Consider the following 177,699-nt stretch of genomic DNA (forward strand, 5'->3'; position numbering starts at 1 on the left):
ACTGATCTTACTCAGTCTTTCAGGCAGCCACCCCAGCATCGTCCGCTGCGGTGAACGGGCTTTTAGACCCCACACACACCACCGTCAACACCATTCTTCAAAAAAATGACATAACCCTTCGAAAAAATGTGCGAGGCCGGAAAAGACAAAGGGAGGCTTACGCCCCCCCCCCCCCCCCTTTCCTGAAAAAACGCTCTATTCCGATACCCGGCTCGACTCACAATCGATCTCTCCCGAAGTCTCGATCTGCTCATATTCGCGGAACCACGCCACGAAACGTTTGACCCCCTCTTCCAGACTGATCACGGGGCGCCAGCCGGTCAGAAGAGTCATCTTTTCATGCGATGACCAGGTAGCCTCGACATCCGAAAGTGGGCGACGACGCGTCGTGATGACGGCTTTGATGCCCAGTTCCTGTTCCAGGAGCGCTACCAGATGGCTCACCGCCGTGGGAGCATCACTTCCAAGGTTGAGAACACGAGAGACACCCTTATCGGGTTCATTCATGAGGGCGGCGAGGACGCCGGATACGATATCATCAATATAAGTGAAGTCGCGCGCGAGCCCCTCGCCTTCATAGAGCGTCAGCGCTTTGCCCTCTGTGATCGCCTTGGCAAATTTGTAGTAGGCCATATCGGGACGACCCCAGGGGCCATAAGCTGTGAAGAAACGCAGTCCGGTCTGACGCAGACCGTATAGATGGGCATAGGCGTGAGCCGTCAGTTCACCAGCACGTTTAGTCACAGCGTAGAAAGAACCCGGTCGATCAACCGCATCGCTTTCACGAAAAGGCATCGTCTCATTCAGCCCATAAACCGAGGACGACGAGGCATAAACGATATGACGCAGGGCCGGGAGTTGACGTGCTGCTTCCAGAAGTACCACGTGGCCCATCATATTGGCCGTAACATAGGCACAGGGATCAGCCAGTGAGTAACGAACCCCTGCCTGCGCTGCCAGATGAACGATATGACTGATGTCAGGATGTTCACCCAAGATTGCCTCGACGTCAGCGCGACGGCTCAGATCACCCTGGCGAAAGGTAAAATCCGGCTTCGGGGCAAGTTGAGCGAGGCGATCCTGCTTGAGCCGGACACTGTAATACGCGTTGAGCGAGTCGAAGCCGACCACCTGATGGCCCTGGCTCAAAAGCTGTTCGGCGACGTGATAGCCGACAAAGCCAGCTGCACCGGTCAGGAAAATCTTCATGACGCTCAGTGCGCCGTGACCAGCGCTTTGGACGTCACCAGATCACCTACCACAATACCGGCTTTTTCCATTGCGCCCGCCGCTGTCTCCAGAACGGCTACCGATTCACCTTGCCCGGTCAGGCGACGTTCACTGAATGGCACGGCCCGCTCCGCAATTGCCTGGATACGGCCGTCAGCGCCGATGAAAACGATATCGAGCGAGACAGGTGTGTCATGCATCCACATCGCGGCAGCCTCGGGCGGGTTGAACAGGAAAAGCATACCCGTTCCGTCCGGCACACTCGTACGTGCCATCTCACCGGCTTCTTTCTCTTTTTGCGTGCGGGCAATCTCAACCGTGAAATCATGCTTATTGCCCTGACGATCAGTAATCGACAGGGAAGCTTTCTCGAGCGCTGCCTGCGCAGCAACCGGCCGGGTTTCAGCCGCAGAAATCGGGAAAGCAGGCATGCCGATACCGAGGCTCGCCAGAAGCAGACTGCTTCGCAAAATCGTGTTCATGTCTGCACTCCCGCGTGTCAGGTGAGAAAAGGGTTATTGTGTCTTTCTTCGCCGATCATCGTCGGCAGTCCGTGCCCTGGCAGAACGATGAAATCATCGGGCAGAGAGAGCAAGCTGCGTCTGATCCCGGCGATCAGGGCCTCATGGTCGCCATAAGCGAAATCGGAGCGGCCAACAACGCCACGAAACAGTGTATCGCCCACAATGGCGAGTTTGTCTTCGCGACTTATAAAGACGACATGGCCCGGCGTATGTCCCGGGCAATGCGCAACTTCCAGGGTCAGCCCCGGCAGCGCGATGGTCTCTCCATCTTCCACAAACCGATCGGGATGCGCGTCCTGCAGATCGTAAAGTCCAAAGGCTTGCGCCTGCTCGACGATGGAACGCAGCAGAAAATCATCCCGCTTGTCGGGGCCGATCAGTGCCACCGGAGTGGTCTGACGTCTGACAAGACTTTCACGAAGCGCGTCGGCACCCCCAGCATGATCGAAATGCCCGTGCGTCAGCAGAATGGCGTCGACTGTGAGTCCCTCGAGCACCTGCAGGAGCTCGGGAACATCACCGCCCGGATCGAACACCACAGCGTGTCCGGTCTCCTGATTCTCGAGAACCGTACAATTCTGGCGCAGGGGGGTCACCTTGATAGTGCGGGCTCGCAATCCGGCTACTCCTTGGCTCGGGTCATGCTGCCATTCCTGGCAGTCCGGTTTCAGGGCGCGATACCGCGCCGAGGCCGCATATTCAAGCAATCATGCAGATGCGCAGGATTGACCCCAAGGTCGCCCCGGATCAGAGTTCCGCCCATCCGAAGCAGGGAAGCCTGCGCGGAACCGTCAGGTTTTCAGGAGACGATCATGAGCCGCATTATCCGCACTGAACCCAATCCCGTCATGTCCAAAGCCGTCGAGTATCACGGCTTCATCTTTACCCAGGGTGTGGTTGCCCGCAATCTCGATGCCGATTTCGATGCTCAGACAGCCGATGTGCTGGAACAGCTCGACATTCTCCTTGAGCAGCATGGCACGGATAATACCCGTATCCTGCAGGCTCAGATCTGGCTGAAGGAGATCAGTGACCGTGATGCACTGAACAAGCAATGGACGGCCTGGCTGCCCAAGGAGTCCGCACCGGCCCGCGCCTGCGTTCAGGCAGTTCTGGCCGATCCGCGTATGCTGGTGGAGATCATGCTGATCACAACAAAGTAAGGCCTCTTGACCTTTCCCTGGGGCGACACAAATTTTTCTCGGGGAAAGTTCATAAATTCGCCATGACTCCGCCTTACATGGGTTGCCAATTCGAGGTGAACTTAGTTACCTAGATGCAACACACAAATGGGCGGGTACGGAATCAATGAACGTGAGACAGAAAAGTTGCCTCAGACTTCTCCGCAGGCCGATTTTTTCGTCTCTGACTGTTCTGTCAGTCCTGGTTGGGTCCGCGGTTCTGCCGTCAAAGGCTGAAGCCCGCCAGAAGAATTCTCACAAGCCTGCCATGCACAACGTGCATGCCGCCCATCATGGTGCCTCCCGCCACGGCGTCAGTATTCATCAGACCCGCTTCACACCGCGCCGCCATCGTTCCGGCGGGCATGTGATCCAGTGTGTTGCCTATGCCAAAACCGCCTCTGATGTCGTGCTGAGCGGCAACGCCCGTGACTGGTGGGAGAATTCCCGCGGAGTCTACGCGCGCGGCTCGGCCCCCGAGCCGGGCTCGGTTCTGAACTTTCGTGCCATCCGACGCATGCCCTACGGCCACGTGGCCGTGGTTCGCGCGGTTGAAGACAATCGGACGATCGTGATCGACCAGTCTCATTGGGCGCAGAACGGCATTGCGAAGAACGTACGCGTCATTGACGTGTCCCCCAATAATGACTGGTCTGCCGTTCGCGTTGCGCTGAACAGCAAGACCGAAACCTATGGCAGCATCTACCCCACTTATGGGTTCATCTATGGCCGTCCCGATGACGGTGTGATGATGGCCAATAATACGCCGGCCCCAGCACATCGTTCCACACGGTCGCGTTCTGTTGAAACAGCAAGCTTTGAGGCCCTTCAGCATCCGATGAACTCGACCGAAGTGGCCGAGGCCCCGGAAGACGCTTTCGGGCTGGAAGGTCCCAGCCGTAACCTGCGCTAATCGTCAGCGCGGCTTATCGCCCCCAAGGCGGCCCGGAAACGGGTCGCCTTTTTTATTGCCCTCACGACCGACGTTGCTGAAGACAGAGCTGCGCAACTATCAGGGGCGGGCGGCGCGGTGATACGGATGGCCCGCGCTTATGGCGCGCGCACGGTAGATCTGTTCGGCCAGAAGTAGTCTGACGATCATATGCGGCCAGGTCATGCGGCCGAAGGACAGACGTGAATCGGCCCGATCAATCACGCTGGCTTCCAGCCCCTCAGCGCCGCCAATGACAAAGCTCACTTGCTTGCCTGTCGCGAGCCAGGATTCGAGCATGGTGGAAAATTGTTGTGAGTCGGGTGACGCACCGCCCTCGTCAAGGGCGACAACAATGCCTCCCTCCGGGCAGGCTGCCAGAATGGCGGCAGCATCCTTACGACGGATCTCCAGCGCGCTCCCGCGCGATTCGGCGATCTCGATCAGATCGATTTTCGGGCGGGTGCGTTCGACGTAGCGGTCGAACAGCTCCCGCTCCGGCCCTCTCTTCAGGCGACCGACAGCAACGATACGGATCATGCGGACTCAGAGATCCGTCGTATCCGCTTCGTCGGCTGCGCTGTCATCCAGATCCTTGCCCCACATGCGCTCGAGCGCGTAAAGCGCGCGGCTTTCCGGCTTGAACAGGTGCACAACGATATCGCCAGTGTCGAGCAGCACCCAATCCGTGCCATTCGCGCCCTCGATGGTGATACGCTTGATGCCGATCTCGTTCAGCTTGTCTTCGATATGCGATGCCATGGCTGCAATCTGACGATCGGCTATACCGGTAGCGACGACCATATGATCGGCAAAGCTCGCACGGCCGCGCAGATCGAGGGTCACGATATCCTCGGCCTTGTCCTCGTCGAGACTTGTCGTGATGACGACCAGCGCCTTTTCGACCAGCTCGCGCTCTGCGCCCTCGCGCGGAGCGGTACGCGCCTTGCGCGGCCCGGCGGCGGCGGCCTTCTTGCGCGGTGTTCCAGCAGTTTTCAAGGTTGCGGTAGCCTCGCCCGTGGCGAGTTTGGTCTTGGTCTCACCAGCGGACGCGCGGCTGCGACGGGCTGGGGTGGTCGTCTCGTCGGACGGTTTTCTGGCGATGGCTCGACACTCCGGTCATGACATTAGAGAGAGCGCGGCGGGATAGTTTCCAGAATCCCTCAACGCTGTCGCTGATATACCGTTTTGCGGCGCCGGAAGAAAAGCCCAGACACCACCTTTCGAACGCGAGAGAATCGGCCCCTGCCTTGCGGGCACGCGCAAATGACTCAGCGCATGGGTCGCCTTGCCCGAGAGCGCGGTACGGTTACTGCCTGGTCGCGGGACCACCGCCATCGGCACATGCAGTGCCAGTTCATGCCAGCGGCGCCAGCGTGTCAGCGTTGCCAGGCTATCTGCTCCCATCAGCCAGACGAACCGCGCATTGGGGAATCGCAACCTGAGCAGGGCAATGGTCTCGACCGTATAACGCTTGTTCAGACGCGCCTCGATATCGGTCGCGATGATACGGCGTCCATCCGCCAGAGCCCGCGCCGAATCGAGCCTGTTCTCAAACGGTGCCATACCGATTCGTGGCTTGAGAGGATTACCGGGAGAGACCATGAGCCAGACCTGGTCGAGTCGCAGGTGGGTCAGGGCATAGCGGGCAAGCTGGAGATGGCCTGCATGAGCAGGGTTGAAGGATCCACCCAGCAAACCGATCGAGATCGCACGCCCATCCCCGTATTTCGGAATTTGGGGCACGTCAGGGGCGTGTCTGCCCGGTGCCCCGCACCTCGTAACGGAAAGTCGTCAGCTGCTCCAATCCTACCGGACCCCGCGCGTGGATCTTTCCGGTTGCAATGCCGATCTCGGCCCCAAAACCGAATTCGCCCCCGTCACAGAACTGCGTCGAGGCATTCCATATCACCACTGCGCTATCGGTCCCGTTCAGGAAACGCTCGGCGATAGCTGCGTTTTCCGTGATGATCGCCTCGGTATGACCGCTCCCATAGCGTGCGATATGCGCGAGCGCCGCATCCACATCCTCGACCACGGCTACGGAAAGACGGGCATCGAGCCATTCCGTCGCAAAATCATCGGAGGTCGCGGGCTCGAGATCATGCACGATACGACGCGCTGTCTCATCGCCCAAAATCGCACATCCGAGTGCATGAAGGTCCTGTACCAGAACCGGCAGCAACGATTCGGCGATCGCGTCATCGATCAGCAACGTCTCCGTTGCCCCGCAAATTCCGGTGCGACGCATCTTGGCATTGGCCAGGATTTCACGCGCCATGCCGATATCGGCATCACGATGGATATAGGTGTGGCACAACCCATCCGCATGGGCGAGCACGGGCACGCGCGCTTCGCGCTGCACGCGCTCCACCAGGGATTTGCCGCCGCGCGGGATGATCATGTCGATCTCTCCTGCCGCGCCCAGCATCGAGGCCACATGGACACGATCGGAATCGGGCACGATCTGCACGCAATCGCGGGGCAGCCCGGCCTGCTCCAGACCCTGCTGGATACAGGACTGAATGCACCGCGCCGAATTGAGGCTCTCGGAGCCCCCACGCAGGATCACGGCGTTACCCGATTTGACGCATAGTCCCGCAGCATCGGCCCCGACATTGGGCCGGCTCTCGTAAATCATGCCAATCACCCCCAGGGGGGTGGCGACGCGGCGGATGTTCAACCCGTTGGGGCGGGTCCATTCGGACAACACTCGCCCCACAGGGTCAGGCAGCAAAGCGATGGATTCGAGACCCTTGGCCATGGCTTCGATACGTGCGGGGGTGAGTGTCAACCGATCGATGAAAGCGGCGCTCGCCTTGGAAGACGCCACATCGCGTGCGTTGGCCACAAGAATATCGGCGGCATGATCCCGCAGCGCAGCGGCTGCTGCGCGCAGGGCTTCGTTCCTCTGGCTGTCCGGAGCAATAGCAAGAATGCGTGCCGCCGCGCGCGCTGGTCCGGTCAGGGCCTTGAAATCGGACGGGCTCGTTGCGGCTTCCATCATGCATTCTCCTGTCTGCGATGCATTTTCTGTAACTTTCGGGACCAGACCTGCGAAAGGACGATCAGCTATGTATCACTCCTGCACAGCTTGAAAAGATCGCCCGATAGCCAGGCTGGCTGCGACATTGCGCGCACAGCGCTGCAGAGCGGGCTCGGCTTCGTTGAATGCCTCCTCCAGTGAACAAGGGCGATCGAGGCTGCTGAACAACGCCCCGAACCCGGTTTCGTACAAGGCTTCGTGGCCCTGACCCAACGTACCGGCTATGGCAATGACCGGCTTGCCCGACGCGCGGGCGAGGCTGGCGACGGCCTGAGGTGCCTTGCCCTGCGCCGTCTGGCCATCCAGCCTGCCCTCTCCCGTGATGACCAGATCCATGGCAGGCATCATTTTTTCGAGACCGAGGAGCCGCGCAATCGCCTCAGCTCCCGGCACAAGTTGCGCACCACAAAGCCCCACGAGCCCGAGCCCTGCCCCACCGGCCGCACCGATACCCGGCAAAACGGACAGATCACGCCCACAATGGACCTCGATCAGACTCGCCAGACGGGCGAGCGCGGCATTGAGTATGGGGATCATGGGCGGCGTTGCCCCTTTCTGGGGGCCGAACACATTGGCCGCACCTGTTTCCCCCAGAAGGGGAGCCGTTACATCACACAGGATTTCAATCGTGCACTCTGTCAGCCTAGGGTCGAGTCCTTCCTTGTGAAGCGAGAACACCGCGCCCAATGGACCACCCCCCTGCGCAATTTCGCGGCCCTGCAGATCGCGCAGCGAGACACCGAGAGCCTGAAGCAGGCCAGCCCCCCCATCGCAAGTCGCGCTTCCCCCCAGCGCGAGCACCAGATGACGACAACCCAGATCGAGCGCGGCGCGCATAATCTCGCCCACACCCTGTGTCGTCGTAAAAAGCGGGGTGCGTGATTCGGGAGGAACCTGTGCGAGGCCAGCCGCCTCGGCCAGCTCGATCAGCGCTGTGCGCCCCTGATCGAGCACGGCAAATTTCGCCGCTACCGGCAGGCCCAGTGGGCCGCATACCATCCGTGTTTCGAGATGACCCCCTAGAACCCGCGCCATGAGAGAAGCCGTGCCTTCTCCCCCATCCGCCATGGGATAGCCGTGATAGCGCGCCTCAGGGAAGATTGACGAAAACCCGGTGATAATCGCCTGAACGACAGCCTCGGCTGTCAGGCTTTCCTTGAACGAGTCACAGGCAACGAGAATATCCATGGGCGCCTCGGGTATAACGCCCCTATCTTCCACACGCCGCGCCGATCGGGTCAAGTCCCGGCGCGCGGCTGGGGAGACCGCTCAGACGTTGAAGCGGAACAGCAGGACATCACCGTCCTGCACCACATATTCCTTGCCTTCGATACGCAGCTTGCCTGCTTCCTTCGCACCCGATTCACCGCCGCAGGCGATGTAATCGTCATAGGCCACAGTCTCACAGGCAATGAAGCCGCGCTCGAAATCATTATGAATGACGGCCGCAGCCTGAGGCGCCTTGGTCCCCTTGGTGATCGTCCAGGCGCGCGTCTCTTTCGGGCCAACCGTGAAATAGGTGCTCAGACCCAGAAGCCCGTAACCGGCGGCGATCACGCGATCCAGACCGGAATTGCTCAGACCCAGCCCTTCGAGGAACTCGGCGCGCTCTTCCTGCGGCAACTGGCTGACTTCGGCCTCAATCGCAGCAGATACAACCACCATGGCAGCGCCCTCAGCCTCTGCGCGCTTGCGCACGGCTTCGGAATGACTGTTGCCGGTCGAGGCCGATCCCTCTTCCACGTTGCAGACATAGAGCACCGGCTTGGTGGTCATGAGCTGCAGGCGGCGCGCTGTCTCTTCCTCGCCTTTCGGCACAGCGGTGCGGGCAGGCTTGCCCTCACGCAGGGCCGCGATGATGGGGTCCATGATGGCGAGCTGCTGCTGCGCTTCACGATCATTGCCCCGGGCGCGCTTCTGCAGCGAGACCTGACGCTTTTCGAGCGAATCCAGATCGGCCAGCATCAGTTCGGTCTCGATGATCTCGGCATCGCGCACCGGGTCCACACCGCCCTCGACATGGGTGATGTCGTCATCCTCGAAGCAGCGCAGCACATGGATGATGGCATCGACTTCGCGAATATTGGCGAGAAACTGGTTACCCAGCCCTTCGCCACGAGAAGCGCCGCGCACGAGACCGGCAATATCGACGAATTCGAGGCTGGTCGGCAGGATCTTCTGAGACTTGCCGATACGCGCGAGGTTGTCGAGACGCGCGTCGGGCACGGCCACGCGCCCCACATTGGGTTCGATCGTGCAGAAGGGGTAGTTCGCCGCCTGGGCTGCTGCCGTTTCCGTCAGCGCGTTGAACAGGGTGGATTTGCCCACATTGGGGAGCCCCACGATGCCACAATTGAAGCCCATCAGCGTTTCTCCCCGCACAGCATGGCGATTTTTGTCATTGTCGCTTCCGGTTCCCCCTTGGCCAGCAGGGGCGACGCCGCAGCCACGGCATCGAGAAGCGTTTCAAGTTCTGTCTGTTCGGCCTTGGCGAAATCGCCCAGCACATGACCCGTCACACGGTCCTTGTGGCCAGGATGGCCGATACCGAGGCGCACGCGCTGGTAGCTCTGGTCCCCCAGCATCCTGTCCATCGAGCGAAGACCATTATGCCCCGCTGCGCCGCCGCCCCGTTTGACGCGCACCTTGCAGAAGGCAAGATCGAGCTCGTCATGAAACGCCGTGATGTCAGAGACCGGAATCTTGAAGAACCGTGCAGCCTGCTGCACGCTTTCGCCGGACAGATTCATATAGGTCATGGGCTTGAGCAGAAGAACCTTTTGTCCCTCGATGCTCCCCTCGGCCGTCTCTCCCTTGAAGCGTGCACGCCAGGGAGAAAACCGGTAGTATTCGGCAATACGCTCGACAGCCATGAAGCCAATGTTATGGCGCTGCCTGCGCATGCCGGGCTCGGGGTTACCGAGCCCGGTCCAGAGTAGCATTGCGGCCACCCTGAGCGGTCTTACTTCTTCTTCGCAGGAGCAGCGGCTTCAGCAGCAGCCTTCGCAGCGGCTTCAGCTTCCATCTCGGCATCGACCGTCGGCGGCGCGATGGTGGCGATAACGAAGTTCGGCAGCTGCAGAACCGGCGTCACGTTCTCGGTGCCGGTCAGATCGTCCCAACGCACGTTGTCGTGGATGTCGAGCGCGCTCAGATCAACCGTGAAGCTCGCCGGGATGTTGTCCACATCGGCCATGACGTCCACCGTGTGGCGAACCAGGTTCAGCACGCCACCGCGCTTGATACCAGGAGCCTTGTCTTCGCCGGTCACGTGAATGGCGACGGTCACATGAACCTTCTCGCCAGCCGCCAGACGCTGGAAGTCGACATGGATCGGCGCATCGGTCACGGGGTGCAGCTGTACTTCACGCAGCAGGGCGCGCACGGTGCCACCTTCGAGCGGCAGTTCATACAGGCGCGAGCGCCAGCCGCCACGAACCATTTCCTTGTGAATGATGCGCGGATCGATCTGGATCAGCGAGGGCTCCTGCTTACCACCATACACAACACCCGGCACCAGACCGGCACGTCTCGTTGCGCGCGCTGCCCCCTTACCAGCCTTCGCGCGCGTAGAGACTTCGAGGGACGTCATATTTGTCACGGTATTCTCCCAAATTCATTGCACTCATGGCCTCCAGGGGTGCCTGAGTGAAGGCGCGCCTTAGCGGAAATGAGGGTGCAAAGCAATGATCTTCGGGAGTCGGCGGGCGATTTGCCCGCATGTTGCCTGGAGACAGGGGAGCTTCTCAGGGCTCTGCCCTGAAACCCGCAAAGGAGCGCAGCCCCTTTGATCCCGATTCAGAAAAGCCGGGATGAAAGGGACTTGTCCCTTTCCGGGGTGCGGGGCAGCGCCCCGCTTCCCTTATTCGTAAGCGGTCAGCACCCAGCCATTTTCCGTCGGATCGCAATAAAGCGGCACAGCGTTGGCGAGGCGGACATTGATCGGCAGGCTCATGGCGGCGCGCAAGGCGCGGAACAGGGCGCCATGAGCGACGATCATGGGGATACCGTCCTGCTCGAGCGCGCGGTTGACGGCACTGGCAGCACGGGTTTTCAGGCCTTCGAAGGTTTCGCAGCCCTCGGGGGTGAATTCGCCGGCGATCCAGGGGTCGTACCAGTCGCCCATGGGCTCGCCTTCCATCACGCCGAAACACACTTCCTCGAGGTCGCGATCGGTGCTGAGCGGAAGGGTGACGCCACTCGCACTAACGATAGCTTGCTGAGCAGCGAGTGCCGTGTCGTGTGCGCGTGTCAGGGGCGATGCGACGATACGCGCGATTGGTGCTGCGCCATCGCGCCAGTGGCGCGAGAGGGAGGCGCCAGCCTTGACAGCCTGTTCGCGCCCGGTGGCATTCAGGGGAATGTCCGTCCGGCCCTGAGAAAGATTCTGGGCGTTCCAATCGGTCTGACCGTGGCGCAGGTACCAGAAGGGGCGACGAAGCAGCATGAAAACCGGTCCTTAATCGAAAAGCGAGGAAACAGAGCTTTCATCTGCCACAGCACTCATGGCGCGCGCCAGAAGATTGGCGGTGCTGATCTGCCGGATATTGGGCGAGCTTTCCATGGCCTCGGTGGCGGGGATGCTATCGGTCAAGGTCAGCATCTTGATGGGTGAGGCTGTAATGCGTTCGACCGCCTGCCCGGTAAGCACACCATGGGTCACATAGGCTTCAACCCCGGCGGCACCGTGATTCATCAGGGCTTGGGCGGCATTGCACAGGGAGCCGCCGCTATCGACGATATCATCCACCAGGATACAGTAACGGCCGCTCACATCGCCGATCACGTTCATGACCTCCGACACGCCGGCGCGCTCGCGGCGCTTGTCGATGATGGCGAGATCGGTGGTCAATCGCTGCGCCAGCTGGCGTGCGCGCACCACGCCACCCACGTCAGGGGAGACAATCATCAGGTCTTCATTCGGATGTCGGGCATTGATGTCGCGCTTGAAGAGCGGCGCAGCATAAAGGTTATCGACCGGGATATCGAAAAAGCCCTGAATCTGCATGGCGTGCAGATCCATGGTCAGGATGCGGTTGGCACCGGCTTCAACCAGGAGATTGGCGACCAGCTTGGCGCTGATGGGCGTACGCGGACCCGATTTACGGTCCTGCCTTGCATAGCCGAAATAGGGCATCACTGCGGTGACGCGACGGGCTGACCCGCGACGCAGGGCGTCGAGCATGATCAGCAATTCCATCAGATTGTCATTGGTGGGCGAGCAGGTGCTCTGGATCACGAACACGTCTTCTCCGCGCACGTTTTCCTGAATCTCCACGAAGACTTCAGCATCGGCAAAACGCCGCACGGACACCTTGCACAGGGGGAGGCGCAATTCCTGAGCAACGGCACGCGCCAGAGGCAGGTTACTGTTACAGGCGACGATCTTCATCGGGAGACGACTCCGGTCCGGGGCGGCAGCAAACGCGGCCTTCTAACAATGCTGCGCCACGCTGTCATTAACTCATGGGGATCGGGGATCGTCGATAGAGCGTTTTTTACAAGCCTAGTGCGCGCCTCTACCCATGTGCTGGGTATCAGCTTTCGAAATGCGATCTGAAGTCTTCGTAGCCGCTGAACACATGAACACCGCTTTCCCTGCAACCGGGCCACACTTGTTCGACATCTTCCAGACAGGCTTCTGAAAGAACGTAGAGCATTGGAAGATCTTCACCACAGCTTGGATCGATAAGAGAAAGTCGGTGAATTTCGATGAGGTGCCACAATGCGCGGATCGTGCCTTCGCGGCCGAGAGGCCGGTCCCAGTCGAGACTGTTAACCTGCCCGTTTTTGACGGTAAAACGAAACGTGTCGGTAGACGATCCGAAATCGACACGGCCGTCAGGCAAGGTATAAGGTATCCGCTCACCCGTCTCGATACTGCCGCCCCCGTCCTCCCCGTCTACACCCCATTCCTTGAAAAAAGGATCGCCGATCGCCTTGAGCGCTTCGCGCACATCGCTGAGCGGAAAACTTCGCGTACCGTTTTCAGCCGCGGGATCGAATTTATGAATGTAGACGTTTCTGCCCATGATCAGGCCCTTTCGACAGGAACTTCCCGCTGCGGAAACCGAAAGCGGGAAATCGCTATGGCATTAGTCAGTACCGTATTTCACCGAACGCGGCCCATAAAGCAGACCATCGGGCGGCGCGACTTTCAGAAGACGGTCAGCTGCGACCGCTGCGACGGGGAAGCTGTGATCGGTCAGGTTATTCGCCACCTGCTTGACCGCCGCAACAACAAGCATCCCGATGAGATTGCCACCACCGGACATCTCACCAACATCGTGCCCGGTAGCCGAGCCCGTACCGGTCCAGAGTACGCCACCTGTCTTGAGATCAACCAGCTTGGCATCAGCGGTGACGACCGTGTCGCTGTCCACCACATGGTAGACCGACCCGTAGGCCGTGACGGTGGTGTAGAGCGCGGCATCGGCACCGAAGATGTTGCGTAGCTTCTGGGCAGGTGCCTGGATCATCTCATCCGGGACAGTCAATCCGTTCTGATGAAAGGTTTCGACCTCCAGCGTCACGGGCACCACGTAATATCCGCCCTCTGCCAGAGGCATGGTCATCTGGGACAAAAGCCCGTTCGTTGCCTTGATATCCGGCGTATGGTTGACCGGAGGCAGGACCAGAATGGTACGCGGTCGGGCCGCCTTGAAGGCCGTATAGTCAGGAGCCTTGACCTGCGAGGCACAGGCGCTGACGGCAAGGCACAGCCCCAGACCGGCGAGGCGACGCATGACGGAGTCACGCTTCATGACGACACCTTTGCAGTCGGCGTTACACTCTGGCTCTGGCTCATGTTCTTCAGCAGGAAGTCCATATACAGGGCCGATTCAGGGAAAAGGGTCTTCTCCTGAGTGAATTCCTGCTGGGCAAGATCGGTCCTGCCCGAAGTCGCGTAGAGCAAGCCGAGATGCGCATGAAATCCCGGCGGCACGGAGAGTCCCTTGGCCCGAGCCTTCTCGGAGGCCTTCTCCATCGCAGTGATCTGCACCTGGGGATCGGTCTTCCCCTGAAGGTAGAGATATTGCTGCTCCTGGAAATTCTGCCAACTATAGAGTGGCGGGGTTGAGGGCGCCGAGCAGGCAGCCAAAATCGCTGGCAGGGCTATCCCCGCCAGAATTCTCGCATGTCGGAACATGGTTCTGAAATCCGTTATCGATGTGGAAGAGGAAGGAGCCGGGCGTCAGCGTATCTGCCCGGAATCGACCTCCTGCGCGAAATGATTCACCGCGTCCTGAATGGCCAGGTCGAGCACCTTGCCATTGAGCGTCGAGTCATAGCTCGCTGTACTGCCGAACCCGATCACCTCGCGATCGGAGAGGCTGTATTCGGCCGCCCCCTCGCTCGTCGCAACAATCTGCGACGTCAGGGGATTGACGATCTGAAGGCTCACCTTGGCATAGGCAATCTGGCTATGGCCGCGCCCCGCAATGCCAAAAAGCTGCATATCCCCGACTTCCTTGCGACCGAAAGCAGTCACATCCCCAGTCACCAGATACTGCGCGCCCTGAATGGATTGACCCTGCTTGAGAAATCCAGCCTCCTGTTTCCCCTCGGCCAGATTATCGCGATCCATCACTGAAAACCGGCCTGATTGCTGCAGGCGCGTCAGCAAGATGGTTCGTGCCTGGTTACCCAGACGATCGATCCCATCCGAGAAGATACCGTTCATGTAATTAGAACGATTGGCAAATTTTCCTGCGGCAATCGGGACGCGCGGCCCATTATAGGCTGTCTGCGCAACCTGAACCGGCGGCACGGGCAGAGTACGGGAAGACTCGGTGGCGCAGGCACTCAGTAACAGAGTGGATGCGAGAATACCGTGTAGTGCAAAAATGATGCGCATCAGCCCTAGCCCTCATATCGTTATTGAAAGGTCAATAATCCAACATTCGGCACAGTTCTTCCCATAATCGACATGATCATGAAATAGTGAAATGGCCGATATAAGCGTCTGGTCAGAAAAGAAGTCCCCCTGAACTCTCAGTGAACAGATCATGACGGCTCCGTTATGCATCGGGGACCCTGAAGCCACGATGATTTGTATTGTCTCCACTATGTGACAGGCGCTGAATGTGTTGTCTCCATGAAGCAATCTGGCCCCCGATGACATGTCGACCCATTCTGAAAAGTCCTGTGGCGACGTCTTCGGGCGGTCGCTCGTCATACCGGCAAAACCGAGCTCGACCGTTCATGAGAGTGCAATCCTGCGCCACAACTCGCTCTATACGATGGCAGGGATCCTGATCGCCCCGTCCACCTATTGCGCCGGAGACACTGTCGCGGGTGCCTTCAATTTCCACGTTTTCGCCCCCAGTATTATCGCGCTGGAGTCACCTGCGCGGGAGATCCCGGAATTCCCCGAGGGCGCGCGCTGCTTCTGGCTCGGCTATTTCCACGACCACTTCGGTCATTTCCTGACGAGTACGCTGCAGCGCCTCTGGCGATTACGCCATCAGCGGCATAGACCGGACTGGTATATCGCGCCAAATTACAGGCCAATGGACGACGAAAACAGCTTCATCAACGTCTTTCTCGACAATATGGGCATTGACCGAACGCGCATCATTGCGCCGCCAGAAAACACGCTCCTTCATCAGGTCGAGATCCCCGAGCCCGCCTTTGTCGAAAACGCCCATTGTCATGCGCTCTGGGCGCCATTCATGCGTGATCTCGGACGCCGCATTCTGGGAAGAAGCCGTCTTCCCCCCAAAGGGAACCCTGTCTTTCTCTCCCGGAGCCACGCAGGCGCGACGACACGGCGCTATGAAGGCGAGGATATCCTGTGCGCACTCCTCTCTCCCATTGGAGTCGAGATCTGCCAGCCGGAGACATCATCGGTCAGAGATCAGCTCGCCTTGTGGGAGAGCCACACCGTCTTCATCGGGTTTTCAGGATCAGCGTTCATGAATGCCGCCTTTTTCGAAAACAAGACGGTCATCATACTGAACCACGACACCTACATCTTTGGTACACAGCGGATGATCGACGCCGTGTGCCACCATCATGCCCTTTATCTCGATGTCTCCGCCTTTCTGCGCGCCGATGATGTCGAGCCAAACCACTACCGCATCACCGATCCAGCTGGGCTGGCACATCACGTCGTCATGGCGTGGCGGCGTGAGGCGCAGGCTTGTGGACCCGATGTCTAGGGCATTTGCGCGCTTCCGACGCTCCTAGATCAGCGTCGCCCCATCGGAACATCCGGTCTGGCTTGACCAGAAGCCCCGCTCTGCCTGACAGATTGACATATCGGGGTGATGACAAATCAGCGTGCCCCTCCATCGGAAAGGAACAACGCCATGAACGCAACCGAACGCGGCATAAGAGAGCAGTTCCCGCTCTGGGCGAAGGCCGATCTCGACGGGGCAAGGCCCTCAGCCGATAAAGTGCAGGTTGTCGTTGGCTGTGGTACTTCCGTGCATATTGCAGACTCCATCGCAGTCTGCCTGAACGCTCATGGTCATCAGAGTCGCGCGGTGCCAGGTAATGAATGGACACGCCGCCCGCATGATTATGTGCCCGAAGCGGTGGCCGCTGAAATCATCGCGCTTTCACGGAGCGGCGAATCGACCGAAACCGTGGCCGCTGCCAGGGCAAGCCAGTCGGCCGGTCAGCGCGTGACCGCCATCACGTGTGCGGGGGGCAGCGCACTTTGCGACCATGCCGATAGCGTGATCGCTGCCGAGACCCATGCAGAAGAAGGCATTGTCATGACGGCATCGGCCAGTCTGATGCTTCTTCTGGGGATGCGCTACGCCGGAATTACGCTTGGATCCCCCACGATCGAGGCCGCGCGTCGCCTGCTTGAGGCCGCCGACAGCACCCTGCCTGAACTAATCGACGGGCGTACGCATTTCGTGTTTCTCGGGGGTGGCGCTTTCTACGGTGTGGCACGTGAAGGGGCCCTGAAAATGCAGGAAATGAGCCTGAGCCAGAGCGAAGCGCACCATCCTCTGGAATATCGTCACGGGCCGATCAGCCTGATCGACGAGCGCTCCCTGGTCATCATGATGTATCATCCGGACACGCTTGAAGAAGAGGGCCTGCTGGCGCGTGACCTGCTGTCTAAAGGCGCGAAAGTACTGGGGCTGGGGGGCCCCGGCACAATCAGCCTTCCTGTCGAGGGGGAACGCGGCACTGGGCCGCTGGTCTGCCTGCCGGTTCTGCAGCTCCTGGGCGAATATGTGGCGCGTAGCAAGAATCTCGACACGCTGGCCCCACGCCATTTGACCAAGGTCGTAACCATCGGCTGAGCGAGCCCCCCCCCCAGGGGCGTCTGCCATCGAGAGACGCCCGCTACCCTCAGCCCTGCCGGGCCGCGATCCTGCTTTTCGCGCTGCCACTCCCCTGCTCCGGCGGTAACGGCTTGTGGTCGCGTCCGGAGTAGTTGGTGATGATCTGATGCACGGCTCCCGCCGCCTCCGATGCGGCAACCATCGCGACATCGCCCCAGGGGCCGTCGAGGGAGTGCGCATCGATATCATGAAGCTGGGTCGCCGCCCCGGCTTCCTTGCCGTCAGCCGCGACAGTGCGCCAGACGATCTCGATATGCTGCAATGGGTGCCCCGTATTGCCCGCAGGGCCATCGCTCAGCGTCACGATTCCCTCAACAGTGTAATCGGCCGCCTTCGGGTCGCGGTCCAATTTGTCATGCTGGTCCGGAAAACTGGCGACGAAAGAGCGTGCGAGTGTGACATTGCCATCACCCGGGGCCCCACGCACACCCTTGAAAAACACCTTGGCCGGGCGGCGTTTGAGGCTATGCGGGTCGGCCTGCATCATGGCTGCCTGGATACCGGTCAATACGGTGCTGATCTGCGGGGCAGAGGATGAGGCCAGGGATTCCAGGAGCTTCGGCTCGCCCTGCGCCCAGGCCGAGGCAGGAACCGGCGCAGCATCCCAATGTCCACGTGGTTCGCCGGAAGGCATCATGACCTCGTAATGCGGTGTGACCTGGTCTCCCTGCATCGTGGCCGAAAGGCGCAGCCACCAGTCCCCCGGTTTGGCTGGTTGAGCCACAGCAGGAAGCGACTGCTCAACGAGTTGTGACGCTACATCCTTCGCCCATAATGCCGAGGCAGCATTGTCCAGCAGCGAGGCGGATGGCGTCGGCACGGCGAGGCGGGGCGGCGGCGTGGTCAACGCAAGACGACGCCCCTCCGGCCCCGGATCACCGAAGGGATGCGGCATGTCGACGCAACCGCCAAGCGGCATCAGAGAACCCAGAAGACCGAGTCCGTTGCGCCAGGAGTGCCTTGGCGAGAAATGCCGAAGAAAGAGAGAGATCATCCGCCAAGTCTCCCTGCACGTATGGCCGAGATCTGATGCCCGATCGCCCCACCTCCGGCGAGAGTACGCCGCCTGTGGCTGAAGAAGCGCGCCACATCGGGCAACGTATCCAGTCCGAGGCGTGAAACCCGGCGCAGACCCGCACGGCGCAACCTGTGCAGGCAGTAGCCGGACAGATCGAACTGATAATGCCCGGGCCGCACACCCGCAGTGAAAAACTCTCCTGCCCCGGAAGAAGCGGTCAGCACGGATGCGCGCATTTCTGCCCCGACCTCGTAGCTGTTCTGGGCGATGCAGGGGCCGACACAGGCGATGATCTCTCCCGCACCCAGACGCGCCATCGCCTCGATCGTGGCTTCGAGCACACCGCCCACCGCGCCGCGCCATCCGGCATGGGCTGCGCCCACCACGCGCCCATCGGTGCTCGCGAAAAGAACCGGACCGCAATCGGCGGTGATCACGCCCAGTGCCAGATCCTCGCGATCGCTTACCAGCGCATCGGCTTTCGGCCCGCGCCCGGTCTGCCATACCGGCGTATCGCGGGTCATCACCACCACGTCGGCGGAGTGGGTCTGTGTCAGGCCCAGAAGCGCCCCGGAACCGACCCCCAGAAACCCGGCCACCCGGCCGCGATTCTGGGCAATATTCACTGCATCATCGGCCGAAGCGAGCGAGCAGTTCAGCGTATCGTACGGTGCAGGGGATACCCCGCCTCTGCGCGTGAAAAACCCATGGCGCAAAAAGGCGAGAGGGTCCGACTGCAAGACCCAGCCACGGGGTGCCTGATCAGCCATGAAACCTGTCTCCCTGAAGGCTGTGCGGATGGCGTATGCCGAAAGCCATGAGCCAGAGCCCGGCCAGCGCCATGGGAATGCACAACACCTGCCCCATGGTCACACCGAAAGGCAGGAAACCGATGAATGCGTCTGGCTCGCGGAACAACTCGCAGAAGCTGCGCGCCATCGCATAGCCGAAAAGAAAAAGACCCGACAGGAAACCGTAGCGCACCCGCACCCAGGGACGGCTTGCCGCCACCAGCATGACGCTGAGCAGCAGCAGGCCCTCGGTCAGGGCTTCGTAGAGCTGAGAGGGATGCCGGGCTATCGGACCGCCCGTGGGGAAAACCATGGCCCAGGGCAGCCAGTCCGGTGCCGGGCGTCCCCAGAGTTCCCCATTGATGAAATTCGCACAGCGCCCAAGACCGAGGCCAAGCGGCACGACGATGGTGATGCGATCAGAGAAGGAGAGAAAACTGAGCCCGTTCCGCCAGGTGAACCAGGCCAGCGCGAGTATCACGCCAAGCGCCCCGCCATGGAAGGACATCCCCCCCTGCCAGACCTGCAGGATGGAGAGCGGGTGCGTCAGGTAAAAGCCGGGTTTGTAAAAGAGGATATAACCGAGCCGCCCCCCCAGCACGACGCCAAGCATGGCCCAGAAGGCAAAATCATCCACCTGCTCTCGTGTGGCGGCCTGGGGCGCAAGCGCGCAAAGTCGGACGGCAATTTTCCACCCGATGAGGATCGAAAGAATATAGGCGAGCGCGTACCAGTGGATGGCCAGCGGCCCGAGATGAAGCGCGATCGGGTCGAATTGCGGCAAGATGATCGGATGGGCGGCCATGCGGGTCTTTACAGATAGGGGTCGGGCGTCGCGAGAAAGTCGCGCACATAGCGGGTGATACCCGCCTCGAGCGTTGTGAAAGGCTTGTCATACCCCGCTTCGCGCAGGCGCGTCATGTCGGCGCAGGTATAGGACTGGTACTGGCCCTGAAGGGCCTCGGGCATGTCGATGAATTCGATACGGCGCGGCACACCGGCCGCATCGCACACGGCATTGGCCAGATCGACATAGCTGCGTGCCGTGCCGGTACCGCAATTGAACAACCCGCTGACCTGCTTGTGGTCATAAAGCCAGAGCATGATGTCGATCAGATCGCCCACCCAGATGAAGTCGCGCGCCTGCGCGCCGTCATCGAGATCGGGACGGTCGGAGCGGAACAGCCTTGCCGGACCGCCACGCATCACCTCGTCATACTTGACCTTCACGACCGAGATCATCGAGCCCTTGTGGTACTCGTTCGGCCCGTAGACATTGAAGAACTTGAGCCCCGCCCATTGCCGGGGCATCGGATCACCGGATTCGAGGCGCTTGAAAAGGTGCTGGTCGAAGACATGCTTGGACCAGCCATACAGGTTCATCGGCTTCAGCGTCACAAGGGAATCGGGCGCGTCCGAAAACAATTCAGGCCTGTCCGCCGCCCCATAGGTCGCCGCCGATGAGGCATAGAAGAACGGCACGTCACGCTGGGCGCACCAGTCAAGCAGGGACTCCGACAATGCGACATTGGTCTGCCATACCAGATCACCATCACGCGCGGTCGTACTGCTGATCGCGCCCATATGGAACACGGCCTTGATGTCCGTGCTATTCGCCAGATAGGAGTCGAGCGCATCCGGGCTGATCAGGAGATCGGGCGCATGCTTGGCAAGATTGCGCCATTTTCCCTGGTCGCGAAGGCGGTCCACAACCGCGACAGCCTCACCACGCGCCTTGAGCGCAGCGACCAGGCACGAACCAATAAATCCGGCGCCGCCGGTGACGATCATCATGGAACCTGTATAAGACGCCGCAACGCAACCTCCAAGCCACACCAGCCGGAGAAAAACGCGGCTCCGGCATCCCGACAGACCAGAGCCGCGTTGCAGCCGACAGGTGTGAGAGTCAGTCTGGGGCGACCCTACGCTCCTCTGGCCGCGCCGGGGGCATTATCACCGCCTGCCACACAGCGGGCGACAGGACAGACAAGGATACCACCATGGCAGACCGGCCCCGTTTTTTCGATGATCTCGCAGGCGTTGCCGGGGGCGCATTCTCGGCCCTGACCGGTCTGCGTGAAGAGCTTCATGCCATGGTGCGCGCCCGCATCGATGAGGCCCTTTCCTCGCTCGATCTCGTCCGTCGTGACGAGTTGGATGTGGCACGCGAACTCGCGACGCGCGCGCGCATGGCGCAGGAAGATGCCGATGCCCGTCTGGCCCGTATCGAGGAGCGCCTGGCCGATCTGGAAAAGGCCGTGACCGCTCCCACAGCGCACGGCTGATCATGAGGGATGCCAGCATCCTTGCAACGGAGGCCGGGCATCCGTAACGTGACCTGATATGACGATTCGCGGCGCCGATAACCGCGGATTTTCATATCGTTGCAGACATCCTGATACGCGTCGCCAAGCCACGCGCATCACCGGCCCAGGGAGTCCCGAATGCCTGCTCTATCCTTCTCCTCCTCCTCGCATCAGGATACCAACCCGCTCGACGTCATGGAGCAGATCGTCTGCGGCCATGACTGGGCGTTCGACCGCCGGACCGATTCGGAAATGGCGGCCGAAGCACCGGGCAAATGGTGCGATTACGGACTCTATTTTTCGTGGTCGCGCGAGATTGCCGCCATGAACTTCACCTGCACCTTCGACCTGCGGGCTCCCGCCAATCGCCGCAAGGCCCTGTACGAACTGATTGCGCTTGCCAATGAACGCCTCTGGATCGGGCATTTCAGCCTCGACCTCGAGACGGGAACACCGGTCTTTCGGCATTCCGTTCTGCTGCGCGGCGCAACAAGCCTTGCCGCAGAAAGCATGGAAGACATGATCGATATCGCCATTACGGAATGCGAGCGGTTCTATCCCGCGTTCCAGTTCACCCTCTGGAGTGGCAAATCCCCCGCTGAAGCGCTGGAAGCCGCCATGCTCGATTGTGCAGGTGAAGCGTGAGCCTGCCCTCTCTTCTGCTGGTTGGCTGTGGCAAGATGGGCGGCGCCTTGTGGCAGGGATGGCTGGAGCAGGGGCTTGCCCCCTCCATCATCCTTGACCGCCGTTGCGATGCCCCTCCTGCCCCGCATCGTGTCGTGCGCACCGCCGGTGAAATTCCGAGCGATTTCAAACCGGCTATCATCATCCTGGCCGTCAAGCCGGCAGGTATGGAAGAGGCCCTCGCGTCGCTTCGCCCCGTTCTGGACGGTGCTATCGTGATTTCGATGCTGGCGGCCAGAACGGTCGAAAGTCTTCGTGCTGCATGCGGAGACACCCAAAGCCGCATCGTGCGCGCCATGCCCAACACCCCGGCCGCCATTGGCAAGGGCGTCACCGGCGTTTGCAGTTCTGATCTGGATGACGCCCAGCGCGCCCTGTGCACAAGTCTGCTCTCTGCTGTGGGCGATGTCGCCTGGGTGGACAACGAGGAACAGCTCGAGGCGCTCACACCGATCTCGGGTTGCGGGCCAGCCTATGTATTCCTGCTGGCCGAGTTGCTGGAGAAAGAAGCGCTACGCGTCGGGTTACCCCCCGAGACGGCACGGCTGATTGCGCGCGGCACCGTTTCGGGCGCGGGAGCGCTTCTTGCTGCCTCCGGTGAGGAGAGTGAAACGCTGCGCAAGAACGTGACGAGCCCCAACGGTGTTACGGCCAAGGCGCTTGAAGTCCTCATGGCGCCGCATGCCTGGCCGGCCACCATGAGTGAGGCCATCGACAATGCCATGAAGCGGTCACGGGAAATGGCCTCCTGAGTTGAAAACCCTGCCATATTCCTGTCATTCGATTGTCACGACACGCCCATAGGGTATTATCGCGCCCAGAATGACAGGAACGGTTTTATGACGGATATCGATCGCGAGGAATTTGATCTGGCTTTGCTGGAGGCAGGCTTCGGCCTCGCCGCAGAAAAGGGCTGGCAGCGTTTCTCTCTGGTCGAGGCCGCTCAGCGCGCGAGCTTGCCCATCGATGAAGTTCGCGCCCGCTTTCCCTTCCGTCACAGCTTCCTGTTCCGCCTTGGCCGTCTGGCCGATGAATCGGCCTTCCGCGATGACGGGCTGAGCGGCTCGGTGCGCGAACGCGTCTTCGATCTGTTCATGCGACGCTTCGATGTGTTCCAGCAATATCGCGAGGGAATCCGGGCCGTCTTGCAGGCCCTGCCGACAGACCCGGCACTGACGCTGCTTCTGGGCGCCGCCACGCTCGACACCATGCGCTGGATGGCAGAGGTCGCGGGCGTGGAATGCAGCGGCTTTTCTGGCACGATCAGACTGAATGCCCTGGCAGGCGTATGGGGATTTGCCCTGCGCGCCTGGGAAAGGGATGAAAGCGCCGATCTCTCCCAGACCATGGCGGCGCTCGATCAGGCTCTGGACAAGGCAGAACGCTATGGCGCGCTCAAGCCCTCGTCGGGCCGCCTGATGGAAGAGGCCGAGAGCCGCACGGGCATTGCAGATCATCCGCTCGAACTCGAAACATAATGGCTTTACGTCTGCCAGCTTGCAGACTAAAAAGCCCCTCAGCGCGATGGGATGTAGCCAAGCGGTAAGGCAGCGGATTTTGATTCCGCCATTCGGAGGTTCGATCCCTCCCATCCCAGCCAGCGCATCGTTTTCCTAAAAATCAGACGACCTCCGTTCCCCTGTACGGCCTTGTCCCGTTTGCTACGGGCTTTTACGTGGCTTGGCCTCACACTGTGGCCGTGAAAAGTCTAGGCTGCGCGTCAGAGCGTCAGAGCGTCAGAGCGTCAGAGCGTCAGAGCGTCAGAGCGTCAGAGCGCATCGTTGAGCACTCGGCGACGGTCAAGTCTACCTCCCATGAAGGGAGTATGATCAACTGCGTTCGCGCCCTCCCATATCGGCGGAGAGGAGTACCACAGGAAACTTGCCGACCAAGCCTCCCCGTCGACGCGTCGCGCGTTCGCGACACACAGGCGGCCCCAATCAGGCGACTCGCGCAGGGCACGGCGCAAGAAGCGTAATCTCATTCGGACTTTCAGGAAGGGTACCGGCGGGGCAATGGTGGGCACACAAGGGCTCGAACCTTGGACCCGCTGATTAAGAGTCAGCTGCTCTACCAACTGAGCTATGTGCCCATAGCCCCGCTCCGGTGAGAGGGCTTCTAACAAGAGGCGGAACAGGCATCAAGAGGAAAAATGCACTATTCCGCATACGTAATCAAATCCTCTATTTCTCGGGCGAAAGCAGACGCATAAGCGTATCGAACTGATCGAGACTGCGATAATCCAGACGCAGCGAACCACCCTTGCCGTTGAACTCGATCTTCACCTTGAGACCCAGCCGCGTTGCCAGATCACGCTCCAGGCGCACGAGCTCGTTGTCTCGCGGCGGCTTGGCCTCTTCCTGCTCCGTCCTGGGCGTTTGACGGGCCAGGGCTTCCGTCTGACGCACGTTCAGACCACGGGCGATCACGATATCCGCCGCCGCGCAGGGGTCAGGATGGGCCAGAAGAGCGCGTGCATGACCGGCACTCAGCAGCCCGTCGCGCACTTTCTGGCGCACGGCCTCCGGCAGGTTCAACAGACGCAGGATATTGCCGATATGCGGGCGCGACTTGCCCACCGCCCCGGCAAGCTCTTCCTGCGTCAGAGCATAATCGGTCAGAAGCCGCTGAAGTCCCTCTGCTTCTTCGATCGCGTTCAGATCGGCGCGCTGCAAATTCTCGACAAGGGCGGCGGCCATGGCATCGGCGTCATCAAGCATCCGCACATGCACAGGGACTTCATGCAGCCCCGCGCGTTGCGAGGCGCGCCAGCGCCGCTCGCCTGCGATAATCTGATAGCGCCCCTTCTGCTCCGGATCCGGACGCACGAGGATAGGCTGCAACACCCCCCGACTGCGGATCGAATCTGCGAGTTCGTTCAGCCGCCCCTCATCCATATCGACACGGGGCTGGAACGGTCCAGGCGCCAGAAGATCGACCCCGAGCAGGGACGGATTAGGGGCAGCTTCGTGAGACGGGCCGGGGGTACGCGGCAGTTCAATGGCCTGATCCCCCAGAAGGGCGGCGAGACCACGGCCCAGGCGAGGCGCCGGTTTCTTGCTCATGATGAGATCCCTTCCTGATGGGCAATGCCTAGGCGGGCTGCCACTTCCTGCGCGAGAGCCAGATAGGCCTGCGCCCCGCTGCTGCGACGGTCATACTCGAGAACCGAGTACCCATGGCTCTGCGCCTCGGAAATCTTGATATTGCGTGGGATCAGCGTGTCGAGCACCTGCTCGCCAAAGAAATTGCGCGCATCTGCCGCAACCAGCTCGGACAGATTGTTGCGTCGGTCATACATGGTCAGGATAATCCCCGCGACATGCAGATCCGCATTGAAGGCGCGACGCACGCGATCGACCGTACGGACAATCTGGCTGATCCCCTCGAGCGCGAAGAACTCGCATTGCAGCGGGATCAATACCGCATCTGAAGCAACCAGCGCGTTCAGCGTCAGCAGACCAAGGCTGGGCGGGCAATCGATCAGGATAACGTCATACCGATCCGAGAGCGCCTCGAGCGCGTCACGGATACGGAATTCGCGCCGGTCGCTGCCAATCAGTTCGAGTTCCGCCCCGGCCAGATCGGTATTCGCCACGATGATGTCGAGATTCGCCATCCCGGTCGGGCGCGGCAGTTTCTCGGGCGGGGCCTCCTGCATCAGGGCGGCATAGCTACCGATCTGACGGGCATTGTAATCGACCCCCAGACCGGTCGACGCATTCCCCTGCGGGTCGATATCGACCAGCAGGACGCGCTGCGAGCTGGCAAGCGCTGCGGCCAGATTGATTGCTGTTGTGGTCTTGCCCACACCCCCCTTCTGGTTGGTGACGGCGAGAATACGGGCCTTCTTGCCCGTGTCGTTATTCGACACGTTTGATATCGCTTATCTCGATGATGGCGCCCCCTGAGGCGGCGCGATTGTCCAGAATTCTGTGCTGCATGTGCCAGCACCGCTCGGCTTCGGTCAACTCGTCAGGCAGATTTTTTCCCTTGAGAAACAGGGCTTTTCCCTCCGGAAGCAGAAAGGGCGTGCTCCATTCCAGCAATTGTGAAAGCGAGGCCAGAGCACGCGCGGTCACGTAGGCGGCTGGCGGCACCTCGGCCTGCTCGATGCGTTTGGGCACCACCTGCGCCCTTACGCCACAGGCGCGTGCTGCCTCGCGCAGAAAAGCACATTTGCGCTGATCGGATTCGACCATCACCATCTCGGCATCGCAGGCGATACCAATCATGAGCGCCGGAAATCCGCCGCCCGACCCGAGATCGATCACCCTTGCTCCCTGGGCGATAAAAGGAACGAGGCGCAGAGAATCCTCGATATGCCGCTCCCAGAGATGGGGCATGTCACGGGGGCTGACCAGATTAATGCGGGCGTTCCATTTCTCCAGAAGCGCTGCAAAAACCTCCAGCCGTTCTCTTGTTTCACGTGAAACCGCACTCATGCCGCAGCCCTCACATGCGCCAGCAAGGCAATCATGGCGGCAGGCGTCACACCCGGGACGCGCTGAGCTGCTGCGAAATTCTCAGGCCTTGCGAGAGACAGGCGTTCTTTCATCTCGCTGCTCAGTCCCCCAATCCGCGCGTAGTCAAGGTCGGACGGAAGGGCAATTTGTGCTTCATTGGCCAGCTGCCTGATCTCGCGCTCCTGACGCTGAAGATAACCGCCATAGCGCGCCTCTGTCTCGACATGGCGACGAATACGCAATGGCAGCGTGCCAAACCAGGGGGCCAATCTGCACGCCGCTGACTCATCGGCCTGACCAGCCAGCACATCCAGAAGCGAGCGACGTCGCCCGTCCTGCGATACCGTGATACCCTGCGCCGCCAAATCCTGAGGTGCGTGAAGTGCCTCGCGTGCCTGATCCATGGCGCGCTCGATCGCCGTCTGATCCTGATCGAGTTTTGCCGCACGCTCGGCGCCAACGCAGCCCATCGCCACACCAATCCCCGTGAGACGCAAATCGGCATTATCGGCCCGCAGGCTCAGGCGATACTCGGCGCGCGAGGTAAACATGCGATAAGGCTCGGAAACACCCTGCAAGGTCAGGTCATCCAGCATCACGCCGAGATAGGCCTGATCGCGCCCAAGCACGAGCGGCGCGCTCCCCGCTGTAAAGCGCGCGGCATTCAACCCTGCCAGCAAGCCTTGGGCGCCTGCCTCCTCATAACCGGTGGTACCGTTGATCTGACCGGCCAGATACAACCCGGCCAGCGCGTTCAGCGCCAGGCTCGGCGACAGTTCACGTGGATCGACATAGTCATATTCGACCGCATAACCCGGCGTCACGATCCGCGCTTTCTCGAGCCCCGGAATCGAGGCGATCATCATCGCCTGGATGTCGGCAGGAAGGCTCGTCGAGATGCCGTTCGGATAGACCAGATCACCGCCGGGATTACCCAGCAGACCCTCGGGCTCGAGGAAGATCTGATGCCCCTCCTTCTCGCCGAAACGCACGATCTTGTCCTCGATCGACGGGCAATAGCGCGGTCCTTTCCCGGCAATCGCGCCCCCATAAAGCGCGGAGAGCGCCAGATTGTCGCGGATGATCCGATGCGTCTCTGGCGTCGTGCTCGTGATGCGGCACGAGACCTGCTCGGTGGTGATGCGCTGCGTGAGGCGACTGAACGGCTCGGGCAGCGCATCACCCTTGTCCTCTGCCAGCGACTCCCAGTCTATGCTCTCACGCGCCAATCGGGCTGGTGTCCCCGTCTTGAGACGCCCCATACGCAGCCCGAGCGCTTCCAGACGCGCACCCAAAAGCGCTGCCGGTCGCTCACCGATACGCCCGGCCTGTTCCTGTCTGTGCCCGATATGGATCACGCCCCGCAGGAACGTCCCGCTGGTGACGACCACGGCCCCACAACGAATGACACGCCCATCGGCACATACCACGCCAGTGACGCGCTTGTCTTCAACCACGAGATCGGCCACTTCACCCGCCTCGATGGCAAGGTTCGGCGTTTCGGCCAGAAGCGCCTGAATGGCATTGCGGTAAAGATATCGGTCTGCCTGGGCCCGAGGCCCATGGACCGCCGGACCTTTCGAGCGATTCAAGAGCTTGAAGTGAATCCCGGCACGATCAGCGGCGCGCCCCATCAGTCCATCGAGTGCGTCGATTTCACGCACCAGATGTCCCTTGCCTATGCCTCCGATGGCCGGGTTGCACGACATGGCCCCGATCATTTCCGGCTTCTGGGTCAGCAGGAGTGTCCGCGCGCCAAAACGTGCCGAGGCGGCTGCCGCCTCGCTTCCCGCATGCCCCCCACCGATGACGACAACATCAAACTCGCTCACACGCGCCTCATTTTCCAATACAGAATTGTCCGAATATCACATCCAGCAAGGACTCGACATCAACTTGTCCCGTCAGGCGGCCCAGCGCCCGCATGGCCAGACGCAGCGCTTCTCCCCGCACTTCCGGCCAGGATGCCTGACGCGCCTGGTCGAGATGAAACAGGGCCTCCTCGATACCTGCGCGATGGCGCGCGCGCGTAAGCGGCGCCCCCACGCCGGAGACGAGGGTCTTGATGCGCGCGGCCAGGGCCGCCTCGAAGGCGGGCATCCCCTCGCCCGTCTTAACGCTGAGCCCCAGCGTACCCTCCGGCGCCGGGCTCACATCGGTCTTGTTGCCGATCAATAAAGCGTCCGCTCTGAGAGGGGCTTCGCCCTCTCCCGCCATGACATGCACGACGAGGTCGGCATGTTCCACGTGAAACATCGCACGCTTGATGCCTTCGGCCTCGATCTCATCCTCAGTCTCCCGCAGCCCCGCCGTATCGACCAGACGCAGGCGCACCCCGTGAAACAGCCAGTCGATGGCGATTACGTCACGCGTGGTCCCGGCGCGATGCGTGACGATCGCCGCGTCATACCCCGCGAGATGGTTCAGCAGGCTCGACTTGCCCACATTGGGCGCGCCCGCGATCACCACCGTCAGGCCTCGACGCACAATCTCACCCCGCTTGTCAGACAGATGTGCCTGCAAGGCATCGCGCAATGCATCGAGCCGACGCGTCAGGGCGTGCTCGACCTCTTCCGGCAGATCTTCATCCGGAAAATCGATCAGCGCTTCCTGATGGGCGAGCAAGGTCTTGAGCGTTTCACTCCATCCCTCATAAACGCGGCTCAACGCGCCATCCGCCTGCGCCAGCGCCTGTTGACGCTGGCTGTCACTCTCGGCCTCTACCAGATCGGCAATCGCTTCAGCCTGAAGCAGGTCGAGCCTCCCGGCCTGAACCGCTCGCCGCGTGAACTCACCTGCCTCGGCCGGTCGCGCCCCCAGCGCGGTCAGCGCCAGCGCCACACGATCGATGACGGCCGGACCCGCATGAAGATGCAACTCGAACCCATCCTCCCCGGTATAGGAGCGCGGTCCAGGCAGCCAAAGCACCATTGCATCGTCCAGATGCTCACCCTCGTGATGCAGGGCACGAAGCCCCGCATGACGCGGTTGTGGCACCCGTCCACCGCACAGGGCTGCAAGCACCTCTTGAGCGCCGGGGCCACTTGCGCGCATGATGGCGATCGCCGCCCGCCCGGCACCCGTCGCCAGAGCGAAGATTACCTCACCCTTGCGTCCCGCCCGGCTTTCCGTCGCGTCAACCATGTGAATTCCTTCTATGCCCCAGCTCTCTTTTCATTCTCCCCTCGGCCCCCTGACCCTTAGTGAAGACGAGGGCGCTATTGTTGCCCTCGACTGGGGATGGGGCCGCGATCAGGAAAAGACGCCCCTTCTTACTCGCGCCCACACGATGCTGGAACGCTATTTCGACGGCGAAGCGGAAAGTTTCGATCTGCCCCTCGCCCCTTGGGGCACCCCCTATCGCAAGGCCGTCTGGGCCGCCCTGCGCGATGTGCCCTACGGCCAGACGATCAGCTATGCCGACCTCGCTGCCAAAGCCGGAGGCTCGGCCCGCTCCATTGGGGGCGCCATGGCCCACAACCCCATCCCCATCCTGATCCCCTGCCACCGCGTTCTCGGCAAGACCCATCTGGGCGGCTATTCAGGCGAAGGCGGCCTAGACGACAAGCGCTATCTCCTGAAACTGGAAGGCGTCACGCTCTCATAAACCGGAGAGGTTCTGCGGGGGGCAGCCCCATAAAGGGAGGTTCTTGCAGCGGGGAGCCTCTGCGGGGCGCTGCCCCGCTCCCCGGAAAGGGGCGCGCCCCTTTCATCCCGGTTTAGTCGAACAGGTTTACAAAGGTCGACTGTCCTTTTGCAGGGTATGGGGCGGAGCCCCTTGAGGGAGGTTCTTGCAGTGGGGGCCTTCGCGGGGCGCTACCCCGCTCCTCGGAAAGGGGCGCGCCCCTTTCATCCCGGTTTAGTCAAACAGGTTTCCAAAGGACGACCGTCCTTTGGCGGGGTATGGGGCGGAGCCCCATGAAGACGACCTCCATCATCGAGATCGGCCCATAAAAAAACCGCCGGAAGCGTGGGCCTCCGGCGGTTTTTCATGATCCGGAAAGCGGATCAGTTGTTCATGGCGTCGAAGAAGTCCTGGTTCGTCTTGCTGTATTTCAACTTGTCGAGCAGGAAGTCCATCGCGTCCATCGTGCCCATGGGCGAGAGGATGCGACGCAGCACCCACATCTTCGAGAGCGAGGCGCGATCCACAAGGAGCTCTTCCTTACGCGTACCCGATTTGGTGATGTCGATGGCGGGGAAGGTACGCTTGTCAGCCAGCTTGCGATCGAGGATGAGTTCGGAGTTACCCGTGCCCTTGAACTCTTCGAAGATCACCTCGTCCATACGGCTGCCCGTGTCGATGAGCGCGGTGGCGATGATGGTGAGCGAACCGCCCTCCTCAATGTTACGTGCCGCGCCGAAGAAGCGCTTGGGGCGCTGCAGGGCATTGGCATCCACACCGCCGGTCAGCACCTTGCCCGACGAAGGGACAACAGTGTTGTAAGCGCGCGCCAGACGGGTGATCGAGTCGAGCAGGATCACGACGTCACGCTTGTGCTCGACCAGGCGCTTGGCCTTTTCGAGCACCATTTCAGTTACCTGCACGTGGCGGGTCGCGGGCTCATCGAAGGTGGAGGACACGACCTCGCCGCGTACCGAGCGGGCCATGTCCGTCACTTCCTCGGGGCGCTCATCGATCAGAAGAACGATCAGGAACACATCGGGATGGTTGGCGGAGATCGACGAGGCGATGCTTTGCAGCATCACGGTCTTACCGGTGCGCGGCGGGGCCACGATCAGGGCGCGCTGGCCCATGCCGATGGGGGCCACGAGATCGATCACGCGCGGTGTATAATCGCGCTGATCCTTCTTGCCCTTGCCGGTTGGCTGAGGCTCTGGTGCACCAACCTGCTCGACTTCCATACGCAGGCGACGCTCGGGATAGAGCGGCGTCAGATTGTCGAAGTTGATGCGCTGACGAACCGAGTCCGGTTCTTCAAAGTTGATCGAGTTGACCTTGAGCAGCGAGAAGTAGCGCTCGCCATCGCGCGGGGCGCGAATCTGACCCTCAACCGTGTCACCTGGGCGCAGCCCGAAACGACGCACCTGAGCGGGGGAGATATAGATATCGTCAGGGCCAGGGAGGTAATTGGCTTCAGGCGAACGAAGAAAGCCGAAGCCGTCTGGCAGGATCTCCAGAGTGCCTTCGCCGTAAATGGCCTGCTCATTATCCGCCAGGGTCTTGAGAATGGCGAACATGATGTCCTGCTTGCGCATCGACGATGCGTTTTCGATCTGCAGCTCTTCAGCATAGGCCAGCAGATCGGCAGGGGTTTTTTTCTTGAGTTCAGCAAGATGCATGAAAAGCGCCTTAGATGGGCTATAGTCTACTGCCGGGGAGACGGAAGCCGTATCCGTGACAGATGATCGGTCGCGAAAGAATGCCCCGTCAGATGGGCCGCAGAACGGGCCCGACGATGAGCGAAGACGAAAGGTCTTGAGAAAGGCCGCAGCGTACGGAAAACGTACGGCTCTTGCGTCCCAATCTAATAAGAAATAACGGTTTCTGTCAATAGTCCCGATCTATACCGCGGCAAGGCCCTCTCAACCGCGCCAGGGCTTCATCATATATTGCCCTGTAGTCGCGCCCGTTTCGGCCAAACCCGGGATCAGGAACAGCAGCGGCGATGCTGGCACATGCTCGGCATAGGCACCGGAAATCAGATTGGGCGCACACTGCCCCTCCAGATGGAGCGGCGTTGGCAGGGCAATATCGATCTGGCAGGGGACCGGCCCCGGACCCTGCGGCGCCTGGGTCAGCTTGCCGGAAAGCGGTGCAGCCTGGAGGGGGCGGTTATCGGCATCAAGCGCAATGAACTCCCCCCTTAGCGTCGCGCCTTCCAGATGATAGCCAATCAGCACGCGGGTGGGCTGCCTGCCTGCATAGCCCGGAGCCTGACGAAATCCGAGCGGGAAGGCGCTGCCCCCCTCGTAACGGAGCGGCTCCGTAGCGAGGCGATCCAGCACGGCCTGTGCCTGTTGCGTATCAGGCTGGGGCGCAGGACGCGCCAGAGCCTGGGAAGCGACACAGGTGAAGGAGAGAAGGGAGAGAGAAAGAACGAGCCGGTTCACTTTGAACGATCTCCAAACCATCCGCGGCGCCAGAAAATGAACAGAGGCAGAAGCACCGAGGCAAGCATCAGGCATAACGCATAGAAATAGCCGTAATGCCACTCGAGTTCCGGCATGATCTTGAAATTCATGCCGTAAATACCGGCAAGCAGCGTAGGCGTGATCCCGACGAAACTGACCACCGTCAGCAGCTTCATGCCATCATTCTGATCGATACTGATGAAGCCCAGCGTCGCATCGAGCAGAAATTGTACCTTCACCGTCATCTGCGCCACGTAATCATTCAGTGAGGCCACGTCACGCCCGAGAATGCGCAGACGCGCCTGAAGCGTATCACGGAACTCGAAATACCGCGCATCGCCCAGATACATGCCGATGCGATCCACCCCGAGCAGGCTCTCGCGTATCGACGATGTCAGATCACCGCTTGCCCCCAGCTCGCGCAGGGTCTGGCGAAGCACATCGACATTACGCACATGGCGCCTTGGACGCGTACTGGTGAAAACCGTGCGGGAGATGGTGGCCAGGGTATGACCGGCGCTTTCGAGAATATCCGCCAGTCGGTTCACCACGGTTTCCAGCAGATGGATGACCAGCTCCGGCACATCGGATAATGCAAAATCGACATCATTGGCCGCGAGATCGCGACTCATGGTTTCGAAGGCCGTGTAGTTTGCATAGCGCAGGGTAATGAACCAGCGCTCGGATACAACCATACCTACAGGATAGGCGGTCAGGGCATCATTGATCATCCGCACGAGCGGTGTGGACAGATAGATCACATCCCCCTTGCGGTAGTGGCGGGACGAACTCTCGATTTCCTCGAGCGCTTCACGACGCGGAAGCGAGATTCCACTCACGGCCTCGGCGAGGCGTATCTCGTCCTCCGTCGGGTCGACAAGATCCAGCCAGGCGACATCCTGAGCATCATCGGCGGCCAGAATTTCATGAACGGGGCGCCCCACCGGATGCGCAAGAAACATCGTGATTTCCTTCCCCTCGCGGGGTGCTTCTCCCCTGCGGGTCGGGAATGGACGTCATGCCGCCCCTCTGGTATCGCAGAAACCCGCTCGCCATGTCGATCCATGCCCCGGACAGGAGATGCCCCATGAGTTCTGAAGTTCCGTCCCGTCTCAACAGCCTGCGCAACGGCCCCGACCAGCGTGGTCGCTTCGGCAGCTTCGGCGGCCAGTTCGTGGCGGAAACGCTCATGCCGCTGGTGCAGGATCTGGCAGAAGCCTATCAGGCCGCCAAGGCCGACCCTGAGTTCCGGCGCGAGCTCGATTACTACTTCCGCGATTATGTGGGACGTCCCAGCCCGCTCTGGCATGCGAAGCGTCTGGGCGAGGCACTTGGGGGGGCGAAGATCTACCTCAAGCGCGAAGAGCTCAACCACACCGGTTCGCACAAGCTCAACAACGTGATGGGCCAGATTCTGCTGGCGCGCCGCATGGGCAAGACGCGCATCGTAGCGGAGACCGGGGCAGGCCAGCATGGCGTGGCGACGGCTACGGTCTGCGCCTTGTTCGGCATGAAGTGCACCATCTACATGGGTGCGGTCGATGTCGAACGGCAAAAGCCCAATGTGTTTCGCATGCATCTGCTCGGTGCTGAAGTGCATCCCGTCACGGCAGGCTCCGGCACACTCAAGGACGCCATGAACGAGGCCATGCGCGATTGGGTAGCCAATGTGCATGACACCTATTTCCTCGTGGGCACCGTCGCGGGTCCGCATCCCTATCCGGAGATGGTGCGGGACTTCCAGTCGATTATCGGCATCGAGACGCGCGAGCAGGTGATGGCGGTCGAAAATCGCCTCCCGGACGTGCTGGTGGCCGCTATCGGCGGCGGCTCCAATGCCATGGGCCTGTTCCACCCCTTTCTCGATGATGAGTCCGTGCGCATGATCGGCGTCGAGGCGGCAGGTCATGGGCTCGATAGTGGCTTTACGGCGGCCTCGATCTCCCGCGGCCGCTCGGGCGTGCTTCATGGCAACCGCACCTATCTTCTTCAGGATGAGTTCGGCCAGATTGCCGAGGCGCATTCCATCAGCGCAGGGCTCGACTATCCGGGCATCGGGCCCGAGCATTCCTGGCTGAACGATATCGGCCGCGTGGAATATGTGGGCGTGACAGACAAGGAGGCGCTCGACGCCTTTCAACTCCTGACCCGCACCGAAGGCATCATCCCCGCTCTCGAATGCGCCCATGGCCTGGCGCATGTGATGAAGATCGCGCCAGACATGGCCGCGGATCAGATCATCGTGCTCAATCTGTCGGGCCGCGGAGACAAGGATATCTTCACCGTCGCCGAGCATCTGGGAGTATCACTGTGAGTCGTATCAAGGCCCGTTTCGAAGCGCTCAAGGCCCAGTCGCGGGGTGCGCTCATTCCTTATCTGCAAGCCTTCGACCCCGACCTCGAAACCTCGCTCGCCCTGCTGAAAGGCATGCCCGCGGCGGGGGCCGATCTGATCGAAATCGGTGTCCCCTTCTCCGACCCCTCAGCCGATGGCCCCACCATCCAGCAGGCCGCCCTGCGCGGCCTGAAGGCCGGCGCCACTCTGGCTGGCGTTCTCGACATGGTACGCGCCTTTCGCAAGAACGATAACGAGACCCCCATCATTCTCATGGGCTATCTCAACCCGATCGACAGCTATGGTCCTGCCCGTTTCTGCACCGATGCTGCCGAGGCCGGTGTGGACGGGCTGATCATCGTCGACCTCCCCAAGGAGGAAAGCGACCTCCTGGCTGAGGATGCGCAGCGATGCGGGCTCGACATCATCCAGCTCGTGGCACCCAACACCCCGGATTCACGCCTTTCCCTGCTTCTCGATGACGCTTCCGGATTCATTTATTATGTGAGCATCACCGGCATTACCGGCACACGAACGGCCAGCGCCGATGAACTGGCTGCAGCCCTGCCGCGCCTGCGCGCCGTCAGCCCCTTGCCGGTCGCGATCGGTTTTGGCATTCGCACCCCGGAACAGGCAGCGCAGGCCGCCTCGGTGGGCGATGCCGCCGTCGTAGCGTCAGCTCTGATCGCTACACTGGCGACCACACTGGAGGACGGCAAGGCGACAGCCATGACCGTTCCAAAGGTTCTCGGCCAACTGGCTGAGATCGCTAACGCCGTGCAGGCACGATAAGCAGGCCTTCGAGGATCGCATGAATGAAAAAGGGCCGCCCGGAGATCACCCGGTGCGGCCCTTTTTATGGGCGTCAGAGCGTGACGCCCCGCTCTTCTCAGCGCCCGTTGCGCTTGAGCGACAGCCCGAATGAGAGAGCCGAGAGACCGCCAAAGATCAGTTCGATGGCAATGAAGGTACCGATAAGCCACAGCCCCGACCAGGGCAGGGTCACGAAGATGAAAATGCCGGTCAGCAATGCGACAACGGCGCTCAGAACCATGGTCCACCAATTGGCGACATGGCGATGTCCAGCCGCCCAGAGCCCGCGCATCACACCTGATGCCATGAGGCAACCCGCCAGAAACGCGGTCAGAAACAGAGAGCCGGTCTCAGGCTCCTGGATCAACAGAATACCCCCCAACACATAGAGAAATCCCATCAGCGCCGTGATCCAGAAACGCGATCCCGGTACGTCACGATGAGCAAAACTCTGGGCCAGATAAGCGACGCCCGAAAAGATCAGCAGCATGCCGATGACCACGATACTGGCGAGGGTCGTGACCACCGTATCAAGAAAGGCGAAGGCGCCGAGCACGATCAGCACAATCCCGATACCGATAAACCAGTTGGGCTTGAGTTGCGGATCGATGGGCGGCAGACCGGGAATATTGCCAAAACCAGACATGTTGTTGCTTTCCTCTCTTTGTCAGTCACTACGCGTCACGAGGTCCTGCGGGCGCATGGGAGGCTTGTGAACATTATGTTATCCTGCCCCCATTCCGTGAGTCTTTCGGGCTGATCAAGTGGGTTGTTTCACGTGAAACACCGAGGGGATCTGGAATTCGCGGCGCAGATCGCGACCCAGCTCACACGATGCTGCGCACAAAAATCCAGTTCTGATCAGTTCGCCCTGCCAACAGATTGTCCCGAACGATTGTCACAATTGATTCCTGACAGTATTGATCGGGTCATGAGCGCAGATCACGTCCCAAACCGGCGCGCCGGATTTCTGTCCCGACGAGGCACAACCCCCTCATCGAGGCCTGAGATGCGTGCTCATACCAAACAGGTCCTTCCTTCCTTGCACGAAACGGCAAAACCCGGTTTCTGGGGTCGCAAGGTCGAATTCCTCAACGCTGCAACGCGTCTGGTTGGCGTCATCATCTGGGTGCCGCTCTCGGTTGGTTTTGAAGCCCTGCTCCTCCCTATTCCGGGCGTCCTCAAGATCCGCTGGACCAGGGTCATCTGGGGTGTGCTCTGCAGATTACTGGATCTCGACATCAAGGTAATCGGTCACCCCGTCGGCACTGTCGGCGGGCAAAAAGGTCGCGACCGTGGGGAGCGCCCGGTGATCTATGTCGCCAATCACTCGTCGTGGCTCGATATTCCCGTTCTAGGCACCAAGATCTACTCGGTTTTCGTCGCCAAGGGCGATATCGAGCGGTGGCCCATCATGGGACTCGTTTCCAAGATCGGGCGCACGATTTTTGTCAGCCGCAATCGCAGCACCACCGGGCGCGAGCGCGACCAGATGATCACACGGCTCGCAACCGGCGATAACCTCATTCTCTTTCCCGAAGGGACGTCATCGGACGGGTCACGCGTGCTCCCCTTCATGTCCACCTTCTTCGCCATAGCCAAATTGCCGCGCCTGCCCAAAAACGCGCCACCTATCGACATGCCGAGCTACCCTCCCGGACTGACGCCCCTCATTCAACCGATCTCGCTCGTGTATGATCGGCTTGAAGGCCTGCCTGTAAACCGCACAAGGCGCGCCATATTCGCCTGGTACGGGGACATGGATCTGGGGCCGCATGTCTGGCAGTTTCTGAAGAAGCGCAGCAAGCGTGCGACCATTCTGCTCCATGCGCCACTCGCCCCCGAGGACTTTCCCAGTCGCAAGGCTCTGGCCAATGCCGCCTGGACTGCTGTTGCCCATGGCGCAGCGGCTCTGCGCCAGAATGACGAGTCGGTAGAGGGCTGGCACCCTCTGCGACACAGAGACAAGGCCGCTGCAGCCAATCAGAAATCGATTTCTGTCGTGGCGTGATAAGTCCGGGGGAGTCCGGCAACGGCCGAATTCGTGGCCCCCGCTCCGCCATCGGACGAACTCGGATAGACAGATGCCCAATATCGGGCATCCGTGACATTGCTCACGCCAAAGCGCAGAACCATCGGAACACGGTAAAGATGAAAGCCGTAGCGTGCACCCAGATCAAGCGTCGTGAAGGCTGCCGCAAACTGGCGATTCTCATTGTCGGCAGCCCGCCTGCCGACATGGTGCACACTGGCATTGACCGCCCCGCCCCGCATCCAGTCCGGATGATAATCAAGCAGCAGACTGACCTGCACGGGTGCCACCCCGACCACCTGCTTATGCGATGTCAGCGCAGATCCTGTCTCCCCCACCTGGGCATCCAGCCAGGTTATCCCACCAATCATACTCACAGATTTCAGAACCCGACCGGCAATCTGGCCCTCAACCCCATAATTGCGCTGCTGCCCCGCCTCACGATACAGCGCGCTCGACGGATCAGTGAACGCATAGCCACGCGTCATACGAAAACCCGCTGCGCTGAGCATTAGGCCGGGAACCGGCCGGTACTTGGCTCCGAGTTCATATTCCTCTGAACGCAGCGGTGCGAGCACCTCATTGGCATTGGCGCTTGAGGCAGGCGCCACAGGCCCGACCTGTACGGAACGCCCCCAGGTCCCGTAGAAACTCGTCCGGTCGTCGAGCTTGTAGATCAGGCTCACCATTGGGGTAAAAACCGCCGAAGCGTCATAGGCAGCCGTTCTCACCCCTGCCTTGTTCGCACTCGTCGTATCAAGCCAGCTCCAGGCCAACGTTCCCATGACCGAGACCTGCTTCGTCAGCGCAATCGTATCGCCTGCCATCAAGGATTGCGTCTGAAGGAATGCCGATTGATACCGCCCGGAGAAATAGGGCTGACTCCCCCTGAACACGAGCGGCGCCCCGACCCGGGCCGTGCCCAGAACCTGGCTCGCCCCTTGCGTGGGATTATAATTACCCATGCTGTACCCGTTCGAGCCCAGCACCACCTGATGCGCGAACGGACCCGTCCTGAACGCCCCATTAAGATAGGCCGTGTTCGACCATGCCTTGAAATCATTCGCGGTCGCGGCCGCCGCAATCGTGCTGCGATAATGGCCAAGCGAGTCCGTCAGTTGATTGGTCACCCCAAATACATTGCGCCAGGCATCCTGATACAGGCCGCCCAAACTCAGTGACCAGTCAGCGTTGAATTGGTGAATGACCTTCGCAAGCACCGTATTGGTCGCCGCGTTATAACCGGCAAAATCCTGACCATAGCCGCGCTTTGAGAGATCGGGCGCCGATGGCAACGCAATGCCGGTGGCATAGGAGAACCCTCCCGCATAACCGCGCTGGGCATAGCTGTACTGACTGGCATCCACCTGTATGCGGGTCTTCTCGTCAAGCCTGAGATCAAAGGCCCCGGCAATCAATCCGCGTCGCAAATGGGTCCCGGGCGCATAGGTCGCGCCGGACTGGTTGAGCATCGTCACCCGGTAGCCGAACCATTTGCCGCGTCCAGCCCGACCGGAAGCATCGAGCGATTCAAGCGGCGCTCCGGTCGAGTCCACCCCGAAAACCAGATGCTCGCGCCTCTGATCGGTTGGACGGCTGAGCGTATAGTCGAAAGTCCCCGCCGGGTTTTGCGGCCCGTAAAGCGCGCCGGAAAGCCCGTTGAGCACCTGAAGAGAGTCGAACATCTCCGCCGCATAAGGGGTCGTGATCACCATGTTCAGCCCGTCCATGCGCGAATTCGCGATGACATCGGCTTCAAAGCCGCGCGACTGCGGGCGGCTGGTATTGGGGTCGCCCCGCATTTCGAGCTGTACCGAGGGCAGATACTGGGCAAGGTCATTCGCGTTGCGCGATTGCTGGTTCACGATCACGTCGTGCGGCACTGCCATGACCGAAAACGGCGTTTCGAGCAATGAGCGTGTCCCGAGCGGGCCGAGCGCCGCATCGTGCCTGCCGTACTCTGCAGCCATTCCTGCCGCCTGTCGTCCCTTGACCCGAACCTCTTCCACCTGGCGCGCAGCGGGTTGCCCAGGCAAGGGAGCCCCCCATGACCGGACCGGGAAGAAAAGCAGCGCGGATACGACGAGGCTGTAACGCCGGGAGCGATCATGAGAGCGACAGGTCATGCTTCGTTTCCACAGCAAAACGGGCGAGATGTCACCCCCCTGTAGCCTGCGCCCAGTCGCGTCAGGCTTGAGCCGTCCCCTTATAGAGATCGCAGGAACATGAGCCATCGAGAGAATGCATGGCAGTCGCGATATGGTTTCGAGCGCCCCCCTTTTCAGGAGGGGGAACATAGGGCAGCCTGACAAGGTCTGTCTCTCATGCCACGGAGACGGAACAACCGGACATTGTGGCCCGGCTGACACCCAAGAAGGACAAGAACGCTCCCATGGTTTCGAGGACAACGCGCATGACCCGTCGTTTGCTGCGCCCCGCATTGACTGCCCTTCTTCTGACGGCGCCAGCATTCACCCTTTCCGCCCACCCGGCCTCAGCCCAGGCGGTAATCACCGGCAATCAGAGCATGACGGCGACCGTAGAAAGCGTCGATCCCGAAGCCCGCTCGGTTCTGCTCCGCGACAAGAAGGGCAGCCTGCTCACGATTACCATCCCCAAAGGCGCGAAGGATCTGCCGCATCTCGACGCCGGCGATCGTATCTCGATGCGATTCTTCCAGACCATGGCCGCCGATATCGCCAAGCCCGACTCCCCCCTGCCCGAGTCGACCGTCTCCTCGGCCAAAGGCTATGCGAAGCGCCACCCCCATGGCACGCTGATCTCGTTCCAGCGCCAGCGGGTCCGCGTCATCGCCGTCGATGCCGCCGCTCACAAGGTGACGTTCGTGGACCATTCGGACATCACGCGCACCGTGACGATCACGCAGAAAGCCCTGTTCCCCCTGCTCAGCACGCTGAAAATGGGTGACGAGGTCGATGTAACCACGATGGATGCCGTCTCGTTCTCAGTTCTGAACCGTACCGTCAATGGTGCCGTATCGGTAACAGAAGGCCAGGGCACGCAACCCGCGAGTCACTGAGGGCAGAACGCAGGGCTCTGCCCTGCCCCTATGGGGCTCCGATCCCCGGTTCCTCCAAACAAGTGTCCAGAGGACGACTGTCCTCTGGCGGGGTGCGGGGCAGAGCCCCGCGCATGGCCGTTCTTACAGGGCGCTGCCCTGCACCCGCGAAGGGACAGGCCCCTTCGATCCCCGCTTACCTCAATCAGGTTCTCAAGGGACGACTGTCCTCTGGCGAGGTACGGGGCAAAGCCCCGCAAACCTGCCTGCTATTTTGTCTTGGCAGCAGGCTGCCAGAGCGTATCCGGCGGAGGGAGATGAGGCGAGTTGTCGATCACCCCGTATCCATCGGCCGCATACCCATGATGAGCCACCTTGCGAGGGCCACACCCGGTCAGCGCAACACTCAGCGCGAGAGCGGCGAGAACCGCGAATTTCATGCTCCCGGCTCCAGACGCAGACTATCCGCCACGGCGCGGGCAAGACGGGTATAGGCCTGCGCGGCTTCGCTCTCCGGGGCGGACAGAATGATGGGCGTCCCGGCATCGGCACTCATGCGAATATCGGCCAGAAGCGGGATCTCACCCAGGAAGGGCACATTGGCCTTTTCGGCCTCGGCGCGCGCGCCACCGTGACCGAAAAGTTCGGTTCGGTGGTTACAATTGGGGCAGCAGAAATAGGACATGTTCTCGACCACGCCCAGAAGCGGCACGTTCATGCGTTCGAACATGGTGAGACCACGTCGTGCATCCAGCAGAGCAATGTCCTGAGGGGTGGAGACGATCACCGCGCCGCGCAGGCTGAGTTTCTGGGCGATAGTCAACTGGGCGTCCCCCGTGCCCGGGGGCATGTCGATCACGAGCACATCCAAAGCGGGCCAGGCCACATCGGCCAGAAACTGGCCGATCGCGCCCATCACCATGGGGCCACGCCAGATCATGGCCTGCTGCTCATCCACGAGAAAGCCAATGGACATGGCATGCATGCCCCAGGCCTCTACGGGGATGATCTTGCCGTTCTCGAGCGCGGGTTTGGCGGAATGGCCGAGCATGCGCGGGAGGGAAGGACCATAGATATCGGCATCGAGCATGCCGGTGCGCAGGCCGAGCTTGGCCAAACCGGCCGCGAGATTCACGGCCGTGGTCGACTTCCCCACACCGCCCTTGCCCGAGGCCACGGCGATGATGGCGCGCACCTGAGGAAGCGCCTTGCCATCGGGGCGTGTCGGCTGTGGATGGCCGGGGCTGTTGGCGGGCTGCTCCAGATGGAAGGGGCGATGGCCCTGGGGCTGGGGTGCAGCCTTGCCGGGAGCGCGATGGGCTGTAAGGATGATCGTCGCGCGTGAAATGCCTGGCAGGCTGGCAAGCGCGGCCTCGGCGCGGGGGCGAAGCGGCTCGATGCGTGCCGCGTCCTCACGGGAGGTCGCAAGGGACACATGAGCGTGACCATCACGCACGGCAACACCCTCAAGCGAAGCAAAGCTCAGGACGTTCGAGGTGCCTGCCTCGTCCTTGACCAGCCGCAGGGTCTCGAGAATCCTGCGCTGGTCTTCTTCATTGGCGGGTTTTTCAAAATCGGTCATGGTTGTCCTCTGGCGGCGGAGCCGGTCCTGGTTTCTGTCGTTTAACATGGCGGGAAGTGGATCGCGCAAGCGTCTGCGCGTATGAGCAGGGCGATGCCGGGGCGCTGAACCCGGCCCATCTGGGCAGGAAAGCAGGACAGGAATGAGCGAGGCCGGAACCGACGCCGCCCCCAAACGCAAGAAACGCGACCATCGTATCGACGCCCTGCGCGGAATCGCGCTGTTGATGATGCTGGCCGATCATGCCCCGCAGGATGTGCTCAACCGCTTCACCCTGCGCAATTTCGGCTTCGCCGATGCAGCAGAAATCTTCGTGCTGCTCGCCGGTTATGCCTCCTGGCTGGCCTATGGACGGCTCATTCTGCGCGGACCCCCTACTGGGGGCTGGGCCATGGGAGTGGAGCGTATCGTCCGACGATGCTGGCGCCTCTATCTGTTCCAGATGGTCATGCTGCTGGTATCGGTCCTGACCATTCGCCAATGGCGCCATTACTCGCCGGTGCCGGTCGATTTTCTCGAGCCGGAACTGGCCCATGGCCATGAGTGGATCTGGCGCGTCCTGAGCCTTCAGGCATTACCCAACAACCTCAATATCCTGCCGCTCTATATCGTCCTGCTTCTCGCTTTTCCCGTTCTGGTCTTTTTATGGAAGCTGTCGCCCTGGCTGCTGGCGGGGGCCAGCCTTGCGCTCTGGGGACTGGTCAACAGCGATCCCACGCTGAACCTGCCCAACTGGCTCGACCCGGATGGCTGGTACTTCAACCCGTTCGCCTGGCAGTTCATCTTCACCCTCGGCATGCTCGCCGCCATCATGGCAGGCAAACGCGAGGGCAATCTGCCGGGACCGCTCTGGGCGCGTGTCGTCGCCGGGGCGTATCTGGTTTTCGGTGCCTTGCAGTGCTTTCCCTATGAAAGCTGGGATTTGCCCAGTCTGCGGCCTCTGGGGGACATGCCCCCGGCAGACAAATCCGATCTGGCCATCTGGCGCTGGACCGATGCTCTGGCAATTCTGCTTCTGGTCCAGTCCTCGGTCACTGCCACACGGCTGTCCGAAACGCGGGTCGGGCAGGCGCTTGCCCTGCTCGGACGCCACTCGCTCGAGGTGTTCAGCTTCGGCACGATCCTCGACCTGTTCGCCCGTCTGGTCATGAACAGTTTCGGCGATGGCTGGATCATCCAGATCCTGGTCAATGTCCTGGGCTTTGCCGGGGTATATGGCGTGGCCGTGTGGCTCGACCGCCATCGCCGTCAAGCCGCGCTGATGGCAGGCGAGACGCGCAAGGAAGCCCGCGAAGAAGCAAAGAAAGATCGTAGCGCGGAGATAGGTGACGCAAACCCCTGATTTGCGTTAGCGTAAGCACATGAAACATCGCCTCGTTCTCGCCGCCCTGATGGGCGGCTGGGTATCCGCCACCGCCTCCGCTTTTGCCCAGCCTGCCCCGACGGCACCGGGCCCCGCCCCGGCTGTGCCGGCCACTGGGGTTGTGACGAGCGCGCGCAGCGTCCATGCCGCACCGGACTCACTGGCGGATCTTGCTGCCAGCCTGCTGCCAGCCGTGGTGAACATCTCGATCTCTGCCACGCTGAAGCCAGGTGAGGACGAGGATGATGATGACGGCCCGGATGCAAGCCCCGATGACGGACCGCAAGTGCCGCAATTCCCCCCCGGCTCGCCCATGGAAAAGTTCTTCCATGACTACATGAATCGCCAGCCCTCTTCCTCGGAGCCCCCGCGCAAGATGCAGGCTCTGGGTTCGGGATTCATCATCTCACCCGACGGGTACATCGTCACGAACAACCACGTCATCAAGGATGCCGACAAGGTGTCGGTCACGCTGCAGGATGGCACGGTGCTGCCCGCAAAGATCGTAGGGCGTGACAGCCGGACCGATCTGGCCGTCATCAAGATCGAAAGCAAATCGGCCTTCCCGACAGTACCGTTCGGCGACAGCGACAAGGCGCGCGTGGGCGATCGCGTACTGGCCATCGGCAATCCGTTCGGCCTGTCGGGCACGGTCACGAGCGGTATTGTTTCGTCGCGCGGCCGTGATATCAATCACGGCCTGTATGACGACTATATCCAGACCGATGCCTCCATCAATCGGGGTAATTCCGGCGGCCCGCTCTTCAATCTCGATGGACAGGTCATTGGCATCAACACCGCCATCTACAGTTCGAGTGGCGGCTCCATCGGCATTGGCTTCGCCATACCGGCCAATGATGCGCGCGGTGTGATCGATCAGTTGCGTCGCGACGGCCATGTGTCGCGGGGCTGGATTGGCGTGCGCGTCCAGAACGTGACCCATGAGATCGCCGACAGCATCGGGCTCAAGCCCGAAAAAGGCGCAATGATCGCCGGGATCGACCCCAAGGGCCCCGCCGCCAGCGCCAAGCTTCAGACGGGCGATGTCATCGTCGCGCTCGATGGCAAGCCGATTGATGGTCACGCACTTCCACGCCTGGTCGCTGAAATCACACCGGGCACGAAGACGGTGTTCGGGATCTGGCGCAAGGGCAAGACGCTCGATGTCACGCTGGTGGTCAAGCCCTCACCCGAGGCGCCGGACATGCCCCCGACCGATGCCAAGCCGAAAGGCCCCAGCAAGCTGGCCCTGGCCGATCTGGGGGTGACCTTCTCGGCCATTGATGACGACACGCGCAGCAAATACAGTCTTTCTGACTCGCAGCGTGGCGTGGTGGTGACCGATGTGACCCGTGACGGCCCGGCCGATACGCGTGGGCTGCAGCCTGGCGATGTCGTGACTGAGGTTCAGCAGGTGGGCGTCAATTCCCCCGATGCACTGTCCAAGGAGCTGGCGCGCGCCCGTCAGCAGAAGAAACATACCGTTCTCCTGCTCGTTCAGGGTCAAGACGGGCTGCGCTGGGTGCCGCTGCCACTATCAGGGGAGTAAGCCATGCCGTTCGCCTCACTGTTTCGAGCGCGGGCCGATGGTGAGGCGCCCTGGCGGCAAATGGTCCGCACCCTCATTGCCGTGGCCCTGTGCTGGATCATCGGTGAGGCAACGGGTCTCGATGAAACGATCTGGGCGCTCATCACGGCCCTGATCGTCACCCAGTCGAGCATCGATCAGACATTCGCAACAGCACGGGATCAGATCATCGGCACGCTTGTCGGTGCCGTGGTGGGGACGCTGGCCATTACCGCGCGTCTGGTACTCGGATTTTACTGGCCTATTTTCTGCATCGCGCTTCTGCCACTTGCCTATATGGCCGCCGTACGTCCCTCGCTCCGCTTTGCCGGGGTGACGCTGATGATCGTCTATCTGTTGCCCTCGCATGGCAGCAATCCGTACTGGCCCCTTACCGAGAGACTGACCGCCATTTTCCTGGGCGTGATCGTCTCTCTGGTCGTCTCCTTCGTGGTGCTGCATGCCAGCGCCAGACGCCGCGGTTTTCTCACTGCCGGACGCATGTTCCGTGAAATGGACGAGCTGCTCCAGGCGGCTCTGGGGCGGCAGGAAATGTGGAGCGAGCTCGAAGCGCGCAATGATCATTGCGCGCGCAATCTGCTCGTGATCAATGAATGCGTGGCGGAAGCCTATCGGGAAAACTGGGGCCTTCTCGAAAAGCGCCACCCGATCCTGACCGTGCTGCCCGCCCTGATGCGCCGCATGCTGAGCGACACCATGCTCGTGGCGCGCGCCATCAATGCGGGCAAGGACCGGGGTGGGTTCTCGGGTGTGTCGGGTCTGCATACAGGGCTAAGCCATGCCTATCGCTCACTGGCGCGACGCTGCGAAATTCATGCCGCGGGCAAGGCACATGACAAGCCCTATCGCCCGGGCCGCGAGGACGTGCTGAGCGCCCTGCCCACTCTGGGACAGGACGCGCTGCCTGAAATGCACTTTGTCATCGCGCTTCTGAGGCAGGATTTGCGCCGCGCTACGGATGTCCTGATGAGCACACCCGAGAGCCGCGCCAAGGATCTGCGTGATATGATCGGGAAATAGCGACAACACGCGCCAAGGATGAACTTGTGATCGTTCCGGCACGTTGCACCGCATGAAATACGCCTATGATGGGCGCGTGGTGGTTTTTGACGCGGGGCATCCAATCTGGTTTTTCTGTCCTGCCAGCCAACGGCGCCTAGTACGTTAAGAAGAGGGATTTAAGCTTATGATCACCCGTGAGACCCTGCAGCACCTGCCAGAAGGCGTGGCCGCTCCGTCTTATGATCTCAAGGATATCAAGCCTGGAATCCTGCATTTCGGCGTCGGCAATTTCTTCCGCGCCCATGAAGCCTATTACATCAACAAGGTTCTCGGTCTGGTCGGCCAGCATCACTGGGGCATCGTCGGCGTTGGCCTGACCTCGGGTGAACGCTCGAAGCAGAAAGCCGACGACTTCAAGCGTCAAGACTGCCTTTTCTCCCTGACCGAAACAGCCCCTTCAGGCGAGAGCAAGCGCAGCGTGATCGGAGCTCTGCGCGACTATCTGCTGGCGCCGGAGAAGCCCGAAGCCGTGCTGAACTATCTGTCCGACCCGGCCATCAAGATTGTCTCGATGACGATCACCGAGGGCGGCTATAATATCGACGAGCATTCAGGCGAATTCGACGTCGAAAACGATGCTATCCAGCGCGATCTGGCCAACCCGGAATCTCCCAGCACCATCTTCGGCTACGTGGTGGAAGGGCTGCGCCGTCGCCGCGATGCCGGCAATCGCGCGTTCACCATCATGTCCTGCGACAATCTGCGCCATAACGGAAACGTCGCGCGCAAGGCTTTCCTCGGCTACGCGCATGCGCGTGATCCCGAGCTTGCAAGCTGGATCGAGGCCAATGCGACCTTCCCGAATGCCATGGTTGATCGCATCACCCCGACCGTCTCTTCCGCCATTGCGGAACGCCTGAACCGCGAGAGCGGGCTGGACGATCTGCTGCCGCTCGTCGCCGAGGATTTCACCCAGTGGGTGGTTGAGGATGAGTTCGCCGATGGTCGCCCCGCTCTGGAAAAAGTGGGCGTTCAGATGGTCGAGGATGTGACCGATTACGAGTTCATGAAGATCCGCATGCTCAATGCATCGCATATCTTCCTGGCCTTCTCGGGTCTGCTACTCGGCTATGATCATATCGATGAATCGATCAATGATCCCGAGCTGCGCAAGCTGGTGGAATCCTATCTCGATACCGATGTGATCCCGACGCTCAAGGCCGCTCCGGGTGAAGATCTCGAGAAGTACAAGGAGTCGGTGATTTCACGCTTCTCCAATCCGGCCATGGCAGATCAGAACCTGCGTATCGGCAGCGATGGCGCCTCCAAGGTGCAGGTCTTCTGGACAGCCACGATCCAGAACCTGATCAAGGCAAAGCTGCCGCTGGATCGCGTCGCCTATGGTCTGGCAGCCTATCTTGAGATGCTGCGCGGCAAGAACGAGCAGGGCGGTACCTTCGACCCGATCGAGCCGACCTTCACTGACGAAACCTGGGCTCTGGCCAGAAACGAGGATTTTGCGGAGGCGCTCAAGCTTCCGGCCTTCGATGGCTGGCGCAAACTGAACCATGAGGCTCTTGACAAAAAAGTGAACGAACTTCGGGTAATCATCCGGGAAAAAGGGGTGAAAGCCGCCCTCCCCAACTGAAAAGGATGCGCGAAAGCCGCACTCATGACAGATTTCTAAGGCAGGCGAGTTTTCCTGTGTCCCAAAGTAACTTATGGGCGTTAGGAAAATCAGACATCGCCCGGCATTTAGCCGGGTCTGCTGGAGATAGTCATAGTGCTGCGTCGCGACCTCGTTAAATTCGGTGCTGGCCTCTCTGTACTGGGGGCCAGCAAAATAGCCCGGGCAGCCCCAGCGGCCGCGCCCAAACCCACGCCGTTCGACAACAATACCGTGCGCCAGATTGCACAGAACCTGTCGAAATCCGCCTATAAGGCGCCGCAGCTAACTCTCCCCAGCGCGATCGATAACATGAATTTCGATCAGTTCCGCGGCATTGCCTACAAGGAAGATCGGGCGCTCTGGCACGGCCAGAATCTCGCCTTCGATGTCGAGTTCTTTCCTCGCGGCTTCCTGTATCGCCCACGGATCAACATGAACGAGGTCATTGATGGGCAATCAAGCCCAATCGTGTACGACCCCGACATGTTCACCTATCCTGACCCGATGCTGCGTGTGACCGACGATCTCGGTTTCTCGGGCCTGCGCCTGCGCAATGCCATCAACACACCCAATGTGATGGAAGAATGCGCCGTATTCCTTGGTGCCTCCTATTTCCGTGCCGTGGCAAAGGGCCAGAATTACGGCTTGTCCGCCCGCGGCTTCGCCAACGGGACGGGCGACCCGAAAGGGGAAGAGTTCGCCCTGTTTCGCGAGTTCTGGCTTGAAAAACCCAAGCCCGGCGTCGACTCCGTGGTTATTCATGCCCTGATGGACAGCCCTTCGGTCGTGGGCGCTTTCCGCTTCACCATCCGCCCGGGTGCCACCACGGTATTTGACGTGCAGTCGAGCTTCTATCCGCGTACTGACATCACCGAAGGCGGCGTGGCGGCTCTCACCGGCATGTTCTATTTCGACGCCAACAACCGCAACCACGTCGATGACTGGCGCCCCGGCGCACATGACAGCGAGGCGCTCCAGATGTGGACCGGTACAGGCGCCCAGCTCTATCGCCCGCTGAACAACCCGGTCGATCTCCAGTTTTCGGCCTTCCAGGACGCCAGCCCCCACGGTTTCGGCCTGATGCAGCGCCGTCGTGCCTTCCATGATTTCGAGGATCTGGCGCTGAACTACGAAAAGCGTCCCTCGCTCTGGATCGAGCCTATCGGAGACTGGGGTGAGGGCGCTGTCGATCTCGTCGAGATCCCGACCCCGAACGAAGTGAACGATAACATCGTCTCGTTCTGGCGCCCCAAGCAGACCATGCAGGCCGGGCATGAATATGCCTACACCTACCGCATGTACTGGGGTTGGGACACGCCCTGGCCGACCGATCTGGCACGTATCGGTGCAACCCGCGTAGGCGGCGTAACGGACCACGCCGATGGCCGCATGTTCGTGATCGATTTCACGGGCAAGCCTTTCGAGAATCTTCCGCCCAATGCGGCCTTCCACCTCGTGCCCCAGGCCTCCACGGGTACGATCAAGAATGTGGTGGTTGAGCCCAATCCCAATATCAAGGGCTGGCGCACCACGTTCGAATTCTATCCGGGCAGCGCCAAGCTGGCCGAGCTGACCTGTCAGCTCGCCACTGACCAGGGCCCGATTTCCGAAAAATGGATGTATCGTTGGACGCCGTGAGCAGCCTTCCCCGCAAATTCGCCCCCTTCGACGTCCTTCCGGCTGAATCGCCCCTCGCGATGCCGACGCAGAACCTGCGTCAGCGTCCCGAGACTTTCGGGCGTGAACGCCATCCCCCGACCACGCCAGCCTTCCTGTGGCTGCGCCGCCTCTTCGTTATCGGTGGCGCGGTACTGCTGACGGGATGGGGCGCCTTCGAGATGAACCGCGTGCTCAACTCGATGGGCGTCTCGACACTCGGCATCATCGTGCTCGCGCTCTTCGTCATTTTGGGCGCCTGGATCTCGCTGTCTTTCACTTCGTCGCTGGCAGGGTTCGTTTCCGTGCTGCGCCATGGTGGTTTGGGCCTCGGTATTTCACGCGATACCCCCCTCCCCGCGCTCATGAGCCGCACCGCCGTGCTCATGCCCACCTATAACGAGGACCCTGACCGTGTCCTCGTCGGGCTGCGCGCCATTCATGACTCCCTTGTGGCGACAGGACGTATCGACGCATTCGACTTCTTCATGCTGTCCGACACGACCGATCCGGATGTCTGGATTCGCGAAGAGCGCGCCTATCTCGCTTTCGTCGAGGCCGTGAACGGGCAGGGACGTATTTTCTACCGTCGTCGCCCCAAGAACATCGATCGCAAATCCGGCAATCTGGAAGAATGGGTCAAGCGCTTCGGTGGCGCCTATCAGCAGATGCTGACCCTCGACGCCGACTCCGTGATGGATGGCGGGCTGATCGTGCGCACGGTCTCGGCCATGGAGCGCCACGAAAAGGTGGCGCTCATCCAGACCCTGCCCGTCATCATCGGCGGCAAGACGCTTTTTGCCCGCATGCAGCAATTTGCCGGTCGTGTTTACGGGCCGCTCATCGCCCATGGCATCGCCTGGTGGCACGGCTCTGAGGGCAATTACTGGGGCCATAACGCCGTCATTCGCACGCGCGCTTTTGCAGAACAGGCCGGGCTGCCCCATCTGCCGGGGCGCAAGCCCTTCGGCGGCGGCATTCTGAGCCACGATTTCGTCGAGGCCGCCCTCATGCGTCGCGGCGGCTGGGCCATCCACATGATTCCGGGCCTGTTCGGCTCCTATGAGGAAAGCCCGCCCTCGCTCACAGACGTCGCCATTCGCGACCGTCGCTGGTGCCAGGGTAATCTGCAACACGGCAAGATCGTGCTGTCGCGCGGGCTGCACTGGGTCAGCCGCATGCATATGATGGTCGGGATCGGCGCCTATATCACCTCGCCGCTCTGGCTTCTGTTCCTGCTGTTCGGCATCCTGATCTCGCTGCAGGCCCATTTCGACCGGCCCGAATATTTCGGCGATACCAAGACGCTGTATCCGCACTGGCCCCAGGTCGACCCGGTACAGGCTAAATACGTGTTCATCGGCACCATGGCCGTGCTTCTCGCTCCCAAGGGCCTTGCGCTTGTCGCCACGCTGTTTGACCGCGCGATGCTGCGCAGCTGTGGCGGGTTTCTGCGCCTGGTTGCCTCGATCGCGCTTGAGACCCTCATTGGCGGCCTGATTGCGCCCATTGCCATGCTGATCCACACATCAGGCGTCATCTCGATCCTTCGGGGTCGCGATTCCGGCTGGAACGCCCAGAATCGCGATGACGGACGCGTCTCTCTCAAGGAGGTCGCGCATGGTTACTGGATCTATACGGCGTTCGGTCTGGTCATGGCCGCAGCGGCCTGGTCGGTATCGTTCTCCCTGTTCCTCTGGATGACGCCCGTCCTCATCGGTCTCGCCCTGGCCATCCCGCTTGCCGCCATGACAGCCAGCAGGGATGTCGGGCTCTGGCTGAAAAGCTGGGGGCTCCTGCTCATTCCCGAAGAGACGAATCTGCCCCCCATCCTGCAACTGGCCACAGAAAACGATCTGCGCCGTACGCAGGCTGAAGCCATGCCCAATCGCCCACCGGCCGAAGCCTTTGCCGCCCTGCGCAGCAACCCCGATCTTGCTGCCGAGCACAGACGTGCCCTGCCTGCACCGCGCCAAACCGGCGGCGCCATCGACGCCAACCTGCTCGTGGGTCTTCTCAAACTTCGTGAGTCATCATCAGTCGCCGAAGCGCTGGGCGCGCTGACGCGTCAGGAGAAGGCCGCTGTCCTGTGCAGCGCCGAAGGACTCGATCTCGTTCTGGGGCTGCCTTTTTAAAGCGCGCTCAGTCTCGGCTTCGCCAATGGGGGCGCCCCGATGGCTCCAGCTTGGCATCAGCAGGGTTTCCGGAGATCAACGGTGCTCTGGGGAGACAGGGCTCCATATGTCCCTCCCTTGCACTGCGCTCTGTCGCATCAAAAAAGGCTGGCTCCCTGGAGCCAGCCTTTTTCATTTGCCGATGGAAAGCAGTCTTATTTGAAATCCTGACCACGCTGGCCGATCTGGGCACAAAGCTGAGTGCGATGGCTGAGATCGAGGGTCGAGACATCGAAGGGCACATTCGTGCTGGTCTGAAGCAGCCCCTGGCCGCCGAGCGAATAATACTGATCGCCCTTCACGTCAGGGCGCTTGGCAAGCTTGCGGCCAACAACGCGCAAGGTAGTGCCATGCACGAGGTGATTATGGACGCAGTAGCTGGCAAGGCCCGCCAGATTACCAGCCTTGGCTGAATCGAGCGAGGGAAGCCCGTAAGTATCGAGCACGCCAGGCGTCTTTGCCGTGGCGACCGTATTGCTTACGGCGGGACCGCCGACAGCCTGCATGACGCCAGATGTGGCCGCAGGAGCGCCATCACGCTGCACCGGTACAGAGCCGGCTGGCATGACGGTGGACATGGTGCCAGGCGGCACGGACGGCACCGGGGCCTGCTGGGCGTGGGCGGTTGCGCCAGCATAGGCCAAGCTGCAAAGGGCCGTCAGGCCGAGACAGAGACGTGACACCATAAGATCAATCCTTTTTTCTGCTCTTCTTCAGGCCAAATGCCTCTGGCAGGGCCTGTTAAAACGCGCTCTCCCACTCGACGGAGCGGGGTGAAGGACGTGTCCTTTCGTAACATGTGAGCACGGCGCTGGTTTATTGCCGTATCGAAACTTCGCAGAAACAGGATGTTAGGGCGTTGAGGCCTAGCCTGTTCTGCCGCACTCTCTGTGCTGTGTTGTCTTCCCTTCAAGAGGCCCTGCCATGATCCCTCCCTCGCCACGGCGTGTCCCCCATACGATCACGCAGCTCGAGCGCGTCCGGCACGACGATTATGCCTGGATGAAGGACGAGAACTGGCAAAAGGTGCTGCGCGACCCAAGCCTGCTGCGCACCGATATTGCCGAGGCCCTGCGTGAGGAAAACACCTACACGGAGGAATGCCTGGGGAGCATGGCGCGCGAGCGCGAGATTCTGCTCAAGGAGATGATCGGGCGCATTCCACCTGCCGAGGATTCCGTGCCATGGCCCGATGGCACATGGCTGTATTTCTCGCGCTTCGCCAAGGATGCCCAGCATCCGGTCTATCTGCGTCGTCCCCGCCTGGGCGGAGACGAGCAGATCCTGCTCGATGTCGATGCCCTGGCGAAGTCTCATGCCTATTTCGCCCTGGCAGGGACACGTCATTCCGATGATCACCGCGTCTTCGTCTACGCCGCCGATACACAGGGATCGGAAGTCTATCGGCTGCACAGCCTCGATCTTGAAACCGGGGCGGCCTTTGCCCCTGATGTCGAGAGCGCCTCAGGCAGCTTCATCATCTCGCCAGACAGTGCCTGGCTGTTCTGGATCTACCGTGACGATCATGGTCGTCCTTCGCGTGTCTATCGTCGCCCTCTGGCAGGCGGCGAGGATGTGCTGGTTTTCAATGAGCCAGATTCCGGGTTCTTCCTCAGTCTTTCGGTCACGGCCTCACGACAATGGATCCTGATCGAGCGTGGCGACCACGATACCAACGAAACTCTACTGATCCCCGCCAGCGATCCAACACAGTCCCCCCGCAGCGCCTCACCACTTGTCCGCGGGGAGCGCTATACCCTCACGCATTGGAATGACCGGTTCATCATCCTCACCAACACCGAGGGAGCGATCGATTTCCAGTTCAAGCAGGCGCCAGATACCGCGCCGTCGCGCGAAAACTGGAAAGACTTTCTGCCCCATACGCCAGGGCGGTTCCTTCTGGGCGCCGCCGCAAGCCGCACCCATCTGGCCTGGGCGGAACGCGTGAACGGCAATATCGAGATCCATGTCATCGCTGCAAACGCGACAGGCGATATCCGCACCCAGACGCGCACCATCGGCATGGAAGAGGAGGCCTTCGACCTCACCCTGCTCGGCTTTCTCGAATATGACGCGGCCGTCCTGCGCTACATCTATGAATCACCGACCACACCGGCCCATTGGTACGATCTCGACATGGTATCGGGCGAGCAGGTTCTCCAGAAAATCCGCGAGATCCCTTCCGGGCATGATCCCGCGCTCTACGAAACGCACCGTATCTTTGCCTCGGCCTCGGACGGGGCAGAGGTACCGGTCACCATTCTCAAGAGGCGTGACACACCTTGTGACGGCACCGCTCCGCTCCTGCTCTACGGCTATGGCTCTTATGGCGTCTCGATGGACTCGGGGTTCAGCACCTCGGTATTCAGTCTGGTCGATCGGGGATGGGTCTATGCCGTAGCCCATATCCGTGGCGGCTCCGAGAAGGGATGGGACTGGTTCCTGAAGGGGAGGGGCAAACACAAGCCCAACAGCTTCACCGATTTCGTAACCTGTGCCCGTACCCTCGTTCAGCTCGGATATGGGCAGGAAGGACGTATTGTCGCCCATGGAGGGTCGGCAGGCGGGTTGCTGATGGGAGCGGTGGTCAATCTTGCGCCCGAATTATTTGCCGGGATTGCCGCTCAGGTGCCTTTTGTCGATGTGCTGAACACCATGTCCGACGACACGCTGCCGCTCACCCCGCCCGAATGGCCGGAATGGGGTAACCCGCTGGAAGATCGCGACGCCTATGACCTGATCGCCAGCTACTCGCCCTATGACAATATCAGAGCCGTTCCCTACCCGCCGGTTCTGGCCATGGGGGGACTTTCCGACCCACGGGTGACCTATTGGGAGCCTGCAAAATGGATCGCGAAGCTGCGCGAGGTCGCATCGGGCGGGCCGTTCCTGTGCCGAATCAATATGGATGCCGGGCATGGCGGCTCGTCTGGCCGTTTCAAGCGCCTGGAAGAAGTCGCTTATGTCTATGGCTTCGCCCTGTGGGCCATGGCACAGCGACCGCTCGCCTGAACAAACATGGCCCTGATTCCGTGAAAGGTCTCAGGGCTTCACGCGAAGCCGCGCGGAGAGGTGCTCAGTCCTCGCCATCAGCCTGAGGCCGGGGGCGTATGGCGGCGCAGAGTGGCGGCAGCTTGGGATTCGTCTCAGCGCGGGTGCGGCACATGGTCCGCGCATCGGCGCCGCAAACCTCGATCGTTTCCTCGAAATCGGATTCGAGTACATCGCGTGCCACAGCGGCGTCCTGATTGTTGCTGTCGCTGTCCTGATCCGCGACGATCTTCTGCGTCTTGTGCAACTCCTTGAGGGCCTCGACGCAGCTGTCACTGGCCGAATCCGGGTCAGTCTGCAGCACAGCCAGAATCCGGTTGAGTACCGAGGCCGGATCGTTTTTCGGGTGGGGCGCCGCTTGCGCCGAGAGGGGCAGACCAGCCAGCAGGACGGCGAGAACAGGCAGAGCTTTCTTCATGGAATCAGGATAATTGGCTTTTCATCCTTTGAAAACGCCCAAATGTCAGGGTTTCCGGGGCAGGAAGCGCAGCTTGGAGTTGACTCCCGTCATGGCGATGAGTATTCCGACGACCATTCACGGGCGCGACGCCCGTTCGTCTTGCATGGCCCGGGAAGCAAATTATCATGAAGATTCGTAACAGCCTCAAATCCGCCAAGATCCGCGACAAGGACTGCCGCGTCGTTCGCCGTCGTGGCCGCGTCTATGTCATCAACAAGAAGAACCCGCGCATGAAGGCTCGCCAGGGCTAATTCCCTGTTGATGCCAAAACGGAGCCTCAGCCCCGTTTTGATGCGTTTCACGGTCCGCTCGCGAGCCGTCGTCAAGCCGTGTCTGCTTTTCAGCAGCGCGGCTTTTGTCGTTCTGGCGCCCCTCCCAGCCTTCCCGGCCCCTCCGCCCCATACGACATCGCTGCCCACGCCTCAGCCTCCGGCGCATACACCGCCCCAGGTTGCACCCCCGACCAAGTCAAAGCCCAACCCGCTGCTCGAGGCCAGCAAGGCCTTGCGCAATGCCACCAAACCCGCCGAGGCACGCGCTCTTGAGCGTCAGGTCGAGACGCTGCGCCAGAAGGGCCTGTCCGCCAGCACACGCCTCCTGCTTGAAAATGCCGATTCGAGCCTCAAGGCCCATGACTACCGCAAGGCAGAGGCCGCGCTCGACAACGCCCTGGTGCTGCAGCCTGACAAGGCGTTCATCCGTCGTGGTCGCGCCCGTGTGCGCTATGCTGCAGGCGATTTCGAGGGGGCCATCAGCGATCTGGGGGTGGCCCTGCATCTGGATCCGGATGATCCCCTCTCCTGGCAGCTTCTGTCGCAGATAGAGGAGGAGCGTCACAACATGCGTGCGGCCCTTCAGGCGGCTCAGCAAGTGCTCGTTGTCGATCCTCTGGCCAGCGGCGCTGCCAAACGTGTGAAGACGCTGCAGGCTTCTCTGGATGGACGCGCGATTTAAAGCGCGTCACGATCTCAACTCTGCCTTGATTGCGCAGTTTGATGAGATGTCGAAGTCAAAGGAGAACATCATGTTCAAGAAGAACAAGGCCAAGGTCACTGAACTGACCGCCCCGGATGCCCCGAAAAAAGGGTGCTGTCTCAGCAAGATGTGCTGCTCGGCCAAGCCGCAGACCAAGGAAGCGATCATGGGCGGCCTGACCTTCCTCAGCATGTTCGGCCCCAAGAAACTGCGCCCTCATCTTCAGCATCTGCTGGCCGTGATTGCGATCGTCACCTTCGTGATCAAGGCCATCAAGCCGAAGCGCGAAGAAAAGACGAACTGAGTTCTCCCCTCGGAGCTCCGCCCCGAACCCCGTCAAAAGGCCATCTCCCTTCGGGAGACCAGTTGACGGGATGAAAGGGGCAAGCCCCTTTCCGGGGGTCGGGGCAGCGCCCCGCACCTTGAGGCCACCAGAAGGTCATACCTCAGAGAAACGAGATCGGATCGATATCGATGTCGATGCGCTCATGAGTCGAAAGCTTCACCCCCTCCAACCACTGCCGGATGATGGGTTGAACGGCCACATTGCGCCTTGTGCGCAATAACAGCCGACGACGATGACGCCCGCGCAGAATCGCCAGTGGGGCTGGGGCAGGGCCAAGCACCTGCACACCGGGCAGATCGGGCGCCCGCGCGCCGAGAAGGCCGGACACGCGATCTGCCGCTTCGGCGGAATCGGCACTGACGATCAGAGCCGCCAGACGTCCGTAAGGCGGCCAGAAGCCGGGTTTTCTCTGAGCCGATTCCTGCTCCATGAAGGCAAGATAATCGTTCGACACGAGGGCTTTCATCACCGGGTGATCGCCGAGATAGCTTTGCAGCAGGACTGTACCGGGTTTTTCCGCACGGCCTGCACGACCGGCTACCTGATGCAGCAATTGCACCGTGCGCTCGGCGGCACGCAAATCACCACCGCCCAGGCCGAGATCGGCGTCGACCACCCCCACGAGAGTCAGGTCCGGAAAGTGCCAGCCCTTGGCAACGATCTGTGTGCCAATGACCAGATCAATCTCGCGCGCGCTGATACGACGCACGGCCTCTGCCGTGGCGGAAGGCGAGCCGAGTGTGTCCGAGGCCATGACCAGAATCCGGGCCTCGGGGAAATGCAGCCGGGCTTCCTCATGAACACGCTCAATACCCGGACCGACTGCGACGAGGCTGGATTCGGCCGCGCAGGAGGGGCAGGTTTCAGGTAGTCCCTCGACATGGCCACAATGATGGCAGGTCAGGATCTGACGTGCGCGATGTTCGACAAGCCAGGACGAGCAATTGGGGCATTCCATGCGATGGCCGCAGCTGCGGCACAAGGTCAGGGGAGCGTAGCCACGCCGGTTGAGAAACAGCATGGCCTGTTCCTCACGCTCGAAACTGGCGCGGATAGCGTCCACCAGGACCGGTGACAGAAACTGCCCACGCTCCGGTGGCGCACGGCGCATGTCGATCAGGCGTACATCCGGCAGAGTGGCATTGCCGTGTCGGGCATGGAGCACGACGTGACGATAACGCCCGTTCTCGACATTGGTCAGGGTCTCAAGACTCGGCGTCGCGGAAACGAGAATGGCCGGCACGTTCGAGAGCCTCGCCCGCACGATGGCCATGTCGCGCCCGTGATAGGTCACGCCTTCCTCCTGCTTGAAGGCGCTCTCATGTTCCTCATCCACGATGATCAGACCCAGATCGGAGAAAGGCAGAAACAGGGCTGAGCGTGCTCCGACCACGACCGCTGCCTGACCCTGGGCGATGGCATGCCATGTCTCGCGCCTTTTCTTTCCCCCCAGTTCGGAATGCCAGAGCGCAGGCTGAACGCCGAATCGCCGGGCAAAACGATCCGTCCATTGGGTCGAGAGGGCGATTTCAGGCAGGAGCACGAGACATTGCCTGCCTTCTGCCAGACAGGCCGCGACGGCCTCGAAATAGACCTCTGTCTTGCCGGAACCGGTCACACCCTCGAGCAGGGTCACGTTGAACGCGCGTGCCCGCACGCTGTCGGTCAGGGCTAGAGCCGCTTCCTGCTGATCATCTGAAAGACGGGGCGGATGAAACATGGGATCGGGCAAGGCAAAAAGTGGGGGCGCCAGAAGCGGCGCCTCGCGCAGGAGACCGGCAGCGGCCAATCCACGCAGCACACCGGCAGAAACCCCGGTTCTTTCGGTGATCGTGGCTGAGGAGAGGGCATCCTCTCCCACTGCATCGAGCACACGCTGACGCGCCTCGGTCATGCGCAGCGCTGATGGATCGCCCCCGCCCCTGACCCAGCCGAGCTGGACCCTGGTCGGCTGCGTATGGCGCGCGCGAATGGCCATGGCCAGAACCAGACCCGGCGGCGTGAGCGTATAGGCCGCCAGCCAGTCGATGAAGCGTCTGAGGTCGCGAGGCAGGGAGGGCATGTCCAGCCGCCCCAGCAGGGGTTTGAGCCGTGAGAGGGGAACAGAACGCGCCTCGATCGGAGCAAAATCGGCAGGCACGTCACTGTCCATGTCCCAGACACAGCCCGTTTCCTCGCGTCGTCCCAGAGGTACGCTCACGAGATCACCGGGGGAGACGCTGTTTTCCGGGGCGAGGTAGTCGAGCGGCGTGGCGAAGGGCAGAGGCAGCAGAACACTCACGCGCACCGTTCTCTCGCCATCTGCCGTCAGCTTCAGTAAGCTCGGTTCCGTCATGCTGCCCAAGCGCCCCCTTTTGTCCTGCCCTCTTAAACGAGACGAGGCCCGCCGTCATGCTGATGCATGACCATCTCGAAAACTGGCTGGACTGGCTGGCGCATGAAAAGCGCTCTCGCCCCAACACGGTCCTTGCCTATCGCAATGACGTGGCCTGCGCTCTCGCCTTCCTGACAGAGCATCTGGGGCAGGAGCCGGATCTCGATGCCTTCGCAAGACTACGAACGAGCGATTTCCGGGCCTGGCTCGCTTTCGACACCGCCAGATCGGAAAATGGCCGGGGCACGGCCGATGGTCGGGCCCGATCACGCGCAAGACGCGTTTCAGCGCTACGCTCGTTTTCCCACTATCTGGCGACGCGCCATGGTCTGAGCGCGGGCGCTCTGCGCCAGATGAAGGCCCCGAAGGTGCGCAAGCGCCTGCCACGCCCGCTTTCCCGCGACATGGCACTCAGCGCTCCCGCCGAGATCGCGTCTCTGGCCGAGCATCCGCTCTGCGCTGCGCGGGATGAAGCGCTCTTCACTCTTCTCTACGGTGCCGGTCTGCGTATCGGCGAGGCTCTGGCTCTCGATATTCGCGATTGCGATCGCGCTGGCGAGGCGGGATTGCGCGTGACGGGCAAGGGCGGCAAGGAGCGGATCGTGCCTCTCCTGCCCAACGTGCTCAAGACGCTCATGCTGTGGCGCAATCAGCACCCCTGCCCGACCCCGGACTCACCGCTCTTTGTCGGGCTGCGCGGCAAGAGGTTGCAGGCGGCAGTGGCACGCCGGGTCATGCATGTCTGGCGCGAACAAAGCGGGCTGGATGCCAGCGCGACGCCCCATGCGCTGCGCCATTCCTTTGCAACGCATCTGCTGGAGGGCGGGGCCGATCTGCGCGCGATCCAGGAACTCCTTGGCCATGCCAGCCTTTCAACCACCCAGGCCTACACCCTGGCCGATGAACGCCATCTCCTTGCCGTATGGCAGGCCCATCCACGCGCAAGGAAATAAAAATGCTGCGTCCTGCTCTCGCGCTCCTCGTGGCCTTTGCCATGAGCCTGGCCGCCCCTCATGCGATAGCCGGCTCCTGCGCTCCTGAGCACGTAGCGGATATCCCATTCCATAATGACGGGCTGTTTCTGAATGCACCGGTCATTCTCGATGGCAGACAGGCCCGGTTCATACTTGATACCGGCTCCGAAGGCAGCCTGATCACGCCAGAGGCGGCGGCCGCTTTGCGCCTGACGCCAGACCCGGCCCATGCCACCATGATCCAGGGGCCGAACGGACGGGGACAGCTCGCCCCGAACATGCTCATAAGGGCTCTGTCGCTAGGGACGATTCCTTTCGGGCAGCGCTCCATTCCCCTAGGCGCGCTTCCAGGCGTACCCGCCCTGACGCCGCCCGTCGCAGGGCTTATGGGTGTGGATCTGCTTGGTCAATTCGATGTCGAGTTCGATGTGAAGCAGCAACGCCTGTCACTTTGGCAACCCTCCGCCTCCGATGGTCGCTGCGCTCCCGCTCCTGCATGGCCCCGCGGGTACACAACCTTGCGGACACAGCGTGAGGGCACGCGACTGACGGTATCCTTCGTGCTGGATGGCCATGAAGGAACAGCGCTGATCGATAGTGGGGCGCGGTCTCATATCCTGTCGCGGCGCTTCGCCCATCTGATGGGAATTACCGACGAGATCTTGCGCAAGGATCAGGGGGGCGTCACCAGCGGGGTCGATCTCAATGCGCGCTGGTATCACTGGCATCATTTTCGTGCCCTGCACCTTCAGGAAGGAGCGCCAGGCTCGGGCAATCCAGTATGGAGGGACCCCGTCCTTACGGTCTCGGACATGCGCGACGGGGCTGACATGCTTCTCGGAGCAGACTGGTTCGCCCAGCATACGGTCTGGGTTTCGTTCAGCGCCGGACGGGTCTGGGTACGCTGACACCGGAACGATGTTTCATCCGGCAGATCCTGGACCAAATTTCAGTGAGATCCGTGGTGGAGCTGAGGGGAATCGAACCCCTGACCTCCTCATTGCGAACGAGGCGCTCTCCCATCTGAGCTACAGCCCCACGGAACGGCTCGGAAGCTACACGGTTACACCGCAAAGTCAAGAATGTCCCACCGGACCCATGCGGGTTCAGTTGTGCGATCCCCCGCCCAGGCGCTAAAAGGAGCGCTCCGTTTTCATGCTGAGAGACGAGACTTGCTGATCATCACCCTCTACAACATCATTCTGATGCTGATCCAGCTCTTCACCTGGGCGCTGATCCTGTATTGCGTGATGAGCATGTTGCTGAGCTTCCGGATCCTCGATCCGAGCAATCGCTTCATCTATAACGTGGCCATCTTTCTGGGGCGGATCGTCGAGCCCGTCCTCAATCCTGTACGGTCGATCCTGCCGCAGTTCGGCGCCATGGATCTGAGCCCGCTCGTCGTTCTGTTGGGACTGCAATATCTGCTTGTCCCGGTACTGAACCGCCTGCTCATTGCATCGCTTCACGCGAACTTCTGAACAACGCGCCCAAACGAGCGGTGTCGAGCCGCCTGTCTGGGCGATGCCATTGCATCGCCTGACGGTCAGGCCTGCACAGGCTTTCTGAGTGCCTATGGCCCCGTCAATACCGCAATCCGGACCTGGCCCAACTGAAAGACCCGGCTAGTCCGCAACATCGCTCAGTTCATGCCAGCCCAGCTTCGCCGAGAGCATAGACGCTGTCTGGCGTACCTGCGGAGCCAGGCTTTTCATGCGCAGGAGCGGCATGTCACCTGCGCGCCCGGTCACGCTGATTGAGGCCACGATCTGGCCAGAAGCATCCCGAACAGGGGCTGCGACGCAGTGAATCCCGATCTCGTCATCCTCGAGATCAAAGACGCAATCTGTCGCACGATAGGCGCGCATGCGATTGACCCAGCTCGCAAGGCCAGAGGGCATGTGACGGTAGCTTGCCCTGTAGAGCCGCGCCCAGTCGGACTCGCTCTCATCCAGAATGAGCGCCCGACCCGTACCTGTGCGGGCAAGCGGCAGATGTTGTCCTGTCTGCGTGCGAATGCTCAGCGGTTTACGGCCTTCCAGACGCATCAGATAAATGACATGGCTATCCGAGCGGATGCCAAGATGGACCATCCGCCCCGTGATATCATTGAGGTTCTGAAGCAGCGGTGCCGCAAGGCCAAGCAAAGGCGAGGCGTTCTGCGCCTGAGAGGTGAGAGAAATGAGCTTCTCCCCAAGACCGTAGCGCCCCATCGATTTCAGGCGGAGCCATCCTTGCTGGAGCAGGGCTGACGTCAGGCGCTGGATCGTGCTGCGTGTACACCCGATCTCGAGTGCCAGTTCGGAAAGCGTATCGACCCCGGCCTGCACAGCCAGAATGATGGACAGGCCACGCCCCAGTGTTTGTGTGCCCTGGGGCCAGTCTTTATCCGAATATGCCACGTGCCGCTCCATTTCGCTTGAACGGTGCCTTGGACTTCTAAAGGGCTTCTCGTTCGATCCAGAGTTTCAGAATGCTCCACAAGGGATGCGAAAAGCATCTCATAGCGTTATTCACGCCCGGATAAACCATTATTTGCATTTTTGGGTCACATCTATGTAATCAAGACCTGTATAGTTCTTATTTTGCAAATCACTATTTCTTGTGGTCCATGATCCGTATCTGGTACAGGTTTTGCCAATATTTGCCGGTAACGAAGAGGCGATCATTCTCGCGGTCATAGGCGATGCCATTCGCGACCGCATCAGGGTCGAGAGAATTGATCTTTTCTGCCAGAACACTCAGATCAACCCATGATTTGACTTTACCCGTTACGGGATCGATCCGTGCGATCTCGGGAGTCATCCATATATTCGCCCAGATCTCACCATGAATATATTCGAGTTCATTCAGTCGTTTGACCGGTATACCCGACGCAGTGACACACAATCTGGAAAAGATATGAAATGTAATGGGGTCGAGATGCTTCAGACAAGCTGACCCGTCGGACATGATTAGCGAATGCGCGTCACGAGTCAGGCCCCATCCCTCGCCGGGATACTCGAATCTGCTTTGCATCACGATGCCAGGAAAGCTCCAGACGAACCCGACACCCCCGCGCCAGGTCAAGCTGACGAGCCGGTTCTGCCAGGACGTGATTCCCTCGCCGAAATATCCCTCGGGTAGGCTCTCCTGAGCCAGCACCTTGCCGGTCCTCAGGTCCACTTTCCTGATCACCGAGTGCCCGATCAGCCCCGTACTCTCGTAAAGGAACCCGCCTTCGTAAAAGAGCCCCTCAGTGAATGCCTGTGGATCATGCGGGAAAACGGCCAGTATCTCGGCGGGCTCCACAGGGGGATCGACGGCATTGTCAACGGCGGCATCTGCCCGGGCAGACGTCAGAGGACCCAGACAGGCAAGGGCGGCAAGACATGCCACGAGCGGGCGTACCCGCAACCTAAGAAAAGACATGAGGCGGCGACCCAATTACCCTGATGAATACGCCTGCTATAGCCGGTCTTTTCTGCTTCTCACAATCGCATCATCTTGAGCATGGGTCTCGGCTTATGCGTCAGTCCGCCTTTCTGGCCTCGCATCCATAGATCGCGACGAAAGCCTGCCCCACGCGCCCCGCGACCACGCGTATCTGGTCATCACTGCAGTCGACCGGCAGTTCGAAACGCTTGCGTTGTACCAAGCGCGTCTGACAGAGCGCCATGAATTGCTCGGCGGCAAAAGTCGGGTCATCGGTAGCGATGGCGCCGCGTTCGATCCAGAACATGATCCATTTCGTCAGGGTGTCCAGCGTTCTGCCAAAGCCGAAGCGCCAGAACGTATCCGCGAGATCGGGAAAATGCGGCGCTTCGGAAACGATGATACGGTAAAGTCGCAACGGGCCTGGCTGAAGCAGGACACTGATAAAGCGCTCGGCAAGCTGCGTGAACGCCTCGACGCACGTAATGGCCGTCAGGTGGCTCTGACAGATGGCCGGTGCGAGTTTGCCACGGCTCAAATCTTCGATCACCGCACCGAAGAGGGCCGCCTTGTTCTCGAAATGGTTATACAGCGTGCCCTTCGAGACCTTCGCCCGGCAGGCGATCTGGGACATCGAGGCCCCTTCATATCCGGATTCCAGAAAGATCGCTTCGGCACCGTCGAGGATCTGACGCCTCTTGGCGTTGCTTGCGCCGCTCTCTTCACGCATATCCTCGTCAACGGGCACGTCCGGAGCGTTCAGGGTGATTTCTTGGCTCTTTTTCACGCGGCCCATCCATTGCTGTCTACATCCCGCCCCGTACCATTCTGGACGGGTTCATCGCCTCGCTCTCTTGTACCGGGAACGGGCTGAAACTGACCGAACCGGTCGATCAGCGCAAGGGTAATCTGGGCGAACTAGTCCAATCCTTCAGTCCTGCAACGAGAATGACTTCAATGTGTCCATGAAAGGTCTAGGCATTCCGGGTGCGGATCGCGATAAATTGGCCTTGACGACCCGTTATCAGAGACATGAGATCCTTATGACCCCTACAAACCCGAATGCGTCGCGCCCCAGCCGAGCCCTGCCCCCGGGAGTTGTCACAGGTGATGACTATCTCACCCTGATCGAGGCCTGCAAGGAAGGCGGCTACGCGCTTCCCGCCGTCAATGTTGTCGGCACAGACAGCGTCAATGCGGTGCTTGAAGCCGCAGCCAAGAACAATTCCGATGTGATCATCCAGTGCTCCAATGGCGGGGCGCGCTTTTATGCCGGTGAAGGCCTGGCCGACCAGCACCGGGCCCGCGTGCTCGGTGCCGCCGCCATGGCCCGTCATGTGCATCTGCTCGCCAAGGAATATGGCGTTTGCGTCATCCTCCATACCGATCATGCCGATCGCAAGCTCGTGCCCTGGGTCGAGGGTCTGCTCGAACTGAGCGAGGCAGAAGTTGCGGCAGGCCGTCCGCCGCTCTTCTCGTCGCACATGCTTGATCTTTCGGCTGAACCGCTTGAGGAAAATCTGGCTGAATGCGCGCGTTTGCTGCCCCGCATGGCCAAACTCGGCATCAGCCTCGAGATCGAACTCGGCGTGACCGGCGGCGAGGAAGACGGGATCGGCCACGACCTCGAAGATCACGAGGACAATGCGCATCTCTACACCCAGCCCGAGGATGTCCTGACCGCCTGGAACCGCCTTTCGCCGCTCGGTCATGTGACTGTCGCTGCCTCTTTCGGCAACGTGCACGGCGTCTACAAGCCTGGAAACGTTCAGCTTCGTCCGGAAATTCTGCTGCACTCGCAGGAGCACGTGGCCGAGAAACTGGGACTCGGGCCCAAGCCTCTTGCCCTCGTGTTCCATGGTGGCTCGGGCTCCGAAAAGGACAAGATCACGGCAGCCGTATCCTATGGCGTGTTCAAGATGAACATCGATACGGATGTGCAATTCGCCTTCGCCAACGGCGTGGGCCAGTACGTGCTGGAACACCCCAAGGCCTTCCTGCACCAGATCGATCCCGAGACCGACACGCCCTACAAGAAGTTCTATGACCCGCGCAAATGGCTGCGCGTGGGTGAGAAGAGCATCGTCGATCGCATGGAGGAGGCGTTCGCCGACCTCGGCTCCAGAGGCAGATCGATTGCTTCGAAGGGGTGACATTCGTGACCTGCGAGATCGTCCGGGCGTTCAGTGTCGTCCCGAGCCAGATCGAGATATTCGAAGCGACCTATGGGCCGGAAGGCCCATGGGTGCGGCTCTACCGCAATGTCCGCACCTATCTCGGCACACGCCTGATCGCCGATCTCGACAAGCATGGCGACTACATTGCCATCGATGAATGGCGTTCGCATCAGGCGTGGCTGGACTTCCAGAAAGATCATCCCGATGCGCTCGCAGCCCTTGATGCTGCCTGCTCTCCCCTCTTGCACGCCACCCGTTATATCGGGGCCTTCAGGGTGATCCAGCCCGTCCGGGCCTGATCCCCGTCTGAAGAGGCATACAGGCACAGGCCGACACCTAGTAACGTTATGAAGAAAATACGATGAATCGGCCAGAAAGTCCTTGCATCCGGGGGGCATGACCTTTAATCGGGCGGCCTTGGCCCAAGGGGGCATGTTGCCCAACAGGCTGTCTACTGGTTTAGAGGTACGTGATGAACGCACTTGCTCAACTGGGGATGGTATCGGGACTCCCGAGAGATAACCAGACTGTCGCATCGAACACATCTCATGAAGAGGTGTGCAAGGATTATTTCATTGAGCGTGATGGTGAACGCTTCGCCGGTCATCACCTGCTGATCGATTTCTGGGACGCCACGAATCTGGACGATCCCGCAGCAATCGACGCCACGCTTTGCGAGGCGGCGGTTACCGCAGGGGCAACAATCCTGCACAGCCACTTCCATCACTTCACGCCCAATGGCGGTGTGTCGGGCGTGATCGTGCTGGCCGAAAGCCACATTTCCATCCACACATGGCCCGAGCGCAATTTTGCCGCCGTTGACGTGTTCATGTGCGGCGCCTGCGACCCGAATCTGACGATTCCGGTCATGCAGCGTCTTTTCCAGGCCGGTCGCGTCGTCTCGGACGAAGTACGCCGTGGTCGTGAAAAGATCTCGCCTGCAGGCTGAGCGCGTTACGCTGCGCTCAAAAGCAGACAAGGCCGGGCCCGTTGCCCGGCCTTTTTTTTGATAAAATTGGGAGAGACCGCCTCATGTCTGAATCCTGGATCAACGAAACCCTCTACCCCGATTGGGGCCAGCGTTTTCGCGTCACGCGTGAGCTCGCACGCGTCAAGAGCGACTTTCAGGACATCGTCGTCTTTGAAAGCGACTTCCACGGCCGCGTGCTCGTTCTCGATGGCGTCATCCAGATCACCGAGCGCGATGAATTCGTCTATCAGGAAATGCTCACGCATGTCCCGCTCCTGACCCATCCCGACGCCAAGCGCGTACTGATCATCGGCGCAGGCGATGGTGGCGTGCTTCGCCGCGTGCTCCAGCACAAGACCGTTGAAAAGGCCGTCATGGTCGAGATCGACGGCGCGGTTATCGAGCTTTCCAAGCAGCATCTCCCCAACATCGCAGGCGACGCCTGGAACGACCCCCGCGCCGATGTCATCGTCGGTGACGGCATCGACTATGTCGCCAAGGCAGCAGACGGCTCTTTCGACGTGATTATCGTCGACTCGACCGATCCGATCGGCGTGGGCGAGGTGCTCTTCACTGATGCGTTCTACAAGGATTGCGCGCGCATCCTCTCCGCTCAGGGACTGATCGTGAACCAGTGCGGCGTGCCCTTCATGCAAGCGGATGAACTGCGTGAAACCAGTGCTCGCCGTGCCAATTTCTTCCCGCATGTATCTGCTTACGTCGCAGCCGTTCCGACCTATGTCGGTGGGTTCATGACGCTCGGCGTTGCGGCAAAGGGTGTGAACCCCACGAAGCAGACGGTTGACGACGTCCGCGCGCGCGCCGAGGCCGCCGGTATTCTGGGCACCACCCGCTACTGGACGCCGGAAATTCACGTAGGCAGCTTCAACCTGCCGCCTTACATCGCCGAAAACCTGCCCACGCAGGGCTGATCCGACTCATCCTTGCGGGTCTCTGCCTTGGACCTGCGCAGGGGCTTACCCCTTCCGATCCCCACCTTGACCCAAACAGGTGTCCAGAGGACGACCATCCTCTGGCGGGGTGTGGGGCAGAGCCCCGCATAAGGCCGATCCTGCAGGGCGCTGCCCTGCACCCGCGAAGGGACAGGCCCCTTCGATCCCAGCTTTGGCTCAAACAGCTATCCACAGGACGACTGTCCTGTGGCGGGGTGAGGAGCGGGTGCCCGAAGACCTAGTACCCTGATCCACTCAGCAGACGAATCACAAGGGTCTGCCACTCCTCCATGATATCGCCATGGCCCATGGCATGCCCGGCTCGGCGATACCAGTACCGGGCGTTATCCTGATCGCCTTCCTTGCGGTGGAGCCAGGCATGGACCCAGTTGCATTCGGCATCACGCTCATTGCTTTGAACGATTTCATGGGCTGCGGCCCAATCGGCGCGGCCGGCCCACCAGAGGGCGAGGAGGGCCGGAGAAAGGCCCTGAGGAGGAATGGTGTCTCCGAGGCTTTCCTTGAAAACGGAGAGGGTCATGCTCATGCGAGAGTCTCCCAATCAAACCGTACACCGGTCATGTTTTCAGAAGCCTGCCAGAGGTTTTGAGCGAGGGAAAGCCCCATGGCGACCGGAGGGAGGATCGCCGGGCCAGGGGGGCCACGCCGTTCCCCCGAACCCTGGGGACCGTAATACCCGCCATCCTGAGCCTGAGGCGACAGAGCCGCATGAAGCAGGGGCTCGGCACCAGAGGCAACGTCCTGCCCCATCAGGCGGAATAACCCATTCCCCAGGCGATCCTGAACGAGGCAGAGGGCTCGGCTGAAAGATGACTGCGAGAGACCGAGCGCGGCGCTGTTGGTAATGATCGCGCTGGTCGACCACCCGGGATGCGCAGCGCGCACATGCAGAGGGGCGTCCACGGCACGGGCACGGCGGTGCAGCTCAAGGCTGAAGAGCAGATTGGCAAGCTTGCTCTGCCGATAACGAGCAAAGCGTTTATAGCTTTCGGTCGCATTCAGGTCGTCAAGCGGGATTTCACCCTTCCACGCCGCCAGAGACGCCACTGTCACAATATGCGCCTGCCCGGCGATGAGCGAAGGCAGGAGGCGCCCCGTCAGGGCAAAGTGACCAAGATGGTTGGTGCCGAACTGAAGCTCGAATCCATCCTGGGTCGAGCGACGCTGGGGAGGCGCCATGACCCCGGCATTATTGACCAGAATATGGATGGGCTGCCCTTCCATGCGCTCTGTGAAGCGCGCAATCGAGGCGAGAGAGGCCAGATCGAGGCCCTCGAAGCGCAGCCGCGCCTGGGGAACGGCGCGCTCTATGGTGACGAGAGCCTCACGGCCTTTTTCAGCATTGCGACCGGTCACGATCACCTCGGCGCCATGACGCGCCAGCCCGAGCGCCGTGGCAAGACCGAGCCCACCGGTTGCGCCCGTGACGACGGCGGTGCGACCTGCGCAGGAAGGATAGCGTATGTCGCTCATGCCTTGTTCTTCCCTGAGTGCTCTTCGGACTTGGCCTCCTTCAGGGCCTCGTCGGTCAGGCGTTTCTCGTTCTTCTTGAGAAAATAGAGGCATACCCCGAGGAAAATCACCACCAGAGAGCCGATGCCTATGGCGAGAGGCCCCGAGAGGCTGAAAATCTCCTTGCCCAGGAAATAGGTGGCCACCGCATAGCCGCCCGCCCAGACCACGCCCCCGAGCGCATTATGCCAGAGGAAGGATTTCCAGGGCATGTGGTTCGCCCCGGCCAGCAGGGCCACGAATACGCGCAAGATGGCAACGAAACGTCCGACAAAGACCACTGTCCCGCCATGACGCTTGAAGAGATAGCGCCCCAGAAGCAGGCGCTCATGAGTCAGCCCCACCTTGCCACCGTGTTTCTGCAGCAGCTTGAACCCGATGGAGCGACCGATCAGATAGCCGAAATTATCGCCCATGATGGCGCCGGTCACGGCTGCGACGACGACCCAGCGTATCTCGAGATGATGGGTCGTGGCTGCATAGAGCGCGGCACCGATGATCAGGCTCTCGGCGGGCAGAGGCAGGCCCATGCTTTCGAGCATCACAACCACGCCGACAATGCCGTAGCCGTACTCCTTCAGCAGATGTTCCAGAAAATGCAGCAGGGCTCTCTTCCTTGGCGAGCTTGGCGATAAAGGGTCCGACTTGATGCCTGAAAGCGCCGCCCAGGAAAACTCGTCAGATGGTTTCAGTCCGATTATCCTGATTTCTATGACGAATCCATCATCGATCCCTTCCGGTTCCTGGCCTTCCTGGGTTTCACCCGAGCTTGTGGCCGGTCGTTCGATCTCCCTTTCCGAGCTACAGGCTCAGGCAGATCGACTGTACTGGCTCGAGACACGCCCGCAGGAAGGCGGGCGCACCGCGCTGGTCAGCATGAAACGCGGCGAAACGCCGGAGGATTTGCTGCCGTCGACGGTCGGTATCGGCACCCGCGTGCATGAATATGGTGGCGGAGCCTACGGCGTATCATCCTGCCAGCGCGTGGTATTCAGCGATCGCAAATCCGGCGCGGTCCATCTGCGCGAAAATGATGGCACATTCGTCAGCCTCGCCAGTTCCACCGACTGCGCCTATGCGGATTTCAGCTTCGACGCGACCGGAACTGGCGTATTCTGTGTCCGGGAAGATTATCGTAGCGGCGGTGAGCCCAAGGCAGCCATCGTCTGGCTCGATTGCGAGCGCGAATGCGTGCTGGTCGAAGGCGACGATTTCTATGCGGCACCGCGTCCCGCTCCTGGCAACGGGCATCTCGCCTGGATCAGTTGGAACCACCCCGACATGCCCTGGGATGCGACGCAGCTCACTGTTGCCCCTCTGACATGGGAGGACTCTCGTCCCCGGCCCGGAGCATCGCGCATCCTCGCAGGGGAAGCGTCACGATGCAGCAGCGTCGATCCCGTGTGGGAGAGCGCGGACACGCTTCTGGTCAGCCTCGATACGCCGGGTGCCTGGCACCCTTGTCGTTTCACGGTGACAGGAGAGGCCGGGCCTGAGTTCCTCGCCGATCCTGAAGGCGAAACCGGATTTCCCCATTGGGTCTTCGGGCAGAGCAGTCTGCGTGTCCTGCCCGACGGCCGTATTCTTGCGCAGATCGTGCGTGACGGGCTCAGCCATACCGCCTTGCTGGCAGGCAGGCACTGGCAGATCTGTCCGCAGATCGAGACGGCCCAGGCACCCGTGCCTTTTGGTGACGAGCTCGCCTGGATCACGGCAGCACCCGATGCCCCGCCTGCCGTCGTCATCGGCAAGAATTCGCGGATCATCCGACAGGCTTTCGATTTCCCCGAAGGAATCACACCTGAAGATTGCGCCCACCCCGAACCGTTTGCCTATCCCAGTACGGGAGGGGCGATCGCCCACGCGCTCTATTATGCGCCGGTCAATCGCCATCATGCCCTTGCCTCGAGAGAAAAGCCTCCTCTGGTGGTCATGGCCCATGGTGGCCCGACCGGTCGTGCCAGCTCGGCATTCTCGTTCAAGGTCCAGTGGTGGACGAGCCGTGGCTTTGCGGTGCTCGACGTGAACTACAGGGGCTCTACCGGGTTTGGCCGACGCTATCGCGAGGCCCTGAACGGCGCATGGGGCATTACGGATGTAGAGGACTGCGTTGCCGGGGTGCATCATGCCGTGGCGCATGGTCTGGCAGATCCGGGGCGCTGCGTCATACGTGGCAGCAGCGCTGGCGGGCTGACGGTGCTGATGGCCCTGGCCACCTCCGATGTCTTCGCCGCCGGATGCTCGCTTTACGGCGTGACGGATCTGCGCGCACTGGCCGAGGAGACGCATAAATTCGAATCCCGCTATCTCGACCGCCTGATCGGCCCCTATCCAGAGCAGGAAGCACTTTATCTGGCACGCTCCCCCCTGACCCATGTGGCCCAGATCACGGCACCGCTCCTGTTCCTGCATGGCGACCTCGACAAGGTGGTGCCACTCGATCAGGCTCAGGCCATGAATCAGGCTCTGCATGGCCTTGGCCGCGCATCGGCGCTACATGTCTATGAAGGAGAAAGTCATGGGTTCCGGCAGGAACAGACGCTGCGCGACAGCTTCACGCGGGAACTGGCCTTCTATCAGCAGGTCTTCGGCCAGAACTAGGCACGGATTCCGATGCGCGCCCCCTCAGAGGCGCGCCGGATAACGCATCAGGGCATTGCAGGCGCCGTGACAGGCAAGGAAAGGGCTACATTGAGCACGTCTGCCAGACGCACTCCAGCCTGTTGCAGACGCGTCTCGATAACCGGGAAGGCGATTTCCGTATAGGCCTCACCCAGATCCTTGCGTTCCTTCCCTGCAGGCAGGGCGCCATAAGCAATCGAGCGCGCCAGACCATGGCTCTCATCGGTCCAGGCCACGACGTGATCATGCATCGTGTCGCCCGAAAGAGCCGCCGACCAGTAGGCAGCCTGTCCGGGGGTGATCTGGGCGTTCAGGCGATCAGCCTCCTCATGGGCCTTGACGAAGTCTATGGTGTAGTGAGGACCGACAACGAGATGACGTTCGTGATCCATGATGCCCTCATCCCACAGGGAATGCAGGTTTTCATGCCCGTTCCGGTCCTGACCGAAATACGAAACCTTGACCATGTTCCCGCCCTTGTCATGGTCGCGCTCAGCCGCGTGAAGCGGCTGATGCAGGTCACCTACGAGATGCACCACCCATTTGAGCGCGGCCAGACGGGCCTCAGGCGTGGCTTTCGGATCAGCCAGAATCTTTTCCATTTCCGGCAGCTTCTCGGTCACGCAGATATCGTTGCCGCAATCGCGCGCCTTCTCGTAAGTCGGCAAGGCGGCATCGGTATCGACGTAATGCCAAGGAAGAGTCTGAGGCAGCCCGCCTTTATCGGCAGGCACATGACCGATCGTATCGGGCCAGGATGCCACCTGATCCAGGGTCTGATGATGCTCGAGCGCCAGAAGCTGTGTCACCGCACTAGCCGCCTCCGGTGTCAGACGGCTCTGGGCAATATCAGCCACGATGGCATGACCATATGGCCCCCAGGCCTTGGCCGGTTTCACAGGCAGGGTCAGGGCGGCGGCAGAAAACAGAACTGAAAGAGCGACGAGCGATGAACGGGTCATGAGGCCTCTGGGACGGGAACGGTATGCAGTACCGCCACCGTTTCATTCCGCAGGCAGGGATGCAAGGGATGTTATGATGACAGACCCGCCCCGTCAGGCGGTACACCAGTTATGGCGAACACCCCTCAGGTGGCGAGCCGTACCGACCATCCTGCTTCCCAGCATTCGCCGGGGGCAAGATGCAGAAGGCCGGGTTTCTCCTCAAAGGGGCCATCGAACGAGGCCGGGCTGGCATACCCCATCCAGGGTTCGAAGCAGATGAAATCCGAGCCGGGCTTCATCCAGATCCCGAGTTGCTCGAAACCATGCCACGAGAAAACCAGCGCCTCGCCCCCTTGTGCATGAAAGCGCAGGGACCGGCTCGCTGGATGCATGAAAATAAGTGCGTCCTGCTCGAACAGGCTGTCTTCCAACGCGAGAATACGCCCCTCGACCGGGCTGGGCCTGTCGCCATCGACAATCAGCCCTTCTTCCAGAAGTGCCAGATTTCCGGGTTCCGGCGCCTCGAATTCCACGACATGGCCCGCTTTCGGCCTGCCGGGAACAAGCGGCCAGATAAAGGCCGGATGCGCGCCCAGAGACGCATGCAGCACGCTCAGACTATCAGGATTGCCCAACGTGTAATGCAGATGCAGTCCGTCCTCATCAAGGCGGTAATGCAGCGCCAGACGGAAGGCGAAGGGAAACAGCGCGCGACTGGTCGGGTCATCTTCCAGAACGAGGATGCAGCCGCTTTCGCTCCGTTCGACCCAACGAAAAACCCGGTCGCGGGCAAAACCATGCTGGGTCAGCGTGTAATCCAGTCCATCGATCAATGCATGATTGTCACGCAGCCTGCCCACGATCGGAAACAGCACCGGTGAATGCCGTGGCCACGCGCCGCCGTTCCAGATCAGGTCACGCCCGGTCTCGTCGCATAAGGAGCAGAGTTCGGCCCCATGAGCCGCAACACGCGCCGTATACCGCCCGTTGCTGAAGACATGGCTGTCAGACATCACCCATCATGCTCCTCTCGTCTAGCCTACCGACACGTCGCCTTCGGAAAAGGCGCAAACCGGAGGGCCCACCGACCTTCCCCAAAAATCCGTTCAGATCAAGAGACTGTTTCGTGAGGGTCGGGTTGCATGACGGGCATCGCGCCCTGGCCGCATTCAAGTCCGGCCAGACGTTCCTCAACAGCCGATACGAGCGCAGCGTCGGCCGGCGGATCAAGAAAAGACAGGCGTGTACGCATGGCCAGAAGAATATCCGATGTCGCCTCCCCGACGGCCTTGCGCCACCATTCCAATGCCTGTTCCCGCTTGCCCTGGTCACATAGAAGCGTCGCGTAATTGTGTTGCCCGCGATAATCACCTGCCTCAGCGGAGCGCTGATACCACAGCGCCGATGCTTCCCTGTCCCGTGCAATCTCCCACCCCTCTTCGAGAAACCGGGCATAAAGATTCATCGATTTGGCATGGCCAGCCTCGGCTCCGGCCTTGAATAGGGTCAGGGCGCGCGCAAGGTCCTTTTCCACCCCAATGCCGCGCATGGTGAGGATAGCGAGATTATAGCAACCCCAGGCATCTCCCCGCAGCGCGGCCTGTTCGTAACAGGTTGCAGCGCGCAGCAGATCACGGGAACACCCCCAGCCGAATTGATAACACCGTCCCAGCATGTTCAGCCCCGGACCGTACCCGGCATTTGCTGCCCCTTCGAACCAGCGAAACGCCAGATCGGGGCGGGAAGGCACATAGACACTATCGCGCAGGATCTGCCCCCAGAGCACCTGTTCCAGCACATGGCCTGCGAGTGCCTTGAGCCGGATGGCTTCGATGGCTTCCGGCAATCGACCATACCGCGCGGCAGGCTCCAGACTGGCAATAGCGACGCTCCCGGATCGACGCCGAAGACGGCGCCGCAGGCGTCGGATGACGCTTTTTGCCCAGGTAACTGGAAAGGGAAAGTTAGACATTTCGCAAAAAACTACACATATTTCGCAACAAATCAATTGAGACTCAGTCGCGCTTTCATTATGGAGTTGCGAAATCCTCGCAACTGAATGGAGCGCCGCGCCTCATGCGTCCCCCCTCGCGCAAATCCCTGTCCCTGCTACCGATGCTTACCGGGATCATTCTCGGAGCGACTCAAACCCATGCGGCAACAGACGCGCCCCTAGATCGCAAGGACAGGAAACCTCAGCGCAAAGTGGAAAAACGTCCAGAGGGCAAGAATACGATCGGTAAGAACGGCTCAGAAGCCCATCCGGATGAGCATATCACAGTGCTCGGTAACGGGTTCAACACGCTGAAAGACCCGATCGGCCTGTCGCGCATGCCGCAGGATGCGCTGCATACGCCGCAGCAGATCAATATCGTGCCCCAGATGCTGATGAAGCAGCAGAACGTGAAATCGGTGGATGAAGCCCTGCGCAATGTGCCGGGCGTGACCTCCTCGATTGGCGAAGGCGCGGGCGGCATGAATGGCGATCAGTTCCTGATCCGCGGCTTTCAGGCGCAGAACGATATCTACCAGGACGGTTTGCGCGATTTCGGCGTCTACAGCCGCGATGCGTTCAATCTCGAGACGATCTCCGTCATCAAGGGGCCGTCATCCGAAGTGTTCGGCAATGGCACGACGGGGGGCGCCATCAACATGGTGACCAAGACGCCGACCCTGCGCGATCATTATGCCGCCGAGTTCAATGGCGGGTCGGGCTCCTATTATCGGGGTGTGCTCGACGTGAACAAGAAGCTCGACGATCACACGGCCCTGCGCATCACCGGCATGGGCAACGAGAACAACATCGTCGGGCGCGATTTCCTTTATTCGCATCGCTGGGGCATTGCACCCTCCATCGCCTTCGGTCTTGGCAGCAAGGCCACGCTGGTGCTGCAGTACATGCATCAGCAGGAAAATTCGGTCCCCGATTTCGGCGTGCCTGTTGTCACGCCGCCCGGCGCGAAAACCGGCGGCCCGATTACCGAATACGGCATTCGCCGGACGAATTTCTACGGCACGACCAGCGACCAGAACGCCACAAACGACAATATGGAAACGGCACGCTTCTCGTATAAACTCAACGATCACATCAAATTCTATGACGATCTGCGCGGCGGCCAGTTCTACCGGACATTCGCGGCCTCCAAGGCCACCTGTGACGCCACCTGCGTGAACAACTACTTCCTCGGTCATGCCGGCTCGGCGCTTGTCGCGCGCTCGGGACCGAATGGCGCCGGAAACGGCAAGGGCACCGGCACGATCATGGCACCCCTGCCCTATCAGCAAACGAGCTGGTCGGTGCAGAATGTCGGCTCAATGGTCGCCGATTTCCATACGGGCTTTCTCAGGCATCAGGTCGTGACAGGCTTCGATCTCGAACGCGTCAACGACGTCCGCTCGCAATCGACCTATCTCAAACCCAAGCCCTATGCCTCGCTGGTCAACCCCAATCCCAATGTCGGCAATCTGCTTCTGGTGCCCGGCGACCTGAACCCGGCAGGACTGGTCAGCCTCGGCGCGCTGGGGGCCAAGTCGCACTCGAACGGTTACGGCTTCGATACAGGTCTGTTCTTCTATGATCAGATCTGGTTTACGAACTGGCTGTCAATCAAGGGTGGATTCCGCTGGGATCGCTGGCAGACCAGCTACAACCTCACGGGCGGTAATGTCGCCGCCAATCCTGATATCCATTACCATCAGGTCAGCAGCGTCTTTAATCCGAATGTCAGCCTTGTTGCGACGCCGGATACCCATCAGACCTACTATTTCACCTGGGCGACGTCGACCACGCCAAGCGGCATGTATGTGACGAATGGCTCCGTGCCCATCCGTCCTGGGACGAACAGCTTTGCCAGCCCCGAAAAGGCCAATCTGTACGAGATCGGCGCGAAATACAGCGCCTTCCATGACCGCATGGGCTTCACAGCCTCGCTGTTCCGGCTGGAAAAGAACAATGCCATCAATGCCGATCCGGTCACGGGTCAGGTGCAGGGGTCGAGCGACAAGCAGCGTAATCAGGGGCTTGAACTCTCTGTGGGCGGCATGATCACACGCCACTGGAATATCTCGGCGACCTATGCCCTGTATGACAGCGACACGCTGGCCTCCGATACCGCAGCATCCGTGGGCAAGCAGGTGCAGTATGTGCCCCATAATCAGGCAACGCTGTGGTCAGTCTATGATGCGTTTTCCAACACGCCCTACAACGTCTCTTTCGGCGGTGGCATGACCTGGCGCCAGCATGTGTGGCTGAACACCACCAACACGCTCAAGGTCCCGGATAATCTGGATTTCGACGCAGTCATTTCGCATCGTCTTGGTCAACACTGGAAGATCGCGCTCAATGGCTACAATCTGGCCAATCGCCTGAACTACCAGAGCCTGTTTTCCAATCGCGCCACCCCATCCTCAGGGCGTACCTTCCTCGGGCAGATCAGCCTGAATTACTGAATGGGCGCTTCAGCAGAAGCCGGGCGGTTTTCTGCCCGGCTTCTGCTGTCACCGCACCCGATGAGATCTGAGCCGTCAAAGGTCGACCCCGAACAAGCCGCTCGGTGTTTCTTGATAGGTGTTTTCCCGTCTCCTGCGCTATGGAACCCCCAAAACCGGTTTCTGGATTTCTGGGGATAGTCATCATGTCGCAGCCACCCATCTGCATTGCCGCCCTTTATCGCTTCACCCCCTTTGCTAACCCTGCGGCCATTCGCACGCCTCTGCTCGATGCCTGTCAGGGACTGGGGATCAAGGGTACGCTGCTTCTGGCGCGCGAGGGGATCAATGGCACGATAGCGGGCAGTGACGAGGCCATTACCGCCATCATCGCCCATATCCGCGCCCTGCCCGGCTGCGATGCGCTCGAATGGAAACTCTCGCGCGCGGAGACCATGCCCTTCAACCGTATGAAGGTTCGCCTCAAGCGGGAGATCGTGACCATGGGCCAGCCGGATATCGACCCTCTTGCCGGTGTCGGGCGCTATGTCTCGGCCATGGACTGGAACGCCCTGATTGCCGACCCGGATACGATCCTGATCGACACGCGCAATGATTATGAAGTCGCGGTCGGTACCTTCAAAGGCGCCATCGACCCCGATATCCAGAGCTTTCGCGAATTTCCCGACTGGTTCCGCGCCCGCCGCGCTGAACTGGAGGCCGAAGGACGCACGCCCAAAATCGCCATGTTCTGCACTGGCGGCATACGCTGCGAAAAATCCACGGCTTTCGCGCTCTCGGAAGGCGTGCAGGATGTTTATCACCTCAAGGGCGGCATCCTGAAATATCTGGAAGAGGTTCCAGAGGCTGAAAGCCTGTGGGAGGGCGAATGCTTCGTGTTCGATCAGCGCGTGACCGTGCGCCATGGGCTCGAACCCGGAGCCTATGATCTATGCCATGCCTGCCGCCGCCCGGTTTCGGGCGAAGACAAGAATTCAGCCCTCTATGTCGAGGGCGTCCAGTGCCCCGCCTGTGCGACTGAACGTACCGACACCCAACGCGCGCGCTACGCCGCCCGTCAACAACAGGAAGACTTGGCTCGTGCTCGTGGCACACATCATGTTGGTGGGAACGACTGAGCATAAGGTCGCGCTTCATACTTGCTTAGGAGACACCGCAATGACCGGCGAGACGGCAGACGATCACTGGGCATCGGATCCATGGTTCACCACTACCCTCGATCGTTTGAATGGGGCGCGAGAGGAGGGGTAAAGCACCCACATCCTCGATCTCGAGGCCATCGAAGCAGCGATCTTCGAGGGTGATAGCGCCGTCTATCGCCTCATGGCAGCCATGGAGAGCATCCTGCGCAAAGAAGGCCATGACGGCTTTCGGGGCGCTCCGCGGGTTCTGTTGGCCACTTTGCAGCGCCTGAGCGAGCTCAGTCGTAGCAACGTCTGACCGATAGAAAGACGGGGCGTCACTTTGCCAGAAACCGCTTCGTCGTATCCTGTCTCGCGTCCCGCCAAGGGATGGCATGCCTTCGCAAATGCTTAGCAAAAACCGGGATGAAAGGGGCTTTCCCCTTTCCGGGGGGCGGGGCAGCGCCCCGCAATATCGCGTCACAGCAGGAAGAGAATCCGATCAGCAGAGACAAGGCTTGACCTAGCCTGCGCTCTAGCCCCCTTTATCGGATCATCATGAAAAGACGCCTCCCCGATCTGGAAGCCTGGGCCATTTTCGCGCGTGTGGCGCAGTTGGGGTCGTTCTCGCGTGCTGCGCGTGAACTCGGACTATCTGATCCCACGATTTCAAAAGCGATCACCCGGCTTGAGGCGCGACTGGGGCTGACGCTCATCGCGCGTACATCGCGGCGGATTGCCCTGACCGATGCCGGACATGGCGCGCTCGAGCGGGCCATACGTATTCTGGATGAGGGTGAGGCCGTCGAGGAGGAGGCGGTGGAGCAGGCCTCCACGCCACGCGGGCGCGTACGGGTCAGCGCGCCTCTCTCTTTCGGTGTGGGGTATCTGGGACCAATTCTGTCGCACTTTTTCGAAACCTATCCCGAGATCGTTGTCGATCTGGCGCTCAGCGACCGAAAAATCGATCTCGTAGCCGAGGGGTTCGATCTGGCCTTGCGTATTGCCAGTCTGGACGATTCCTCCATGCTGTCACGTCGGCTCTGCACCATGCGGCTGTTCCTGGTAGCAGCCCCGTCTTATCTTGAACGGCATGGAACGCCGTCTCATCCGGCCGAACTCGTCCGCCATCAGGCACTCATCTATACGGGCGGGAATCTGCGGGACACGTGGCGTTTCTCGCATCCCTTCCTTGGCGAAAGCACTGTGCAGCCCGCTATCAGAATGTGGAGCGACAATGCCGAGGTCCATAATCCTGCGCTTATTGCCGGGCAAGGCCTGGCCATACAGCCGGAATTCATGATCTGGCGTGAGGTGCAGGCAGGCAAGCTGGCCACCGTCCTGCCGGAGTGGAGCATCACACCGCTCAGCCTGCATCTTGTCATGCCCCCCAGCCCGCTGCGCCCGAAACGGGTACAGGTCCTGATCGATTATCTGGCCGCCGAACTCGCCAAGGCCCCCTGGGCCATGGAAAACTGACCCGCGACGGCACAGGTCGCGACAAGGGACCGATCACAGCCTGAGAAAATCCAGCAGATCGGCTGTCAGCTGCGCCTGATGGGTCACCGTGAAACCGTGCGGCGCCCCGGGATAGATCCTGAGCTGTGCATCGGGCAGCATCTCTGCCGCAAGTCTGCCGGTTCCCTCAAACGGCACAACCTGATCGTCATCCCCATGAATGACCAGGGCGGGCACGGTGATGGCAGCCATGTCAGGCCGGAAATCGGTTTCCGCAAATGCTGTCGCACTTTCGATCTCGGCTCGCACGCTCCCCATCAGCCCAAGCTGCAGAAACTGCGCCAGCGCGCCATCAGATACGGCCTGACCGTGGTTCCTGCCGAAAAACACCGGGGCGAAATCCACCAGCACCTGCGCCCGGTCTGCCAGAAGCGCCGCCCGTAGCCCGTCGAAGAACGCCTTGTCCGGTCCGAAAGGATGATCCGCCCTCTGCATGAAAACCGGCGTGACCGCCCCGAGCAAGGCGAGGCTTCGCACCCGCGTCGTTCCATGGCGCGCCACATAGCGGCTGATATCGCCACCCCCCATCGAAAATCCGACCAGCGTGATATCGCTCAGATCGAGATGGGCGATCAGTTCGGCGATATCATCGGCAAACCGGTCATATATGTACCCTCCCCAGGGCTGGGACGACCGACCGAACCCCCGACGATCGAAAGCGATCACCCGGTATCCGGCCTCGGCCAGAGCGATCATCTGCTCGTCCCACATATCGGCACTGAGCGGCCAGCCATGGCTCAAGAGTACAGGGCGTCCCTTGCCCCAATCCTTGTAATATATCTCGACGTGATCTGACGTGGTGAAGACGGACATCTGAATAACTCCTGTTCTTTGATGGCAGGGAGAAATTAAGCAAAATCAGCGGAGGATGCGCCTGACCGGAACGGCGTAGCGCCCCGCACCGGCGGCGGCCAAAGCCAGCAATCCACCGGCAATCGACAGATTTTTGTAGAAATGGATCGTCATGTCGTATCGCACCGCGCCCGGTGCATAGGTCCAGAAATGATGCCCGATCAGCCCTGTCACGACCGTATATCCAGCCAGCAGAAGCGCCACTGGCGCCGTCATGACACCAAGCACCAGGGCCAGCCCCGCACCAAGTTCGATGATCGTGGCAGCCAGAGCCGACAGTGTCGGGAAAGGGGTGCCTGACTGGACCATATAAGCGACGGCTCCGGCAAAATCGGAAACCTTGCCCCAGCCCATGACGAGAAACAGAAGTGAGAGGCCAAAGCGTGCGCCGAACAAGGCCGCATCGCGCAGGAAAAAAGCATTCATGGTGAGGTTCCTTCAGCGTGGTGCGGCACCGAAGTGGCTCGCCGCTGAAAGACCATTACGGTTCTTTATCGTTCATAAAAACAGAAATGAGAGAAAGGTATTCTTTCCTTTTTATAGGCAATGGAGCGCGAAGTCTCGCGTGCGAGCGTTTCTAAGACAAGCCTTCCTTTATGGGGCTTTGCCCCATTCCCCACCAAAGGACGGTCGTCCTTTGGAAACCTATTTTATAGAAGCGGGATGAAAGGGGCTTGCTCCTTTCCGGGGGGCGGGGCAGCGCCCCGCATTCCTCTCAGAGCAAACGGGCGAGTTTCAGGAACACCCAGGTCAGGATCATGGCGATAAAGCACACTGCACCGGCTTCGAGCGTGCCATAGGCGCCACTCGCCAGATACATCCCGCCCGTGTTCATGCCGAAAAACCCGGTCACCAGAGTAGCCGGGAACATGAGAATGGTGGCAGCCGTCAGGATATAGAGGCGTCGGTTGGTTTCTTCGGCCTGGGAGGAGCCGAGCTCGTCCTGGAGAGAGCGAGCACGATCCAGTAGGGCGATCATGTCATCGAGTGCGGCATGAACCTGGCGTTCGGTTCGGTCGCGCAATTCGTCCTCAGCCCATTCTGGCAGTTCCAGATCCTCGTCGCGCAAGACACGGTCGATGGGGGTAACCACGCGACGTAACTCGGTCGCACGGCGTCGGCCCTTACCCACGATACCGCCGAGATGCCCTAGATCGGTACGTCGCTCGATCAGCAGGAGTGCGTCTTCCGCACGGTCGAGCTCGTCATCGAGCTTGCCGATCTGGCGGCGCACACTGCCGGTGAATTCGCGCAGGGCGCGATCGATCACTCCGGCGGGGCTACGGGGGATGGACTCAGCGCGCAGCGTACGAAACGCGGCACCCAGGACAGGGATGGGGTTGCGGCGCGTCGTGATGAGCAGATCGGGCCGCATGGCGAACCGCCAGGCGCAGATATCGCGATCCTCTTCCGACACGGCATCGTCAAAAGCAGGAAGCGCCCCCCAGACCAGACCCGGCAGGGCCTCCAGCATGACGCCATATTCCGTTTCGGCCAACATGGCGCTGACGTCTTCAGGCAGGCAGGGCAGGGTGGCGACGTGCTGCCTCGCCGAGCTATGCACGGTGTCGAAATGCAGCCAGGCCCAGCTTTCCGAGGGTTTGGGATAGTTCGAGGGCGGCGTGCGATCATTGAGCAGGCTCTCGATCTCATGCGGTTCGAGCGGCGAGGGGTCCTCACCCGGCCGCGCCCGGATGGCCCAGACCAACCCATTGGCAATGCCGTGGGGCAGGGCACCGGATGGCTTCATATCCTGACCGGCAACGACGGAGAACGGCATCTGTGAGCGTGTATTGGACATGCCATCCTCCATCCTGAGGAAATCTCTGTTCTGAGCGAACGCTGCTCGCTGTCTCGCATGGGCGGCGAGCCCAGGCAACCGCTTTCCAAGCTTAATGTAGCGGCAAGGAAACCGGAACGCCGCCGGTTTGTTACCAGTTCATCAAGATGTCCCGCAAAACGAAAAACCAAGCCTGACATCATTACCCCGTTTTCCGACAGGAGCCTGTCATGAAACACGCATTCAAAGCCGTCCTGACCGCATCCGCCCTGCTTGTCGCACCCACTCTCGTATCGGACCCTGCTTTCGCGCAGGCTACAACGGCGACAGACAGCGAACAGGCCCCTACGGCTCAAAAGGCTGAAACTCTCAAGAACCAGTCGACCCAGATTCACAACCCGACCGAGCAGAACAAGACGTTCAAGAATCAGGCGAGTGAACAGCCCGATCCCAAGACGCCGAGCACGCCCGGTGGAACGGTGGCGCCGACGGGAGAAACTTCGGACAAGATGCCCATCTCCTCGCCGCAACATGAGAAAGCAGCCAAGCACAAGCACAGCATGAAGGGCATGAAGATGTCCGACAAATCGGCCCAGCAGTAACCGGTCTCTCCTCAAGGCCCAGATCCTGAGGGTATGAAAAGGCGTCCACCCCAACCCGGGTCGGGCGCCTTTTTCATGCGCGCTGGCCCAAAGCCGGAACTCGCTCTATACAAATGCCCCTCACCAGAGAAACAAGGGTTTCAGAATGACCGATTACAAGGTGCGCGACATCGCCCTGGCCGAATGGGGCCGCAAGGAAATCTCCATTGCCGAGGGCGAAATGCCCGGCCTGATGGCGCTCCGCGAGGAATACGGCGCCAGCCAGCCGCTCAAGGGCGCGCGCATTGCGGGCTGTCTGCACATGACCATCCAGACCGCCGTGCTGATCGAGACGCTGACGGCTCTGGGCGCGACCGTGCGCTGGTCGTCCTGCAACATCTTCTCGACCCAGGACCAGGCCGCTGCCGCCATCGCCGCGACCGGCGTGCCGGTTTTCGCCTGGAAGGGCCTGAGCGAGGAAGAATTCTGGTGGTGCATCGAGCAGACCATCAAGGGTCCCGATGGCTGGACGCCGAACATGATCCTCGATGACGGCGGCGACCTGACCGTGCTCATGCACGACAAGTATCCCGAGATGCTGAACGACGTGCGCGGCCTGTCCGAAGAGACGACCACGGGCGTGCATCGTCTGTGGGAAATGGCGAAGAAGGGCACGCTGAAGGTTCCGGCCATCAACGTGAATGACAGCGTCACCAAGTCGAAATTCGACAATCTTTATGGCTGCCGCGAGAGCCTGGTGGACGCCATCCGCCGTGGCACCGACGTCATGATGGCCGGCAAGGTTGCCGTGGTTGCCGGCTATGGCGACGTGGGCAAGGGCTCGGCCGCCTCGCTGCGCAATGCAGGCTGCCGCGTGCTCGTGACCGAAGTCGATCCGATCTGCGCCCTCCAGGCCGCGATGGAAGGTTATGAGGTCGTGACGATGGAAGCCGCCGCTTCGCGCGGCGATATCTTCGTGACCTGCACGGGCAATGTCGACATCATCACCGTCGAGCATATGCGCGAGATGAAGCACCGCGCCATCGTGTGCAATATCGGGCATTTCGACAGCGAAATCCAGGTCGAGGCCCTGCGTAACTACAAGTGGGACAACGTCAAGCCGCAGGTGGACGAGATCGAGTTCCCCGACGGCAAGCGCATCATCCTGCTGTCTGAAGGCCGCCTCGTGAACCTCGGCAACGCGACGGGTCACCCCTCGTTCGTGATGTCGGCGTCCTTCACCAACCAGACCCTGGCACAGATCGAACTCTGGACGGCTAAGCCGGGCCAGTATGAGACCAAGGTTTACACTCTGCCGAAGAAGCTGGACGAGAAAGTTGCTGCGCTGCATCTCGCCAAGGTCGGCGCCGAGCTAAGCAAGATGAGCACAAAGCAGGCCGATTATATCGGTGTGCCGGTTGCCGGTCCGTTCAAGCACGAAGAATACCGCTACTAAGTCTCGAGGGGCGCAGGGCACTGTCCTGCGAACCGCCAGAGGGCCATTGCCCTCTGGAAACCCTCTTGCAGGGATGAGAGGGGCTCGCCCCTTTCCGGGGAGCGGGGCAGAGCCCCGCCTCTTCCACAAGGGAGACGCGCATGGCCCGAGATCGCTCCGCCGCCAGACCCGCGCGATCGAGACAATCGACATCCCGACGCGCTGCGTTCCGCCTCTGGGCTGTGCCAACGCTTGTCATTGCTGGTCTGTTTGCAGGCGCTATCGGGTTGCAGACGCTTCTTGCCCATCGACACAAGACACCGATTGGCGGCCCCTACACCCTGATCGACAGCGCAAACCACCCGACCACCCAGGCGCGTTTCGCAGGGCGACAGACGCTCATCTATTTCGGCTACACCCATTGTCTGGATGTCTGCCCGCTGACGCTCGCAACGGTAGCGCAGGCCTATACTCTGCTTCCCTCCGAGAGGCAGCGCCCCGTCCCGCTTTTCGTCACGCTCGACCCGGAGCGGGATCGCCCTGAGGATATCGGTCTCTATACGCGACGCTTCTCCCCCGAAATCATCGGCCTGACCGGTACGGCCGCACAGATCGACGCCGTAGCCAAGGCATTTCACGTGACGTCCCACGTCACCATCGACCCAATGGCGGGCCATGATATGAGCGATGAGGGGAAGGGCGATTACCGGATCGACCATTCCTCAGTGCTCTACCTGATGGACGGCCAGAACCACCTTCAGGCCATTCTTCCGGCCGATTCCAGCCCCGCCGCCGTGGCGCGCGCGCTCACGCCCTATCTAGCGAAGCGCTGAAAACCGCCCGCTGAGAAACCGGTTCGCCAGCGCGAGGAGCAGAAGCGACACCCCGAGCTCCGGCAAAAGCACGCCCATGAGCCCCATGACGGCCAGCGCGCCCCAGCCAATACGGCGTGGCGAGGCGCGGGGGGCATCGAGATGTCCGGGCCGACGGCGCCTGAACCACAGGATGAGCGCCGCTATCGAGGTGAGGGTCAATAAGAGCGCGACAATCAGGTTCATAAGGAGGTTCAGAACCCCGAACAGATGCCCTTCATGAAGGGCGACACCATAGCCGATCAACCGGTCGGACAGACCCTTATCGGCAAAACGGGTGATGTGGGTGACCTGTCCCTGCGCTGTCACGCTGGCCTCGATCCGCTTCGGACGGTTCTGGGCATCGGAGCGTATGCGCCATGGTGCACCGGCCGTGGCGGGCGGCGTGATAAGCGTAGGCGCGGGGAAAGCAAGCTGGCGCGCTGCTTCGTAGACGGCGTCCAGCCCCTCGGCGGGGATCGCTGGTTGAGGCATTGTCGCTTGAGGCTTGGAGTCCATGGCCATGCCAGCCATCTCGGAGTCTGACATGCCGGGCATGGTGGCATGGCCCGAAAGCGTTGCGGCGATGGGAACAGCCCCGATTTCCCAGTCCTGTACGGATACCAGCCTGCCTATGCGGCTCTCGACGGCCGAAAAAGCCGAGCCCCAGACGAAGGACCAAGGCAGACCCGACACCAGAAACAGCACGAGTACGAACGAGATCCATAATCCTCCAACAGCATGAAGATCGCGCCAGAACACGCGACCTTGTGCGCTGAGCCTTGGAAGAACTGTGCCGCCAATACAAGCACGTCGCGGCCACCAGAGAAGGACCCCGGTCACGATCAGCACTAGGGTCCACGAGGCCACCATTTCCATGATCACAGAGCCCCAGTTGCCGATCAGCAATTGCCCGTGCAGCCGGAACACCAGCCGTTCGAACCGTGTCTGCTCGTCGCGTTGGGCCAGAACCCTGAGCGAGACGGGGTCGATATAGACACGCGCCACATCTGGCCCATGCGCCACCAGAACACGCGTGGCCTGGCTCTTCCGGGAGGGCATTTCCAGCGCAAGAAAATGCCCCCCGGGTACAGCGGCAAGCGCTGCATCGCGCCGGGCGCTCGCACTGCGTAGCGTCCCCTCAGCAACAGCGCGATCGATGTCGCGGTCAAGCCATGTCTCGATCTGGGGCTTGAACAGATAGAGTGAGCCAGTCACGCAAAGCATGATGACAAAAGGCAGGCAGAAGAGCCCGGCAAAGAAATGCCAGCGCCAGAGCATGGCCCGATCGGGCCAGACCGGACGGGAGAAGGCAGAACGAGGGGAGCGGGAATTCTGTGTCATGGCCATCCCTCAGAACTTCACCCGCACGCCGCCGAAAAAGGCGCGTGGGCTGCCTGCGTAGATCGAACCCGTCTTTGCGGCCAATACTGAGGCGCCTGCCTGCTGACCATTGGCCAGAAGGGTGTCGCTGATAGTTGTCGCCCCTGCGGCATAGACGCTGTCGGCGACATTCTGCACCTCGACATAGCCGTGCAGACGATGCACCCAACCCAGCCTTGCGGGCGGGTCGTAATGTATCTCCAGATTGAGCAGACCGTATCCGGGGATCTTGAGCAGATTGGCATTGTCGATGGAGAAGGTGCTGCGCCATGTTACCTCCGCAAATCCGCCCAGTCCCTCGAATAGTCCTGAGGGTTGGTCATAGAGCACGCGCGCATTCAGAAAATGCGGCATGACCCCGGGGATCAGATTGCCCTTGCGCGAGAAGCTGCGAGACATCGTGCTGTTCGACAGGATCTCGGTGTACTTCGTGTAGATCTGGTTGTCATAGGTGTAGGACAGACGCAGCTTCGCCCCGGGCACGGTTCGCGGGAGGGCCTGCCATGTGGCGGCGAGTTCCACGCCACGATGCTGCGAGGCGGGCGCGTTGAACGTGTAGCTGCCCGCCTGGGTATTGACCCCAGCCGACTGGCTGACCAGCTCGTTTCTGTAGAATTCGTAAAATCCGGTGGCCTGCACATTGACTGACGCCGAAGGGTGCCATTCTGTTCCAAGATCCACACCAAGACTGCTCTGGCTCTTGAGTTGGGTGTTGTTGCCGTAATTGCCCTGCGGCGTGACGAAGAAGCTGGAATAGCCCGGCGTGGCATAGGCCGTGCCCAGCCGCGCATGCCAGGTCCAGGCCTTGTCAGGCGTGAAGACGATAGAGGCCTCAGGGGCGAGATTGAAGAAGCGCCGATTGGCCGTGATATCCTGCGCTCGCGTGGCGACGGCGCTCCGGCTGTAGACCGTCTGAACCGCCCCGATATCGGATTGCGTGCCGCCCAGCCCGATCACCGCGTGCCATCGCGGCGCAAACTGCCAGTCTTCCTCGAAGCGCAGACCGATATTCCACTGATGGCCATAGGAGGTCGATGTCTCGCTGCCCCGTGTGGCCCCTGCCTGCGGCAACAGGGCATAAACCTGATAGCCGTAATCCATGTAGTCGAAATTGGCCCGGACGAAGCTGGTAAGGGGCGTTGCTCCGACTACGTCATGACGCGTCAGGTCGGTCTGGACGTTATAGGAGTTGAATGGCCCCACGAAGGCCGTGGTCGAGGTCGGCTGCTCGACATGGCGCTGGTCATAGGTGAACTGGGTACGCCAGACCATGCGCGGCGTGAAATCATGCTCCCAGCGCAGCCCGACAATACTGCGCCGGTCGAAGCGGCCCAGATTGGCCTGCTGGGGTGTCACGGCGGTCTGCGCGCCATAAGCGCCGTTTCGATAAAGCGACACCGTACCGCATCCGGCGGCGCCCCCGGCAGCCGTGGTGCATCCCCGCTGATAGGGGTTAAGGCGATACTGGTTGAGCGACAGCCTCAGCGGAAGAAAGGCATCGGTCACGTTATTGATGAATTTCAGAACGAGACGGTCCTTGGGCGAAAGAGACACCCGCAGGCGCATATTTTCGGTCGAGGTCGCATATTGGCTATTGGCAATGAAGCCATCGCTACGCACGTCGCTGGCAAAGAGCATGAAATCATAGGTGCGATTGCCTGCACCTAGCGTCATATAGTTATTGAACATGCCGAAACTGCCGAAATCGGAGCCGAGTTCGAGCCCATGGATGGAAGCGCCGCTGCGCGTGCGGAAATTGATCGCACCATTGATGGCGTAATTGCCGTAGAGGGTCGATGCCGGACCTTGGAAAACATCCACCCCCTCATAGGCATGAGGGTCGATCAGATCGGCACGCGCCGTGCCATCGGGCTGGGTGACGGGAAAGCCGTCTTCTGAAACCTGCAGATTGCGCAGCCCGTAGGACTGGCGCGCTCCCGACCCACGAATGGAAACAACAGTATCACGCGGGCCATTCCCCTGCAGGAAACTTGCACCCGGCACAGCGACCAGCATGTCGGCCACGCTCTGAGCAACCTGATTGGCAAAATCCTGGCGCTCGGCACTGTAAGTCGTCTGCCCCACGGGTGAGAGGGTGACAGGCCCCCGCGCCTGGCCCTTGACCAGAATGGCTTCGACGGGAGGCGCCTTGCGCTTTGGCCGCGAGGATGCCGCGTGGGGCGAAGACGGGGGGTGGGGAATACTCTGCACCGTGGGTTCGGCGGCAACAGCTTGCAGGCTGCCCAGGCTGACCAGGGCAGGGAGCGCGCGACCACAGAGCCGCGCGACACGAAGAAAGGATGTCATGAGAGATCAACCTGACGGGGAACAGGGCCATGAGCTCGCAGCCACGGTCAGGTGGTACGAGTACTCATGGAGCGAGACGGGTCAGGCGATGAGGGGAGGCCCTCGAGGGGAATGGCTGTTTCGTGCAGGCGCAGGCGGTCCCCGCACGGGCGGAAAGCACCAGAAATGTGCGAGAGTAACGAATGTCGCCCTTCCCCTCCCGAATAAGGAAGGGATCACACAAGGGTCATGCATGTCCGATGCGACTGCCAGAAGCATCGCGCCATCACTCAGAGCCGACCTGTGGTGCCGATCATCGGGTAAGGAGTTCGAGGGTGGCTCACAGAGCACGGAGAGCGCTGTGAGCACATCGAGCGGGTCGTCCGACGACGCGCCGGACAAGGGGGTGGAACCGCCGAGACGGATCATCAGGGCAAGCAGAGCCATCAGCCAGAAGGCCGCCCTTGCTCCATGAGATCGCCCAGTCATTCCCATGGGCCATTTCCATAAGCGATCTGGCGCGTTTTGCCCATGGGTGTGCGCCGTCTCTTGCCGAGTGTTCACAGACAAAACCGAGAGATAACAGGCGTGCAAACAATTGCGCCTATGAATGTCGTAAAGAATAAAACGCTCCGGATCGCCCCCCCTCTCTACAGACGCGCGTCTCTCACCGAGACATGAATAATACTCAAAGTTCCCGGAATGGCGAACAACCCAAAAATCGCAACTGCATCGAACCATGCATGATAGGGGGATTGTCTATTTCTAAATATTTCTATGAAATTGTTGCACACATTTATTATGTAAACCGAAATGTAGATACATCATATCTTGTTACTACCGTAATCACCGAATGGACATATGGATACAGATGTGAGATAGGGTCTCAAAGCGGTTGTCACAGAAGCGGGAACTTAAGGGCAATGGACAGCAAAAATCCGGGTTCAGACCCAATCATGGCCGATATCGACGCCTGGGATGAGCTCAGATCCGATGAGCCCGCTCAGGAAGAAAATTCCGCTCAGACGCCCATGAATTACCTCGCAGGACTAGATATGCTGAGCGAGAAGGATTTTGCAGATGACGGGCAGGCCATCGCTTTTTACCGCGAGAATGGCTGCACAACAGTCATGCAGGCCTTCACCCTAGCCAATATTCTGCATACGAGCTTTCGCGTGCAGGAGGCTTCACGCTTTTACCGCATCGCATTCGAGCTGCATTCCAAAAGCCCGAGCGAGTACCCTCTTGCACAGTCGCTGCTGCAGGCACGCCTCCTCTGCCTGATGAAGGCAGGCAAGGAACTGCCCTCTCATGAAGTGGCCGAGCTGCGCGCCCTTTGCGCGCCTCACGCCAATTTCATCGAGAGCGTTCATCTGGCATGGCGCGGCGGAGACCCACTGGGAGCCATGCGCCTGACGGCGAATGCCTTTGAAGAATTCCACACGGGGGAAGAGATTGACACGCTCTATCTCGGCTTTGCCCTCCAGAGCAACTTCCCCTTCATCAAGGGCTGCAGCGATCGTCGCGTAATCCCCAACCAGCTTTTCCTCTATTGGGACCAGACCCCCCCGGAGGAGATCCGCGCTAATTTCGATTTCCATCGTCAGATCTCCGGGCTCGATGTCCGCATCTTCGACAAGCCGGAAGCAGAACAATGGCTCTATGACGTCTATGGCGTCGAGGCGCGCTCGCTCTTCCTCTCGGCCCGCCATCCGGCAGAGGCAGCCGATATCCTGCGCGTTCATGTCATTCAGGCGCTTGGGGGCTGGTGGCTCGATGCCGATATCCGTCTCCGCGACGAACAGGCCATCCAGTTCATCCTCGACCGCAAGGAGCAGAATGTCCTGTTCCTGACTCATAACAACGTTGTGCATAATGACTTCTTCGGATCGGTCGCCCAGAGCCCGCTCCTCAATGAATGTCTTCTCAACATATATAGGAACTGCTTCCTGCATCCGGGGCTGTTCATTGCTTACAAGACCGGGCCAGGCGTATTCAATCGTGCCCTGAACCGCCTTATCCATCGTGATGTCTCCGGCATCGCTCCGATGGCGCCGACCAGCGTCCATGATCATCATGTATTCGGTCGTCTGATCGAGGAATTCGAAACCCCCTACAAGCATCAAACCAAGCACTGGCAGGCTGTCTGAAAAATCTCCCGGCGCAAGTCGCGCCGGGATCGTCTCAAACCGTATTCCCTGCCAATGTAATCCCCCCTCGGCGCTCTCACCACGCTCTTCTCTCCCGTTCCCCAGACGCCGGTTTCGCTCACTGGCCAGGAACGGCATCGGTCAGCACGCTCGAGCCGTCTCCCAACTGCGGGACACTTGAGTAAAAGCACCTTGTGCGTTGAGATCGAAAATGAAACGATTGACAGGAGTGTTTCTTCCTCCTGATCAATAGGGCTTCCTGCCTATGCGTTCGTTTTTTCCGTTTCTTGGCCTGGCATTATGTCTGCAGCCCGCCCTGGCGGCGCGCCCCGCTCCCAGCCAGTCCATGCCACTCTCCATGAGACCCGTTTTCGATACGCTGGTTCTGCCTGACGCCGCCAATATCTGGCGCAGTGGTTCGGGTCGCCCCGGCCCCGCCTACTGGCAGAATCGCGCTGATTACCGCATCGAGTCCCGTATCGACCCGGACAAGGCGGTACTGAGCGGCACCGAAACCATCACCTATACGAATAACAGCCCCGATGCGCTGGATGTGCTCTGGCTCCAGCTCGACCAGAACATGTACCGCAAGGATTCCCGCTCCTGGATCGCCTATCCCGACTGGCACCCGGCGAGTTCAGAGGGCTTCGTGATCGAGCGCGTGGCGCTTGAAGAGGGCGGCGGGGAGCATCCTGTCCCATTCCGCATCGACGATACACGCATGCAGGTCAGTCTGCCTTCTCCCCTCGCCGGATCGGGCCATGGTCTGAAACTGCGTGTGACCTGGCATCATCAGATTCCCGGCCTTTGGGGGGGGCGCACAGCTGTAACACCCGTAAAGGATGGCAAGATCTACGAGATTGCCCAATGGTATCCGCGTATGAGCGTCTATGACGATCTGCGCGGCTGGGACACGCTGCCGTATCTGGGCCAGGAATTCTACCTGGAATACGGCACGATCGATTACGCCGTGACCGTCCCCTGGAATTTCACGGTCGTAGGCTCAGGCGCTCTCGTCAACCCTCAGGATGTGCTGAGTGCGACAGAGCGCGCGCGCCTTGCAGAGGCCGCCAGAAGCGACAAGCGTGTTCTCATCCGAACGCCGGAAGACGTGCTGGACCCAGCCAGCCATCTGGCGCGATCGGGTGAAAAGACGTGGCGCTTTCATATGGAAAACACGCGCGATGTCGCCTTCGCGGCCTCGCCGGTTTTCGTCTGGGATGCCGCCAGGCTCGATCTGCCCGCCCTGCCCGCTGCCAAGGGCCAGAAGGCCCAGCCACGTCTGGCCATGTCGGTCTACCCGCGTGAGGGTGCGGGCCCGCAGGCCTGGGACCGCTCCACCGAGTATGTGAAGCACGCCATCGAGTATTTCTCGTCGCAATGGTACCCTTATCCTTGGCCGAACGCCGTCAATCTCGGCGGCCATGGGGCGGGCATGGAATACCCTGGCATCGTCTTCGACGGATGGCAGGACAAGAACGATATGCTGTTCTGGATCACCACCCATGAACTCGGCCATGGCTGGTTCCCCATGATCGTGGGGAGCAATGAGCGTCGTCACGCCTTCATGGATGAGGGGTTCAATACCTTCATCGATGCGTATGCCTCGCAGCATTTCAACCACGGGGAATATGCCCCCAAGAAGGACGCCGAATTCGCCCCCGAGACCGGAGACCCGGCAAAGGATATCGTGCCAGTGCTTACCGCCTCCGATGCACCGAGCCTGATGATGCCCTCCGAACTCGTGCCCGAAAAATATCGTCACAAAGTGACCTATTTCAAAGGCGCTTACGGGCTCATGCTTCTGCGTGAGAAAATTCTCGGGCCTGATCGCTTCGACGCTGCCTTTCGCGCCTATATCCGCGCCTGGGCCTTCAAGCATCCCACCCCGTCGGATTTCTTCCGCTTCATGTCCAGCGAGGCGGGAGAGGATCTGACATGGTTCTGGCGCGGCTGGTATTTCGAGAACTGGTGGCCCCAGTACCGTCTGGACGGCATGACCCGCATCACCGCAAAGCCGGAAACGGGCCATATGAAGACGAGTCAAACCACACCCGGCCAGTCTGCGACTGACGCCGGCAATACCATCGCCATCGGCGTACGCAATGAGGGCAAGCTGCTTCTGCCAGTCGTACTGCGCGTGACATGGCAGGACGGCACAATGGCCGAGCGCATCATCCCGACCGAAGCCTGGGCGCTTCATGACCGTTTGAGCCTGAGCTTCCCCGATCATGGGGCAGTCAAATCTGTCGCGCTCGACCCAGATCAGGGCCTGCCTGTTCCTGATCGCAGCGCATTGACGCTGACACCGGCAGAACCCGCCCGTCCCTGACGGGCAAAGGCTTCATGCCTCGTGAGCGGGCGCCGACCTGTCCAGAGTAGAAACGCCTAGCGCGCCATCCCCTCGCTCGTCTCGCCCCACAGGCTGGTCGATGCGAGGGCCGGGACCTCGGTACGCTCGGCCGTGTCAAACCCGAAAAAGCTTTGTGCCTCGGCCCAGATGGGCGACGGCTGGGTCGCATGGCTTTGGGCAAGAAGGCGAGCGAGATCGGCAGCGCCGGTCGACAGATATCTGATCATGTGGTCTGACCCCTCACGATGGCGCCCTCTGCCACCAAGGAGGGGCAGGACCGGGCACCTGAAAACAGCGATCCGGGATCCGACTGGCCCCCCGGAGAGACGCGTCAGCCTACGGGATAAGCCCCGCACGATGACGACAGGGTCAGCCTATATGATAGTGAGAGTCGTTCTCAACAACTATTTTCATGGCGATAGGGCGAGAGTTCTGCCAGCGCGTCCTTCTCTTCAAGAATGGCCGTGCGCTCATGGACGAGATAGGGCTCCACTGCTCTTGCAAGGGCAGGATCACGGATGAAATGCGCCGAATAGGTCAGGCTCGGCAGATAACCGCGCTGAATCTTGTGCTCGCCCTGCGCCCCAGCCTCCACACGCGACAGCCCTTGGGCGATGGCAAATTCTATAGCCTGGTAATAGCAAAGCTCGAAATGCAGGAAGGGCCAGTCCCCCTCGCAGCCCCAGTTGCGGCCATAGAGCGTTTCGCGCCCCATCAGATTGAGAGCCGCCGCGACAGGTGCGCCCTCATGGAGCGCCTGCATCAGCACTACGCGATCGCCCAGCCTCGTCGAAAGCCCGGTGAAAAAGGCGCGTGTCAGATAGGCCTGCCCCCATTTCCGGTCGATCGTCGCCTGATAGAAACCATAGAAGCGGTCCCAATCATACGTGCTGATTTCGGCACCGCGCAGCACCCTGAATTCCAGACCGCACGCCTGCGCGTCACGCCTTTCCCGACGTATGGCCTTGCGCTTGCGTGACGCCAGCGTGTCGAGAAACTGCTCGAAATCCGCGTAGCCCTGATTATGCCAGTGATATTGCAGCCCGATACGCGGCATCCAGCCATGTCCGGCGAGCACTTCCTGCTCCTCGCGGGTACAGAAACTCATATGGACGGAAGACAGGCCAAGTTCATTGCAGGCCTGGCGCAGCGCATCTCCGAAAACGCCTCTAAGCCTATCGGCATCACCCCGATCCGGATCGATCAGCAGCCGCGATCCGCTGACCGGCGAGAAAGGCACGGCAATCTGGAGCTTCGGGTAATATTGTCCGCCAGCCTGCTCATAGGCGCGCGCCCAGCTCTGGTCGAACACGTATTCGCCATAGGAGTGGCCCTTGAGGAAAAGGGGCGCCACGGCCACCAGCGCCTGACCGTCATGAAGCGCGGCATAGCGTGGCAACCAGCCTGTCCGGGCCCCGACCGAGCCACTCTCCTCGAGTGCGAGAAAGAAATCATGGCTGAGGAACGGATCGTCATCACCTGCGCAGCGATTCCAGGCAGAAGCGCCAATTTCGGTGATGGAGGCATGGAGCGTCAGGGACCAATCCGTCATGCGCAGCATGTGGTTCGTCCCTGCACCCGGATCAACCGCCTGACCCACGCGGACGGATAAAATAGCACCCAGTCGGTCGCCAGATGGCGTCCAGCGGGACACTGGAAATGCTGCGGGGCAGAACAATCGATGACACCCGGCTCGACCATACGCTCACCGGGTGCAAGAGGCGCCCTGTCAGGCGATCTCGACCAGAGCTTCGACCTCGACCGGCGCATCGAGAGGGAGGGAAGGCACACCGATGGTCGAGCGGGCATGACGACCGGCATCGCCGAAGATTGCAACAGCCAGATCGGAAGCCCCATTCATCACGGTGGCGTGCTGCGTGAAATCGGGCACGCAGGCAATGAAGCCGCCCAGCCGGACGATGCGCTTGACCCGACCCAGATCCCCCAGCTCGGCCTGAAGCTGCGCCACTACGTTCAGGAAACACAGCTCGGCGCATTCACGCCCCAGTTCCGGCGTGACATCCTCACCCAGCTTGCCCGTGGCCTTGAGCGTCCCGCCCGAGAGCGGCAACTGCCCGGAAACGACTAGAAGCGAGCCCGTACGGGCGACCGCCACATAGGTCGCCACGGGCGCAGCGGCCTTTGGCAGGAAAAGGCCAAGGGCGGCCAGACGGTCTGTCGGTGTTTCTGACATGGCAGGTTTCCTCCTTGCTGAAGGGCAATCTCCCCTCAGCTGACGAGACGCAGCTTTCCGCGCTCGCGCGGAGGGAGATCGCCGGGGATGTCCAGCGGCAGCATCGGATCCTCTTCGATCACATGAGGATCTTCCGGGGCGCTATCGGGCAATCTCTTGCCCAGATAGCTATCAGACAGCGCCCTGAAGGCATAATCAAGCAGGGACGAGGCATAAGCTGCTACCGGATCCCCCTCGACCGTACCGGCAGGTCCGAAACGGGTATGCGCAAACTGCTCCACATAGGCCGCCAGAGGCGCACCATGCTGCAAACCGATGGTCACTGCCTGGCCCACACTTTCGAGCAGCCCCCGTACCATGGCGCTCTCGCGCCCCGGCGTGAGCGAGACCTCGCCCAGCGATCCGTCTTCGTACTCGCCGGTCCTCAGATAGAGCCGATGGCCGCCAATCGAGCTGCGCTGCGTGAAACCGCCATGCCGGGCGGGAAGCGGGCGACGCACCCCACGCTCGAGCCGAGCACGGAGCGGCAGGGGAGATGCCGGATCAGGACGGGCCGGCATACGATCCACAAATCCGGTCAGGGCACGATGCATGAGGAGATGCGCATCCGGCCCAGGCTGGGGCAGGGGGTTCTCTCCCAGAACGGCAGAGGCCAGAGCTGCTTCAAGGCTCAGACCGCGATGCGCCAGTCGCGCCAGAGCGCTGGCACGCAGGGTTCCATTGGCCTGCAATGGGGAGAAGATCGGGGCGAGACCACAGGACTCGACGCCCAGCAGCGCATCCACAGGCCCAGGGAGCGAGAAACCGGTCTCCACCAACGCCCTGTTGGGCAGATCGGGAAGGGTGTCTTCCATCTCGTCGCGTATCTGCCGCCCCGTGATCTCAAGCCCGGCAATGGGGCAGGAAATCGGCGGCAAGGGCACAGGACCCGCCCCCTGACGCGCGAGAGAGGTCGCAAGCCAGCTGAGATAACAAGCCGCGTCACGTCCCGTCTCGCTGTCGTAATCCAGACCCATCTGCGCCAGGCAGCTATCGAGATTAGTCAGCAGAAGCGTACCCGCCGGGCCGCCCGAGCTCTCCTGCTCCTGCATCGCGGCAGCTGGGCCGTCGAAAAGCGGCAGCTCGCCATTGAGCATGGGACCGTTAACGGCATGGAGACGACGCAGCGCTACGCAGGCAAGCCTGACCAGAAGGACGAAAGCCTCGGCATCGAAATCGCCTTCCTGAACAAAAGCGGCCAGATTGAGCACGAACCCGGCCCGACGATCGACCTGCCCCTGCCAGAGCCCCGCCATAGGCGCGATCTGCCGCGCCAGCAGCGCGTCGGCGAGCGCCGCAGCGATGGCTGGCTTCCTGCCTCCCTGCAGGGCCTCTCCCGGCAGAGCCGGCAGCCCGCCCAGGCGATCGAGCCACCGTGCGGCCTCGGTCGACAGGCGCAGCGCACCGGTCGCGCCTGAGAGCTGCAGGAGCGCAATCGCCGCCTCGTCTTCCCAGCTTGCAGGAAGGGTTACGGCGCGCAGGGCGAGATCGTCCGGATCGGCAGCGACATGCGCAACACGCATACGCACCCCGTTCCACTGGAGAAGCGTTGTCATACCCTGAATCTAGGCATCGACTCGGCGCGCGCAAAGAGTGTTTCGGCCTGCCCGGCAGGGGATAATGGTCCGCAAAATGGGGATATGGTGGATAACATTCCGCCCCCCGTTTCAGGCGGGGGTGATGGACGCTGGCAGACGAAGCCTGTAGGACTGAAAAGGAGTATCTGTTCTGATTCATCCTGTCCGGGGCCAAAGCCTGTGAGTACCCAAACCCTATGAGTGCGCTGTCCGGCACGCGATCCCGTCGCGACATCCTCGAACTGACAACCGGTTTTCTGGTTCTTGCCGCGCTAGCGGCGCTCCTCGCGCTGGCCGTTCTGGGGCGCAGCCATGGCGGTTCCGAAGGCTACACGCTTCGTGCGGTGTTCAATCAGATCGACGGACTTTCGGTAGGTTCCGATGTGCGTCTGGCCGGTATCACGGTCGGGCATGTCACTTCCGAAAAGGTGGACCCCAAGAGCTATCGCGCCGAGGTTACCTTCACAGTCCGGGACGGGCTTTCGCTGCCGACCGACAGCGCGGCCATCGTGACTTCGGACAGTCTCCTTGGAGGCAAATATATTGCCCTGTCACCGGGCGGTGACGAGAAGAACCTGACCCCCGGTGCGGTCGTGGCACAGACCCAGGGTGCGATCAGCCTTGAGCAGCTTCTGAGCAAATTCATTTTCTCGGTCACGGACTCGCTGGACAAGAGCCGCAAGGCCGCCACCCCATGAGTGACCTGACGCGCTGGACCGATCGCAATGGCGAGCCCATCGCCTGTGTCGAAAAGCTCAAGGTGCTTCGTGAAAACGAGGCCGAGCTGCGCCAGACGCTTCAGGACATGTTCGAAGACGCCCTGCTGATGGGCGTGGCCCCAGACTCCATGCGCCATCATCTGGTAGAGATGATCGCCTCGCTGCAGGAGCTGACACCATGACACGTGCTTTCCTTGCTTCCTGCACGCTGGGCGCTCTGCTGCTCAACAGCGTGGTTTCTGCCCCGGCTTATGCGGCAGAGGCAGTCGCACCACCAGTCATGTATCCGGCCGATCTCTGGCAGGGTCGAGGCGAAGCCGTGATCCGTGTGCTCAACCGCACCGACTCCCATATTGAGACCATGACCATTCCTGTGGGTGGGCAGGGCCAGTATCGCAGCCTGCATCTGGGCGTGACACGCTGCGTGGAACGGCCCGAAACCCTGCCACGCGACGCTGCCGCGCTGATTTCCACGAGCGATGACACCGACCCCGGCGCGCATTATCAGGGCTGGATTCTGGCTGAGGAGCCCTCGCTCTCGGCCTATAAGAGTGCGCTCTACGATATCGCCATCGTCTCATGCTCGGGCGCCAAGACCGATCCGGCCCTCGCGCCTCTGCCGCAGGCCGTCGTACCCGTCCTCAGTAACGCGCCCCCCGAGGGAGCGGATAACCAGCCCGGCGATCTGAACGACCCGTCACACGCACCGCCAGCCCTGACGGGGCGCAGTGAAAGCCAGACTTTGCCGGGAAGCCTGCCCGCCGCTCCTCCGAGCATAGGAGGGGCCATGGGCGGTCCGACACGCCTTACCCCGCTGGGCGATACGTCATCTCCGTCTCGTGCCCAGGGAAGCGCGTCCCGCCAGACCCTTCCGCCCAATCCCGGTGCTGGCACAGCGGCGCGCCCTGCCACCAGCGCCCCGGCGGATACTGGCGGCCCGATGCAGCTTGCCCCCCTCTCAGGAGGCGGTTCGACCCAGGCCCTGCCTCCGCCGCAGCCATATAATCACTGACAAATCCTGCCAGAAGCATTCTGACCATATTCTGATCAGATTTGGGGCTGATAACGCGACTGTGCCTGTATTTCGGTGCAACCGCGTATCAATGAGGAAGTTATCAGCCCCATGACAACCCCCTCTCCCACGGCTTCGCTGTCATCCGGCCCTGTCGCGCCTCCTATGGAGCGCGCAGCATTCCTGCTCGATTTCGACGGGACTTTGGTCGATATTGCTCCGACACCCGCCTCCGTTAAGCTCGAACCCGGTCTGACCGACACGCTTCTGCGTCTGCGGGATTTGTGCGGCGGGGCTCTGGCAATCGTCACCGGACGCCCTATCGAGCAGATTGACCATTTTCTGCCGGGCATTCCCACAGCCGTTGCCGGCGAGCACGGCCTGACCCTGAGGCGCAGCCTAGACGGCGCTGAGGAACCGGTGACTGCTGAGCCTCTTCCGCAATCCTGGATCGATGACGCGCAGAATCTGATAGGCCGCTATCCCGACACCGCCATCGAGCACAAGAAAGCGGGTCTGGTGCTGCATTACCGTGCCAATCCCGAGGCGGAAGAACCATTCCGGCGCGCCATAGAAACCTGGCTGTCAGGCCAGGAGGCGTTCGAGATCCACCCCTCCAAAATGGCCTGGGAAATTCGTCTCGTAGGCATTCACAAGGGGAAGGCCGTTGAAGCCCTGATGGCTCAGCCTCCCTTCGCCGGTCGTGTGCCTTTTTTCGTCGGTGATGACGTGACCGACCGCGACGGCATCAGCGCTGCCAGGGCGCTTGGCGGAGTAGGCTATCTCATTCCCGATGATTTTCCCACCGCTCACGCGTTCCGTTCATGGCTCGCTCATTATGTGGAGACTGCCTGATGGGTCGCCTTGTTGTCGTTTCCAACCGTGTTCCTGCCCCCCGCGAACGCAGCCAGCCTGCCGGGGGCCTTGCTGTGGGTGTACGCGACGCCGTACGCGGGACAGAGAGCCTGTGGTTCGGCTGGTCAGGCCGTCATACCAGCCAGTCCAAGGAGCAGACGCCCAAGCTCGATACCCATGAAAGCTGCACCTACGCCACCATCGATCTGACCCGCAGCGAGTATGAGCATTTCTACGAGAAATTCTCCAATGGCCTGCTTTGGCCGCTCTGCCATTATCGTATCGGGATCATCGACTACAAGCGGATCGATTATCAGGTCTATCGCGAGGTCAACGCGCTTTTCGCCGATCAGCTCGTTCCGCTTCTGCGCGATGACGACACGATCTGGATCCACGACTATCACCTCTTCCCACTCGGTGCGAAGCTGCGCCGCCGTGGTGTGAAGGCCAAGATCGGTTTCTTCCTGCATATCCCGTTCCCGCCCTGGAGCGTCACACGTGTTCTGCCCTGCGCGCAGGAAATGCTTCGTGAGATGGCTGCCTATGACCTGATTGGCGTCCAGACCGAGGAAGATGCCCGCAACATGGATGGCTGTTTTGAGGCGAATGACCTGCCCAACCGAGCCACTCATTTCCCTATCGGGATCGATCCGGTCGAATTCGGTGAGCAGGCCGTGCGCAACGTCATGGCGGAGGAGGTTCAGCGCCTTCACGCCTCGCTGCGTGGGCGCAAACTCATTCTGGGTGTGGACCGCCTTGATTATTCCAAGGGCATTCCCGAGCGTATCCATGGCTACGAGACCTTTCTGAATCGCTATCCTGAGCACAAGGGCGAAACGGTCCTGCTCCAGATCACCCCGGTCTCGCGGGCGGGGGTTGCCAGCTATCGTGCGCTGCGGCGCGAACTCGACGAAATGGCCGGGCATATCAATGCCATGCATGGCAATTTCGACTGGTCGCCCATCCGCTATCTCACGCAATCCGTACCGCGTGAGGTCCTCGCAGGCTTTCATCGCATTGCCGATGTCGCGCTCGTCACCCCGCTGCGCGACGGCATGAATCTTGTTGCGAAGGAGTTTGTGGCGGCTCAAAGCGCCGATGATCCCGGCGCCCTGATCCTCTCCTCCCTTGCAGGCGCTGCGCCCGAAATGGAGCAGGCTCTCATGGTGAATCCCTATGACCATGAGGGAATTGCCGATGCGATCCATGCCGGTATCACAATGAGTCTTGAAGAGCGGCAAAGACGCTGGCAGGCTCTGTATCGCGATGTGACCCAGAACACCGCTGCGAACTGGGCCGATCGCTTTCTGGATATGCTCAACGAGACCGAAAGACAGGAATGATTGCGCGACTGACCGGTGGATTGATGTTTCTCGCCGGTATGGCCGCCATCGGTATCGCCTGGTGGGCGGAGCATGTACTCGGCTACGCACCTTGTGAACTCTGCCTGATCGAACGCGCACCATGGCGTTTTATCGCTTTTCTCGGCGTCCTCGCTCTGCTCATTCCCGGTACGATCGGTTTCTGGGCCACCGTGCTGGCCCTGCCCGCACTGGCGGCCTCGGTCATGCTGGCCGGGCTCCATAACGGCGTGGAACAGAAATGGTGGGAGAGCCCGCTTCCAGCCTGCCATGCTCCCGTCTTCCGGGCGGGGGCAAGCTTTCATGATCGCATGGCCAGCATGCCGCTTCGCCCCGCCAAACCCTGCGACGACCCGACCTATATCTTCAACCTGCCCGTCTCCATGACTGTGCTCGGTGGCATCGCTGCCGCCATCCTCTTCATCATCGTCAGCTACAGCGTGGTTCTTCAGGCGCGCCAGTGGCGCGCTGCGCGCTAAAAAGCCTTGCCCTCGGGATCTGAAATCCTGCCTCGAATCGTCTGTACAGGACTCTTTCCTGCACCCACGAGGGGGCGAGCCCGTTTGATGCTCGCCTCGAGTCACTCAGATTTCCGGATAACGACCCCTTCTGAATATATCGTGCAGCCTGACGACCGGGGCCTATCGCGGGAAAATGGTCGCGCCTGAAATCAGGGCAGAACGGAAGCAGGAAGAAGAATAGCGCCAACCCTCTCAGGAAATCAGAATGAAATGGGCATATTTGCCCAGATTGGTCTCTTTCGACCAATTTATGTCTTTTTTCACCCCCATAGACTACGGTCCTTATAAAGAATCATAAAAAATCGCCGTCACAACGAGTTTGGCACGACGTTTGCATGAGAGAGATTATCCCGCCGGACAGAGGGTCCGGGGACAGTCAAGGATCTCGACCATGTTCACTTTCGCCAAGTCCTTTGCCGCCGCCGCCAGCCTCATCGCCCTGGCCGCCCAGCCCGCTCTGGCACAGGATCAGAACCCGGCCCAAACCGCCCCCAATGACAGCGCTCAGATCGATGTGTCACATGTCAGCCTGAAATCCGACCGCGACTGGAATCGGGTTGCCGATGCGATCCATGCGAAAGCCGCCGAGATTTGCGAGCGTGAAACGGGTGCCAGCGATCGTCGCGCAGCCGATATCGAAGACTGCACCCAGGCCGCGTATGAAAACGGCGTGCAGCAGATGCGTGATATCTATGCCCGCCGCATGGAGGCGAGCCAGACCCGTCTGGCACGTTCGTGAGGGGGGTCGCGCTAAAGCGCCCGAGGCAGCAAGATCACGAAGCGGGCGCCAATGATCCGACCCGCTTCATCATACCGGTTTTCGGCATGAAGCGTACCGTGCAGGGCCTCGATGATCTGGCGACTTATGGCGAGGCCCAGCCCTGAATGCTGCCCGAAATTTTCGGTCTGGGGACGTTCCGAATAGAAACGGTCGAAAATATCCTCGAGCTTGAGTGGCGGGATACCCGGCCCCTCATCACTCACCGTGATCCGTATCTGACGCTCTTCGGGGCGCATGAACAAGGTAATATGCCCGCGCGGGGGTGAGAACGAAATGGCATTGCCAATCAGGTTGCGCAGCACCTGAACCAGACGGTCTTCCACGGCCAGAACCCGCAGGGGATGCGCTGCATCGTCGTGGGAATCATCAAGGATAAGGATCGCATCTTCTGGCTTGCGCGTGGTCTGATGCATCTCCGTCAGGATCGAGAGAAGCATACCCACCGCTACCGGCTCTGAACGGGTACGCGAGAGTTCCGCATCGATACGGCTCGCATCGGCAATGTCGGTGATCAGCCTGTCCAGACGACGCACATCATTATTGATGATGGCCAGCAGTCGCGTCTGACGTTCGCGGTTCTCGATACGCGGCAAGGTCTCGATGGCCGAACGTATGGAAGAAAGCGGGTTCTTGATTTCATGACTGACATCGGCGGCAAAACGCTCGATCGCATCCATGCGCGCCCAGAGCGCCAGCACCGATCCGCGCAGCGCCCGGGCCAGCACGCCGATCTCATCGCGACGCACCAGCAGGGATTCCGGCACAGTGTCGGCACGTCCGGCAACATCACGCATGTCATGCGAGGCGACGGCCAGACGCAGCAGCGGACGCGCAATGGTGATCGACAGATACCAGGAGAGCAGAACCGTCACGGCCATGGCGGCCAGAAACAGCGACAGGATCGAGGAGCGAACGGCAAAAAGAGAGCGGTCCACCTCCTGCGCCTGACGGGTGAGCTGGATAACGCCAACGGTCTGCCCGTCATGAATGACCGGCTCGGCCACGGTGATCACCAGTTCATGGTCCTGTGTGCGTCGAATATAGGGAGCAGCCTCGGCACCACGATACTCCCCCGCAGAGCGCAGAGGGGGCGGGCTATCCTGCGCCTCGAGTGTAACGATCCCCTCGCGGGAAGAGAGCGGCAGCAGGGAAAGCAGCCACTCATAGGCAATTTCGATTCCGTTATTGCGCGGCGGTTGCCAGCGCGGCGGTGGGGCAGGCTCGCCCGCACCGGATTGCCCCTTGCGGTCGCGGCGCACCAGAGCTGCCTCGTTCAAACTGTCAGCCACGAGTGTCCCGTCTGGTCCTACCAGACGTGCACGCACATTCGGGCTCGGCTCGGTCAGGCGCAGGAGCAGCGGTCGAGCCTGCACCCCGTCGAGCATGAATTCGGCACCAGGAAAAGGATGACGGGCCGGATCGCGCACAACGGCAATCTGCCCCATGGCAGCGGCATAGATATGGGCCTGCTCACGCAGGGCGTTCACATCGGTTTCGAGCAGGCTGTTCTGGAAATCGTTCAGAAAGAGCAGCGTGACGGCGAGAATGGCCAGGGGCAGCGTATTGAGCAGGAAGATCCGCCGCATGAGCGGCGAGGCAAAGCGCGGCAACCTGAACCGGCGTGCTGTTTTCCTGCCGTCGCGTTCGGCCTCAAGCGCCAGCGTATCCCCATGCCGCAGGGAGCGACGGCGCAGGCGGCGCATCGCCTGCGTCATGAAGCCGGGAGAGCCGCGTCTCGTGCGACGCCCGAGAGATTCACGCTCCGGCATGGCCGATCAGTCTTCCTTGTAGCGATAGCCTATGCCGTACAGCGTCTCGATCTGGTTGAAGTTATCGTCGATCTGCCTGAACTTCTTGCGCACACGCTTGATATGGCTGTCGATGGTGCGATCATCCACATAGATGTTTTCGCCATAGGCGGCATCGATCAGCTGGTCACGTGACTTCACCATACCGGGACGCAGCGCCAGCGCCTTGACCAGAAGGAACTCGGTGACAGTCAGCATGATGTCCTGACCGGCCCACAGGCACTGATGACGCGTCTCATCCAGCGTCAGACTGCCGCGAACGATGGCCGCTCCCGCGCTCGACGTTCCGCTCCCTTCGGCGCGACTGGCATCCTGACGGCGCAGCAGAGCCCGGATACGCTCCAGAAGCAGGCGCTGTGAAAAGGGTTTGGTGATGTAGTCGTCGGCTCCCAGACGCAGCCCCATGAGCTGGTCGAGCTCCTCGTCCTTGGAAGAGAGGAAAATGACGGGCAGGGAGGAGCGGGCGCGCAGGCGTTGCAGCAGCTCCATCCCGTCCATGCGCGGCATCTTGATATCGAGCACCGCAAGACTGACAGGGCGCGCCAGAATACCCTGAAGAGCGGCCTCGCCATCGGTATAGGTGTGCACGACAAACCCTTCGGCCTCGAGAGTCATCTGGACCGAAGTCAGGATATTGCGATCATCATCCACCAGGGCGATCGTGTGCTTTGTCGTCTCCATGCGCGATGCATCCGCCTTTAATTTCTGCCTGTTGCCAATACGAGGGGGGTTGGCATATGGCTTGTCACAGCCACCTATATCTTACCACGCGGCTGCGCCCAAGACGGGGCAGTCGAAAACGGTCGGACATCTCGGGATGGCCGATCGGTGTCTTTCGTGGCTTCCAGCGGTCACGCTCGCCCCGCCAAGGGGGAGTACGCGGGAGCCGACCCTTTGCCGCCCGGTTCGACCGGGCCCGATTTTTCGAGGTTGCGACCACGATGACGACTGAAAACGCGCAGCACGACGCCCAGAACAGCGCGCAAACCGAAACGCCCGACCCGGCAGCGACAGAAGCCGCAACCGGGACCACAACCGAGACGGGTGCCCAGACACCCGAAGCCCGCATTGCGGAGCTCGAGGCCCAGGTCGAGGAATTCCGCGACAAATGGATGCGTTCTGAAGCCGAGATGCAGAACTACCGCACACGCGCCAAGCGTGAGGTGGAAGATGCCCGCCAGTATGCCGTCCAGAAATTCGCCCGTGACGTGGTTGAAGCCGCCGAGAACCTGCAGCGCGGTCTCGCTTCACTGCCGGCAAAGGTCGACGGGGAAGAAGGGCTTGTTGCCAAACTGCGTGAAGGGTTCGAGAGCACGGAGCGCTCCTTCCTCGGCATCCTCGAGCGTAACGGCATCACCTGCCAGCACCCGGTAGGCGAAGTCTTCGATGCCAACCTGCATCAGGCCATGGCTGAACAGCCGAGCGATGAGCATCAGGACGGTACGGTCATGCAGGCCTGGACCCCGACCTGGACCCTTCATGGCCGCCTGCTCAAGCCTGCCATGGTCGTCGTCGCCAAGGGTGGCAACAAAGCCGCAGAATGAGGGTTGAAACCCTCGCTGCACGCTCCTAGATTTTACGAGTAACCCGCCCCTGCCGAGGCAGGGAGACGAAAACAAGGGTGTTGCCCGGTGCCTGAATGGGCCGGACGACGCCGCTGAAAGGACTGAGTATGAGCAAAGTCATTGGTATTGACCTTGGCACCACGAACTCTTGCGTCGCGATCCGCGAAGGCGATGAGACCAAGGTCATCGAAAACAGCGAAGGTGCCCGCACCACGCCGTCCATGGTCGCCTTCACCAATAATGGTGAGCGTCTCGTGGGCCAGGCCGCCAAGCGTCAGGCCGTCACCAACCCTTCCGACACGCTTTATGCCGTCAAGCGCCTGATCGGTCGTCGTTTCGACGACCCGACCGTGGCCAAGGACAAGGAAATGGTCCCGTACGAGATCGTACGTGGCGATAACGGCGATGCCTGGGTGCGCGCTCGTGGCGAAAACTACGCCCCGTCGCAGATCTCCGCTTTCGTTCTGGGCAAGATGAAGGAAACCGCCGAGGCCTATCTCGGTGAGACCGTCTCTCAGGCCGTCATCACGGTTCCCGCCTACTTCAATGACGCCCAGCGTCAGGCAACGCGCGACGCAGGTCGTATTGCCGGTCTCGAAGTGCTGCGTATCATCAACGAGCCGACGGCAGCCGCTCTGGCCTATGGCCTTGGCAAGCGCGATTCCGGCACGGTCGCTGTTTACGATCTCGGTGGCGGCACGTTCGACGTCTCGATCCTCGAGATCTCCGATGGCGTGATCGAAGTGAAGTCCACCAATGGTGACACCTTCCTCGGTGGTGAAGACTTCGATAACCGCATCATCGGCTACCTCGCAGACGAGTTCAAGCGCGACCAGGGTATCGACCTGCGTGGTGACAAGCTTGCCCTGCAGCGTCTGAAGGAAGCAGCCGAGAAGGCCAAGATCGAGCTTTCCTCCTCCAAGGAAACCGAGATCAACCTGCCGTTCATCACGGCCGATGCCTCGGGTCCGAAGCATCTCGTGGTCAAGCTGAGCCGCGCCAAGCTGGAAAGCCTGGTGGATGATCTGGTCCAGCGTACGCTTGGCCCGTGCCGTGCGGCTCTCAAGGACGCCTCGGTCACCCCAGCCGAGATCGACGAAGTCATTCTCGTCGGCGGCATGACGCGTATGCCGAAGGTCATCGAGACGGTTAAGCAGTTCTTCGGCAAGGAACCCGCCCGCAACGTCAACCCTGACGAAGTCGTGGCCATTGGTGCCGCCGTTCAGGGCGCCGTACTCAAGGGCGACGTAAAGGACGTTCTGCTGCTCGACGTGACCCCGCTCTCGCTGGGCATCGAGACGCTGGGCGGTGTCTTCACCCGTCTGATCGATCGCAACACGACGATCCCGACCAAGAAGAGCCAGACCTTCTCGACGGCAGAAGACAACCAGAATGCCGTGACCATCAAGGTCTATCAGGGCGAGCGCGAAATGGCGGCAGACAACAAGCTGCTCGGTAATTTCGACCTCACCGGGATTGCCCCGGCCCCGCGTGGCGTGCCGCAGATCGAAGTCACCTTCGACATCGACGCCAACGGCATCGTCAATGTGTCGGCCAAGGACAAGGCGACCAACAAGGAACAGCAGATCAAGATCCAGGCTTCTGGTGGTCTGAACGATGCCGATATCGACCGCATGGTCAAGGAAGCCGAGGCCAATGCCACGGCGGACAAGGCCAAGCGCGAACTGGTCGAGCAGCGCAACAACGCCGAGGCCCTGATCCATCAGACCGAGAAGTCGCTGACGGAAGCTGGTGACAAGGTACCTGCTGCAGACAAGGCTGAAGCCGAGTCCGCTGTGGCTGCCGTGCGCGAGGCCATGAACGGCACGGACGTCGAGGCGCTGAAATCCGCTACCGAGCGTCTGACGCAGTCGGCTATGAAGATCGGTCAGGCTGTCTACGCCGCCGGTCAGGCAGAAGAGGGCGCCGCTGGTGGCGAGGCTCATGCTGCCAAGGATGAAAACGTCGTCGATGCCGATTTCGAGGACGTGGACGACAACAAGAAGCACTGATCACCCGGATGGGAGGGGTAGCCACCTCTCCCTGAAGGCTTGTTTCTCGCAGCGCCCGTCCTTCCCTCGGGAGGGCGGGCGTTTCGGCATTCGGATCGCGTTTTGTATGATCTGGATAGCCTGCCCCCGTCTAGATCGCCCCTCTGCCTTGCAGAGCCCTGATCCGCTGCCTCTCGACACCAGGATGGACTCCCATGGCCACCAAGATCGATTTCTACGCCGTTCTCGAAGTCTCCCGCACGGCCTCCGCCGATGAGCTGAAAAAAGCCTACCGCAAGCAGGCCATGCGCTTTCATCCCGATCGTAATCCGGGCGATGAAACAGCCGAGCACAAGTTCAAGGAAATCAACGAAGCCTATGACGTTCTGAAAGACGAACAGAAACGCGCTGCCTATGACCGCTTCGGTCATGCCGCCTTTGAAAACGGGGGCATGGGCGGTATGGGCGGCGGCTTCGGTGGCTTTGGCGGCGGAGGTCTCGACGATATCTTCGAGATGTTCGGCGACATGATGGGCGGTCGTCGCGGCGGGGGCGGTCGCCGTCGAACGGGCAACGACATTCAGGTTCAGGTCGAGATCTCGCTGAGCGAGGCCTATGCCGGAGTCAAGAAGCCGGTCGAAATCCGCACGCGCGTGACCTGCGAGAGCTGTCATGGCACGGGTTCGGCCGACAGCAATCCTTCCGACGCCACCTGCCCCACCTGTCACGGCGCAGGCGCCGTGCGGGCACAGCAGGGGTTCTTCCTGGTCGAGCGTCCCTGCCCCACCTGTAAGGGCTCGGGCAAGGTCGTGCGAAACCCCTGCCAGAGCTGCAAGGGCGCTGGCACGACAGAGCAGACGCGCTCGCTCGATATCGCCATTCCCGCTGGCGTCGAGGATGGTACGCGCATTCGCCTGACGGGCGAGGGCGAGGCTGGTGGCAGCGGCGTACAGCCAGGCGATCTCTACGTGCATGTTGCGGTGGGCGGCAGCGACATCTTCCAGCGTGACGGGGCCAATATCTATTGCCGCGTGCCGCTACGCATGACGCAGGCTGCGCTCGGCACCGAGATCGAGGTCCCTGTCATTGATGGCAGCCGCGCCAAGGTGAAGATCCCTGCCGGGACGCAATCGGGCGAGAACTTCCGACTGCGCGGCAAGGGCTTCTCGGTTCTGCGCTCGAGCGCGCGCGGTGACATGTATATTCAGGTCGCCGTCGAAACCCCGCATCATCTGAGCCCACGCCAGCGCGAATTGCTGGAAGAGTTCGAGGCAGAGGCGGGCGAGACACAGGATCAGGAAAAGGCCAATCCGGAACATACCGGCTTCTTCGCCAAGGTCCGGGACTTCTTCGAAGGAAAGTAACACCCATGCGTATCGGCATCGCGGGCATAACGGGCCGTCTGGGCGCACTCTGCGCCGAGGAAGTCGTGGCTTCCCGCCTCGATCTCGCGGGAGGATTGTCGCGCAAGGCAGATCCCGCCCGCCATATCGTCACGGACCCCGCGACGCTGGCGGATCGGTGCGATGTGGTGATCGATGTCAGCAGTCCGGAGGCCACCTGCACCCATGCCGAGGCCTTTGCCAAAGCAGGATGCGCCTGGGTGATCGGGACAACCGGGTTCGATGCCGCGCAGGAAGCGGCAATCACGCAGGCCGCTCAATGCATCCCGGTACTCAAGGCCGCCAATTTCGCTCCCGGCCTGACCCTCCTGCTCGATCTGGCCCGTCAACTGGGCGCCAAGCTGCCTGCCGATGAATATGATGCGGAAATCCTTGAGACCCACCATCGTCAGAAACGCGATGCCCCCTCAGGTACGGCTCTGGCCATCGGCGAGCGTTTTGCTGAGGGGCGCAATGTCGCTCTGGCCAATGTGACCGAGATCGATCGCTCCGGACTGCGCGGCGAAGGGGCGATCGGTTTTGCCTCACTGCGTGCCGGGCAGATCGTGGGGGAGCACAGCCTGATCCTGACGTCGGGCACGGAACAGATCACCTTGTCGCATCGCGCTTTTGACCGCCGCGTGTTTGCACAGGGTGCGGTCAAGGCAGCGCGATGGCTGGCTGGTAAACCGGCAGGGCTCTACACCATGACGGAAATATTCGAGGCCTGATCAGGCGTCACTTCCCGTACTGCAACATAACAAACGCTTGACCCCTGTGGCTCAATGCCTCTAAGGACAGCCCTCTCTTGCGGGTCGAGCGCAGGTTATCGCGCGTCCGCTCTCCTTTCTTTCACTCATTCCCTGCGAGGTCCCTGAGTGCGTAACTACGGCGAATTTCTCTTCACATCGGAATCCGTTTCTGAAGGTCATCCGGACAAGGTCTCCGACCGGATCAGCGACACCGTTCTGGACGCTTATCTCGAGGCCGACCCGGAAGCCCGTGTTGCGTGCGAAACCCTCTGCACGACCAACCGCGTCGTTCTGGCCGGTGAAGTCCGTGGCCCGGCGTCGATCACCAGCGAGCTGCTGATCGAGCGCGCCCGTCATGCCATCAAGGATATCGGCTACGACCAGGAAGGTTTCTCCTGGAAAAACGCTGAAATCACCTCCCTGCTGCACGCGCAGTCCGCCGACATTGCTGTTGGCGTCGATAGCGCCGGCGAGAAGGATGAAGGCGCTGGCGATCAGGGCATCATGTTCGGCTTCGCCACCCGCGAGACCGAGCACCTGATGCCGGCCCCGCTCTATTATGCGCAGTCAATCCTCGAGAAGGTTCGTGACTACCGCAAGAGCGGCCATGCTCTGGGCGTCGGCCTGCTGCCGGATGCCAAGAGCCAGGTCACGCTGCGCTATGTCGATGGCAAGCCCGTTGGCGCGACCTCGGTCGTGATCTCGACGCAGCATATCGAAGGCATGCGCCAGAACACCATTCGCGAAATGCTGCGTGAAGTGGTTCGTGAAGTCCTGCCGGAAGGCTGGATGTGCCCGGAAGAAGAATTCTACGTCAATCCGACGGGTAACTTCGTGATCGGTGGTCCCGATGGCGATGCTGGGCTGACGGGTCGCAAGATCATCGTCGACACCTATGGCGGTGCAGCCCCCCATGGCGGCGGCGCTTTCTCGGGCAAGGACCCCACCAAGGTCGATCGTTCGGCTGCCTATGCCGCGCGCTACCTGGCCAAGAACGTGGTCGCTGCCGGTCTGTCCGATCGTTGCACCATCCAGCTCAGCTACGCCATTGGCGTGTCCAAGCCGCTCTCGGTCTATGTGGATCTCGATGGCACAGGCAAGGATATCGACGAAGCCCGTCTCGGCAAGCTGCTGAACGAAATGGTCGATCTCTCGCCGCGCGGCATCCGCAAGCATCTGCGCCTGAACCGTCCGATCTACGTGCCGACCTCGGCCTATGGCCATTTCGGTCGCGTGCCCGATCCGGTGCTGGACAACTTCACGTGGGAGCAGACCGATCTGGTCAGCTCGCTGCGCGGTGCCCTCAACCGCTGAGGTCCCCAACTGTCTGACACCTCTCTCAAGTCCCAGCCTGAGCGGCTTTATGGCCGCCAGCGCGGGCACCCGCTCCGTGCTCGCCAGCAGCGCCTTCTCGATGAGGCACTGCCCAGGCTCCGTCTGAATCCCGATCAGGCAGCCAACCCGCAGGCCGCCTTCACCGGCGCTCCTGTTCAGGGCGTCTGGCTTGAAATCGGGTTCGGCGGAGGCGAGCATGCGCTCGACCAGGCGCAGCACAACCCGGATGTCGGCTATATTGCCTCCGAGGTTTTCGAGAACGGGCTGTGTTCGCTCATGTCCCGCATCGTGCCGGAAGGCGAAGAGGACACGATCACCCCGCCGGATCATTTCCGTATCTGGCCCGATGATGCGCGTCAGCTTCTGAAATCCCTGCCCGATGGCTGTCTCGACCGCGCCTATCTGATGTTCCCCGATCCGTGGCCCAAGGCACGCCATGCCAAGCGTCGCTTCATCCACCCGGAGAATATTCGCGAACTGGCCCGCCTGCTGAAGCCCGGCGCCGTCTGGCGCGTTGCGAGCGATCATCCCGTCTATCAGGACTGGGTGTTCGAGATCATGGGCGCGCAGGATCTATTCGATGCGCCCCCGCCTGCCAAAGGCGAGCGCCCCGAAGGCTGGTCACCCACACGCTATGAAGCCAAGGCCTACCGCGAAGGCCGCGTGCCGTTCTACTGGACGTTCACGCGCCGCGGTGCCTGATACCGAGTTGGATCGGAACACCGCATGAGCACGCAAATCGAACGCGAGGAAATGGAATTCGACGTGGTGATCGTCGGCGGAGGGCCCGCCGGCCTCTCCGCCGCCATCCGACTGCGTCAGCTCATGCCGGAAGCCACGATCTGCCTCGTTGAAAAAGGCAGCGAAATCGGAGCGCATATTGTCTCGGGCGCGGTGATCGAACCCCGTGCCCTGGCCGAGCTCTTCCCCGACTGGCAGGAACGCGGTGCACCGCTGAAAACCCCGGTGACGGAAGAAAAAGTGCTTTTCCTGACCGAAAAGCGTGGCTTCGCCATACCCTTCATCGACAAGCTCATGCCTGCCATGGCCAATCACGGCAATTATGTCGTGTCGCTGGGCGAGGTCTGCCGCTGGCTCGGCGCACAGGCCGAAGAAATGGGTGTCGAGATCTACCCCGGCTTTGCCGCCGCCGAGCCCTATATCGAGGATGGCCGCCTGTGCGGTGTCATCACCGGAGATATGGGCGTGAACCGTGAAGGCGAGCAGGGGCCGAACTTCGCACCCGGCATGATCCTGCGAGCTAAACAGACCATCCTGACCGAGGGCGTGCGCGGCTCGATCAGCCAGCGCGTGATGAAGCAGTTCAATCTGCGTCAGGGTGTAGACCCGCAGACCTATGGGCTGGGTATCAAGGAAGTCTGGGAAATCCCCGCCGAGAGGCACAAGCCTGGCTTCGTGCAGCACAGCTTCGGCTGGCCGATGGATGACGGCACCTATGGCGGCGCCTGGCTCTATCATTTCGGTGAGAACCTCGTCTCCTACGGTTTTGTCACCGGGCTGGATTACAGCAATACCTGGCTCTCTCCCTTTCAGGAGATGCAGCGCCTCAAGACCCATCCTGAATTTGCGAAGCATCTCGAAGGCGGTCGCCGTCTAATTTATGGCGCGCGCGCGCTGTCAGAGGGTGGCTTCCAGTCCCTGCCGCGTCTGTCCTTTCCGGGTGGCGTTCTGGCGGGTGATTCCGCAGGCTTCCTGAACATGCCCAAGATCAAGGGCACGCACACAGCCATGAAATCCGGCATGCTGGCCGCCGAAGCCGTGGCCGAGGCGCTGGGGGGTGAAGGCCCCTGCGAGGCCACAAGCTATACGCGCCGTTTCAAGAGTTCATGGCTGTTCAAGGAGTTGTTCGAGGCCCGCAATGTGCGCCCCGCCTTTGCCCGCTGGGGCAATCGCCTTGGCGCGCTCTATGCCGGGATCGACAGCCTGATTTTCCGTGGCCGCGCGCCTTGGACGCTGCATTTCCGTCATACGGATCATGAAGCGCTCAAGCCTGCCGAGCAGTGCAAGCCCATTGCCTATCCGAAGCCGGATGGCACGCTGACCTTCGACCTCACCTCATCGGTGTTCCTGTCGGGCACCAATCATGAGGAGGACCAGCCGGTCCACCTGAAGCTGCGTGACCCGTCGAAATGGCTCCCGGTCAACTGGGGCATTTTCCGCTCACCTGAAAGCCGCTACTGCCCGGCCGGTGTGTATGAGGCGCTGGACGAAAACAGCACCATGCGCTTGCAGATCAACGCGCAGAACTGCGTGCACTGCAAGACCTGCGACATCAAGGATCCGACGCAGAATATCGACTGGTGTGTGCCTGAAGGGGCCGGTGGACCGAATTATCCTGTCGGTATGTGATTTTGAGTCGCAATAAGGTATGAACCCTGACGACAAATTCCAGGATCGGCGAGAAACAGATGAAGATAGTGGTCCCGGTCAAGCGGGTGGTGGATTACAACATCAAGCCCCGCGTCAAGGCCGATAACAGCGGCGTCGACACGCAAGGCGTGAAGATGTCGATGAATCCCTTCGATGAAATTGCTGTCGAAGAAGCTGTCAGGCTTCGAGAAAAAGGCGCTGCCTCCGAGATCGTGGTGGTGACCATTGGCGTTGCCGAGGCGCAGCCCGTTTTGCGTACGGCCATGGCCATGGGTGCCGACCGCGCCATTCTGGTGCAGACCGACGCCGAGCTGGAGCCGCTGGCTGTCGCCAAGCTGCTCAAGGCCATCGTGGATCGAGAAAATCCCGGTCTGGTCATCATGGGCAAGCAGGCCATTGATGACGACATGAATGCGACCGGCCAGATCCTGGCGGCACGTCTCAACTGGCCGCAGGGCACGTTTGCCAGCTCAGTCGCTATCGAAGACGGACGCATCACCGTGGTCCGTGAAGCCGATGGCGGACTTGAAACCGTGCGTCTGGCACTGCCTGCCGTGGTGACCACCGATCTGCGCCTCAACGAGCCGCGCTATGCCACCATGCCCAACATCATGAAGGCCAAGAAGAAGCCGCTCGAAACCATCGCTGCCGATACGCTGGGCGTGGACATCACGCCGCGTCTGGAGACGATCAAGGTGGTCGAACCGCCCGTGCGCCAGGCGGGTATCAAGGTGTCGAGCGTTGCCGAGCTGGTCGGCAAGCTGCGTGACGAAGCGAAGGTGATCTGATCATGACAACTCTGGTTCTGATCGAAGCCGAAGGCGCCGCCATCAAGAAGGCAAGCCTTTCCGCCGTTGCCGCCGCCCGCCATTTCGGTGCTGTCGATGTGCTGCTGATCGGCGCAGAAGGCGCCCAGGAAGCCTCAAAGATCGAAGGGATCACCCGCGTTCTTCACGCGGAGTCCACCCCGCATCTGGCCGAGTGCATTGCCGCCCTGATTGCAGATCGCGCCAAAAATTACGATCACATCGTTTCCGCCGCGACCGCCTATGGCAAGAACACCCTGCCGCGCGTGGCTGGTCTGCTGGATGTGCAGCCGATCACCGAGGTGGTCGAGATCATCGACGCCGATACCTTCGTGCGTCCGATCTATGCCGGCAGCGCGCTTTCCACCGTGCGGTCGCGCGATGCGATCAAGGTGCTGACCGTGCGTAACGCCAATTTCGAGGCTGCCAAACTGGGTGAGGCATCCGCCCCGATCGAGTCCCTCTCGGCGGCTGTCGAGGTGCCGGATGCCGCATATGTCGGGATCGAACTGACCCATTCCGACCGCCCCGAACTGGAATCGGCCCGTGTGGTGATCTCTGGTGGGCGCGGCCTGAAGGACGCGGCCAATTTCAAGCTGCTCGAGCCTGTGGCCGACAAGCTGGGTGCTGCCATCGGCGCGTCGCGCGCGGCGGTGGATGCCGGATTTGCCCCGAACGAGATGCAGGTCGGTCAGACCGGCAAGATCGTGGCACCTGATCTCTATATCGCTGTCGGTCTCTCCGGAGCCATCCAGCATCTGGCAGGGATGAAGGACAGCCGCGTGATCGTGGCGATCAACATGGACCCCGAAGCCCCGATCTTCAGCGTGGCCGATTACGGTCTCGTGGGCGATCTGTTCGAAATCCTGCCGCAGCTCAAGGCCGAACTGGGCGCCTGATCAAACAAGGCTCCTGCTTCGACAGGGGCTTTACCTGAATGCCCATCGGGTTGCCTCAGGGTACCCCCCTCCTGCCGGAACTGGGCGCGATAGCCCCCTTTTCCGGCCAGGTCCCTGCCCGAATGGATGGCAGCACCTTCCGGAAAATCCTTCGTCGGATCGCCATATCCGAAAAGAAGCGACGGACGCTCTTCAGTCACGCCGCGAACGAGATGATGGGCCGCTGCCATGCTGAAGCCCCCTGCCCGCCCACGTGAATGATCAGCCTGTGCAGCTTTCGATTGTTTTTCCGCGCTGCATGGGACATGCTTGTATACATGACCCAGATCATGGACATTCAGGCAGGCGGCGCACGGGCCAGGGCCCGTTGCGACGAACTCGGCGTTGCTCCCTATAGCGACCAGAGCGACGGGCTTTTCCGCCCCTATCTCGGCCCTGCCCACAGGGCAACGCTTGGTCGTCTGGCCCAGTGGATGGATGAGGCCGGGATGAGCGTCGAGACCGATGCTGCCGGGAACATCATCGGCCATTATGCCGGGGCCCATCCGGATGCTCCCGTGCTGCTGATCGGCTCACATGTCGACAGCGTGCGCGATGGCGGGCGCTATGACGGCATGCTCGGCGTGACGCTGGGCATCGAGACCGTCGCCTATTTCCATAGTCGCGGGTTGAGACTTCCCTTTGCGCTCGAAATCATTGGTTTCGGTGATGAGGAAGGCTCGCGTTTCCCCACATACATGATGGGCTCACGCTCGGCGGCTGGGCTGTCACAATCCGTCGATGACAGCGTGACCGATCGCGACGGCACGACACTAGGTGCAGCCCTGTCGGACTGGGGACTCGACACTTCCCGTTTCGACACGGCGAAACGGCACAATGTCCTGGCCTATCTCGAAGCCCATATCGAGCAGGCGCCGCATCTCGAGCGCGCCGACCTGCCTCTGGGCCTCGTACGTGGTATCGCCTCGCAATACCGCTATCGCGTGACCCTGACCGGGCAGGCCGATCACGCCGGTACCGCCATGCATGAACGCCGTGATGCCCTTGCCGCCGCGGCCGAGGCCATTACTGCCATCGAGGCCATCGGCCAGCAGGACCCGGTCGATCTGGTCACCACGGTCGGGTGGCTGAGCGTCGAGAATGGCGCCCCTAATATCGTGCCAGGGCGCGTGGTCCTGACCGTCGATATCCGCGCCGTAACGCCCGGCGTCCGAGAAAATGCCGCCCAGGAAATCGGCGACATGCTGCAGGCCCTGTGCACACGACGTCATGTCCGGCTCGATATCGAGCGTATCCAGGACCTGACTGGCGCCCTCTGCGACGACCATCTGACTGAAATGTTGGGGGAAGCCGTGGAAGAGAGACTGGGAAACACGCCCCCCATGCTTCTCAGCCAGGCTGGTCATGATGCGATGATCATGGCGCATCTCGCCCCTATGACCATGCTGTTCATCCGTTGCAAAGGCGGGATCAGCCATAACCCGGCGGAATCGGTCGAGGATGCCGATGTCGAAGCGGCCTTTCAGACCATGGTAACTTTCGTGACGCGACTGGGAGAAACGATGTGAGCAGTTTTTTCGGTGAAATCGACCCGCCGCAGCGCCTGCTGATGGGGCCTGGCCCCATCAATGTGCACCCGCGCGTGCTGCGCGCCATGGGCGCTGACATGCTCGGACAGTTCGACCCAGAGATGACCGATTACATGAACCAGACGATGGCGCTTTATCGTCAGGTATTCATGACAGAAAACCGATGGACCTTCCTGATCGATGGTTCGGCCCGTGCTGGCATCGAGGCCGCGCTGACCTCGCTGATCGAACCGGGAGCCAAGGTGCTGCTCATCCGCTCTGGCCGGTTCGGCATGTTGCTGGGCGAGATTGCAGAGCGTCTGGGCGCCGAGATTGCCACGATCGATCTCGAATGGGGCCAGGTCGCCACCCTCGAGCAGATCGAAGCCGCCCTGGCGCAACATCGTCCAGCCGTGTTCGCGGCCATTCATGGCGATACCTCCACCACCACAGCCCAACCGCTCGAAGGCGTGGGCGCGCTATGCCGCCGGTACGGCGCGCTTTCCTATGTCGATGCCACGGCGACCCTTGGCGGCATGCCCGTGCGCACCGATGAATGGCAGATCGATGTGATATCGGCCGGGCTCCAGAAATGCATGGGCGGCCCGCCGGGCAGCGCGCCCATCACCATTTCCGACCGCGCTGCCGAATTCATCTTCTCGCGCCGCAAGGTCGAAAGTGGCATTCGCCGTGACGATATCAGCGACGGCACGCGTCCCTTCATCCGCTCCAACTATTTCGATCTGGCCATGATCATGGATTACTGGTCCGAAAAACGGCTGAACCACCATACCGAGGCGACCTCCATGCTCTATGCCGCGCGCGAATGCGCCCGTCTGGCGCTGGAAGAGGGTCTGGACAACCGCTTTGCCCGCCATGTCGCGGCTGGCAAGGCGATGGCTGAAGGGCTGCGCGGCCTCGGCCTCACCCTTTACGGGCAGGACGCCTATCGCATGAGCAATGTCACGGGGGTGTATATCCCCAAGGGCGTCGATGGGGAGCGGGTACGCGCCCGTATGCGTGACGAGTTTCAGATCGAGATCGGCACTGCCTTCGGCCCACTCATGGGCAAAATCTGGCGTCTTGGCGCAATGGGATACAACGCCGAGCAGCACAAGGTACGCCTTACCCTCGCCGCTCTGAAGACCGTTCTGGAGAGCGAAATCTGATTCCGGCGCACCCCCTGTCGAACCGACAGGCAAGGGTCAGACTTCAGAGGATGCGCACCACCAGGACTGGAGCTCCAGAAGGATGGCCCGCCTCAACCACTCTATCGCAGTATCCGCGGCAGAGCGCGCGGGGACAAGCAAGCGGATCGTCATCCGGTCCATTATAGGGGGAACCTGCGCTCTCTGAAGCGAGGTCAGGTCGCAATACGCATGTGCGATGTAATGCGGTACGATGGCAACGATTCCTGGGTGATTCAGTAGAGGAGGGATGTGACCAAAGCTCGGCACCGTCACGCTGACCCGCCTCTCATAGCCGAGCCCTCTGAGCGCATGATCGAACCGACTGAAGCGCCGAGCATGTTCGATCAATACGTGATCGAAAGCACAAAGCTCACTGATGCTCATCGTAGGACTGGAAAGGTTTCCCAGATTCGATCCAACGCATTCCATGATCAGTCTCCCTACCGGATACGCGATGCTGTCGGGATGGGCTCCCTGATTCGCTGTGACCCCGAGATCGATTTCACGCCTCTGGAAGGCGGCCTCTAGGCCATCAGGGGGAATTGCCCTGAATACAAGAGACAGTCCCGGCGCCATACACCGTAGCGTGTGCGTCATAGAGGGAGCCAGCCGATAATCAAGTCCGCTATCGCAGCCGATCACGAAATGACGTCGGCTCGTCAAGGGATCGAATGCCTCCGAATGCCCCAATGCCTCGCGCAGACGCCTGAGACTCTCTTCAATAACGGGAGCCATGGTGATCGCCCTGATCGTCGGCTGCATCCCCTGGGGAGTTCGTATGAAAAGAGGATCATCCGTTAGAGCACGCAGGCGCTTTAACGCAGCACTCAGTGCAGGCTGAGTGAGCGATAGACGTGAGGCTGCCTTACTCACACTGCGTTCATGCCAAAGCGCGAGAAAAGACTGTGCCAGATTGAAGTCTATCCGGGGCATATTCATGAGATTTATAGGTAAACAAAAATAAACCAATTTGACAATGTGTTTCTCAATCGAAACGATCATCGGGAAATAAGGCGCCTGAAACCCTGTCCGATGAGGTTCGTCATGATGCCACGCTCAACTGCATTTGCGGGGCTTACCCTGCTCGCACTCGCGGTAATCCCGGCCATCGCCCATGCTGCACCCGCCAAAGATCATGAAAAGCCCCGCCACAGAAATTCCATCCCGCCTAAGACCATCGCCCCGGTAAACGGGCCGGCCGAACCGGAAGAGGTCTCGGTGCGTGGTGGCATACGCAGCGCCAATGGCGTGACCAATACGACACCGGGAGGCGGGCTTATGGCCCGTCAGACGAAAGCTGGAGCGCAAAGTGCCATCACACGCGATTTCATCGCCAAACAGGCGCCCACAAGCAACGCCATCGCCATGATTTCCGCCCTCCCCGGCGTGATCTCCGCAAGCACGGATCCGCTCGGCCAATCAAGCACCGCCATGTCCATACGGGGATTGCAGCAGGCAGAAATCGGCTTCATGTATGAGGGCATACCGATCAATGATTCGATCAATTATACGCCCTATGTGCAGGCGATGGTGGATACCGACAATATCCAGTCTGTGACCGTGGCGCAGGGAGCACCCGATATCGGCGCACCGGTCTATAACGATGTCGGCGGTCTGGTCACGATCGGCCTGCGCGGCCCGCTGGACAGGATAGGTGGTACGGCAAGCCTGAGCTACGGCTCGAAATCGCTCGAACGCGAATTCGTCCGGTACGATACGGGCGAGATCGGCCATAGCGGTATCAAGGGCTTTGCCTCGTTCTCATCCACGACAGATAACCAGTGGCGCGGATCAGGTGATTTCCGCAAATTCCACGTGGACTCCAAGCTTATCAAGAACTGGGGGGAAGGCAGCAGCGCCGGGCTGACCTTCTCCTACGATAACTGGCAGCAGGCCAATTATCGGCCCATGACGCTGGCGCAATGGAAGCAGTACGGCAATTCCTTCAACTACGACAAAGCCTACAGCCCTGGAAATACGAGCTGGGTCGGGCTGAGGCAGTACCAGCGCCGCTCAACCGTGCTCATTGCTCCAGTGAAGCTCAGGCTCAGTCATGAGCTCACACTGGAAGTGACACCCGCTTACATGAACTACTCGGAGTTCTATTTCGGTGGCGTCTCCATCGCGAACAAGGGCTCCTATTTCGGTAATCAGCCCATCACGAATTTCAATCTGCCCGACCAGATCAACGGACGCACGACCGCGCTCAGCATCAACCCCGTTCCCCAGAAGACGGGATTCCTCAATACCGCACTGAGCTGGCATCGCGGCCATAACACAGCACGTCTGGGCTATATCTATAATTATATAGCCCTAGAGGAACCGATCTATTATGCCCCCGTCGACAGGCAGGGCAATATCGCGAACTACTATAACAAATATACGATCTCTCTGCCTGGCGGTCGGCAATATAGAACCCTCGACATGAATTTCGTTCATCAGATGAACGAGATATTCATCGAGGACACACTCAATCTGCTTGACGACAAACTGGTTCTCGAAGCCGGGCTGCGGTACCTGATGATCACCCGCGCCGCCACGAATCTTATCCCCGGCGTCACGCGCTACCGCGTGGGTGCCAGCTACGCTCAGCCTCTCCCCCAGGTCTCGGCGAGCTATCAGATCACGCCGCATGACCAGATCTATATCGATGGCACGACGGCTTATCGCGCACCGGCTTCCGTGCAGGTCTATGGCGAAGTCTTCTCGACCTCAAGCCCGATCCCGGCTTCGCAGCAGCGCTCTCTAAAGGGTGAGTACTCGATTGGAGAAGAGATCGGCTACCGTCACTATAGTCTCGTGAATATCTCCGTGTCCCTGTTCAATTACAATATTACCAACAACCAGATCACCTCGTCGCAGTACATCAACGGCATCCCGCTTCCCTCACCCATCGAGGCCGGAGGCAAGACCTCTCGCGGAATACAGGGTGAGATCGGCCTCCGCCCCTGGCATCACTGGAGCCCCTATGTCTCGGCGCAATATCTCCATGCCACGACAGACAACAACATCGCGGTGGCAGGTGATCTTCTACCGACACGCGGCAAGCGTGCTGTTCAAAGTCCGGCATTTTCGGCAGCTCTCGGGCTTTCCTACGATGACGGCACGATATTCGGCAATTTTCTTTTCTCCTATGTCGGCTCCCAATACGCGACGATCATGAATGACGAGAAAATCCCGGCTTACGAAACGGCAAATATCACGCTGGGCTACCGCCTGCGTCAGCTCTGGTTCGCGAATCATCCGCAGCTACAGCTCAATGTCGTGAATCTGGGGGCTAAGAACTATCTCTCCGGATTCCAGAGCATCTCGAACAATGCGAAGCCGACAAAAGGCATCTACGGCACCACGATTGCGGGCTCCTCCCCGCTGTATCTCAGTGCAGGCGGTATTGCCGCTATCGCATCCCTGACCACCAGTTTCTGATTTCAGCCTTTCAGGAGTTTACCTTCCCATGGCCAGACCGTTTCTCGCCCGGCTTGCTGTATCCACCATCCTGTTTCCTACCATCGTCATCAGCGTGTCGCAGGCTCATGCCGCCTCATGGCCGAGCGGTCAGGGGAGCGGTCAATGCAAGGTGACCAAACGCAGCGATGTCGCGGCAAAAATGCGCGACGGCACGATCCTGCGTGCCGATATCTACACACCGATGACTGATAAAAAGGTACCGGTCCTCCTTATGCGCACACAATACGGCAAGGAGGCAGCTCAGGTTCAGCCCTCACGGTATGAAAGCCCTCAATGGTTCGCCTCTCACTGCTATATCGTGGCTATCCAGGACATACGCGGCCAGGGCAAGTCTTCTGGCGTTTTCTATGAATATCGTTACGACCGTGATGACGGCTACGACACCGTGCAATGGGCCTCCACCTTGCCCGGTGCCGATGGCCAGGTCGCGATGTATGGGTCCTCTTATGTAGGGGCCACGCAATGGCTTGCAGCAACCGCAAGCCCTCCGGCACTGAAAGCCATCATCCCGTCCAACACGGGCGATGATTACTATGACGGGTGGAGCTATGAGGACGGTGCTTTCCGTCTCGCCTTCATTGAACCATGGATGCTGGATACGATCGCCTCATCGGCTGCTGCAAACCGGGGTGACATAGCCTTGTCCAAGGCCCTCTACGCCGATGGCAAGAACCCCTCGACCTGGATGACTTTTCTGCCTTATGGACGTTTTCCTCCCCTGCATCCCGACGATCCGAAGGTCGCACCCTATTTTTTCGATACGGTCGCCCATCCCACGCGCGATGCCTACTGGGAGGCATTCGAGATCAGAACCCATTACGACAAGGTCAAGATACCGGTACTCGCGTTCGACGGGTGGTATGACTCGTTTCTGACCGGGGCGATCAACAACTTCAATGGTATGCAGCAATTCGGTGGCTCAGAGCAGGCCCGCCATAACCAGAGGCTTGTGATCGGCCCCTGGGAACACATCGCCTGGGGACGTCCCGAAGCGATCGTGAGCCCGCGGCTCAAGGATATCGGTCCGGTAGCCAATAGTCCCGTCAATGAGCTGACCGTGCAGTTTCTGGACCATGTGCTCAAGGGTCAGGCAAATGGGTACATCGACGGCCCCCATGTCGATTACTTCACCATGGGGGAAAATCGCTGGCATGAGGCTGACAGTTTTCCCGTCAAAGGAACAGCCTATACGACCTGGTATCTGGGGAGTAAGGGGCGCGCCAACGCCTCAATGGGTGATGGAACGCTGACCCTCCAGAAGGAGAGCAAAGCCCCGAATGATCACTTCCTCTATAACCCGGCCAACCCGGTGCCGAGCCTCGGTGGCCATTCCTGCTGCTCGTGGACAGGCGGACCGCAAGGCCAGTTCGACCAGTCTGCAATCGAGCAGAGGCCCGACATCCTTGTCTACACAAGTGCACCTCTGACCGAACCCCTGAATGTCACCGGTCCGATCACTGTCACCCTGTTCGCCGCAACAGACGCCAAGGATACCGATTTCACCGCGAAACTCGTCGATGTGTTCCCGGATGGACGGGCCATCAATCTGAATAACGGCATCATCAAGGCCGCCTATCGACTGTCACTCGATCATCCAACGCCCATCACGCCCAACGAAATCACCGAATATCACATCAAGATCTGGCCCACTTCCAACCTCTTCAAACCTGGCCACCGTATCCGGCTGGAGATATCGTCCAGCGACTATCCTCAGTTCGCACCCAATCTGAACACGGGTGAACCACTGGCAACTGCCGCCAAAGGCGTGATTGCCAATCAGATCATCTGGCACGACCCGAAACATCTCTCGTCGATCACTCTTCCCATTCTCTCCACCGCCCTTACAGGGCCGGGCCTGGATCACGCCCCGCTTCATTAAGATCCTCACGAGGTATCTTCGGCAGGCGACGTGCTCGAGTGGCTCGTCGCCTCGCAGCCATTCTGGACCGTGACCTGACAGGTCAGGTCAGTCAGCTGGCCGGATCATGCACAGCGTTCAGACGGGAGAGAATCTGGGCAATCACGCGTCGGGAAGTCGCGAGATCCTCTTCGGGGATGCCATGCGTGGCATCCTCCTCGATCCCGCGTGACAGACGCAGCACCTCGTCGAGGCGTGCGAGGCCGAGATCGGTGATCTTCACATAGAATGCCCGACGGTCCTCCTCATCGGGCTCCCGGGTGATGAAAGCCTTCTCCTCCAGCATACGCAGGATACGCACCATCGAGGATTTATCGAGCAACAGCGCTTCCGCAATCTCCTTGGGATGCATGGGGCGACCATGACGCTGCAATTCGAGCAAAGGCTGCCAGGTCGCATCGGTCAGATCATGAGGCCGCAGCCCGGTATCGAGGATCTGACGCCAGCGCCTGGCAATCAGCGCCATGAGGCGCCCCATCGTCATGCTCTCGATCTGGTCGGTCATCAGGGAGCAGCCTCCGACAGATCGTCGGGGGCGGCATGGGTCAGATCGAGCTGCCCTGTGGCATGCGCCAGCGCCGCCGCCTTGGTGAAGGCCTGGGCAATGCTGACAGCCAGTGCTGCCTGAGCCTCGAAAAGGGCCGCAGCAGCAGTCGAGGCATCGGTCATGGTACCCACGCCATGGCCGTAGGCCTGGCTCGCCCCCTCATTAGCCGTACGCGCCGCGTCGTTGAGCACCTGCGCCGATTTGACCTGGGCCAGGGCGGTCTCGAGCGCATCCTGGCTATCGGCAACCTGACGCTCGACGCTCAGCCGATCCTTCAGAAGTGTGGCCTTCGCTGCCTCGCGCTGGGATTCGGCCATATGAATGGCGTTGGCCCGCAATCCGCCCTGATAGATCGGCCAGCTCACCTGCAGGAAAGCACCCGCCTCAGGCTGGGCAATGGCAGAAGCCGGGGCGGAGCGTCCCGTACCATAGGTCTTAAGTGCCCCCAGATAGCCCGACATCGTCCCGGCAAAGGAAACGCGCGGCATCAGCGCAGCTTTTGAGGCCAGAAGCGCCTCATCGGAAGCCCGCAATCTGGCAATATCGGCCAGCAGATCGGGACGCGAGGCCAGAGCCTGATCGACCAGATGCCTGATCTGCTCCGGTGCGCTATGAGGGAGGCTCTGCGCGGGCATCGGGGCCACGCCGAGCGCCAGCGTGGCGGGCAGACCTGTCACCTCCAGCAGGGCGTGACGCGCGCCATGCTCTGCATCGATTGCCTTGTCGAGGTCGAAACGCGCCTGGGCCAGGTTACGCTGGGCCGTCGCCACATCCACAATCGTGGCCTCGCCATGGGCGTGACGCGATTGCGCGGCATTCAGGAGCAGCGTCATGTTGTCCACTGCGTGATGCGAAGCCACGACAATGGCCTGTGCGGCCTGCTGGCTGTGATAGGCACTGATCACATCAAGGATGAGTTGCTGGTGAACGGCCGAGAAACCAAAATTGGCTGCCAGATTCTGGTATTTCGCCTCATCGATCTGGGCGCGTGTCCTGCCGAAATCGAGCAACAGATAATCGAGCTCGAGTTTGGGAAAGGCCGCAGCCCCATTCGAGGTCAGGTAACCGCGCTCGGAAAGGTAGTTAGGCAAGGGCAGCGCCATACGCTGGAATCCCCCCATGGCGGAAAAGGTAAGCTGCGGCAGCATGGCCGCGCGTGACATGCCTACCGAGATGGCCGCCTGGCGCGCGGATTCCCAGGCGACGCGTGTGCGCGGGTTGTTGCGCTCCGCCAGATCGATCAGCAAGGGGAGCGACAGAGCGTGATCCTGTGCCTCGGGCAACGCAATACCGACACGACCCAAGGGCGAAACACTCCCCTGGGCCTCGGTCCGGGCACCGGCTTCCATCATGGGGTCGCGTATGTCGGGGGGCAGGCTCAGCCCCGTCGCGCTGCGTGGATGCCAGGCGCGGTCGGCCCGCTCCGGCGCCAGATCACGTGTGTCATTGCACCCTGACAGAACGGCCGCGACCAGAAAGAGAGGGAGAACATGTCGGGTCATCGGAAAGCGCAATCCTGCATATCGGGTCATCAGCCCTGCCTCACGGACAGGGTGGAATCGGGGTCGTAGCTCCGGACAATCTGCCTCAGCCGCTCATCGAGCAGACCGAACCAGACCATGCGCTGCGGATCATGGGCCATCAGGGGCAGGGCAGGCAGGCGTAGTTGCAGATCGAGCCCGTCACGACCGTCTTCGAGCCATCGGGCCAGTTCGTCGAGCCAGAGCCTCAGGGTTTCCATATGGGCGCGCGCTGTCTCATCCGGTTCACGCCGCACATCGGAGATCACCGCAACCGGGATCGACAGGAGCTGGATATCGCCCACCAGAGGCAGGGTGATATCCGGAATGAAGGCATTGCCCTTCAGGCGCTCTTCCTCGAAGGGTGCGTTACGCAGGGCGGTACGCGTCGCGGCAATGGCGCGTCCGAACTTCTCGCGCTCCATCTCCTGAGCAATATCGACCGCCCCGTCGGGATGCGCGCGGCGCAGCACGATCAATTGCCCCAGTTGCCGCACTGCCCCAACAAGATGGGCGCGCGCCACATGGGTTGCGCTCACGGGCCACAGGGCGGCCGCCATCAGATAAACCACCACATTACCGATCAGGATGCCCACCACGCGGTTGCGCGCCGTCTCCATATCGAGCGTCGGGCCATAGCCCTGCAGAATGGTCATGAAATAGGCCATGGCAATCTGCACCCCGGCATAGGAGATGCGCTCACTGCCGCTCTTGATCCAGCCGGCAAAGGCCGCCACCGGAATCACGACCAGGATCAGATCCAGACAATCGGTCAAGGCAGGCATGAGCAGCAGGATTGTCCCGATGCCCAACACGGCACCGATCATGGCCCCCACAACACGCAGGAGCATCTTGTGCACGGAGTCGCCAACCGTGCCGAGCGAAACAAGAAAGCACGTGACCACGCAGGTCTGTATACCCGGCCAGGACGTGAAGCGGGTAATGGCGTAGCAAAGCACCACCGACAAGGCGATGCGAATGGCGGCCTGAGGATAGGCCGGGTTGGTAAAGGCATCAGGTTTGAAGAAGCTGCGCGCCGCCGCCTTCATTTCAGGGGCAAAGCTTGCCGCTGTGGTTTCGGGACGGATCAGCAGGCCATGAATGATGGTGACGCTTCGTATGAACTCCTGGGCCAGTGGGTAGAGGCGCGGATTATCGCCAAACTCCATGGCCAGGGCTTCAAGTTCATCCGGGTCGAAATCGATGGCGGGAGCGCGCTCGCGCCCATGGCGATAGACCAGCCCGCACTGCGCCACGATCTGCCCCATACGATGCAGGAAACGCGCCCCGGCGGCTTCGCCCAGTCCGCTCCAGGCCACGACGATCATGACCAGACGCGCCGTATTGCGGATCATCGCGAGACCCACATGGCGGCTGGTGATCTCGGGATGCAGCTTCACGCCCAGATCATGATACTGGCGCAAAAGCGCCACGCCCTGAGCTGCCAGCGCCAGAATGGTCTGCATCGTGGCGCTGCCAGGCAGCGCCCCAGCCTCGCAGGCTTCGGAGACCGCATCGAACCGTCTGGCCAGCCCCTCACGCAGCATGGTGAGCGGATCATGGCCAGCCAGACGATTGGCCACCACAATGATTCCCAGTGCGATGACAAAGACCGATCCTACCCAGAGCAGCGTATGAAGCATCGCCTCTTCAGGTGGCATGAAGGCGGAATCCGGCACGGCGCTATCAGTCGTATTGCCGATGAAGCCGTCGAGCTGGCCGCCGATCGTCTGCAACATATCGGCACTCATGCCCATATAGACGATCCAGAAAAGCAGGATATTGGCGAGCTGCCCCATGGTCATGGCCTGGGACAGAAACCCGGCGGCCAGTGTCATGAGCAGCATGAGCGGCAGGCGCAGCCCCGGCTCCGAGAGGCTCAGCATCATCAGGATGATCGTGAGCGCGGTACCCGCCACAATCATCGCGCCACCCATCAATGCCGTGCTGGTATTGGAGGCCGCGTCATTGCCCGACAGAAAAAAGCAGATGAAGACGAGCACCGGCAGATCGGGCACGCGAAACGTCTCACCGATCAGAATGGTCACGATCACCTGTGCCACCAGAAGCACCGTATTACGGGCACGCCCGGGGACAGGGGCCATTTCCTTTTTCAGAAATGCGTAAGTCGAGGGCGGCTGGGTGTGCCATGAGCGCCGCAGCGCGACAACGCCCCCCTGTCCGGAGGGGGTCATCGCATCACGACCACAACGACGGTCGCTCCGATACGCATCAGATCGGTTGGCGGGTTGTCCAGACGGATACGCACCGGAAAACGCTGCGCAATCCGCACCCAGTTCAGCGTTCTCGGCACTTTGGGCAGGCCATTCGCGCTTGTGCCCTCATCAGGCACTACCCCGGCATTCAGGCTCTCGAGCGTGCCCGTGATCGGTGTGCCAGGCTGGCTCATGGCATAGACCCTGACCTTCTGCCCCACGGCCAGACCCGCCAGCTGTGTCTCGCGAAAATTCGCGATCGCCCACCAGATCTCGGTATCGACAAGGGTAAAGACCGGCTTGCCCGTCGTGGCATATTCGCCCGCTGCGATGTTGAGATCGGTCACGATCCCGTCGCAGGGGGCCCGCACCGTGGTCAGACGCAAATCACGTTCGGCTTCGCGCAGCTGCGCCTGGGCTGCCGCCAGATCGGCGCGCAAAGGCGCGGCGCTGCGTGTCTCGGTACGCGCCTGGTCGAGGGCTTCACGGGTCACGAAGCCCTGTCGCGCCAGAGGGGTGAGCCGTCCTTCAGTGGCCTGAGCGAGGGTCAGGCGCGCGCGCGCGCTCGTGACAGCGCTCGCCTCGGCCCCTGCATGGGAGACCTGCGAACTGACCTGGCTGGTTTGTACATCGATCTGGGCCTGGAGGCCCTCAACCTGCGCCCGGGCGGCCTGAACGCGGTAGGTGTAGGGCTCGGGATCAATCACATACAAGATCTGTCCGCGCTTCACCTTTTCATTGTCATGGACCGGGAGAGAAACGATACGCCCACTGACCTCAGGCGCCAGATGCACAATATTGGCCGCAACATAGGCATCTTCCGTTCGCGGGCGACTATGTAAACGATCCAGCACGAGGAAACCCGTGATCACACAGGCTGCAAGCGACAGGATCAGCAGCGCGATCCCGCCGATACGGGAGGAGAGAGAGTTCATGTCAGCGCCGCCTAATGACCGAAAAACAGGAGCCAGACCACGAAGGTGATGGCGACCATGAAGGCAAGATAGGTCAGCATCGGCGCTGGAATGGCCTGCTGCCAACCCAGAGCTCCCACCACTGCGCGCAGCAGCGCCGCAGCCACCGCGCCAAGTGCGACGCAAAGCATCCAGGATGGAAAGAAGGAGCCCAGCACATCCTGCAGGGGTGCTCTTGTACAACCGCTCAGCCCGATGGCCGGGAGCAGCAATACCCCGCGCGAAAGGGGCGAGGATCGGGGGGCGACAGGGTCGGTCATGATGCTTCTATCGGGCTTCGAAAAACGGAGCCCAACCGAAGCACGGATATGGTTTACATATCAACCATATAATGGGCCGAAATCCTGGTGTCTCTCGCTTGTGATGAGAAAACACGGCTCTTCACAACGCTGAGGGACCGATTGATCGTGCGGTGGATGAGGATCCAGGAATAGTTGCTGCCTGAGAGCACTGCGTCCAGTCACCCGAGAAGCGTCACGGACGGAACCCGATGCGCTTTCGGCCTTGAACGCTCTGACAAGCAGGTGTCAGAGAGAATATACGAACCGGAATTTTCGAGGATGATGGTGGAGCCAATCGGAATCGAACCGACGACCTCCTGAATGCCATTCAGGCGCTCTCCCAACTGAGCTATGGCCCCGCCGTATCAAGACCAGCCTCTTGGGTCAGGCCAGTGGCGCGGGTATAGCGGGGGGCTTGATGGCTGACAACCCCCTAAAACAAGATTTTCTTGCTATCCCTCAATCACGCCCAGATCGCGCAGTACTGCCAGAAGAGGAAGCCGTGGCAGACCCAGAATGGCGTCATGATCACCCTCTATCTTTTCGAAGAGCTGTACACCCCGCCCCTCCAGACGGTATGCGCCGACACAGGATAAGAGTGCCTCGCCTTCTTCCGCCAGATACCGCTCCAGGAATGCGTCGCTGAAGTCGCGCATGGTCAGACGTGGCGTCACAAGATGCTGCCAGAGCTTTTTGCCATCATGGTACAGCACGGTCGCCGTCTGCAGATGATGCGTACGCCCCCTGAGATACTGGAGCTGATGCCGCGCCTCTCCAAGGTTTTCCGGCTTGTCGAAACCGACGCCATCGCACTCCAGAATCTGATCTGCCGCAATCACGAAATCGGCGCTCATAAATTGCGGATTCGTTGAAAACTCTAGAGACTTGGCATTTGCGAGCGCCAGAGCGATGGCGCCGTGACCCTCGTTTCTCGCCCTCATCGCGTCACGCAGTACGGCCTCATCAAATCCCACCGGACAGGACAGGACATCGAGCCCTGCTCCACGCAGCAAATCAAGCCGGGCCGTTGATCCGCTAGCCAGTACAAGCCGCGATTGACCGGGATTCGTGCGTTGCGACTCCATAAGGGGCTCCTTCTTTCAGGTCGTTGAATGAGTACCGTCAGTACTGGGGTACATGGGGATTGTACGGGGTTCGTCGGAGAGGCGTACCGAGTACCGTGGATTGTACTTTCTTTCGCAGAACCAGTGGGTTGTACACAGCCCTTCTGTGGGTATTTCGGGATAAGCTTCGCAACCGCCTCAAACCAAAGGCTTTATCGTTTGTACACAGTGTTGGTAACTCGGGGTACGTTTTCGGAAAGATGGGTACCCCGTCATCCACAGGGATCAACCTATCCGACAGGATATCTATCTTTTTTCTTTTATGGTTATTGGTCGGTATGGATCGCGAAATCACCCCTCAGCCCAAGCCTGCAAAACCGCTCCTGCGTGTCCTCCAGGGAGAGGCTGTCTGGCCCCCTCCGGTCTGGCTCATGCGCCAGGCAGGGCGTTATCTGCCCGAGTTCCGCGCCGAACGTGCCAAGGCCGATTTTCTTACCCGGTGTACCACGCCAGACATCGCGGCCGAGCTGACCCTTCAGCCGATCCGTCGCTATGCGATGGATGGCGCCATCCTGTTCTCCGATATCCTCGTCCTGCCATGGGCCATGGGACAGGATCTGAAATTCATCGAGGGGCGTGGCCCCGTGATGGAGCCGATCCGTAACCGGGAGGCGCTTAAGGCCCTGTCTCCTGCACGCGTAGCCGAAACCGTCGCGCCGATCCAGGAGACATTGCGGATTCTGGCTCGTGAACTGCCTCAGCCCACCACGCTTCTGGGCTTTGCCGGCAGCCCGTTCACCGTTTCCTGCTACATGGTCGATGGAGGTTCCTCGCGGGAATTCGGCGTCACCCGCGCCATGGCGCTTCAGGACCCGGATCTCTACGGCGATCTGATCGCCCTGCTGACCGAGGCCACCACCACCATGCTGATCGGTCAGATCGACGCCGGCGCCGAAGCCGTCATGCTGTTCGACAGCTGGGCCGGCCTGTTGCCCCCCTCTCAGTTCCGCAAGCACGTCATTGCCCCGACCCGTGCCATCGTGCAGGGCATTCGTGCAGCTCGCCCGGGTGTGAAGATCATCGGCTTTCCCCGTCTCGCCGGGCTGATGGCGCTGGAATACGCCCGCGAAACCGGCGTGGATGCCCTGGCCTGCGACACTTCGGTCGATATGACCCGGATGGCAGCTCTCTGCCCCGACACACTGGCCCTTCAGGGCAATCTCGATCCCATCATCCTGCGCAATGGTGGACAGAGCCTGATCGACGAAGCCCATGCTGTCCGCGATGCGCTGAAGGGACGGCCTCATGTGTTTAATCTCGGTCATGGCGTCATGCCAGACACCCCACCCGATCATGTCGGGGCGTTGGTCGACGCCGTGCGCGATATTGGCTGATCGGCCATGAGCGCTTTGTCCCCCCATGCCCTCTCCGCCTCGGGCCAGCTACGTCTCGTGATCTTCGATTGCGATGGCGTGCTGATCGACAGCGAGCTGCCTTCATGCCGCCTCGTGGCCCGAGAGGCACGCGCACGCGGCATCGAACTGAGCGATGAGGCGGCGCTTGAGCGTTTCGCGGGCAAGGCGCTCGGACAGGTGAAGCGCGAGCTCGAGGCAGAGACCGGGCGCGATCTGGGCGCCGATTACGTTCAGATCATGCAGGACAAGCTGGTCGATCTGATGCGTGAGGAGGCCGCGACGATCGACGGTGCGGAAACCATGCTCGCCGGTATGCAGGCCTTGGGCGTGCCGTTCCGGGTGGGATCGAATTCCTCCTGGCCCGAAATGGAGGTCAAGTTCGCCCGAGTCGGCTTCACCCGCTTCTTCCCGCGTGACCGGATCCATTCGGCGCGTGACATGATGCGGCCCAAACCCGATCCTTACGTCTTTCTTCACGCTGCCGAACAGGAAGGCGTCGAACCGAGCCAATGCGTCGTGATCGAGGATTCGGACACGGGCGTTCAGGCCGCGCATGATGCGGGGATGGCTTGTATCCTGTTCCGCCCCGAAGGCCCTGCCCCGGGTCTCAATTGGCCGGGACTCGAGCGCATCATGCATCTCGACGCGCTGGTGCCTCGTCTCTTCCGTGCCTTGCAGGAGCAGGCACGATGAACGTCTTCCTGCCCTGGTTTCCGTGGCTGAAAGTTGTGCATATCCTGGCGTTCACCTCCTGGATGGCCGGGAATTTCTACCTGCCCCGATTGTTCGTCTATCATACCCAGGTAGCGCCCGGCTCGCCCGAGAGCGTGCGTTTCCAGATTATGGAGCGCCGCCTGCTCCGTGCCATCATGACGCCCGCCATGATCGTCACCCTGCTTTCGGGCGCGGCACTGGCCTCTTTACCCGGCGTGATCGACTGGTCCGCGCCCTGGTGGTGGGTCAAGCTCTTCACCGTGCTGCTCCTGTGCGGTTTTCACGGCTTCTGCGCCCGTTGGCGCCGTGACTTCGCTGAGGATCGCCGCCCGCATCCGGAACGGTTCTATCGTATCGCCAATGAAGTCCCTACCCTCCTGATGATCGTGATCGTCATCATGATCGTGGCTCGGCCTTTTTCGGGGTGATGCGCAGGGCTCTGCCCTGCACCCGCGAAGGGACAGGCCCCTTCGATCCCCGCTTGATCAAAGAGGTGTCCAGAGGATGACTATCCTCTGGCGGGGTGGGGGGCAGAGCCCCACTTCGATCCGTTCCCGCAGGGCGCTGCCCTGCACCCGCGAAGGGACAAGTCCCTTCGATCCCCGCTTGATCAAACAGGTGTCCAGAGGACGACTGTCCTCTGGCGGGGTATGGGGCAGAGCCCCACATCTCTTATTATGCCTTGGCGAACCGCCGGTAGGTGAAATCCCCATCATGCCCCGCTTGAGAGGCCTCCTGCACCAGAACGTGCCGGTCTGAGCGGGCGCAGACAGGATCTGTAGCAGCGGCGTCGCCCGTCAGAGCAAGAGCCTGACAGCGGCAGCCGCCCCAATCCACTTCCTTGAGACTGCAATTGCGGCAGGGTTCGGGCATCCAGTCCGTGCCGCGAAACAGGTTGAAGAGGGGGGAATCCTGCCAGATCGTGCCCAGGGCTTCTGTCGCGACGCTTGGGAAGGTGATGTTCGGGATGGTCTCTGCGGCGTGGCAAGGCAACACCTTGCCAGAGGGGGTGATGTTCACGAAGCGCTGGCCCCAGCCGCCCATACAGGGCTTGGGCTGATCGGCGTGATAATCGGGTGTGACGTAATCGATGGCGAGGCTGTTACCGAAACGGGCGCGCGCCCTGACGACGGCCTCGGTCGAGGCTTCGAGCTGGGCGGCCGACGGCATGAGCAGATCGCGGTTTTTCAGGCCCCAGCCATAATACTGGGTATGAGCAATTTCCACGCGACCGGCGCCGAGGTCATGTGCGAGGTCGAGCATGGCAGGCACGCGCGCTACGTTCTCACGATGAACGACGAAATTCAGCGTGAGCGGGATGCCGCACGCCTTGATGAGGCGGGCGGCGGCAAGTTTCTTTTGCTGAGCACCGCGCAGACCGCCGATACGTTCCGCGCCTGCCTCGTCGACATCCTGGAAGGAAAGCTGGACATGATCGAGTCCGGCCTCATCGAGGGCGGTAAGCGTGGCCTCGGTGATGAGGACGCCAGAGGTGATGAGATTGGTATAGAGATTGAGCGAGCTGGCGTGGCGCACCAGCTCTGGCAGATCGTGGCGCGCCATGGGCTCGCCGCCGGAAAAATGCACCTGCAGAACGCCCAGGGCCGCGGCCTCGTCCAGAACACGCAGCCAGTCCCCGGTTTCGAGCTCGACGGCCCGTCTTTCGAGATCGACGGGGTTGGAACAATAGGGGCAGGCGAGCGGGCAGCGATGGGTCAGTTCGGCCAGCAGGCTCATGGGCGGCGGCGCAAAACTCATGCGCCCAGCACTTTCTGGTCGAGCAGAGAAGCGAGAAGGGCCTGCACATCGGTGGCGATGCGGTCACGCGGGGCCTGATAACTGGCAGCAAGATCGTCGATGATTGCGCTCAGGGGGCGCGCGCCATCGACGAGCCGCAGAATGGCGGCCGCGACAGGGTCGGCAATGAAGGCTTTTTCCGGCGCCTGGATCAGCCAGACATCGCGAACGCGGTCATGCTGGAGGCGATGACCGCGGGTAAATTTCAGAACGCTGGTTTCGGAAACGCTCACGCGGTGAAGGCCTCTGGTGTATGGGCTCCGGTGAAGGCGCCGGGGGCAGGGTGGCCTTCCATATACACATGCTGAAGGGCATCGAGCATGGTCCAGAGCACGTTACATTTGAAAATCAGCGCATCGATGACTTCCTTTTGCTGCTCAACGGTGCGGGCGTGTTCCTTCACATAGGCCAGAGCAAAATCGGAATCGCGCGGGGCCTGGGTCAGGCGCGGGGCGAAATAGGCCAGGGTCTCTTCGGAAATGAAATCGTAGTGACGCAGCATGCCAGAGACGCGCTCGCTGATGATCGTCGGCGAGAAAAGCTCGGTCAGCGATGAGGCAATGGCGGCCAGAACCGAGCGGTCGCGCACGTAATGCACATAGGCCTCCACGGCAAACCCTGTTGCGGGCAACATGCCCTGCAGACTCTCGACGTACTCGCGTGACAGACCCAGACCGTCGGTCAGCTTCAGCCAGCGGGCGATGCCGCCCGTGCCGGGCTCATTGCCATCATGGTCTTCCAGACGGCGGCGCCATTCGCGGCGCAGTTCGGCCGTGGGCAGGCGGGCGAGCAGAGTCGCATCCTTTACCGGGATCGAGGCCTGATAATAGTAGCGATTGAGTGCCCAGGCCTGGACCTGGGTGCGGTTCAGCTTGCCATCATGCAGGGCGCGATGGAATGCGTGACGGTTATGATAGCGCGCGGCGCCAATCTCACGCAGTCGGGCTTCGAGGGCGTCGGGGGTCAGAACCGTCATGAATTTTCTCCCAATGTCAGGTGAAGGCCATCTTCACCGATGGTCCAGCCTGCTTCTTCCGCCATGCGCCTTTCCGGTGAGTCCGGAAGGAGAACGGGGTTCGAGTTGTTGATATGAATGAAGATGCGATGAGATGGCGCGTCATGAAGCTGCGCAATGATGCCATCAGGGCCGGACATCGAGATATGTCCCATGCGTAGCCCGGTCTTGGGGCTTAGCCCGGCACGGATCATCTCGTCATCGCGCCAGAGCGTTCCTTCCATGAACAGCGCGTCGGCATGACGGATGCGCGCACGGATATCAGGGGTAAGATCGGCGCAGGCAGGCAGAAAGACCATGCTATGCCGCCCGTCGCTGAGCGTGAGGCCAATCGTCTCGCCTTTCTGGCTTGGCAAGTGTTCGGCATAGAGCGGCGCCTTGCCGGGCACGTCGAACGCCGTGAGCGTGAGGCCCGATGGGGTTCCGTCCTTGTTGGGGAGCGCGATGGGGACGTCGCCGTCGAGCGGCAGACGCGGCACGATTTCCCGGTTCACAGCCTCGAAAATCGGGTTGGCGTCAAGTTGGGAGAGCGTTGCGGAAGTGGCATAAAGCCGGAACGGTTCGCGCTCGCGCAAGGTGAGCAGGCCGGTGATGGAGTCGATTTCACCATTGGTCAGGACCACGCCCTGTATGGGGGTGGAGCGTACGCCCTCCTGCGCCTGCAACTCGGGTGTCGCGAGGATCTGCGCCCGCAGATCGGGTGAGGCATTGAGCACGAACCAGTGTCGGCCATCGGCGCTTACCGCAAGAGAGGCCTGGCTGCGCGACGGGATCTTGCCCGCGCGGGCAGCGCGGCAGGCGGGTGCATTGGAGTTCCATTGCGGAAAGCCGCCGCCTGCGCCGCTCCCCAGAACGATGATGTGAAGCATGGTCGGACTCGGTCAGATCAGAACAGGCGCAAGCGCACCGGTTCGGGACGGGTCAGCCTGAAAACAGAGGCCCCGATGGGGCAGGCCAGAAACGACAACAGCCGCACGAGAGGTGCGGCTGTTGCTGATATGCATAGCGGTGAGAAGAGCTTACTTCTTCTGGCCGCAGACATAGGAGTTGATTTCGGCGCCGAGCGGAATTTCGGTAACCTTCGGGGTGTTCCAGGCCATGACGAGATCCTTGTGACAATCTTGAAAGTGCTTGATCAGCTATACGATAGAACCCGAAAATGGGTTGCAAGCCAAATTGATTCAACCCAATAAAATGTAACATGCTTCACGTTGACGGCAACGTTTGCGATCCCGGGCGGTTGTGCGTCGTTCATCACGGCGCCCTTCTCGTGCTGCAACCCGCCTTTCAGGAAAGAAACGCCCGCCATGTCAGGCCCGTCTCTGGCTTCGGATACGCCCACGCCTGAAGACAGGCAGACGCACGAAAAGACGATCGCACCGACCATCCTCCCCGCAATGCCCTCCCAGGAGGAAACCGCGGAAAGCGACGCCTATCAGGCCGGAGTGATCCGTAAGGCGATGCTGCGCCATAGTCTCGGGCTACGTGATGTCGGGGTTCTCATCCTGTCATTGCTGGCAGTGTTCTACACCCTGTATTTTGCCGCCGACATCGTGCTGCCCTTCGTGTTTGCGATGGTGGTCAATCTGCTGATGATCGGGCCGATGCGCTTTCTGCATGGTCGGCTGCATATCCCCAAGCCCATCTCGGCGCTGCTGCTGATCATCGCGATGTTCCTTTTGGTTGTCTGCATAGGCACGGCCATTTCGGTCCCTGCGGCGGCGTGGCTGACCAAGGTTCCGCAAAGTCTCCCCGCGCTCCAGCAGAAGCTTGCCTTCCTGCAGGGGCCGATCGACTCATTGCAGCGCGGCTATATGCGCGTGGTCGCGCTAATGTCGAATGGGGGTCATCACCATGTGAGCGCGGCGACGGCTGCTGCCCAGTCAGCCTCGAATGGTGCTGAGACGTTGCGGGTCTGGGGGTCATCCTTCCTGATCGGGACTCGCGCCTTCATGGGTGAGTTTTTCACCATGCTGCTGATGCTGTTCTTCCTGATGACAGAGGGAGACAGCCTTCTGCGCCGTATCGTGGAGATCATGCCGACCTATTCGGACAAGCGTCGTCTTGTGCAGATCACCACACAGATCGAGCGCAACGTGTCGCTTTATCTGGCGACCATCACCATCATGAATATCCTGGTGGGGCTGCTCAATCTGTTGCAATGCTGGCTGACGGGCATGCCCAACCCCCTGCTATGGGGGGTTCTGGCCTTTCTGCTCAATTACGTGCCGATCATCGGTCCTCTGACCGGTGTCGTCGTCTATTTCTGTGTGGCACTCATCAGCTTCCCATCCTTCCTGATGGCGTTGCTGCCCCCTTCGATCTATCTGTGCATTCATATACTGGAGGGGGAAACGATTACCCCCATGCTGCTGGCCAAGCGCTTCACGCTCAATCCGGTGCTGGTCATGGCCTCGCTGCTGTTCTGGGACTGGATGTGGGGGATTGGCGGGGCTTTTCTATCCGTGCCCATGCTCGCCGTATTCAAGATCTTTTGCGACCATATCGAAGGCCTCTCTCCGATCGGCCATGTGCTGGGCGGTCCGGTACGCCCACGCTCCCTGCGCACCCTTGGCCCCGAGGTCACTCCCGGCCCTACCCCCTGAAGGTCGGCTAACGCCACCGCCGCGTTTGTCCAGATCAACCCATTCTGATCTGGCAACGGGCTTGTGACATGAAATTATCATGCGTAATCCGCAGCCATATTCTATTAGAAGGCGGGTTCGGGGCTGAAGGTCGCTTGGCGCGATAGGTCGAACCGGCTATCAACTGCAACAAATCATTTCAAAGATCCTGAGCCGAGGTTTTAATGCGCTCCCTAGACGGCCTTGCCTGACAATGCAGGCACCTCTCCTTCGCCGCCTCGGTCTGGCAGCGCTTATCGCCATCATCCTTCTCGGGATCGTCATCACGATCATTCATGAGCATGGAGGTCCCCGCTCGGACGGCCCCCATCCGCAACTGACGCGTGAAAACGGTCTGGTCATCGTCGCCGATGACTCACCGCTCATGAAGCGGCTCCATGTCGCCCCCGTGAAAACGAGCGTGCTCGATCACGGGCTGCGCGTTCCGGGCATGGTGCAGGCCGAGCCCCGGCGCAGCATCAACATCCTGACCCCTGTGACCGGTCACGTGATCAGAACCGATCTCCAGCCTGGGCAGATGGTGCACAAGGGCGATGTCCTGGCCGTGCTGGCTTCTGGGGATCTGGATCAGGCCTATGCCGATTTGCTCAAGGCGCGTGCTCAGGAGACCTATCAGGAGCGCGTGGTCAAACGCGCGCAGGACGTGCTGGCTATCGGGGGCAATGCCCGCAAGGATCTGGACTCTGCCAGCAATGACCTTTCCCAGGCCCGTGCCGAACGTCAGCGTGCGGAGCGTCGTCTCGAATCCCTGAACAGCCGCACCGATCAGGATGGTGAGGGGCTGGTAAGGCTTGTCGCGCCCGTCGATGGGCTGATTGCCAGTACGAGCCTTGCACCAGGGGCGAATATCACCGATGCCACAGCTGTGCAGGCCGTATTGCTCGATATCTCGCAGCTCCAGATCGACGCCGAGATCCCTGAGGAGTCTGCCGGGATCGTTTCTCTGGGACAGCAGGCTGTCGCGCATATTGCGGCCCTGCCGGGACGGCATTGCGATGCGCCCATCATGTCGATTGACCCGGCCCTGCATAGCGACACGCGTCGCATGATCGCGCATTTCCTGTGCAATAATCCCGACGGGATGCTGCGTCCCAACATGTTTGCCGATGTCGAGATTGCAGTGAAGCAGCCCGAGATGATCATCGTGCCAAAAACGGCCCTGCTGATGAATAATGATCGTCTGACCGTTTTTGTGCAGGACGGCGGCAGAATGCATTTCCGTCGCCGAGCCGTGACGGTGAGCTATGACGAGGGCGAGAATGTGCGCGTTCTGACCGGTCTGCAGGGGGGCGATACCATCGTCACCCGTGGCGCCATCCTTCTCAATGATAATGACTGAGCCGTCAGCGCCGCAGATGAGAGTCTCCTGATCCGTGATTGCGACCCTGATTTCATGGTGCTTTGCGCGCCGTCATATCGTTTTCATATGCGCCGTGTTTCTGGCGCTTGCCGGGGGCTATGCCTGGCGCGTGCTGCCTGTCGAGGCCTATCCCGATCTGGGCGCGGTCAACGTTCAGGTCACGACCCAGGTTTCCGGCCTGGCTGCCGAAGAGATGGAACAGCAGATCACGGTGCCGCTCGAGCGCGCGCTCTCTGCCGTGCCTGGTGTGACCGAGAGCCGCTCGAGTAGTACGTTCGGCCTGTCGCTTATCACGCTGATTTTTCATGATGGCGTCGATGTGTTCACGGCACGACAGCTCGTGCTGGAACTGCTCGGCACGGCCAGCATGCCCGATGGCGTGACCCCGCAACTCGGCCCCATCACCGGCCCGGCAGGCGAGATTTTCCGCTACACGCTGGAATCGGATTCGATGGATCTGATGCAGCTTTCGGATGTGCAGCGCTGGATTGTCATCCCCACGCTTCAGCGCGTACCGGGAATCGTCAACGTCAATAACTTCGGTGGGCTGACACGTGAGTACCAGCTCGTGCTCAAGCCCGACGCGCTGCTGCGCTACGGGCTGAGCACCGATGACGTGGTCAACGCCATCAAAAACAACAACGCCAATGCTGCGGGCGGGCGCATCACGCGTGGCGAGCAATCCTATATCGTGCGCGGCGTGGGCATGATCCATACGCTGGACGATATGAAGCGCATCGTGGTGGCGCAGCATAACGGCACGCCGGTTCTGCTGAGTGATCTGGGGCAGGTCCAGTTCGGCCATCAGATCCGTGAGGGTATTCTGGGCAAGGACAACAACCCCGATACCATCGAGGGGATCGTGACCATGTTGTCCGGTGCCAATCCCTCTCTGGTTCTGGATAACGTGCATAACGTGGTCGACCAGTTGCAGGAGCGCCTGAAGCCGCTCGATGTGCGGCTGGTGCCCTATATCGACCGCGATAATCTGGTGAAGGCTACCACCCACAAGGTTGGCGAAACCATGGTCGAGGGTATCGGCCTCGTGCTGATCATTCTCACCCTGTTCCTCGGGAGCCCGCGCAGTGCGGTGGTCACTGCCGTCACCATTCCGCTCGCGCTCTCGACCGTTTTCGTGCTCATGCATTTCTTCGGCATGGCGGCCAATCTGTTCTCGCTGGGCGCCATCGATTTCGGCGTGATCGTGGACGGGGCCATCGTCATTACCGAGGCGATCCTGCGCCTGCGCGAGGAATCGCCCAAGGCCACGCTGACCAGTACCGAGGTGCTGAGTGTCGCGCGTATCGCGGGGCGCTCGATCTTCTCTTCGACGCTTATCATCATCGTAGCCTATTCACCGCTCTTCGCCTTCGAAGGGAGCGAAGGGAAGCTGTTCCGGCCCATGGCCTATACCGTCAGCTTCGCTCTCATGGGGGCGCTGGCCTGTGCGCTCTGCCTTATTCCGACACTGAGCTATCTGGCTTTGTACAAGCCTCGGCGTATCTGGCATAACCGCCCGCTCGAAAAGCTGCATCATGCCTATGAGCGCGGGCTCAATCACATGCTCGCCCGCCCTCTGGTTACCTATATCGGTGGGGGGGCGGCCCTGCTTTCTGTCGTCATCCTAGGGGCTACCGTCGGGCGCGAGTTCCTGCCCGATCTGGATGAAGGGGCGCTCTGGCTTCAGGTTCAGTTGCCCACGGGTATCTCATTGGATGAGGGCAGCCGTATCGCCAGCGAGGTACGCTCGGCGGTGCGCGAATTCCCGGAAACATCCTATGCCATTACCCAGCTCGGCCGTAACGATGACGGGACCGATCCCTGGACCTTCTCGCATATCGAGATGCCCGTCGGGCTCAAGCCCTATGACCAATGGGCGAGCGGTGAAACCAAGGCGCAGTTCATCGCGCGTTTGCGCGACCGTCTCTCCCAGATTCCGGGTATCAGCTTCGGTATCAGCCAGCCGATCCAGGATGGCATGAACGATCTGGTAGGCGGCGCGCATTCACCCCTGGTGCTTCGTGTCTATGGCAATGATTTCCACGAATTGCGCCGTATCGGCCGACAGATCGTGAGCATCCTGCATGACGTACCCGGCACGACCGATGCCTCGATCTTTCAGGAGCCGCAGATCCCGCAGCTCATGATCACGCCTCGTCGCGAGCAGGCGGCGCGCTATGGCATCAACGTGTCCGATATCAGCACTGTCGTGCAGAACGCGATCGGCGATGGCGCGATCACCCAGGTGTACGTGGAAGACCGCGTCTATAACGCGACGCTGCATGTCGGGAACAACGACCTGAGCGATCTCGCCTCTATACGTTCTCTGCCGCTGCGCTCCACTGATGGCGCGCCCATTCCCCTGGCTGAGGTGGCTGATGTGGGTCTTCATATGGGTGAGAGCAACATCGCACATGAAATGGGTGAACGCCAGATCACCATACGGGTCGATAACGGGCAGCGCCCCCTGTCTCAGTATCTTGAGGATGCCCAGAAGCGCATCGCCTCGCAGGTGCATTTCGATCCACGCAAATATCGCCTGCAATGGGCGGGCAGCTTCGAGCAGGAGCAGCGTGCCCAGGCGCGTCTGGGTGTCGCGCTTCTGGTCATGTTCGCCATCATGCTGTTGCTCTTGTTCATGGAGTTCGGGACCTTCCGTCATGCCGTTCTGGTGCTCAGCGTCGTCCCGCTCGCGACTTTGGGCGGCCTGATCGCGCTTCACCTGCGCGGTGAGACCCTCAATATTGCCACAGCCGTCGGCTTCATCGCCCTGTTTGGCGTGGCGGTACAGAATGGCATCATCATGATTGCGGCGATCAATCGTCATCATCGCGCCGGGCTCAGCATTCATGACTCCGTACTGGCGGGTGCGGCCGAACGTTTCCGTCCCGTTCTCATGACCGCGACCGTGGCCAGCGCCGGCATGTTGCCTGCTGCCCTCGCTACGGGTGTCGGCACCGACGTGCAGCGCGGTCTGGCGACGGTCGTGGTGGGTGGCCTTGGCATTGCAACCCTGCTGACCCTGTTCGTCCTGCCCGTCTTCTTCTTCGAGATGGAGCATTATATCGAGCGCCGCAGGGCGCGCCGTTCGGGAGGTCTGTCATGAACCGTCTCGCGCTTTTGACCTGCGCGGCTGGCCTCGCCCTGTCGGGCTGCGCCATCGGTCCGGATTTCCATCGTCCTGACATGCTCAAGACGGGCAGCTATCAGAGCACGGCCCTGCCTGCCGCCATTCATGGTACCGCCGGTAGCGGCGCCGCAGGCGCAGCCCAGACCCTGACCGCCGGGGCTGACCTGTCAGGCGCCTGGTGGCAGGCCTTGGGCGTGCCGCAACTTGATGCCCTCGTAACACGAGCGCTTCAGAACAATCCGTCGCTCAAATCGGCCCAGGCCACGCTCAAGGCCGCGTATGAGCAGACCAAGGTGGCTGGTGCGCCCCTGCTGCCCAGTATCTCGGCCTCGTTCAATCCAACGCGTAACAAGACCTCGCAGGCCCTCTCGCCCGTGCCAGGCAATAATGCCTATCTCTACAATCTGCATACATTGCAGCTGAATATCTCCTATCAGCCCGATCTCTGGGGTGGACTGCGCCGTCAGGTGGAATCTCAGGCTGCTCAGGCCGAGATGCAGCGTTTCCAGCTGATCGCGACGACCAACACGCTGATCAATACGCTGATCGTGTCGTTGATCACGCAGTCGAGCCTCAACGCCCAGATCGAGGCCGCGAACGACATCATTGCGACGCAGCAAAAACTGCTCGGCATCATGGAGAAGCAGTTCAGGCTCGGGGATATTTCCGAGGCGCAGCTTCTGGCGCAGAAGGCCGCCCTGACGCAGGCCCAGGCCACTTTGCCGCCTCTGCATCTGCAGGCCGAGCAGGCGCACGACCAGATCGCATCTCTGGTTGGTACCACGCCCAATGAGGTCCTGCCCGAGATCCCGCTTGAGGCCTATCGCCTGCCTGCCACCCTGCCGGTCAGCCTGCCCAGTGCGCTTCTGGCCCAGCGTCCGGACATACGCGCAGCGGAATCGCAAATGCACAGCGCCAGCGCACAGGTCGGTGTCGCCATTGCCAACCGCCTGCCAAACGTGCAGCTCTCTGCCACGCCGGGTCAGGCTATCAATGCCATGAGCCAGTTCTTCACCCCTGGCTACGGTAACTGGTCGATCGGTGCGATGGTGACCCAGCCGATCTTCCAGGGCTTCGAGCTCATGCATCTGGAGCGTCAGGCGCGCGCCAATCTTCTGGCGGCGACGGAGCAATACAAGAATACCGTGCTGACCTCGATGCAGAATGTGGCCGACACGCTCCACGCCCTGCAGGATGATTCCGATGCCCTGACGATCAGCGCAGCCAATGAGGATGCGGCTGTGCGCAGTCTGCGCATTTCGCAGAGCCAGATGTCCTATGGCGATATCAGCCCTGTCCTGCTTCAGGCCGCCGTGCAGATCGAGCTCGAGGCCCGGCTCACTCTGATTCAGGCCAAGGCCACACGGTATACCGATAGCGTGGCACTGTTTCAGGCCCTGGGCGGCGGGTGGTGGCATCGTAACGATACCGCTATGAAGGTTCCCTCGACAGACTGGCGCGCGGCGTTCTGACCCGGTTCGGATCGTCCTGCGCCTGGCGCGAATCAGGAGATCCGACCCGCATGAGATTCCCCCGCTCCTCTCGCCTCGCCCTGATGGGACTTGGCTGCCTCCTTGCTTCGACGACGGCGCTCGCGGCCCCTGCTGCACCGTCGGACACCAAGGCGGCGGCCGCGTTCGATCGTCTCCTCGACGAGGAATGGCAGTATCAGTTGCAGAACGCGCCTGAACTCGCCACATCGATTGGCGATTACCGGTACAATGATCGGTGGAGCGATCTGTCTCTCGCCCATATCCAGGGCTCCGTCCCTGTTCTGACCGGCTTTCTCAAGAAGTTCGAGGCGATTTCGCCCGCCTCGCTCGATGAACAGCGGCAGATCAGCCGCGCGATGATTATCCAACAGATCCAGGACACGCTCGAGGGGATCCATCTCAAGACCTATGAGATGCCGATCGACCAGATGAACGGTGCCCAGCTTCAGTATCCGGGGTTTGTCTCGAGTATCCCCTTCGACACGACCAGGCAGTATGAGGATTACCTCGCACGCCTGCGTGCCATTCCCAAGGCCATCGATCAGGTGATCGCCCTGGCACGCCTAGGCGAGAAGGATGGGCTGATGCCGCCGCGATTCCTGCTCGAGAAAGCAGAGCAGCAGGTCGAGCAGATTGCCGCACCCGCCGGTGAGAAGAGTCCGTTTGGCGAACCTGTCACGAAATTCCCGGCCGCCGTGCCTGTCGCCGATCAGACCCGCCTGCGCAAGGCGATTCTGAATGCGATCGACCACGACGTTCGCCCGGCCTATCAGCGCCTCGCGGCCTTCATGAAGAAGGGTTACACGGCACATGGCCGTGCTCAGGACGGCGTCTGGGCTCTGCCTGGTGGCGATGTGCTTTATCGCTACGATATCCGCACTCTGACCACCACCACCATGTCTCCCAAGGAAATCCATCAGCTCGGGCTGGATCAGGTCGCCAAGATCGAGGGCGAAATGGGTGAGATTGCCCATAAGCTCGGTTTCGCCGACCTTTCTGCCTTGCGCGCTTCGGTGGCCAAGGATTCCAAGCTCTATGCGACCTCGCGCGAGCAGATCATCGAACTGTATCGCAAGTATATCGCGCAGATGGAGCCTGCTCTCACCCGCGATTTCGACAGGATCCCGACCACCAAGCTGGAGGTGCGTCCGGTCGAGCGGTATCGTGAGGCCGAGGCTGCTGGCGCCGAATATCATCAGGGTACGCCCGATGGTTCACGTCCTGGCATTGTATTCGTGAATACTGGCGACTACGCCAAGCGTGACCTCTACACCATCGAGGACACGGCCTATCATGAGGGTGTTCCCGGCCATCATTTCCAGATTTCTACCGCCCAGTCCCTGCCGCTGCCGCCTTTCCGTCAGCAGGGTTTCTATAACGCCTATATCGAAGGCTGGGCGCTCTACGCCGAAGGTCTCGGCAAGGAGTTGGGCTTCTACAAGGACCTCTACAGCGACTACGGGCGCCTGAACGGTGAACTCCTGCGCGCCGATCGTCTGGTGCTTGATACGGGTGTGCATGACCTGCACTGGACGCGTGCCCAGATGCTGGAATTCTTCCACGCTCATCCGCCCACCAGCGAGCCTGATATGCAGGCCGAAACCGACCGCTACATCGCCTGGCCCGGACAGGCCCTGGGCTACATGCTGGGTCAGCAGACCATTCTGCGCCTGCGTGAAAAGGCCAGAACGGAACTGGGCCCGAAATTCGACATCCGTAAATTCCATGACGTCGTTCTCTCCGGAGGAGCCCTGCCGCTCAACCTGCTTGCCGATCGGGTGGATAGCTGGATCAGGGAAGTGAAAAACCACAAGTAAGGGCGGGTGGGGGCCCGGCCCCACACCCCACCAATGGCCGGTCATTTTCTGGAAGCCTGCCCGTTGAGAGGCGGGAATCGAGGGGATCTTTTCTTATCTGGGTGCGGGGCTTTGCCCTGCATGCCCGACCCCGATCCGCGCAACGGCAGAAGCGGTCCTCCGTAAAAAAAGGCAGGTTTCGGGATTTCTGTCGTTTCCAGAGTGGCAGGAAACGGGCAGGATCGGAAGGATATGTCCCTGACTGCTCCTTCCCCCGGCAAGATATCCCCTGATGCATCGACGGTGCAGGATTCTGAACCTGCTGTCGATCTGAAGGCCACGCGTCCGGCGCGCTTCGTGCATGGCAGCATCATGCGTCATGTCGTGGTCATGGCGGGCACGGGGGCGATCGGATTGATGGCCGTGTTTGCGGTCGATCTGCTGAATTTCTGGTATATCTCACATCTTCATGATCCGGCCCTGACGGCGGCAATCGGTTTCGCAGCGGCATTGGGTTACGTGCAAGTGGCCGTGTCGATCGGGATGACCATCGGACTGGGAGCGGTCATCGGGCGCATGATCGGAGCCCGTCGTATCATCAGGGCACGACGTTTTGCCTCGGCGTTCATGGTGGTGATGGTGGCCGTCACGGCGATCCTGGGTTGTCTGACCGCCTTGTTTGCGTCGTTTTTCTTGGCCTTGCTGGGCGCAAGGGGGGAAGCGCTGGAACAGGCTGCGGGCTTCCTGCATCTGGTGTCCCCCGCCTTGCCTATGGTCTGTTATGGCATGGCGCAATCGGCACTTTTGCGTTGCGTGGGCGATGCGCGGCGTTCGATGCAGGTCACGCTGGTGGGGGCCTTCGTTTCGGCCATTCTCGATCCGATTCTGATCTTTGGCTTTCATATGGGGCTGACGGGGGCTGCGATCAGCACCATCCTGTCCCGTGGAGCGGTGGTGTTGTTCGGCTTCGTCAGTCTGCGCGATCATCGCATGCTGGAATGGCCGCGGCTTTGGGCGATTGCCCCGGCCACGCGTCAGATCGGAGCGGTGGCGCTCCCGGCGATCGCGACCAATCTGGCGACGCCTGTGGGCGGGTTGTTCACCACGCATTTCATGTCGCGTTTTGGGCTGGAAGCCATCTCCGGACAGGCGACGATCGATCGGATCGTGCCGGTCGCCTTCGCCTTCGTGTTTGCGCTGACAGGTTCCGTCGGACCGATCATGTCGCAAAACCTTGGAGCCGGAAAAAAGGATCGGGTGCGTGAGACGCTCCATGCCTCGTTGAAGCTGACGGCCTTATGTGTCGTGCTCACCTGGGCGATCCTGGCCCTGTTTCACGTGCCGATCCTGCATCTCTTCGCGTCCAAGGGGGTCGCGATCCATATCGTCACGCTTTTCTGCTGCTGGCTGGTAGCCAGCTATTTCTTCGTCGGACTGCTTTTCGTCTCGAATACTGCCTTCAATAATCTGGGGCACCCGCTCTATTCGACCGGTTTCAATTGGGGGCGCGCCACTCTTGGGACGATTCCCTTTGTCTGGGTCGGCTCGCATTACGGGCCGATCGGTATCCTGGTGGGACAATCTCTGGGCGTAGTGATTTTCGGCAGCTTTGCGGCGCTCACGGCCTTCAGGGTGATCAGACGGATCTGAGTTCTGAAGGACGGCTCACGGGCAATTTACATCCAGCCCCCCCTATGCCTGCCTGGTTCTGGCTCACCCGCCATGTGAGGGAAGATATGGGATTTGAGGAGTGGGGAAGTAGCCGGGAAATCGAAGGCCCAGAGGAATAATGGCTAAAATGGATGAGAGTGAATGAAATTATGGCCATTACTCAAGAAATAATCAGAGTAATGACGAGATAATTCCGCATCCAAGTAGATATTCCCATACAGATTTCTATTTTCCCCTCTTTGCCACCATAAATATTATCAGTTGAGAGAAATCTATTTAGGGAATTCACTTTTCTGTAGGGCAGAGATGAGATATTTCCTCTATCGTAACGAGATGGGCCAGAACTTGCGCGATGATGCCATGATAACTATGCAATAAAACGAAATCCAAGCGTATTTTGTTATACATCTCGTCTTTCCTTCCCACCCTGTGAGACTGTAATCAGGGATCGTTGGCGCAGGGCTGAAGGCCGGACTGCTGCCTTTGTGCAATGCTGTGACTGAGAGTTGCGATGCGAATTTTATTGACAGGTGGCTGCGGTTTCATCGGATCTGCCGTGGTCAGGCATCTGATCCGTCAGACTTCCCATGAGGTCCTGAATGTGGACTGCATGACCTATGCCGCTTCGGAAGAGACGGTCGGTGAGGTTGCGGCCGATCCGCGCTATCGCCATGCTGCCGTCAATATCGTCAACGGAGTCGAGCTCTCGAAGCTGTTCGAGGAATATCGCCCCGATGCCGTGATGCATCTGGCTGCGGAAAGCCATGTCGATCGTTCGATTGACGGTCCCGGCGTATTCGTCGAGACCAACGTGACCGGCACCTATGCGCTGCTTGAAGCCGCACGTCGCTACTGGCAGACGCTGGACGCCGAATCCCAGAAGGCTTTCCGCTTCCATCACATTTCGACAGATGAGGTCTTCGGCCATCTGGAGCTCGACGACCCACCGTTCACCGAGACCACCCCCTATGATCCGCGCAGCCCGTATTCGGCGTCGAAGGCGGCCTCCGATCATCTGGTGCGCGCCTGGTATCATACCTATGGCCTGCCCACTTTCGTGACCAACACCACCAATAATTATGGCGTCTGGCACTTCCCCGAGAAGCTGATTCCCCTGGTGACAATCAATGCGCTCGAGGGCAAGGAGCTGCCGGTTTACGGCAAGGGTGAAAACATCCGCGACTGGCTGTTCGTCGAAGATCATGCCGAGGCGCTGGTCAAGGCTGTCGAGAATGGCAAGCCTGGTGAGACCTATGCCATTGGCGCGCGCCAGCCGCGCACCAATCTGGAGGTGGTCAAGGCGATCTGCACGGTTCTGGACGAGCTGTCGCCCGATCCGGCCGGTCCGCGCGAGCGTTTGATCCGTTTCGTGACCGACCGCCCCGGCCATGATTTCCGCTACGAGATCGACCCCAGCCATGCCGAGCAGGCACTGGACTGGAAGGCGAAGCACGATTTCGAGACAGGTATCCGCCGCACGGTCCAGTGGTATCTCGATAATCGCGGTTGGTGGGAAGGCATCCGCGCCCGCCGTTACACCGGACAGAGACTGGGAACAAATGCATGAACGCCGTTGCCGCATCCAAGCCGATGAAGGGCATTCTTCTAGCCGGTGGGTCGGGCACGCGCCTGCACCCCATGACCCTGGCAACGTCGAAGCAGCTTCTGCCCGTCTATGACAAGCCGATGATCTATTATCCGCTGACCACACTTATGCTGGCTGGCATTCAGGATATCATGATCATCTCCACGCCCCATGATCTGCCGCAGTTCAAGCGCCTGCTTGGCGATGGTTCGCAGTTCGGTGTGCGCTTCGAGTATCGCGAACAGCCCTCGCCGGACGGTCTGGCTCAGGCCTTCCTGATTGCGGAAGACTGGATCGATGGATCGCCCTGCGCTCTGGCGCTGGGCGATAATCTGATTTTTGCCGATCATCTGAGCGTGTTGCTGCGTGCCGCAGCCGCCCGTCCGGAAGGGGCCACCGTCTTCGCCTATCAGGTGCGCGACCCCGAGCGTTATGGTGTGGTCAGCTTCGATGAGAGTGGTCGGGCCCAGCGTATTGTTGAAAAGCCGAGCGAGCCCGAGTCCAACTGGGCAGTGACCGGTCTGTATTTCTATGACCATCGCGTGGTTGAATTCGCCAAGCGCGTAAAGCCTAGCCCGCGTGGCGAACTGGAGATCACGGACCTCAACCAGATGTATCTGGAAGAGGGGACACTGCAGGTCGATCGTCTGGGGCGAGGCTGCGCCTGGCTCGATGCAGGCATGCCTGACAGCCTGATGCAGGCCGGGTTGTTCGTGCAGACCATCCAGTCCCGTCAGGGCATGCTGGTAGGGTCACCGACCGAAGTGGCCTATCGCATGGGCTTCATCGATCGCGATCAGCTCATCACGCAGGGCAAGGCCAAGGCCAAGACGGAACTCGGTCGCATGTTGCTCGAGCTCGCCCAGCAATCCCACTCCGGCCGCAACTGAGGAGCCACGCCATGAAAGTCGAACGTCTCGCTATTCCTGACGTCATTCTCGTCACGCCGCAGCGCTTCAGCGATTCACGTGGGTTCTTCTCTGAAACCTACAACCATCAGAAGATGGTCGAGGCTGGCATTGATCTGACCTTCGTTCAGGACAACCAGAGCCTTTCCGTTCAGAAGGGCGTAGTGCGCGGCCTGCATTGTCAGGTGGCCCCCTATGTGCAGGGCAAGCTCGTGCGCTGCACGAAGGGTGCGATCTGGGATGTGGCGATTGATGCCCGCACCGGGTCGCCCACCTACGGCAAATGGGTCGCAGCCGAGCTTTCGGAAGAAAACTGGTCGCAGCTCTGGGTGCCACCCGGCTTTCTGCATGGCTTTGTGACCCTGCAGGAAAATACCGAGGTTCAGTACAAATGCACCTCGCTTTATGACAAGGCGTCCGAGCGCGCCGTAATCTGGAATTGCCCGCATCTGGCCATCGACTGGCCGATCAGCGCGGATGAGGTCGTTCTCTCCGACAAGGACCAGATCGCACCGCATTTCCCGGAAGCCAAGGGCTGGTTCCAGTACTCATGAGCACGGCATCCGATAATCTGATCCTTGTCACGGGCGGTCAGGGCCAGCTGGCCAGCTCGCTGAAGACCCTCGGCGGGTCGCGCGTGGTCGTGGTCGGTCGTCCTGAATTCGACCTCGCTGCGCCTGAGACCATGGCGGCCACACTGGCGCGCTACACGCCTTCTCTGGTGGTGAACGCGGCAGCCTGGACCGCAGTGGATCTAGCGGAGAGCGAGGTCGGAGGGGCCACGGCTGCCAATGAGACCGGTCCGGCCGAACTGGCGCGCCTCTGTGCCGCTCAGGGAATCCCACTCATCCACGTTTCGACCGATTACGTCTATGCGGGCGACAAGGGCACGGCCTATGTCGAGACCGACCCGGTGACGCCTCAAACGGTTTACGGCCGCACCAAGGCAGCGGGTGAGCAGGCCGTTCTCAAGGCGCAGCCGCGTAGCGTGGTCCTGCGTACGGCCTGGGTCTATTCCGGGCATTGCAAGAACTTCGTGCGCACCATGGTCAATGCGGGCGCCAAGAATACCCATCTGAAGGTGGTCGGCGACCAGTATGGCTGCCCCACCAATGCCGATGATCTGGCAAAGGCCATTCTCGGTATTGTCGATCAGATCAAGGCGGGGTGGCAGGACCGGTTTGCCGGGATCTATCATGCTTGCGGTACAGGCGATACGAGCTGGCACGGTCTGGCTGTTGCGGCTCTTGAGGAAGCAACGCGTCATGGCCAGACCATGCCGGTCGAGGTTGCGGCAATCCGCACCGAGGACTGGCCGACTCCGGCCAAGCGTCCTCAGGATTCGCGTCTGGACTGCAGCAAGCTTGAGCGCGTGTTCGGCATTCGCCTGCCTGAATGGCGCGATGGTGTGGCCCGCGCAGTCGATGAGCATTTTGCGAGCAAGCCGGCCTGAGCGTGAGTCGTTCGGAGCGAGATTTTGCTGCTCCGCCGCGCCTTTATGCGGTGGGTGGGCGTGATACGGAGCGGGCGGCCTCGAGGCCGCCCGTTGCGATTCTGCTTTCTGTCTATAACGGCGAGGCGTTTCTCAATCAGCAGCTCGACAGCTTCCTGGCACAATCAGACGATGACTGGTGCCTGTACTGGCGTGATGACGGTTCGCAGGATGCATCGCGCGCCATCATGCTCTCGTTTCAGGAGCATCGCGGTCAGGGACGCTGTATCGAAGTCGATGTCGAGCCGTCCAATCTCGGTGTCGCCCTCTCCTATGCTCTGCTGCTGGACGCCGCCCCACGCGACGCGCTGATTGCCTATGCGGATCAGGATGATGTCTGGGTTCCAACGAAGCTGGCCTGGGCTCGTGAAGCGCTCGATGCAGTCGCGGGACCCGCCCTTTATTGCGCTCGGCAATATCTCACTGATGAATCCCTCGCTGTTCAGGGCCCCTCCCTGGCGCTCCGTCGCCAGCCGAATTTTGCCTCAAGCCTGATTCAGAACCTGGCAACCGGTCATACAATCCTGCTCAACAGCGAGGCAGCGGCGCTTATTCGTCCGTTCATGCCCCCTGAGGGGGTGTTACATGACTGGTGGGCCTATACGCTGATCCTCGGTGCTGGTGGCACTTTCCATTTCGATGAGCGCTGCGTTAGCCTCTATCGACAGCACCGGCGAAACGCTGTCGGTGTCGAACGCTCCCTGTTCGTGCGCGGGATGCGGGCCCTGCGCCGAGGTCCTGCGGCCTTCATGGCGCTGCATGATGCCCTCGTGACGCGTCTGCTTACATCCGATGTTGAAGAATGCCTTACGGCGCAGTCGACCGGATTCCTGCTCAGGCTGAGAAAGGCATCGAGGGGCGGGTTTGGCGCGCGGCTGCGTTTTCTGTTTGCCGAGCGCGACTTCGTGAGACAGCGCCCCGCCGAGACCTGGCTGTTCCGGCTCTGGTTCCTATTTTACGGCCAGGCCAGTTCGAAAGACTGACAACTCTCCTTCATGAAGGTCGGGGGCTCCGCCTGGGCTCGCACCGTCTCGCCGCTCAGAGTGGCTTCGAGCGCTCGGCTCATGAGATGAAGCCTGCCAGCCCCCCCGCCATATCGGGCATCGCCCAGGATAGGGCACCCCAGAACCTGACAATGCACACGCGCCTGATGGGTACGCCCCGTCAGCAAGTCTAGTTCGAGCAAGGCCTTGTTCCCCTGACGGGACAATACGCGCCATTTTGTGCGCGCGTCCTGTCCATCGGGATGGGCTTCCATATGCCAGCCCTCTTTCGAGGTCACCTTGCGCAGTGGTGCCTCAATCATCCCTTCGGCATGATCGGGCGCGTTGGTGACTACAGCCCAATAGGTCTTCCTGACCTGCCCCGAGGCAAAAAGCGCCTGGGCCTCCACGAGCGCCTGCTTGCGCAGGGCGATCATCAGACAACCCGATGTGTCCGTATCGAGACGATGCACGAGCCATGGGCCATCCTTGCGCCGTGACAGCAGAGGAAACAGGGCCTCAACCGAATGCTGCGCTTTCGGGCCGGGATGCACGGGCAGCCCTGCCGGCTTGTCGATCACGACCAGCCGGGGGCTTTCATAGAGGATGGGATAGGGAAAGGACGTGTTCATCGGGGGAGGGGAGGGGTCAATCCTCGTCGCGTGGACGTCGTGTGAGGACTTCGCGCTTGCCCACATGGTTCGCGGCGCTCACCACGCCTTCCTTCTCCATCTGCTCGATGATCTTGGCCGCCCGGTTATAGCCAATCGAGAGGTGGCGCTGGATGAAGGAGGTGGAGGCCTTGCCCTCACGTGTCACCAGATCGACGGCCTGATCGAACAGGCTGGATTCGGCGTCATAATTCCCGCCATTCATGCCGTTCCCGCTCGATGAGGAACTGCCGCCTTCGTCATCGAGGCTCGAGATCACCTCGTCATTATAGACTGGCTCGCCCTTGCTGCGCAGATCGGCGACCACATCCTCGACCTCGCTATCGGCCACGAAGGGTCCATGCACACGGGTGATACGGGCTGCGCCCTGCATGTAGAGCATGTCGCCCTGGCCCAGAAGCTGCTCGGCTCCCTGCTCGCCGAGAATGGTGCGGCTGTCGAACTTGCTGATCACCTGGAAGGAAATGCGCGTCGGGAAATTGGCCTTGATGGTGCCGGTGATCACATCCACCGAGGGGCGCTGGGTGGCCATGATCACGTGGATACCGGCGGCACGGGCCTTCTGTGCCAGACGCTGGACGGCGGCCTCGATCTCCTTGCCTGCCACCATCATCAGATCAGCCATTTCGTCGATCACTACCACGATATGCGGCATGGTCTCGAGGGCGAGCTGCTGCTCGTCGAAAACAGGTTGACCGGTCTCTGGGTCGAAGCCGGTCTGCACGCGACGCGTCACCAGCTCCCCTGTCGAGCGCACCTGACGCACGCGCTGGTTGTAACCCGTAATGTTGCGCACCTGCAGATGCGCCATGGAGCGATAGCGCTTGTCCATCTCGCGCACGGTCCATTTGAGCGCCGCCACCGCCTTGTTCGGCTCGGTTACGACCGGCGTCAACAGATGCGGAATCCCGTCATAGATCGAGAGTTCGAGAATCTTGGGATCGATCATGATCAGGCGGCATTCTTCCGGCGTCAGCCGATAGAGCAGCGACAGGATCATGGCGTTCACGCCCACGGATTTACCCGAGCCCGTGGTCCCCGCGATCAGCAGATGCGGCATCTTGGCCAGATCGGCATAGACCGGATTGCCTGCGATGTCCTTGCCGAGTGCCAGACGCAGCTGCGCCCCCGGCTCATGGAACTCCGGCGTATCGAGCAGTTCCGAGAAATACACGGTTTCACGCGACGCATTCGGCACTTCAATGCCAATGACATTGCGTCCCGGCACAGTCGCGATACGCACGCTCAGCACCGAGAGCGAACGCGCAATATCATCCGCCAGACCGATCACCCGGGCAGAACGAATGCCCGGGGCAGGTTCCAGCTCATAGAGCGTGACCACTGGCCCCGCATGAATATCGCCGATCTGACCCTGGACCCCGTAGTCGGAGAGCACCTGTTCCAGGAGACGGGCATTGGCCTGCAGGACCTCGTTCGACGGGCCATTTCCCCCATGAGCGGGCGCCTTGCGCAGCAGACCGAGTGAGGGGGGCTGCCACCCTGCACTCTCCCAGCCCTGGCGGGCAGCGGGATCGGGCTGCGGTGGGCTCGGTCGCTCGGCGCGCGCACGCCCGAAACCGAAAAATCCGCGTTTCGGTTCTTCTTCCTGACGGGGGATGGGCGGCGCTTCTTCCGGAAAAGCCGGTGCCTCTTCATGCTCCGCATAGTGCGTCACGGCAGCAGGACGCATGGCGCTTTCCTGGTCCCGCGCAATCTGGGCGAGCTGGACACCATAGGGATTGGATGGCTTGGGCTCGGCCGCTGGGGCTGGTTGCGGGCTCGTTTGTGGTGCGTGAAGGGCTGGCACCGTTTCCTGCGGACGCTCGGGCGGCTGTAGCCAGCCCGTATTGGCCGGAATGAAAGGTGCTCGCGCAGCCTCGCTTTCGCGTCTCGGCGAGGGATAGGGGTGCTCGTGTCGATAGGCCTTTGCTTCGACAGGTTCGTAGCTGCTCCAGTCCGGTGGGGTGCTCTGCCGTGCGCGGTTGCCCACGCGCCGCGCCAGATGTTCCGACCCGCGCCCTACGGAACGCGCGCCCCGGAACAGGGCCAGCCACTCGCTGCGGCGCAGGCCCAATGCAAGCGGAATGAGCAGGAGCGTCAGCAAAAGCCCGAGCAACGAGAAGACAACGCCTCCCGCCTTGCCCATCGTGGCCCGGCCGGTCGATACCAGATGATCGGCCAGAACCAGACCGAGCTGCCCCCCCAACCCGGCGCGGGAAGGCCAGGTTGTCGTCAGGGCCGGAATCAGCACCTGTATCGTGGCAATCAGCGCTGCAGCAACAGGAAGCAGGCAGAAGAAGGCGATAAAACGCAGGATCGGCACGCTGAGCGCATGGTGGCGTACGATCTGCCAGGCCCAGCACAGCATGACGATGATCGGCAAAGCACTCGCGAGCCCCAGCCACTGCACCAGTGCATCGGCCAATGTGGCACCCGGCTGACCCAGCAGATTGGTCGGGACCGATGTCGTGGCCGTGTCAAAAGACGGGTCCTGCGGGTTGTAGCTCCACAAGGCCACACCCAGCGCAAGGGCGAGGGCGAGCAGAATGAACCCGCCCAGCTCCGTCAGCCGGTCATGAAACTGGCTGCGTATCCGGGGGGAAGCGGTGCCTGATGAAAAGAAGCGGCTGAACGAAGCCAAATTCGCGTCTTCCTGTCTTTGCGCAATACATCTTACCCCGCGCATGGGGCATCGAGCATCGTCTGGATATAACTCTGTCGTATGGCAGAACTATAGCGGAACGCCGCCCATAGACGAGAGCAAAAAAGGCTGAAATCTGCCGTTGTGGGGCGCTTATGCGTCTGGTCATGGGACTCTGCCCCATACGCCACCAAAGGGCGGTCTTCCTCCGGACATCTGTTTGAGCCGAACCGGGGATCGACGAAGCTTGTCCCCTCCAAAGGTACGGGGACTCACCTCCGGAGGGTACACCCCGTCAAAGAACGGCCCTCCCCCGCAAACCTGTGTAAGCTTCAGAGGTGATCAAAAAGGTTTAACTCTCCACTTCCGGGATAGAGCCCTGATCTCAGGAGGCGCGCCAGATCCGGATCTGGGCCACGCCGAAGCGGCGCTCGGTGAGCAGAGGGAGATCGACGGCGAGTTCATCCTTGACGGCGGTCTCTGCCACGATCACGGCACCGGGGGCGATCCAGCCCGTGCGGGTCAGCGCCTTGAGGGTGGCCGGGATCAGGTCCTTGCCATAGGGGGGATCGAGAAACACCAGCGAGCACGGCCTGTCAGCGCGCGGGGCACGGGTGACGTCGCAGGTCAGAACAGCGAGATCATGGGAGTCGAAGCGGCAGGCGCGGATATTGGCCGAGATCACGGCGCGAGCGTTGCGATCCTGCTCCATGAAGGTGACGGAAGCCGCACCGCGCGAGAGGGCTTCGAGCCCGAGCGCGCCCGTGCCGGCAAAGGCATCGAGCACATGGGCGCTGCGCATGAAATCCATACCGGCCCAAGGGGCGTGGGCCAGCATGTCGAACACAGCCTGACGTGCGCGATCCGAAGTCGGACGCGTGGTGTCGCCACGCGGGGCCTGCAGGGCAACGCCTTTGCGTTCACCACCGACGATACGCATTATTCGTCTTCGGCTTCCGTGATGGCGGGGGCGGCGTCCTTCACCACGCGTTTGACGCGGCGCGGGGCGGCAGCAAGGCCAGGAATCTGCTCGCGCAGGATCTTGCCCTGAACTTCCTCGATTTCGCGCTTTTGAAGCGTGCCGAGCTGGAAGGGACCGTAGGAAACGCGGATCAGACGGCTGACATGCAGGTTGAGCCCCATCATGACGCGACGGATTTCCCGGTTCTTGCCTTCCTGCAGGCTGACGGTCAGCCAGGCATTATCGCCTTTCTGTGAGTCCAGACCGGCTTCGATGGGCCCATAGCGCACGCCGTCGAATTCCGAGCCATGGGCAAGGGCGGCAAGGCGGCGTTCATCCACCACGCCGAACACCCGGACGCGGTAACGCCGGATCCAGGCATTGGAGGGAAGCTCCAGACGACGGGCGAGTTCGCCGTCATTGGTGAGAAGGAGAAGCCCTTCGGAATTGATGTCCAGACGCCCGACGCTGACGACGCGCGGCATGCCCTCGGGCAGGGAGTCGAAGACGGTGGGGCGGCCCTGCGGGTCACGATGGGTGGTCATCAGCCCGTCAGGCTTGTGATAGCGCCAGACGCGGGTGTGTTCCTTGCTCCCGACCACCTTGCCGTCGAGCTGGATGATATCGCCATCCTGCACGAAGGTGGCAGGATGCTCGACCGAAGCGCCGTTCATGCGGATGCGTCCGGCCTCGATCATGCGCTCGATATCGCGTCGGCTTCCGACGCCCGCGCGGGCCATCCATTTGGCGATGCGTTCGCCGCGTTGTTCTTCGGTCATGCTCGTCTGTCCTGTGGTGTCGCGTGTCGGGCCGCGTCGATGAATCCAGCCAATAGACGCGCATCGCCCGGATCGATAGCGAATTCCGGGTGCCACTGCACCCCCAGAGCGAAAATTCCGTCCTGTGTCTCGATCGCCTCGATCACGCCGTCAGGGGCCAGAGCACTCACCTGGAGTGCCCCAGGGTCGCGTACGCCCTGGTGATGGGAGGAATTTACCTGCATGCTGGTCTGTCCGGTCACCCGGGACAGAAGCGTGCCCGGCAGAATGCCGACTGCATGGCCCGGCTCGTCGCGTGGATTAGGTTGCTCATGGGCGATAGGACCGGGCGCATGATCGGGCAGGTGCTGATGAAGCGCCCCACCCCAGGCGATGGCCATGAGCTGCATGCCCCCGCAAATGCCCAGGATCGGCAGACGTGCGGCGCGGGCGACATGCAGATAGGCCAGCTCAGCATCAGTGCGCCCGGGCTTGAGCGTGGTCATGGGGTGCGGCCTCTCTCCATAGAGCGCAGGATCGGGATCGAACGCGCCCCCTGTGACGACCAGACCGTCGAGGCGCGCCATAAGGGCAGCGGCGAGGACAGGTTCATGAGGCAGCCCGACGGGTAACCCGCCAGCGGCCGTGATGGCGCTGAAATAGTTCTGTCGCAGGGCGTGATAGGGAAAGCGGGAGAAGGCTTCCGACCCGCCTGGTTCGATATCGAGGGTCAGGCCAATGAGAGGCGCGCGTGTCATGAGATGGATGTAAACAGGGTTTTGGGGCAAACAGAAGGCCGATCCATGCCGCACCGAACCACGCAAGAGGGAGAATGGCGTTTCCCATGACCCGCTTTTACACCTCCGAAGCCAGAGTTGGGATCATGGCTGATGCCCTGAACGCTGCGCGCGAGGCTGCAGGCCGGGGCGAGGTGCCCGTGGGCGCGCTGGTACTCGGCCCCAAGGGACAGGTTCTGGCCCGTGCCGCTAATGAGGTCGAAGCACGGCATGATCCTAGTGCCCATGCGGAGATTCTGGCTATGCGCGCGGCGGCGCAAGCGTTGGGGTCGCGCTCGCTTTTGCGCTGCACGCTTGTCGTGACGTTGGAACCCTGCCCGATGTGCGCGGCGGCCATGGTACATTTCCGGCTTGGTCGGGTGATATACGGGGCTTATGACCCCAAGGGCGGCGGGGTGGACCACGGACCACGGATTTTTGAGCAGCCTGCCTGCCTGCATCGGCCGGAAGTGATCAGCGGCGTCTGCGAGCAGGAAAATGCCGCATTGCTGAAGAAGTTTTTCACAACATTGCGGGAATCGGGCGCTTCCTGAAACGGATTACCACGTTTTTACGCATGGCTATTCTGGACGAACCGAACCCCGCTTCATAAGTTCCTTTCACCACACCGCACCCTGATGGTGCCAACGCTGGAAAGATCATGACTGACGCCATGCATGTTCGTATGAAGCCTTCACGGAAAATCCGTTCTCTGGCGCTTGTTGCGGCCACCGCGCTATCGCTGGGTGCTGGCGTGACCGCCCCCGCCTGGGCCGAGGGACCGATCACCCCCCAGACGCAGCTTCAGACCCTGCCGAATTTCGTCAATCTGGTGAAGCAGGTGAAGCCTGCGGTCGTTTCCATCACCTCGCATATCCGCGCCGATGTGGCCGAGCAGGAAGAGGGCGGTGGTGGTGGCGGCCAGCAGATGCCGCAGGGCATGCCTTTCCCGTTCCCTTTCCCGTTCCAGATGATGCCGCAGCAGCAACAGCCGCATCGTACGGTCGAGGCGCGCGGTTCGGGCTTCATCATCTCCAATGATGGTTATATCGTCACCAACAACCATGTGGTGAATGGCGCGACCAAGGTATCGGTCACGCTGGATGATGGTACGACCCTGCCCGCCAAGATCGTGGGGCGTGACCCCAAGACCGATGTGGCGCTGCTCAAGATCAAGCCCAACGGCAAGCTGCCCTTCATCGAGCTGGGCGATTCAGACAATGTGCAGCCCGGTGAGTGGGTGGTGGCTGTGGGTAACCCGTTCGGTCTGGGCGGTACGGTCACGGCAGGTATCGTCTCTGCGCGCGGGCGTGACCTGAATGCAGGGCCGTATGACGATTTCCTTCAGATCGATGCGCCCATCAATCACGGCAATTCCGGCGGTCCGCTCTTCAGCCAGAACGGCAAGGTCATTGGCATGAATGCCGCCATCATCTCGCCCTCGGGCGGGTCGATCGGCATTGGCTTTGCTATCCCGTCGAACACGGTCAAGAGCGTGGTGGACCAGCTTCGTACCTCAGGGCATGTGACACGCGGCTATCTGGGCGTGCTGATGCAGCGCATCTCGCCCACGCTGGCACAGGCGCTGGGTCTGAAGCCAAGCGAGCCAGGCGCACCGCCCGAGGGGGCGCTGGTGGCTCAGGTCACCAAGGGCGGTCCGGCGGACAAGGCCGGGCTGAAGAGTGGCGATGTGGTGACGGCGCTCAACGGGTCCAAGATCAAGAGCGTGCATGATCTCGTGGTCCATACTGTGTCGATGAAGCCAGGTACGGATGCGACGCTCACCATCCTGCGCGATGGCAAGAGCCAGACCATCACCGCCAAGATCGGCAACATGCCCAAGGATGGCGAGGGGGCAGATGCCACGTCGAGCGATGACAGCGCGCAATCCGGCAGCGGCAAGATCGGAATCTCACTCGCTCCGCTCTCACGTGACATGCGTCAGCAGCTTGGGGTGGATGACACCGTCAAGGGCGCCGTGATCAGCCAGATCGTGCCTGGGTCGCCAGCAGAGCAGGCGGGTGTGCGCCCGGGTGACATCATCCAGGCCGTGGGCAATACGGCAGTCGATAATCCTCGCGCGGTGCTGACAGCCGTACGCGGTGTCATGAAGAACAAGCAGCCGGTCCTGTTGCGCGTGCTGCGCGATGGCCAGCAGATCTTCATCGCGATCGCTCCTGCCGGCAGCGATACGGATGATGATGGCAGCGACGACGGTAACTGAGAGGGCCTCCCAGGCAAGAGAACGGTCTGATGCAAGGGCGGGGTTTTTTGACCCCGCCCTTTTTGCGTTTTGTGGCGATCCACGGATCGGACGGCGGGCGGAATTTGCGGCACAGCTCCCGCTGCGGCACAGTGGAGTCATGACCCGTATCTTCATTGATTCCGATGCCTGTCCGGTCAAGGACGAGGTCTATCGCGTGGCTGGACGCTATGGACTGCGCAGTTTCGTGGTGGCCAATCGCATGATCGCCCTGCCGGATTCGCCGCTGATCGAACGCGTGGTAGTCGATGCTGGGCCGGATGTGGCCGATGACTGGATCGCTGAACATTCGGTCGAGAACGACATCGTGATCACTGCTGACATCCCGCTGGCGGCCCGCTGTGTCGAGAAAGGCGTGCATGTGATCGAGCCCAAGGGCCGCATCCTCGACGGCGATGCTATCGGTATGGCACTGGCCATGCGTAATCTCATGACCGATCTGCGTTCGGCAGGAATGATGACGCCGGGTGGTGCCTCATTCGGCAAAGCCGATCGCTCGCGCTTCCTTTCTGCGCTCGACACACTGGTGAACAAGGCCCGCAAACCCCGTCTGCGCCCGATGACCCTGCCACCCGCATAGGTATCGGGCAGGCCGAGAAGGCATCGACGCTTTGCGAAGAAGGGCCTCCTTCCTGGCTTCCCCTTGATGTTTTGAGGGCGTGATATCCATCCCCGCATGGCCGGGACAACAGGAAGCAGGAGATGGAAGAGTGAGGAAACTATCGTTCTGGCAGGCAGGTCAGTTGATGCAGAAGAGCTTCGACCTCAGCTTTCTCAAGCGAGCGGATGTCGTGATCCTGATTGGCGTTCTGATGGCTGTCGAGTGTCTGATTGGAGGGGCCAGACAGATAAATTCTCCTGTCACGACGCAAATCAACGGCGCTCTGCGCAATCCAGCTCTGCTCGTCCTGAGCAGCCTCGACATGATTGCAACGTGGTCTCTGGCGCTGACCGTTACCCGTGCATGGCTTACCTCCCTGCGAGGTGTTGCTCTCTGGCGGCTGGATCGCGGTGCAATGCAGTCCCTAGGTGTCAATGCCATCATACAGGCTTTTCCTGCCGGGCTGACCCTTCTGGCAGCTTCGAGGGTCAGCGATTACCTGAGTGAAAGCACAGCGTTTCCTACGAAAGCAGCTGGAACGAGCCTCCTGTGCGTTCTGGGCGTTTTCTGGATCTGGTTGACCGTACGGTGCTTCGCCATGAGCTACCTCGCCTGGGAGAGCGGAAATGCCGGCTTTCGAATTCGTCGAAGTTATGAGGCGATGAAAGGGCATGTCTGGAGCTACATCTTCTGGAGCGGCGTTCTGACTATCCCCTTCACCCTGATCGTTGTTTTCGCGCAGAAAATTGCTGCTTTTGCTGCGCCTGGCTCATACCTGATGTGGGGGAACCTTTTCGCGGCATGCCTGATTGGGTCTGCAAACCATATCGTGTTGCGCAGCTTCGATCTGCGGTTCTTCGAGGCGCTGGAACTCGACCAACGCGCAGGATCGAAGACGGGCAATCTTTTCGGCTCATACTGACAGCCGAAACGAAAGATGGCCAAATTCTTACAGACGTGTCATGTTTTTTCTGACTGATCAGAGCGATTCTGCTTCTGTCCGTTGGACTACGGAACAGAGCAATCCGATCGAGATTTTTTGCTGACGCTCATTCATCCGGAAATGACCGACACCATGAACGCTTCTCTCTCCCAGACCCCACTCCAAACGGCAACCGAGACCGCCCCCGATACCCTCCTGGCCTCGATGTTGCTCGAGGCGCGACGGACCAACAAGCCGCTGCATACAGTTCCCGAGACCATCGTCCCGATCAATCCCAAGGCCGCCTATGCAGTGCAGGATGTCGTGGCGCGTGTATTGAGCGAGACGGGCAAGGGCGAGATCGTGGGATGGAAAGTCGGTGCGGCCACGCCCACGGCCACCCCGTCCTGCGCACCCCTGCACAAGGCGACGGTCTTCGAAAGCGGCCATGATCTATCTCCCTCCTTCTGCCGTTTTCATGGTGCCGAGGCGGAGATTGCCTATTCCTTTGCAAAGGACCTCCCGGCCCGCAGTACCCCCTGGACGACGGAAGAGGTTGCCGAGGCAATCGGGGCCATTCATGCCGCCATCGAACTGCTCGATACCCGCTTTGTCGCGCCCGATACCCAGCATAACCTGTCGCACCTGGCTGATCAGGGCAGCCATGGTGCGCTGATCGTCGGGCGTGGTGTCACGACGTGGCGGGATTTCACCCCGACCACCCTGCCCATGACCATGCTGGTGAATGGCGAAAAGCGCTACGACCAGTTGGGGGGCAACAAGGCCGGTGATCCGCTGCGTCTGCTCACCTGGCTGGCCAATCACGCGATCGAACGGGGGCGCCCTCTCCGTGCTGGCGACGTGGTAACCACCGGCTCCACTATGGGCACGCTGTTTCTGGAAGACCCCTCCGACATCTGTGTGTCGTTCGAGGGGCTCTTTCCCGTCGAGGCCCGGATTGGCAGGCCGTTCCGCAGTCAGGGAGAATGATCTTGAGCCAGGCGCCCTTGCGCGCCTGTGCCGAACGCCCAGGCTGAAGGTGAACCCCAGGCCGGTCCGCCGTTCTTCGCGCTATACAGGCGAACGGGAACGTCCGTCCGGACGTTCTGGTGGTATGGGGCGGAGGGTGTCGCAGATGCCCTGTCGGCCATTATGCCGCATCAGCGCTGCGATGATGTTCTCGGGAGACCCTCCACCGGAGAGCGTTTCAAGGAAAGCTGCGTCACGCCAAGGTGATAAGCCTCCCGGCCCAGATGTTCCTAGGGTTGCCGCGCACGCAACCCGCAATACGGACGGATCATGACCAGAAAAACCGATATTCTGATGATCGACCCGATGTCTGCCGAGTTCAACGAGCAGCTTGGATCACCTTTTCATCTGCACCCGTTCAGTACGATCGAGGCGCTGGGCGCGTTGGCCGAGCGTATCGAGGGCGTCACGACAGGCGGCGGGAGCGGCCTGCCCCGACCGATCATGGACGCCCTGCCCAATCTCAAGGTCATTTCCGTCAACGGTGTCGGGTATGACAAGGTCGATCTGGATGAGTGCCGTCGACGTGGCATCAGGCTTGCTACCGCCCAGGGCGTGCTGACCGATGATGTGGCCGACATGGCGATAGGATTGATGCTCGACACGGTGCGCGGCATCACGGCCAGTGACCGCTTTGTCCGTGCCGGGCAATGGGGCAAGGCGCCCGTTCCGAATTCGTGGACGCTGAAAGGCAAGAAGCTTGGCATTGCCGGGTTCGGGGCGATCGGCAAGGCGGTGGCAAAGCGGGCTGCCGCCTTTGACATGACCATCGCCTATTTCAGTTCGCGCGAGCAGCCGGACACGCCGCACTATCCATTCTATCCGGAACTGAGGGTTCTGGTCGAATGGGCCGATGTGCTCGTGCTTTGTGTGGCCGGGGGCGCGCGTTCCTATCATATGATCGACCACGCCATACTCGAAGCCCTGGGACCAAGCGGCTTCCTGATCAACGTGGCGCGTGGCACGGTGGTGGATGAAGCCGCCCTTCTGAAGGCACTGCAAGACGGTACGATACGCGGTGCGGGGCTCGATGTGTTCGAACAGGAGCCGCATGTGCCCGAGGCATTTTACGGCCTCGATAATGTGGTGCTTCAGGCGCATCGCGCCAGTTCCACTGTCGAGACGCGCCATGCCATGGGGCGTCTGGTGTTCGATAATCTGGCGGCGTTCTTTCAGGGGGAGCCGCTTTTGACCCCGGTTCTCTGACCTGCCAGATGCGCCTTACCTGAGAGGTCCTGCACGCTCGTTCGACCGGTGCGAAACCGGTCGAAATGCAGATTATTCCCCGGCTTTTGCGGCAGCGGCGCGCTCGGCAGAACATAGAGCCGATCATTGGGCTCGTCGAAAAGCACGATATGGTTCTGGAAGAAATCTGTCCCGAGAAGTCCCATGGCGAGATCGTCCTGGGCGTAGACAGACATAGGGCCGAGTGACAAGTCACCCAGACGCATCGACTTTACGGTCGTGCGCCTGAGACGCGAATGAATGGTGCCGTAAAGCGCAACACCGGAATTTCCTGTCGGGTCGGCAGGATCGTCTTTCACCGGGGCGAGCCATTTAGCCGGTATCGTGGTGACCGGTGCATCGGGATCGAGGGAGAAATCACGCTCGACTCCGTCGATGCTGATCGCGATCAGACCTTTTCCATAGAGAGGCAGGACCTGCGCTCCGATGCCCATCAGCGCAGCTTGTGCAGAACGACATGCTGCATCATGGCTGAACCGGATCAGGGCAAAGGCGCTGTGGGGCATGTCGATCAGCACAGCGAGATTTGAGAAAGCCTCGCGCCCGATCACCCCGATCAAAGGGCGTGTGCCAATTTTCTGGGTCGGGTAATCCTCGAGCTGAATCATGTCCGGCGTCCCCATATCGAGGGGACCAATCGTCAGGTGTCCCGCCCGGATGAGGGGCTGAGGGTCGGTATAGACCCCGTTTGTCGTGATCATGCGGGATTGATGGGTATCGTAGGTATCGAAACCGTCCATATCCCCGACATAGAGCTTGTCGAAACCATGCGAGAAATAGAGCGCGATAGGGCGGCTATCCAACGTGGCGGGGATAATGGGTGAATCGCCCGATCCACCCAGAAGCGGGAGAGTCACTGCCCCTTCTATGCAATCCGGCTGGGCCGGGTCGCCTGTGGCCTGTGCCACCTCAGAAAAGGTGATACCGAGGCACACCAAGAGGAAGAGGCAAAGCGCCTGCCGTGTCACACCATAGACGCCAGAGTGCTCCCCCGGACGATACAGGATGGTGCCAGCCGGACTCATCTCAGTTGGCTATCCTTGCTGCCTCTGCGATTGATACCGGTGAAAACCGGTCTTTTGTCACGCTCGGACTGGCAGTCGACGCACAGCTTCACGCCGGGGAGCGCCTTTTGCCGTGCGGGGGGTATATCCTCACCGCAATTTACGCATTCCGCAACGCTTTCACCATGGGGCATGGCGGCACGGGCTCGGCTCACGGCGTCGGCTATCGTGTCGTCAATCTGGTCCTGAACGGCTCCATCCGGAGCCCACCCTGTTGCCATCGGTCTGATCCCCTTCCTGCAGGTCCCTGATGTTGGATCTGTGACCCGCAGCCTCAAGATGCCCGCGCGATTCAGGCGTTGTTTCCGGGCAGCGTCTTTCGGGAATCAGCGTCCAGATTCCTCGTTCCTTCGCTCATCCCAAGAATGGGGTCCCTCGCAATACGCCCGGTCCTTGCGGGAGGCACATCCAGTCAGCGCCTGGAGAAGAACTGCCCCTCAGAATGGCTGGGTTCGACCGACCATGGCAGGATAGACTGGGGTCAGGGGCCAGCCGGAAAAAGGGGGGGGCATGATGTTGGGACCCAGGTTTTGCAGCCTGTGGGGAAAGCGGAGCGCGCTTCCTGCGTCTTCTCTCCTGTGACGGGAGGGCAGAAAATAGACCGTGTTTTTTGGATAGTCGAAAAGCACGACATGCCGCTCGAAAAACTCGAGCCCCAGCCCGGCTGCAGGGGGGGCGCGGTCGCGTTCCCCTGAATGGGAGATGTCTCGATCCGTCTCAGTAGGCTCCGTCCCATCCTCCAGATGGAAGGATGTATCCGCAATGCCGGGGGCCCCGGTGATGGGCAGGACTGCCTGGACTGTCGCGGGCTTGTTGCGATTGGGCGATCCGTCTGACGCTGAAGCAGCCGCCCAAGCGCGTGGCAGAGTGTTCACCGCCCTGTTCGGGTCCAGCATCACGGCGCGCTCGATCCCATTCAGCGTGATCCGTGCCCTATCCTGCGTGTCGAGCGGAAAAGCCGCCTCACCGGCACCCAGAAAATCCGCGCGGGCGTTCTTGCATGAGGCATCGTCGCTGAAGCGTATGAGTGCAAAGACCCCATGGGGCAGGTCCAGCAGGACAGAGAGCTTTGCAAAAAACGAGGGGCCGATCACCCCGATGACAGGACGCGAGCCGATAAACCGGGCAGGAAACGCATTGAGTCTGACCATGCCCGGGCTGCCCAGTTCCAGATCGCCCAGCTTGAGCCGCTCCGGCTTGAAGATGCTGTAGTCATCGCCTTTCACCCCATCCAGAAGGAGCGAAGTCCTGGTGTTCGTATCTTCCCCGGCATAGGGCGTGATATCTCCACCGTACAGCCCGTCCACGGTTGTCGAATAATAGAGCGCAACCGGCTTGCCCTGCATCGTGGCAGGAAGAAGAGGTGCATCGCCCGATCCGCCCAGGAGGGGCAGGGTGAACGCCCCCAGGATGCATGAGGCGGGCTGGGCCCTGGCGGGAGAGATGAGGACGACCAGCGCCAGAGTCAGACCGGGGATCGTTCGCAGGATAAGGTTCAACACGACAGAATGTCCTTGCTGCTGCGATGCGAGGCTCCGGACGGGCAGGGTAATGCATCGCGCCTGCCGGGATAGTCATGACGGCGCAGACAGATAGGCAAGCCACGTTGTCGTGGGGGGGCGGGCCCCCAGACGTCGCTCGTTAATGTCAAGCGTTCCAGTGGCCGCTGTATGAGGCATGATGTGAGGGCGTCATTCCACATCGGCGCGAGGCGAGGGTTTCCGACGTTATGCGTCTTCTGCCTGCACGGTCTGCGTCGAGACTATCTGCTTCCAGGGAGATTGGGCTCAAGATGAAGGGTTGGGTCGACCCTAGTCCCGGCGTCGTTCTCCCACCTGACGAGGTGGCCGCAACAGCTTGCGGCCTCATCATGACGGTACCGGAAATAAGCCGAACCTGTTTTGATGCCCTTCGTTCACAACGCTGAGAGAGAGGGTAAGGCGTGGATCATCGCGATCATGGGAACGGTATTGCGGTGGTGCGGCCCCTGCCAAGGCGGGAATTGTTCGATTCCGCTCAGGCTGCCGCTCATCTTGGGCTGACGCCCGGGCTGTTCAGGGCGCTACGCTTTTTCCGCTGCGGCCCGGCTCCTCTCAGGATCCAGTCCCGCATCGTCTATCGTCGGACAGAGCTGGACAGGTTACGCCATGAATGGTGCACGGCAGTGCAGGTCCGCGCCGAAGACCGGCTCAGTCTTTCTCCCGACCCCGATCAGCCCCCTGCCAGAACTCCTTATCAGTCTCGTTCCCTGCCTTACCCGCTGGATCCCCTGATGCGCATTCTGGCGCTTCGGGCCATACGCCATCGTATTGTTGTCTCGATCCTGTGGGTCATGGCGATCATTGGCGGCGGTATCTCGCTCATTTTCTACTGACCCGCCATTTCCCGGCGTTCCATGAAGGAATGAAAATCATGCGCTCCCGTCTGCCTGCCATCACGTTCTATGGCTCACTCGCCTGCAATGCTGCGCTTCTGGCCCTTGGAAAGGTCAGAACCGGCAGGGCGGCGAGAGGGGTGAACTGCACCACCCATTGGCTCAAGGGCGAGGAGGCCGCCTCGGTGGAGGATCTGGATCTGGTTCACTCCGGCACAGGGGTCGCGACCAATGTGGCGGCCATATTGTTCTGGGCCGTGCTGTATGACCGCGCGCTTGGCCGACAGCCGGGCGGGGCCCGGGCGCTGTTCGCCACGCTTGCTCTCGGGCCGGTTGCCGCTCTGGCTGATTACAAGGCGACCCCCAGACGCTTCACGCCAGGCTGGGAGCTTGTGTTCTCGAAGAAGGATATGGCGATCATCTACGCCGCCATGGTGGCGGGTATGGCGTATGGCGCCTTGTCAGGACGCCGGGAAGTGTCCTGACAGACATGATCTAGATCCCGGCCCCGAAACGGTCCGGGCTGGGCCTGACTCAGGCGGTACCGCCCACAGTGAGTCCGGCCAGTTTCAATGTGGGCTGCCCCACTCCCACAGGCACGCCCTGTCCGGCCTTGCCACAGGTGCCGATTCCGGGATCGAGCTCCACGTCCTGACCGATCATCGAGATCTTGTTCATCGCATCGAATCCGTTGCCGATCAGGGTGGCGCCCTTGACCGGGCGCGTGACCTTGCCGTCTTCGATCAGATAGGCCTCTGACATGGCAAACACGAATTTGCCCGAGGTGATATCCACCTGACCGCCGCCGAAATCGACGGCATAAAGGCCACGCTTCGTTGAGCGGATCATCTCTTCGGTCGTGGCATCGCCACCCAGCATTAATGTGTTCGTCATGCGCGGGAGGGGGGCGTGAGCATAGGACTGGCGTCGTCCGTTACCCGTGGGTGCCACGCCCATCAGACGCGCATTCAGACGGTCCTGGATGAACCCGCGCAGGATTCCGTCCTCGATCATCACGGTCCGCCCTGATGGCGTACCTTCATCATCGATGGTCAGGGAGCCGCGTCCTTCGGCCAGCGTACCGTCATCGACCACGGTCACGCCGGGGGCCGCCACACGTTTGCCCACCATGTCGCTGAAGCTCGACGTACCCTTGCGATTGAAATCGCCCTCGAGGCCATGGCCAACGGCCTCGTGCAGCAGGATACCGGGCCAGCCCGGACCGAGCACGACATCCATCTCGCCCGCAGGCGCAGGGGCGGCATCGAGGCTCACCTTCGCGCGACGCACGGCCTCATCCACCGCACCCTGCCAGGTTTCGCGCCCCAGCAGTCGGGAGAGCTTGTAGCGACCGCCCATGCCCCGGCTGCCGCTCTCACGCCGTCCGTTGCGTTCAAGCACGACGGAGATGTTCAGCCGCACCAGAGGGCGCAGATCGGCAGTGCGAAATCCGGCACCACGCATGATCTGCACGGCCTGCCATTCGGTGGCGATGCTCGCAGAGACCTGCACCACCTCGGGACCGAGACCGCGCGCGTAAGCGTCGATCTCGCCCAGAACAGCGGCACGCGCGGCAAAATCCGTGTCGCTCAAAGGGCTTTCAGGCGCATAGAGACGCCGATTAGTGGCCTGTGGCGGTGAGGCCAATGTACCACTGCGGCCCTGTCGAACCGCCGAGACGGCGCCTGCCGCACGCTCCAGCGCGCTTTTGCTGATTTCATCGGAGTGGGCAAAGCCGGTTTCCGGTCCGATGACGGAGCGCAATCCAAAACCCGATGACGTATCGAAGCTTGCCGAGCGTATGACACCATCATCAAGGACGATAGACTCGCTTTCCCGATATTCGAGGAACAACTCGCCATCCTCGATCCCTTCCAGAGAGCGGCTGACGATCGCTTCTGCCTCATCGCGCGTGAGCGTTGTGTCCGCGCGCTCGAAAAACAGGCGGTCCGTGACGGCAAGGGCAGAAAGGGGCGTGGCTTCGGCAGGGGAGGTCATGGGGTCGAAAAGCTCCTTCTTGAACCCGAACACATGGCGCGTCCCGGCCCCGAATGCGAGGGGAAAGCCGTCATCGGGGTCAAAAAAGCACGGTTTCAGCGGGTGACACGTGCATTGAACGCGACGAACGCCATCAATACAGCCAGTAATCCGAAGGCGATTGTGAGGCTGCTGGCCTGGGCGATGGCGCCAAGGAGCGCAGGCCCTGCGAGGATGCCAGCATAGCCGATGGTGGTGATGGCCGCGACGGCCGCACTGGTCTTCATGACGTTCTGCCGCCCGGTGGCGTTATAGAGCACGGGCACGATATTGGCGCAGCCGAGCCCGATCAGCAGAAAACCGCCCAGCAGGAGAGGGATGTTCGGGCTCAGCACGACGAGGGCAAACCCGATCGCTGCGGCGCTGCCTCCAAAGGCCATGACCCTGACGCGTCCCAGCCTTGCCACGACATGGTCGCCGGTCAGGCGGCCCAGGGTCATGGCGGAGGCGAACACGGCATAGCCCCATCCCGGCGCGATGCCGAAACTGCTGCGCTCGCCCGAGAGATAGACCCCACCCCAGTCGAGCACTGCGCCTTCTGACAGGAAGGCGATGCCGGTCAGGAGTCCGAACAGCCATACCACGCCGCGCGGCAGGGCAAAGCCGGATCCGCCATCGGGCTCAGGCTGGTTCAACAGCCCCGGCCAGGCAGTCAGGAGCAATATCACAAGGCTGGCTTGTCCTCCCATGACGATCATCCAGGGCGACGCACCGAGCTGCGCGAGCAACATGGGCCCGGCGGCCCCCATCGCGCCGCCAATGCTGAAAAAAGCGTGGAATCCGGAGAGCATGGGGCGGCCGCTCTGTTTTTCGACATCCACCGCCTGGATATTGATGGCGGTCTCTGCCGAGCCGAATCCCACACCCAGACAGAAGACGCCTGCGGCGAGCAGGGGAACGCTGTGCATCAGGGACAAAGGCAGTAGCGCAAGCCCCGACAGGACCATGCCCCCGATTGCCACAGCGCGGCACCCCCAGCGACTGACCCAGTACCCGGCAAGCGGCATGGCGATGACAGAGCCGATGCCGAGGCAGAGCAGAAGCAGGCCCAGAGCCCCGTCATCAAGGCCGGCATGGGCCTTCACAACGGGAACCAGACAGGACCAGAGAGCAAAAAGAATACCGATCAGAAAAAAGACGCTGCGGGTACTGTTTTGCAACCTCTTTGGATCTCTTCTGTTCATCCTGCATTCCTCCCCTGGCGTCCTTGGCTGCCTGCAGCGTCCGAAACGCCCCTCAATGGCACCGCTCTGCCGTCACATCCGTGACAAAATGATGCAACGCCTTCGTGGAGCCGGGGAGCAGACGCAGGCAGGTTCGAGCGCCGCCTGCGCGACGGTGTCGGGTTCAAGGAGATTGCATGACGAGAAACCGCCCCTCATTCGCCCTGTTCCTGCTTGTCGGGGTTTCCGTCTCGGCTCTCGCGCCATGCGCTGCGCGGGCTGCCGTGAGTGACCCGAATCCCGCGATCGACAGCGTTCAAAACCCGGCGAGATCATCTGCGGCGCAGGTCGGAACAGCCGAACCTGCACCTCGTGGTACGGGTGATGACGATCGGACACATCCGGCCCTATCGGCGGAAGGCAGCATGCCAGGGGGCGAGACGGCGCAGCCGGGTGGGCGGGAGCGGGGCGCTGTTCAGCACCAGTCCGCGCAGCCGGCTCCCCTCGCTTCTCCATCGACAGGGCCACGCGAGACGGTGGCCAGTGAGGCAGCGCAATCTCTGCATGTCGGCTCTGTCCCTCAGGATCTGCGTTCGCCGTCGATCGCGCTTGGCGGACTTTTTGCGGCGATTGGCGGCGCGCATCTGGCGCCCGATTTCAAGACCATTGCCGATGCCCGACCGGATGAGGCCCCAGCGACCCTGCTCGCGGATTGGGAGAGTCAGCGCAAGCATCCGGATTTCAGTATCAAGGCGTTTTACGAGCAGCATTTCTCGCCGCCCTTGCGCCGTGACATCTCCTATCGCCGCAAGGCCGATGAGAATATCTATGACTATATTCAGGGTATGTGGGGCGTTCTGACGCGCCAGCCCGACAAGCCTATGTCCTATGCTTCGCTCCTGCCCCTTCCCAATGCCTATGTGGTGCCCGGCGGACGTTTCTCGGAACTTTATTACTGGGATACGTATTTTACGATGATCGGGCTCTATGAGACCGGTCAGTGGGACCTGCTTCGCGGCATGATCAAGGACATGGCCTCCTTGATCGATCGCTACGGCCATATTCCCAATGGAACGCGCACCTATTATCTCAGCCGCTCCGAGCCACCCTTCTTCTCGTTGATGGTCGATCTTCTGGCCCAGCATGACGGTCAGAGCGCCTATCGCAGTTTTCTGCCCCAGTTGCAGAAGGAATATGATTATTGGATGGAAGGGGCGGACAGCCTCAAACAGGGACAGGCCTATCGTCATCTGGTGCGCCTGCAGGATGGCACGCTCCTCCTGCGTCACTGGGACGATCTTGATACGCCGCGTGACGAAAGTTACCCGGAGGATGTGGCAACGGCTGCGCGTGACGGGTCGAGGGCGCCTTCCGAAGTGTATCGTGATCTGCGTGCCGGGTCAGAAACCGGTTGGGATTTCTCGTCACGCTGGTTGGCCGATGGCCATACGCTCGCGACGATCCACACGACCGATCTGGCGCCCATCGAGGTCAATTGCCTGATGGTCCATCTGGAACAGACACTTGAGCATGCCTACGCCCTGACGGGACAGCGCAAGCTCGCACGCGTCTATGGCCAGCGTGCCGATGAACGCACGCTCGCCGTGCGCCGTCTCTTCTGGGATGAGGATCGTCAGGCTTTCTACGATTATGACTGGCGTAAAAACCGCCCCACGGACGTGCTCTCCGCCGCAACGGCTGTGCCGCTATTCCTGCGTCTGGCGTCGCAGGAACAGGCCATGGGTGTGGCTGACACGATCAAGGCGCGCCTGCTGCGCCCCGGCGGGATCATGGCAACCGACCATGAGAGCGGGCAGCAATGGGATGCCCCCAATGGCTGGGCGCCCGAAGAATGGATGGCCATCAAGGGGCTGAACAATTATGGGGCGACCGATCTGGCGGAGACCATCGCCAGACGCTGGATGGCCAGGGTAATCGGCACGTATGAGAAATCGGGCGTGTTGCTCGAAAAATATGACGTCGACTCTCCCACGATCAGCGCCACAGGGGGCAAGGGCGGTGGGGAATATCCAATGCAGATCGGGTTTGGCTGGACCAATGGTACATTGCTTGGGCTGATGCGCCGTTACCCTGACGTGACCGAGCAGATCCTCAAGCACAACCCTCTGGCCGGGCAGCCCGCCATTGATGTCTTGCCACCCAGTGACCCCTATAGTGCGGTAGGACCTGAGGGGAGCCCGCCTGCCGATCCGCCAGCCAAGCCAGCGGGCGAAGTCGAGACCGGCCCGCAGGACGCCAGTGCCCACAAGACTGCGGCCTTGCAGCCCGATGGTACCGACGTGACTGGCGGTGACGGGTCATCAAAGCGCGTTGCCGCACGGGTTGCCCCGCTGGATGAGCGTGTGCCAACCCGCAAGATGACCGCGTATCAGCCCTCCTGAGGAGCGAAATGCAGCGTGAGGCGTCTCAGGGCCTCACGCAATACGGGTTCTGTCTTGCAGAAGGCGAAGCGGATGAGATGGCGTGGTGGGGACGCCCCGTGCGGGTTGTAAAAGGCCGAGACGGGAATGGCGGCCACCCCGGCTTCAGTCACAAGATCGCGGCAAAACGCCATGTCGTCCCGCCCTTTCGAGTGGGCGCTGATATCGGCCACGACGAAGTAGCTGCCATCGGCGGGCAGGGTCGGAAAACCGAGCGCATGCAGCCCCTCGGCAAAAAGATCGCGGCGTGCGCGTAGGCTGTCGGAGAGATCCTGAAAGAAGTCATCGCCCAGATCGAGCCCGATTGCTACCGCACGCTGCAGATTGGGCGCGCTCGAAAAGGCGATGATCTGATGTGCCTTGGCGATGACTGAGGCGAGTGCGGAGCAGGCGGTGATATAGCCGATCTTCCACCCGGTGACCGAGAAGCTCTTGCCTGCGCTGCCGATGCGTATGGCCCGTTCGCGCATACCCGGTCGGGTCATGAGTGGGACATGCTTCACCCCGAAAGTCAGATGCTCATAGACTTCATCACATACTGCGTAGCAGTCATGTTCGAGCACGAGTGAGGCAATCAAATCGAGTTCCTGCGCGGTAAACACCTTGCCGCTGGGGTTCATCGGGGAGTTCAGCAGGATCAGCTTGGTCTTGTCTGAGAAAGCTGCACGGAGCGTATCCTCCGGAAGATGCCAGTCCGGCGCTTCCACGCGCACGCAGCGCGGTATGGCACCCAGCATCTTGAGTACTGGCAGATAGGTGTCGTAGAGCGGCTCGATCAGCACGACCTCGTCCCCGGGCTCGATGAGCGCCATCAGGCTCACGGCCAGGGCCTCAGTCGCGCCCGAGGTGACGATGACCTCACGCGCCGGATCGACGGTAAGTCCATAATCGCGCTTGTTGGCGCGCGCCACCGCCTCCCGCAGTTCCGGTAGGCCGGTCAGGGGGGCATATTGGTTGCGCCCGTCCTTCAGGGCCGCCGCAGCCGCTTCGATCAAAGAGGCTGGCCCTTCTGTATCCGGAAAGCCCTGACCCAGATTGACCGCATCATGCGCCATGGCGAGCTGCGACATTGTCGTAAAGATCGTGGTCGGCAGGGAGTTGAGAAATGCATTGGGGGATTTCATGCCGTGCCTGCCTTTTAGAGGAAGTCGGTATGATACCGGCTAAATCAGGCCTGTAAAATCCAGCTTTTCGCCCTGGGTCGCTGCGCGTGCATTCCTTTCCCCGAACCGGAGATCATCCGGGCGATATGTCCCGTTCCGCGCTCGATGATGATGGGGGATAGATGAGGGACATTCCGGCTTCGGGGTCGTGGGCGGGGCGAGATCAGATGCTTTGAACCTGCCCGTCAGACATCGAGCGAGCGCCCGGGGCAGATCGCGCACGCGAGGGACAAAAGCACGGTCAAGACCGGGACTCCGTCGGTCGAGAGCTATCACAGTCGCGTGGGGCGCAGAAAAAAACATCGATAAGGGAGCGAAACGCTCCGATATGCTATTTTTGTTGGTCTGTCATGCGTCGTTTTGCTTCCGGAAAGGGATGCCGGGGTGCGTACGAGACGCCCGAAGGGGGTTTTTCGTTACGCCAGCCCCTCAAAAAGCCTTCGGAATACTCGACAGTTCGCGAATCCTGTCCTAATCGTTTTGCAGCCGATCAGTGCGGCCCCTTGAGGCAGATACAGGTATTTGACAAATGGCGAAAAAAGCTCCAGCCGCGGCGTCCAAGGCTGCGTCTTCCACGATTGCAGCACCGCCCAAGCCGGGCAAGCCGGACAGCGCCGCTGTAAAGCGCGTTTTCGAGCTGATGCAGGAACACTCGGTCGAGCTGGTTGACCTGCGCTTCACCGACCCGAAGGGCAAGTGGCACCACACCACGCAGTGGCACACCACTATCGAGGAAGACACCTTCGTCGAAGGCTTCATGTTCGACGGTTCGTCGATCGCTGGCTGGAAAGCCATCAATGAATCCGACATGGTGCTTCTGCCCGACCCGACCACGGCCGTCATGGACCCGTTCTCGGCCAAGCCGCAGCTGATCCTGATCTGCGATATCGTCGAGCCCCGCACCGGCAATTTCTATGCCCGTGACCCGCGTGCGACCGCCAAGGCTGCCGAAGCCTACCTGAAGACCACGGGCCTGGGCGACACCGCCTTCTTCGGTCCCGAAGCCGAGTTCTTCATCTTCGACAACGTCAAGTTCGGCACGGGCCCGAATTACGGCACATATCAGCTTGACAGCATCGAAGGCCCCGATGCCTCGATGAAGGACTATCCGGAAGGCAATATGGGCCATCGTCCGGTGGTCAAGGGCGGCTACTTCCCGGTTGCTCCGGTCGATAGCGAAGGCGATCTGCGCGCCGAGATGCTCTCCACCATGGGTGAGATGGGTCTGCCGATCGAGAAGCACCATCATGAAGTGGCGCAGTCGCAGCATGAACTGGGCACCAAGTTCGCGACGCTGGTCCAGTCGGCCGACTTCATGCAGATCTACAAGTACTGCGTGCACAACGTCGCCCATTCCTATGGCAAGACGGCAACCTTCATGCCGAAGCCCATCGCTGGCGATAACGGCTCGGGCATGCATGTGCATCAGTCGATCTGGCGTGATGGCAAGCCGCTTTTCGCGGGTGACCAGTATGCCGGCCTGTCGGAAGATGCGCTGTTCTATATCGGTGGCATCATCAAGCACGCCAAGGCGCTGAACGCCTTCACCAACCCGTCGACCAACTCCTACAAGCGTCTGATCCCGGGCTTCGAAGCCCCCGTGCTGCTCGCTTACTCGGCCGCCAATCGTTCGGCTTCGTGTCGTATTCCGTATTCGGTCGGCCCGAAGGCGAAGCGTATCGAGGTCCGTTTCCCGGATCCGACCGCCAATCCTTACCTTGCTTTCTCCGCCATGCTGATGGCCGGTCTGGATGGCATTCGCAACAAGATCCACCCCGGCGAAGCCATGGACAAGGATCTGTACGAACTGCCGAAGGAAGAGCTGGCGCAGATCCCGACGGTTTGCGGTTCGCTCCGTGAAGCCCTCCAGGCTCTTGAGGCCGATTTCGCATTCCTTCTGGAAGGCGATGTCTTCACCAAGGACCAGATCGAGAGCTATATCGAACTGAAGTGGAAAGAAGTCTACAAGTTCGAGCACACGCCGCACCCGGCCGAGTTCGAAATGTACTACTCGGTCTGATCCGAGACAAAAGCCCGGCCTCAGCGCCGGGCTTTTTTATGGCCGTGACGCGCACTTCCAGCTTTTCGCCGCCAGTCGAGCGGATGGGGCAAATGCTGGGCCGGCTCGCGAGAGCGTCTCATTCTCTGGGCTAGGCTTCAGGGCAGGCCAGCCATAGAGGGCGCGAGTCCGATCGTGCAAGGGACCAAGGGGCAGTTCGAGCCCAGCCTGATTGTTATCCCTGACAGACGGAGGGCTAAGATGCTCGTCCGTGTAGGGAAGGTGGGTGCGCTCGAACAGGACCCATAGGCATCCGCCGCTCCTCAAGCGAGCCGATCGTCTCAGCCACTCGGTCGCGGCCGCACAATGCTACTCGGTCCGGTCCGGAGGGCCCCCAGTCAGCCTGGCCGCGGAGCAACGTCTGTTCCCACCGTCTGGTGTGAGCGCGCTGTTGCGGACCGCGTACCCCTGCATGCGCTGTCTGGATCAGTTGGGTAGTCGAGGTGGGAAAGATCTTGACGAATCTTCCATTACCGACGACAAGCGACCCATCCATGGTCTTGCCGGGTTAGCACAGTGGTAGTGCAGCGGTTTTGTAAACCGAAGGTCGGGGGTTCAAATCCCTCACCCGGCACCAGAAATCCTTATAAATCATAGGTTTTAGCAAGCGTATTGTGCGAACGAATCGAGCTCATCGCACGGTATGTCGGACAAAAAGCCGGATATATCCTCTCGAGAATCACTCACTCCCTTAAGAGCCATGAGTCTGATTCCACAATCCGTGTTATCTCATGGTGAACAGCCGCGCTTAGAGCTGGGATTAGGCTCGGATTTCAGACGCAGCGCTCGGATCAATGCGCGAACAGCGCTCTAATCTTCGCGCAGGGCGGTGATCCCGCGAGCGTTGACACTATCAGAGATCATGTCGTCGCCATTTTCGTGTGGGGAATTCGTAGGCGCAGACCCTGCATCTCATCCAATAGCCACTCTGCGTGAGGCTGGGCGCTTTTAAAGACTAGAACGGTCTGTAATTCACGGTAATGTTTTAAGAATACAATAATTTGTAAAACACAAACTTATTTTCCTGTGCTTTTCTGCTTTTAGATCAGAAAACTGGAAAATAACATGGTAAATTTAACTGGATTTCTTCCTAAGTCTCTGACGAATATATACATTTATGTGCTGAATGCTGACGGGACAGTTTCTGCCAGTAACGATAATGCGGCGATCGGTCCGCTTACGGCGTCGTATGACGGCAAAACGTGGAAATACACTGACGCCAACGGACAAGTGGTTGTGAGTGCGCAGAACACCACGACCGGAGCATACCAGACCGAAAACGGGTTCATTTCCTATAGCCCGAGCGGGGGCTATATCCTTGTTAGTAATGACAAGATCGCGGACCCTACAAAGGTAAGTTGGTCCAATCAGTCGGGTGTTGTACCGGGATCGACGCCTTTCCCCTCATTTGGAGGTGCCAGCACAT

Annotated in this window: 164 protein-coding genes, 5 tRNA genes and 1 pseudogene; 86 read left to right on the forward strand and 84 right to left on the reverse strand. The window is 60.9% G+C overall.

Annotation, left to right across the window (positions count from 1 at the left end):
* Positions 1 to 195: 195 nt before the first annotated feature.
* The 3 genes from WFJ47_RS09850 to WFJ47_RS09860 are packed head-to-tail and all read right to left on the reverse strand — an operon-like array spanning position 196 to position 2,371.
* Entirely contained in the window at positions 196 to 1,209 is a 1,014-nt protein-coding gene (locus WFJ47_RS09850; RefSeq protein WP_336762683.1) for an NAD-dependent epimerase/dehydratase family protein, read from the reverse strand.
* Positions 1,210 to 1,214: 5 nt separating this feature from the next.
* A complete protein-coding gene (locus tag WFJ47_RS09855; protein ID WP_336762685.1) occupies positions 1,215 to 1,712 on the reverse strand; it encodes a DUF192 domain-containing protein in 498 nt (165 codons plus the stop codon).
* A gap of 17 nt (positions 1,713 to 1,729) precedes the next feature.
* Positions 1,730 to 2,371: an MBL fold metallo-hydrolase gene (locus WFJ47_RS09860; RefSeq protein ID WP_336762686.1), complete on the reverse strand. Its 642-nt coding sequence runs from the start codon at positions 2,369 to 2,371 to the stop codon at positions 1,730 to 1,732.
* Positions 2,372 to 2,566: 195 nt separating this feature from the next.
* Here WFJ47_RS09860 and WFJ47_RS09865 point away from each other — a divergent pair, with 195 nt between their 5' ends.
* Together WFJ47_RS09865 and WFJ47_RS09870 are read left to right on the forward strand one after the other, a co-directional pair.
* Positions 2,567 to 2,917 (forward strand): RidA family protein, encoded by a 351-nt coding sequence (locus WFJ47_RS09865; protein ID WP_127101925.1) that lies wholly within the window; start codon positions 2,567 to 2,569, stop codon positions 2,915 to 2,917.
* A 145-nt stretch (positions 2,918 to 3,062) separates the two neighbouring features.
* Positions 3,063 to 3,848 (forward strand): CHAP domain-containing protein, encoded by a 786-nt coding sequence (locus tag WFJ47_RS09870; RefSeq protein WP_336762688.1) that lies wholly within the window; start codon positions 3,063 to 3,065, stop codon positions 3,846 to 3,848.
* A gap of 99 nt (positions 3,849 to 3,947) precedes the next feature.
* Here WFJ47_RS09870 and WFJ47_RS09875 read toward each other — a convergent pair whose 3' ends face one another.
* The 14 genes from WFJ47_RS09875 to WFJ47_RS09940 form a co-directional block, all read right to left on the reverse strand.
* Positions 3,948 to 4,403, reverse strand: a complete 456-nt coding sequence (locus tag WFJ47_RS09875) for a 23S rRNA (pseudouridine(1915)-N(3))-methyltransferase RlmH (RefSeq protein WP_336762906.1) — start codon at positions 4,401 to 4,403, stop codon at positions 3,948 to 3,950.
* 9 nt (positions 4,404 to 4,412) lie between these two features.
* Positions 4,413 to 4,865 carry a ribosome silencing factor gene (gene rsfS, locus WFJ47_RS09880; protein WP_127101928.1) on the reverse strand — a complete coding sequence of 151 codons (453 nt, stop codon included), beginning with the start codon at positions 4,863 to 4,865 and terminating at the stop codon, positions 4,413 to 4,415.
* 120 nt (positions 4,866 to 4,985) lie between these two features.
* A complete protein-coding gene (locus tag WFJ47_RS09885) occupies positions 4,986 to 5,612 on the reverse strand; it encodes a nicotinate-nucleotide adenylyltransferase (RefSeq protein WP_336762691.1) in 627 nt (208 codons plus the stop codon).
* A gap of 1 nt (position 5,613) precedes the next feature.
* The gene (locus tag WFJ47_RS09890) at positions 5,614 to 6,873 is read right to left on the reverse strand and encodes a glutamate-5-semialdehyde dehydrogenase (protein WP_336762693.1); all 1,260 of its coding nucleotides are present in this window, start codon (positions 6,871 to 6,873) and stop codon (positions 5,614 to 5,616) included.
* Between the two features lie 72 nt (positions 6,874 to 6,945).
* A complete protein-coding gene (locus WFJ47_RS09895; protein ID WP_336762695.1) occupies positions 6,946 to 8,100 on the reverse strand; it encodes a glycerate kinase in 1,155 nt (384 codons plus the stop codon).
* A gap of 81 nt (positions 8,101 to 8,181) precedes the next feature.
* Complete coding sequence (gene ychF / locus WFJ47_RS09900) at positions 8,182 to 9,276, reverse strand: redox-regulated ATPase YchF (protein ID WP_336762697.1); 1,095 nt, start codon at positions 9,274 to 9,276, stop codon at positions 8,182 to 8,184.
* A complete protein-coding gene (gene pth / locus WFJ47_RS09905) occupies positions 9,276 to 9,854 on the reverse strand; it encodes an aminoacyl-tRNA hydrolase (protein WP_336762699.1) in 579 nt (192 codons plus the stop codon). Before pth ends, ychF begins: the two co-directional genes overlap by 1 nt.
* 20 nt (positions 9,855 to 9,874) lie before the next feature.
* Positions 9,875 to 10,513: a 50S ribosomal protein L25/general stress protein Ctc gene (locus WFJ47_RS09910; protein WP_127101932.1), complete on the reverse strand. Its 639-nt coding sequence runs from the start codon at positions 10,511 to 10,513 to the stop codon at positions 9,875 to 9,877.
* A gap of 261 nt (positions 10,514 to 10,774) precedes the next feature.
* On the reverse strand, positions 10,775 to 11,359 hold the full coding sequence (locus WFJ47_RS09915) for a histidine phosphatase family protein (RefSeq protein ID WP_127101933.1): 585 nt from the start codon (positions 11,357 to 11,359) through the stop codon (positions 10,775 to 10,777).
* Positions 11,360 to 11,371: 12 nt separating this feature from the next.
* Positions 11,372 to 12,304 (reverse strand): ribose-phosphate pyrophosphokinase, encoded by a 933-nt coding sequence (locus WFJ47_RS09920; RefSeq protein ID WP_127101934.1) that lies wholly within the window; start codon positions 12,302 to 12,304, stop codon positions 11,372 to 11,374.
* Between the two features lie 145 nt (positions 12,305 to 12,449).
* Positions 12,450 to 12,944: a hypothetical protein gene (locus WFJ47_RS09925; protein ID WP_336762702.1), complete on the reverse strand. Its 495-nt coding sequence runs from the start codon at positions 12,942 to 12,944 to the stop codon at positions 12,450 to 12,452.
* A gap of 63 nt (positions 12,945 to 13,007) precedes the next feature.
* Positions 13,008 to 13,676: a DUF799 domain-containing protein gene (locus WFJ47_RS09930; RefSeq protein ID WP_336762704.1), complete on the reverse strand. Its 669-nt coding sequence runs from the start codon at positions 13,674 to 13,676 to the stop codon at positions 13,008 to 13,010.
* Entirely contained in the window at positions 13,673 to 14,062 is a 390-nt protein-coding gene (locus tag WFJ47_RS09935; protein WP_336762706.1) for a DUF4810 domain-containing protein, read from the reverse strand. Before WFJ47_RS09935 ends, WFJ47_RS09930 begins: the two co-directional genes overlap by 4 nt.
* Positions 14,063 to 14,107: 45 nt before the next feature.
* Positions 14,108 to 14,770, reverse strand: coding sequence for a CsgG/HfaB family protein (locus WFJ47_RS09940; RefSeq protein ID WP_336762708.1), 663 nt, complete (start codon positions 14,768 to 14,770; stop codon positions 14,108 to 14,110).
* A 265-nt stretch (positions 14,771 to 15,035) separates the two neighbouring features.
* Here WFJ47_RS09940 and WFJ47_RS09945 point away from each other — a divergent pair, with 265 nt between their 5' ends.
* Entirely contained in the window at positions 15,036 to 16,076 is a 1,041-nt protein-coding gene (locus WFJ47_RS09945; protein ID WP_336762710.1) for a glycosyltransferase family 61 protein, read from the forward strand.
* A gap of 150 nt (positions 16,077 to 16,226) precedes the next feature.
* Positions 16,227 to 17,180 (forward strand): SIS domain-containing protein, encoded by a 954-nt coding sequence (locus tag WFJ47_RS09950; RefSeq protein WP_336762711.1) that lies wholly within the window; start codon positions 16,227 to 16,229, stop codon positions 17,178 to 17,180.
* Positions 17,181 to 17,229: 49 nt separating this feature from the next.
* On the opposite strand, the gene WFJ47_RS09955 is transcribed toward WFJ47_RS09950, so the two are convergent.
* From WFJ47_RS09955 to rfaD, 4 genes are read right to left on the reverse strand one after another with little or no spacing between them, the layout of a single operon-like run.
* Positions 17,230 to 18,216: a hypothetical protein gene (locus WFJ47_RS09955; protein ID WP_336762712.1), complete on the reverse strand. Its 987-nt coding sequence runs from the start codon at positions 18,214 to 18,216 to the stop codon at positions 17,230 to 17,232.
* On the reverse strand, positions 18,213 to 19,010 hold the full coding sequence (gene pgeF / locus WFJ47_RS09960) for a peptidoglycan editing factor PgeF (protein ID WP_336762713.1): 798 nt from the start codon (positions 19,008 to 19,010) through the stop codon (positions 18,213 to 18,215). The genes WFJ47_RS09955 and pgeF overlap by 4 nt, the downstream gene beginning before the upstream one ends.
* Positions 19,003 to 19,836, reverse strand: coding sequence for a prolipoprotein diacylglyceryl transferase (lgt, locus tag WFJ47_RS09965; RefSeq protein WP_336762714.1), 834 nt, complete (start codon positions 19,834 to 19,836; stop codon positions 19,003 to 19,005). The genes pgeF and lgt overlap by 8 nt, the downstream gene beginning before the upstream one ends.
* A gap of 8 nt (positions 19,837 to 19,844) precedes the next feature.
* The gene (rfaD, locus tag WFJ47_RS09970) at positions 19,845 to 20,825 is read right to left on the reverse strand and encodes an ADP-glyceromanno-heptose 6-epimerase (RefSeq protein ID WP_336762715.1); all 981 of its coding nucleotides are present in this window, start codon (positions 20,823 to 20,825) and stop codon (positions 19,845 to 19,847) included.
* 206 nt (positions 20,826 to 21,031) lie between these two features.
* Here rfaD and WFJ47_RS09975 point away from each other — a divergent pair, with 206 nt between their 5' ends.
* The 5 genes from WFJ47_RS09975 (at position 21,032) to WFJ47_RS09995 (ending at position 23,621) form a co-directional block, all read left to right on the forward strand.
* Positions 21,032 to 21,316, forward strand: coding sequence for an accessory factor UbiK family protein (locus tag WFJ47_RS09975; RefSeq protein ID WP_127099514.1), 285 nt, complete (start codon positions 21,032 to 21,034; stop codon positions 21,314 to 21,316).
* Positions 21,317 to 21,475: 159 nt separating this feature from the next.
* The gene (locus WFJ47_RS09980; protein ID WP_127099516.1) at positions 21,476 to 21,982 is read left to right on the forward strand and encodes a YbjN domain-containing protein; all 507 of its coding nucleotides are present in this window, start codon (positions 21,476 to 21,478) and stop codon (positions 21,980 to 21,982) included.
* Complete coding sequence (gene proC, locus WFJ47_RS09985; protein ID WP_336762718.1) at positions 21,979 to 22,773, forward strand: pyrroline-5-carboxylate reductase; 795 nt, start codon at positions 21,979 to 21,981, stop codon at positions 22,771 to 22,773. Before WFJ47_RS09980 ends, proC begins: the two co-directional genes overlap by 4 nt.
* 87 nt (positions 22,774 to 22,860) lie before the next feature.
* Positions 22,861 to 23,499 (forward strand): TetR family transcriptional regulator, encoded by a 639-nt coding sequence (locus WFJ47_RS09990; RefSeq protein WP_336762721.1) that lies wholly within the window; start codon positions 22,861 to 22,863, stop codon positions 23,497 to 23,499.
* A gap of 47 nt (positions 23,500 to 23,546) precedes the next feature.
* Positions 23,547 to 23,621 (forward strand) — tRNA-Gln (locus tag WFJ47_RS09995).
* A 416-nt stretch (positions 23,622 to 24,037) separates the two neighbouring features.
* On the opposite strand, the gene WFJ47_RS10000 is transcribed toward WFJ47_RS09995, so the two are convergent.
* From WFJ47_RS10000 to mnmE, 6 genes are all read right to left on the reverse strand, one after another.
* A tRNA-Lys gene (locus WFJ47_RS10000) sits at positions 24,038 to 24,113 on the reverse strand.
* A gap of 91 nt (positions 24,114 to 24,204) precedes the next feature.
* Entirely contained in the window at positions 24,205 to 25,086 is an 882-nt protein-coding gene (locus tag WFJ47_RS10005; protein WP_127099520.1) for a ParB/RepB/Spo0J family partition protein, read from the reverse strand.
* Positions 25,083 to 25,895 (reverse strand): ParA family protein, encoded by an 813-nt coding sequence (locus tag WFJ47_RS10010; protein WP_336762723.1) that lies wholly within the window; start codon positions 25,893 to 25,895, stop codon positions 25,083 to 25,085. The genes WFJ47_RS10005 and WFJ47_RS10010 overlap by 4 nt, the downstream gene beginning before the upstream one ends.
* Positions 25,885 to 26,466: a 16S rRNA (guanine(527)-N(7))-methyltransferase RsmG gene (gene rsmG, locus WFJ47_RS10015; RefSeq protein ID WP_127099524.1), complete on the reverse strand. Its 582-nt coding sequence runs from the start codon at positions 26,464 to 26,466 to the stop codon at positions 25,885 to 25,887. Before rsmG ends, WFJ47_RS10010 begins: the two co-directional genes overlap by 11 nt.
* A complete protein-coding gene (gene mnmG / locus WFJ47_RS10020) occupies positions 26,463 to 28,319 on the reverse strand; it encodes a tRNA uridine-5-carboxymethylaminomethyl(34) synthesis enzyme MnmG (protein WP_336762727.1) in 1,857 nt (618 codons plus the stop codon). The genes rsmG and mnmG overlap by 4 nt, the downstream gene beginning before the upstream one ends.
* A 7-nt stretch (positions 28,320 to 28,326) precedes the next feature.
* The gene (gene mnmE, locus WFJ47_RS10025) at positions 28,327 to 29,631 is read right to left on the reverse strand and encodes a tRNA uridine-5-carboxymethylaminomethyl(34) synthesis GTPase MnmE (RefSeq protein WP_336762728.1); all 1,305 of its coding nucleotides are present in this window, start codon (positions 29,629 to 29,631) and stop codon (positions 28,327 to 28,329) included.
* 13 nt (positions 29,632 to 29,644) lie between these two features.
* Between mnmE and WFJ47_RS10030 the strand changes: the two genes are divergently transcribed.
* Positions 29,645 to 30,094 (forward strand): methylated-DNA--[protein]-cysteine S-methyltransferase, encoded by a 450-nt coding sequence (locus WFJ47_RS10030; protein ID WP_336762729.1) that lies wholly within the window; start codon positions 29,645 to 29,647, stop codon positions 30,092 to 30,094.
* 401 nt (positions 30,095 to 30,495) lie between these two features.
* On the opposite strand, the gene rho is transcribed toward WFJ47_RS10030, so the two are convergent.
* From rho to WFJ47_RS10045, 3 genes are all read right to left on the reverse strand, one after another.
* Positions 30,496 to 31,791 carry a transcription termination factor Rho gene (gene rho / locus WFJ47_RS10035; RefSeq protein ID WP_127099532.1) on the reverse strand — a complete coding sequence of 432 codons (1,296 nt, stop codon included), beginning with the start codon at positions 31,789 to 31,791 and terminating at the stop codon, positions 30,496 to 30,498.
* Positions 31,792 to 32,034: 243 nt separating this feature from the next.
* The gene (locus WFJ47_RS10040) at positions 32,035 to 32,562 is read right to left on the reverse strand and encodes a hypothetical protein (protein WP_336762730.1); all 528 of its coding nucleotides are present in this window, start codon (positions 32,560 to 32,562) and stop codon (positions 32,035 to 32,037) included.
* A complete protein-coding gene (locus WFJ47_RS10045; protein WP_336762731.1) occupies positions 32,559 to 33,545 on the reverse strand; it encodes a magnesium transporter CorA family protein in 987 nt (328 codons plus the stop codon). The genes WFJ47_RS10040 and WFJ47_RS10045 overlap by 4 nt, the downstream gene beginning before the upstream one ends.
* 125 nt (positions 33,546 to 33,670) lie before the next feature.
* On the opposite strand from WFJ47_RS10045, the gene trpB reads away from it, so the two are divergent.
* A complete protein-coding gene (gene trpB, locus WFJ47_RS10050; protein WP_336762733.1) occupies positions 33,671 to 34,897 on the forward strand; it encodes a tryptophan synthase subunit beta in 1,227 nt (408 codons plus the stop codon).
* On the forward strand, positions 34,894 to 35,709 hold the full coding sequence (gene trpA, locus WFJ47_RS10055) for a tryptophan synthase subunit alpha (protein ID WP_336762734.1): 816 nt from the start codon (positions 34,894 to 34,896) through the stop codon (positions 35,707 to 35,709). The genes trpB and trpA overlap by 4 nt, the downstream gene beginning before the upstream one ends.
* 97 nt (positions 35,710 to 35,806) lie before the next feature.
* Here the strand turns inward: trpA and WFJ47_RS10060 are convergent, their stop codons facing one another.
* Positions 35,807 to 36,376 (reverse strand): HdeD family acid-resistance protein, encoded by a 570-nt coding sequence (locus WFJ47_RS10060; protein WP_336762736.1) that lies wholly within the window; start codon positions 36,374 to 36,376, stop codon positions 35,807 to 35,809.
* A gap of 285 nt (positions 36,377 to 36,661) precedes the next feature.
* Between WFJ47_RS10060 and WFJ47_RS10065 the strand changes: the two genes are divergently transcribed.
* On the forward strand, positions 36,662 to 37,741 hold the full coding sequence (locus tag WFJ47_RS10065; RefSeq protein WP_408868647.1) for a lysophospholipid acyltransferase family protein: 1,080 nt from the start codon (positions 36,662 to 36,664) through the stop codon (positions 37,739 to 37,741).
* On the opposite strand, the gene WFJ47_RS10070 is transcribed toward WFJ47_RS10065, so the two are convergent.
* Positions 37,714 to 39,888, reverse strand: a complete 2,175-nt coding sequence (locus WFJ47_RS10070) for a TonB-dependent receptor (RefSeq protein ID WP_336762740.1) — start codon at positions 39,886 to 39,888, stop codon at positions 37,714 to 37,716. The genes WFJ47_RS10065 and WFJ47_RS10070 overlap by 28 nt on opposite strands.
* Positions 39,889 to 40,175: 287 nt before the next feature.
* On the opposite strand from WFJ47_RS10070, the gene WFJ47_RS10075 reads away from it, so the two are divergent.
* A complete protein-coding gene (locus WFJ47_RS10075; protein ID WP_336762742.1) occupies positions 40,176 to 40,802 on the forward strand; it encodes a preprotein translocase subunit YajC in 627 nt (208 codons plus the stop codon).
* 248 nt (positions 40,803 to 41,050) lie between these two features.
* Here WFJ47_RS10075 and WFJ47_RS10080 read toward each other — a convergent pair whose 3' ends face one another.
* Positions 41,051 to 41,221 (reverse strand): hypothetical protein, encoded by a 171-nt coding sequence (locus WFJ47_RS10080; RefSeq protein WP_158625306.1) that lies wholly within the window; start codon positions 41,219 to 41,221, stop codon positions 41,051 to 41,053.
* On the reverse strand, positions 41,218 to 42,363 hold the full coding sequence (locus WFJ47_RS10085; protein WP_336762744.1) for an Mrp/NBP35 family ATP-binding protein: 1,146 nt from the start codon (positions 42,361 to 42,363) through the stop codon (positions 41,218 to 41,220). The genes WFJ47_RS10080 and WFJ47_RS10085 overlap by 4 nt, the downstream gene beginning before the upstream one ends.
* A gap of 142 nt (positions 42,364 to 42,505) precedes the next feature.
* Between WFJ47_RS10085 and WFJ47_RS10090 the strand changes: the two genes are divergently transcribed.
* The 6 genes from WFJ47_RS10090 (at position 42,506) to mdoH (ending at position 51,776) form a co-directional block, all read left to right on the forward strand.
* A complete protein-coding gene (locus WFJ47_RS10090) occupies positions 42,506 to 43,705 on the forward strand; it encodes an OpgC family protein (RefSeq protein ID WP_127099552.1) in 1,200 nt (399 codons plus the stop codon).
* Positions 43,706 to 43,724: 19 nt separating this feature from the next.
* Complete coding sequence (locus WFJ47_RS10095; RefSeq protein WP_127099554.1) at positions 43,725 to 45,275, forward strand: Do family serine endopeptidase; 1,551 nt, start codon at positions 43,725 to 43,727, stop codon at positions 45,273 to 45,275.
* Between the two features lie 3 nt (positions 45,276 to 45,278).
* Complete coding sequence (locus WFJ47_RS10100; RefSeq protein ID WP_336762748.1) at positions 45,279 to 46,334, forward strand: FUSC family protein; 1,056 nt, start codon at positions 45,279 to 45,281, stop codon at positions 46,332 to 46,334.
* A 166-nt stretch (positions 46,335 to 46,500) separates the two neighbouring features.
* Entirely contained in the window at positions 46,501 to 47,964 is a 1,464-nt protein-coding gene (locus WFJ47_RS10105) for a mannitol dehydrogenase family protein (RefSeq protein WP_336762750.1), read from the forward strand.
* A 135-nt stretch (positions 47,965 to 48,099) separates the two neighbouring features.
* Positions 48,100 to 49,623: a glucan biosynthesis protein G gene (locus WFJ47_RS10110; RefSeq protein WP_336762752.1), complete on the forward strand. Its 1,524-nt coding sequence runs from the start codon at positions 48,100 to 48,102 to the stop codon at positions 49,621 to 49,623.
* Complete coding sequence (gene mdoH / locus WFJ47_RS10115; RefSeq protein WP_336762753.1) at positions 49,599 to 51,776, forward strand: glucans biosynthesis glucosyltransferase MdoH; 2,178 nt, start codon at positions 49,599 to 49,601, stop codon at positions 51,774 to 51,776. Before WFJ47_RS10110 ends, mdoH begins: the two co-directional genes overlap by 25 nt.
* A 194-nt stretch (positions 51,777 to 51,970) precedes the next feature.
* On the opposite strand, the gene WFJ47_RS10120 is transcribed toward mdoH, so the two are convergent.
* Positions 51,971 to 52,501 (reverse strand): DUF2501 domain-containing protein, encoded by a 531-nt coding sequence (locus WFJ47_RS10120; protein WP_127099564.1) that lies wholly within the window; start codon positions 52,499 to 52,501, stop codon positions 51,971 to 51,973.
* A gap of 238 nt (positions 52,502 to 52,739) precedes the next feature.
* On the opposite strand from WFJ47_RS10120, the gene WFJ47_RS10125 reads away from it, so the two are divergent.
* Positions 52,740 to 54,827: a S9 family peptidase gene (locus tag WFJ47_RS10125; RefSeq protein ID WP_336762756.1), complete on the forward strand. Its 2,088-nt coding sequence runs from the start codon at positions 52,740 to 52,742 to the stop codon at positions 54,825 to 54,827.
* Positions 54,828 to 54,891: 64 nt separating this feature from the next.
* Here the strand turns inward: WFJ47_RS10125 and WFJ47_RS10130 are convergent, their stop codons facing one another.
* Positions 54,892 to 55,284: a hypothetical protein gene (locus WFJ47_RS10130; RefSeq protein WP_336762758.1), complete on the reverse strand. Its 393-nt coding sequence runs from the start codon at positions 55,282 to 55,284 to the stop codon at positions 54,892 to 54,894.
* Between the two features lie 167 nt (positions 55,285 to 55,451).
* Between WFJ47_RS10130 and ykgO the strand changes: the two genes are divergently transcribed.
* From ykgO to WFJ47_RS10145, 3 genes are all read left to right on the forward strand, one after another.
* The gene (gene ykgO, locus WFJ47_RS10135) at positions 55,452 to 55,577 is read left to right on the forward strand and encodes a type B 50S ribosomal protein L36 (RefSeq protein WP_025886195.1); all 126 of its coding nucleotides are present in this window, start codon (positions 55,452 to 55,454) and stop codon (positions 55,575 to 55,577) included.
* A gap of 40 nt (positions 55,578 to 55,617) precedes the next feature.
* Positions 55,618 to 56,280: a tetratricopeptide repeat protein gene (locus WFJ47_RS10140; RefSeq protein WP_336762908.1), complete on the forward strand. Its 663-nt coding sequence runs from the start codon at positions 55,618 to 55,620 to the stop codon at positions 56,278 to 56,280.
* Between the two features lie 70 nt (positions 56,281 to 56,350).
* Positions 56,351 to 56,605 carry a hypothetical protein gene (locus WFJ47_RS10145; RefSeq protein ID WP_336762764.1) on the forward strand — a complete coding sequence of 85 codons (255 nt, stop codon included), beginning with the start codon at positions 56,351 to 56,353 and terminating at the stop codon, positions 56,603 to 56,605.
* A gap of 142 nt (positions 56,606 to 56,747) precedes the next feature.
* On the opposite strand, the gene WFJ47_RS10150 is transcribed toward WFJ47_RS10145, so the two are convergent.
* A complete protein-coding gene (locus WFJ47_RS10150) occupies positions 56,748 to 58,982 on the reverse strand; it encodes a primosomal protein N' (protein WP_336762766.1) in 2,235 nt (744 codons plus the stop codon).
* 56 nt (positions 58,983 to 59,038) lie between these two features.
* Between WFJ47_RS10150 and WFJ47_RS10155 the strand changes: the two genes are divergently transcribed.
* Complete coding sequence (locus tag WFJ47_RS10155; RefSeq protein WP_336762768.1) at positions 59,039 to 59,974, forward strand: tyrosine recombinase XerC; 936 nt, start codon at positions 59,039 to 59,041, stop codon at positions 59,972 to 59,974.
* A 2-nt stretch (positions 59,975 to 59,976) separates the two neighbouring features.
* Positions 59,977 to 60,903 (forward strand): retroviral-like aspartic protease family protein, encoded by a 927-nt coding sequence (locus WFJ47_RS10160; protein WP_336762770.1) that lies wholly within the window; start codon positions 59,977 to 59,979, stop codon positions 60,901 to 60,903.
* A 54-nt stretch (positions 60,904 to 60,957) separates the two neighbouring features.
* On the opposite strand, the gene WFJ47_RS10165 is transcribed toward WFJ47_RS10160, so the two are convergent.
* Positions 60,958 to 61,033, reverse strand: a tRNA-Ala gene (locus WFJ47_RS10165).
* A gap of 134 nt (positions 61,034 to 61,167) precedes the next feature.
* On the opposite strand from WFJ47_RS10165, the gene WFJ47_RS10170 reads away from it, so the two are divergent.
* A complete protein-coding gene (locus WFJ47_RS10170; protein ID WP_336762771.1) occupies positions 61,168 to 61,476 on the forward strand; it encodes a YggT family protein in 309 nt (102 codons plus the stop codon).
* A gap of 144 nt (positions 61,477 to 61,620) precedes the next feature.
* Here the strand turns inward: WFJ47_RS10170 and WFJ47_RS10175 are convergent, their stop codons facing one another.
* The 3 genes from WFJ47_RS10175 to WFJ47_RS10185 all read right to left on the reverse strand — a co-directional run bounded on the left by WFJ47_RS10175 (position 61,621) and on the right by WFJ47_RS10185 (position 64,196).
* A complete protein-coding gene (locus WFJ47_RS10175) occupies positions 61,621 to 62,397 on the reverse strand; it encodes an IclR family transcriptional regulator (RefSeq protein ID WP_336762772.1) in 777 nt (258 codons plus the stop codon).
* A 193-nt stretch (positions 62,398 to 62,590) separates the two neighbouring features.
* Positions 62,591 to 63,406: a glutaminyl-peptide cyclotransferase gene (locus WFJ47_RS10180; protein ID WP_336762774.1), complete on the reverse strand. Its 816-nt coding sequence runs from the start codon at positions 63,404 to 63,406 to the stop codon at positions 62,591 to 62,593.
* 100 nt (positions 63,407 to 63,506) lie between these two features.
* On the reverse strand, positions 63,507 to 64,196 hold the full coding sequence (locus WFJ47_RS10185) for a TetR/AcrR family transcriptional regulator (RefSeq protein WP_233581829.1): 690 nt from the start codon (positions 64,194 to 64,196) through the stop codon (positions 63,507 to 63,509).
* Between the two features lie 256 nt (positions 64,197 to 64,452).
* Between WFJ47_RS10185 and fbaA the strand changes: the two genes are divergently transcribed.
* The 4 genes from fbaA (at position 64,453) to speE (ending at position 67,488) form a co-directional block, all read left to right on the forward strand.
* The gene (gene fbaA / locus WFJ47_RS10190) at positions 64,453 to 65,562 is read left to right on the forward strand and encodes a class II fructose-bisphosphate aldolase (protein ID WP_127099582.1); all 1,110 of its coding nucleotides are present in this window, start codon (positions 64,453 to 64,455) and stop codon (positions 65,560 to 65,562) included.
* 5 nt (positions 65,563 to 65,567) lie between these two features.
* A complete protein-coding gene (locus tag WFJ47_RS10195; RefSeq protein ID WP_336762778.1) occupies positions 65,568 to 65,885 on the forward strand; it encodes a hypothetical protein in 318 nt (105 codons plus the stop codon).
* Between the two features lie 173 nt (positions 65,886 to 66,058).
* Positions 66,059 to 66,535: an adenosylmethionine decarboxylase gene (gene speD / locus WFJ47_RS10200; protein ID WP_127099586.1), complete on the forward strand. Its 477-nt coding sequence runs from the start codon at positions 66,059 to 66,061 to the stop codon at positions 66,533 to 66,535.
* 83 nt (positions 66,536 to 66,618) lie between these two features.
* The gene (gene speE / locus WFJ47_RS10205) at positions 66,619 to 67,488 is read left to right on the forward strand and encodes a polyamine aminopropyltransferase (protein ID WP_127099588.1); all 870 of its coding nucleotides are present in this window, start codon (positions 66,619 to 66,621) and stop codon (positions 67,486 to 67,488) included.
* Between the two features lie 259 nt (positions 67,489 to 67,747).
* Here the strand turns inward: speE and WFJ47_RS10210 are convergent, their stop codons facing one another.
* Genes WFJ47_RS10210 through WFJ47_RS10220 form a run of 3 tightly spaced genes read right to left on the reverse strand, consistent with a single transcriptional unit; the run spans position 67,748 to position 69,584 of the window.
* Complete coding sequence (locus WFJ47_RS10210) at positions 67,748 to 68,056, reverse strand: hypothetical protein (protein ID WP_336762782.1); 309 nt, start codon at positions 68,054 to 68,056, stop codon at positions 67,748 to 67,750.
* On the reverse strand, positions 68,053 to 69,003 hold the full coding sequence (locus tag WFJ47_RS10215; protein WP_127099590.1) for an SDR family oxidoreductase: 951 nt from the start codon (positions 69,001 to 69,003) through the stop codon (positions 68,053 to 68,055). The genes WFJ47_RS10210 and WFJ47_RS10215 overlap by 4 nt, the downstream gene beginning before the upstream one ends.
* The gene (locus WFJ47_RS10220) at positions 69,000 to 69,584 is read right to left on the reverse strand and encodes a DedA family protein (RefSeq protein WP_199751559.1); all 585 of its coding nucleotides are present in this window, start codon (positions 69,582 to 69,584) and stop codon (positions 69,000 to 69,002) included. Before WFJ47_RS10220 ends, WFJ47_RS10215 begins: the two co-directional genes overlap by 4 nt.
* Positions 69,585 to 69,753: 169 nt before the next feature.
* Between WFJ47_RS10220 and WFJ47_RS10225 the strand changes: the two genes are divergently transcribed.
* On the forward strand, positions 69,754 to 71,643 hold the full coding sequence (locus WFJ47_RS10225; RefSeq protein ID WP_336762785.1) for a prolyl oligopeptidase family serine peptidase: 1,890 nt from the start codon (positions 69,754 to 69,756) through the stop codon (positions 71,641 to 71,643).
* A gap of 47 nt (positions 71,644 to 71,690) precedes the next feature.
* On the opposite strand, the gene WFJ47_RS10230 is transcribed toward WFJ47_RS10225, so the two are convergent.
* The 3 genes from WFJ47_RS10230 to WFJ47_RS10240 form a co-directional block, all read right to left on the reverse strand.
* The gene (locus tag WFJ47_RS10230) at positions 71,691 to 72,626 is read right to left on the reverse strand and encodes a S1/P1 nuclease (protein WP_336762786.1); all 936 of its coding nucleotides are present in this window, start codon (positions 72,624 to 72,626) and stop codon (positions 71,691 to 71,693) included.
* 125 nt (positions 72,627 to 72,751) lie between these two features.
* Positions 72,752 to 73,621, reverse strand: a complete 870-nt coding sequence (locus tag WFJ47_RS10235; RefSeq protein ID WP_336762787.1) for an aldose 1-epimerase family protein — start codon at positions 73,619 to 73,621, stop codon at positions 72,752 to 72,754.
* Between the two features lie 98 nt (positions 73,622 to 73,719).
* Positions 73,720 to 74,580: a tetratricopeptide repeat protein gene (locus WFJ47_RS10240; RefSeq protein WP_336762788.1), complete on the reverse strand. Its 861-nt coding sequence runs from the start codon at positions 74,578 to 74,580 to the stop codon at positions 73,720 to 73,722.
* Positions 74,581 to 74,684: 104 nt separating this feature from the next.
* On the opposite strand from WFJ47_RS10240, the gene WFJ47_RS10245 reads away from it, so the two are divergent.
* Entirely contained in the window at positions 74,685 to 77,057 is a 2,373-nt protein-coding gene (locus WFJ47_RS10245; protein WP_336762790.1) for a TonB-dependent receptor domain-containing protein, read from the forward strand.
* Positions 77,058 to 77,242: 185 nt separating this feature from the next.
* Positions 77,243 to 78,175 (forward strand): rhodanese-related sulfurtransferase, encoded by a 933-nt coding sequence (locus WFJ47_RS10250; protein WP_336762792.1) that lies wholly within the window; start codon positions 77,243 to 77,245, stop codon positions 78,173 to 78,175.
* A gap of 25 nt (positions 78,176 to 78,200) precedes the next feature.
* On the opposite strand, the gene WFJ47_RS10255 is transcribed toward WFJ47_RS10250, so the two are convergent.
* Positions 78,201 to 78,419 (reverse strand): hypothetical protein, encoded by a 219-nt coding sequence (locus tag WFJ47_RS10255; RefSeq protein WP_127099600.1) that lies wholly within the window; start codon positions 78,417 to 78,419, stop codon positions 78,201 to 78,203.
* 317 nt (positions 78,420 to 78,736) lie between these two features.
* On the opposite strand from WFJ47_RS10255, the gene WFJ47_RS10260 reads away from it, so the two are divergent.
* Complete coding sequence (locus WFJ47_RS10260) at positions 78,737 to 79,657, forward strand: LysR family transcriptional regulator (RefSeq protein WP_336762794.1); 921 nt, start codon at positions 78,737 to 78,739, stop codon at positions 79,655 to 79,657.
* Between the two features lie 33 nt (positions 79,658 to 79,690).
* On the opposite strand, the gene WFJ47_RS10265 is transcribed toward WFJ47_RS10260, so the two are convergent.
* From WFJ47_RS10265 to WFJ47_RS10275, 3 genes are all read right to left on the reverse strand, one after another.
* Entirely contained in the window at positions 79,691 to 80,509 is an 819-nt protein-coding gene (locus WFJ47_RS10265; protein ID WP_336762796.1) for an alpha/beta hydrolase, read from the reverse strand.
* 45 nt (positions 80,510 to 80,554) lie between these two features.
* Positions 80,555 to 80,974 (reverse strand): DoxX family protein, encoded by a 420-nt coding sequence (locus WFJ47_RS10270; protein WP_336762798.1) that lies wholly within the window; start codon positions 80,972 to 80,974, stop codon positions 80,555 to 80,557.
* Between the two features lie 289 nt (positions 80,975 to 81,263).
* Entirely contained in the window at positions 81,264 to 82,298 is a 1,035-nt protein-coding gene (locus tag WFJ47_RS10275) for a CorA family divalent cation transporter (protein ID WP_370264772.1), read from the reverse strand.
* 260 nt (positions 82,299 to 82,558) lie between these two features.
* On the opposite strand from WFJ47_RS10275, the gene WFJ47_RS10280 reads away from it, so the two are divergent.
* The 3 genes from WFJ47_RS10280 to WFJ47_RS10290 all read left to right on the forward strand — a co-directional run bounded on the left by WFJ47_RS10280 (position 82,559) and on the right by WFJ47_RS10290 (position 85,177).
* Positions 82,559 to 82,930, forward strand: a complete 372-nt coding sequence (locus WFJ47_RS10280) for a hypothetical protein (RefSeq protein WP_336762800.1) — start codon at positions 82,559 to 82,561, stop codon at positions 82,928 to 82,930.
* A gap of 145 nt (positions 82,931 to 83,075) precedes the next feature.
* On the forward strand, positions 83,076 to 84,365 hold the full coding sequence (gene ahcY / locus WFJ47_RS10285) for an adenosylhomocysteinase (protein WP_127099612.1): 1,290 nt from the start codon (positions 83,076 to 83,078) through the stop codon (positions 84,363 to 84,365).
* 140 nt (positions 84,366 to 84,505) lie between these two features.
* A complete protein-coding gene (locus WFJ47_RS10290) occupies positions 84,506 to 85,177 on the forward strand; it encodes an SCO family protein (RefSeq protein ID WP_336762802.1) in 672 nt (223 codons plus the stop codon).
* Here the strand turns inward: WFJ47_RS10290 and WFJ47_RS10295 are convergent.
* Together WFJ47_RS10295 and WFJ47_RS10300 are read right to left on the reverse strand one after the other, a co-directional pair.
* Complete coding sequence (locus WFJ47_RS10295) at positions 85,163 to 86,539, reverse strand: PepSY domain-containing protein (protein WP_336762804.1); 1,377 nt, start codon at positions 86,537 to 86,539, stop codon at positions 85,163 to 85,165. The two genes, WFJ47_RS10290 and WFJ47_RS10295, sit on opposite strands and share 15 nt — an antisense overlap.
* Before the next feature lie 9 nt (positions 86,540 to 86,548).
* Positions 86,549 to 88,885, reverse strand: a complete 2,337-nt coding sequence (locus WFJ47_RS10300; protein WP_336762806.1) for a TonB-dependent receptor domain-containing protein — start codon at positions 88,883 to 88,885, stop codon at positions 86,549 to 86,551.
* A gap of 902 nt (positions 88,886 to 89,787) precedes the next feature.
* Here WFJ47_RS10300 and WFJ47_RS10305 point away from each other — a divergent pair.
* Together WFJ47_RS10305 and WFJ47_RS10310 are read left to right on the forward strand one after the other, a co-directional pair.
* Positions 89,788 to 91,014 carry a hypothetical protein gene (locus WFJ47_RS10305; RefSeq protein WP_336762808.1) on the forward strand — a complete coding sequence of 409 codons (1,227 nt, stop codon included), beginning with the start codon at positions 89,788 to 89,790 and terminating at the stop codon, positions 91,012 to 91,014.
* 265 nt (positions 91,015 to 91,279) lie between these two features.
* Positions 91,280 to 93,346, forward strand: a complete 2,067-nt coding sequence (locus tag WFJ47_RS10310) for a M1 family metallopeptidase (protein WP_408868648.1) — start codon at positions 91,280 to 91,282, stop codon at positions 93,344 to 93,346.
* A gap of 56 nt (positions 93,347 to 93,402) precedes the next feature.
* Here the strand turns inward: WFJ47_RS10310 and WFJ47_RS10315 are convergent, their stop codons facing one another.
* From WFJ47_RS10315 to WFJ47_RS10330, 4 genes are all read right to left on the reverse strand, one after another.
* On the reverse strand, positions 93,403 to 93,594 hold the full coding sequence (locus tag WFJ47_RS10315; RefSeq protein WP_336762810.1) for a hypothetical protein: 192 nt from the start codon (positions 93,592 to 93,594) through the stop codon (positions 93,403 to 93,405).
* A 170-nt stretch (positions 93,595 to 93,764) separates the two neighbouring features.
* Complete coding sequence (locus tag WFJ47_RS10320) at positions 93,765 to 94,919, reverse strand: GNAT family N-acetyltransferase (protein ID WP_336762911.1); 1,155 nt, start codon at positions 94,917 to 94,919, stop codon at positions 93,765 to 93,767.
* A gap of 177 nt (positions 94,920 to 95,096) precedes the next feature.
* Positions 95,097 to 95,561, reverse strand: a complete 465-nt coding sequence (locus tag WFJ47_RS10325) for a RidA family protein (protein ID WP_127099626.1) — start codon at positions 95,559 to 95,561, stop codon at positions 95,097 to 95,099.
* Between the two features lie 35 nt (positions 95,562 to 95,596).
* Positions 95,597 to 97,156, reverse strand: a complete 1,560-nt coding sequence (locus tag WFJ47_RS10330; protein ID WP_336762812.1) for a vitamin B12-dependent ribonucleotide reductase — start codon at positions 97,154 to 97,156, stop codon at positions 95,597 to 95,599.
* Between the two features lie 218 nt (positions 97,157 to 97,374).
* Here WFJ47_RS10330 and mlaD point away from each other — a divergent pair, with 218 nt between their 5' ends.
* The 7 genes from mlaD to WFJ47_RS10365 all read left to right on the forward strand — a co-directional run bounded on the left by mlaD (position 97,375) and on the right by WFJ47_RS10365 (position 102,384).
* Complete coding sequence (gene mlaD, locus WFJ47_RS10335; RefSeq protein WP_336762814.1) at positions 97,375 to 97,875, forward strand: outer membrane lipid asymmetry maintenance protein MlaD; 501 nt, start codon at positions 97,375 to 97,377, stop codon at positions 97,873 to 97,875.
* Complete coding sequence (locus WFJ47_RS10340) at positions 97,872 to 98,078, forward strand: hypothetical protein (protein WP_127099632.1); 207 nt, start codon at positions 97,872 to 97,874, stop codon at positions 98,076 to 98,078. The genes mlaD and WFJ47_RS10340 overlap by 4 nt, the downstream gene beginning before the upstream one ends.
* Positions 98,075 to 98,908 (forward strand): DUF2155 domain-containing protein, encoded by an 834-nt coding sequence (locus WFJ47_RS10345; RefSeq protein WP_336762817.1) that lies wholly within the window; start codon positions 98,075 to 98,077, stop codon positions 98,906 to 98,908. The genes WFJ47_RS10340 and WFJ47_RS10345 overlap by 4 nt, the downstream gene beginning before the upstream one ends.
* Positions 98,909 to 99,019: 111 nt before the next feature.
* Positions 99,020 to 99,763, forward strand: coding sequence for a trehalose-phosphatase (gene otsB / locus WFJ47_RS10350; RefSeq protein WP_336762819.1), 744 nt, complete (start codon positions 99,020 to 99,022; stop codon positions 99,761 to 99,763).
* Positions 99,763 to 101,106 carry a trehalose-6-phosphate synthase gene (locus WFJ47_RS10355; protein ID WP_336762821.1) on the forward strand — a complete coding sequence of 448 codons (1,344 nt, stop codon included), beginning with the start codon at positions 99,763 to 99,765 and terminating at the stop codon, positions 101,104 to 101,106. The genes otsB and WFJ47_RS10355 overlap by 1 nt, the downstream gene beginning before the upstream one ends.
* A complete protein-coding gene (locus tag WFJ47_RS10360; RefSeq protein ID WP_127099640.1) occupies positions 101,103 to 101,603 on the forward strand; it encodes a disulfide bond formation protein B in 501 nt (166 codons plus the stop codon). The genes WFJ47_RS10355 and WFJ47_RS10360 overlap by 4 nt, the downstream gene beginning before the upstream one ends.
* Positions 101,604 to 102,036: 433 nt before the next feature.
* Complete coding sequence (locus tag WFJ47_RS10365; RefSeq protein WP_127099642.1) at positions 102,037 to 102,384, forward strand: UrcA family protein; 348 nt, start codon at positions 102,037 to 102,039, stop codon at positions 102,382 to 102,384.
* A gap of 11 nt (positions 102,385 to 102,395) precedes the next feature.
* Here WFJ47_RS10365 and WFJ47_RS10370 read toward each other — a convergent pair whose 3' ends face one another.
* Both WFJ47_RS10370 and WFJ47_RS10375 read right to left on the reverse strand, forming a co-directional pair.
* Entirely contained in the window at positions 102,396 to 104,012 is a 1,617-nt protein-coding gene (locus WFJ47_RS10370; protein ID WP_233581868.1) for an ATP-binding protein, read from the reverse strand.
* A 189-nt stretch (positions 104,013 to 104,201) separates the two neighbouring features.
* Positions 104,202 to 104,915, reverse strand: coding sequence for a response regulator transcription factor (locus tag WFJ47_RS10375; RefSeq protein ID WP_336762826.1), 714 nt, complete (start codon positions 104,913 to 104,915; stop codon positions 104,202 to 104,204).
* Between the two features lie 260 nt (positions 104,916 to 105,175).
* Here WFJ47_RS10375 and WFJ47_RS10380 point away from each other — a divergent pair, with 260 nt between their 5' ends.
* The 11 genes from WFJ47_RS10380 (at position 105,176) to WFJ47_RS10430 (ending at position 118,092) form a co-directional block, all read left to right on the forward strand.
* On the forward strand, positions 105,176 to 105,778 hold the full coding sequence (locus WFJ47_RS10380) for a nucleotide exchange factor GrpE (RefSeq protein ID WP_336762829.1): 603 nt from the start codon (positions 105,176 to 105,178) through the stop codon (positions 105,776 to 105,778).
* Between the two features lie 128 nt (positions 105,779 to 105,906).
* The gene (dnaK, locus tag WFJ47_RS10385; RefSeq protein WP_127099648.1) at positions 105,907 to 107,811 is read left to right on the forward strand and encodes a molecular chaperone DnaK; all 1,905 of its coding nucleotides are present in this window, start codon (positions 105,907 to 105,909) and stop codon (positions 107,809 to 107,811) included.
* 194 nt (positions 107,812 to 108,005) lie between these two features.
* Entirely contained in the window at positions 108,006 to 109,154 is a 1,149-nt protein-coding gene (gene dnaJ / locus WFJ47_RS10390; RefSeq protein ID WP_127099650.1) for a molecular chaperone DnaJ, read from the forward strand.
* Between the two features lie 5 nt (positions 109,155 to 109,159).
* Positions 109,160 to 109,903 carry a 4-hydroxy-tetrahydrodipicolinate reductase gene (gene dapB, locus WFJ47_RS10395; RefSeq protein ID WP_336762832.1) on the forward strand — a complete coding sequence of 248 codons (744 nt, stop codon included), beginning with the start codon at positions 109,160 to 109,162 and terminating at the stop codon, positions 109,901 to 109,903.
* Between the two features lie 147 nt (positions 109,904 to 110,050).
* Positions 110,051 to 111,238 (forward strand): methionine adenosyltransferase, encoded by a 1,188-nt coding sequence (gene metK, locus WFJ47_RS10400; protein WP_062165570.1) that lies wholly within the window; start codon positions 110,051 to 110,053, stop codon positions 111,236 to 111,238.
* A 9-nt stretch (positions 111,239 to 111,247) separates the two neighbouring features.
* A complete protein-coding gene (locus WFJ47_RS10405; protein ID WP_127099654.1) occupies positions 111,248 to 111,961 on the forward strand; it encodes a tRNA (guanosine(46)-N(7))-methyltransferase TrmB in 714 nt (237 codons plus the stop codon).
* Positions 111,962 to 111,985: 24 nt separating this feature from the next.
* Positions 111,986 to 113,629 carry an electron transfer flavoprotein-ubiquinone oxidoreductase gene (locus tag WFJ47_RS10410; protein ID WP_336762834.1) on the forward strand — a complete coding sequence of 548 codons (1,644 nt, stop codon included), beginning with the start codon at positions 111,986 to 111,988 and terminating at the stop codon, positions 113,627 to 113,629.
* 59 nt (positions 113,630 to 113,688) lie between these two features.
* Complete coding sequence (locus WFJ47_RS10415; protein WP_336762836.1) at positions 113,689 to 114,438, forward strand: electron transfer flavoprotein subunit beta/FixA family protein; 750 nt, start codon at positions 113,689 to 113,691, stop codon at positions 114,436 to 114,438.
* Between the two features lie 2 nt (positions 114,439 to 114,440).
* Complete coding sequence (locus WFJ47_RS10420) at positions 114,441 to 115,355, forward strand: FAD-binding protein (protein WP_336762838.1); 915 nt, start codon at positions 114,441 to 114,443, stop codon at positions 115,353 to 115,355.
* Between the two features lie 317 nt (positions 115,356 to 115,672).
* Positions 115,673 to 116,923, forward strand: coding sequence for an allantoate amidohydrolase (locus WFJ47_RS10425; protein ID WP_127099660.1), 1,251 nt, complete (start codon positions 115,673 to 115,675; stop codon positions 116,921 to 116,923).
* A gap of 41 nt (positions 116,924 to 116,964) precedes the next feature.
* Complete coding sequence (locus WFJ47_RS10430; protein ID WP_336762912.1) at positions 116,965 to 118,092, forward strand: alanine--glyoxylate aminotransferase family protein; 1,128 nt, start codon at positions 116,965 to 116,967, stop codon at positions 118,090 to 118,092.
* A gap of 36 nt (positions 118,093 to 118,128) precedes the next feature.
* Here WFJ47_RS10430 and WFJ47_RS10435 read toward each other — a convergent pair whose 3' ends face one another.
* Positions 118,129 to 118,848, reverse strand: a complete 720-nt coding sequence (locus WFJ47_RS10435; protein ID WP_233581840.1) for a LysR substrate-binding domain-containing protein — start codon at positions 118,846 to 118,848, stop codon at positions 118,129 to 118,131.
* Between the two features lie 27 nt (positions 118,849 to 118,875).
* A pseudogene (locus WFJ47_RS16550) lies at positions 118,876 to 119,115 on the reverse strand (LysR family transcriptional regulator); the annotation flags it as partial.
* A 42-nt stretch (positions 119,116 to 119,157) separates the two neighbouring features.
* On the opposite strand from WFJ47_RS16550, the gene WFJ47_RS10440 reads away from it, so the two are divergent.
* Positions 119,158 to 121,539, forward strand: coding sequence for a TonB-dependent receptor plug domain-containing protein (locus tag WFJ47_RS10440; protein ID WP_336762839.1), 2,382 nt, complete (start codon positions 119,158 to 119,160; stop codon positions 121,537 to 121,539).
* A 28-nt stretch (positions 121,540 to 121,567) separates the two neighbouring features.
* Complete coding sequence (locus WFJ47_RS10445; protein WP_336762841.1) at positions 121,568 to 123,460, forward strand: CocE/NonD family hydrolase; 1,893 nt, start codon at positions 121,568 to 121,570, stop codon at positions 123,458 to 123,460.
* Positions 123,461 to 123,551: 91 nt separating this feature from the next.
* Here the strand turns inward: WFJ47_RS10445 and WFJ47_RS10450 are convergent, their stop codons facing one another.
* The 7 genes from WFJ47_RS10450 to WFJ47_RS10480 all read right to left on the reverse strand — a co-directional run bounded on the left by WFJ47_RS10450 (position 123,552) and on the right by WFJ47_RS10480 (position 130,122).
* Positions 123,552 to 124,004, reverse strand: coding sequence for a MarR family transcriptional regulator (locus tag WFJ47_RS10450; protein ID WP_336762842.1), 453 nt, complete (start codon positions 124,002 to 124,004; stop codon positions 123,552 to 123,554).
* Positions 124,004 to 125,548 carry a TolC family protein gene (locus WFJ47_RS10455; RefSeq protein ID WP_336762844.1) on the reverse strand — a complete coding sequence of 515 codons (1,545 nt, stop codon included), beginning with the start codon at positions 125,546 to 125,548 and terminating at the stop codon, positions 124,004 to 124,006. Before WFJ47_RS10455 ends, WFJ47_RS10450 begins: the two co-directional genes overlap by 1 nt.
* Before the next feature lie 29 nt (positions 125,549 to 125,577).
* A complete protein-coding gene (locus WFJ47_RS10460) occupies positions 125,578 to 127,761 on the reverse strand; it encodes an FUSC family protein (protein WP_336762845.1) in 2,184 nt (727 codons plus the stop codon).
* Complete coding sequence (locus WFJ47_RS10465) at positions 127,758 to 128,717, reverse strand: efflux RND transporter periplasmic adaptor subunit (RefSeq protein ID WP_336762847.1); 960 nt, start codon at positions 128,715 to 128,717, stop codon at positions 127,758 to 127,760. Before WFJ47_RS10465 ends, WFJ47_RS10460 begins: the two co-directional genes overlap by 4 nt.
* 11 nt (positions 128,718 to 128,728) lie before the next feature.
* Positions 128,729 to 129,016: a YtcA family lipoprotein gene (locus WFJ47_RS10470; RefSeq protein WP_336762849.1), complete on the reverse strand. Its 288-nt coding sequence runs from the start codon at positions 129,014 to 129,016 to the stop codon at positions 128,729 to 128,731.
* A 304-nt stretch (positions 129,017 to 129,320) separates the two neighbouring features.
* Positions 129,321 to 129,396: transfer RNA gene (locus WFJ47_RS10475), tRNA-Ala, on the reverse strand.
* Positions 129,397 to 129,489: 93 nt separating this feature from the next.
* On the reverse strand, positions 129,490 to 130,122 hold the full coding sequence (locus WFJ47_RS10480) for a Maf family protein (protein WP_336762851.1): 633 nt from the start codon (positions 130,120 to 130,122) through the stop codon (positions 129,490 to 129,492).
* A 317-nt stretch (positions 130,123 to 130,439) separates the two neighbouring features.
* Here WFJ47_RS10480 and hemE point away from each other — a divergent pair, with 317 nt between their 5' ends.
* Genes hemE through hemJ form a run of 3 tightly spaced genes read left to right on the forward strand, consistent with a single transcriptional unit; the run spans position 130,440 to position 132,658 of the window.
* Positions 130,440 to 131,495: a uroporphyrinogen decarboxylase gene (hemE, locus tag WFJ47_RS10485; RefSeq protein ID WP_336762853.1), complete on the forward strand. Its 1,056-nt coding sequence runs from the start codon at positions 130,440 to 130,442 to the stop codon at positions 131,493 to 131,495.
* A gap of 6 nt (positions 131,496 to 131,501) precedes the next feature.
* Positions 131,502 to 132,209, forward strand: a complete 708-nt coding sequence (locus WFJ47_RS10490; RefSeq protein WP_336762855.1) for an HAD family phosphatase — start codon at positions 131,502 to 131,504, stop codon at positions 132,207 to 132,209.
* A complete protein-coding gene (gene hemJ, locus WFJ47_RS10495; protein WP_336762857.1) occupies positions 132,206 to 132,658 on the forward strand; it encodes a protoporphyrinogen oxidase HemJ in 453 nt (150 codons plus the stop codon). The genes WFJ47_RS10490 and hemJ overlap by 4 nt, the downstream gene beginning before the upstream one ends.
* Positions 132,659 to 132,905: 247 nt before the next feature.
* Here the strand turns inward: hemJ and pqqE are convergent, their stop codons facing one another.
* The 5 genes from pqqE to pqqA all read right to left on the reverse strand — a co-directional run bounded on the left by pqqE (position 132,906) and on the right by pqqA (position 136,142).
* Positions 132,906 to 133,988, reverse strand: a complete 1,083-nt coding sequence (gene pqqE / locus WFJ47_RS10500; RefSeq protein ID WP_336762859.1) for a pyrroloquinoline quinone biosynthesis protein PqqE — start codon at positions 133,986 to 133,988, stop codon at positions 132,906 to 132,908.
* Positions 133,985 to 134,260 carry a pyrroloquinoline quinone biosynthesis peptide chaperone PqqD gene (gene pqqD / locus WFJ47_RS10505; RefSeq protein WP_336762861.1) on the reverse strand — a complete coding sequence of 92 codons (276 nt, stop codon included), beginning with the start codon at positions 134,258 to 134,260 and terminating at the stop codon, positions 133,985 to 133,987. The genes pqqE and pqqD overlap by 4 nt, the downstream gene beginning before the upstream one ends.
* Positions 134,257 to 135,003 (reverse strand): pyrroloquinoline-quinone synthase PqqC, encoded by a 747-nt coding sequence (gene pqqC, locus WFJ47_RS10510; RefSeq protein WP_336762863.1) that lies wholly within the window; start codon positions 135,001 to 135,003, stop codon positions 134,257 to 134,259. Before pqqC ends, pqqD begins: the two co-directional genes overlap by 4 nt.
* Positions 135,000 to 135,911 carry a pyrroloquinoline quinone biosynthesis protein PqqB gene (gene pqqB, locus WFJ47_RS10515; protein ID WP_336762865.1) on the reverse strand — a complete coding sequence of 304 codons (912 nt, stop codon included), beginning with the start codon at positions 135,909 to 135,911 and terminating at the stop codon, positions 135,000 to 135,002. Before pqqB ends, pqqC begins: the two co-directional genes overlap by 4 nt.
* Positions 135,912 to 136,061: 150 nt before the next feature.
* Positions 136,062 to 136,142, reverse strand: a complete 81-nt coding sequence (gene pqqA / locus WFJ47_RS10520; RefSeq protein WP_023978294.1) for a pyrroloquinoline quinone precursor peptide PqqA — start codon at positions 136,140 to 136,142, stop codon at positions 136,062 to 136,064.
* A 360-nt stretch (positions 136,143 to 136,502) separates the two neighbouring features.
* Here pqqA and WFJ47_RS10525 point away from each other — a divergent pair, with 360 nt between their 5' ends.
* The 11 genes from WFJ47_RS10525 (at position 136,503) to WFJ47_RS10575 (ending at position 152,105) form a co-directional block, all read left to right on the forward strand.
* Positions 136,503 to 137,648 (forward strand): AI-2E family transporter, encoded by a 1,146-nt coding sequence (locus WFJ47_RS10525; RefSeq protein ID WP_370264776.1) that lies wholly within the window; start codon positions 136,503 to 136,505, stop codon positions 137,646 to 137,648.
* Positions 137,649 to 137,880: 232 nt separating this feature from the next.
* Positions 137,881 to 139,026, forward strand: coding sequence for an efflux RND transporter periplasmic adaptor subunit (locus WFJ47_RS10530; RefSeq protein WP_336762866.1), 1,146 nt, complete (start codon positions 137,881 to 137,883; stop codon positions 139,024 to 139,026).
* A 34-nt stretch (positions 139,027 to 139,060) separates the two neighbouring features.
* Positions 139,061 to 142,153, forward strand: a complete 3,093-nt coding sequence (locus WFJ47_RS10535) for a CusA/CzcA family heavy metal efflux RND transporter (RefSeq protein ID WP_336762867.1) — start codon at positions 139,061 to 139,063, stop codon at positions 142,151 to 142,153.
* Complete coding sequence (locus WFJ47_RS10540; protein WP_336762868.1) at positions 142,150 to 143,649, forward strand: efflux transporter outer membrane subunit; 1,500 nt, start codon at positions 142,150 to 142,152, stop codon at positions 143,647 to 143,649. The genes WFJ47_RS10535 and WFJ47_RS10540 overlap by 4 nt, the downstream gene beginning before the upstream one ends.
* Before the next feature lie 50 nt (positions 143,650 to 143,699).
* Positions 143,700 to 145,487, forward strand: a complete 1,788-nt coding sequence (locus WFJ47_RS10545) for a DUF885 domain-containing protein (protein WP_336762870.1) — start codon at positions 143,700 to 143,702, stop codon at positions 145,485 to 145,487.
* A 351-nt stretch (positions 145,488 to 145,838) separates the two neighbouring features.
* Positions 145,839 to 147,116, forward strand: coding sequence for an MATE family efflux transporter (locus tag WFJ47_RS10550; RefSeq protein WP_336762913.1), 1,278 nt, complete (start codon positions 145,839 to 145,841; stop codon positions 147,114 to 147,116).
* A 532-nt stretch (positions 147,117 to 147,648) separates the two neighbouring features.
* Positions 147,649 to 148,704 carry a dTDP-glucose 4,6-dehydratase gene (gene rfbB / locus WFJ47_RS10555; RefSeq protein WP_336762872.1) on the forward strand — a complete coding sequence of 352 codons (1,056 nt, stop codon included), beginning with the start codon at positions 147,649 to 147,651 and terminating at the stop codon, positions 148,702 to 148,704.
* Positions 148,701 to 149,612 carry a glucose-1-phosphate thymidylyltransferase RfbA gene (rfbA, locus tag WFJ47_RS10560; RefSeq protein ID WP_336762873.1) on the forward strand — a complete coding sequence of 304 codons (912 nt, stop codon included), beginning with the start codon at positions 148,701 to 148,703 and terminating at the stop codon, positions 149,610 to 149,612. The genes rfbB and rfbA overlap by 4 nt, the downstream gene beginning before the upstream one ends.
* Positions 149,613 to 149,623: 11 nt before the next feature.
* A complete protein-coding gene (gene rfbC, locus WFJ47_RS10565; RefSeq protein WP_336762874.1) occupies positions 149,624 to 150,184 on the forward strand; it encodes a dTDP-4-dehydrorhamnose 3,5-epimerase in 561 nt (186 codons plus the stop codon).
* Entirely contained in the window at positions 150,181 to 151,083 is a 903-nt protein-coding gene (gene rfbD / locus WFJ47_RS10570) for a dTDP-4-dehydrorhamnose reductase (RefSeq protein WP_127099706.1), read from the forward strand. The genes rfbC and rfbD overlap by 4 nt, the downstream gene beginning before the upstream one ends.
* Before the next feature lie 2 nt (positions 151,084 to 151,085).
* A complete protein-coding gene (locus tag WFJ47_RS10575) occupies positions 151,086 to 152,105 on the forward strand; it encodes a glycosyltransferase (protein ID WP_233581854.1) in 1,020 nt (339 codons plus the stop codon).
* Here WFJ47_RS10575 and WFJ47_RS10580 read toward each other — a convergent pair.
* The 5 genes from WFJ47_RS10580 to WFJ47_RS10600 all read right to left on the reverse strand — a co-directional run bounded on the left by WFJ47_RS10580 (position 152,078) and on the right by WFJ47_RS10600 (position 157,894).
* Positions 152,078 to 152,737 (reverse strand): RNA pseudouridine synthase, encoded by a 660-nt coding sequence (locus WFJ47_RS10580; RefSeq protein ID WP_336762876.1) that lies wholly within the window; start codon positions 152,735 to 152,737, stop codon positions 152,078 to 152,080. The genes WFJ47_RS10575 and WFJ47_RS10580 overlap by 28 nt on opposite strands.
* Before the next feature lie 16 nt (positions 152,738 to 152,753).
* Positions 152,754 to 155,417: a DNA translocase FtsK 4TM domain-containing protein gene (locus WFJ47_RS10585; protein WP_370264766.1), complete on the reverse strand. Its 2,664-nt coding sequence runs from the start codon at positions 155,415 to 155,417 to the stop codon at positions 152,754 to 152,756.
* A 385-nt stretch (positions 155,418 to 155,802) separates the two neighbouring features.
* Positions 155,803 to 156,357 carry a 16S rRNA (guanine(966)-N(2))-methyltransferase RsmD gene (gene rsmD, locus WFJ47_RS10590; RefSeq protein WP_336762878.1) on the reverse strand — a complete coding sequence of 185 codons (555 nt, stop codon included), beginning with the start codon at positions 156,355 to 156,357 and terminating at the stop codon, positions 155,803 to 155,805.
* The gene (locus WFJ47_RS10595; protein WP_127099714.1) at positions 156,357 to 157,157 is read right to left on the reverse strand and encodes a pseudouridine synthase; all 801 of its coding nucleotides are present in this window, start codon (positions 157,155 to 157,157) and stop codon (positions 156,357 to 156,359) included. The genes rsmD and WFJ47_RS10595 overlap by 1 nt, the downstream gene beginning before the upstream one ends.
* Positions 157,154 to 157,894, reverse strand: coding sequence for a gamma-glutamyl-gamma-aminobutyrate hydrolase family protein (locus WFJ47_RS10600; protein WP_336762916.1), 741 nt, complete (start codon positions 157,892 to 157,894; stop codon positions 157,154 to 157,156). Before WFJ47_RS10600 ends, WFJ47_RS10595 begins: the two co-directional genes overlap by 4 nt.
* A gap of 86 nt (positions 157,895 to 157,980) precedes the next feature.
* Here WFJ47_RS10600 and WFJ47_RS10605 point away from each other — a divergent pair, with 86 nt between their 5' ends.
* The 6 genes from WFJ47_RS10605 to WFJ47_RS10630 all read left to right on the forward strand — a co-directional run bounded on the left by WFJ47_RS10605 (position 157,981) and on the right by WFJ47_RS10630 (position 163,933).
* Complete coding sequence (locus WFJ47_RS10605; protein WP_336762881.1) at positions 157,981 to 158,466, forward strand: nucleoside deaminase; 486 nt, start codon at positions 157,981 to 157,983, stop codon at positions 158,464 to 158,466.
* A gap of 107 nt (positions 158,467 to 158,573) precedes the next feature.
* Complete coding sequence (locus WFJ47_RS10610) at positions 158,574 to 160,136, forward strand: Do family serine endopeptidase (protein WP_233581856.1); 1,563 nt, start codon at positions 158,574 to 158,576, stop codon at positions 160,134 to 160,136.
* Between the two features lie 139 nt (positions 160,137 to 160,275).
* Positions 160,276 to 160,755: a YaiI/YqxD family protein gene (locus WFJ47_RS10615; RefSeq protein ID WP_127099720.1), complete on the forward strand. Its 480-nt coding sequence runs from the start codon at positions 160,276 to 160,278 to the stop codon at positions 160,753 to 160,755.
* Positions 160,756 to 160,885: 130 nt separating this feature from the next.
* A complete protein-coding gene (locus tag WFJ47_RS10620; RefSeq protein ID WP_127099722.1) occupies positions 160,886 to 161,698 on the forward strand; it encodes a hypothetical protein in 813 nt (270 codons plus the stop codon).
* Between the two features lie 153 nt (positions 161,699 to 161,851).
* The gene (locus WFJ47_RS10625; protein ID WP_336762885.1) at positions 161,852 to 162,688 is read left to right on the forward strand and encodes a fumarylacetoacetate hydrolase family protein; all 837 of its coding nucleotides are present in this window, start codon (positions 161,852 to 161,854) and stop codon (positions 162,686 to 162,688) included.
* A 309-nt stretch (positions 162,689 to 162,997) separates the two neighbouring features.
* Positions 162,998 to 163,933 carry a 2-hydroxyacid dehydrogenase gene (locus WFJ47_RS10630; RefSeq protein ID WP_336762887.1) on the forward strand — a complete coding sequence of 312 codons (936 nt, stop codon included), beginning with the start codon at positions 162,998 to 163,000 and terminating at the stop codon, positions 163,931 to 163,933.
* On the opposite strand, the gene WFJ47_RS10635 is transcribed toward WFJ47_RS10630, so the two are convergent.
* The 3 genes from WFJ47_RS10635 to WFJ47_RS10645 all read right to left on the reverse strand — a co-directional run bounded on the left by WFJ47_RS10635 (position 163,900) and on the right by WFJ47_RS10645 (position 166,538).
* A complete protein-coding gene (locus WFJ47_RS10635; protein ID WP_336762889.1) occupies positions 163,900 to 164,997 on the reverse strand; it encodes a hypothetical protein in 1,098 nt (365 codons plus the stop codon). The two genes, WFJ47_RS10630 and WFJ47_RS10635, sit on opposite strands and share 34 nt — an antisense overlap.
* Positions 164,994 to 165,257: a DksA/TraR family C4-type zinc finger protein gene (locus tag WFJ47_RS10640; RefSeq protein WP_336762891.1), complete on the reverse strand. Its 264-nt coding sequence runs from the start codon at positions 165,255 to 165,257 to the stop codon at positions 164,994 to 164,996. The genes WFJ47_RS10635 and WFJ47_RS10640 overlap by 4 nt, the downstream gene beginning before the upstream one ends.
* 216 nt (positions 165,258 to 165,473) lie before the next feature.
* Complete coding sequence (locus WFJ47_RS10645) at positions 165,474 to 166,538, reverse strand: hypothetical protein (protein ID WP_336762893.1); 1,065 nt, start codon at positions 166,536 to 166,538, stop codon at positions 165,474 to 165,476.
* A gap of 440 nt (positions 166,539 to 166,978) precedes the next feature.
* On the opposite strand from WFJ47_RS10645, the gene WFJ47_RS10650 reads away from it, so the two are divergent.
* Both WFJ47_RS10650 and WFJ47_RS10655 read left to right on the forward strand, forming a co-directional pair.
* Positions 166,979 to 167,410 carry a hypothetical protein gene (locus WFJ47_RS10650; RefSeq protein WP_336762894.1) on the forward strand — a complete coding sequence of 144 codons (432 nt, stop codon included), beginning with the start codon at positions 166,979 to 166,981 and terminating at the stop codon, positions 167,408 to 167,410.
* 38 nt (positions 167,411 to 167,448) lie between these two features.
* Positions 167,449 to 167,895, forward strand: a complete 447-nt coding sequence (locus WFJ47_RS10655) for a hypothetical protein (protein WP_336762895.1) — start codon at positions 167,449 to 167,451, stop codon at positions 167,893 to 167,895.
* Positions 167,896 to 167,944: 49 nt separating this feature from the next.
* Here the strand turns inward: WFJ47_RS10655 and tldD are convergent, their stop codons facing one another.
* Positions 167,945 to 169,408 (reverse strand): metalloprotease TldD, encoded by a 1,464-nt coding sequence (tldD, locus tag WFJ47_RS10660; RefSeq protein ID WP_336762896.1) that lies wholly within the window; start codon positions 169,406 to 169,408, stop codon positions 167,945 to 167,947.
* A gap of 95 nt (positions 169,409 to 169,503) precedes the next feature.
* Positions 169,504 to 170,631: an MFS transporter gene (locus WFJ47_RS10665; RefSeq protein WP_336762898.1), complete on the reverse strand. Its 1,128-nt coding sequence runs from the start codon at positions 170,629 to 170,631 to the stop codon at positions 169,504 to 169,506.
* Positions 170,632 to 170,807: 176 nt separating this feature from the next.
* Between WFJ47_RS10665 and treF the strand changes: the two genes are divergently transcribed.
* Positions 170,808 to 173,012, forward strand: a complete 2,205-nt coding sequence (gene treF / locus WFJ47_RS10670) for an alpha,alpha-trehalase TreF (RefSeq protein ID WP_336762900.1) — start codon at positions 170,808 to 170,810, stop codon at positions 173,010 to 173,012.
* On the opposite strand, the gene WFJ47_RS10675 is transcribed toward treF, so the two are convergent.
* The gene (locus WFJ47_RS10675) at positions 173,000 to 174,175 is read right to left on the reverse strand and encodes an aminotransferase (protein ID WP_336762902.1); all 1,176 of its coding nucleotides are present in this window, start codon (positions 174,173 to 174,175) and stop codon (positions 173,000 to 173,002) included. The two genes, treF and WFJ47_RS10675, sit on opposite strands and share 13 nt — an antisense overlap.
* A 568-nt stretch (positions 174,176 to 174,743) precedes the next feature.
* On the opposite strand from WFJ47_RS10675, the gene glnA reads away from it, so the two are divergent.
* The 3 genes from glnA to WFJ47_RS10690 form a co-directional block, all read left to right on the forward strand.
* Complete coding sequence (glnA, locus tag WFJ47_RS10680; RefSeq protein WP_127099740.1) at positions 174,744 to 176,234, forward strand: type I glutamate--ammonia ligase; 1,491 nt, start codon at positions 174,744 to 174,746, stop codon at positions 176,232 to 176,234.
* 541 nt (positions 176,235 to 176,775) lie between these two features.
* Positions 176,776 to 176,850: transfer RNA gene (locus WFJ47_RS10685), tRNA-Thr, on the forward strand.
* 659 nt (positions 176,851 to 177,509) lie between these two features.
* Positions 177,510 to 177,699, forward strand: a 190-nt coding sequence (locus WFJ47_RS10690) for a hypothetical protein (RefSeq protein WP_336762904.1), incomplete at its 3' end; no start/stop codon positions are given.

The organism is Asaia sp. VD9, from assembly GCF_037150015.1.
Classification (GTDB): Bacteria; Pseudomonadota; Alphaproteobacteria; order Acetobacterales; family Acetobacteraceae; genus Asaia.

Excerpts from the sequence above, each read along its gene's own strand:
- WFJ47_RS10275 (WP_370264772.1), bottom strand. The coding sequence starts at position 82,298 with ATGAAGCCATCCGGTGCCCTGCCCCACGGCATTGCCAATGGGTTGGTC.
- mnmE (WP_336762728.1), bottom strand. The coding sequence starts at position 29,631 with ATGGTTGACGCGACGGAAAGCCGGGCGGGACGCAAGGGTGAGGTAATC.
- WFJ47_RS10255 (WP_127099600.1), bottom strand. The coding sequence starts at position 78,419 with ATGGCCTTCTTTGCGCAGGATGCTCTCCATGGCTGCCATGAGGCGATA.
- WFJ47_RS10225 (WP_336762785.1), top strand. The coding sequence starts at position 69,754 with ATGACGAATCCATCATCGATCCCTTCCGGTTCCTGGCCTTCCTGGGTT.
- WFJ47_RS09925 (WP_336762702.1), bottom strand. The coding sequence starts at position 12,944 with ATGGGCAGAAACGTCTACATTCATAAATTCGATCCCGCGGCTGAAAAC.
- ahcY (WP_127099612.1), top strand. The coding sequence starts at position 83,076 with ATGACCGATTACAAGGTGCGCGACATCGCCCTGGCCGAATGGGGCCGC.
- WFJ47_RS10340 (WP_127099632.1), top strand. The coding sequence starts at position 97,872 with ATGAGTGACCTGACGCGCTGGACCGATCGCAATGGCGAGCCCATCGCC.
- pqqA (WP_023978294.1), bottom strand. The coding sequence starts at position 136,142 with ATGGCCTGGAACACCCCGAAGGTTACCGAAATTCCGCTCGGCGCCGAA.
- WFJ47_RS10060 (WP_336762736.1), bottom strand. The coding sequence starts at position 36,376 with ATGTCTGGTTTTGGCAATATTCCCGGTCTGCCGCCCATCGATCCGCAA.
- WFJ47_RS09975 (WP_127099514.1), top strand. The coding sequence starts at position 21,032 with ATGGCAGACCGGCCCCGTTTTTTCGATGATCTCGCAGGCGTTGCCGGG.
- WFJ47_RS10525 (WP_370264776.1), top strand. The coding sequence starts at position 136,503 with ATGCTGCGCCATAGTCTCGGGCTACGTGATGTCGGGGTTCTCATCCTG.
- WFJ47_RS09920 (WP_127101934.1), bottom strand. The coding sequence starts at position 12,304 with ATGAAGATCGTCGCCTGTAACAGTAACCTGCCTCTGGCGCGTGCCGTT.
- WFJ47_RS09915 (WP_127101933.1), bottom strand. The coding sequence starts at position 11,359 with ATGCTGCTTCGTCGCCCCTTCTGGTACCTGCGCCACGGTCAGACCGAT.
- ykgO (WP_025886195.1), top strand. The coding sequence starts at position 55,452 with ATGAAGATTCGTAACAGCCTCAAATCCGCCAAGATCCGCGACAAGGAC.
- tldD (WP_336762896.1), bottom strand. The coding sequence starts at position 169,408 with ATGACCTCCCCTGCCGAAGCCACGCCCCTTTCTGCCCTTGCCGTCACG.
- WFJ47_RS10665 (WP_336762898.1), bottom strand. The coding sequence starts at position 170,631 with ATGAACAGAAGAGATCCAAAGAGGTTGCAAAACAGTACCCGCAGCGTC.
- WFJ47_RS10290 (WP_336762802.1), top strand. The coding sequence starts at position 84,506 with ATGGCCCGAGATCGCTCCGCCGCCAGACCCGCGCGATCGAGACAATCG.
- rsmG (WP_127099524.1), bottom strand. The coding sequence starts at position 26,466 with ATGAGTGCGGTTTCACGTGAAACAAGAGAACGGCTGGAGGTTTTTGCA.
- pgeF (WP_336762713.1), bottom strand. The coding sequence starts at position 19,010 with ATGGCTGATCAGGCACCCCGTGGCTGGGTCTTGCAGTCGGACCCTCTC.
- WFJ47_RS10435 (WP_233581840.1), bottom strand. The coding sequence starts at position 118,848 with ATGGCTCCCGTTATTGAAGAGAGTCTCAGGCGTCTGCGCGAGGCATTG.
- WFJ47_RS10465 (WP_336762847.1), bottom strand. The coding sequence starts at position 128,717 with ATGAACTCTCTCTCCTCCCGTATCGGCGGGATCGCGCTGCTGATCCTG.
- WFJ47_RS10410 (WP_336762834.1), top strand. The coding sequence starts at position 111,986 with ATGAGCACGCAAATCGAACGCGAGGAAATGGAATTCGACGTGGTGATC.
- WFJ47_RS10105 (WP_336762750.1), top strand. The coding sequence starts at position 46,501 with ATGATCACCCGTGAGACCCTGCAGCACCTGCCAGAAGGCGTGGCCGCT.
- WFJ47_RS10305 (WP_336762808.1), top strand. The coding sequence starts at position 89,788 with ATGGACAGCAAAAATCCGGGTTCAGACCCAATCATGGCCGATATCGAC.
- WFJ47_RS10215 (WP_127099590.1), bottom strand. The coding sequence starts at position 69,003 with ATGAGCGACATACGCTATCCTTCCTGCGCAGGTCGCACCGCCGTCGTC.
- WFJ47_RS10300 (WP_336762806.1), bottom strand. The coding sequence starts at position 88,885 with ATGACATCCTTTCTTCGTGTCGCGCGGCTCTGTGGTCGCGCGCTCCCT.
- rfbD (WP_127099706.1), top strand. The coding sequence starts at position 150,181 with ATGAGCACGGCATCCGATAATCTGATCCTTGTCACGGGCGGTCAGGGC.
- rfbA (WP_336762873.1), top strand. The coding sequence starts at position 148,701 with ATGAACGCCGTTGCCGCATCCAAGCCGATGAAGGGCATTCTTCTAGCC.
- WFJ47_RS10345 (WP_336762817.1), top strand. The coding sequence starts at position 98,075 with ATGACACGTGCTTTCCTTGCTTCCTGCACGCTGGGCGCTCTGCTGCTC.
- WFJ47_RS10325 (WP_127099626.1), bottom strand. The coding sequence starts at position 95,561 with ATGTCAGAAACACCGACAGACCGTCTGGCCGCCCTTGGCCTTTTCCTG.
- WFJ47_RS10470 (WP_336762849.1), bottom strand. The coding sequence starts at position 129,016 with ATGACCGACCCTGTCGCCCCCCGATCCTCGCCCCTTTCGCGCGGGGTA.
- WFJ47_RS10310 (WP_408868648.1), top strand. The coding sequence starts at position 91,280 with ATGCGTTCGTTTTTTCCGTTTCTTGGCCTGGCATTATGTCTGCAGCCC.
- WFJ47_RS10655 (WP_336762895.1), top strand. The coding sequence starts at position 167,449 with ATGCGCTCCCGTCTGCCTGCCATCACGTTCTATGGCTCACTCGCCTGC.
- WFJ47_RS10415 (WP_336762836.1), top strand. The coding sequence starts at position 113,689 with ATGAAGATAGTGGTCCCGGTCAAGCGGGTGGTGGATTACAACATCAAG.
- WFJ47_RS10295 (WP_336762804.1), bottom strand. The coding sequence starts at position 86,539 with ATGACACAGAATTCCCGCTCCCCTCGTTCTGCCTTCTCCCGTCCGGTC.
- WFJ47_RS10315 (WP_336762810.1), bottom strand. The coding sequence starts at position 93,594 with ATGATCAGATATCTGTCGACCGGCGCTGCCGATCTCGCTCGCCTTCTT.
- WFJ47_RS10180 (WP_336762774.1), bottom strand. The coding sequence starts at position 63,406 with ATGTCTTTTCTTAGGTTGCGGGTACGCCCGCTCGTGGCATGTCTTGCC.
- WFJ47_RS10070 (WP_336762740.1), bottom strand. The coding sequence starts at position 39,888 with ATGACCTGTCGCTCTCATGATCGCTCCCGGCGTTACAGCCTCGTCGTA.
- WFJ47_RS09935 (WP_336762706.1), bottom strand. The coding sequence starts at position 14,062 with ATGTTCCGACATGCGAGAATTCTGGCGGGGATAGCCCTGCCAGCGATT.
- hemE (WP_336762853.1), top strand. The coding sequence starts at position 130,440 with ATGGATCGCGAAATCACCCCTCAGCCCAAGCCTGCAAAACCGCTCCTG.
- WFJ47_RS10445 (WP_336762841.1), top strand. The coding sequence starts at position 121,568 with ATGGCCAGACCGTTTCTCGCCCGGCTTGCTGTATCCACCATCCTGTTT.
- pqqC (WP_336762863.1), bottom strand. The coding sequence starts at position 135,003 with ATGACGGTTCTGACCCCCGACGCCCTCGAAGCCCGACTGCGTGAGATT.
- WFJ47_RS09870 (WP_336762688.1), top strand. The coding sequence starts at position 3,063 with ATGAACGTGAGACAGAAAAGTTGCCTCAGACTTCTCCGCAGGCCGATT.
- WFJ47_RS09855 (WP_336762685.1), bottom strand. The coding sequence starts at position 1,712 with ATGAACACGATTTTGCGAAGCAGTCTGCTTCTGGCGAGCCTCGGTATC.
- treF (WP_336762900.1), top strand. The coding sequence starts at position 170,808 with ATGACGAGAAACCGCCCCTCATTCGCCCTGTTCCTGCTTGTCGGGGTT.
- WFJ47_RS10005 (WP_127099520.1), bottom strand. The coding sequence starts at position 25,086 with ATGAGCAAGAAACCGGCGCCTCGCCTGGGCCGTGGTCTCGCCGCCCTT.
- WFJ47_RS10100 (WP_336762748.1), top strand. The coding sequence starts at position 45,279 with ATGCCGTTCGCCTCACTGTTTCGAGCGCGGGCCGATGGTGAGGCGCCC.
- WFJ47_RS10125 (WP_336762756.1), top strand. The coding sequence starts at position 52,740 with ATGATCCCTCCCTCGCCACGGCGTGTCCCCCATACGATCACGCAGCTC.
- WFJ47_RS09890 (WP_336762693.1), bottom strand. The coding sequence starts at position 6,873 with ATGATGGAAGCCGCAACGAGCCCGTCCGATTTCAAGGCCCTGACCGGA.
- WFJ47_RS10675 (WP_336762902.1), bottom strand. The coding sequence starts at position 174,175 with ATGAAATCCCCCAATGCATTTCTCAACTCCCTGCCGACCACGATCTTT.
- WFJ47_RS10220 (WP_199751559.1), bottom strand. The coding sequence starts at position 69,584 with ATGCTCGAAAGCATGGGCCTGCCTCTGCCCGCCGAGAGCCTGATCATC.
- WFJ47_RS10065 (WP_408868647.1), top strand. The coding sequence starts at position 36,662 with ATGAGCGCAGATCACGTCCCAAACCGGCGCGCCGGATTTCTGTCCCGA.
- WFJ47_RS10375 (WP_336762826.1), bottom strand. The coding sequence starts at position 104,915 with ATGGAGACGACAAAGCACACGATCGCCCTGGTGGATGATGATCGCAAT.
- WFJ47_RS10640 (WP_336762891.1), bottom strand. The coding sequence starts at position 165,257 with ATGGCAACAGGGTGGGCTCCGGATGGAGCCGTTCAGGACCAGATTGAC.
- WFJ47_RS10210 (WP_336762782.1), bottom strand. The coding sequence starts at position 68,056 with ATGAGCATGACCCTCTCCGTTTTCAAGGAAAGCCTCGGAGACACCATT.
- WFJ47_RS10355 (WP_336762821.1), top strand. The coding sequence starts at position 99,763 with ATGGGTCGCCTTGTTGTCGTTTCCAACCGTGTTCCTGCCCCCCGCGAA.
- WFJ47_RS10370 (WP_233581868.1), bottom strand. The coding sequence starts at position 104,012 with ATGCGGCGGATCTTCCTGCTCAATACGCTGCCCCTGGCCATTCTCGCC.
- WFJ47_RS10230 (WP_336762786.1), bottom strand. The coding sequence starts at position 72,626 with ATGACCCGTTCATCGCTCGTCGCTCTTTCAGTTCTGTTTTCTGCCGCC.
- WFJ47_RS10595 (WP_127099714.1), bottom strand. The coding sequence starts at position 157,157 with ATGACCGAAGAACAACGCGGCGAACGCATCGCCAAATGGATGGCCCGC.
- WFJ47_RS10075 (WP_336762742.1), top strand. The coding sequence starts at position 40,176 with ATGACCCGTCGTTTGCTGCGCCCCGCATTGACTGCCCTTCTTCTGACG.
- WFJ47_RS10600 (WP_336762916.1), bottom strand. The coding sequence starts at position 157,894 with ATGACACGCGCGCCTCTCATTGGCCTGACCCTCGATATCGAACCAGGC.
- WFJ47_RS10480 (WP_336762851.1), bottom strand. The coding sequence starts at position 130,122 with ATGGAGTCGCAACGCACGAATCCCGGTCAATCGCGGCTTGTACTGGCT.
- WFJ47_RS10455 (WP_336762844.1), bottom strand. The coding sequence starts at position 125,548 with ATGACCCGACATGTTCTCCCTCTCTTTCTGGTCGCGGCCGTTCTGTCA.
- WFJ47_RS10365 (WP_127099642.1), top strand. The coding sequence starts at position 102,037 with ATGTTCACTTTCGCCAAGTCCTTTGCCGCCGCCGCCAGCCTCATCGCC.
- WFJ47_RS10490 (WP_336762855.1), top strand. The coding sequence starts at position 131,502 with ATGAGCGCTTTGTCCCCCCATGCCCTCTCCGCCTCGGGCCAGCTACGT.
- speE (WP_127099588.1), top strand. The coding sequence starts at position 66,619 with ATGTCTGAATCCTGGATCAACGAAACCCTCTACCCCGATTGGGGCCAG.
- WFJ47_RS10265 (WP_336762796.1), bottom strand. The coding sequence starts at position 80,509 with ATGTCCGTCTTCACCACGTCAGATCACGTCGAGATATATTACAAGGAT.
- glnA (WP_127099740.1), top strand. The coding sequence starts at position 174,744 with ATGGCGAAAAAAGCTCCAGCCGCGGCGTCCAAGGCTGCGTCTTCCACG.
- pqqB (WP_336762865.1), bottom strand. The coding sequence starts at position 135,911 with ATGCTTCACATCATCGTTCTGGGGAGCGGCGCAGGCGGCGGCTTTCCG.
- fbaA (WP_127099582.1), top strand. The coding sequence starts at position 64,453 with ATGACCCCTACAAACCCGAATGCGTCGCGCCCCAGCCGAGCCCTGCCC.
- WFJ47_RS10625 (WP_336762885.1), top strand. The coding sequence starts at position 161,852 with ATGAACGCTTCTCTCTCCCAGACCCCACTCCAAACGGCAACCGAGACC.
- WFJ47_RS10045 (WP_336762731.1), bottom strand. The coding sequence starts at position 33,545 with ATGTTTCTTGCGCATCCGGTGGGGCGCCCCGTTCATGAAATTCTGGCC.
- rfaD (WP_336762715.1), bottom strand. The coding sequence starts at position 20,825 with ATGATGATCGTCACCGGCGGCGCCGGATTTATTGGTTCGTGCCTGGTC.
- rfbC (WP_336762874.1), top strand. The coding sequence starts at position 149,624 with ATGAAAGTCGAACGTCTCGCTATTCCTGACGTCATTCTCGTCACGCCG.
- WFJ47_RS10460 (WP_336762845.1), bottom strand. The coding sequence starts at position 127,761 with ATGACCCCCTCCGGACAGGGGGGCGTTGTCGCGCTGCGGCGCTCATGG.
- rfbB (WP_336762872.1), top strand. The coding sequence starts at position 147,649 with ATGCGAATTTTATTGACAGGTGGCTGCGGTTTCATCGGATCTGCCGTG.
- WFJ47_RS10630 (WP_336762887.1), top strand. The coding sequence starts at position 162,998 with ATGACCAGAAAAACCGATATTCTGATGATCGACCCGATGTCTGCCGAG.
- WFJ47_RS10145 (WP_336762764.1), top strand. The coding sequence starts at position 56,351 with ATGTTCAAGAAGAACAAGGCCAAGGTCACTGAACTGACCGCCCCGGAT.
- WFJ47_RS10150 (WP_336762766.1), bottom strand. The coding sequence starts at position 58,982 with ATGACGGAACCGAGCTTACTGAAGCTGACGGCAGATGGCGAGAGAACG.
- WFJ47_RS09895 (WP_336762695.1), bottom strand. The coding sequence starts at position 8,100 with ATGGATATTCTCGTTGCCTGTGACTCGTTCAAGGAAAGCCTGACAGCC.
- rsmD (WP_336762878.1), bottom strand. The coding sequence starts at position 156,357 with ATGCGTATCGTCGGTGGTGAACGCAAAGGCGTTGCCCTGCAGGCCCCG.
- WFJ47_RS10540 (WP_336762868.1), top strand. The coding sequence starts at position 142,150 with ATGAACCGTCTCGCGCTTTTGACCTGCGCGGCTGGCCTCGCCCTGTCG.
- lgt (WP_336762714.1), bottom strand. The coding sequence starts at position 19,836 with ATGGCCGCCCATCCGATCATCTTGCCGCAATTCGACCCGATCGCGCTT.
- pqqE (WP_336762859.1), bottom strand. The coding sequence starts at position 133,988 with ATGAGTTTTGCGCCGCCGCCCATGAGCCTGCTGGCCGAACTGACCCAT.
- WFJ47_RS10610 (WP_233581856.1), top strand. The coding sequence starts at position 158,574 with ATGACTGACGCCATGCATGTTCGTATGAAGCCTTCACGGAAAATCCGT.
- otsB (WP_336762819.1), top strand. The coding sequence starts at position 99,020 with ATGACAACCCCCTCTCCCACGGCTTCGCTGTCATCCGGCCCTGTCGCG.
- WFJ47_RS10605 (WP_336762881.1), top strand. The coding sequence starts at position 157,981 with ATGACCCGCTTTTACACCTCCGAAGCCAGAGTTGGGATCATGGCTGAT.
- WFJ47_RS09955 (WP_336762712.1), bottom strand. The coding sequence starts at position 18,216 with ATGATCTCTCTCTTTCTTCGGCATTTCTCGCCAAGGCACTCCTGGCGC.
- pth (WP_336762699.1), bottom strand. The coding sequence starts at position 9,854 with ATGCTACTCTGGACCGGGCTCGGTAACCCCGAGCCCGGCATGCGCAGG.
- dnaJ (WP_127099650.1), top strand. The coding sequence starts at position 108,006 with ATGGCCACCAAGATCGATTTCTACGCCGTTCTCGAAGTCTCCCGCACG.
- WFJ47_RS10420 (WP_336762838.1), top strand. The coding sequence starts at position 114,441 with ATGACAACTCTGGTTCTGATCGAAGCCGAAGGCGCCGCCATCAAGAAG.
- WFJ47_RS10635 (WP_336762889.1), bottom strand. The coding sequence starts at position 164,997 with ATGAGTCCGGCTGGCACCATCCTGTATCGTCCGGGGGAGCACTCTGGC.
- WFJ47_RS10530 (WP_336762866.1), top strand. The coding sequence starts at position 137,881 with ATGCAGGCACCTCTCCTTCGCCGCCTCGGTCTGGCAGCGCTTATCGCC.
- WFJ47_RS09940 (WP_336762708.1), bottom strand. The coding sequence starts at position 14,770 with ATGCGCATCATTTTTGCACTACACGGTATTCTCGCATCCACTCTGTTA.
- mlaD (WP_336762814.1), top strand. The coding sequence starts at position 97,375 with ATGAGTGCGCTGTCCGGCACGCGATCCCGTCGCGACATCCTCGAACTG.
- WFJ47_RS10330 (WP_336762812.1), bottom strand. The coding sequence starts at position 97,156 with ATGACAACGCTTCTCCAGTGGAACGGGGTGCGTATGCGTGTTGCGCAT.
- WFJ47_RS10280 (WP_336762800.1), top strand. The coding sequence starts at position 82,559 with ATGAAACACGCATTCAAAGCCGTCCTGACCGCATCCGCCCTGCTTGTC.
- WFJ47_RS10080 (WP_158625306.1), bottom strand. The coding sequence starts at position 41,221 with ATGAAATTCGCGGTTCTCGCCGCTCTCGCGCTGAGTGTTGCGCTGACC.
- WFJ47_RS10030 (WP_336762729.1), top strand. The coding sequence starts at position 29,645 with ATGCCCCAGCTCTCTTTTCATTCTCCCCTCGGCCCCCTGACCCTTAGT.
- WFJ47_RS10250 (WP_336762792.1), top strand. The coding sequence starts at position 77,243 with ATGTCGCAGCCACCCATCTGCATTGCCGCCCTTTATCGCTTCACCCCC.
- WFJ47_RS10545 (WP_336762870.1), top strand. The coding sequence starts at position 143,700 with ATGAGATTCCCCCGCTCCTCTCGCCTCGCCCTGATGGGACTTGGCTGC.
- WFJ47_RS10235 (WP_336762787.1), bottom strand. The coding sequence starts at position 73,621 with ATGTCTGACAGCCATGTCTTCAGCAACGGGCGGTATACGGCGCGTGTT.
- WFJ47_RS10095 (WP_127099554.1), top strand. The coding sequence starts at position 43,725 with ATGAAACATCGCCTCGTTCTCGCCGCCCTGATGGGCGGCTGGGTATCC.
- WFJ47_RS10155 (WP_336762768.1), top strand. The coding sequence starts at position 59,039 with ATGCTGATGCATGACCATCTCGAAAACTGGCTGGACTGGCTGGCGCAT.
- WFJ47_RS10120 (WP_127099564.1), bottom strand. The coding sequence starts at position 52,501 with ATGGTGTCACGTCTCTGTCTCGGCCTGACGGCCCTTTGCAGCTTGGCC.
- dapB (WP_336762832.1), top strand. The coding sequence starts at position 109,160 with ATGCGTATCGGCATCGCGGGCATAACGGGCCGTCTGGGCGCACTCTGC.
- ychF (WP_336762697.1), bottom strand. The coding sequence starts at position 9,276 with ATGGGCTTCAATTGTGGCATCGTGGGGCTCCCCAATGTGGGCAAATCC.
- WFJ47_RS09850 (WP_336762683.1), bottom strand. The coding sequence starts at position 1,209 with ATGAAGATTTTCCTGACCGGTGCAGCTGGCTTTGTCGGCTATCACGTC.
- WFJ47_RS10360 (WP_127099640.1), top strand. The coding sequence starts at position 101,103 with ATGATTGCGCGACTGACCGGTGGATTGATGTTTCTCGCCGGTATGGCC.
- WFJ47_RS10550 (WP_336762913.1), top strand. The coding sequence starts at position 145,839 with ATGCGTCATGTCGTGGTCATGGCGGGCACGGGGGCGATCGGATTGATG.
- trpB (WP_336762733.1), top strand. The coding sequence starts at position 33,671 with ATGAGTTCTGAAGTTCCGTCCCGTCTCAACAGCCTGCGCAACGGCCCC.
- WFJ47_RS10320 (WP_336762911.1), bottom strand. The coding sequence starts at position 94,919 with ATGACGGATTGGTCCCTGACGCTCCATGCCTCCATCACCGAAATTGGC.
- WFJ47_RS10380 (WP_336762829.1), top strand. The coding sequence starts at position 105,176 with ATGACGACTGAAAACGCGCAGCACGACGCCCAGAACAGCGCGCAAACC.
- WFJ47_RS09945 (WP_336762710.1), top strand. The coding sequence starts at position 15,036 with ATGTCGACCCATTCTGAAAAGTCCTGTGGCGACGTCTTCGGGCGGTCG.
- WFJ47_RS10450 (WP_336762842.1), bottom strand. The coding sequence starts at position 124,004 with ATGACCGACCAGATCGAGAGCATGACGATGGGGCGCCTCATGGCGCTG.
- WFJ47_RS09930 (WP_336762704.1), bottom strand. The coding sequence starts at position 13,676 with ATGAAGCGTGACTCCGTCATGCGTCGCCTCGCCGGTCTGGGGCTGTGC.
- WFJ47_RS10615 (WP_127099720.1), top strand. The coding sequence starts at position 160,276 with ATGACCCGTATCTTCATTGATTCCGATGCCTGTCCGGTCAAGGACGAG.
- WFJ47_RS10430 (WP_336762912.1), top strand. The coding sequence starts at position 116,965 with ATGGGGCCTGGCCCCATCAATGTGCACCCGCGCGTGCTGCGCGCCATG.
- WFJ47_RS10260 (WP_336762794.1), top strand. The coding sequence starts at position 78,737 with ATGAAAAGACGCCTCCCCGATCTGGAAGCCTGGGCCATTTTCGCGCGT.
- WFJ47_RS09990 (WP_336762721.1), top strand. The coding sequence starts at position 22,861 with ATGACGGATATCGATCGCGAGGAATTTGATCTGGCTTTGCTGGAGGCA.
- mdoH (WP_336762753.1), top strand. The coding sequence starts at position 49,599 with ATGGATGTATCGTTGGACGCCGTGAGCAGCCTTCCCCGCAAATTCGCC.
- WFJ47_RS10440 (WP_336762839.1), top strand. The coding sequence starts at position 119,158 with ATGATGCCACGCTCAACTGCATTTGCGGGGCTTACCCTGCTCGCACTC.
- WFJ47_RS09980 (WP_127099516.1), top strand. The coding sequence starts at position 21,476 with ATGCCTGCTCTATCCTTCTCCTCCTCCTCGCATCAGGATACCAACCCG.
- WFJ47_RS10425 (WP_127099660.1), top strand. The coding sequence starts at position 115,673 with ATGACCCAGATCATGGACATTCAGGCAGGCGGCGCACGGGCCAGGGCC.
- WFJ47_RS10270 (WP_336762798.1), bottom strand. The coding sequence starts at position 80,974 with ATGAATGCTTTTTTCCTGCGCGATGCGGCCTTGTTCGGCGCACGCTTT.
- WFJ47_RS09865 (WP_127101925.1), top strand. The coding sequence starts at position 2,567 with ATGAGCCGCATTATCCGCACTGAACCCAATCCCGTCATGTCCAAAGCC.
- WFJ47_RS10245 (WP_336762790.1), top strand. The coding sequence starts at position 74,685 with ATGCGTCCCCCCTCGCGCAAATCCCTGTCCCTGCTACCGATGCTTACC.
- WFJ47_RS10240 (WP_336762788.1), bottom strand. The coding sequence starts at position 74,580 with ATGTCTAACTTTCCCTTTCCAGTTACCTGGGCAAAAAGCGTCATCCGA.
- WFJ47_RS09950 (WP_336762711.1), top strand. The coding sequence starts at position 16,227 with ATGAACGCAACCGAACGCGGCATAAGAGAGCAGTTCCCGCTCTGGGCG.
- hemJ (WP_336762857.1), top strand. The coding sequence starts at position 132,206 with ATGAACGTCTTCCTGCCCTGGTTTCCGTGGCTGAAAGTTGTGCATATC.
- speD (WP_127099586.1), top strand. The coding sequence starts at position 66,059 with ATGAACGCACTTGCTCAACTGGGGATGGTATCGGGACTCCCGAGAGAT.
- WFJ47_RS10580 (WP_336762876.1), bottom strand. The coding sequence starts at position 152,737 with ATGAACACGTCCTTTCCCTATCCCATCCTCTATGAAAGCCCCCGGCTG.
- WFJ47_RS10160 (WP_336762770.1), top strand. The coding sequence starts at position 59,977 with ATGCTGCGTCCTGCTCTCGCGCTCCTCGTGGCCTTTGCCATGAGCCTG.
- WFJ47_RS10140 (WP_336762908.1), top strand. The coding sequence starts at position 55,618 with ATGCGTTTCACGGTCCGCTCGCGAGCCGTCGTCAAGCCGTGTCTGCTT.
- WFJ47_RS10085 (WP_336762744.1), bottom strand. The coding sequence starts at position 42,363 with ATGACCGATTTTGAAAAACCCGCCAATGAAGAAGACCAGCGCAGGATT.
- dnaK (WP_127099648.1), top strand. The coding sequence starts at position 105,907 with ATGAGCAAAGTCATTGGTATTGACCTTGGCACCACGAACTCTTGCGTC.
- WFJ47_RS10090 (WP_127099552.1), top strand. The coding sequence starts at position 42,506 with ATGAGCGAGGCCGGAACCGACGCCGCCCCCAAACGCAAGAAACGCGAC.
- WFJ47_RS10130 (WP_336762758.1), bottom strand. The coding sequence starts at position 55,284 with ATGAAGAAAGCTCTGCCTGTTCTCGCCGTCCTGCTGGCTGGTCTGCCC.
- rho (WP_127099532.1), bottom strand. The coding sequence starts at position 31,791 with ATGCATCTTGCTGAACTCAAGAAAAAAACCCCTGCCGATCTGCTGGCC.